Annotated in this window: 193 protein-coding genes (2 of these 193 running past the window's edge); 116 read left to right on the plus strand and 77 right to left on the minus strand. The window is 65.8% G+C overall.

The features are described 5' to 3' along the window. The 3 genes from plsX to Verru16B_RS12350 all read right to left on the minus strand — a co-directional run. Window positions 1-274: the beginning of a phosphate acyltransferase PlsX gene (gene plsX / locus Verru16B_RS12340; RefSeq protein WP_257785134.1), read on the minus strand. The gene continues 761 nt to the left of window position 1, outside the view; only the first 274 of its 1035 coding nucleotides appear in the window; the start codon lies at window positions 272-274; the stop codon falls past the left edge of the window. Window positions 275-349: 75 nt separating this feature from the next. Continuing rightward, complete coding sequence (gene rpmF / locus Verru16B_RS12345; protein WP_069962566.1) at window positions 350-526, minus strand: 50S ribosomal protein L32; 177 nt, start codon at window positions 524-526, stop codon at window positions 350-352. Between the two features lie 123 nt (window positions 527-649). Next, the gene (locus Verru16B_RS12350; RefSeq protein ID WP_157772398.1) at window positions 650-1645 is read right to left on the minus strand and encodes an undecaprenyl-diphosphate phosphatase; all 996 of its coding nucleotides are present in this window, start codon (window positions 1643-1645) and stop codon (window positions 650-652) included. An 83-nt stretch (window positions 1646-1728) separates the two neighbouring features. Between Verru16B_RS12350 and trpD the strand changes: the two genes are divergently transcribed. After that, window positions 1729-2775, plus strand: a complete 1047-nt coding sequence (gene trpD / locus Verru16B_RS12355) for an anthranilate phosphoribosyltransferase (protein ID WP_069963734.1) — start codon at window positions 1729-1731, stop codon at window positions 2773-2775. Then, window positions 2772-4109: a phosphoglucosamine mutase gene (gene glmM / locus Verru16B_RS12360; RefSeq protein ID WP_069962567.1), complete on the plus strand. Its 1338-nt coding sequence runs from the start codon at window positions 2772-2774 to the stop codon at window positions 4107-4109. The genes trpD and glmM overlap by 4 nt, the downstream gene beginning before the upstream one ends. A 36-nt stretch (window positions 4110-4145) precedes the next feature. Here the strand turns inward: glmM and Verru16B_RS12365 are convergent, their stop codons facing one another. The 3 genes from Verru16B_RS12365 to hemH all read right to left on the minus strand — a co-directional run bounded on the left by Verru16B_RS12365 (window position 4146) and on the right by hemH (window position 8438). Continuing rightward, window positions 4146-4553 carry a hypothetical protein gene (locus Verru16B_RS12365; protein WP_069962568.1) on the minus strand — a complete coding sequence of 136 codons (408 nt, stop codon included), beginning with the start codon at window positions 4551-4553 and terminating at the stop codon, window positions 4146-4148. Between the two features lie 94 nt (window positions 4554-4647). Next, window positions 4648-7296: an ATP-binding protein gene (locus Verru16B_RS12370; protein WP_169829292.1), complete on the minus strand. Its 2649-nt coding sequence runs from the start codon at window positions 7294-7296 to the stop codon at window positions 4648-4650. Window positions 7297-7370: 74 nt separating this feature from the next. Next, window positions 7371-8438 carry a ferrochelatase gene (gene hemH / locus Verru16B_RS12375; RefSeq protein ID WP_069962570.1) on the minus strand — a complete coding sequence of 356 codons (1068 nt, stop codon included), beginning with the start codon at window positions 8436-8438 and terminating at the stop codon, window positions 7371-7373. 206 nt (window positions 8439-8644) lie between these two features. On the opposite strand from hemH, the gene Verru16B_RS12380 reads away from it, so the two are divergent. Next, a complete protein-coding gene (locus Verru16B_RS12380; protein ID WP_083270320.1) occupies window positions 8645-11959 on the plus strand; it encodes a hybrid sensor histidine kinase/response regulator in 3315 nt (1104 codons plus the stop codon). Between the two features lie 6 nt (window positions 11960-11965). Here the strand turns inward: Verru16B_RS12380 and Verru16B_RS12385 are convergent, their stop codons facing one another. Then, window positions 11966-12274, minus strand: a complete 309-nt coding sequence (locus tag Verru16B_RS12385) for a hypothetical protein (RefSeq protein ID WP_069962572.1) — start codon at window positions 12272-12274, stop codon at window positions 11966-11968. Window positions 12275-12383: 109 nt separating this feature from the next. On the opposite strand from Verru16B_RS12385, the gene gpmI reads away from it, so the two are divergent. Next, window positions 12384-13973 (plus strand): 2,3-bisphosphoglycerate-independent phosphoglycerate mutase, encoded by a 1590-nt coding sequence (gene gpmI / locus Verru16B_RS12390; RefSeq protein WP_069962573.1) that lies wholly within the window; start codon window positions 12384-12386, stop codon window positions 13971-13973. Between the two features lie 5 nt (window positions 13974-13978). Further along, on the plus strand, window positions 13979-14896 hold the full coding sequence (locus Verru16B_RS12395) for a sugar phosphate isomerase/epimerase family protein (protein ID WP_069962574.1): 918 nt from the start codon (window positions 13979-13981) through the stop codon (window positions 14894-14896). A gap of 76 nt (window positions 14897-14972) precedes the next feature. Here the strand turns inward: Verru16B_RS12395 and Verru16B_RS12400 are convergent, their stop codons facing one another. Then, window positions 14973-16205: an MFS transporter gene (locus Verru16B_RS12400; protein ID WP_069962575.1), complete on the minus strand. Its 1233-nt coding sequence runs from the start codon at window positions 16203-16205 to the stop codon at window positions 14973-14975. Between the two features lie 264 nt (window positions 16206-16469). On the opposite strand from Verru16B_RS12400, the gene aspS reads away from it, so the two are divergent. The 9 genes from aspS (at window position 16470) to Verru16B_RS12445 (ending at window position 27662) form a co-directional block, all read left to right on the plus strand. Continuing rightward, window positions 16470-18248, plus strand: a complete 1779-nt coding sequence (aspS, locus tag Verru16B_RS12405; RefSeq protein ID WP_069962576.1) for an aspartate--tRNA ligase — start codon at window positions 16470-16472, stop codon at window positions 18246-18248. Window positions 18249-18435: 187 nt separating this feature from the next. After that, window positions 18436-18774 (plus strand): P-II family nitrogen regulator, encoded by a 339-nt coding sequence (locus Verru16B_RS12410; protein ID WP_069962577.1) that lies wholly within the window; start codon window positions 18436-18438, stop codon window positions 18772-18774. Window positions 18775-19096: 322 nt separating this feature from the next. Further along, a complete protein-coding gene (locus Verru16B_RS12415) occupies window positions 19097-20560 on the plus strand; it encodes an ammonium transporter (RefSeq protein WP_083270321.1) in 1464 nt (487 codons plus the stop codon). 18 nt (window positions 20561-20578) lie between these two features. Beyond that, window positions 20579-20917, plus strand: a complete 339-nt coding sequence (locus Verru16B_RS12420) for a P-II family nitrogen regulator (RefSeq protein ID WP_069962578.1) — start codon at window positions 20579-20581, stop codon at window positions 20915-20917. 91 nt (window positions 20918-21008) lie between these two features. After that, entirely contained in the window at window positions 21009-21938 is a 930-nt protein-coding gene (locus Verru16B_RS12425) for a proline racemase family protein (RefSeq protein ID WP_069962579.1), read from the plus strand. Window positions 21939-21990: 52 nt separating this feature from the next. Next, a complete protein-coding gene (locus tag Verru16B_RS12430) occupies window positions 21991-23256 on the plus strand; it encodes an FAD-dependent oxidoreductase (protein WP_069962580.1) in 1266 nt (421 codons plus the stop codon). Between the two features lie 18 nt (window positions 23257-23274). Next, window positions 23275-24864, plus strand: a complete 1590-nt coding sequence (locus Verru16B_RS12435; RefSeq protein ID WP_069962581.1) for an aldehyde dehydrogenase (NADP(+)) — start codon at window positions 23275-23277, stop codon at window positions 24862-24864. Window positions 24865-24931: 67 nt separating this feature from the next. Continuing rightward, a complete protein-coding gene (locus Verru16B_RS17915) occupies window positions 24932-26866 on the plus strand; it encodes a Gfo/Idh/MocA family oxidoreductase (protein ID WP_083270322.1) in 1935 nt (644 codons plus the stop codon). Window positions 26867-26960: 94 nt separating this feature from the next. Beyond that, on the plus strand, window positions 26961-27662 hold the full coding sequence (locus Verru16B_RS12445) for an SDR family oxidoreductase (protein ID WP_069962582.1): 702 nt from the start codon (window positions 26961-26963) through the stop codon (window positions 27660-27662). Between the two features lie 132 nt (window positions 27663-27794). Here Verru16B_RS12445 and Verru16B_RS12450 read toward each other — a convergent pair whose 3' ends face one another. From Verru16B_RS12450 to Verru16B_RS12480, 7 genes are all read right to left on the minus strand, one after another. After that, window positions 27795-28301, minus strand: a complete 507-nt coding sequence (locus tag Verru16B_RS12450) for a DUF3016 domain-containing protein (RefSeq protein WP_069962583.1) — start codon at window positions 28299-28301, stop codon at window positions 27795-27797. Between the two features lie 63 nt (window positions 28302-28364). Next, window positions 28365-28865, minus strand: coding sequence for a D-aminoacyl-tRNA deacylase (gene dtd / locus Verru16B_RS12455; RefSeq protein WP_069962584.1), 501 nt, complete (start codon window positions 28863-28865; stop codon window positions 28365-28367). A 94-nt stretch (window positions 28866-28959) separates the two neighbouring features. Continuing rightward, window positions 28960-30147: an enoyl-ACP reductase FabV gene (gene fabV / locus Verru16B_RS12460; RefSeq protein WP_069962585.1), complete on the minus strand. Its 1188-nt coding sequence runs from the start codon at window positions 30145-30147 to the stop codon at window positions 28960-28962. Window positions 30148-30242: 95 nt separating this feature from the next. Further along, complete coding sequence (locus Verru16B_RS12465; protein ID WP_069962586.1) at window positions 30243-31091, minus strand: anti-sigma factor; 849 nt, start codon at window positions 31089-31091, stop codon at window positions 30243-30245. Next, window positions 31088-31684 carry a sigma-70 family RNA polymerase sigma factor gene (locus tag Verru16B_RS12470; RefSeq protein ID WP_069963736.1) on the minus strand — a complete coding sequence of 199 codons (597 nt, stop codon included), beginning with the start codon at window positions 31682-31684 and terminating at the stop codon, window positions 31088-31090. Before Verru16B_RS12470 ends, Verru16B_RS12465 begins: the two co-directional genes overlap by 4 nt. A gap of 253 nt (window positions 31685-31937) precedes the next feature. Next, complete coding sequence (locus Verru16B_RS12475; RefSeq protein ID WP_069962587.1) at window positions 31938-33554, minus strand: exosortase/archaeosortase family protein; 1617 nt, start codon at window positions 33552-33554, stop codon at window positions 31938-31940. Then, window positions 33551-35041, minus strand: a complete 1491-nt coding sequence (locus Verru16B_RS12480) for a tetratricopeptide repeat protein (RefSeq protein WP_157772400.1) — start codon at window positions 35039-35041, stop codon at window positions 33551-33553. The genes Verru16B_RS12475 and Verru16B_RS12480 overlap by 4 nt, the downstream gene beginning before the upstream one ends. Window positions 35042-35143: 102 nt before the next feature. Between Verru16B_RS12480 and Verru16B_RS12485 the strand changes: the two genes are divergently transcribed. Further along, window positions 35144-35761, plus strand: coding sequence for a redoxin domain-containing protein (locus Verru16B_RS12485; protein ID WP_069962589.1), 618 nt, complete (start codon window positions 35144-35146; stop codon window positions 35759-35761). Window positions 35762-35904: 143 nt separating this feature from the next. Here Verru16B_RS12485 and Verru16B_RS12490 read toward each other — a convergent pair whose 3' ends face one another. Next, the gene (locus Verru16B_RS12490; protein WP_069962590.1) at window positions 35905-36804 is read right to left on the minus strand and encodes a PfkB family carbohydrate kinase; all 900 of its coding nucleotides are present in this window, start codon (window positions 36802-36804) and stop codon (window positions 35905-35907) included. A gap of 59 nt (window positions 36805-36863) precedes the next feature. After that, on the minus strand, window positions 36864-37349 hold the full coding sequence (locus Verru16B_RS12495; RefSeq protein ID WP_069962591.1) for a hypothetical protein: 486 nt from the start codon (window positions 37347-37349) through the stop codon (window positions 36864-36866). A 346-nt stretch (window positions 37350-37695) separates the two neighbouring features. On the opposite strand from Verru16B_RS12495, the gene Verru16B_RS12500 reads away from it, so the two are divergent. The 31 genes from Verru16B_RS12500 (at window position 37696) to Verru16B_RS12640 (ending at window position 72028) form a co-directional block, all read left to right on the plus strand. Continuing rightward, window positions 37696-39510 carry a GMC oxidoreductase gene (locus Verru16B_RS12500; RefSeq protein WP_069962592.1) on the plus strand — a complete coding sequence of 605 codons (1815 nt, stop codon included), beginning with the start codon at window positions 37696-37698 and terminating at the stop codon, window positions 39508-39510. Window positions 39511-39563: 53 nt separating this feature from the next. Next, complete coding sequence (locus Verru16B_RS18685; protein ID WP_083270325.1) at window positions 39564-39755, plus strand: hypothetical protein; 192 nt, start codon at window positions 39564-39566, stop codon at window positions 39753-39755. Next, a complete protein-coding gene (locus Verru16B_RS12505; protein ID WP_083270326.1) occupies window positions 39752-40204 on the plus strand; it encodes a gluconate 2-dehydrogenase subunit 3 family protein in 453 nt (150 codons plus the stop codon). The genes Verru16B_RS18685 and Verru16B_RS12505 overlap by 4 nt, the downstream gene beginning before the upstream one ends. A 112-nt stretch (window positions 40205-40316) precedes the next feature. Further along, complete coding sequence (locus Verru16B_RS12510) at window positions 40317-41174, plus strand: sugar phosphate isomerase/epimerase family protein (RefSeq protein ID WP_069962593.1); 858 nt, start codon at window positions 40317-40319, stop codon at window positions 41172-41174. A gap of 221 nt (window positions 41175-41395) precedes the next feature. After that, entirely contained in the window at window positions 41396-42616 is a 1221-nt protein-coding gene (locus Verru16B_RS12515) for an MFS transporter (RefSeq protein ID WP_069962594.1), read from the plus strand. 208 nt (window positions 42617-42824) lie between these two features. Next, entirely contained in the window at window positions 42825-43862 is a 1038-nt protein-coding gene (locus Verru16B_RS12520) for a sugar phosphate isomerase/epimerase family protein (RefSeq protein WP_069962595.1), read from the plus strand. A 181-nt stretch (window positions 43863-44043) separates the two neighbouring features. Beyond that, on the plus strand, window positions 44044-45126 hold the full coding sequence (locus Verru16B_RS12525; protein ID WP_069962596.1) for a Gfo/Idh/MocA family protein: 1083 nt from the start codon (window positions 44044-44046) through the stop codon (window positions 45124-45126). 152 nt (window positions 45127-45278) lie between these two features. Beyond that, window positions 45279-46454 carry a Gfo/Idh/MocA family protein gene (locus Verru16B_RS12530; protein WP_069962597.1) on the plus strand — a complete coding sequence of 392 codons (1176 nt, stop codon included), beginning with the start codon at window positions 45279-45281 and terminating at the stop codon, window positions 46452-46454. 602 nt (window positions 46455-47056) lie between these two features. Then, complete coding sequence (locus tag Verru16B_RS12535; RefSeq protein ID WP_069962598.1) at window positions 47057-47569, plus strand: hypothetical protein; 513 nt, start codon at window positions 47057-47059, stop codon at window positions 47567-47569. A 405-nt stretch (window positions 47570-47974) separates the two neighbouring features. Continuing rightward, entirely contained in the window at window positions 47975-49177 is a 1203-nt protein-coding gene (locus Verru16B_RS12540; protein WP_083270327.1) for a restriction endonuclease, read from the plus strand. 152 nt (window positions 49178-49329) lie between these two features. Then, a complete protein-coding gene (hsdR, locus tag Verru16B_RS12545; RefSeq protein WP_069963737.1) occupies window positions 49330-51696 on the plus strand; it encodes an EcoAI/FtnUII family type I restriction enzme subunit R in 2367 nt (788 codons plus the stop codon). Beyond that, complete coding sequence (locus Verru16B_RS18350; protein ID WP_157772401.1) at window positions 51693-52376, plus strand: DUF2971 domain-containing protein; 684 nt, start codon at window positions 51693-51695, stop codon at window positions 52374-52376. Before hsdR ends, Verru16B_RS18350 begins: the two co-directional genes overlap by 4 nt. Window positions 52377-52391: 15 nt before the next feature. Continuing rightward, on the plus strand, window positions 52392-53849 hold the full coding sequence (locus Verru16B_RS12550; protein WP_069962600.1) for an N-6 DNA methylase: 1458 nt from the start codon (window positions 52392-52394) through the stop codon (window positions 53847-53849). 35 nt (window positions 53850-53884) lie between these two features. Further along, on the plus strand, window positions 53885-55540 hold the full coding sequence (locus tag Verru16B_RS12555) for a restriction endonuclease subunit S (protein ID WP_069962601.1): 1656 nt from the start codon (window positions 53885-53887) through the stop codon (window positions 55538-55540). Then, the gene (locus Verru16B_RS12560; RefSeq protein ID WP_157772402.1) at window positions 55540-56376 is read left to right on the plus strand and encodes a hypothetical protein; all 837 of its coding nucleotides are present in this window, start codon (window positions 55540-55542) and stop codon (window positions 56374-56376) included. Before Verru16B_RS12555 ends, Verru16B_RS12560 begins: the two co-directional genes overlap by 1 nt. A gap of 41 nt (window positions 56377-56417) precedes the next feature. Beyond that, window positions 56418-56750, plus strand: a complete 333-nt coding sequence (locus Verru16B_RS12565) for a hypothetical protein (protein ID WP_069962603.1) — start codon at window positions 56418-56420, stop codon at window positions 56748-56750. 8 nt (window positions 56751-56758) lie between these two features. Continuing rightward, entirely contained in the window at window positions 56759-57853 is a 1095-nt protein-coding gene (locus Verru16B_RS12570) for a PDDEXK family nuclease (protein ID WP_069962604.1), read from the plus strand. Continuing rightward, on the plus strand, window positions 57841-58305 hold the full coding sequence (locus Verru16B_RS12575) for a hypothetical protein (protein ID WP_069962605.1): 465 nt from the start codon (window positions 57841-57843) through the stop codon (window positions 58303-58305). Before Verru16B_RS12570 ends, Verru16B_RS12575 begins: the two co-directional genes overlap by 13 nt. A 170-nt stretch (window positions 58306-58475) precedes the next feature. Continuing rightward, window positions 58476-58994 carry a tetratricopeptide repeat protein gene (locus Verru16B_RS12580; RefSeq protein WP_069962606.1) on the plus strand — a complete coding sequence of 173 codons (519 nt, stop codon included), beginning with the start codon at window positions 58476-58478 and terminating at the stop codon, window positions 58992-58994. Window positions 58995-59166: 172 nt separating this feature from the next. Then, window positions 59167-60066 carry a nuclease-related domain-containing protein gene (locus Verru16B_RS12585; RefSeq protein ID WP_069962607.1) on the plus strand — a complete coding sequence of 300 codons (900 nt, stop codon included), beginning with the start codon at window positions 59167-59169 and terminating at the stop codon, window positions 60064-60066. Window positions 60067-60216: 150 nt separating this feature from the next. Then, a complete protein-coding gene (locus tag Verru16B_RS12590) occupies window positions 60217-60432 on the plus strand; it encodes a hypothetical protein (protein WP_069962608.1) in 216 nt (71 codons plus the stop codon). An 11-nt stretch (window positions 60433-60443) separates the two neighbouring features. Beyond that, entirely contained in the window at window positions 60444-60728 is a 285-nt protein-coding gene (locus tag Verru16B_RS12595) for a type II toxin-antitoxin system RelE/ParE family toxin (RefSeq protein ID WP_157772404.1), read from the plus strand. 138 nt (window positions 60729-60866) lie between these two features. Next, the gene (locus tag Verru16B_RS12600; RefSeq protein WP_069962610.1) at window positions 60867-61526 is read left to right on the plus strand and encodes a PIN domain-containing protein; all 660 of its coding nucleotides are present in this window, start codon (window positions 60867-60869) and stop codon (window positions 61524-61526) included. 123 nt (window positions 61527-61649) lie between these two features. Then, window positions 61650-62132 (plus strand): VOC family protein, encoded by a 483-nt coding sequence (locus Verru16B_RS12605; RefSeq protein WP_069962611.1) that lies wholly within the window; start codon window positions 61650-61652, stop codon window positions 62130-62132. 305 nt (window positions 62133-62437) lie between these two features. Continuing rightward, entirely contained in the window at window positions 62438-62857 is a 420-nt protein-coding gene (locus tag Verru16B_RS12610; protein WP_069962612.1) for a DUF1294 domain-containing protein, read from the plus strand. A 203-nt stretch (window positions 62858-63060) separates the two neighbouring features. Further along, a complete protein-coding gene (locus Verru16B_RS12615; protein ID WP_169829293.1) occupies window positions 63061-63753 on the plus strand; it encodes a hypothetical protein in 693 nt (230 codons plus the stop codon). Window positions 63754-64392: 639 nt separating this feature from the next. Beyond that, entirely contained in the window at window positions 64393-65598 is a 1206-nt protein-coding gene (locus Verru16B_RS12620) for a glycoside hydrolase family 5 protein (RefSeq protein ID WP_069962614.1), read from the plus strand. A 295-nt stretch (window positions 65599-65893) separates the two neighbouring features. Further along, window positions 65894-66613 (plus strand): hypothetical protein, encoded by a 720-nt coding sequence (locus tag Verru16B_RS12625; RefSeq protein ID WP_083270328.1) that lies wholly within the window; start codon window positions 65894-65896, stop codon window positions 66611-66613. A gap of 280 nt (window positions 66614-66893) precedes the next feature. Then, entirely contained in the window at window positions 66894-67376 is a 483-nt protein-coding gene (locus Verru16B_RS12630; protein WP_083270329.1) for a (2Fe-2S)-binding protein, read from the plus strand. After that, entirely contained in the window at window positions 67373-69535 is a 2163-nt protein-coding gene (locus tag Verru16B_RS12635; protein WP_069962615.1) for a xanthine dehydrogenase family protein molybdopterin-binding subunit, read from the plus strand. The genes Verru16B_RS12630 and Verru16B_RS12635 overlap by 4 nt, the downstream gene beginning before the upstream one ends. A gap of 363 nt (window positions 69536-69898) precedes the next feature. Next, window positions 69899-72028 (plus strand): hypothetical protein, encoded by a 2130-nt coding sequence (locus Verru16B_RS12640; RefSeq protein ID WP_069962616.1) that lies wholly within the window; start codon window positions 69899-69901, stop codon window positions 72026-72028. 227 nt (window positions 72029-72255) lie between these two features. Here the strand turns inward: Verru16B_RS12640 and Verru16B_RS12645 are convergent, their stop codons facing one another. Further along, window positions 72256-72621: a DUF2934 domain-containing protein gene (locus tag Verru16B_RS12645; RefSeq protein ID WP_069962617.1), complete on the minus strand. Its 366-nt coding sequence runs from the start codon at window positions 72619-72621 to the stop codon at window positions 72256-72258. A 257-nt stretch (window positions 72622-72878) separates the two neighbouring features. Here Verru16B_RS12645 and Verru16B_RS12650 point away from each other — a divergent pair, with 257 nt between their 5' ends. Further along, on the plus strand, window positions 72879-73253 hold the full coding sequence (locus tag Verru16B_RS12650) for a hypothetical protein (protein ID WP_069962618.1): 375 nt from the start codon (window positions 72879-72881) through the stop codon (window positions 73251-73253). Window positions 73254-73514: 261 nt separating this feature from the next. Beyond that, the gene (locus tag Verru16B_RS12655; RefSeq protein ID WP_069962619.1) at window positions 73515-74030 is read left to right on the plus strand and encodes an NUDIX hydrolase; all 516 of its coding nucleotides are present in this window, start codon (window positions 73515-73517) and stop codon (window positions 74028-74030) included. A gap of 380 nt (window positions 74031-74410) precedes the next feature. Here Verru16B_RS12655 and Verru16B_RS12660 read toward each other — a convergent pair whose 3' ends face one another. Beyond that, window positions 74411-74725 carry a hypothetical protein gene (locus tag Verru16B_RS12660; protein WP_237023411.1) on the minus strand — a complete coding sequence of 105 codons (315 nt, stop codon included), beginning with the start codon at window positions 74723-74725 and terminating at the stop codon, window positions 74411-74413. Window positions 74726-74866: 141 nt separating this feature from the next. On the opposite strand from Verru16B_RS12660, the gene Verru16B_RS12665 reads away from it, so the two are divergent. After that, entirely contained in the window at window positions 74867-75580 is a 714-nt protein-coding gene (locus Verru16B_RS12665; protein ID WP_069962621.1) for a LolA-like protein, read from the plus strand. Window positions 75581-75667: 87 nt separating this feature from the next. Here Verru16B_RS12665 and proC read toward each other — a convergent pair whose 3' ends face one another. The 5 genes from proC to cutA all read right to left on the minus strand — a co-directional run bounded on the left by proC (window position 75668) and on the right by cutA (window position 79167). After that, window positions 75668-76480 (minus strand): pyrroline-5-carboxylate reductase, encoded by an 813-nt coding sequence (proC, locus tag Verru16B_RS12670; RefSeq protein ID WP_069962622.1) that lies wholly within the window; start codon window positions 76478-76480, stop codon window positions 75668-75670. A gap of 228 nt (window positions 76481-76708) precedes the next feature. Then, the gene (locus tag Verru16B_RS12675; protein ID WP_069962623.1) at window positions 76709-77824 is read right to left on the minus strand and encodes an ATP-binding response regulator; all 1116 of its coding nucleotides are present in this window, start codon (window positions 77822-77824) and stop codon (window positions 76709-76711) included. Between the two features lie 99 nt (window positions 77825-77923). Beyond that, window positions 77924-78592, minus strand: coding sequence for a DedA family protein (locus tag Verru16B_RS12680; RefSeq protein ID WP_069962624.1), 669 nt, complete (start codon window positions 78590-78592; stop codon window positions 77924-77926). Between the two features lie 63 nt (window positions 78593-78655). Next, window positions 78656-78814 (minus strand): small basic protein, encoded by a 159-nt coding sequence (locus Verru16B_RS17925; protein ID WP_083270330.1) that lies wholly within the window; start codon window positions 78812-78814, stop codon window positions 78656-78658. Window positions 78815-78828: 14 nt separating this feature from the next. After that, window positions 78829-79167 carry a divalent-cation tolerance protein CutA gene (cutA, locus tag Verru16B_RS12685; RefSeq protein WP_069962625.1) on the minus strand — a complete coding sequence of 113 codons (339 nt, stop codon included), beginning with the start codon at window positions 79165-79167 and terminating at the stop codon, window positions 78829-78831. Between the two features lie 166 nt (window positions 79168-79333). Here cutA and Verru16B_RS12690 point away from each other — a divergent pair, with 166 nt between their 5' ends. The 3 genes from Verru16B_RS12690 to thrB all read left to right on the plus strand — a co-directional run bounded on the left by Verru16B_RS12690 (window position 79334) and on the right by thrB (window position 81095). Then, the gene (locus tag Verru16B_RS12690) at window positions 79334-79534 is read left to right on the plus strand and encodes a DNA-directed RNA polymerase subunit omega (RefSeq protein ID WP_069962626.1); all 201 of its coding nucleotides are present in this window, start codon (window positions 79334-79336) and stop codon (window positions 79532-79534) included. Between the two features lie 152 nt (window positions 79535-79686). Then, the gene (gene smpB / locus Verru16B_RS12695; RefSeq protein WP_069962627.1) at window positions 79687-80160 is read left to right on the plus strand and encodes an SsrA-binding protein SmpB; all 474 of its coding nucleotides are present in this window, start codon (window positions 79687-79689) and stop codon (window positions 80158-80160) included. After that, window positions 80157-81095 carry a homoserine kinase gene (gene thrB, locus Verru16B_RS12700; RefSeq protein WP_069962628.1) on the plus strand — a complete coding sequence of 313 codons (939 nt, stop codon included), beginning with the start codon at window positions 80157-80159 and terminating at the stop codon, window positions 81093-81095. The genes smpB and thrB overlap by 4 nt, the downstream gene beginning before the upstream one ends. Before the next feature lie 124 nt (window positions 81096-81219). Here the strand turns inward: thrB and Verru16B_RS12705 are convergent, their stop codons facing one another. Continuing rightward, the gene (locus Verru16B_RS12705) at window positions 81220-81660 is read right to left on the minus strand and encodes a response regulator (RefSeq protein ID WP_069962629.1); all 441 of its coding nucleotides are present in this window, start codon (window positions 81658-81660) and stop codon (window positions 81220-81222) included. A gap of 84 nt (window positions 81661-81744) precedes the next feature. Between Verru16B_RS12705 and Verru16B_RS12710 the strand changes: the two genes are divergently transcribed. Next, window positions 81745-82224 (plus strand): TrmH family RNA methyltransferase, encoded by a 480-nt coding sequence (locus tag Verru16B_RS12710; protein ID WP_069963740.1) that lies wholly within the window; start codon window positions 81745-81747, stop codon window positions 82222-82224. 136 nt (window positions 82225-82360) lie between these two features. On the opposite strand, the gene coaD is transcribed toward Verru16B_RS12710, so the two are convergent. Then, the gene (gene coaD / locus Verru16B_RS12715; RefSeq protein WP_069962630.1) at window positions 82361-82840 is read right to left on the minus strand and encodes a pantetheine-phosphate adenylyltransferase; all 480 of its coding nucleotides are present in this window, start codon (window positions 82838-82840) and stop codon (window positions 82361-82363) included. Between the two features lie 178 nt (window positions 82841-83018). Between coaD and pgsA the strand changes: the two genes are divergently transcribed. Together pgsA and Verru16B_RS12725 are read left to right on the plus strand one after the other, a co-directional pair. After that, window positions 83019-83621, plus strand: coding sequence for a CDP-diacylglycerol--glycerol-3-phosphate 3-phosphatidyltransferase (gene pgsA, locus Verru16B_RS12720; protein WP_069962631.1), 603 nt, complete (start codon window positions 83019-83021; stop codon window positions 83619-83621). A 63-nt stretch (window positions 83622-83684) separates the two neighbouring features. Then, complete coding sequence (locus Verru16B_RS12725; RefSeq protein ID WP_069962632.1) at window positions 83685-84200, plus strand: phosphatidylglycerophosphatase A family protein; 516 nt, start codon at window positions 83685-83687, stop codon at window positions 84198-84200. A gap of 153 nt (window positions 84201-84353) precedes the next feature. Here the strand turns inward: Verru16B_RS12725 and Verru16B_RS12730 are convergent, their stop codons facing one another. From Verru16B_RS12730 to Verru16B_RS12745, 4 genes are all read right to left on the minus strand, one after another. After that, window positions 84354-85265, minus strand: coding sequence for a hypothetical protein (locus Verru16B_RS12730; RefSeq protein WP_069962633.1), 912 nt, complete (start codon window positions 85263-85265; stop codon window positions 84354-84356). A gap of 3 nt (window positions 85266-85268) precedes the next feature. Beyond that, a complete protein-coding gene (gene nusG, locus Verru16B_RS12735; protein ID WP_069962634.1) occupies window positions 85269-85781 on the minus strand; it encodes a transcription termination/antitermination protein NusG in 513 nt (170 codons plus the stop codon). A 4-nt stretch (window positions 85782-85785) separates the two neighbouring features. Then, the gene (locus Verru16B_RS12740) at window positions 85786-86220 is read right to left on the minus strand and encodes a type II 3-dehydroquinate dehydratase (RefSeq protein ID WP_069962635.1); all 435 of its coding nucleotides are present in this window, start codon (window positions 86218-86220) and stop codon (window positions 85786-85788) included. 88 nt (window positions 86221-86308) lie between these two features. After that, entirely contained in the window at window positions 86309-87061 is a 753-nt protein-coding gene (locus tag Verru16B_RS12745) for a Nif3-like dinuclear metal center hexameric protein (protein ID WP_069962636.1), read from the minus strand. A gap of 116 nt (window positions 87062-87177) precedes the next feature. Here Verru16B_RS12745 and Verru16B_RS12750 point away from each other — a divergent pair, with 116 nt between their 5' ends. The 7 genes from Verru16B_RS12750 (at window position 87178) to Verru16B_RS12780 (ending at window position 92638) form a co-directional block, all read left to right on the plus strand. Beyond that, window positions 87178-87660 (plus strand): deoxycytidylate deaminase, encoded by a 483-nt coding sequence (locus Verru16B_RS12750; protein WP_083270332.1) that lies wholly within the window; start codon window positions 87178-87180, stop codon window positions 87658-87660. Between the two features lie 16 nt (window positions 87661-87676). Next, window positions 87677-88240 (plus strand): YqgE/AlgH family protein, encoded by a 564-nt coding sequence (locus Verru16B_RS12755; RefSeq protein ID WP_069962637.1) that lies wholly within the window; start codon window positions 87677-87679, stop codon window positions 88238-88240. 109 nt (window positions 88241-88349) lie between these two features. Next, window positions 88350-88475 (plus strand): type B 50S ribosomal protein L36, encoded by a 126-nt coding sequence (gene ykgO / locus Verru16B_RS12760; RefSeq protein WP_069962638.1) that lies wholly within the window; start codon window positions 88350-88352, stop codon window positions 88473-88475. Window positions 88476-88494: 19 nt separating this feature from the next. Beyond that, window positions 88495-88749, plus strand: coding sequence for a type B 50S ribosomal protein L31 (locus Verru16B_RS12765; RefSeq protein WP_069962639.1), 255 nt, complete (start codon window positions 88495-88497; stop codon window positions 88747-88749). A gap of 386 nt (window positions 88750-89135) precedes the next feature. Then, window positions 89136-89783: an HAD-IB family phosphatase gene (locus tag Verru16B_RS12770; protein WP_069962640.1), complete on the plus strand. Its 648-nt coding sequence runs from the start codon at window positions 89136-89138 to the stop codon at window positions 89781-89783. A gap of 27 nt (window positions 89784-89810) precedes the next feature. Further along, window positions 89811-91307 carry a putative Na+/H+ antiporter gene (locus Verru16B_RS12775; protein ID WP_069962641.1) on the plus strand — a complete coding sequence of 499 codons (1497 nt, stop codon included), beginning with the start codon at window positions 89811-89813 and terminating at the stop codon, window positions 91305-91307. Between the two features lie 32 nt (window positions 91308-91339). Further along, the gene (locus Verru16B_RS12780) at window positions 91340-92638 is read left to right on the plus strand and encodes a sodium:proton antiporter (protein ID WP_069962642.1); all 1299 of its coding nucleotides are present in this window, start codon (window positions 91340-91342) and stop codon (window positions 92636-92638) included. Window positions 92639-92701: 63 nt separating this feature from the next. On the opposite strand, the gene Verru16B_RS12785 is transcribed toward Verru16B_RS12780, so the two are convergent. Then, window positions 92702-93970 (minus strand): Glu/Leu/Phe/Val family dehydrogenase, encoded by a 1269-nt coding sequence (locus Verru16B_RS12785; protein ID WP_069962643.1) that lies wholly within the window; start codon window positions 93968-93970, stop codon window positions 92702-92704. 204 nt (window positions 93971-94174) lie between these two features. Between Verru16B_RS12785 and uvrB the strand changes: the two genes are divergently transcribed. Continuing rightward, on the plus strand, window positions 94175-96196 hold the full coding sequence (gene uvrB, locus Verru16B_RS12790; RefSeq protein WP_069962644.1) for an excinuclease ABC subunit UvrB: 2022 nt from the start codon (window positions 94175-94177) through the stop codon (window positions 96194-96196). 95 nt (window positions 96197-96291) lie between these two features. Here the strand turns inward: uvrB and Verru16B_RS12795 are convergent, their stop codons facing one another. Together Verru16B_RS12795 and Verru16B_RS12800 are read right to left on the minus strand one after the other, a co-directional pair. Next, entirely contained in the window at window positions 96292-96966 is a 675-nt protein-coding gene (locus tag Verru16B_RS12795) for a hypothetical protein (protein ID WP_069962645.1), read from the minus strand. Between the two features lie 144 nt (window positions 96967-97110). Next, complete coding sequence (locus Verru16B_RS12800; RefSeq protein WP_069962646.1) at window positions 97111-97854, minus strand: FkbM family methyltransferase; 744 nt, start codon at window positions 97852-97854, stop codon at window positions 97111-97113. A gap of 121 nt (window positions 97855-97975) precedes the next feature. Here Verru16B_RS12800 and Verru16B_RS12805 point away from each other — a divergent pair, with 121 nt between their 5' ends. From Verru16B_RS12805 to Verru16B_RS12835, 7 genes are read left to right on the plus strand one after another with little or no spacing between them, the layout of a single operon-like run. Beyond that, the gene (locus tag Verru16B_RS12805) at window positions 97976-98251 is read left to right on the plus strand and encodes an acylphosphatase (protein WP_069962647.1); all 276 of its coding nucleotides are present in this window, start codon (window positions 97976-97978) and stop codon (window positions 98249-98251) included. A gap of 2 nt (window positions 98252-98253) precedes the next feature. Further along, entirely contained in the window at window positions 98254-99027 is a 774-nt protein-coding gene (locus tag Verru16B_RS12810) for an ABC transporter ATP-binding protein (protein ID WP_069962648.1), read from the plus strand. Beyond that, a complete protein-coding gene (locus Verru16B_RS12815; RefSeq protein WP_069962649.1) occupies window positions 99014-99529 on the plus strand; it encodes a hypothetical protein in 516 nt (171 codons plus the stop codon). Before Verru16B_RS12810 ends, Verru16B_RS12815 begins: the two co-directional genes overlap by 14 nt. Next, window positions 99451-99807: a hypothetical protein gene (locus Verru16B_RS12820; protein WP_157772405.1), complete on the plus strand. Its 357-nt coding sequence runs from the start codon at window positions 99451-99453 to the stop codon at window positions 99805-99807. The genes Verru16B_RS12815 and Verru16B_RS12820 overlap by 79 nt, the downstream gene beginning before the upstream one ends. A 13-nt stretch (window positions 99808-99820) precedes the next feature. Continuing rightward, on the plus strand, window positions 99821-100504 hold the full coding sequence (locus Verru16B_RS12825) for a tetratricopeptide repeat protein (protein WP_069962651.1): 684 nt from the start codon (window positions 99821-99823) through the stop codon (window positions 100502-100504). 46 nt (window positions 100505-100550) lie between these two features. Next, window positions 100551-101225 (plus strand): hypothetical protein, encoded by a 675-nt coding sequence (locus Verru16B_RS12830; protein WP_069962652.1) that lies wholly within the window; start codon window positions 100551-100553, stop codon window positions 101223-101225. Next, window positions 101222-102115, plus strand: coding sequence for a 1,4-dihydroxy-2-naphthoate polyprenyltransferase (locus Verru16B_RS12835; RefSeq protein WP_069962653.1), 894 nt, complete (start codon window positions 101222-101224; stop codon window positions 102113-102115). The genes Verru16B_RS12830 and Verru16B_RS12835 overlap by 4 nt, the downstream gene beginning before the upstream one ends. 108 nt (window positions 102116-102223) lie before the next feature. On the opposite strand, the gene trxA is transcribed toward Verru16B_RS12835, so the two are convergent. From trxA to Verru16B_RS12865, 6 genes are all read right to left on the minus strand, one after another. Continuing rightward, entirely contained in the window at window positions 102224-102547 is a 324-nt protein-coding gene (trxA, locus tag Verru16B_RS12840) for a thioredoxin (RefSeq protein WP_069962654.1), read from the minus strand. A 93-nt stretch (window positions 102548-102640) separates the two neighbouring features. Continuing rightward, a complete protein-coding gene (locus Verru16B_RS12845; RefSeq protein WP_069962655.1) occupies window positions 102641-102895 on the minus strand; it encodes a hypothetical protein in 255 nt (84 codons plus the stop codon). Next, complete coding sequence (locus tag Verru16B_RS12850) at window positions 102870-103679, minus strand: segregation and condensation protein A (RefSeq protein ID WP_069962656.1); 810 nt, start codon at window positions 103677-103679, stop codon at window positions 102870-102872. Before Verru16B_RS12850 ends, Verru16B_RS12845 begins: the two co-directional genes overlap by 26 nt. A gap of 152 nt (window positions 103680-103831) precedes the next feature. Continuing rightward, entirely contained in the window at window positions 103832-105190 is a 1359-nt protein-coding gene (locus tag Verru16B_RS12855; protein WP_069962657.1) for a tetratricopeptide repeat protein, read from the minus strand. A 68-nt stretch (window positions 105191-105258) separates the two neighbouring features. After that, the gene (locus tag Verru16B_RS12860; RefSeq protein WP_069962658.1) at window positions 105259-105633 is read right to left on the minus strand and encodes a TPR end-of-group domain-containing protein; all 375 of its coding nucleotides are present in this window, start codon (window positions 105631-105633) and stop codon (window positions 105259-105261) included. Between the two features lie 28 nt (window positions 105634-105661). Then, complete coding sequence (locus tag Verru16B_RS12865) at window positions 105662-106132, minus strand: Fur family transcriptional regulator (RefSeq protein WP_069962659.1); 471 nt, start codon at window positions 106130-106132, stop codon at window positions 105662-105664. Between the two features lie 124 nt (window positions 106133-106256). Here Verru16B_RS12865 and priA point away from each other — a divergent pair, with 124 nt between their 5' ends. Both priA and Verru16B_RS12875 read left to right on the plus strand, forming a co-directional pair. Further along, on the plus strand, window positions 106257-108488 hold the full coding sequence (gene priA / locus Verru16B_RS12870; protein ID WP_069962660.1) for a replication restart helicase PriA: 2232 nt from the start codon (window positions 106257-106259) through the stop codon (window positions 108486-108488). Between the two features lie 82 nt (window positions 108489-108570). Next, window positions 108571-110001 (plus strand): UDP-N-acetylmuramate--L-alanine ligase, encoded by a 1431-nt coding sequence (locus Verru16B_RS12875; protein ID WP_069962661.1) that lies wholly within the window; start codon window positions 108571-108573, stop codon window positions 109999-110001. Window positions 110002-110090: 89 nt separating this feature from the next. Here the strand turns inward: Verru16B_RS12875 and Verru16B_RS12880 are convergent, their stop codons facing one another. The 3 genes from Verru16B_RS12880 to Verru16B_RS12890 all read right to left on the minus strand — a co-directional run bounded on the left by Verru16B_RS12880 (window position 110091) and on the right by Verru16B_RS12890 (window position 114347). Next, window positions 110091-112115 (minus strand): hybrid sensor histidine kinase/response regulator, encoded by a 2025-nt coding sequence (locus tag Verru16B_RS12880; RefSeq protein ID WP_069962662.1) that lies wholly within the window; start codon window positions 112113-112115, stop codon window positions 110091-110093. A gap of 122 nt (window positions 112116-112237) precedes the next feature. Next, entirely contained in the window at window positions 112238-113662 is a 1425-nt protein-coding gene (rimO, locus tag Verru16B_RS12885) for a 30S ribosomal protein S12 methylthiotransferase RimO (protein ID WP_069962663.1), read from the minus strand. 364 nt (window positions 113663-114026) lie between these two features. Further along, entirely contained in the window at window positions 114027-114347 is a 321-nt protein-coding gene (locus Verru16B_RS12890) for a rhodanese-like domain-containing protein (protein WP_069962664.1), read from the minus strand. A 97-nt stretch (window positions 114348-114444) separates the two neighbouring features. On the opposite strand from Verru16B_RS12890, the gene Verru16B_RS12895 reads away from it, so the two are divergent. From Verru16B_RS12895 to Verru16B_RS12920, 6 genes are all read left to right on the plus strand, one after another. Further along, the gene (locus tag Verru16B_RS12895) at window positions 114445-115533 is read left to right on the plus strand and encodes a mannose-1-phosphate guanylyltransferase (protein ID WP_069962665.1); all 1089 of its coding nucleotides are present in this window, start codon (window positions 114445-114447) and stop codon (window positions 115531-115533) included. A gap of 119 nt (window positions 115534-115652) precedes the next feature. After that, window positions 115653-116078, plus strand: coding sequence for a Holliday junction resolvase RuvX (gene ruvX, locus Verru16B_RS12900; RefSeq protein WP_069962666.1), 426 nt, complete (start codon window positions 115653-115655; stop codon window positions 116076-116078). 75 nt (window positions 116079-116153) lie between these two features. Continuing rightward, entirely contained in the window at window positions 116154-116906 is a 753-nt protein-coding gene (gene truA / locus Verru16B_RS12905; protein ID WP_083270526.1) for a tRNA pseudouridine(38-40) synthase TruA, read from the plus strand. A gap of 83 nt (window positions 116907-116989) precedes the next feature. Then, window positions 116990-117715: a ComFC family protein gene (locus tag Verru16B_RS12910; RefSeq protein ID WP_179947397.1), complete on the plus strand. Its 726-nt coding sequence runs from the start codon at window positions 116990-116992 to the stop codon at window positions 117713-117715. 11 nt (window positions 117716-117726) lie between these two features. Then, entirely contained in the window at window positions 117727-118644 is a 918-nt protein-coding gene (accD, locus tag Verru16B_RS12915; RefSeq protein ID WP_069962668.1) for an acetyl-CoA carboxylase, carboxyltransferase subunit beta, read from the plus strand. 117 nt (window positions 118645-118761) lie between these two features. Beyond that, a complete protein-coding gene (locus Verru16B_RS12920) occupies window positions 118762-120135 on the plus strand; it encodes a bifunctional folylpolyglutamate synthase/dihydrofolate synthase (protein ID WP_069962669.1) in 1374 nt (457 codons plus the stop codon). A 135-nt stretch (window positions 120136-120270) separates the two neighbouring features. Here the strand turns inward: Verru16B_RS12920 and Verru16B_RS12925 are convergent, their stop codons facing one another. Beyond that, window positions 120271-121029: a DUF4097 family beta strand repeat-containing protein gene (locus tag Verru16B_RS12925; protein ID WP_069962670.1), complete on the minus strand. Its 759-nt coding sequence runs from the start codon at window positions 121027-121029 to the stop codon at window positions 120271-120273. Window positions 121030-121282: 253 nt separating this feature from the next. Between Verru16B_RS12925 and Verru16B_RS12930 the strand changes: the two genes are divergently transcribed. The 3 genes from Verru16B_RS12930 (at window position 121283) to Verru16B_RS12940 (ending at window position 128830) form a co-directional block, all read left to right on the plus strand. Continuing rightward, window positions 121283-122539, plus strand: coding sequence for an MdtA/MuxA family multidrug efflux RND transporter periplasmic adaptor subunit (locus Verru16B_RS12930; RefSeq protein WP_237023413.1), 1257 nt, complete (start codon window positions 121283-121285; stop codon window positions 122537-122539). After that, window positions 122536-125643 carry a multidrug efflux RND transporter permease subunit gene (locus tag Verru16B_RS12935; RefSeq protein ID WP_069962671.1) on the plus strand — a complete coding sequence of 1036 codons (3108 nt, stop codon included), beginning with the start codon at window positions 122536-122538 and terminating at the stop codon, window positions 125641-125643. Before Verru16B_RS12930 ends, Verru16B_RS12935 begins: the two co-directional genes overlap by 4 nt. Window positions 125644-125722: 79 nt before the next feature. Beyond that, window positions 125723-128830, plus strand: coding sequence for an efflux RND transporter permease subunit (locus Verru16B_RS12940; RefSeq protein WP_069962672.1), 3108 nt, complete (start codon window positions 125723-125725; stop codon window positions 128828-128830). A 22-nt stretch (window positions 128831-128852) separates the two neighbouring features. Here the strand turns inward: Verru16B_RS12940 and Verru16B_RS12945 are convergent, their stop codons facing one another. The 12 genes from Verru16B_RS12945 to Verru16B_RS19065 form a co-directional block, all read right to left on the minus strand. Then, complete coding sequence (locus Verru16B_RS12945; protein WP_069962673.1) at window positions 128853-131393, minus strand: ADOP family duplicated permease; 2541 nt, start codon at window positions 131391-131393, stop codon at window positions 128853-128855. Between the two features lie 87 nt (window positions 131394-131480). Further along, entirely contained in the window at window positions 131481-132746 is a 1266-nt protein-coding gene (locus tag Verru16B_RS12950; RefSeq protein WP_069962674.1) for a tetratricopeptide repeat protein, read from the minus strand. An 83-nt stretch (window positions 132747-132829) separates the two neighbouring features. Next, window positions 132830-135238 (minus strand): ABC transporter permease, encoded by a 2409-nt coding sequence (locus Verru16B_RS12955; protein WP_069962675.1) that lies wholly within the window; start codon window positions 135236-135238, stop codon window positions 132830-132832. Between the two features lie 94 nt (window positions 135239-135332). Beyond that, window positions 135333-136043 (minus strand): ABC transporter ATP-binding protein, encoded by a 711-nt coding sequence (locus tag Verru16B_RS12960; protein ID WP_069962676.1) that lies wholly within the window; start codon window positions 136041-136043, stop codon window positions 135333-135335. 244 nt (window positions 136044-136287) lie between these two features. Beyond that, window positions 136288-137565, minus strand: coding sequence for an efflux RND transporter periplasmic adaptor subunit (locus tag Verru16B_RS12965; RefSeq protein ID WP_069962677.1), 1278 nt, complete (start codon window positions 137563-137565; stop codon window positions 136288-136290). 160 nt (window positions 137566-137725) lie between these two features. Continuing rightward, window positions 137726-138337 (minus strand): DUF2306 domain-containing protein, encoded by a 612-nt coding sequence (locus Verru16B_RS12970; RefSeq protein WP_069962678.1) that lies wholly within the window; start codon window positions 138335-138337, stop codon window positions 137726-137728. 55 nt (window positions 138338-138392) lie between these two features. Next, window positions 138393-139739, minus strand: coding sequence for a sensor histidine kinase (locus Verru16B_RS12975; protein ID WP_069962679.1), 1347 nt, complete (start codon window positions 139737-139739; stop codon window positions 138393-138395). A gap of 101 nt (window positions 139740-139840) precedes the next feature. Continuing rightward, a complete protein-coding gene (locus Verru16B_RS12980; protein WP_069962680.1) occupies window positions 139841-141208 on the minus strand; it encodes a sigma-54-dependent transcriptional regulator in 1368 nt (455 codons plus the stop codon). Between the two features lie 84 nt (window positions 141209-141292). Continuing rightward, complete coding sequence (locus Verru16B_RS12985; RefSeq protein ID WP_069962681.1) at window positions 141293-141547, minus strand: hypothetical protein; 255 nt, start codon at window positions 141545-141547, stop codon at window positions 141293-141295. Window positions 141548-141764: 217 nt separating this feature from the next. Next, window positions 141765-142973 (minus strand): ABC transporter permease, encoded by a 1209-nt coding sequence (locus Verru16B_RS12990; RefSeq protein WP_069962682.1) that lies wholly within the window; start codon window positions 142971-142973, stop codon window positions 141765-141767. A 102-nt stretch (window positions 142974-143075) separates the two neighbouring features. Beyond that, window positions 143076-143837 (minus strand): ABC transporter ATP-binding protein, encoded by a 762-nt coding sequence (locus Verru16B_RS12995; RefSeq protein ID WP_069962683.1) that lies wholly within the window; start codon window positions 143835-143837, stop codon window positions 143076-143078. Between the two features lie 5 nt (window positions 143838-143842). Beyond that, window positions 143843-145315, minus strand: coding sequence for an efflux RND transporter periplasmic adaptor subunit (locus tag Verru16B_RS19065; protein WP_069962684.1), 1473 nt, complete (start codon window positions 145313-145315; stop codon window positions 143843-143845). Between the two features lie 128 nt (window positions 145316-145443). On the opposite strand from Verru16B_RS19065, the gene Verru16B_RS13005 reads away from it, so the two are divergent. Then, window positions 145444-146865, plus strand: a complete 1422-nt coding sequence (locus Verru16B_RS13005) for an exopolysaccharide biosynthesis polyprenyl glycosylphosphotransferase (protein ID WP_069963744.1) — start codon at window positions 145444-145446, stop codon at window positions 146863-146865. Window positions 146866-146952: 87 nt separating this feature from the next. Here Verru16B_RS13005 and Verru16B_RS13010 read toward each other — a convergent pair whose 3' ends face one another. Together Verru16B_RS13010 and Verru16B_RS13015 are read right to left on the minus strand one after the other, a co-directional pair. Next, complete coding sequence (locus Verru16B_RS13010) at window positions 146953-147630, minus strand: hypothetical protein (protein ID WP_069962685.1); 678 nt, start codon at window positions 147628-147630, stop codon at window positions 146953-146955. 1 nt (window position 147631) lies between these two features. Continuing rightward, the gene (locus Verru16B_RS13015; RefSeq protein WP_069962686.1) at window positions 147632-148447 is read right to left on the minus strand and encodes an ExeA family protein; all 816 of its coding nucleotides are present in this window, start codon (window positions 148445-148447) and stop codon (window positions 147632-147634) included. Between the two features lie 116 nt (window positions 148448-148563). Between Verru16B_RS13015 and Verru16B_RS13020 the strand changes: the two genes are divergently transcribed. The 4 genes from Verru16B_RS13020 (at window position 148564) to Verru16B_RS13035 (ending at window position 153480) form a co-directional block, all read left to right on the plus strand. Next, complete coding sequence (locus Verru16B_RS13020) at window positions 148564-148854, plus strand: septum formation initiator family protein (protein WP_069962687.1); 291 nt, start codon at window positions 148564-148566, stop codon at window positions 148852-148854. Beyond that, window positions 148851-150275 (plus strand): UTP--glucose-1-phosphate uridylyltransferase, encoded by a 1425-nt coding sequence (locus Verru16B_RS13025; protein WP_069962688.1) that lies wholly within the window; start codon window positions 148851-148853, stop codon window positions 150273-150275. Before Verru16B_RS13020 ends, Verru16B_RS13025 begins: the two co-directional genes overlap by 4 nt. 104 nt (window positions 150276-150379) lie before the next feature. Next, window positions 150380-152329, plus strand: coding sequence for a phospho-sugar mutase (locus Verru16B_RS13030; protein ID WP_069962689.1), 1950 nt, complete (start codon window positions 150380-150382; stop codon window positions 152327-152329). A gap of 65 nt (window positions 152330-152394) precedes the next feature. Then, window positions 152395-153480, plus strand: a complete 1086-nt coding sequence (locus Verru16B_RS13035; protein WP_218918784.1) for a nucleoside hydrolase — start codon at window positions 152395-152397, stop codon at window positions 153478-153480. Between the two features lie 5 nt (window positions 153481-153485). Here the strand turns inward: Verru16B_RS13035 and Verru16B_RS13040 are convergent, their stop codons facing one another. From Verru16B_RS13040 to Verru16B_RS13060, 7 genes are all read right to left on the minus strand, one after another. Continuing rightward, window positions 153486-154349 carry a hypothetical protein gene (locus tag Verru16B_RS13040; protein WP_069962690.1) on the minus strand — a complete coding sequence of 288 codons (864 nt, stop codon included), beginning with the start codon at window positions 154347-154349 and terminating at the stop codon, window positions 153486-153488. Window positions 154350-154447: 98 nt separating this feature from the next. Continuing rightward, window positions 154448-154597, minus strand: a complete 150-nt coding sequence (locus tag Verru16B_RS18355) for a hypothetical protein (protein ID WP_157772407.1) — start codon at window positions 154595-154597, stop codon at window positions 154448-154450. A 138-nt stretch (window positions 154598-154735) separates the two neighbouring features. Beyond that, a complete protein-coding gene (locus tag Verru16B_RS13045) occupies window positions 154736-155698 on the minus strand; it encodes a dihydrolipoamide acetyltransferase family protein (protein WP_237023414.1) in 963 nt (320 codons plus the stop codon). Beyond that, window positions 155677-156081, minus strand: coding sequence for a biotin/lipoyl-containing protein (locus tag Verru16B_RS18950; RefSeq protein ID WP_237023415.1), 405 nt, complete (start codon window positions 156079-156081; stop codon window positions 155677-155679). The genes Verru16B_RS13045 and Verru16B_RS18950 overlap by 22 nt, the downstream gene beginning before the upstream one ends. Window positions 156082-156225: 144 nt before the next feature. Beyond that, window positions 156226-157203 (minus strand): alpha-ketoacid dehydrogenase subunit beta, encoded by a 978-nt coding sequence (locus Verru16B_RS13050; protein WP_069962691.1) that lies wholly within the window; start codon window positions 157201-157203, stop codon window positions 156226-156228. Between the two features lie 53 nt (window positions 157204-157256). Then, window positions 157257-158348, minus strand: a complete 1092-nt coding sequence (gene pdhA, locus Verru16B_RS13055) for a pyruvate dehydrogenase (acetyl-transferring) E1 component subunit alpha (RefSeq protein ID WP_069962692.1) — start codon at window positions 158346-158348, stop codon at window positions 157257-157259. A 110-nt stretch (window positions 158349-158458) separates the two neighbouring features. Further along, the gene (locus Verru16B_RS13060) at window positions 158459-158962 is read right to left on the minus strand and encodes an NUDIX hydrolase (protein WP_083270334.1); all 504 of its coding nucleotides are present in this window, start codon (window positions 158960-158962) and stop codon (window positions 158459-158461) included. Window positions 158963-159039: 77 nt separating this feature from the next. Between Verru16B_RS13060 and Verru16B_RS13065 the strand changes: the two genes are divergently transcribed. Genes Verru16B_RS13065 through Verru16B_RS13080 form a run of 4 tightly spaced genes read left to right on the plus strand, consistent with a single transcriptional unit; the run spans window position 159040 to window position 164561 of the window. After that, window positions 159040-160593, plus strand: a complete 1554-nt coding sequence (locus Verru16B_RS13065; RefSeq protein WP_157772408.1) for a type IV pilus biogenesis protein PilM — start codon at window positions 159040-159042, stop codon at window positions 160591-160593. A 3-nt stretch (window positions 160594-160596) separates the two neighbouring features. Next, window positions 160597-161472: an Amuc_1100 family pilus-like protein gene (locus Verru16B_RS13070; RefSeq protein WP_157772409.1), complete on the plus strand. Its 876-nt coding sequence runs from the start codon at window positions 160597-160599 to the stop codon at window positions 161470-161472. Beyond that, window positions 161469-162383: a hypothetical protein gene (locus Verru16B_RS13075; RefSeq protein ID WP_069962695.1), complete on the plus strand. Its 915-nt coding sequence runs from the start codon at window positions 161469-161471 to the stop codon at window positions 162381-162383. The genes Verru16B_RS13070 and Verru16B_RS13075 overlap by 4 nt, the downstream gene beginning before the upstream one ends. 6 nt (window positions 162384-162389) lie before the next feature. Next, window positions 162390-164561, plus strand: coding sequence for a hypothetical protein (locus tag Verru16B_RS13080; protein ID WP_083270335.1), 2172 nt, complete (start codon window positions 162390-162392; stop codon window positions 164559-164561). Window positions 164562-164596: 35 nt separating this feature from the next. Here the strand turns inward: Verru16B_RS13080 and Verru16B_RS13085 are convergent, their stop codons facing one another. Next, a complete protein-coding gene (locus Verru16B_RS13085) occupies window positions 164597-165730 on the minus strand; it encodes a hypothetical protein (protein ID WP_069962697.1) in 1134 nt (377 codons plus the stop codon). A gap of 203 nt (window positions 165731-165933) precedes the next feature. Here Verru16B_RS13085 and Verru16B_RS13090 point away from each other — a divergent pair, with 203 nt between their 5' ends. After that, on the plus strand, window positions 165934-166818 hold the full coding sequence (locus tag Verru16B_RS13090; protein WP_069962698.1) for a 5'-3' exonuclease: 885 nt from the start codon (window positions 165934-165936) through the stop codon (window positions 166816-166818). A 58-nt stretch (window positions 166819-166876) separates the two neighbouring features. Continuing rightward, the gene (locus Verru16B_RS13095; protein WP_069962699.1) at window positions 166877-167104 is read left to right on the plus strand and encodes a hypothetical protein; all 228 of its coding nucleotides are present in this window, start codon (window positions 166877-166879) and stop codon (window positions 167102-167104) included. A gap of 93 nt (window positions 167105-167197) precedes the next feature. On the opposite strand, the gene Verru16B_RS13100 is transcribed toward Verru16B_RS13095, so the two are convergent. Continuing rightward, window positions 167198-167932: a response regulator transcription factor gene (locus Verru16B_RS13100; protein ID WP_069962700.1), complete on the minus strand. Its 735-nt coding sequence runs from the start codon at window positions 167930-167932 to the stop codon at window positions 167198-167200. A gap of 133 nt (window positions 167933-168065) precedes the next feature. Between Verru16B_RS13100 and Verru16B_RS13105 the strand changes: the two genes are divergently transcribed. The 5 genes from Verru16B_RS13105 (at window position 168066) to Verru16B_RS13125 (ending at window position 173739) form a co-directional block, all read left to right on the plus strand. Beyond that, window positions 168066-168941 (plus strand): carbon-nitrogen hydrolase, encoded by an 876-nt coding sequence (locus Verru16B_RS13105; RefSeq protein WP_069962701.1) that lies wholly within the window; start codon window positions 168066-168068, stop codon window positions 168939-168941. 3 nt (window positions 168942-168944) lie between these two features. Next, window positions 168945-169988, plus strand: a complete 1044-nt coding sequence (locus Verru16B_RS13110) for an agmatine deiminase family protein (RefSeq protein ID WP_069962702.1) — start codon at window positions 168945-168947, stop codon at window positions 169986-169988. A gap of 4 nt (window positions 169989-169992) precedes the next feature. Further along, window positions 169993-170448, plus strand: a complete 456-nt coding sequence (locus tag Verru16B_RS13115) for a hypothetical protein (RefSeq protein WP_069962703.1) — start codon at window positions 169993-169995, stop codon at window positions 170446-170448. 194 nt (window positions 170449-170642) lie between these two features. Next, window positions 170643-172316 carry a 30S ribosomal protein S1 gene (locus tag Verru16B_RS13120; RefSeq protein WP_179947398.1) on the plus strand — a complete coding sequence of 558 codons (1674 nt, stop codon included), beginning with the start codon at window positions 170643-170645 and terminating at the stop codon, window positions 172314-172316. Window positions 172317-172536: 220 nt separating this feature from the next. Next, window positions 172537-173739, plus strand: a complete 1203-nt coding sequence (locus tag Verru16B_RS13125) for a glycoside hydrolase family 27 protein (protein WP_069962704.1) — start codon at window positions 172537-172539, stop codon at window positions 173737-173739. A gap of 132 nt (window positions 173740-173871) precedes the next feature. Here Verru16B_RS13125 and Verru16B_RS13130 read toward each other — a convergent pair whose 3' ends face one another. The 3 genes from Verru16B_RS13130 to glmS form a co-directional block, all read right to left on the minus strand. Beyond that, the gene (locus Verru16B_RS13130; RefSeq protein WP_179947399.1) at window positions 173872-174963 is read right to left on the minus strand and encodes a sigma-70 family RNA polymerase sigma factor; all 1092 of its coding nucleotides are present in this window, start codon (window positions 174961-174963) and stop codon (window positions 173872-173874) included. 136 nt (window positions 174964-175099) lie between these two features. Continuing rightward, the gene (gene trpE, locus Verru16B_RS13135) at window positions 175100-176539 is read right to left on the minus strand and encodes an anthranilate synthase component I (RefSeq protein ID WP_069962705.1); all 1440 of its coding nucleotides are present in this window, start codon (window positions 176537-176539) and stop codon (window positions 175100-175102) included. A 3-nt stretch (window positions 176540-176542) separates the two neighbouring features. Beyond that, window positions 176543-178393: a glutamine--fructose-6-phosphate transaminase (isomerizing) gene (gene glmS / locus Verru16B_RS13140; protein ID WP_069962706.1), complete on the minus strand. Its 1851-nt coding sequence runs from the start codon at window positions 178391-178393 to the stop codon at window positions 176543-176545. A 70-nt stretch (window positions 178394-178463) separates the two neighbouring features. Between glmS and Verru16B_RS13145 the strand changes: the two genes are divergently transcribed. Beyond that, window positions 178464-179747, plus strand: a complete 1284-nt coding sequence (locus Verru16B_RS13145) for a glucose-1-phosphate adenylyltransferase (protein WP_069962707.1) — start codon at window positions 178464-178466, stop codon at window positions 179745-179747. Here Verru16B_RS13145 and lgt read toward each other — a convergent pair. Next, a complete protein-coding gene (gene lgt, locus Verru16B_RS13150; RefSeq protein ID WP_069962708.1) occupies window positions 179730-180548 on the minus strand; it encodes a prolipoprotein diacylglyceryl transferase in 819 nt (272 codons plus the stop codon). The genes Verru16B_RS13145 and lgt overlap by 18 nt on opposite strands. Before the next feature lie 125 nt (window positions 180549-180673). Between lgt and gcvT the strand changes: the two genes are divergently transcribed. The 5 genes from gcvT to Verru16B_RS13175 are packed head-to-tail and all read left to right on the plus strand — an operon-like array spanning window position 180674 to window position 187090. Beyond that, complete coding sequence (gcvT, locus tag Verru16B_RS13155) at window positions 180674-181771, plus strand: glycine cleavage system aminomethyltransferase GcvT (RefSeq protein WP_069962709.1); 1098 nt, start codon at window positions 180674-180676, stop codon at window positions 181769-181771. Window positions 181772-181780: 9 nt separating this feature from the next. Next, window positions 181781-182164 carry a glycine cleavage system protein GcvH gene (gcvH, locus tag Verru16B_RS13160; protein WP_069962710.1) on the plus strand — a complete coding sequence of 128 codons (384 nt, stop codon included), beginning with the start codon at window positions 181781-181783 and terminating at the stop codon, window positions 182162-182164. A 45-nt stretch (window positions 182165-182209) separates the two neighbouring features. Beyond that, window positions 182210-183319, plus strand: a complete 1110-nt coding sequence (locus Verru16B_RS13165) for an efflux RND transporter periplasmic adaptor subunit (RefSeq protein WP_083270336.1) — start codon at window positions 182210-182212, stop codon at window positions 183317-183319. A 3-nt stretch (window positions 183320-183322) separates the two neighbouring features. Continuing rightward, window positions 183323-186466, plus strand: coding sequence for an efflux RND transporter permease subunit (locus Verru16B_RS13170; RefSeq protein ID WP_069962712.1), 3144 nt, complete (start codon window positions 183323-183325; stop codon window positions 186464-186466). Window positions 186467-186511: 45 nt separating this feature from the next. Then, the gene (locus tag Verru16B_RS13175) at window positions 186512-187090 is read left to right on the plus strand and encodes a hypothetical protein (protein ID WP_069962713.1); all 579 of its coding nucleotides are present in this window, start codon (window positions 186512-186514) and stop codon (window positions 187088-187090) included. A 146-nt stretch (window positions 187091-187236) separates the two neighbouring features. Here the strand turns inward: Verru16B_RS13175 and typA are convergent, their stop codons facing one another. Beyond that, window positions 187237-189060 (minus strand): translational GTPase TypA, encoded by a 1824-nt coding sequence (gene typA / locus Verru16B_RS13180; RefSeq protein ID WP_069962714.1) that lies wholly within the window; start codon window positions 189058-189060, stop codon window positions 187237-187239. A gap of 1274 nt (window positions 189061-190334) precedes the next feature. Between typA and Verru16B_RS13185 the strand changes: the two genes are divergently transcribed. Further along, window positions 190335-192251, plus strand: a complete 1917-nt coding sequence (locus Verru16B_RS13185) for a DUF5060 domain-containing protein (RefSeq protein WP_069962715.1) — start codon at window positions 190335-190337, stop codon at window positions 192249-192251. Window positions 192252-192327: 76 nt separating this feature from the next. On the opposite strand, the gene Verru16B_RS13190 is transcribed toward Verru16B_RS13185, so the two are convergent. Next, entirely contained in the window at window positions 192328-193206 is an 879-nt protein-coding gene (locus Verru16B_RS13190) for a CPBP family intramembrane glutamic endopeptidase (RefSeq protein WP_157772410.1), read from the minus strand. Window positions 193207-193592: 386 nt separating this feature from the next. Here Verru16B_RS13190 and Verru16B_RS13195 point away from each other — a divergent pair, with 386 nt between their 5' ends. The 3 genes from Verru16B_RS13195 to hrpB all read left to right on the plus strand — a co-directional run bounded on the left by Verru16B_RS13195 (window position 193593) and on the right by hrpB (window position 201597). After that, window positions 193593-194720 carry a hypothetical protein gene (locus Verru16B_RS13195; protein WP_157772411.1) on the plus strand — a complete coding sequence of 376 codons (1128 nt, stop codon included), beginning with the start codon at window positions 193593-193595 and terminating at the stop codon, window positions 194718-194720. Window positions 194721-194787: 67 nt separating this feature from the next. Then, window positions 194788-198927, plus strand: a complete 4140-nt coding sequence (locus tag Verru16B_RS13200; protein ID WP_069962718.1) for a cell envelope integrity TolA family protein — start codon at window positions 194788-194790, stop codon at window positions 198925-198927. Window positions 198928-199005: 78 nt separating this feature from the next. Next, the gene (gene hrpB, locus Verru16B_RS13205; RefSeq protein WP_069962719.1) at window positions 199006-201597 is read left to right on the plus strand and encodes an ATP-dependent helicase HrpB; all 2592 of its coding nucleotides are present in this window, start codon (window positions 199006-199008) and stop codon (window positions 201595-201597) included. Here the strand turns inward: hrpB and Verru16B_RS13210 are convergent. After that, complete coding sequence (locus Verru16B_RS13210; protein ID WP_083270337.1) at window positions 201594-203438, minus strand: tetratricopeptide repeat protein; 1845 nt, start codon at window positions 203436-203438, stop codon at window positions 201594-201596. The two genes, hrpB and Verru16B_RS13210, sit on opposite strands and share 4 nt — an antisense overlap. A gap of 188 nt (window positions 203439-203626) precedes the next feature. On the opposite strand from Verru16B_RS13210, the gene ppc reads away from it, so the two are divergent. Beyond that, entirely contained in the window at window positions 203627-206377 is a 2751-nt protein-coding gene (gene ppc, locus Verru16B_RS13215) for a phosphoenolpyruvate carboxylase (protein WP_069962721.1), read from the plus strand. A 40-nt stretch (window positions 206378-206417) separates the two neighbouring features. Here ppc and Verru16B_RS13220 read toward each other — a convergent pair whose 3' ends face one another. Together Verru16B_RS13220 and speA are read right to left on the minus strand one after the other, a co-directional pair. After that, entirely contained in the window at window positions 206418-209423 is a 3006-nt protein-coding gene (locus Verru16B_RS13220; RefSeq protein ID WP_069962722.1) for a glycoside hydrolase family 2 protein, read from the minus strand. 92 nt (window positions 209424-209515) lie between these two features. Beyond that, the gene (speA, locus tag Verru16B_RS13225; RefSeq protein ID WP_069962723.1) at window positions 209516-211456 is read right to left on the minus strand and encodes a biosynthetic arginine decarboxylase; all 1941 of its coding nucleotides are present in this window, start codon (window positions 211454-211456) and stop codon (window positions 209516-209518) included. 99 nt (window positions 211457-211555) lie between these two features. Here speA and yajC point away from each other — a divergent pair, with 99 nt between their 5' ends. The 4 genes from yajC to Verru16B_RS13245 all read left to right on the plus strand — a co-directional run bounded on the left by yajC (window position 211556) and on the right by Verru16B_RS13245 (window position 216876). After that, window positions 211556-211876 (plus strand): preprotein translocase subunit YajC, encoded by a 321-nt coding sequence (gene yajC / locus Verru16B_RS13230; RefSeq protein ID WP_069963749.1) that lies wholly within the window; start codon window positions 211556-211558, stop codon window positions 211874-211876. 68 nt (window positions 211877-211944) lie between these two features. Next, window positions 211945-214488 carry a protein translocase subunit SecDF gene (locus Verru16B_RS13235; RefSeq protein WP_069962724.1) on the plus strand — a complete coding sequence of 848 codons (2544 nt, stop codon included), beginning with the start codon at window positions 211945-211947 and terminating at the stop codon, window positions 214486-214488. Window positions 214489-214506: 18 nt separating this feature from the next. Beyond that, a complete protein-coding gene (gene recJ, locus Verru16B_RS13240; protein WP_069962725.1) occupies window positions 214507-216222 on the plus strand; it encodes a single-stranded-DNA-specific exonuclease RecJ in 1716 nt (571 codons plus the stop codon). 21 nt (window positions 216223-216243) lie between these two features. Further along, a complete protein-coding gene (locus tag Verru16B_RS13245; RefSeq protein WP_069962726.1) occupies window positions 216244-216876 on the plus strand; it encodes a DedA family protein in 633 nt (210 codons plus the stop codon). Window positions 216877-217239: 363 nt separating this feature from the next. Here Verru16B_RS13245 and Verru16B_RS13250 read toward each other — a convergent pair whose 3' ends face one another. Together Verru16B_RS13250 and Verru16B_RS13255 are read right to left on the minus strand one after the other, a co-directional pair. Beyond that, on the minus strand, window positions 217240-220830 hold the full coding sequence (locus Verru16B_RS13250) for a CRTAC1 family protein (protein ID WP_069962727.1): 3591 nt from the start codon (window positions 220828-220830) through the stop codon (window positions 217240-217242). A 199-nt stretch (window positions 220831-221029) separates the two neighbouring features. After that, complete coding sequence (locus Verru16B_RS13255; protein ID WP_083270340.1) at window positions 221030-223231, minus strand: thioredoxin domain-containing protein; 2202 nt, start codon at window positions 223229-223231, stop codon at window positions 221030-221032. Between the two features lie 262 nt (window positions 223232-223493). Between Verru16B_RS13255 and Verru16B_RS13260 the strand changes: the two genes are divergently transcribed. The 4 genes in view from Verru16B_RS13260 to Verru16B_RS13275 are tightly spaced (at most 1 nt apart) and all read left to right on the plus strand, a layout consistent with a single transcriptional unit that may run on beyond the window. Further along, complete coding sequence (locus Verru16B_RS13260) at window positions 223494-226031, plus strand: c-type cytochrome (RefSeq protein ID WP_069962728.1); 2538 nt, start codon at window positions 223494-223496, stop codon at window positions 226029-226031. After that, complete coding sequence (locus Verru16B_RS13265) at window positions 226031-229183, plus strand: YncE family protein (protein ID WP_069962729.1); 3153 nt, start codon at window positions 226031-226033, stop codon at window positions 229181-229183. Before Verru16B_RS13260 ends, Verru16B_RS13265 begins: the two co-directional genes overlap by 1 nt. After that, window positions 229180-230196: a formylglycine-generating enzyme family protein gene (locus tag Verru16B_RS13270; protein ID WP_069962730.1), complete on the plus strand. Its 1017-nt coding sequence runs from the start codon at window positions 229180-229182 to the stop codon at window positions 230194-230196. Before Verru16B_RS13265 ends, Verru16B_RS13270 begins: the two co-directional genes overlap by 4 nt. A gap of 1 nt (window position 230197) precedes the next feature. Continuing rightward, window positions 230198-230686 carry the 5' end (the start) of a formylglycine-generating enzyme family protein gene (locus tag Verru16B_RS13275; RefSeq protein WP_069962731.1) on the plus strand. 594 nt of this gene lie beyond the right edge of the window, so 489 of the gene's 1083 nt are visible here — the first part of the coding sequence; its start codon is at window positions 230198-230200; its stop codon lies off the right edge, out of view.

Consider the following 230686-nt stretch of genomic DNA (forward strand, 5'->3'; position numbering starts at 1 on the left):
CGGCCCCGGTTTTCACGAGATCGATGGCCCGGACCATCGAGGAATCCTTTTTCCGCTTCAGGGCCTGGAGGGGTTTGTCCTCCATCGTGATGACCTCCGAGGCGTGGTGGATCGAGACGCGCGGATTATCGGCCAGGCCGGCGGCAGCCAGCAGGGGGCGCAGGACGGCCTCGTCGCCGACGAGCGTGACGGGATCCATGGCCGCATCGGCCAGCACGAGCTGCACCGCCGCGACAACCTCGGCGGGGCCCAGATCTCCGCCCATCGCGTCCACCGCAATTCGGGCGTTATCGGGCGTGGGACTGGGGGCTTCGGGGTGGATGGGGAAAAATCCAGCCTACAAACCCGGTCAAACCTCGATGTCCAGCACCTGACGACCGCGATACATGCCGGTCTTGGGATTCACGCGGTGCGGGCGGAAAGCGCCACCATCGGTGTCCTTGGCGAACTGGGGGGCCTTGTAGGCGTTGCCCGCGCGGCGGTTAGCGCTGCGGCGCTTGGATTGTTTGCGTTTCGGATTGGCCATAAGAGGGATTGGTAGTGCACCGGCGACGTAAAAGCCGGCACATATTCGTGTATAAAGACGAGGGTCGTAAGGTGGGGGTCAGGGGCCGTCAAGTAGTTACTCGTCGCCCTGAGGTCCGGGGCCTCAAAGGAGGTAAAAAAGGGCCAAGAGGGCCGCCAAAGCCAGACGGTAGTAGGCGAAGAGGGCCAGGCCGTGGCGGGAGATGATATGGACGAGGAATTTGACGGCGATGAGGGCCGAAATCGCGGCCACGGCTCCGCCCAGGAGCACGTGGCTCCAGCCAAAGACCTCGATCATGGCCGAGCCGGACCGGAAGCCCTTATAAACGGCGGCCCCGGCCAGGGTGGGGAGGCCGACCAGGAAGCTGAATTCCGCGGCCTTGGCGGGACTCAGGCCGGCGAGGTAGCCGCCGACGATGGTCACCATCGAACGGCTGGTGCCGGGCCAGAGGGCGATGCATTGAAAGAGACCGATGCCGATGGCCTTGCGGGGGGTGAGGTCGGCGGCGTCGCCCTTGGCCCGACCCACGCCGGTGTGGGCGTCGCGCCAGCGTTCGGCCCACAGCATCAGGATGGCGCCCGCGACCAGGGCCACGATGACCGTGCCGAGCGAAAACAGATAACGGTCGATGAGATCGTGCAGCAGGAATCCGGTGAAGGCGATCGGGAGGAAGGCCAGCATGACGTTGCGGAGCAACCGCAGGCCGGCGCTGCTGCGGCCCAGCAAGCCGCCGAGCATCAGGAAAAATTGCTGCCAGTATAGAAAAACGACGGCGGCGATGGCCCCGACCTGGATCACCACGGCGTAGGTGTCGGCGGCAAGCTTGAGGGTGAGCGGCACCCCGTCCGGATACCGGGGGGAGGGTGGCTTGTGCCAAAGCGGCCGGCCCTGCGGGTCCTTGAGTTGGGCGGTCGATTCGAGGCCGAGGACCCGGTTGGCGATGATGAGATGGCCCGTGCTGGAAATGGGCAGGAATTCGGTCACGCCCTCCACAACACCGAGGACGATGGCGTCGCCGACCCCGAGTTCCGCCACGGGCGCCGGTGCGGCCGGCTCGGCGGCGGACAGAGGGAGCACCAGCAGGAGGCCGGCGCAGAAGAGGCGGGGCAAAAATGACACGCGGCAGTTTCCCTGCAAAGGTCCGGTGCTGTCGAGTTTTATGCTTTGCGGGGCCGGGAGTTTTGATTCTGCTCGCGGCCAACATGGCCGTCCTTCCCGCGCTCACCCTCAGCCTCCAAGCCCGTCAGGATCTCACGGCCGAGGAAGTGGCGGCGGCGGCAGCGGCGCTGGCTTCGCCCGACGTGACGGACGAGCCGAAAGCCGCCTTTCTGCTGGCGCTGGCCGACAAGGGCGAGACCGCGGCGGAGATTGCGGGCCTGGCCGCGGCTTTCCGGGAGCGGGCGGTGAACCCGGGCGTCGAGGCGTTCGCCCCGCGGGCGATCGACATCGTCGGCACCGGGGGGGACCATGCGGGGGGCTTCAATATCTCCAGTCTGGTGGTGCTGGTGCTGGCCAGTGCGGGGGTGCCCGTGATGAAGCACGGCAACCGCGGCATCACCTCGAAGTGCGGCAGCGCCGACCTGCTGGCGGGCCTCGGCGTCGACCTCGCGGCACCGCCGGAGAAGTCGCGGCAGGCGCTCGCGCAGCTGGGTTATGCCTTTTTCTTCGCGCCGAACTACCATCCGGCGTTCAAGCACATCGGCCCGGTCCGCAAGGCGCTGGCGGCGCAGGGGCGGCGCACGGTGTTCAATATTCTCGGTCCGCTGATCAACCCCGGCCGGCCCGCGCATATTTTGCTGGGGGTCTATGCGGCGCCGTTGGTGGACAAGCTGGCGGAGACCCTGGATGAACTGGGCCAACCCTCGGGTCTGGTCGGGCATGGCATCATCGGGGAGGGCCAGGGTATCGATGAGCTGACCACCGCCACGGCCAACCGCGTGCGCGGCGTGGGTCGTTTGCGCGAGGTGCGCGGCACGTGGGGCGCCGAGAGTTTCGGCCTGCCGACCGCGTCCTTCGATGATTTGCGGGGAGGGGAGGTGGCCGCGAATCTAGCCACGGTTGAGGCCATCCTGGCGGGGCACGGCCCCGCGGGTCTCGTTGACACGATCCTGTTCAACGCCGCGACGGCGCTGTATGTCGCGGGCCGCACCACCGGCATCGCCGAGGGGATCGGGCCGGTGCGCGAGCTCCTGCTCGGCGGAGCCGTGCGGGCCAAGATTGCCGCCACCCGCGAGTTTTACCTTTCATGAAGCGACTCTATTTCGGCACCGATGGCGTGCGTGGTCCCTATGGCAGCGCGCAGATGAACGAGGAGCTGGCCTGGCGCCTGGGCGCGGCGGCGGCGGCCTGGTTGCGCGAGAACGGGGTTGGTCCCGGGGCGACTGTGCTCATCGGCCGCGACACGCGCCAGTCCGGCGCCGCGCTGGAGCAGGCGCTGGCGGACGGCCTGGCGCAGGGCGGGCTGGGGCCGCGGTCGCTGGCGATTTTGCCGACACCGGCGGTCTCGCTCGCCGTGCGCCGGCAGCGGGCGGCGCTGGGGGTCGTGATCACGGCGTCCCATAATCCGGCCACGGACAACGGCATCAAATTTTTCGGCCCGCAGGGGCTCAAGCTCACCGACGAGCAGGAGGCGCGGATCGAGGCCTTGATGCCGGCGCAGCGCACGGGGGCGCCGGCGGGGCCGCTCGGCGCGGTGGATGGGATCACGGATTACCTGCGGGTTATCACCGAGTCCTTCCCCTGCCGGCTGACGGGTTGGCGGATCGTATTGGACACGGCGCACGGGGCCACCGTCGAGACGAGCGGCCGGGTGCTGCGGGCGGCGGGAGCCGAGGTGATCGCGCTCGGCGCGGCGCCGGACGGTCGCAACATCAACGCGGGCGTCGGCAGTGAACATCCCGAGGCGCTGGGCGCCGCAGTGCGGGCGCACGGGGCCCGGCTGGGGATCGCGCATGACGGCGACGGGGACCGGTGCGTGCTGTGCGACGAGTTGGGCGCCGTGCTCGATGGCGACGAGATTCTCACGATTCTGGCGCTCCATGCCTTGGCGCAGGGACGCCTCGCGCAGCGCCTGCTCGTTACGACGCAGCAAAGCAACCTGGGGGTCGAGGCCGCGCTCGAGGCGGCCGGCGGCCGGGTGGTGCGCACCCCGATCGGGGACCGTTATGTGACCGAGCGCATGCGGGCGGAAGGCGCCTCGCTTGGCGGCGAATCCTCCGGGCACATCATCTGTGCGGAGGTCACGCCCACGGGGGACGGCCTCGTGGCGGCGCTGAAGGTGATCGAGGTGATGGTGGCGACGGGCCGGCCGCTCTCGGAGCTGCGCCGGGCACTGGTTAAGTTTCCCCAGCGGTCGCTGGCCTTACGTGTGCGTGAGAAGCGGCCGTTGGAAACCCTGCCCGGATTGACCGGAGCCGTGCGGGCCCTGGAGGCCGAGCTGGGTGCGCGCGGACGCGTGTTGGTGCGCTATTCCGGGACCGAGTCCAAGTTGCGGCTGCTGATCGAGGGGCCTACCGACGCCGTGGTGGCGGCCGGGCTGGAGCGGTTGCAGGTCGCGGCCCGGGCGGAGTTGGAAGTGCTCTGACGCCGGCCGCCCCGCGCCGGGGATTAGCCGAGGCGCTCAGCCGCCGGGGGCGAAGGCGGGCAGGTCCACATCGAGAAAGCGGCAGGCCGCCTCCCAGGTGGACACCACCTCGATATTGAACGGACCCAGCCAAGCCGCCTTGAACATCAGGCCGAGCGCGGTCGGTTTGGGCTCGGAAAAGACCACGACCCACTGGCCGGCGCTGGCGCTCCGCTTCTGCAAAAAATCGATCAGGGACTGCAATTCCCCGAGCCCGGCCCGGGTCGTGACACCGTCGAGGTTCACGATGCCGTTGAAGAAGGGATCGAAATCAGGATCGGCCCACAGTTGCACGACCCCGCGCGTGACGTCGCTCAGGGAGACCGAGCCGCTGAACCGCAACAGGCAGAGCCGTTGGGCTGTCAGGATGCGGTAGGTGAATTTCGGGGCGAGGGTCGCAGGCATGGGTCGCGCAGGGGATCATCGGACGCCACGCGGGGGGCGCACAATCAAATACCCACCGGGAAGGTGTCCCGACCGGGCCGCGGCGCCGCAGCACTCAGCTGCCCAGGACGATCTTGAGGATGCGGCCGAGATCGCCCACCCGGTAGGGTTTGGTGAGGTAGCCGAGGAACCCCATGTCGCGGTACTGGCGGGCCATGTCGTCGTTGTCGTAGCCGCTGGCGATGATGGCCCGCACCTCCGGGTGCATCTCGCGCAGGAGCTTGAAGGTCTGTTCGCCGCCCATGCCGCCGATGATGGTGAGGTCCATGATGACGGCATCGTAGGGCCGGCCGATGTTCAGGTAGCGCTTGTAGAGCTGGACGGCCTCCGCGCCGTGGCTGGCCAGGTCGCACTTGTATTCGAGGCTTTCGAGCATGCCGCGGGTGAGTTCGCTGATCTGGGGATCATCATCCATGAACAGGATCCGGCCGGTGCGGGTGGCGACATTGAAGGCGGGGGCGCGGCGGGCGACGACTTCCTCGGGGGCATCCGCCACGGGCAGAAAGACGCTGAAGGCGGTGCCGACGCCGAGTTCGGAATCGACGCCCATCTGGCCGCCGTGGCGCTTCACGATGGACAGCACGGTGGCGAGCCCGAGGCCGGTGCCGGACTTCTTGGTGGTGAAGAAGGGATCGAAAATCCGCTCGAGGTGCTCGGGCTTGATGCCGCTGCCGTTGTCGCGGACCTCGACCTTGACATAGACGCCGGGCGCGAGGGCGGGGACCTCGGCCTCCGCGAGCGCGACATTGGCCGCGGTGACCCAGATCTGGCCCTGGCCGGTGGGCATGGCCTGGATGGCGTTGATGACGAGGTTTTGGAAAACTTGCAGGATCTGGGCGCGGTCGACGCAGATCGTGCCGGTGCCCGGGGCCACCGCGAGCTCGACCTTCACGGTGGAGCCGGCGGCGGCCAGGCGCAGGCTGTCGGCGAGGACGTCGGCCGGTTTGACGACCTGCCGGACGGCGGTGCCGCCCTTGGAGTAGGTGAGCAGTTGCTTGCTCAGGGCCTTGGCGGCGAGGCAGGCGCGTTCGCTGTTCTCGAGGGCGGTGTAGTCGTGGTTTTCCTTGGCGAGGGAGACGCCGCCGAGAATGGTGGTGAGGAGGTTGTTGAAGTCGTGGGCGATGCCGCCGGCGAGCTGGCCGAGCGAGTCGAAGCGGTTGGCGCGGAGCAGTTCCTCGGGCGTGAGACTCATCTCGGCGGGATCGCGGAAGACGATCACGCCCCCCACCGGCACCCCGGCGGCGTCGATCACCGCCCGGGCGCTGAAGGCGATCGGGCGGGGCGCGGCGGCGCCGGTGTCGAGGGCGAATTCGGCGTTGAGCGTCACGGGTTCCCCGGTGGTGAGCGCCTTGTGCACGGGGCTTTCGCCGGGCTCGCCACTCTGCCGGTGGACGAGGCGGAAGATTTCACCGGATTCCTGGCCGAGGCACTGGGCGAGGGTGCGGCCCAGGAGCCGCTCGGCCTTGGCGTTGAGGTGCAATACGTGGCCCGTGGCGTCGGTGAATAACACGCCCTCCTGCAGCTCCGCCAGCAGCACGGTCAGGTGGCCCAGCGGGAGCGTAGGCTCGGCCTCGCCGGCGGGCCGCGGGCCGGGGAGCGGGACGACGAAGCCGAGGACGCGCTGGAGTTCGCGCTTGCGCGAGATCTGGCGGACGATGCCGGCGTGGACGAGCACGTCGCGGTCCTCGCGGTGGCGCAGGCGGATGACGTCGAAATAGGAGACCTGGTCGGGGTGTTGGGCGAGGAAGTAGGCCGGCGCGCCGCCGAGGGTTTCGTCCATGGGCAGGCTGCGCAGGACGGACTCGAGGGTGTCGGGCAGCTCGCCGTCGGCGTAGCCGAGCAGCGCCTTGAAGCCGGGGGAGAGCCAGTAGAGGCCGGCGGCGAAATCGAGGTCGAAGAGGCCGGCGCGACCGCGGTCGCCGAGTTGGGTGAGGCGTTCCTCGGCGCGCAGGCCGGATTCCTCGAAATCCTTGCGGTCGCTCGCGTCGAGGTGGGCGCCGATCACGCGCTGGAGCGAGCCGTTGGGGCCGTGCTGCTGGAGCCCCACGCACTGGAGCCACACATAGTGGCCGTGCGCGTGTTTCATCCGGAACTCATGGGAAAAGGGCCGGAGGCCGGTGGAGCCGGCCCGTCCCTGCCGGTCGGGCGCGGCGGACGAGTCGTCGGGGTGGATGAGGTTGAGCCAGGTCTCGTAGGTGTTGGGCAGGTCGGTGTCGGCGTAGCCGAGCAGGCGCTTCCACATGGGCGAGTAGTAGATCTCCTGCCGTTGGAAGTTGAGGTCGAAGAAACCGAGCGGGCCGCGATCGTTGAGCTGGGTGAGAAAATGGTCGGCCGGGTCGGCGGGCGGGAGCGGCAGGCTGATGAAGGCGAGGTAGCGGGCCGGGGTCTCGCCGGATTTCTCGATCCGGACGGTCACGTCGTAGGCGGCGGCTTCCTTGGGTTGCAGCTTGAGGGTGATCGGGCGGTCCGCGGTGGCGGCGAGCAGGACCTCCCACTGGGCTTGGACCCAGCGGGATTCACGGGAAGTGACGTCGAAGTCGAAGAGCTGGGGAAAGTAGTCGCCGGCCAGTTCCTCCGGCTTGGCCTGCCAGATGGCGCAGGCCGAGGCGCTGGCCAGTTCGATCCGTCCGTCCGCCGCCAGCACAAGCACCGCGCCCGGCCCATGGCCGGTGCGGGCGACGGAGGGAGTGGACGGGTGGTGCACAGGGGTGAGGGTGTGCGGACGCCGGGCCACTCGCGAGCCCAGAGCGCGCCTGGACCGGAGTGGCGGCGGGATTTTTAACGCGTTTTGACGAGGTCGCCGGCGGAAAAGGCCAGGGCGCCGGTCTGCTGCCAGGCGCGGACCCGTTGCTCGAGAAAATCGATCCAGACCGGCTGGTCGTTGAGGCAGGGGATGTGGGTGAACTCCTGCCCGCCGGCCTCCTTGTATTGTTCGGCGCCCTCGACGCGGATTTCCTCGAGGGTTTCCAGGCAGTCGGTGACGAACGCAGGGGTGATGACGAGGAGGCGTTTCTTGCCCGCCTTGGGCAATTCCTCGAACAGGTGGTCGGTGTAAGGCGCGATCCAGGGCTCGCCGGCGATGCGGGACTGGAAGGAGATCGACCACTTGGCGGGGTCCAGGCCCGCGGCGCGCACGAATTCGTGGGTCGTGCGGGTGACCTGCGCCTTGTAGCAGGTGGCGTGGGCGGGGGAACAGGTGGTGCAGCAGTCGGGGACGACCTGGCAATGGGCGTGGGAACTGTCTCCCTTGGTGAGGTGGCGCACCGGGATGCCATGGTAGCTGAACAGCAGGTGGTCGTGGGGCTGGGCCAGGTAGGGGCGCGCGCTGGTGACCAGCGCCGAGATGTAGTCGGCGTCGGCGAAGTAGGGTTGCACGCACTCGATCTTCAGGTCGGGGGCGATTTTGGCGGCCTCGCGCTGCACCTTCACGACGACGGTTTCCCAGCTCGACATGGCGTAATGCGGATACTGGGGAAAGAGCAGGAGGCGGTCGACGCCCTGCCGGACCAGCCGGTGGAGGGCGTCGGGAATGGACGGGTTGCCGTAATTCATCGCCAGCTCGACGGGCAAGGGCGTGCGGGCCTGGAGTTTGGTCTGCGTGTGCCGGCTGGTGACGACCAGGGGGGAACCCTCGGGCGTCCAGACGCTTTCGTAGGCGTGGGCGGATTTCTTCGCGCGGAAGGGAATGATGATGCCGTTGACCAGCAGGCGGCGGAGGAAGCCGGCGGCAGGCTTGTCGATCACCCGTTCGTCTCCGAGGAATTCACGAAGGTAGCGTTTGACGTCGGGGACCGACGTGGATTCGGGGGAACCGAGGTTGAGCAGGAGGACGGCGGATTGGGACATGTTGGTGACGGGAACAGACGTGGCGGAATGGCACGCAAAGTCAACGGGCCGGGTCCGAAAAGCGGCGGTGGCGGGTGGCGGCGGCCGGCCCGGCCGGTCATTCTGGACTCGGCAGCCGCAGGTTTATCGTTAAAGAACGGGATCGGGATGGACGATTAACGGGCTGGCCGCCCGGGAATCTCCGTCCCGCGACCCGACCGAACCCCATGACCCCGTTTGCCGCCATCCGTGGAGGGGAAACTGACCAGGCTGCGACCTGGGTCACGGCGTATGTCTGGCCGGCGGGGCAACCCGCGGTGGGCGTGCTGGCGTCGGGGGCCCTTTGGACGGGGCTGGGGGTGGTGCTCCTGGGCCTGATGCTGTACGCGTGGCTCCGGCGGCGCAATCGGCCGCGGGGTGCACGGAGTGCGCCACGGCCATCGGAGCTGATCGAGCATCTGAATGGGGTGCTGTGGGAGGCGGATGTCCGGCTCGAGACCGGCGACTGGACCTGGCAGTTGCAGCTGCACCCGTCGGTTTTTTGCCGACAGCTTTTTCAAGGCCGCGTGCCGCGGCCCGGTCAGGACCTCTGGGAGGATTTTCAGATTGGGACGCGGGCGGAGATGAACCGGCTGGCCCGCGAGGCCATGGTCTCCGGCCAGTCGGGTTATGAGCAGGAGTTCCGAGCGGTGCGGGACGGGCGGACCTACTGTCTGCATGAAAACGTCTCGATCGCCCGGCTGGGCCTCGATCATTTCCGCTTGGTCGGATTGGTGACTGACCTCACGGCGTTGCGGGAGGCCGAGGCCGCCCGCACCCGAAGCGAGCAGACCGTGGTGCAGCTCCTGTCCCAGGCCCAGTGCATGCTCTGGCGGGCCACCGTGATCGAGGAGGCCGGGGGGCTGGCCTGGTCGCACTTTGACACCCCGGAATCGCTGCTTTCCGCGCAGTTGTTCGGCCCCAACCGGATCTATGATCGCGCACGGGGGTACTGGGACGGGCTGGTGATGCCGGATCAACGCGAGATGGACCAGCGCGGCAGCCAGGCCATCCGCGTGGACGCGACGGGTTATGAACAGCAGTTCCGTGCGATCACCCGCGCCGGACGGACCTTTTGGCTGCATGAACAGGTCTCGATCACGCGGCTGGGCGCCCGGAGCTGGACGCTGGTGGGGGTGATCACCGATATCACCGCGCAGCGCCAGGCGGAGGAGGCCCACCAGCAAAGCGAGAGTCGGCTGGCCCATCTCCTGGAGCGGGCGGACAGCATGATCTGGCAGGCGCGCGTGGAGCGTTCGCCCGGCGGGCCGTTTCTGTGGTCGATGTACGTGCCCCGGTCGAAGCTGTACCGGCGGATCTTTGCGTCCGACCCGCAGGATCCGATCGGCTTCGCCTGGAAGGAGCATGGCGTGCCGGAGCACGAGCAGATCGCGCAGCGGGCCGAGGCCGCCATCACCGGCGGGGCGCCGGGCTATGACCAGATTTTCCATGTGCCCGGTCCGGCGGGTGACATCTGGCTGAGTGAATCGGTCACCATCAGCCCCATCGGGTCGGACGTCTGGGATCTGGTCGGCATCATCCACGATATCACGACGCAGCACGTCGCCGAGTCCGCCCGGCATGCCAGCGAGCAGCGCCTGCAGGAGCTGCTGACCCGCGCGGACTGCATCCTCTGGGAAGCCACGGTCGAACTGAGCGCCGAGGACTGGACCTGGCAGTTCCGCATCCAGCCCTCGCTCCTGTGGCGGAAGCTGCAGGGGGCGGGGCGGCCGCAAGCGGAGCCCCGGTTGTGGCGGAATTTTGAAATACCCGAGCGGGCGGCGATGAACGGGCTTTGTCGCACGGCGATGATCGAAGGCCGGCCCGGCTACGAGCACGTCTTTCATATCATCGGCCCGGACGGGACGGCGACCTGGATCCGGGAGAATGTGACCATCCGCGCCGCGGGGGAACGGCGCTTTTCGCTGGTGGGGGTGGCCGTGGATATCACGTTGCAACGCGGCGCGGAGGACGCGCTGGCGGCCGAGAAGGAGCGGCTCTCGGTCACGCTGCGGGCGATGCACGAGTCGGTGATCACCACTGACATCAGCGGACGGATTCAATTCATGAACCCGGCGGCCGCCGCGCTCACGGGTTGGGAGCCGGGCGAATGCGAGGGGCTCCCGGTGGAACGCGTCTGTGTGTTGGAAAATGTCCGCAACGGTGAGCGGGTCGAGGTGCCGGTGTCCCGCGTGGCCTTGGGCGATGTGGTGGCGGATCTGCCCATGCACACCCGGCTGGTGACGCGCGCGGGTCCGTGGCGGCTGGTGGAGGGCTGTTGCGCGCCGATCCACGCGATGGACAGCCGGGTGACTGGCGCCGTGTTGGTGCTGCGCGATGTCACCGAGCAGGAACGCCTGGAGCAGGAACTGGTGCGGGCCACCCGGCTGGAGTCCGTCGGCGTGCTGGCCGGTGGCATCGCCCATGATTTCAACAACATCCTCACCGCGGTGATGGGCAACCTCTCGCTGGCCCAGTTGGATCTACCGGCGGGCAGTCCGGCGGGCAACAGCGTGCGTTCGGCCGAGAAGGCGGCGCTGCGGGCCCGGGACCTGACCCAGCAACTGCTCACGTTTGCGAAGGGCGGCGAACCCGTGCGTGCGGCCATCCAGTTGGAGGCGGTCGTTCGGGAGATGGCGACCTTCGCCCTGCACGGCTCGACGGTGAAGGCGCACTATGACCTGGCCCCGGATCTCTGGCCGGCCGACGCCGACAAGGGGCAGATTGGCCGGGTGGTGCAGAATCTGGTCATCAACGCCGTCCAGGCGATGCCGCACGGCGGCACGTTACGGATCATCGCACGCAACGATCCGCACGGCGGTGTGAACCAACCGGGTCTCGCCCACGACAACTACATTCAGATGACCATCACCGACACCGGCGAGGGCATCAAACCCGAGAATATCGCGCGCATCTTTGATCCCTATTTCACCACCAAACAGAGCGGCACGGGTCTGGGGCTGGCCGCGGTCTATTCGATCATCAAGAAGCACCGCGGGCACATCGAGGTGGAGTCCCAGCCGGGGCAGGGCACGACCTTCCGGTTCTGGCTGCCGGCGTTGAGCGGGGCGTCCACCAGCGAGAGACTGACCCCGCCGGCCGGCGGGCCGGAGCGGCCGGTGAAGGGTCGGGTCCTGTTTATGGATGACGAGGCGATCATCCGCGAAATGGCGATGTCCCTCCTGGGCCGTTTTGGTCTGCAAGTGGACTGTGCGGCGGATGGGGCGGAGGCCGTCGAGAAATACCGGGCCGCGCTCGCGGCCGGTTGTCGTCACGACCTGGTCATCATGGATCTCACCGTGCCCGGGGGCATGGGCGGGCTTGAGGCCCTCGCGAAGCTGCGGGCGCTCGATCCGGACGTGAGAGCCGTCGTTTCCAGCGGCTACTCCAGCGACCCGGTGCTGGCCCGGCACCGGAATCATGGCTTTGCGGCCGTGCTCGCCAAGCCCTACGAGGTGAACGAAGTGGCGCGGGTGCTGCGCGAGTTGCTGCCGAAGGCCTGAGCCGGCTCAGGCGGCGGAGCGGATGGCGGCGATCAGGCGGTGGACATTCTCCGGCGCGATGCGGTCGGTGACGATGGTGCCCGGATAATGGCGGGCGAAATCCAGGTGGAGGCCGCGCTCGCTGCCCGGGCGGATGATGTCCTCCACGAAGTCCATGCCGCCCCGCGGCTTGATCCAACGGTAGTAGGTGTCGGGGTCCTCCGACTCGAGCACGATGTCGAGCTTGAGGAAGATGGCGCAGTACAAGGTCAGGTCCCGGTACGAGGCAAACCACGTCGGCGGGCAGGTCAGCTGGTCGCGGATGAGGAGCGTCATGGCGGCGGCAGTGTGCAGAAATTGTGCCGTCGTGGGCGGATCGTGCTTTTCTCTGGATTACTGGTGCATGGGCGACTTCACTGCCGCGGCTTAATCGGCACATTTTCCCATGAATTCCGCAAAATCGCCCGTCCTCCTGGTCATCCGCGATGGCTGGGGCAAAAATCCCGATCCGACCCAGGATTTGTTCAATGCCGTCAAGCTGGCCAAGAAGGCCTGCGACGACGCCCTGCAGGCGAAGTATCCCCACGCGCTGGTCTCGGCCAGCGGGCTCGATGTCGGCCTGCCCGACGGGCAGATGGGCAACTCGGAGGTTGGTCACGAAAACATCGGCGCGGGGCGGATCGTCGACCAGGAACTGGTGCGGCTGAACAAGCTGTTTTCCGAGAAGCAGCTGGCGCGCAACCCGGTCTGGCTCGGCGCGCTTGCCCGGCTGCAGGCCAACCCGGCCGCCCGGCTCCACCTGATGGGCATCGTGTCCGACGGCGGCGTGCATGGCATGCTCGAGCATCTTTATGGCATCCTGCGGCAGGCGAAGGAGGACGGGCTCGCGGGCCGCGTGTTCATCCACGGGTTTACGGACGGTCGCGATACGCCGCCGCAGAGCGGGCTCGGCTATATCCAGCAGGTGGAGGCGCAGCTGCAGGAGATCGGCGTGGGCCGGATCGCCACGGTGTGCGGGCGCTTCTGGGCCATGGACCGCGACAACCGCTGGGAGCGTGTGCAGAAGGCCTACGACATGCTGACCGGCAAAGCCGCGCTCGCCACGGCCACCAGCGCGGGGGCGGCGATTGCCAGTTATTACGAGAAGCCGCTCAGCCCGACGCAGAACGGCGACGAGTTCGTGCCGGCGACGTGGATCGTGGGCGCGGAGGGCAAGCCGATCGCGACCTTTGCCGACGGCGACGCCGTGCTGTTCTACAATTACCGCGGCGACCGCCCGCGCGAGATCACCAAGGCCTTCGTGATCGACGGCTTCAAGGACTTCGACCGCGGGGCGAAGCTGGATCTCTACTATGCGACGATGACGGAGTATGAAAAGGGCCTGCCGGTCCATGTGATCTCGGGCAAGCCGCCGAAGCTGAAGAACATCCTCGGCGAGGTCGTGAGCAATGCCGGCCTGGCTCAGTTCCGCTGTGCCGAGACCGAGAAAAACCCGCACGTGACCTTTTTCTTCAACAACTACCGGAGCGAGCCGTTCCCCGGCGAGGACCGGGCGTGCCCGGCCAGCCCGAAGGTGCCGACCTACGACATGCAGCCCGAGATGTCGGCGGCGGAAGTCACGGCGCTGTCGAAGGCGGCGATTCTCTCCGGCAAGTACGGTTTCATTGCCGTGAATTACGCCAACCCGGACATGGTGGGTCACACCGGTTCGCTGCCGGCGACGATCAAGGCCGTGGAGGCGACCGATGCCGGCGTGGGCGAACTGCTGGCCGCGATCGCGCAGGTGGGCGGCAAGGCCGTCGTGTGCGCCGACCATGGCAACGCCGAGCAGATGTGGGATCCGGTGCTCAACAGCCCGCACACCGCGCACACGCTGAACCTCGTCGAGGTCTTCGTGGTGGGCGAGGGCCTCGTCGCGGGCAAAACCAGGATGCGCAGCGGGGGCCGCCTGGCCGACCTCGCGCCGACCGTGCTGCACCTCATGGGTCTGCCCAAGCCGGCGGAGATGACGGGCGAAAGCCTGGTCCTCGGCTGAGTCCCATGCCGGCCCCGGGCTTCGTCTCTGCGATCCTGCCCGACCTCGGATTCGAGGAGGTCATCCGCTTCGCCCGCGAGGCGGATTACCGGTGTGTCGAACTCTGCTGCTGGCCGGCGGGCAAGGCCGAGCGGCGGTATGCGGGGGTGACCCATCTCGATGTGGCCGACCTGACGGACGCGCGGGCGGCGGAGGTGAAGGCGTTTTTGCAGGCGCAGGGTGTCTTCCTGTCCGGGCTCGGTTATTACCCGAACCCGCTGGATGCGGATGCCGAGCGGGCTGCGTTCTTCCGTGAGCATATCAAAAAACTGATCGTGGCGGCGCAGCGGCTCGGTCTGCGCAACGTGAACACGTTCATCGGGCGCAACCAGCGGCTCAATGAGGTCCAGAACCTGCTGCTCTTCGCGGAGGTCTGGCCCCCGCTGGTGAAATTCGCGGCGGAGCACGGGGTGAATATCGGCATCGAGAACTGCCCGATGTATTTCACCTACGACGAGTGGCCCAAGGGACAGAACCTGGCGTATTCCCCGGCGATCTGGCGGAAGCTGTTTGAGGTCATTCCCGACGCCAACTTCGGCCTGAACTACGACCCCTCGCACCTGCTGTGGATGCAGATGGATTACCTGAAGCCGTTGCGGGAGTTCACGTCCCGCCTGCACCACCTGCACCTGAAGGATGCGCACGTCCACCGCGACCGGCTGGACGAGCATGGCATCCTGGCCAACCCGCTGACCTTCCACACGCCGAAGCTGCCGGGGCGCGGTGATATCGACTGGGGCGCTTATTTTGCGACGCTGCGCGAGGTCGGCTGGAAAGGCCCGGTGGTCGTTGAGGTTGAGGACAAGGATTACGAAGGCAGCTTGGCGGACCGGAAGCGGTCGCTGATCGAGTGCCGGCAATTCCTGCGCACCTGGATTCCCTGACCTCAAGCCGCGCCGACCCCGGCGCGGGGTTTGGAGGACCGCGGCGAGGTCGCCGCGGCTCCAGAAAACCTGCGGCTTACACCTTCCGATCCGAGGCCACGCTCTTGTCCCGGAAAAGGAGGGCGAAGAACACCAGCACGCCGACGGCGAAAGCGGAGGGGATCCACCAGAACGACTGCCATTGCGCGGCGGTGAGGGCGGGGGCGGAGCCGAGGAAGCCGTTGTAGACGCGCCCCGCGATCTGGGCGCCGATGAGCATGCCGACGCCGTAGGTCACAAGCACCAGCATACCCTGGGCCTGGCCGCGGACGGCCGGGGAGGATTTCTTGTCCACGTAGATCTGGCCGGTGACGAAGAAGAAGTCGTAGCAGATGCCGTGCAGCGCGATGCCGCCGATGACCATCCATTGCACCTGGTCGGGCGCGCCGAGGGCAAAGAGGGCGTAACGCACGACCCACGCCCCCATGCCGACAATCAGCATCCATTTCACGCCGAGCCGGGCGAAGAAGAAGGGCATCAGGAGCATGAAGCCGACCTCCGACATCTGCCCCAGTGTCTGCGTGGCGGCGATGTTGGTGACGCCGGCGGCGCCGAGGAAGAGCTGGGTGAAGTTGTAGTAGGCGGCCAGCGGGATGCAGATCAGGAACGAGCTGGCGAGAAACACGTAGAAAGGTCCGCTGCCCAGTTCGCGGAAGGCGTCGAGACCGAGGATGGAGCCGATCGAGACCCGGCGGCCCTTGGCGGAGGGCGGGGTGGCGGGCAGGAACAGACAGAAAAGGCCGAGGAGGATCGAGGCGATCCCAGCGGTGTAGAGCGGCGCGGCGGTGCGCTCGGCCGTGGTGCCCAGCACCCGGCTGAGCACGAGGGAGACACCCAGTCCGGCGACGATCCAGCCGAGCGTGCCGAACACCCGGATGCGCGGGAATTGTTTCTCCTGGTCCTCAATGTGATGGAAGGCGAGGGAGTTGCTGAGGCCGAGCGTCGGCATGTAGCAGAGGTTGTAGACCAGCAGGGCGAGGATGAACTCCACGGGGTTGCCGGCAAGCGACGGCGTGACCAGCAGCACCACGCCGCCGGCCAGGTGCAGGAACGATAGCACCTTCTCGGTGGCGAAGAACCGGTCGGCGACGAGCCCGAGGAAGAAGGGGGCGGCGATGGCCGCAATCGGGTTCACCGTGAAAGGCCAGTGCGTGAGGCTGCCCATGCCCTCGGCGGTCATGTAGACGGCGATTGAGGTGTACCAGGCCCCCCAGATGAAGAACTGGAGGAACATCATGACGCTGAGTTTCAGGTTGATCGCGCTTTTCATGGGGTGGGGCGGGGGTAGACTGATCGGGGTAGGAGCCGGCTGGCGTCCAATTCAAGCGGTAAACCGATCGCCTGCAAGCAGGCTCCCGCAGGGACTTTAAGAATGGGAATCAGGGCGGGGGAGGGCATGGCTGCTGTAGCCGGGGTCGCTGACCCCGGACCGGCCTCTGCGAGGCCGGCGGCAACCGGGCCTTCCTCTGTCATACGGGAGGAAATTCTGTTTGCGCCCCGGGGGGGCGGGCCGTTTGGTTGCACGTTACGCCCTATGCTTCGCACCCATCACTGCGCCCAACTCACCAAGACCAACCTCGGCGCGACCGTGTCGCTCGCCGGCTGGGTTGATTCCGTCCGCGACCACGGCGGCATCATCTTCGTCGACCTCCGCGACCGCGAGGGCATCACGCAGGTGAAGTTCGACTCCGCGCTCCGCGCCGAGGCCGCGCAGCTCAAGGCCGAGTCCGTCATCGGCATCACGGGCAAGGTCGAGTCCCGCCCCGAGGCGATGATGAACCGCGGCATCCCGACCGGCGAGATCGAGATCGATGCGACCGAGCTCACGGTGCACAATATTTCCGAGACGCCGCCGTTCCCGCTGACCGACGCGGGGGGCGACAAGGTCAACGAGGACCTGCGCCTCACGTACCGCTACCTGGATCTGCGCCGCCCGAAGATGCGCAAAAACCTCGCCGTGCGCCACCGCGCCGCGAAGTCGGTGCGGGATTACTTCGACACGCAGGGCTTCTACGAGGTCGAGACCCCGGCGCTCTTCAAGAGCACGCCCGAGGGCGCCCGCGAGTACCTCGTGCCGTCGCGCATCCACGCCGGCCAGTTCTACGCGCTCTCGCAGTCGCCGCAGCAATTCAAGCAGATCCTGATGGTCGCGGGCGTGGAGAAGTATTTCCAGCTCGCGCGCTGTTTCCGGGACGAGGACCTGCGCGCCGACCGCCAGATGGAGTTCACCCAGGTGGATCTTGAGGTGTCCTTCATCGACCGCGAAGGGGTGTATTCCCTGCTGGAGGGCATGCTGAAGAAAGTCTGGAAGGACGTGTTGAATCACGACCTCCCGACCCCGTTCCCGCGCCTGGCGTTCAAGGACGCCATGAACCGCTTCGGCGTCGACAAGCCCGACACCCGCTTCGGGATGGAGTTGGCCGACTTCAGCGACACGTTCAAGAGTTCCGGTTTCAAGGTGTTTGCCTCGACGGTGGCCGCCCACGGTTCGGTGAAGGCATTCAACGCCAAGGGCCTCGCCGACATCACGCAGGGTGAGATCGGCGCGCTCGAGGAGATTGCCAAATCCCTCGGCGCGAAGGGCCTCGCCTTCATCAAGGTCGAGAACGGCGAGTGGAAGTCGCCGATCGTGAAATTCTTCAGCGAGACCGAGAAGGCCGAGCTGACGAAGCGCCTGAACATCGAGAACGGCGACATCGTGTTTTTCGCCGCCGCCCCGTGGGAGCGTGCCTGCGCGATCCTCGGCCGCACCCGGCTCGAAGCCGCCCAGCTGCTCGTGAAGCGTGGCAAGATGACCCTGCGCGCCGACCAGTGGAATTTCCTCTGGGTCGTGGATTTCCCGCTCATGTCCTACGACGAGGAGAAGGGCAGCTACGCGGCCACGCACCACCCGTTCACCTCACCCGTGGCCGAGGACGTGCCGCTGCTGGACTCGGACCCGAAGGCGGTCCGCGGCCAGCACTACGACTGCGTGCTCAACGGCATGGAACTGGGCGGCGGTTCGATCCGCATCCACCAGCCCGCACTGCAGAAGAAGATTTTTGAGGACGTGCTCAAGATCCCGGCCGACGTCGTGGAGAGCCGTTTCGGTTACATGCTCAAGGCCTTCACCTATGGCGCGCCCCCGCACGGCGGCTTTGCCTTTGGCCTGGATCGCATGTGCGCCCTGCTCTGCGGCACCACGAGCATCCGGGATGTCATCGCCTTCCCTAAGACCCAGAAGGCGCAGGACCTCATGGCCCAGAGCCCGACGCCGGTCACGGCGAAGCAGCTCAAGGAACTGCACATCCAGACGGTGATCCCGCAACAGTAAGGTCGGCGAAGGACGAACCCGGCCTTCGGACGGGTTCTTTTGACGTGCGTACTGCAAACCCGTCCGGAGGCCGGGTTCCACCTGGGCCGGGCCCCAATGAATGCGGCACCTTCGATAGGGAATGCGAAAGATGTAAGCTTGCGCCGCCGGGTCACCCGGTGAGAATCAGGGCAAAACCCCTGACCCCATGAAACTCATCACCGCCATCATCAAGCCGTTCAAACTCGAAGCCGTCAAAGAAGCCCTCACGCAGGTGGGCGTGGAAGGCATGACCGTCACCGAGGTGAAGGGCTTCGGCCGCCAGAAGGGCCATACCGAGGTGTACCGCGGCAGTGAATATACCGTCGACTTCCTCCCGAAGATCAAACTCGAGATCGTCGTGGCCGACGATGTGAAGGACAAGGTCGTCGCCGCGATCGTGAACGGCGCCAAGACCGGCAAGATTGGCGACGGCAAGGTGTTCATCTCGCCTGTGGATGACGTCATCCGCATCCGCACCGACGAGCACGGCGACGCGGCCATCTGACCCGCAACCGCCTCCGTTTCATCCGACCGGCCCCGTCCCAACGGCGCCGGTTTTGTTTTGGCTGCGAGTGGCTGGCGGCAATCGGGCTTTCCTCGATCCGGCGGGATCGCGGCACCTTCATAGACCCGCGAGTCGACCGGTTCTTCATGCCGTCTCAGGGATGGCACAGTTGCGCCCGGATTGGTCAGGCTATGCATTTAGCAAATAATAGGTAATGAATGGATTATGGCTGATTCGGCGTGCCGCATGAAACCGCTTCATGTCGGCATAGGACGCAAATACGGGAATTCATGGCATCGGAGCTGCTAATAACGAAGCGATCATGAATCATCCAACGACACCCAAACGACTTCGCCTCCTGGCCTTGGTCGGCGCGATCTTCGCGTCTGCCTGGGCTTCCTCCGCGCTTGCCCAAGATGCGGCCCCCACCGAAGCCCCCCCGGCGGTGGACGGCGCCTTCGCCGCCTATGTGAACAACACGGACCCCGGTGCGGGCCTCGCCGGCGTGGCTGGTCCTGGTCACAACGGTTTCATGATGATCTGCGCCGCCTTGGTGTTGTTCATGACCCTGCCCGGCCTGGCTCTCTTCTACGGTGGTTTGGTCCGTAAGAAGAACGTCCTCTCCGTGCTCGCGCAGTGTCTGGGTATCACCGGCCTGGTGACCATCCTGTGGTGGGCCTTCGGTTACAGCCTGGTGTTCGGCACCAGCTTCGGCAGCCCCTACCTGGGCGGTACCGAGTTCCTCTTACTCAAGGGCGTGACCTCGGCTCCCAACACCAACTACGCGTACTGGATCTCCCAGAATGTGTTTGCGATGTACCAGCTCATGTTCGCCATCATCACGCCGGCGCTGATCGTGGGCGCTATCGCCGAGCGCATGAAGTTCTCGGCCGTCATCCTGTTTGTGACGCTGTGGATGCTCGTCGTTTACTTCCCCCTCGCCCACATGGTCTGGGGCGCCACCGGCCTGATGAACGGCGTGTGGAACGCTGATGCCGCCATCCCGGCCATCGATTTCGCCGGCGGCACCGTGGTGCACATGAGCTCGGGCTGGTCTGCCCTGGTGCTCTGCCTCATCCTCGGGCCCCGCCTGGGCTTCGGGAAGGAAAAGATGGCCCCGCACTCCATGGTCTTGTGCATGGTCGGTACCGGCATGCTCTACGTTGGCTGGTACGGCTTCAACGCCGGCTCGGCCCTCGCGGCTGATGGCGTCGCCGCCAACGCCTTCATGACCACCACGCTGGCCGCCGCTGTCGCCGGCTTCGTGTGGGGTGCGCTGGAGAAGATCACCCGCGGCCACGCCTCCGTGCTGGGCTTCTGCTCGGGCATCGTGGCCGGCCTGGTCGTGATCACGCCCGCCACGGGCTTCGTGGACGCGACCGGCTCGATCATCATCGGCGTCCTCGCCGGCATCGTGCCCTTCCTCGCCTGCACCAAGCTGAAGGCGCTCTTCAAGTACGATGATGCGCTGGACACCTTCGGGGTGCACGCGGTCGGTGGCACCCTCGGGGCGCTGCTCACCGGGTTTCTCGCCACCGCCGAGGTGAACTCCAACCTGGTCTCCGACGGCTACGCCAAGAAGAACGGCCTGGCGGCCTTGGTGACCGACGGCGGGCTGTGGGTGGCGCAATTGAAGGCCATCGGCATCACGCTGGTGCTCTCCATCGTGGCGACCGTCGTGATCGCCTACATCGTCAAGGCGGTTCTGGGCCTGCGGCCTACCGCGGAGGCCGAACAGCAGGGCCTGGACATCACCGATCACAGCGAGGAAGGCTACATCCTCTAACCTCAACTTCTCACTTACATGAAACTCATCATCGCCATCATCAAGCCGTTCAAGCTGGACGAGGTCAAAGAAGCGCTGGCCAAAGCCGGCGTGGAAGGCCTTACCGTCACCGAGGTCAAGGGCTTTGGCCGCCAGAAGGGCCACACCGAGATCTACCGCGGCAGCGAATACACCGTGGACTTCCTGCCCAAGGTGAAGCTCGAGATCGCCGTCAGCGACGAGCTCCTGCAGCCGGCCATCGCGGCCATCTCCGGCGCCGCCAAGACCGGCAAGATCGGCGACGGCAAGATCTTCGTCCTGCCGCTCGAGGACGTCGTGCGCATCCGCACCGACGAGCACGGTTCCGCAGCCGTCTAGGCCCATTCGGCCCCGCTCTCCGGCCGGCCGCCTTCGGGCGGCCGGCTTTTTGCTTTTCTTGTCGGGCGTGAACGTCTCATGTCTTTCCTCCATGGCTGAACTCCTCCCGATCAAGATTCTCGATGCCCACGCCGGCGGCGCTCCCACGCGGCTGGTGCTGGCGGGCGGTCCCGACCTCGGCGCCGGTCCCCTGGCGGACCGGGTGAAGGTATTTCAGGCGCGCCACGATGCCTACCGTCGCGCCATCGTCGGCGAGCCGCGCGGTTCGCAGGCCCTGGTCGGCGCGCTCCTGGTCGAGCCGCACGACAAGTCCTGCCAGTTTGGCGTCATTTTCTTCAACCACGCCGGCCTCCTCGGCCTGTGCGGCCAGGGGATCATCGGCACCGTCGTGGCGCTGGCGCATCTCGGCCGGATCCAGCCCGGTCCCGTGAAACTCGACACCCCGGCCGGGCCGGTCTCCGCGCAGCTCGGGGCGGGCGGCGAGGTCACGTTCGAGAGCGTGCCGGCCTACCGCCGGGAGAAGGAGCTGCCCCTCTACCTGCCCGGCGTGGGCGATGTGAACGTGGACCTGGCCTTCGGCGGCAACTGGTTTTGCGTGATTGAGCAGCACGACCAGCGGCTCGCGCTGGACAATCTGCAGCAGCTGACGGATTACTGCGCGCGCATCCGCCAGGCGGTGAGCGATTCCGGTTTTCCCGAGGTGGATCATGTCGCGCTCTTCGGTCCCGGCACGCAGCCCGGCGTGAACAGCCGCAATTTTGTCCTGGGGCCCGGCTCGGCCTACGACCGCTCGCCCAGCGGCACGGGCACCAGCGCCCGGCTGGCGTGTCTCGCGGCCGACGGGCAGGTCGCGGCGGGCACGGAGTGGGTGCAGGAGGGCATCCTGGGCAGCGTCATCCGCGCGAAGTACCGGAAACAGGGCGACAAAATCATCCCCAGCATCACGGGCACGGCCTACGTGATTGGCGAGGGGACGCTCCTCGTTGATCCGGCCGATCCGTTTGCGTGGGGGATGGCATGAAGAGTCTGCCCTTCAGGCCGGCACTACGGGGAGGCATTCGGCCTCGCTGACCATGCGCCGGTCCAAATCCGTCATCATCTGCGGCGGCGGCATCGTGGGCCTATGCACGGCCTATTACCTCGCGCGGGACGGGCATGCGGTGACGGTGATCGAGCGCCGGTCGCAGGCCGACCATGACCACTGTGCCCTCGGCAGCGCGGGCTATGTGTCGCCCAGCCATGTCATTCCCCTGGCGGCGCCAGGCATGGTATGGAAGGGGCTGAAATGGATGCTGAATTCCCGCAGCCCGTTCTACATCCAGCCGCGGCTCGACACCGAGCTCATGCGGTGGGCCTGGCTGTTCTGGCGCGCCAGCAACCGCCGCCAGGTCGAGCGGGCGGCGCCGCTATTGCGCGACCTTTGCCTGGAGAGCCGCACGCTGTACGAGGAACTGGACGAAATCACGGGCCACCGCTCGGAGTTCCGGAAGGACGGCTTGCTGAATGTGTGTCGCACCCAGCAAAGCCTCGACGACGAGGCCAACGGCCTGGCGCGGGTGGCCAACGAGCTCGGGGTGGAGGCGCGCGTGCTGGACGCCGCGCAGACCTCCGCGCTTGGCCTCGGAGTGAAGCTCGCCGTTGCCGGCTCGGTTTATTTCCCGATCGATGCCCACCTCACGCCAGCCCGGTTTGGCGCGGCTTTGACCCCGCTCTTGCAGGAGATGGGGGTGCGTTTCCAGTGGAGCACGACGATCTACGGCTGGCGCACGCTGGAGCGGCGGCTGGCCGCCGTGCAGACTACGGCGGGCGACCTGGTCGCCGATGAATTCGTGTTGGCGGGCGGATCGTGGTCCTCGGGAATGCTCGGCGGGCTCGACCTGCGCCTCCCGATGCAGGCGGGCAAGGGGTACAGCCTCACGCTGCCGAACCCACGCTTCCGGATCACCAAGCCCTTTATCCTGAAGGAACGCCGCGTGGCGGTCACGCCGATGGGGGACACCCTGCGGTTCGGCGGCACGATGGAGATCGCCGGGCATGACGACCGGGTGCGGCCGGAGCGCATCGAGCAGATCGTGGCCGGGGTCACTGCGTACATGCCGGAATTCACCCCGGCGGACTTTGCCGGCCTCCGGCCCTGGTTTGGCTACCGGCCGGTCTCGCCGGACGGCTTGCCTTATCTCGGCCGTTTCGGGCGCTGGACCAACCTGACGGCGGCCTGCGGCCACGCCATGTTGGGGGTCACGCTGGCCCCGGTGACCGGGCGGCTGGTCGCCGAGGTCATTAGGGAGCGCAAACCTTCGATCAATCTGACTTTGCTTAATCCGGATCGCTTCGCCTAACTCCGCGGCTTTACCCCTATGAAACCAGACGGCGGCTCCCTCATCGGCTTCGGTTCCAGTGGCGCCATGGGCGCTTCCTTCAAGGCTTTCGACCCGGCGAAAGGCACGCCGATCGAGCCCTCCTTCCTGTCGGCGAGCGCCGCCGACGTGGCCCGCGCTGCTGAACTGGCGGCGGCCGCCGCCCCCGCGTTGGCGCGCCTGTCGGGCGCGGCCCGGGGCAAATTCCTGCGCGCCATCGCGGCCAACCTGGAGACCAAGGTCGATGACCTCGTGGCGCGCGCCATGCAGGAGACGGCGTTGGCCGAGACCCGGTTGCGGGGTGAGGTCGCCCGCACCGCCGGCCAGTTGCGGCTCTACGCCGAAAGTGCCGAACGCGGCGACTGGCTCGATGCCCGCATCGAGACCGCGCTGCCCGAGCGCAAGCCGCTGCCCAAGCCCGATCACCGGTCGATGATGCGTCCGCTCGGCCCGGTCGTGGTGTTCGGCTCCAGTAATTTTCCCTTCGCCTATTCGGTGGCGGGCGGGGACACCGCCTCCGCCTTGGCCACGGGGTGCCCGGTCATCGTCAAGGCGCACCCAGCGCACCCCGGCACCAGCGAACTGACCGGCCGCCTGATCCTGCACGCCGTGCGGGACTGCGGGTTGCCCGAGGGCACGTTTTCCCTGCTGTTCGACGCGGGCTTCGAGGTCGGCCAGGCGCTCGTGCAGCACCCGCTCATCAAGGCGGCCGGTTTCACCGGTTCGGTGAAGGGCGGCCGCGCCCTCACGGATCTCGGCGCGGCGCGGCCCGAGCCGATTCCGGTCTATGCCGAGATGGGGAGCGTGAACCCGGTTTTCATCCTGCCCGGCGCCATCGGCGAACGCGCGGCGGGGATGGTCGAGGGCCTTTACGCCTCGGCGATGTTGGGCGTCGGCCAGTTTTGCACCAATCCGGGATTGATCGTCCTGCAGCGCACGCCGGCGGCGGAGCAATTTGTGAAGGATCTGGCGGCGCGCCTCGCCGCGACCCTGGAGGGCGTGATGCTCACGCCGGGCATCAGGAAGAGCTTTGTGGCCCACACGACCGCCCGCGCGCAGCAGCCCGGGGTCAAGGTTCTCGCCCAGGGCAATGCGACCTCGCTGTGCAGCGCGGCCCCCGTGTGGTTCGAGACCGAGGCGATGGTCCATATGGGCAATCCCTCGCTCGCGGCCGAGATTTTCGGGCCGAGTTCGCTGGTGGTCTGGTGTAAGGATCGCGCCGAGATGCTGGCGGTGGCGACGCACCTCGAGGGTTCGCTGACGGCCACCGTGCACGTGGGAACCGAGGAGGCGAAGGACCAGAATGACTTGATCGAAATTCTCGCCACCAAGGCCGGCCGGATTGTGTTTAACGCCTATCCCACCGGGGTGGAAGTCAGCCATGCCATGGTGCACGGCGGGCCTTACCCGGCGACCAGTGACGGCGGGCGCACCACGTCGGTTGGCACGCGTGCGCTGGGCCGCTGGGCGCGGCCGGTCTGCTACCAGGGCTTCGCCGACGGCTTGCTGCCGGCCGAACTGCAGAACGCCAACCCCTTGGGGGTCTGGCGGCTCGTGAACGGCGAACTGACGAAGGCGCCGGTGGGCTGAGGGTTCCACCCGGACTGCACGGCAACCTCGCCGTGACATTCCGCGCGCGGCCGTTAGACTGGTCGCCATGTTACCTACCCCTTCCTTCATCACCGCCAACCTTGTCGCACGCCCGCTGGGCTATCGGATGGACCAGGGGTGGGGCCAGGGTGACAAGGCGTCGAACGACTGGTTCGCGCCGCTCGACACCTTTGAGGCGCGGTTTGACGCCATGCTCGGCGAGATCAAGGCGCTGGGCTTCACGTCCATCGACCTGTGGTGCGCGCACCTGCACTGGCGCTGGGCGACGCTCCAGCATGTGGAGACGGCCAAGGCCCTGCTCGGCAAACACGGGTTGGCGGTGCGCAGTTACCCGGCGTGGGTGATGGGCGGCGCGGCGGATCTGGAGGGCGCGTGCCGGCTGTGCGTGGCGCTGGATATTCCGTATTTCGTGGGCCACTGCGAGCTGTTCCATGCCGACCGCGCCGCCGCCGTGGCGATCCTGCGGGAGCACGGCGTGGGCTACGCCATCGAGAACCACCCGGAAAAAACCTCGGCCGAGCTGCTCGCGCGGCTCGGTGCCGGGGACGAAGACGTCGTCGGCATCGCGCTCGACACCGGCTGGTGTGGCACGGCGGGCTGGGATGCGCTGGCGGCGCTCAAGGATCTCGGCTCCCGGATGTTTGCCATCCACCTCAAGGATGTGAAACCGCGGCGCGCGGAGAAGACCGGGCTGGAATTTGCAGACATGGGCCATGAGACGTGCCGGTTGGGCGATGGCATCGTGCCGATACGGGCCATCGTGGAGCACCTGCGCGCGACCGGCTTCCGGGGCTCCATCGGCATCGAGCACGAGCCGGAGACCTTCGACCCGCGCGAGGACGCGCGGGAAAGCCGGGAACGCGTCGAGCAGTGGTGGGATGCGGTCACACCGAGGAACCTGGCCGAGCCGCTGCGCATCGTCGTGGTGGGCTGCGGCAACATCGCCGGCCAATACGGCGAGGCTCTGGGGCGTTGTCCGGAAATCAAGATCCTCGGCGCGCAGGACCTGGATCCGGCGCGCGCGCGGGACTGGGTCGCCAAGCACGGCGGCAAGGCTTACGCCACCCTCGACGAGGTGCTGGCGGACGCGGCGGTCGAGGCCGTCGTGAATCTCACCATCCAGCAGGCGCACGTCGAGGTCGTCACGAAGTGCCTGGAGGCGGGCAAACACGTTCACTCCGAGAAACCCCTCGCGCCGTCGTACGCCGAGGCGAAGAAACTTGTCGCCCTGGCCGAGGCCAAGGGCCTGCGCCTGAGCTGTGCGCCGGTCACCTGGCTCGGTGAGGCGCAGCAGTCGGCGTGGAAGCTGATCCGCGACGGCCGCATCGGCACGCCGCGCGTGGCCTACGCGACCGTGGACTGGGGGCGGATCGAAAGCTGGCATCCGAATCCGGCGCCGTTCTACGCGGCGGGACCGGTGTTTGATGTCGCGGTCTATCCTTTGTCCCTGCTCACCGCCTGGTTCGGCCCGGTGGCCAAGGTGACGGCGGGCGGGGGCGTGTTGCTGCCGGACCGTCGGACCAAGGACGGGAAACCGTTCACGATCACGACGGAGGACTGGGCGGCGGCGGTGCTGGAGTTCGCCGGCGGCCTGCAGGTGCGGTTGACGGCGAATTTCTACGTGATGAACGCGACGCAATGGCAGGCCACGCTCGATTTCCATGGCGATGCCGGTTCGATCAACACGGAGTGGTTTGCCGCCACGGCGCCGGTGCGGGTGTGCGCCAACGGAGGCAGTTACCGGCGCGTGCCGCCCGTGCGGGAATCCGCTGGCACCGGCCGGTGGTATGTCGACTGGGCGGCCGGCGTGGTCGGATTGTGGCGCGGCCTGCGCACCGGCGCAGCGCACCCGACCGGGGGCGCGCACGCGGCCCATGTCGTTGAAGTCATGGAGTCGGTTCACTCCGCGCTGCGCACGGGCCAGGCGGTTCGACTTACGAGCACGTTCCCTGCGCCCCCGCCGCAGGACTGGGCGCGGTGAGGCTGGGTCCGGCGTTCCGCGCGAATTTTACCCACGGACGCCTGCAGTGATTATCATGGGTTGCTCCGCTGGGCTCGCGGACTAGCCTGTCGTCATGTCCGCATCCGTTTCCAAGAAAATCGTCATCACCGGGGTGACCCGCGGCCTCGGTCGGGCCTTGGCGGAGTGGTTCATCGCCCACGGGCACACCGTCATCGGGTGCGCGCGCAGCGCGGAGATTTTAAACCTGCGGTTCACGCATCCGGCGCCGCATGATTTTGCCGCGGTGGATGTCACCGAGGAGAACAAGGTCGCGCTCTGGTCCGAGAAGGTGCTGGCGGTGCATGGCGCGCCGGACCTGCTGATCAACAACGCCGCGGTGGTGAACACCCCGGCGCCCCTCTGGCAGGTGCCGGCGGGCGAATTCAACCGCCTCGTCGACGTGAACCTCAAGGGCGTGGCCTGTGTGATCCGTCACTTCGTGCCGGCGATGGTGGCGCGGGGCTCGGGCGTGATCGTGAACCTGAGTTCCGGCTGGGGCCGGAGCACCTCGCCCGAGGTCGCGCCGTACTGCGCCTCCAAGTATGCGATCGAGGGCCTCACGCTGGCCCTCGCGCAGGAACTGCCGGCGGGCCTGGCCGCGGTGCCGCTGAATCCCGGGGTCATCGACACCGACATGCTGCGCCAGTGCTGGGCTGACGGGGCGGCCGCCTATCCCAAGGCGGATGCCTGGGCCACACGGGCCGCGCCGTACATCCTGCAGTTCGGAAGGAAGGACAACGGACGCTCATTAAGCGTGGCGGAATTCGAGGGGTGAGCGGCTGGCGCGGTTTTGGCGCGCGCGAACAACCCGTCCGGAGGCCGGGTTCCACCTTGGGCCGAGGGCGGGCCCGGGCAAAAAAATGCCCGGCACGAGGGCCGGGCAGGGAGGGTTGAGACGGGAGGCAGCTCAGGATTTGAATTCCTTGCGGATCCAATCGTCGAGCAGGGCTTTGTCGTAGTAGAGCGGTTCGCCCCGGCCGATGGGGTTGATGTTGCTCATGAAGTTCATGTCGCTGAGACGGCGCTCGCCCTCGCTGATGACCTTGCCCGTCTCATCGAGCAGGCGGAAGGAGAGCTTCATGCGCGGGAGGTAGATTTCCTTGATGATGCGGACATCCTGGCTCTTGGCTGGGGTGGGCAGGTAGTCGCCGGCGAGGTCGATGTCGGTGAAGGTCACCTCGAGCTTCTGCCCGGGGGCGAGCTGCTTCGCGGCGAGCTTTTCGACATGGCGGCGCAGTTCCTTGAGGTAATACTCATCAGTGCCGCTGCCGAGCGACGTCCGCACATCGGTGAACTTGTCGGACTCATGGAAGTTCACGGTGACGTTGGCCGATTTTTCCTCGGCGGAGGCCATGACCGCACCCACAGTCAGGGCCACGGTGAACAGGAGGGAGGTTTTGGTTAGGGTTTTCATGGTCCCCCCACTGACAGGATTCAGGGAAAAAAGTGCCATCCGGGACGCGAGTTTTTTCTCAGGTCAGGCCCGTACTTTTGAGTCGAGCCAGAGCGTCACGGGGCCGTCATTGACCGAGGCTACCTGCATCAACGCGCCGAATTCGCCGGTCTGCACGCCGTGGCCGTCCGGGCGGCCGAGGGCCGCCGCCAGCTGGAGGATCAGGCCCTCGTACAATGGACGCGCCAGCTCGGGCCGGGCCGCGGCGTGGAATGACGGGCGGGTGCCCTTGGCCAAGCTGGCGTGCAGGGTGAACTGGCTGACCAGGAGGATGAGGGGCCGGAGGGCGGAGGACGATGCGGGGGTCTCCGCGGCGGCCAGGTCGAGGAGGGAGAGGTTCATCTTGCCGTCGGCATCGTCAAAGATCCGCAGCTTCACCAGCTTCTCGGCGAGCCATTGGCCATCGGCCGCGGTGTCGGCGGCCTCGATGCCGACCAGGACCAGCAGGCCGCGCTCAATCTGCCCGGTGACCCGCTCGCTGACGGTCACGCGGGCGGAGCTGACGCGCTGGATCACCACTCGCATGGCTCGGGGAAGGAACGATGATCAAGTAAGAGGAAGGGGCCCGATAGTCGGTCTGCCGATTACTTGACCCGTGTTCCTTGTTACCTGCCGACGCTCAGATCATCGGCAGGTGCGGCTCGATGTCGGCGTCGTAGTCGATGCCGGGGAGGCCGAAGCCGAACATCTTGAGGAACTCCGTGCGGTAGCCGGTGATGTCGGTCAGCTCGACGAGGTTTTCCGTGGTGACGTGGGGCCAGATGGCCGAGATGGCGTCCTGGATCGCGGGGCGCATCTCCCAGTCGTCGACGCGCACGCGGCCCTCGCTGTCGAAGGTGGGCTGCTGGCCGTTGAAGAGCTGGGTGGCGAAGAGGCGCTGGATCTGCTCGATACAGCCCTCGTGGGTGCCGGCGGCCTTCATGACCTTGTAGAGAATCGAAATGTACAGCGGCACGACCGGGATGGCCGAGCTGGCTTGGGTGACAAGCGCCTTGTTCACGGAGATGAAGGCGCGGCCGCCGACGGTGGCCTGAAGCTTGGCGTGGATCGCCTTGGCGGCGCGCTCGAGGTCGATCTTGGCGCGGCCGATGGTGCCGTCCTTGTAAATCGGCCAGGTGTGGATGGGCCCGATGTACGAATAGGAGATCGCGGTGGCGCCGGGGGCGAGGAGCTTGGCCTCGCTCAGGGCGTCCATCCACATTTCCCAATCCTCGCCACCCATGACGGCCAGGGTGTCGGCGATGCCGGCCTCATCCGCGGGCTGGATGGTGACCTCGCTGACGATGCCCTTGTCGGTGTCGACGGTCTTGTTGGTGTAGGCGGTGCCGATCGGCTGGAGGGTGGACTTGTGCACGGCGCCGGTGCGCGGGTGCTGGCGGCGGGGGGAGGCGAGGGAGTAGACGACGAGGTCAACCTGGCCGAGGTCACGCGCGATGATCGCGAGGGCCTGTTTCTTGATATCGTCGGAGAACGCGTCGCCGTTGATATTCTGGGCGTAAAGACCCGCCGCGCGGGCGGCTTGGGTGAAGGCGATGCTGTTGTACCAGCCCGGGGTGGCGGGGCGGCCTTCCTCGGAAGGACGCTCGTAGAAGATGCCCAGGGTGGCTGCGCCGGAGCCGAAGGCGGCGGTGATGCGGGACGACAGGCCGAAGCCGGTGGAGGCGCCGATGACGAGGACCTTGCGGGGGCCATCCTTGATCGGGCCCTTGGCCTTGACGTAGTCGATCTGCTGCTGGATGTGGGCCGCGCAACCGGCGGGGTGGGCGGTGACGCAGACGAAGCCGCGGACCTTCGGTTTGATGATCATTGGCCGCGAATTCTTACGGCCGCCGGGGGTCTGACAAGTGCCAAGTTACCGTGGGGAAACGGGTCCCGCCAGGGGGCCAAGGCCCCCGGTCGGGTTCAGATGCTGGGCAGCTTGCCCAGCAGGACAATCGGGCCCTCGGCCTTGGGGACGCCGCCCTTCTTCTCCAAGCTGATGGCGAAAGCGGTGGCCTTGGTCACGGGCTGATCAGGCCGGAAGGCGAGGACGACCCGTCCGTCGGCCGCGACGTGGAAGACGCCGCCATTGACCGGATTCTGGTAGGCCGGGTCGACGACCCAGATCTGATAATCCTGCGAATCGGCGATGACCGGAAGCTTTTCGAAGGTGAGGAGGCCGGCCTGCTGCTCGGGATCCCAGACCGCGATGGCCTGGGCCTCGGCGGTGTTGCCGGCGAGCGAGGCGAGGGCGGAGACCTTGAGGCGGGCGAGATCCTCGGAGCGGCGCAGGCGTGAGCCGAGGTCGTTGATCATGGTCTCGGCCAGGAGGGAGCGCTCGGCCAGCTGGTTCTGCGCGGTCTCGTAGGCGACCTGGGCTAGGCGCTGTTGCGTGAGCAACGCGTCGTTGGCGGAGCGCAGGGCCAGGTTTTGCGAAACAAGCCAGGCGGTGGAGATCGTGAGCAGGGCGGCGGCGGCCCAAGGTATGAGGCGCAGCAGCGGGAAGGGCGTGACCGGGGCCAGGGGCGTCGGCGGGCTGGCGGTGCGGCCGGGACCCGTGCAGGCGGCGAGGATGCGGGCCTTGAGCTCGGGCGGCGGAGTCCGCGCCGGGGCGGCGAGCGCGAGATAGGTGGCGGAGTTCTCCAGGGAGCGCGCGAGCGCCTCGACCTGGGGATCCGCGGAACGCTCGGCCCGGAACGCCAGGCGCTCCGGCTCCTCGAGCAGGCCGAGGGCGCGCAGGGCGGCGAGTTCTTCGTGGCGTTCGGTGATCATAACCGGGCGGGAAGGCGGTCCTTCAGCTTGAGCAGGCCGCGGCGGATGCGGGCCTTGATGGTGCCGAGGGGTTCGTTGAGGCGGGCGGCGATTTCCTGCTGGGTAAGGCCGCCGAAGAAGGCCAGCTCGATGGCCTGCTTCTGGTCCGGGGCGATCTCGGCCAGGGCGGCGCGCACGGCGGTGGCTTTTTCCTGCAGCCAGAGCGTTCCGGCCGAATCGGCGTCGCCGCCCGGGGCGGTGGGCTGGAGGTCGGGCGCGGCTTGGGCGAGCAGTTCGCTGCGCCGCTGGCGCATGCGAATGCGGTCGATCGCCCGGTTGCGGACCAGGGTGGCGGCCCAGGAGAAAACACTCCCGCGGCCCGCATCGTAGCTGCCGGCGGTGCGCCAGAGCTGGAGGAAAATGTCCTGCGTCAGGTCCTGCGCCTCCCCCGCGTCACCCAGCATGCGGTAGGCGAGGGAATAGAGGGGACCGGACAACTGGTCGTAAAGGGAACCCATCGCGGCCTTGTCACCCTGGGCCATGGCGGCGACCAGGCGGGCCTGTTCGCGGCTGCGGTCCTCTCCGGCGGGGTCGTTGGGCTGGTTCTGGCTCATGCGACGCGGGCGCGGGGTTTCCGCCCGGTTTTTTTCAAACCCGAGGAAGCCAAGCGGAGGGACACTGCAGAGGAGCATTGCATGGTTTACGCGTGGGGCGGACGGATGGATGCCAAGCTCATGAAATCACCGGACTTGGCAATCCCAATGGCGGCGCTCAGAGCACGGCGAGACCGATCAGCCCGAGCACCACGAGGAGGGTGAGCACGGCGAGCATGAAGCGTTCCTGCTTGGTGACGGCAAAGGGCATGGCTCACAATCCGACTTGATCGAGGTTGGTCAGGATCTCGCGCAGGAGCGGCTCGTCGGCGAGCTCGGACCAGGGGCGGTTGCTGGAGATGCGGACGAAGTACTGGCTGCCTTGGCGGCTGAAACCGTATTTGAGCGCGATCTGCAGGAGGGCGGACAGCGAGTACGGATCACGGTAGTCGATCACGCGGCCGTCAAACAGATGCCAGAACCAGACATGCTGGGTGCTGCCGCGGTCGGTTTTGAAGAGGCGGTATTCCGCCGGGGAGAGCTGCATGCCGGGCTGGGTGATGACCTGCCGGCGGTCCGAGCCGGCGGTGATGCTGGACCAGCCGGCCCCCGGCCAGCAGGCGTCGGGGGTGTGGGAAGCCACCTGGCTCACGGAGGTCTGGCCGGCGGGCCAGTAGGCGACATACACGGTCAGCTGGGTATTCCCCCCGCTTTCGGTGGTGCGGAGGTAGGTGCGTTCCGAGAGATAGTCGGTCCGGAGGATGTCGGAAAACCGGTAGAGATCGTCGGGAGTCACCACTTGCCAGCCGGCGGCCTCGGCCGGGAGCAGGCGGGCGAAAGGGACGGATTCCGGGACCTGGATGGTCGTGATGGACCGGGAATTGAGGTAGAAGAAACCGCCCAAACCGAGCACCAGGGCGGCGCCGGTCCAGAACACCCGCAGGGCACCGAGCGGGAGGGTGATGGGGCGGTCGGCTGGTGGGGTCTCCGGTGGGTCGCGACTTTCCAACAGGACGGCGAGCCCGGCCAGAATGGCCGCGGTGACCCCGAGGATCGCGAAGCCGGTGGCATCATGCCAGGTGCCGCTGATGTCGGTGCCGTGGTTGGCCAAGAGGGTGAGGGTGAGCGAGCGCAGCAGGTTCATGCCCAGGGCCAGCGCGGGCGCCGCGATGATCAGGAGCAGGCGCCGGGCGGGCCGCCGCACCTGCCAGGCGGCGAAGAAGAATCCGGCGTAGATGCAGGAAATGAGGCTGCGCACGCCACTGCAGGCCTCCTCGACGCCCACGGTGGTGCGGGCGAGTTCGATGATGTTGCCATGTTGCCGGGCGGGGATGCCGAGGATCTGCAGGGCATCCATCACGGCGCCCGTCACCCAGCTTTGCAGGGAGAAGGTCAGGCGCGCGTAGGTGCCGTCGGGGATCGGGGCGACCATCGGCCACAGCAGCAGGGCGGTGACGCTGATCCAGTTGAGCGGCAGCAGACGCACGCGTTCGTCGGCCAGCACCAACAGTCCCGCCCCCAGCAAGGCGGACAGGGCGGCGGCGAGCAGGAAAAGCACAACCGCGTGATTCCACGCCAAGGTGGCGGCGAAGAGCCCGGCGAGGCCCACCAGTGCCAGCCCGGCCGTGACGGTGAGGGTGAGCAGGCCGAGCGCCCAGGGGCGGGCGGGCAGCCAGCGCCAAGGGCCCTGTTTCCGGCTTTCCCACAGGAGCAGCAGGAAGATCAACGGGGCAAAAAAACCGTGGGAGAGATCCGGGTTCCGGCTCCACTCCGGCCACAGATGGAGGCTGTAGGCGATGACGCTGGCGCCGAGTGCGGCCAGCATGACCAAGATGCCCGCGGGCAACCGGACGCGGGCGGCCGGGGGGGCGGGAAGGGCGGCCGAAGTCATGGCTTGCGGGCCGGGGCGGTCGGGCGGTCGAGCACCACGTAGATGACCTCCACCGGCAGCGGCACGAGCGGGAGCAGTTGGGAGAGCTGCTGCTGGCCGGCACCCTGCAGCAGCAGGTCGCCGACCGCCCTCACCGCTTTGGCGTTCGCGGCAGTGAAGCGGGTGATCGTCCCGGCCAGTTCTTCGGCGCGGGCTGTGTCCTTGCACGCGATCGCCGCGAGGTACGTCGCGTGGTAGAGGGGCAGGGTGTCACTGCTCAAGGGCGGGCCGTGCCGCTGGAAGCGCTCGGCGTAGCGGGTGAAGGCCGCGGCGTCGGGTGAGCGGATGAACCACGCACAAAACTGAGCCGCCAGCCGCGGCGTCATGGGGTAACTCAGCAGGTTGTCGTATTCCGGCCCCATCAAGGAGGTCCATTTCTGGGCCTCGAAGAGGCGCAGGCGGAGGAAGGCGGCTTCCTCGAGCGGGAGGCGGGAACCATAGGCATTGATCAGGTCGCTCGCCGCCTCAAAGCGGCCGAGGTCCATCAGCGTCTCCGCCTGGTAGTAAGGCAGGTAGGGGCTGCCGGGCCGGCCGTGGACGCGGGTCAGGAGCGGCAGGGCCTGGTCGGGGTGGCGCTGGAGCAGGAGCAGTTCGATGCGGGCGAGTTCGAGGCACCACTCCGGCAGATCCGTGTGGTGATTGAGGAGGGTCTCGAGCGCGGACTGGTCGCGGGTCTGGCGGGCGGAGAAGAGCAGGGTGTGGAGCCAGGCCTCGCGGCGGCCGGAATCCTCGCTGAGCATCGCAGTGGCCAGGGGCTTGATCTGGGGGTAGTCGCCCCGCGCGAGCAGCGCGCGGATCCAGATCTGCGCGGTGGCCGGTCGCTGCTCGGGCACCTCATGCATCAGCCGGGCGTAGATGTGCTCGGCCACATAAGGCTGGCCGGCGATCTGGCTGAGGGTGGCGAGGGTGAGGGCGGCGGGGTAGTTCTGCGGGTTGATCTCGCAGACCAGCTGCAGGGCGAGGATCGCCTCGGCATAATCCCCCTTGGCCAGGGCCTGTTGGGCCCGGGTCGCATAAAGCTTTTCCTGGGAACCGCGCAGTTCGGACCAGAGCGGCGGCCAGACCACGGTCAGGTAGCTGGTATCATAGCTGGCGGTGCGGAGGAAGGCGAAGACCGCCAAGGTGGCGGCGAGATAAAGGCTGAGAAAGGCAGCCCCGCCGTAGAGGGCGGCGCGGCCCCAGAACGGCCGGACGCGCTCGGCATCGACGCCGCAGCGCCAGCCTTCCTTGGTCTCCGTGAGCAGCGGGCAGACGCGGCGGAACCGCGCGGGCTGGCGCCAGTGGGTCACCGCGTTGCAGCGCGAGTCGAGGGCGTGGCCGGAATCGCTGAAGACCTGGCAGGGACAGCTGTCGCGGGTGGGGCCCTTCAGGCGGAACCAGGTCTTGCGGGCGTTCCAGTAAAGGAGCGCCCACCAGAACATAATGAAATCTGCGATCCAGCCGGTCACGCGGGCAAACTAGGGCGTCGGGTCCCGCCCGCAACGCGCAATTCGCCGGCTCCGGTCCTTTGACGGGGCCGGTTTTCTGGCTAGGATTCGCTGTTCCACGCCATGAAATCGTTCACCTCACTCCTCTTCGCCGGGGCCACTGCGGTGGTCCTCGGCTTGGCCGCCCAGGCGGCGCCCGCGGTCGGGCAACCGGCTCCGGATTTCACCCTCACTGATGTCAACGGCCAGACCCACGCGCTGTCGGCCTACCGCGGCAAGACCGTGGTCCTCGAATGGGTCAACCCGGAGTGTCCGATCGTGCAGAAACACTACGACCGGAGCGGCAACCTCCCCGCCACCCAGTCAGCGGTGGTGGCGGAGGGGGCGGTATGGTTCGCGATCAATTCCGGCCATGAAGGCGCGCAGGGTGATTTCGAGGCGGAGGAAGTGGTGGCCTGGAGCCGCAAAAACAACGCCGCCTTCACGGCCTACCTCCGTGACCGGACCGGCGAGGTGGGCAAACGCTACGACGCCCGCCACACACCCACGCTGTTCATCATCGATCCCGCTGGGACGCTCGTCTACGCCGGCGCCATCGACAGCATCAGCTCGGGCAACCCGGCGGACATCAAGCGGGCGACCAATTACGTGCAGGCCGCCTTCGCCGACCTCAAGGCCGGCAAGCCGGTCGCCACCCCGGTCACGCGTGCCTACGGGTGCGGTGTGAAGTACGCGAACTGAGTCAGCCTTTCCGTTGGCCATAGCGAAAGGCCGGAGCACGGGCTCCGGCTTTTTGCTGGCGGGCCCTGAGCACCCCGGGATCGCGTGCCCGCCCCGCCGCATGAAGAGCCGGCGACCTCGCCCGCGGGATGGGGATTTTCCTCTTATCCCACCGGCAAACCCTGCGCATCTGTCGCATACGCCGGGGTCGCACCGTCCCGGGCGGCGACGAACTCACCGAGACGGCAGGCGCGCTCGAGGGCGACGGCGGGGCTTTCATCGTGACGGAGCAAGCCGGCGAGCAGGCCGGCGGTGAACGCATCGCCGGCGCCGACGGTATCGCGGACGGTCGTGGGCCGGGCGGCTACCCAGTGCCAGGCGCCGTGGGCGAGGAGGCCGGCGCCGTGTTCTCCGGCGGTGACGCAGACCAAGGGATTCCCGCAACTCACGGCCAACGCGCGGGCGTGGGCTTCCTCACGGCCGGGCAGGGGAGTGTCGTCAGTGAGGCGCGCCGCCTCGCCGGCGTTGAGTTTCAGGAGCGTGCATTTCCGGGCGAGCTCTCGGACCAGGGTCAGGTCGTCGTGGGGGTGGCGCAGGTTGACATCGAGCACGCGCCACGCGTCCGCCGGCAGCACCGCAAGCAGCCGGTTGAGCGCGGCGCGGTTGGCGGGCGAGCGTTGGGCCAGCGAACCAAAGACCAGCGCCCGAGCCCCGTGGGCCGCGCGGATGCTGTCCTCCCCGGGCATGATCTGGTCCCAGGCGACTTCCTGGGTGATCTCGTAGGTGGCGCTGCCGGTGGCGTCGAGGACGGCCTGCACATGGCCCGTGGGCAGACCGAGGTGGCGGGTCACGCCGTCCGTTTCCAGGCCCCAGGCGCGCAGCCGCCGCAGCAGGTCGTCGCCGAGGAGATCCTGGCCGACGGCGCTGATGAGGTGGGCATGCAGGCCGAGGCGGTGCAGGTGATAGGCGACGTTGAACGGCGCCCCGCCCGGGAACGCCCCACGCGGCAGGAAATCCCAGAGGATTTCCCCGAAGCAGGCGACGAGCGGGCGGGAATCCGGCATGGGGCGGGCGGTGCGATCAGATAATCCCGAGCCGGTCTGGTTGCCAGCCGCGGCGCGGCTCACTCCTCCTCGAGCTTCCGGCGGCGGTCGACCTTCTCGACCTTAAACTCGTCCTTGGGAAGGACGTTGTCGGTCACCACGACGGCGACGGGCAGCTTCGTCTTCACCCAGAGCTCGGACTCCTTGAAATACTTGGCGCTGGCGCTCTCGAGGGCCTCGCCGACGGATTTCACCGGCAGGAGGCGGCCCTTCTTCGAGGCGTTGAAATCATAGGCGCCCTTGAAGATGCGGTCGGTGGTGGTGTAGGGACTCGCGTTTTCCGCGATCTGCACGACCCAGCCGGTCAGGTCCTTCTTGGGCAGCTTTCCGTCCATGTCGGAGAGCACGATGACGAACTGCTTCTTGGGCGCGGGTGGCTTGATGTCCTCATCCGCGGCGGGCGCGGTGATCTCGTTCATCTCCTCGACGATCTCGCGGAGGATGGAGGGGTCCAGCTTGTGCTTCTTGAGGATCTCGGCGACCTGATTGACTTCGATTTTGGCCATGGTGGAAAAGGGGGAAGGGGAGGATGAACCACGAAGTCCGCGAAAGGACACGAAAAAAAGCCGGGTACGACCAAGACTATTTCCTCGGATAGCGCGGATCGGGCGGATGAAGGCAGACGAGGCCGTCCTGCCTGGATTTCCGGAACTGATTTCGCCATTCAGCCCATCCGCGTCCATCTGCGTTATCCGCGGGGATAGTCCGGGCCAAGAAATCTTGCCAAAGATTTGAGATCTATGGCGGCGCCCGGGGCAGGTGGCCTGACCGGGCCCGGGCAGACCGGATTTGCCCTTGCTGAATTACACGCCGTGGCCTCAGTAGGTCCACCCACGTTACCCGGCCCACCCCATGCCGCTCATTACCTCCGCCCAGGTCAGGTCTGATTATGATGTCATTGTCGTTGGCTCCGGCGCCGCCGGCGGCCAGACGGCCTACACGCTTACCATGGAGGGAGCCCGCGTCCTGATGCTCGAGGCCGGCCGCGACTACGACCCGGTGAAGGAGACGCCGATGTTTCAGACCAACGGTCAGGCGCCCCTGCGCGGCGTGGCCACACCGGACAAGCACATGGGTTTCCACGACGCCACGGTCGACGGCGGCTGGACCGTTCCCGACGAGCCCTACACGCAGATCTCGGAGGACCCGGCGAAAAAGTTCGAGTGGTGGCGCGCCCGCATGATGGGCGGCCGCACTAACCACTGGGCGCGCCATTCGCTGCGTAACGGCCCCTACGATTTCAAGCCCTACAGCCGCGACGGTCTCGGCTTCGACTGGCCCTTCACCTACGACGAGATCGCGCCCTGGTACGACAAGGCCGAGATGCTGGTCGGCGTCTACGGCGAGAACGAGGGCATGGAAAACACGCCCGACTCCTCTCCCGGCGTCCTCCAGCCCGCGCCCGCCCCCCGCGCCAGCGAGTTGCTGGCCAAGAAACACATGGCCCCGCTCGGTATCCCGGTGATCCCGATCCACCGCGCCGTGCTCACGCAGCGCCAGGACGGCGAGAAGCTCTCCCAGATTCTCCACCCGGGCAACCCCAAGGCCCAGCGCATCCTCGCCCAATCCATGAGCGAGCGCGCCGCCTGCTTCTGGGCCACGCCTTGCGGACGCGGCTGCGCCATCCGCGCCACGTACCAGTCCACCACCGTCCACCTGCCGCCTGCTCTGGCCACCGGCAATCTCGACATCGTGGCCAATGCCATGGTGCGCGAGGTGACGCTCAACGCCAAGGGCCTCGCCGACGGCGTGGTCTACATCGACAAGACCACCGGCCTCGAGCACCGGCCCAAGGCCCGCGTCGTCGTCCTCGGCGCCAGCTCCTGCGAGTCGGTGCGCGTGCTCCTCAATTCCAAGTCCGCCCGCTTCCCCCAGGGCCTGGCCAACACCACCGGTCTCGTAGGCAAGTACATCATGGACACGGTCGGCGCCAGCCTCAGCGGCCAGATCCCCGCCTTGGAGAACCTGCCGCCGCACAACGAGGACGGCGCGGGCGGTCTCCACGTTTACGCCCCGTGGTGGCTCTATGGTCCGCAGTTGCGCGGCGACCTCGGCTTCGCCCGTGGCTATCACATCGAGTTCGGCGGCGGCCGCTCCATGCCCGGCATGGGCGCGGGCGCCGGCCTGCAGAATTACACCCGTGGCAGTTACGGCCTGAAACTGAAGGAGGATGCCCGCCGCTTCTACGGCTCCACCATGTTCTTCTCCGGCCGCGGCGAGATGATCCCCAACGAGGGTTCCTACTGTGAGCTCGACCCGGTCGTGAAGGACAAGTGGGGCATTCCCGTGCTCCGCTTCGCCTGGGAATGGTCCGAGCACGAGCGCAAGCAGGCCGAGCACATGGAACGGACCTTCCGTGACATCATCCTCGCCATGGGCGGCAAGGTCCTCGGCGCCTCGGGCAACCGCAAGCGCATCAGCCCCGACCACCCGATCGAGATCGGCGGCCGCGTCATCCACGAGGTCGGTGGCGCCATCATGGGCTCCGACCGCACCAAGTCCGTCACCAACCAATGGTGCCAGACCTGGGACGTGCCCAACCTCTACATGACCGACGGTGCGACCTTCCCGTCCAACGCGGACAAGAACCCCACCATCACGATCATGGCCCTGGCCTGGCGCGCCGGCGAACACATGCTCGCCGAGATGAAGAAGGGGAATTTCTAAGCGGCCGTGGCCAGCCATCCCGAATTTCAAATCTCAAATCTGAGATTCCCATCATGAATCCCCATCTTCCCCGTCTCGACCGTCGCGCGGCCATCAAGTGGATGCTGGCCGCCTCGGCCACACTGGCTGTCACCGACCGCGGGGCCTTCGCCGCCCAAGCCGCCGCCCCCGCCACGAAGGGCTACGGCACCGACCCGCTCCTCAACCAGGAATACGCCCCGGCGCTTTCTGGCCGCTCACGATGACCGACGCCCAGCGCCGCACCGCCGCGGCCCTCTGCGGGCTCATCATCCCGGCCGAAGGCTCCGTCCCGAGTGCGGCGGACCTCATGGTCCACGACTTCATCGACGAGTGGATCAGCTCGCCGTATCCCGACCAGCAGGCCGATCGCGCGACCGTCCTCGCCGGCCTGGCTTGGATCGACACCGAGTCCCGCCGGCGCTTCGGCGCGGACTTCGCCGACCTGACGCCGGCGCAGATGGCCGCGATCGCCGACGACGTCTGTCACGCCCCCGACGCCAAGCCCGAGCACGTCGAGGGCGCCCGCTTCTTCGCCAAGTTCCGCGACCTCACGGCCAGCGGCTTCTTCACCACCCCCGAGGGCATGTACGACCTCGGCTACCGCGGCAACACGCCCCTGGCCGAGTTCAAGGGTCCCCCGCGAGAAGTACTGGAGAAGCTGGGTTTGGTTTGACCGTTGAAGGAGCGAGTAGCCAGTAGCGAGTAGCGAGCATCACGGAGCGCCGATTTCTGAGCATCTACTCACTACCCGCTACTCGCTACCCACTACCTAATCTTCCCCTACCATGAACCGCCGCACCGCCCTCAGGACCCTCGCCGCCACCGCTCTGCCGTTCCTCGGCGCCCGCGCCCTGGCGGCTGCCGACCAACAACCCTCAACCGGCAGCCAACGTCCGCGTGAAACGCCCGCTTTCACGCTCGGCGTCGCCACCGTCACCCTCAAGAGCCTGCCGCTGGACAACATGGTCGCGGCCGTGCACCGCGCCGGGCTCGACACGATTTCCCTGCACCGCGCTCATTCGCCGTGGGAAAACCAACCCGGCCAGTGGCGCGACATTGCCGACCGGATCCACGCCGCCGGCATCAAGGTGGCCTGCTGCGGCGTGCTCTACCTTAAGAACGACGAGCCCGCGATCCGCCGCATGATGGAGTACACGAAAACCCTCGGCATTTCGCTCTTCAGCTGCAGCCCCGAGCCGGCCGCGCTGCCGGTTCTGAACAAGCTGGTCCAAGAATACGACCTGCGCGCCGCCATCCACAACCACGGGCCGGAGGACAAGTCCTGGCCGTCAGTCAAAGGCGTGATGGACGCCATCGCCCCGCTCGACCCGCGCCTCGGGCTCTGCCTCGACGTCGGTCATTGCTACCGCAGCGGCGAGGACCCGGTGGCGATGATTCATGCCTGCAAGGACCGGCTCTATGACGTGCATCTGAAGGACACCATCGCCGCCGTCGGTCAGCACGGCGACACGCCAATCGAGATGGGGCGGGGGAAGCTGGACCTGCGCGCGATCCTCGGTGCGCTCAAGGCCACCGGTTACGCCCATGGCGCCTGGCTCGAATACGAGAAGGACCCCAACGACCCGGTCCCCGGCCTCACCGAATCCGCCGGCTACATCCGCGGGTTGCTGGCCGCCCAGTAGCGAGGAGTGGGCAGCGAGGAGTGCGCCAGTGCGATCGATGCTTCCGCCCCCGAGGGCGGTCTCATCCTTCATATCGCAACCCACCGACAAGAGGCTGCGATTCCTCTACTCGCTACTCAGTACCCGCTACTCACTACTTCATCAAAAATTTTGGTGTTCATTAATGGCGTAAACTGTTTTCACTGGTGACGGTTTTTGCACCCCAACCCCCTCGATACCCCATGAATCCCTCCCGTCTGTTCACGGCCAGTTGCGCCGCCCTGATCACCACTGCCATGAGTTTCGCCATCCGCGGTGGCGCGACCGGCGACTGGATCGCCCAGTTCAACCTGACGAACGAGCAGGCCGGCTGGGTCAACGGCACGGCCTTCTGGGGCTTCACGCTCGCCATGATGTTCGGCGGCCCGCTCGTCGACACCCTCGGCTTCAAGAAGATCCTCGGCATCGCCTTCGTCGGCCACCTCGCCGGCATTCTGCTCACGATCTTCGCCTGGGATTTCTGGAGCCTCTTCGCCGGCACCTTGCTCTTCGGCATCGCCAACGGCTCGGTCGAGGCGGCCTGCAATCCCCTCGTCGCCACGCTCTACCCGAAGGACCAGACCACCAAGCTCAACCATTTCCACGTGTGGTTCCCCGGCGGCATCGTGATCGGCGGCCTGCTCGCCTTCGTCTTCGCCAAGATGGGCCTCGGCTGGCAGGCGCAGTTCGCCACCATGTTGATCCCGCTCGCCGCCTACGGTTTCATGTTCATGGGCCAGGCGCTGCCCCAGACGCAGCGCGTGCAGCGCGGTGAGTCCACCGGCTCGATGTTCGCGGCCTGCGTCGCCCCGGGCTTCATCCTTATGGTGGCCTGCATGCTCCTCACCGCCGCCACCGAGCTCGGCTCCGGCCAGTGGATCCCGAATATTCTCTCGCACGCCGGCGTCTCGGGCATCCTCGTTCTCGTCTGGATCAACGGCATCATGGCCGTCGGCCGCATGTTTGCCGGTCCCTTCGTCCACAAGCTCTCGCCCATCGGTATGCTCGTGATGAGTGCCATCCTCTCGACCCTCGGCCTCTACGCCATGAGCCACTCGACCGGCAACATGCTCTTCGCCGCCGCCACGGTCTTCGCCTTCGGCGTGTGCTTCTTCTGGCCCACGATGGTCGGCTACGTCGCCGAAAACTACCCGAAGACCGGCGCGCTCGGCATGGCCATCATCGGCGGCGCCGGCATGCTCTCCGTGAGCTTTGTGCTCCCGATCATCGGCCGCTGGTACGACGCCGGCATCGCCGCCCGCATGCCCGTGGGTGAGGCCCCCACCGGCGACGCCCTCGCTACCATCCAGTCCGCCGCCGGCCTCCAGGCCCTCGGCCAGGTCGCCGTCCTCCCGGTCGTGCTGACCGTTGTCTTCATCCTCATCGCCGTGATGAAGAAGAAGCCGGCCGCTGCGGCCCACTGAGCCCGGCGCCGCGCTGGGAAAGGGACAAGTTTCAAGTAACAAGTGCCAAGAAACGAGCCAGTCCCCCTCTTGAAACTTGTTACTTGATCCCTGTTACTTGTTCCGTCCGTTCCTTGTTACCTGTCCCTTGATCCTTCTCGCTTGGGTCACTGCGCGCGTTGCGGTGACCCTCGCTGACAACGTCTAATCCCTCAACCGCTCCCTCACCATGCCTCGTTCCGTGACCCTCTTCACCGGCCAATGGGCCGACCTGCCTCTCACCAAGTTGGCCCCGCTCGCCAAGAAGCTGGGCTACGACGGCGTCGAACTCGCCTGCTGGGGCGACCACTTCGATGTCGATGCCGCGGCCTCGTCCGCGAAATACATCAAGGAGAAGTGGGAGCTGCTGCAGGATAACGGCCTCACCTGCTTTGCCGTCTCGAACCACCTCGTCGGCCAGGCGGTGTGCGACCTGATCGACGAGCGCCACAAGGCGATCCTCGCACCCGATGTCTGGGGCGATGGCGACCCCGAGGGCGTGCGCCGGCGCGCCGCGAAGAAGCTGATGCTCACCGCCAAGGCCGCCCGCCGCTTCTTCGACGCCAAGCCCGGCGCGACCAAGGGCGCCCCGGTCGTGGTCAACGGCTTCACCGGTTCCTCCATCTGGCACTCGATCTACGCCTTCCCGCCGACCTCGCAGGCCTACTGGGACGCCGGTTTCGCCGACTTCGGCAAGCGCTTCGCCCCGATCCTCGCGGAGTTCGACAAGCAGAACGCCAACTTCGCCCTCGAGGTCCACCCGACCGAGATCGCCTTCGACATCGCCAGCGCCGAGCGCGCCCTCGCGGCCGTGAAGGGCCACAAGCGTTTCGGCTTCAACTACGACCCCTCGCACCTCGGTTACCAGGGCGTCGATTACGTGAAGTTCATCCGCACCTTCGGCCCGCGCATCTTCCACGCCCACATGAAGGACGTGTGGTGGGGCCACGGCAACGGCGAGGCCGGCGTCTTCGGCGGCCACACCAACTTCGGCGACGCCCGTCGCTTCTGGGATTTCCGCTCGGTGGGCCGCGGCGACATCAACTTCGAGGAGATCATCGTCGCCCTCAACGACGTGAACTACACCGGCCCGCTCTCCGTCGAGTGGGAGGACATCCGCATGGATCGCGAGCACGGCGCCGCCGAGTCCTGCGCCTTCCTCCGCAAGCTCGACTTCGCCCGCAGCCAGATCGCCTTCGACGCCGCCTTCGACAAGGAAAACCAGTAAGCCGCGCGGCGAGGCCCAATACCGAGACCTGAGACCTGAGACCTGAGACCTGAAAGGGGTCCAATCAGCGACAGGTTTTTTTGGTCTTTGCCTTCATCCTCAGGTCTCAGGTTTCAAGTTTCAGGTTTCTCCGCCTCCTCCTTCTTCCTTCTTAATTCATCCTTCTTCCTTCCCCAATCCCATGAGCATCAAAATCGGAATCATCGGCGCCGGCGGCATGGCGAACTATCACGTGCCCGGCTTCCGCCAAGGCGGCGGCGAGGTCATCGCCCTATGTGACGTCAACGAGGCGGCCGCCCAGAAGGCCGCCGCCAAGCACGGCATCACCCGCGTCTTCACCGACGTGGGCGTCATGCTCAAGACCATGCCCGAGCTCGACGCCGTCTCGGTGATCGTGCCCAACAAGTTCCACGCGCCCCTCGCGCTCCAGTGCCTGGCGGCCGGCCGCCACGTGTTCTGCGAGAAGCCCCCCGCGCTGAGCGCCAAGCAGATGGCGCAGATGCTCGTCGCCGCCAAGAAGGCGAAGAAGAAGCTGATGTTCAATTTCAACAACCGCGCCCGGCCCGAGAGCTACGCCATGATGGACTACGTCGCGTCCGGCGCCGTCGGCACGATCAACACCTGCCAGGCCCGCTGGATCCGCCGCACCGGCATCCCCGGGTTCGGCGGCTGGTTCACCACCAAGGCACTCTCCGGCGGCGGCCCGCTCATCGATCTCCTCCACATGATCGACCTCGGGCTCTTTTTCATGGGCTACCCCGACCCGGCGCACGTTCTGGCCCGCACTTTCGACACCCACATCACCGACAAGTCCTTCAAGGGCCCCTGGGGCATCCCCGACGTGGCCAACGGCGTGACCGATGTCGAGGCCGCCGCCCACGGGTTCATCACCTTCAAGACCGGCCAGGCCATGTCGTTCCAGGTCTCCTGGGCCGAGATGAACCAGCGCGAGGAGGTGTCCGTCACCTTCCAGGGCACCAAAGCCGGCGGCATGGTCCGCCGCCTCTTCGGGGTCGATGGCATCGACGCCACCGGCATCGACAGCTGCGAACTCTACTCGCAGGAGCACGGCCGCCCCGTCAACCGCAGCATCCTCGTCCCGCCCGACGAGGCCATGGGCCGCATCCGCTCCGCCGCGAACTTTGTCCGCGCCATCACGGGCGCCGAGGCCCCGCTCAACACCCCCGAGCAGGCCCTGGCCCTGATGCGCATCATCGACGGCGCCTACAAGTCCTCCGCCACCGGGAAGCCCGTCGCGCTCTGAGGCGCGGCGTAGCGAGTACCCGCCGTCACCCTCCGGGCTATGGCGCGGCAAGGTGAGCCCCAGCCTTGGCTCCTCCAGAGCCACGGCGCGGCAAGCAGGGTACCGGCCCAAAACAACTAACAACCAGCAACCAACAACTCCTTCCTCCTCCCATGAAACTTAATCGCAAACTCCGTATGGGCATGGTCGGCGGTGGCCGCGGTGCCTTCATTGGCGCCGTGCACCGCATGGCCGCCCGTCTCGATGGTGAGATCGACCTGGTCGCCGGCTGCTTCTCCTCCGATCCCGCGAAGTCCAAGGCTTCCGGCGAGGACTTCTTCCTCGATCCGTCCCGCGTCTACGCCAGCTACGCGGAGATGGCCAAGCGCGAGGCCGCGCTGCCCGCGGACCAGCGCATCGACTTCGTGTCGATCGTCACGCGCAACAACACGCATTACGCCGTGGCCAAGGCCTTCCTCGAGGCCGGCATCCACGTGGTGTGCGACAAGCCCCTGTGTTTCACGCTCGCCGAGGGCCGTAAGCTGCAGGCGCTGGTGAAGAAGAGCGGCCTGGTTTTCGCCCTCACGCACAACTACACCGGTTACCCGATGGTGAAGGAGGCCCGCGAGTGGGTCCGCGGCGGCCGACTCGGCCGGCTCCTGAAGATCGTCGTCGAGTACCCGCAGGGCTACGCCATCACCGCCCTCGAGCAGCAGGGCGACGGCGCCATTTCCAACTGGCGCATGGACCCGTCCGTGTCCGGCGCCTCCAACTGCATGGGCGACATCGGCACGCACGCGCACAACCTCGCCCGTTACATCACCGGCCTGGAGATCGACGAGATCTGCGCCGAGCTGAGCACCTTCATCCCCGGCCGCCCGCTGGATGACGACGGCAACTGCTTGATCCGCTTCGCCGGTGGCGCCCGCGGCATCCTCTACGCCTCGCAGATCTCGAGCGGCGAGGAGAACAACCTCAACATCCGCGTCTTCGGCACGAAGGGCTCGCTCCAATGGTTCCAGGAGAACCCCAACGAGCTGATCTGGAAGAAAGCCGACGCCCCGCAGGAGGTCCACCGTCGCGGCAACAATTACCTGTCCGCCGCCGCCCAGGGCGCCGCGCGCACGCCCTTTGCTCACCCCGAGGGCTTCATCGAGGCCTTCGCCAACGTGTACCGCGCCGCCGCCACCGCGATCGCCGACCAGGTCGCCGGCCGCAAGGCCCCGAAAGCCGGCTACGATTACCCCACGGTGGACGACGGCGTCGCCGGCCTGGCCTTCATCGAGAGCGTGGTGAAGAGCTCCAAGAAGGGCGCCAAGTGGGTGAAGTTCCCGAAAATGAAGGTGTGAGGGTATGAGGAGGTGAGGGTTTGAGGATAGGAGAGCAGGGGCGCCTTCGGGCGCCCTTTTTGTTGTAGGGCGGGATCGCCGAATCCCGCCTTTTCCGCGTCCGCCTGGAGGGCCCGAGCTTGTCGCGCCGTAGCCTTGGCGAAGGCGGATCCGTGCGGGCCGTGACTTATCGCTCGATTGGGGCAGGGTCTGAACGCCCCCGTCTGCTTCCAACCCCCGATCCTCCGGATTTTAACCACGGATCACGCGGATGGATACGGATAAAATCACCAATAATACTAACCACCAATCACTAACGGACATTTAGTCCCCAACAACCAACAACCAACAACCAACAACCAACAACCCGCCCACTTCATCCCCGCAAACAAGGATGCCCTTGCCGCGCCGAAGCCCAAAGGGCGAAGGCGGGTCATACCCTCCAATCCTCAATTCATTTGTTCGCGCCAATCTCGCGAACAAATGAATTTCCCCCCGGTCACATACGTCCATCCGGCTCCACCATGAAATCATACTCTTCTGTCCTTTGTGCACCGTCCCCTGTCCTTGGTAATCTGCCCTCCGTCCTCAGCTTCCCGGTTCTGGCCATTGCTCTTTGCGCCTTGCTCTTCACGACCACCAGCCGCGCGGCGGAAGCTACCCCGGCCGACGTGCCGGAGGTCAACCACTGGGTCTACCTGAGCGAGCTGCCCGAGCCGGCCGACCTGATGGCCAGCGCCGCCACGAACGGCCTGACCGTCGACCGGATCGACCGCACCGCCGAGCGGGTGGTGGTCACCTACAAGTACGACGACGGCCTGAAGAGCTCGATCGGCTACGCCCTCCTTTCTTCCGCCGGTTCGACTGACCGCGTGGTTGGCCGCGTGACGCGCACGACCCCGACCACCACGGTGGTGGAGCGGACGGTGGTGGAGCGTGAGCCTGAGATCATCTACGTCGACCGCACGCCCCGCACCCGCGTGGTCTATCGCGACTACCGCGACGACTTCTGGCTCCCCCTGACCGTCGGCCTGGGCATCGGCTACATCTCCGGCCACAACAGCCACGGCCACTACTACCCCCGCTACAGCGGCCACTACCGCAGCTATCGCGGCGGCTACCGCGGGAGGCACTGAGGGCCCGCCTTCTCCCCAGGGCTACGGCGCGGCAAGCAGACGTCGGACGGCAGACAGCAGACCACAAATTTTCTTGGCCACAAAGGGGCGCCTCCGGGCGCCCTTTTTTTTGTTGTAGGGCGGGATCGCCGAATCCCGCCTTCTTCGTGTCCCCCTAGAGGGCCCGACTCCGTGCGGGCCGTGCCTTGGCGGAACGCCCGATCCCTTTAGCCGCGAAAAACGCAAGAGGCGCAAAACGCCGGGGGCGAGGGTGGGGGTGTTGGTTGTTTGTTGAGGGCTGTTCGGGATGCCGTCCCAACAACGGACCACCACCAGCCAACAACAAATATCTTCCCACCCCTGGCCGCACCTGTACGTTGGCCTTGGGCCACGCCCGCCGGCGTCTTCCGGCGATTTTGCATACTCATGCTCCGCTCTCTCCTCTTTCTTGCCCTCGTCGTCACGGCGTTTGCCCAGGTTCCGATTGGTGCGACCAAGAAGGAGGTCATTGATAGCCTTGGCTGGCCAAAAAGCTCTTCATCAGGTCCGGGACGGGAGATTTTGAACTATTCCGGCTATACGATTTTGCTCGTCGATGGGCGGGTTGAGAAATTGACGGCGAAGCCAGTGGAAGCTCCGACTCGACCGAGATCAGTGGCGCCCGTGGCGCGGCCCGCTCCCAGCGCACCTGTTCAGGTGAGAGTACCCACACCCGAGGAAATGCTCGGTCCCAATGTTGACCGTACTAATGCGCGGCCGACCTTATCGACCGGGCCCAGCCCTGCCAAACAGGCTCAGCCGCAGGTTGCACTCCAACCTCCGGCGCCTCCGCCGATGGCCAAGGCCATCGTCCGGCCCCCTGTTGATCCCTTCGCCGGGCTCAAAAAAATGCTGATCATTATGGGCGTTGGCTTTGCCTTGCTTGGCGCTCTTAGTGTCATTCACCGAGAGAAGCTGAGGAAGAGGGAAGAGGAGATTCGGTTTCTTGGACGCGGATCGCCGGCCGAACCGCCGTTGCTGCCAATGCCTTTAATGCCAAGTGGCACACGGCCAGATCCCTTGCGAGAGGGCTGGTCGATGGACCTTTTGAAGCAGATGGAGTGGCACCGCTTTGAGCATGTGGTTGCAGCCTATGAAAAGCAGCTGGGGCACGATGCGGAACTGACCGGCTTTGGGGCCGATGGCGGGATTGATGTGCTGGTGTATGAAAAAGGCACCCGGTTGCTCAAGCGGGTGATCCAATGCAAGGCCTTCAATAACCAGCGGGTCGGCGTGGACCTAGTCCGCGCATTTTATGGGGCGATGACGCTGCAGAAAGTATCGAGTGGCGCCTTCTACACCACCGGCACCTATACCGACGACGCGATGGCGATAGGACGCGCCAACCCCAATCTTGAGCTGGTCGATGGCCAAGCTTTCCTCTTCCATATCTTGCAGCTGCCTTTGTCGGCCCAATTGCAGCTCTTCGATGTCGCCACCGAAGGCGACTACACGACGCCGACCTGCGCCAGCTGCGGGGTGAAAATGATCCTGAAAACCGCGGAGAAGGGTAGGGACAGTGGCAACCGCTTCTGGGGCTGCCGCAACTACCCCCGCTGCCGGAACACCCTGAGAATGGCCCAATCTTGAACTTCAACTTAAACTTCCGACTTCAGACTGGCGCCCGGCGCCCAGCGCCGTAGCGTCAAAACGCTAAACCGCCGGTGTTGAACGAGTCGAAGCGACTTGGCAATCAACGGGCCCGCCGACAGTTTCGCGCCACTGCTTTACCCATGCCCGACTTGGATAAGAAATCTCTCACCGAGGCGGACATCCGTTCCAAATTCATAACACCCGCACTCGTCGGGCTGAATGGTGAGAAGTGGAATCTGATGACCCAGATTCGAGAGGAAGCATTTTTCACTAAAGGGCGGGTCATCGTTCGAGGCAAAACGGTCAAACGGGGCGAGGCCAAGAAGGCCGACTACATCCTGTCCTATAAACCGAACCTGCCCCTCGCGGTTGTCGAGGCCAAGGACAACAACCACTCGGTCGGCGCAGGCATGCAACAGGCGCTGGAGTATGCTGAGATTCTCGACGTGCCCTTTGCCTATAGTTCCAACGGTGACGCATTCCTTGAACACGACCGCACGGTCACGAGCGGTCGGGTCACGCGCGAGATCCCGCTCGATCAGTTCCCCACGGCGGAGGAACTGTGGGCCCGCTACCGCCAGGCCAAGGGCTTCTCCGCCAAGCAGGAAGCCGTCGCCACCCAAGACTACTACGACGACGGCTCGCGCAAGATCCCCCGGTACTATCAGCACATCGCGATCAACCGCACGGTTGACGCCATCGCCCGGGGCGAAAACCGCATCCTGCTCGTCATGGCGACCGGCACGGGCAAGACCTACACCGCTTTCCAGATCATCTGGCGGCTGTGGAAGTCCGGCGCCAAGAAACGCATCCTCTTCCTCGTCGATAGAAACATCCTCGCCGACCAGACGAAGACCAACGACTTCAAGCCATTCGGCCAGGCGATGACCAAGATTACCAATCGCACCGTCGACAAGGCATTCGAGATCTACCTCTGCCTCTACCAGGCCGTCACCGGCACCGAGGAAGAACGCAACATCTACAAGCAGTTCTCCCCCGACTTCTTCGACCTGATCGTCGTGGACGAGTGTCACCGCGGCAGCGCCGATAATGACGCCGCCTGGCGGCAGGTGCTCGAATACTTCAGCTCTGCGACCCAGATCGGGCTCACTGCCACGCCGAAGGAGACCAAGACCGTCTCCAACATCGAATACTTCGGCGAACCCATCTACACCTACTCCCTTCGCCAAGGCATCTCCGACGGCTTCCTCGCGCCCTACAAGGTTGTTCGCCTCGGCCTCGACAAGGATCTCGACGGCTGGCGGCCGGAAGCCGGGCAGACCGACAAATACGGGCAGATCATCGAGGACCGCGAATACAACTCCAAGGACTACGACCGCAACCTCGTCCTCGAAAAGCGCACGACCCTCGTCGCCGCCAAGGTCACCGAGTTCCTGAAGGCCACCAACCGCTTCGCCAAGACCATCATCTTCTGCGAAAACATCGACCATGCTGAGCGCATGCGACAGGCCATGGTCAACGCCAACCCCGACCTCGCCGCCGCCAACGCCAAATACGTGATGCGCATCACCGGCGACAACGACGAGGGCAAGGCCCAGCTCGACAACTTCATCGATCCCGAGTCCACGTATCCGGTCATCGCCTGCACGTCGCGCCTCATGAGCACCGGCGTCGATGCCCAGACCTGCCACCTCATTGTCCTGGATCGCAGCATCGCCTCCATGACCGAGTTCAAGCAGATCATCGGCCGCGGCACCCGGATCAACGAGGACTACGGCAAACTCTACTTCACAATCATGGATTTCCGGCAGGTGACGGCCCTCTTCGCCGACCCGGATTTCGACGGCGAGCCGATGCAGATCTACTCGCCTGGTCCCGGTGAAACTCCGGTCCCACCGGACGAAGATCCCGAGGATGGTCTTGAGGAGCCGCCGGGTGGGGTGGTGAAGGAACCGCCAGGTGGATTTGGTGATCCAGAGCCAGGCCCAGTCCGGACGAAATATTACGTCAACAACGTCGAGGTCCGTGTCGCCACCGAGCGGGTCCAGTATCTCGATGCCAACGGCAAGCTCATCACCGAGTCGCTCAAGGACTACTCCCGCAAGACCGTCCGCTCGGCCTACGCCTCGCTCGAGGATTTCCTCACCGTCTGGCGTGACGCCGAGCGGAAGCAGGCGATCCTCGAAGAACTTGCGGCCAAGGGTGTCTTCCTCGACGAGCTCGCCGAGCAGGTCGGCCGTGATTACGACGCCTTCGACCTCGTCTGCCACGTCGCCTTCGAAGCTCCGCCGCTAACCCGGAAGGAACGCGCCGAGAAGGTGAAAAAGCGCAACGTCTTCGGCAAGTATGGCGGCCAGGCCCGCGCCGTGCTCGATGCCCTGCTCCAGAAATATGCCGACAGCGGCCTCAAGAGCGTCGAGTCGCTGGAGATCCTCAAGGTCGACCCGCTCACCGCCTATGGAACCCCGATGGAGATCGTTGCCCTCTTCGGTGGCAAACCCTCCTACGTTGCTGCCGTCCGCGAGCTCGAAACGGCGCTCTATCAAGTGGCATGAATTTGAAAATTACAAAGCCACCCGCGCGGCCGTTCCTTAACCGCTATACTAGCCTACCGGTTCTTCTGGATATTCTTGTCCATAGACAAATTGTTCTTCTGAAGCCAAGCTCATGGGAGGATCGGAGTGATTCTTTCTACCTCGAGCGCTATAAGGATGAGAAGAAGCTAAAGACGGTCTTGGCGCTGTGCTTTTCCACCAAACGAGAGACCTTCCATCATTGGAAAGTATTCTCTGCCGGGTCAGGAGGTGTTTGCGTTGAGTTCGACAAGGCTATGTTGCTAGATGGCCTAACTCCTGCAGAAGGTTTTATGCTTCGGAAAGTCGACTATGCCTTTATCAATGATGTCGTCTCGCGACGTCCTAAGTTAGGAGACTGGCCGTTTTTGAAACGAAAACCTTTTGAGGACGAGGGGGAGTTCCGAATTATCTACGAAAATAAAGGCAAGGAGGAGCGAACAAAGGCGATTCCGATTCAACTTTCTTGCATCCGGATGATAACCCTTAGCCCATGGTTACCGGAGACTGTCGCCAAAACCGTAACAAAGGTGCTGAAAAATCTACCTGGTTGCAGTGCCATTCCCGTGGTCCGCTCATCTTTGCTTGAGACCACTCGTTGGAAGTTTGCGATAAATCCAATTAAGACTGGAAGCAGTCAGACTCCCGAAATCATCGTCTAAACTTTCCGCCCACCCATGCCCAACGTCTCCAACCTCGTCAAAACCATCCAGGACATCATGCGCAAGGACGCCGGCACCTACGGCGATGCGCAGCGCCTGGAGCAGCTCGGCTGGATGTTTTTCCTGAAGATCTTCGATGATCGGGAAAAAGAGATGGAGCTCGTGCGCGACAGCTACAAGTCACCCCTCCCCAAGCATCTTCGCTGGTCCACCTGGGCCACCGATGCCGAGGGCATCACCGGCGACGCCCTGCTCGACTTCGTCAACAACACCCTCCTGCCGAAGCTCAAGGCCATGACCGGCGGAGGCGACAAGATCGCCGGCCTCATCCGCATGGCCTTCGAGGATGCCAACAACTACATGAAGAACGGCACGTTGATGCGCCAGGTTATCAACAAGATCAACGGCATCGACTTCAACGCCTCCGATGACCGCCACATGTTCGGCGACATCTACGAAAAACTCCTCAAGGACCTCCAGTCCGCGGGCAACGCCGGCGAGTTCTACACCCCGCGCGCTGTCACCCAGTTCATCGTCGAGCAGGTCAACCCCCGCCTCGGCGAGACCATCCTCGACCCCGCCTGCGGTACCGGTGGCTTCCTCGTCTGCGCCATCGAGCACCTCCGCAAGCAGGCCAAGACGCCGGCCCACGAGCGCACCATCCAGGACTGCTTCGCCGGCATCGAAAAGAAGCACCTACCGCACGTCCTGTGCATGACCAATCTCCTCCTACACGGCATCGACGTCCCTTCCAACGTCCGTCACGACAACACCCTCGCCCGCCCCCTGCGCGACTGGGGTCCGAAGGAGCGCGTGGACGTCATCGTCACCAACCCGCCCTTCGGCGGCATGGAGGAGGACGGCATCGAGTCCAACTACCCCGCCGAGTTCCGCACCCGCGAGACCGCCGACCTCTTCCTCGTGCTCCTCATGAAGATCCTCATGCCCGGCGGCCGCGCCGGACTCGTGCTGCCCGACGGCACCCTCTTCGGCGAAGGCGTCAAGACCCGCATCAAGGAAGCCCTCCTCACCGAGTGCAACCTGCACACCATCGTCCGCCTGCCCAACGGCGTTTTCAGTCCCTACACCGGTATCCGCACCAATCTCCTCTTTTTCACCAAGGGCGCGCCCACCCGCGATGTCTGGTATTACGAGCACCCCTATCCACCCGGCGCCAAGAGCTACAACAAGGGCAAACCCATCCGCATTGAGGAGTTCGAGGCCGAGCGCGCCTGGTGGGGTGAGGAAAAAGACGGCTTCAAGTCCCGTGTGGAAAACGAGCAGGCCTGGCGCGTCTCTCTCGACACGATCAAGGCCAGCAACTTCAACCTCGACCTCAAGAACCCGCATGCCACCGACGACGGCCCCGGCGACGTGGACCACCTCCTGCCAGAATACGAAAAGCTCCTCGCCCAGATCGCCGCTACGCGCGCGACGCTGAAGAAGGAACTGCAGCACGCGCTCTCCAGGTAGAGGCGGTTGCCCAAAACTGCCCTCTTTTTTCCGTGATGGAACTCACCACCTTCTTCTCAAAGTTCGACCAGTTCGCCGACGCGCCTGATGCGGTGGCGAAAATGCGAGATCTGGTTCTGCACTTGGCAGTCACTGGGAATCTTGTTCGGCAGAACTCAATCGAGCAACCTGCGGACGAGCTATTGGTTGAGGTTAGGCAGTCGCGCGACAAACTCGTCAAGGACGGCACCATCCGACGGGTTGAGGCATTGCCACCACTGACCAACGATGATGTTCCATTTGAATGCCCCGCCGGTTGGGCATGGGTCAGGTTCGGTGAGATCTCATCGTCATACCGTGGGCACAATCCGCCCAAGAGTTTGTTTAAGGACAAACCCAGTCTTGGATATGTCCGCTTCATCCAGCAACGCGATTTTCGCACTGACGATTACGCGGTGTATGTTCCAGAATCTAGGCACCTCAAACTCGTGAAGAAGGGCGAAATCGTGATGGCCGCTTATGGCAACATCGGGAACACTTGTCGAACCGTTGAGGGCGCATTCAATGTGGCGATAGCAAAAGTACTGGAGATTCCGCCGGTCGCGCGTGACTACATCGACCTGCTAATTCGGTCCGACTTCATCCGCGGCGCACTTGAGAAGGTTTCAAGTCGCGTTGCTGTTTCTTCAATGAGTAGCGACCACATGCGGTCTCTCGCGGTTCCTCTCCCGCCCCTTGCTGAGCAGAAGCGGATCGTGGCGAAGGTGGGTAATCTGATGGCATTGTGTGATCGGCTGGAGGCGCTAGGTAAGGAGAAGGAGTCCCGGCTTGCCGGGATCGCCCGCGCTTCGTTGGCCCGCTTCGCCGATGCGCCCACCCCGGCCAACCTCCCGTTCCTCTTCCACCCGTCCTACGCCATCCCCCCCGCCGACCTCCGCAAATCCATCCTCGCCCTCGCCGTCCAAGGCAAACTCGTCCCTCAAGACCCCAACGACGAACCGGGTGAGGTGATTCTCCAACGTATTCACTCGGACTACTCGTCCAAGATACGTGCGAACCAGTCCGAGCCAAACGACGACGTTGTAGAACTTCCATTCGAGCTTCCAAAAGGTTGGTCGGCATCACGACTGGGTTCCATCTTGAACCCGAAAAGAGGCATTTCTTACGGCGTCATCAAACTCGGTGCTGAGCCTCAGCAAGGCGGTGTATTCATCCTTCGCTGTAGCAACGTCCGCTTTCGTAGAATTGATTTGCACGGCATTCGGAAAGTGACGGAACAGCTCTCGTCCGAATTTAGCCGGACGATTCTCGAAGGCGGCGAAGTCTTGATCAATGTCCGCGGAACCCTTGGAGGCTGCGCAGTGGTTCCACCAGAGCTGAAAGGCTACAATATTGCGCGCGAGGTCGCCGTGATTCCCGTTCACACTGAGATCGATCCCACATTCCTCCTCAATGTGATCGCGTCGCCCTTCTTCCAAGACCGAGTCGATGAAAACTTACGAGGCATTGCCTACGAAGGTTTGAATCTCGGCTTGTTGCGCGATTTTCTTATCCCCATACCACCTCTCGCCGAACAACACCGGATCGTGGCGAAAGTAGAGCAACTGATGGTCTTGGTGGAGGCGTTGGAAACGCAGCTCGCCGCCTCCCGCGTCACCGCCGCGAACTTACTCTCAGCCCTCGTCGCCGAACTCACCGCCGCGCATAGCTAATGACCGCCATTCCATCAGCAGAACTACACACGCCCGATGAGTTGCTCGCGAACGCATCAGCGATGTACGCCTCTGGCGACCCCAAGCTCTTCCGCGGGGCGATTCTCGAATCGATTACGGCGCTTGAAGCTTTTGTTCAGCGGACTGTGTTTCGTTCTCTTGAAGGCCGCCTTGACCCGCTCTTGGTGAAGTGGCTGGAGGAGAAAACTAGAATGGACTTTGACAGCCGTCTGTCAGTTCTGACGCAGGTGGCAACCGGATTGCCTATCAATAAGTCGTCGGAACTTTGGGACGGCTATAAGAAGGCCAAGGAGATTCGAAACAAGGTGGTACACTCGGGGCGGAAGGTCACGGCCATGGACGTGGAATTGGTGATGGCAAGTGTTCGTGATTGGCTTTCGTATTTGGGCACTACAGTCGAACTTGAAGCAGTGTTGCTCACTCTCAAACGATGGGTTGAACAGAGCCCGAAGCCGCCCATCGAGAACGAGGCGCAAGCGATTCAACTTGTTGCTCAGTACTTTCACCAAAGCGCAGCAGCCAGGATAACAATCGAGGCCGAAATTAACACGGGTGGACGTCGGCATCGAGCCGACATGATTTTGGATTTTGGCCCTCGAAAGGTTCTGGTCGAAACCAAGTTTCCCCGACTCGCAAACAATGTTCGCAACGTCATCCGGGATGCTGTCGAACAGGCGGACGCCAAGCGGCAGGCGGCAAACATTGGACAAGCGTGTGTGATTGCCTTTTTGAGGAAGCGCCCCGAGGGAGTCTCAGATGTCGTCGAACGACACAAGGGCGGGGGAATTCTTTCCATCGCAATCGAGACTCACTAAATGGCCGCCCTCGTTGTCGAGTTCACCACCGCATAAATATTATGCCCACCACCGCACAATTCGTTCGCGCGCTTAACGCCATGCCCGATCCGTCGCGAAAGATGAAGCAACTCCTTCGGGCTCACGCCAAAGCACCCAATCACGTCTCCACTGCGCGGAAACTTGCAGAGAAAGCGGACTACAAGAGTTGGCGTGGCATGAACCTGCAATACGGGCTGCTAGGGAATCGCGTCGGTAAAAAATTGGGTTTACCCGTCGCGGATCTATCCGTCTTGGCCGATTTTATTAAACGCGATAAGCTCGCGAACAAGGAGTGGCTGATCCTGATGAAGCCCGCTTTCGCAAAAGCCGTAATGCAGATGCCTTGGTTCTGAACGTACCCATGCCCATCCAACACGCCATCTGGAAAGTCGGAGCCCAGCCGACGCCGCTTAACACCACCAAACTATCCAGCGAGCAGGCACTGGAGGACATGATCGTCCGCGAGCCGGGCATTCTATCTGCCGAATGGATGCTCATCGGCCGGCAGGAGCAGACAGGGTTCGGGGGACGCATCGACCTCCTTGCTATCGCCCCGGACGCTTCCCTCGTTCTGATCGAACTTAAGCGCGGCCGGTCACCGCGTGACCTCGTCGCCCAGGCCCTGGACTATGGTTTCTGGGTCGAGCGACTCACGACCGATAAAATTGCCCAGATTTATCAGCGCTTCTCGGGCGGGGGCAGCCTGAGCGACGCGTTCCGGGCCCGCTTTGGCGTGGAACTCGATGAAGAGACCCTGAACGAATCCCACCAGATCGTCGTGGTCGCCGCCGAGCTCGATGATGCCAGCGAGCGGATCGTCCAGTATCTCAACGACCACGAGATCGCCATCAACGTCCTCTTCTTCCAGGTCTTCCAGCATGGTGCCGACCAACTCCTCAGCCGTGCGTGGCTGATCGACCCAGGCGAGACGCAGGCCAATGTCGCCTCAACCACCACCAAGAGGAAGGGCGAGAAAGAACCTTGGAATGGCGAATACTATGTCTCCTTCGGCACCGGCGGGTCTCGCACCTGGGAGGACGCTCGGAAATTTGGCTTCATCAGCGCCGGCGGCGGGAGCTGGTATACCCAGACTCTGAAGCTCCTGTCTCCCGGCGACCGCGTTTGGGTGAAAGACCCTGGCACCGGCTACCTCGGCGTTGGACGCGTCCTTGAGCCGGTCGTTTCGGTCAATGACTTCAAGGTGAAGACCTCGACAGGGGAGAAGCCCGCCTTGGCAGTGCTTTCCACCGCCGCCCGCCTTCGCGAGCGAGCCGAGGACCCTGAGAAAGCAGAGCACTTCGTCCGCGTCGAGTGGCTTGATACAGTGTCTGTTGAAAAGGCGATCAACGAAGTCGGACTCTTCGGCAACCAGAACACCGTCTGCCAGCCCACGACCCCAAAATGGCGGCACACGGTGGAGCGCCTTAAGCTGCACTTCACGAAATGGGAGAGGTGACAGTGCAGCAGGGCAAAGAACATCAGGAGGTGCTAAACGAAGCCTATCGTCGAATTGGCCGGAACTTGTTCGTTTTCCAGGAGATCGAGCTGACGCTGAAAACGCTTCTTCATGATGGCCACTTGCAGATTACAGCCAGTCAACTGCAGAGGCTGATTGCAGAGCGTGGCGCAAAACCCGACAAACGGACGCTCGGGCAGCTGATCGATCCCCTCATTGACCATCACCTCACGCCATTTGATCCGGACACGATTCCTCAGAAACCTAGCAATGAGATATCGATAAGCCTCAGAGTAACCTTCAAATTCACTCTGAAGGAGCGAGAATCCATGATGAAAGAGCTGGATGACCTGGTGACCGAACGTAACGAACTGGTTCATACGCTACTCTTGCGACATCGCTTTGATACCGAAGAGGGATGTATTTCGGCCTGCAAGGATCTGGAACGCTAGGAGGAGATGATATTGCCTGTCCGAAACAATCTGCGCGCCATGGTCCGGGCCATGCACAAGATGAAGCCAGATATCTTGAAGGCTCTGCAGGATCTAAAATTCAGTTAAGATATAGCCGGCAATCCCGGCAATGCACTTGCGGGCTGCAAGCTGTCCAGTAGGCATGGCGGATGGAAACGGGTCGTGAGGATCAGCTGAAGTTCGCCAAGCATTTTGAGCGGGCGCAGGGGTGGCTGTTGCTGGAGAACTACACGGCGGCGGATCGGGCGCTGCGGCTCATTCCGAAGACGTTTCGGGGGCGGCCAGAAGTGGCGCAGTTCCGGGCGCAGTTGCATCTGGCGGCGGGGCGGTGGGCGCGGGCGGTGCCGCTGCTGCGGCGGTTGCAGAAGCAGGATCCGACGGAGCCGCAATATGCCGTGAGCCTGGCCTTTGCGGTACGGCGGGCGCAGTCCATCGCGAAGGCGGAGCAGATCCTGCTGGAAGCCAGTCGGCGCTTTCCCCACGAGGCGGTCATCTGGTTCAACCTCGCCTGCTATGCCGCCCAGCAGGGCGATATCCCCAACGCCTTCGGCTTGCTCCGCGCCGCCGTCAACCGGGACGTGGCCTACCGCGATCTGGCCAAGACCGATAGCGATCTGGCTCCGTTCTGGGCGGCTGTGAACGCGGGGACGGTGGAGAAGCCGTGGTGAGTATGGGTGGTTGTTGGTTGTTTGTTGTCGGTTGTTGGGGGGATTGAAGGGTTTGAGGGTATGAGGGTGCGAGGAGGTGAGGGCAGTTCGCTCTTGGCTCCCTGGACTGGCGTTCTAGCCTGTTGGAATTGTCCGTGGAACACGGACAGATCAGTTTACTCTCTCCTCTATCATGACCTGGACCCAAGGATTCTTCGCTGTTGGCTATTTCTTTTTCTTTATCGTGTGCGCCCTCGCACTCGTGTGGTGGCAGCGGCGGCAACGGAAGACGCGCAAGCCGTTTGGCGATGACACACGGCTACTGCGCACTGCCGGGGAAACCCAGCTGAAGATTTTCAGTAAGTTTGAAGAGGACTTCGCTCTGTGGCTTGGAACCGCTGCCGGAGTGCCGGCGCTCATTGTGGGCACGATGCTGCCGCTGACCCTGAAAATGCCCGATATTCTTCAGTGGGCCTGGCTGGGTCTCACGGTTTTGGTCTTCATCGGCTCTTTTTACGTGGCCGTGCGCTGGTTCGCCAAGAAGACCGAAGAGATGAGCAACCGCTACCTCGGTTACTTCGGCGAGCGGATCGTGGCGGAGCACCTGGAGCCTTTGAAGGGGCAGGGGTGGCGCATTCTGCATGACGTGCCGTTCCAGAACAACGGGACCAAGTTCAACCTCGACCACATTGCCATCGGGCCGCAGGGCGTGTTTGCCATCGAGACCAAGACCCGCCGCAAGGGGAACGCCCGGCCAGGATTCGACGATCACCGGGTCTTCTTTGACGGCCGCGACCTCGAGTGGCCTTGGGGCAACGACAATCACGGCCTGGAGCAGGCCGAGCGCAACGCGATGGAGCTGACCAAGGTTATCAAGGCCGAGACCGACGAGCGCGTCCACGTGACCCCGATTCTGACCCTGCCTGGATGGTTCGTGGAGCCCCGTCCGTCGCGGGCCACCCGGATGTGCCGCGTCACCAATCCCAAGGGCCTCACCAAGTTTCTCCCCAGCGGCCCGGCGGTGCTCGACGCCGCCAAGATCGCCGCCATCGCCACCAAACTCGAGGCCCGTTGCCGGGATGTGGAGTATTGAGCGGCAAGTGGCCGCTCTATGGGAGCGAGGGGCTCGGACCTCGGGTCTGGGAGGGGTGATTACCGGGTCACATCCATCTTCCCCGCATGCCCCAATGGCGTAACCCCAAACCGGGCTTGCGGGGAGGAGGGGATCGGCTAGGGTGCGGGCATGAGCTTCAACGAGGTCTTGGCCGAGCTGCCCGCGCTGACCGTCGAGCAACGCCAGTTGCTTATGCGTCGGGCCTTGGAACTCGACGACCTCCCGCTGTCACCTGCGGATGAAGCTCTGGTTCGGGAACGATCCGCCGACTATCACGCCAATCCGGCGGCTGCGATCAGCCTGCAAGAAATGGAAAACCGTCTACGGGCCCGCAAGGGGCCATGACCTGGAAGGTGGTGTTTAATCCACGCGTCGAGGATGATGTGCTCCAGGCCGCGGCATGGTATGAGAGCAAGCGGCCTGGCCTAGGTGATGCGCTTATCGATGAATTGATCGCGGTGTGGCGCAGTCTGGGCGAGAATCCGCTCCTGGGCGCCCGTAAACATCCGTCCCGGAATCTTCGCTGGCGCTTTCCGGAGCGATTCCCGTACCGGGTGCTCTACGAGGTGGACGAGGTTTCTCGCACCGTCGTGGTGCTGGCTGTGCTCCACGCAGCCCGGCATCCGGCGACGGGGGCCTGAGGAATTCGTCCTTGGCTCGCCGCGTGGGCCTTCTAGCTTTTCGTCACTGTCCGGGGCCACGGGTGGTATTCGAGTATGTTTACAGAGTAACGAGCCCGCTTGTTCTATGAACACGGCTTCAACCTTATGTCCCATCCCATGCACTTCGTCTTAGTCGATTTTCAGAACGTCACGAAAGTCGATCTCGATCGCCTCTCGGTCGATAACGTGGTGTTGCTGCTTTTTCTGGGCGAGAACCAGAAGAAGCTGTCCGCCAGCCTCGAAAGGCAGGTCATCCATCACCCGGCGGAAGTGCGTTTGATCAAAGTGGGCGAATCCACACCGAACGCCTTGGATAAGAAACTATCGGGCTATCTGGGAGGTTTGTGTTCCCGTCATCGGGAGGCCGATTTCTACATTGTGTCAAAAGACAAGGATTTCGACCTGGTGGTGTCGTGCTTGCGTGGAACCGGCCTACGCGTGGACCGATATGATGCCTTCGAAGAGATGCCCATTGTCGCGCCCAAGAAAGGGGGATCATCGAGGCCGCCGTTCCCCATGGTGATGCCGGTCGAGGCTCCTGTTCAGCTGCCCGTGACACCCACGCCCAAAGGGGCGGCGGATAAAATGGCCAAATTCATCCTGCATCTACGCAGAAGCCAGGCTTCCAACCGCACTAAACTGGAGCATTCCATCGCGGCCTATTTCAAGCCCTCGCTACCGGCCGGCGGGATGAAAGGTGTGATCGCCGAGCTGAAGAAACGCGGCGTGGTAGCTATCGATGACAAAGATCACGTCACCTACCCGGCCCCCACTTAGCGACTTAGCGGCTTTGCGTGATTCGCCGATCGTGTCCTTTTTCGGGTCTTTCGTTCGTTAAGATTGTGAAGGTCGGGAAACCCGACCTGAAAGCTGAGGCCATAACCACACCCCAACATAATCATGAAATCCAAGCCCAAGAACATCATCTGCCTGTGGTACACCAAGGACGCTCTCGCGGCGGCGAGGTTCTACGCCAAGACGTTCCCGAAGAGCAAGGTGACGGGCGTGCACAAGGCACCGGGTGATTTTCCCGGGGGCAAGAAGGGGCAGGTCCTGACGGTGGAATTCACCGTGATGGGCATCCCCTGTCTCGGCCTCAACGGCGGCGACGCCTTTAAGCAAACTGAGGCGTTTTCGTTCCAGGTCGCCACCGACTCGCAGAAGGAGACCGACAAGTATTGGAACGCAATCGTGGGGAACGGCGGCCAGGCAAGCTACTGCGGCTGGTGCAAGGACAAGTGGGGTCTGAACTGGCAGATCACCCCGCGAGTGCTCACCGAAGCCATGATCGCCGGCGGGGACGAAGCGAAGCGCGTCTTCGCGGCCATGATGGACATGGGCAAGATCGACGTGGCGAAGATCGAGGCGGCGCGCCGCGGGTAGGGGTAGAAGTCAGAGGACAGAGGGCAGAGGTCGGACCCGCCTTCGCTGTGCGAGCTTCGGCGCGGCAAGGGCCGGGTACGAGTGGGTTGGTCGATTTTGGTCACAGAGAAGAGGGAGAGTGTCCCTGGTCCCTACTTAGCGGCTCTGCGACTTTGCGTGAAAAATCCGGGATTGGAGCCGATTTAGTGTGGATTAGTGGATAAGTCGCTCCCTGCTTCTTTTCGCATGCCCAAGCTCGTTCTCATCATGGCCGTCCTGCTCCTGGTCTTCAGTGTCCTGGCTGTTTTTAAGGACAGGATCTTCAAATGAAGCCCGAACGCGGTAATGACCGGAGCCTGCTCTCGCCTTTGCACTTACTCTTGCTGGCGGGGTTGCTCGTGCTGCCGGGGTGGGCGATTTATCGGGGGCTGGGGCCGACGTTCGCGGCCTACGCGGCCGGGTGGGTCTCAGCCATCTCCCTACTGGCGGTGTTCATCACCTGGCTCGATAAGCGGCGCGCTCAGAGCCAAGGCTCGCGCGAACCGGAGAGTATGCTCCACCTGTTGGAATTGATCGGCGGCTGGCCGGGGGCGTTTCTGGCCCAGCGCTTCTTTCGCCACAAGACGGCCAAGGGGTCCTACCAGTTCATGTTCTGGCTCATCGTGCTCATCCACCAGGCCCTGGCCGCGGATTATCTGATGGGGTGGTGGGCCGTCCGGACGGGGTGGCGGTTGATCGGGGCATAGAGCAGTGGAGCTGAATCCGGAGCGGGAGAAGATCGCGGAGGCACGAAAGAGCGGAAGCGCGGAGCAACCGCCGTCGCCCGAAGGGCTGGAACACGGCAGCAGGATTGGTCGTGGCGGACGATGGACTTTTTCGTATTTCCGCTCCTCCGCGTTTCCGCGATCCCGGATTCTTCGCTTGGCGCCGGGCGGAGTCGCGGCATTGAATGAGAGCGATGCGCTTGCAGCTCCTGCTTGGCTTGATGGTGGGCTTTTTCGGGGTCGTCCGCGGACAGTCGCCTTACACGGAGACGGAGGTCGCGGGCTTTAAGGTTCGGTCCAAGGCGGACTGTTTTGCGGGGGCTGTGCCGGCGGAGGTGCGGGATTTCCAGGCGAAGCTTCGCGCGCAGATCGATCAGCTCAACCGCGTGCTGCCGGCCGACAAGCTGCAACGGCTGCGGCAGATCCCGCTCTATGTCCATAAGGGCGAGCACCGGGCTTGGGGCGCCGCGCACCACCCGTCGCGCGAGTGGCTGGTGAAGAACGGCTACCCGGCGGAGATGGCCAACAGCATCGAGATCTTCAACTGGAGTGAATTCCGCACGCTCGTCGAGACCCAGCCGGCCTGTCTGCTCCACGAATACGCCCACGGCTGGCAGCACCTGGCGCCGGGGATGACCCAGCTCATCAAGCCGGCCTACCAGCAGGCGCTGAGGGCGGGGCTTTACCAGTCGGTCGACTACGTGGGAGAACCCTCGCCGCGGAAGGCCTACGCCCTCGAGAATGACCGCGAGTATTTCGCGGAGTTGTCCGAAGCTTATTTCGGCCGGAACGATTTCTTCCCCTTCGTCCGGGGGGAACTGCAGGCCTACGATCCGGCAGGGTATGCGATGATCGAGCGGGTGTGGGGCGTGAGGTGAGCCGGCCTTCGCCCTGCGGGCTACGGCGCGGCGAAGCAGAGGAGTTGAGGGTGCGAGGGTATGAGGGTGTGAGGATTGGGGATCTCAAATCTCAGATTTCAAATTTGAAATGAGGTCTGCGGGGCGCGGACCTCGGGGGATGGCCGGACCGGTCGCCCAGCGTTGCCCTGATGGTGGCCGGCCACGAGAGGGAGTATAGTCTTCCCATCACAAGCGAGACAGTGCCGGGGTGGAACGAGGCCGAATAAGCCCTCCGAACCATTTAACCGGGTCCTGCCCCGCTTGTGATATTTTTATGCCTGAGCGGCGCCCTTCGACATGGCTCAGGGTGATTTGCCGGGCAAATCAGAGGGCGGGATCGAGAGGGTATGAGGGTGTGAGGGTGCGAGGATTGGAGGGGGCATTCGGAGCGCGACCTAGGTCGCTGGCCCACGGTTAGTACCGCAGCGAGGTCGCTGCGGCTCCAGAATCGGGCAACAACCAACAACGACTTCCCATCCGTAATCCTGTCACTTGATACCTGATACTTGTTACTTGTTTCCTCCTGCATTGAGATCCGCGTTTTCAGATTTGAGATCTGGCATTTGCGATTTGTGACGGCGGGCGGGGGCGATAGCGTGGGAGTCTACCCCGTTGCCTATGACTACCCCCTTCAATCGTCGGGCGTTTATTGCTTCCACTGCTCTCGCCGGACTGGGCCTAGCGGCCTTCGGCGCGACCACGGCTTCGACTTCAACTCCTGCCCCAAACCGGCAGCCGAACCGGCTACCCCGCTGGCGGGGATTTAACCTGCTCGATTTCTTTTCGCCCGACCCGACGCACCGGCGCGGGGGGACGACGGAGGACCACCTCCGCTGGATCGCGGACTGGGGGTTCGACTTTGTGCGGCTGCCCATGGCTTACCCATACTACCTGGACATCGACCGCACGCGGAATGTCACGCCCGAGGATGTGCTGCGCTTCGACCCGCGGCGGGTGGACGAGATCGATGGCTTGGTGTCCCTCGCGCACAAGCACGGCCTCCACGTGAGCCTCAACTTGCACCGGGCGCCGGGGTACTGTGTGAACGCCGGGTTCCACGAGCCCTACAACCTCTGGCGCGACCAGGAGGCGCTGGACGCGTTCTGCGCCCATTGGTCCCTGTGGGCGAAACGCTATGCGGGGGTGTCCCGCGAGCGCATCAGCTTCGACCTCGTCAACGAACCGAGCATGCGGGAGGACATGAACGACCAGCATTCGGCCCGCAGCTCCGTGCCGGGTGATGTCTACCGTCGCGTGGCCCTGGCGGCCGCCGGCGCCATCCGGGCGGCGAATCCGGCGCATCTGGTCATCGCCGACGGCAACGACGTGGGCACGCGCGTCATCCCCGAGATCACCGATCTGGACATCGGCCAGAGCTGCCGCGGCTATCACCCGGGCATCATCTCGCATTACCGGGCACCCTGGGCTTTCAAGGATGTGTCCAATCTGCCCGAACCTCGCTGGCCGGGTCAGATCGAGTGGCGCAACGTCGACGCCGCCACGGGCCAGACGTCGGTGCGGACGGAGACGCTCAGCCGCGCGATGCTGGAGGAATTCTACCAGCCCTGGATCGCGCTCAAGGAGCAGGGGGTGGGGGTGCATTGCGGCGAGTGCGGGTGCTGGAATAAGACGCCACATGAGGTCTTCCTGGCGTGGTTCGGCGACGTGCTGGACATCCTCACGACAAACGGCATCGGCTACGCCTTGTGGCAGTTCGACGGGGATTTCGGCGTCCTGAACTCCGGGCGGGCCGACGTGGTCTACGAAGACTGGCACGGGCAGAAGCTGGATCGGAAGCTGCTGGCGTTGCTGCAGAAGTACTGAGGATGGGGGAGAAACCTGAGACCTGAAGGGAATCAGTTGTCGGATGTTGGTTGCTGGTTGTTGGGTCGAGGCAGGAGAAGCGGAAGACCGAGGACGGGGAGGTGGGCGGCGAGCTAGCTCGCGCAGGATTCGGAGCGCGTCCGAGGTCGCTGGCCCATGGATAATTGACCCACAGAGGCACGGAGACACAGAGAGACTTTCCTGGGTTCGAACCTTTGTGTCTTCGTGGTGAACCTCGGCTTCTATGGATTATGTGCTTTTTGTGGGCTGGGGGTTCCGATAGGTCTATTCCTGCGTGAATTCCCTGCAGCCCCTTCCTCCCTACCACCGCATCCGGGCGGTGGGATCGTTTGCGGAACTGGCGGCGGCACGCCTGGCGGACGGCGTGAATGCGTTGTGCTGGGAGCGGACACTGGCGGGGGATTTCGCGGAGGTCGTGCGGGCGCTGGCGGCGGCGCGTCACGATGAAGAAGCCATCGACGTGGTCGACGAAGACCGGCTGAAAGCACTGGCACTGAGCGCCCGGGGAAAAGAGGCGGTCGCGGTCATCCTCCAGGACCTGCGTTGGCTGCGGGAGCAGGAGCGCGATCCGGTGTTGAATTGCATTTACGGCTACCCGCGGGATGAGGAGGCGGGGCCGGTAGTAACAGATGTGTTTTCCTGGCACGCGGACAGCGCGCCGGTCGAGGCCGATACTTGGCTGTGCACCTATCACGGCTCGCCGAGCGAGGGTCTGCGTAACGAGGAGACGCGGCGGAAGGTGGACGACGCGGTGATCCGGGCCGAGCTGCTCCGGACCTACGGTGGGGCGGATGACGAGGGGTTCCAGGAATTTCTGCACGAGCACTGCTACGATCTGCATTATGCGCCGAAGCCGGGGGCGCAGCCGTATTCCTTCGGGATCAGGAATCTCTGGCGCATCGCCGTCGACTGGCCGGGCAGCCCGGTGCCGCCCTGCGTGCACCGCGCCCCGGCGACGATCGCGGGGGAGCCGCGGTTGATGGTGATTTGCTAGGGGCGGGAGCTAGGCGCGAGGCGCGCCTAGCGGTTGTTGGTTGTTAGTTGACCCGCCTTCGCCCGGGGGGCTACGGCGCGGCAAGGGGGGCAAGATTTCAGATTTGAGATTTGGGCCGGGGGGCTCGCGGCTTCAGGGTCGTCGAGCAACCGCGCACCGCTTGCTCGCAAATTCTGCATGACTTTGGGCAAGGGGTGCAGCGATCACGGGGGGGGCCGGGACTATATTCACCGGCCGGCGATGATCCCCGTCGCGGCAATTCACGGTCGCTCCCCCTCCCATGATCGAAACCGTCTCCTTCCGGCTCAATGACCGCCCGGTGCGGCTGCGCGTGGATCCCAAGCGGACCCTCCTGTGGGTCTTGCGCACGGAACTCGAGTTGACGGGCGCCAAACATGGCTGCGGCGTCAGCGAGTGCGGGGCCTGCACCGTCCTGGTCAACGACCGGCCCGTCCGCGCCTGCGGCGCGAAGATCAAGTCCGTGGCGGGCAAGGAGGTCGTGACGATCGAGGGCCTGGCCAAGGGAACGGCCCTGCATCCGTTGCAGCAGGCCTTCGTCGAGCACGACGCCCTGCAATGTGGTTTTTGTACCCCCGGCATGATTCTTTCGGCCTACGGATTCCTACGCACGCATCCCAATCCGACTTACGAGGACGTCCTCAAGGGCATGGATCGCAACCTCTGCCGGTGCGGCGCCCACAAGCGCATCGTCGAGGCCATCCTGGCGGCCGCGGCGGCCATGCGGGAGGCAACCGTCCCATGAACCCGGTCACCCCTTCTCCGGTCGGTCTGGTGGCGGCCTCCGCCAGCCGTCGCAACTTCCTGAAGCGCTTTGGCTCCGGCCTCTTCATTTGCATCGTGGTGGGCCACGCGCTGGGGGAGGAGGAGTCGGAAGCGTCATTCCAGACCAAGCCCCGCGTGGTCCCGAAGGGGACGATCGATTTTAACGCCCTGCTGCGCATCGGGGAGGACGGACGCGTGACCTGCTTCACGGGCAAGATCGAGATGGGGCAGGGGCCCGTCACCTCGCTGCCCCAGATGCTGGCTGAGGAACTCGATGTGGCGGTGGATGACATCGACATCGTGATGGGCGACACCGATCTCTGTCCCTATGACCAAGGCACCTGGGGCTCGCTGACCACGCGGGTCTTTGGCCTCCAATGGAGTCAGGCCGGGGCGGCGGCGCGCACGGTGTTGCTCGAGCTGGCGGCGGAAGCCCTGCGCGTTCCCGTGACCGGGCTGACCGTCCGGCAGGGCGTGGTGAGCGTGACGAGCGATCCCTCGCGCCGGATCAGTTATGGACAGCTCACCCAGGGGCGGCGGATCGAACGCGAGCTGGTGGTGCCCCCGGTGCTCAAGCAACCGTCCGAATTCAAGGTGGTCGGCCAACCGCTGCGCCGGCGCGATGCCCGCGACAAGGTGACCGGCAAGGCGAAATACACCGGCGACCTCCGCCTCCCGGGCATGCTCTATGCCAGCATCCTGCGGCCGCCGGCCCACGGCGCGACCTTGCGGCGGATCGATGCCTCGGCCGTGCACGGGCGCGACGGCTGCCTCGTGGTGCAGGAACCGGATCTCGTGGCCGTGTTGCATGAGTTGCCGGAGCGCGCGGAGGAGGCCTTGCCGGACCTGCAGGCGGAGTTCGACCCCTCGCCCTCGACCCTCGACAACGGCAACCTCTACACGCATCTGGCGCAAGCTGAGGTCCCGTCGCGGGTGGTGAAGCAGGCCGGCGAGCTGGAACGCGGCCGGGCCCGGGCGGTGCGGCCGCTGGAGGCGACCTATTTCAATGCCTATGTGGCCCATGCCGCCATGGAGCCGCACACGGCGCTGGCGCAGGTGGTGGACGGAAAGGTCACGGTCTGGGCCTCCACGCAGAATCCCTTTGGCGTGCGGGCGGAGATTGCGCAGGTCCTCGGGGTGCCCGAGGAGCAGGTGCGGGTGATCACCCCGTTTGTGGGCGGCGGTTTTGGCGGCAAGGCGATGAACCGCCAGGCCGTGGAGGCCGCGCGGCTGGCCCGGGCCACGGGGCGGCCGGTGCAGGTCGCCTGGTCGCGCGAGGAGGAGTTTTCCCTCAGCAACAGCCGTCCGGCGGCCGTGGTGCGGGTGGCGGCTGGCCTCGATGACGCGGGGCGGATCGCTTTCTGGGACTACGCCGTGCGGTTTGCCGGCGACCGGGGGTCGGACCTGCTCTACGATGTGCCCGACCACCGGATCAGCGCCGTGGGCAACTTCAACGGACCGCCGGAGGTACATCCGATGCCGATCGGCGCGTGGCGTGCCCCCGGGTGCAGCACCAACGCGTTTGCCCGTGAGTCCCATATCGACCGCCTGGCGGAACTGGCCGGGGTCGATCCCATCGAGTTCCGGCTGCGTCATCTCACCAACCCCCGCGCCCGCCGGGTGCTTGAGGCGGCGGCGGCCGGCTGGGGCTGGCAACCGGGGCAGGGCGTGACCGGGCGCGGCCTCGGGGTGGCGCTCGGCCTGGATGCCGGTACCTATGTGGCCACGATCGCCGAGGTGGCGGTCGATCCCGTGACGGGCGCGGTGCGGGTGAAGCGCGTGCTCTGCGCGCAGGACATGGGCCGCGTGATCAATCCCGCCGGCGCGAAGGAGCAGATGGAAGGCTGCATCATGATGGGCTTGGGCTATGCGTTGACGGAGGAAATCCGCTTCAAGGCGGGAGTGGTGCTCGACACGAATTTCGACACCTACGAATTGCCGCGCTTCTCCTGGCTGCCGAAAATCGAGACCGTCATCCTCGACCTGATGGATGAGCCGGCCCAGGGCGGCGGCGAGCCGGCCGTCATCGTGATGGGCGCGGTCCTGGCGAACGCGATCCATGACGTGACCGGCGCCCGCCTGCTCGAACTCCCGATGACGCCGGCGCGGGTGAAGGCGGCGATGGGGGGAGTAGCATAAGGTCGGGGCTTCCGCCGACTTAGCGCGCGAGGACGTCGCAAGCGACGACCATACAGTAGAACGGCAGGCTTAAGGCGAGCTGGCTCGGGCGGGTAGCGGCGCGCGACCCTTTCGGCAAGCTCACGGCCCTGAGTCAGCCGAACGGGCAAGGGCGCGGCCCACGACGAATCAGGCGGTGATGTAGGGCGGGGTCGCCGAACCCCGCCTTTCTGCGATGACCATATCACGTTCACGGCGGGGTTGCTTCGCCATCTCCGCCGAGCCTCCGTCGGCGACCCCGCCCTACAAATTGCCCCGCGCCGCCGCGACGCCGGCCAATCTCCCGCTTGTGAATCGGGCGCGGGGTGATTCAGTGGTCGCACGATGATACCCCGCATCCTGGTTCTGCTGGCTTGTGTCTTCACGGTTACGGTCCGCGCGGAGCGCGTGTACGTGTTGCATGAGGCCGGCAGCCCGCAGGCGGCGTATGCGGCGCGGAAACTGGGGGAGGCGTTGCGGGGGCAGGGCCATGAGGTGCTGGCGGAGAGGGCGGGGTATGACCGGTTGGTCAGCCTGGCGATCCACCGCGAGCGGCTCGGGCCGGAGGCGTTTCTGATCATCCCGGAGGGGAAGGTGATCACGGTGTACGGCGGTGATGCCCGCGGCCTGATCTATGGCACCCTCGCGCTCGCGGACTCGTTGCGCCAGGGCACGCCGCTGGGTGAGGTGAAGGCCGCGGCGGACCAGCCGCGGTTGGAGTTCCGCGGCATCAAATACAACCTGCCGTGGGAGACCTACCGCGAGAGCTCGGCGCTCAGCCAGCACATCCCGGTGGCGAAGGATTTGAAATACTGGGAGGCGTTTTTGGACATGATGGTCGCCAACCGTTTCAACGTGGTGAGCCTGTGGAACCTGCACCCGTTCACCTTCATGGTGCGGCCGGCGAACTTCCCGGAGGCCAGCCCGTGGTCGGAGGTGGAGCAGGAGGAGTGGCGGCAGCTCTACCGCGGTATCTTCCGGCTGGCGAAGGAGCGCGGGCTCGACACGTACATCGTCCACTGGAGCATCTTCGTGAGCAAGGAGCTGGCGGCGGCGCACGGCGTGGCGAAGAAGAATTTCTACCCGCACTACTATGTGGACGGCGACACCTCGGAGATCGTGCGCCGGTATATCCGGGAGAGCGTGACGCAGGTTCTCAACGAATACCCGGACCTCGACGGCATCGGCCTCTCGCACGGCGAGGGCATGGCGGGGATGACGCCGCTCGAGCGGCAGAAGTGGATGGATGACGTGATCGTGGCGGGCATGCTCGATGCGAACCGCAAGGTGAAGCTGATTCACCGCGTGCCATTCTCGTCGGGGCTGTCCTCGGCCGGCGGCACGAGCAACGAGGTCGAGCAGGTGACGCGAGCGGCGATGGAGCAGCTGGGCGACCGGTTTGACGGGCCGATCTGGGTGGAGATGAAGTTCAACTGGTCGCATGCCCACACGACGCCAAAGTTCGTGAAGGTGCACGGCGGCAAGCTGGGGGACACGTATTTCAAGCCGGCGCCGAAGAACTACAAGGTCACGTGGATGGCCCGGAACGAGGACTTCTTCGCCCTGCGCTGGGGCGTGCCGGATTTCATCCGCCAGCATATCCGCCTCAATGCGGTGGAGGACTATGTCGGCGGGTATTTTGTGGGTTCGGAGTGCTACATCCCGGCGCTGGACTATTTCACGGCGGTGAAGGATCCCGTGGACTGGAAGTGGGCCTTCGAGCGGCAGTGGCTGTTTTATCAGCTGTGGGGCCGGCTGCTCTACAACCCGGACACGCCCGACGCGGTCTTTCAAGGGGAGTTCAACCGGCGCTATGGCGCGAAGGGGGACAACCTGCTGCGGGCCTACGCGCTGGCCTCGAACACCCAGATGCGGCTGGGCTCGCTGTATGATTCACGCTGGGATTTCACGCTCTACGGAGAGGGGTTCCTGGCGCTGCAAGGGGAGTACACGAAGTACATCGGCGTGGATGAGCTGATCGGCCACGCGGTGATGGACCCGGCGTATGTGTCGGTGAAGGATTACGTCGCGACGCTGGCCAAGGGCGGGAGCTACGGCCCGGAGCGGATCACGCCCCCGGTGCTGGCGGATTTGCTCGAGCGGGATTGCCGCGAGGCACTGGGGCTGGTGGCGGGGATCGATACGACCGGCAACGCCACGCTGCGTTACGAGGTGGCGGACGTGCAAACCTGGGCGCAGCTCGGCTTGCACTTGGCGGCGAAGCTGCGGGGCGCGGTGGCGCTTCAGCGTTTCCGTACGGGTGGCGCGGCGGCGGACAAAGAGGTGGCGATCGCGCAACTGGAGCAGGCGGTCGGGCACTGGGACGAGGTCGTCAAGATCACGCGGCCGCTGTACCGCGACATGCCGCTCACGCACTACAACCATAACTTTTTCCATACGAACCCGGACAACCTGTTTCACTGGGCGCGGATCCGGGACGAGGTCGCGCAGGATGTGGCGGTGGCGCGGGAGTGACCCGCCCGCGCCCGGGGGTCTTTGGCTCGACGCCCTTCGACTTCGCTCAGGGTGATTTGCCGGGGCAAATCAGAGTGACCCGCTTTCGCCCGGTGGGCTACGGCGCGGCAAGGGGGGGCGGGCGAGACCTGAGACCTGAAACCTGAGACCTGAGACCTGAAATTGGACGACGACAGGGATCTGTGATTTCAAATTTCAAATGGTCGGCCGGGGCCCACTCGGCCGGGTCAGTTCGAGTGGGGTTTGGGCCAGACGGGCTTGCCGGTGACGGCGGGCTTGCTGTGGGGGGCGGAGTGGTGCGCGGTCTGGGGGGCGCGGGCCTCGTGTTTTTGGAGCGCGAGGGTGATGGCCTCCTTCTCGGCCTGGGCGGGCGAGACCTGGTAGGAGGCGAGGTTGTCGGCGACGGTCGAAGCGTGGGTGGCTGCACCGAAAGGGTCCCCCTTGGGCTTGCGGCCCAGCTTGCGCTCGGCTTCGAGCCAGATCTCGTCGTCGCAGCCGGTGGGGCAGCCCCGGGATTGCCAGAGCTGGTGGGCGTATTGGGCAATGTCGGCGTGGGGATGGGCGTCCGGGCTAGGGGTCGGGAGAGAGTTCATGCTATGTTCAACCCCGTCGTGCAGGTGTGGTTCCGGGTATTTCCGGGCGGAGCTATGCCCATGGGCATGAGGCGCACCCCCGCGGACCCGGTCGGGTTGAGTCGATCGCGCCCTGTGGGCCGGTTGCTCCGCCACAGGCACGAAGATCCTCCCCTCCGGAACATGTCACGTATTAAGTGACATGGGATGGGGGCCGACCTGATCTAAGGCCGTTTCATGGGTCGGATAGTCGCCCACGCTGGGGCTAGCTTGGGGGTATGTATCGCTATGCTCTCTCGAGCCCGGTGGACGATCCGGGTGGCGGCCCCATCGGGGCCTTGCTGACCGCGGCATTAGTCATGGCCCAAGAAGCCCCCAAGGCCTTCCGCATCGAGGCGAAGCGTCGCACCCGACGTGGCGGCGGCACGCTGCGGCCGGGGGCGGGTACGCCTCTCTGGAACGAACTCAAACGCCGGTTGCGACCCCACCTCAGAAAATATGGCAAGCAGGCCAATCTCGGGCGATTGCTCGGGCTGCCCCGTCAACGCGTCAATGCCTACGTGACCGGCGGTGGGGAAATGCCCGATGCAGAGCGCACGCTCCAGCTCCTGGTCTGGCTGGTGCTCGTGGAGCGGGGGAAGCCGCCGGGTTGAGGATGCGGCGGGTGTCGCCTGTCACACAAACGGTGCCACAATCGTCAGTCGTCCAAGGCCGGATGATGTGTCACCTATTGCGTGACATGTTTGCGAAGCGCCGTCGGTGGGGCAGCTGGCACTTATTATGAGACAGGTATACGGATGCGCCGAGGAGGTGAACACGTCACTTAATACGTGACATGTGCGGCGGCTCGTACGGATCCAGAAGATGTCACTTATTAAGTGACGTGTTGGGGGCGAGAGGGCTAGGGTCGAGGGATGGGACAGAATCTGGAGGAACTCTTTGATGTCGTGGATGAGCAGGACCGCGTGATCGGGCAGGAGCGGCGGCGTGAGGTGCACCGGCTCGGGCTGCGGCACCGGGCGGTGCACCTGCTCGTGGTGAACCGGGCGGGGCGGGTGTTTCTGCACCAGCGCTCGAGGCAGAAGGATCTGTTTCCGGGCTACTGGGATTCCTCCGCGGCGGGGCATGTGGGTGCGGGCGAGGACTACGACGGCACGGCCGTGCGGGAGTTGGAGGAGGAGCTCGGGTGCCGGCCGGACCAGCCGCCGCGGCCGCTGTTCAAGATCGAGGCGCGGCCGGAGACGGGGCAGGAATTTGTGTGGGCCTACCTGGTGGAGGCGGAGGGGCCGTTTGTGCTGCACCCCGACGAAATCGAGCGCGGGGACTGGTTCACCAAGGAGGAGATCGACCGCTGGCTGGTGGAGCGGCCGCAGGAGATCGCGCCGGCGCTGCACTATATCTGGCCGAGGGTGAGGCCTCACCTGGGGTGAGGCGGTTGTTGGTTGAGGGTTGTTGGTTGTTGGGGCCGGGCCCCTTCGACTTCGCTCAGGGTGATTTGCTGGCAAATCAGAGGGTGTGAGGGCGCGAGGGTATGAGGGTGTGAGGATTTGGGGGCTGGATCCTGAGACCTGAGGCCTGAGATCGGGTCGGGTGGGCGGCGAGTTGGCTCGCGCAGGGTTCGGAGCGCGACCTAGGTAACTGGCCTACGACAGACACCGGAGCGCGACCCTTTCGGCAAGCTCAAGGCCCTGTGCCAGTCGAACGGGCAAGGTCGCTGGCCCACGGGAAGTAACGCAACGGGGTCGCGGCGGCTTCAGGATCGGCCCAACAACCAACAACGAACCACCGATAACGGGCGGCGCCGCCGCCACTACTGCGGTCTCTGTCCCTTCAGGTCGTTGAATTCCTTCGTGCTCATCAGGCGGCGGGGGAGGCGGCGCTCGGCCTCGCTGAGGAGGCGGTCCCATTGCTCGTCCTTCGGCTCGAAGAGCTCCCAGGAGGAGTGGTGGCCATGCTTGCGGTTGAACACGACGTGTCCGCCATGAAACCGCACCTTGATGTGCCATTTCTTGCCTTCCTCGTCTTTGTCCCACCAGCCGAATTCCATGCCCATGCGGGCAGGTTGGGTGGGGAACACCCACGCTGCCAAGTACCAAGTGGCATGGAACAAGGAGCAAGGAGTCACGGCGGGGAGCTTAGGGCTAAGCGCTGAGGGCGTGGGCAGGTGACACGGGGGCGGGAGGTCGAGCCAACCTGCCCGGAGGTCAGGTTCCACCTTTATACCTGTTACTTGCCACGGGCGACTCCGGTCCCATTGTGGCGGGGAATGCTCATTCGAAAATGCATCCTCGGGCTCACCTTGCTCTCGCTGGCGGTCAGCGGACAGGCGCAGCTAGGCGCGGAGATTGCGCAGAAGCATGCGGAGCGGGCGGGCGACAAGCTCGCGGCGGTGAAGTCGCTGCGGGCGGAGGGGCGGACCTTCATCAGCGGGGAGATGGTGCCGTTCACGCTCACGGCGGAGCGGCCGAACCGGTTGCGGGTGGACAGCTTTTCGCCGGTGCGCCGGGTGATCCAGGGTTACGATGGGGAGAGCCCGCCGTGGATCAGTCACTCGGAGCACAAGGGCGGCGCGATCCAGGCCATGCCGGCGCCCGATGCGAAGGATTACATCGCCAATGCGGACTTCGACGGCCCGCTCGTGAACTACGCGGCCAAAAAGTATTCCGTGGACTACGCGGGTGAGGACACGATCGAGGGGCGCCGGGCCTACAAGCTCCTGATGATGAGCCCCAGCGACGACATCTTCTTCCTGTGGGTGGACACCGAAAACCACGAGGTGGTGAAGCGCACGGTGTACCGGGCCAACCAGCAGGGCCGCGTGACGATCGAGACTTTCTTCAAGGACTTCCGTCCGGTGGCCGGCGTGTTGCAGCCGCACCGCATCGAGACGACGTCCAATGGGCGGCTGGTCTACGTGATGGTGATCGACGAGATGAAGGCGAACGTCGAGGTGCCGGTGGGGACGTTTGCGGCGCCGTAAGGCACCAAGGCAGGGTCTCACGCAAAGGCGCTAAGACGCGAAGAAGAGAGGAGTGGGCTCCTTGGCGGCTTGGCGGCTTTGCGTGAACTAGGAATCCTTCGACAGCTCGGCGGCGCGGGCGGTGGCGGCGGCGATGGTGTCGCGGAGGGTGGCGCGGAAGTCGCGCTGGGCGAGGACCTGGAGGCCGGCATAGGTGGTGCCGTTGGGCGAGGTCACCTTGTCGCGGAGCGTCTCGGGGGGCTGGCCGCTGCGGGCGAGGAGCCGGGCGGCGCCGAGGGTCGTCTCGAGGGCGGCGCGGTAGGCGACGTCGGGGGGCAGGCCGGCGGCGACGGCGGCGTCGCGGAGACCGGCGACAAATTCAAAGAGGAAGGCCGGGCCGCTGCCGCCGACGGCCGTCAGGGCATCGAAATAGGATTCGTCGAGGGCGGCGAACTGGCCGAGGGCGTTGAGCAGGCGCTCAACGAGGGCGCGGTCGGCCTCGGCCAGGGGCGCGAGGGAGCAGTAGGGGGTGAAGGCGGCGCCGATGGCGGCGGGGGTGTTGGGCATCGTGCGCACGAGGGCGCGGGCGTGCGGGAAGGTGCGGGCGAGGGTGGCGAGTTTTTTGCCGGCGAGGACGGAGAGCACGAGTTTGCCGCGGGTGAGCTCGGCGAGGCGCGGGTCGGCGGCGGCGAGGGATTGGGGCTTGAAGGCGACGATGACGGTGTCGGCCCCGGCGAGCAGGCGGGCGAGGTCGGCCTCATGGCCGATGCCGGTGTCGGCGGCGAGCTTCCGGGCGGTTTCGCCGCCCTTGCTGGTGCAGACCAGGTCGGCGGGCGCGCAGACCTTCTCGTCCAGCAGGCCGCGGACGATGGCGGATGCGAGGTTACCGGCGCCGAGGAAGGCGATGCGGGGGGAGGGCATGGGGGCGGGGGACTGAGGATAGAGGACGGATGACAGAGGGCGGAGGGGCTGAAATTAGAAATCTGAGATTTGAAATTTACGGCGCGGGGACGGGAGGGAAAGTGGGAATGGCCGGGGGGAAGGGCAAGAGTGCATCGCGGGGCGATAAGGAGGCCCGCGGCGAGTTCGCCGCAGCTCCATTCGACAGCCAGCAACCGAATACGGACAACCACCGGCGCGTTGCGCCGGTTACTTGTTCCGGCGCTCGAGGGGGTGGCGGATGATGCAGATCGCGCCGCCGCCGGGGCGGTCGGTGAGGGTGACCTCGCCGCCGAGGTTGCGCATCGAGTGGCGGGCGATGGTGAGGCCCATGCCCACGCCGACCGTGTGCTTGGTGCTGGTGAAAGGCTCGAAGGCGTGCTCGCGGATCTCGGGATCGATGCCGCGGCCCTTGTCCTCGACCTTGATGAGGGCGAAGCGGCCCTCCTCGGGTTTGTCGATGATCTCGGTGCGGACGTTGATGAGGCGGTCCTCGTCGGGGGCGTCGCCGTAGCTTTCCCAGGCGTTGATGAGGGCCTTGGAGAGGATCTCCTCGAACACCTCGACGTTGGTGTCGATGAGGATCTCGCCGGCGCCGTTCTCGACGGTGACGGGGCGGTCGATCTTGTGCTCGATCTGGAAGCGGCGGATGCCGCTGTCGACCATGCGGACGAGGCTGGCGCGGATGAGAGGCGGGCGGTTCTTCACCACGAGGCCGGTGAGCTGCTTGATGATGCCGACGATGCGGTTGACCGCGTCCTCGAGGTGCTGGGAATTCTTTTTCACCAGCTCGGGCTTGTCGTGGTAGGCCTTGATGAGGTCGACGTAGCCGATGACGACGCCGAGGAGGTTGTTGAGATTGTGGGCGATGCCCTGGGTGACGGCGCCGATGGTGGCGGTGCGGCGGGAGTCGCCGAGGCGGCGCTGGAGGTCGATGAGCTCGCGGTTGATGGCGACGAAGCGGAGCTGGGTCTGGACGCGGGCGAGGGTCTCGTCGAGGTCGATGGGCTTGGTGATGTAGTCGACGGCGCCGACCCCGAGGCCCTCGATCTTGCCCTCCTTGGAGGTGCGGGCGGTGATGAAGATGACGGGGATGGACTTGGTCTCGTCGTCGGCCTGGAGGCGGGTGCAGACCTCGATGCCGTCCATCTCGGGCATCATGACATCGAGGAGGATGAGATCGGGCTTGTCGGCGGCGACGAGGTTCAGGGCTTCCTGACCGGAGTAGGCGGTGGCCACATTCATTCCCTCGCGCTCCAACTTGCGCTTCAGCAACTGGACGTTGATGGGTTGGTCATCGACGACCAGAATCTTCGGGGTGGCCATGGTGTGTACCGGCCATGAAAGACCTTTGCCGAAGACAGGCAAGAACCAGTTGCGCCGTGGGTTGGGAGAAAACCCCCACGGGGACTGGGGGCCGGCGGATCAGGCCGCCGGGCGGGCGGAGCGGGCTTTGCGCCATTCGCGGAAGAATTCCACGACGATGGGCACGACGGACAGAATGATGATGGCGAGGATGACCAGCTTGAAGTTCTTTTGGACGAAAGGCTGGTTGCCGAAGAAGAAGCCGGCGTAGGTGAAGAAGTAGATCCAGATGAAACCGCCGATGAGGTTGTAGGCGAGGAAGCGGGGGTAGGTCATCGCGCCGACGCCGGCGATGAACGGCACGAAGGTGCGGACGATGGGGACGAAGCGGGCGAGGATGACGGCGCGGCCGCCGTATTTCTCGAAGAATTCGTGGGCGCGCTCGAGATGCTTTTTGCGGAGCCAGATCGAGTCCTCGCGCTTGAAGACGGCGGGGCCGATTTTCTTGCCGACCCAGTAGTTGAGCGTGTCCCCGAGGAAGGCGGCCACGAAGAGCAGCGCGGCCATGGCGTGGACGTTGAGGCCGGTCTCGGGCTTGGCGCAGAAGGCGCCGGCGGCGAAGAGCAGGGAGTCGCCGGGCAGGAGCGGCATCACGACGAGGCCGGTCTCCGCGAAGATGATCAGGAAGAGGATGCCGTAGGTCCACGCGCCGTACGCGGCGATGATCTCCGCCAGGTGGCGGTCGATGTGGAGGATGAAGTCGAACAGCTTCTTCGCGAGGTCGAACATGGCGGGCAACAAAAAGGGCAGGTCGCGAGCGAGCCTGCCCCAAAGGGTGAGTTGGAAGACCGCTTAGACGTCGGCCTTGGTCTTGCGGAGACCCTGGACGCGATCGCCCTCCTTCCACTGGCCGCGCTTCTTGAGCAGGGCGACGCGCTCGAAGCGCTTGAGGACGTTACGTTTGACGACCACGCCGCCGCCGGGGGCCTTGAGACTGGGATGCTGGGACATAAAGGGATGCTGGTTTAAGGTGATTTTGTCTGCTGGAAGGGTAGGGAAGTAGAGTTCGCGATAGCCCATGACAAGTATTTTTCGCCCACGTTTTCGGCGCTGACCTCAATCCACTCGGGAACGGCGTAGGGGTGGTGGCGGTGGATCCAGGCGCTGAGGGAGGAGGCGTTGCCCGGCAAATACTTGAAACAGACCCGAAATTCCTCGGTTTGGGTCATTTTACCCTCCCAGTGGTAGTGGGAAGTGACCGGGCCCTCGACTTGGGCGCAGGCGGCCAGCCGGGCCTCGACGGCGCCCCGGGCCAGGCGGTCGGCGTCGGCGCGGTGTTCGGTGGTGGTCCAGGCGACGAACATGGTGGAAGCTTCACCAGCCCTGCGTTTTCCGCAAAGCCAAAATCCGGCCGGGGGCGGGGATAGCCCCAGGCGGCTGCGGCAGGATGAGCGATCCAGCCCGGCAACAACTTAGCCCTTGACGCTCCCGGGGCCAAACCTAGGTGTTTCCCTTCCTTTTTCCGCATCCATGAGAGACGAATACATCCGCGAGGCCCAGAAAGTCATCAACGACCCGAACATCCTGATCAACGTGGTTTCGCGCCGCGTGAAGCAGCTTCGCCGCGGCAGCCGTCCCCTCGTGGAATCGCTCGAGAAGCTGAGCCCCGAGGACATCGCGCTGCGCGAGGTCGCCGAGGGCAAGATCAGCTACGAGCTGCACACGGCCTGAGCCGGCGTGTCGCCTTCCTAGCGCGTTGAGGGCACCCGCCTTCGCCCAGCAACGCCTAAGCGCGTTGAGGGCAACGCGCTCCACCCAGCGAGGCTCCGGCCTCGCTTCTTTGTTTGCCGACATGCGCCGACGGCGCATGTTGATCCCGTCTCATGGCCGCCCAGAAGCACGATCCCACCCGTTATACCGAGATGCGCAATGCCAAGGCGCTGCGGGACTATTTCGTGCACGACAAGTTCGAGGCGGGGGTGAAGCTGACGGGTACGGAGGTGAAGTCGATCCGCGCGGGCAAGGCGCAGATCACGGACGCCTTCGCCCGGATTGAGAAGGGGGAGGTCTGGCTCTACAACGCGTACATCGAGGAGTATTCGCACGGCGGGCTGTCGCAGCACTCGCCCCGGCGGCCGCGCAAGCTGCTCCTGCGCCAGCCAGAGATCCGCAAGCTGCTGCAGGAAGTCGAGACCGCGGGCCGCCAGATCGTGGCGCTGCGCATGTATTTCAAGGAAGCGCTCGTGAAAGTTGAGATTGCCACCGCCACCGGCAAGAAGCAGTTCGACAAGCGCGAAGACTTGAAAAAACGCGAACAGAACCTCGAAGCCCGCCGCGCCCTCCACTCCCGCCGATGAAGCTCCCCGTCCTCCGCTCCCGCCGTCTCCCCGCCGAAGTCACCGTCCGCGTGCCCGGCAGCACATCCAATTGCGGCGCGGGCTTCGACTCGCTGGGCATGGCCCTCAGCATCTACAACGAGATCACGCTGACCCGCGGCGACTGGCGCGGCTCCCGTCCGGGCGCGGCCAGCGACACGCACGGCCTGGACATGGCCGACGAGGCCGCCGGCCTGTTCTTCGTGCGGGCCGGGGTCGAGGAGATCGGCTACACCCTCGCCATCCGCGGCGAGGTCCCGATGTCCCGTGGCCTGGGCTCGAGCGTCACGCTGCGCGCGGGCGTGGTGGCCGGGTTGAACGAACTTACCGGTGCGAAGCTGAGCAAGGACGACCTTTGTTCATTGGTAACCCAGCTCGAGGGCCATCCCGACAACGCCACGCCGGCGGTGATCGGGGGCTTTTGTGTGGCGCGGTGCGACGCGAGCACGGGCGAACTGCTCGGCGTGCTGCGCAAGCCCATCGGGAAGGAACTGTGCTTCGTGGTGGCCTCGCCCAACCAGGAGCTGGAGACGAAGAAGGCGCGCGGCATTTTGCCGAAGGAGCTGCCGTACTTCGATGCGGTGAAGAGCGTGAACAGCGCAACGTACGTCGTGGCGGCCTTCCTCACGGGCGAATACGACCGCCTGCGGCACGCGGTGAAGGATTTCCTGCACGAACCCTACCGGTTGCCGCTGATCCCCGGGGCCAAGCCCGCGATCGAGGCCGGCGTCGCCGCCGGGGCGCTGACCGGCTGGCTGAGTGGCAGCGGCTCAAGTGTGCTGTGCGTCGCGCGGCCGAAGGATGCGGCGAAGGTGGGCCGGGCGATGGCGGCGGCGTTTACCGCGCACAAGCTGACGGCCACGGTGCATGCGCTGTATGCGGACAACGACGGGTTGAAGATCGTCAAGCGGGGGTGAGGGGATGTAGGGCGGGATCTCCGAATCCCGCCTTCGTTCGAGTATGATATCACGTTCGAGGCGGGGTTGCGGCGCCCTCTCCGCCAAGCCTCCGTCGGCGACCCCGCCCTACAATCAACCTGGCTCAGGCGTGCTTGAAGGGATTCGTCGAGCTGATGACCTTCGGCGGGTTGGCGTCGGGCCAGTATTTCACGACCTCCTCGGCGAGGGCGGTCCATTTGAAGGGTTTGCGGACGACGCATTTCAGCGACGGCACGGCGGCAAGCTCGCGCGGGGTGAACGACATGTTGTAGGCCGTGATCATGACCGCCGGGATGGTGGGGTTGATCTTCTGCACGGCGGCCACGAATTCGAGGCCGTTCATGTCGGGCATCTGGTAATCGGTGATGATGATGCCGACATTGAGTTTGGGCATCGCGCGGAGCGCGTCGGCGGGCTTGGTGAAACCATGGACCGGGCAGGCGAGGTGCTCGCTGAGCAACTGCTGCAACAGGTCGATGTAGGAAAATTCGTCGTCCACGAGCACGACAATTTTGTCTCCATTCTTGGCGGGGGATGATGACATACGCGGTTTGCCGTGGCCCGGGCAGCGCACTTGTTTGCAGGGAAAACTGCTTGCCGTCCAGCGGATTAAGGCATGCATGGCGAGATGCTGCATGTGGTCCTGTTTCAGCCGCAGATTCCCCAGAACACCGGCAACATCGGCCGGATGTGCGCGGTGACGCGGTCGCGGCTGCATCTGATCCACCCGCTGGGGTTTGAGGTGACGGACAAGAACCTGAAGCGGGCGGGCATGGACTACTGGTTTTCGCTGGATGTGCACCACCATGCCGACTGGGCGGCGTTCAAGGCCAGTCCGGCGGCGCCGGCGCGGTTGTGGCTCTTTACGACCCATGCGACCCGGGGGTTCTGGGACGTGCGGTATGCCGACGGGGACGGGCTGGTTTTTGGCAACGAGGAGGCCGGGGCGCCGGACTGGCTGCATGCGGAGCTGGCGGATGCGCAACGGGTGAAGATCCCGCATGCTAATGGGGAGCTCCGTTCGCTCAACCTGTCGACGGCGGCCGGGATCGCGACGTATGAGGCGCTGCGGCAGGTGGGGATGCCGGCGGCAGGGAAGTCCGATTGAAATCGCCAGGTGGGCCGCCAGATCGCCCATTCGACATGCTCAGGGCCCCGAGCCAGTCACGGGGCTGGCACCAGACGGTAGCCGGATGTGGCGTGAGCAAGCTCACCGCCCACGGGATCAGCGCGACGGCCCCGAGTTACTTCACGGCCACGGCGCGGAGGGCGGCGGCGACGTTGACGGGGACGAAATTGGTCACATCGCCACCGAGGTGGGCGATCTGCTTCACGAGGGTGGAGCTGGTGTAGCTGTAGGCCTCGTTGGGCATGACGAAGATGGCTTCCACCTTGGGCTCGAGGTGGCGGTTCATGAGGGCCATGTTGAACTCGAACTCAAAGTCGGAGAGGGCGCGGAGGCCGCGGATGATGGCGTCGGCCTTCTGCTGGCGGGCGAAGTCGACGAGCAGGCCGTCGAAGCTCACGACGGTGACGTGGGGGAGGTGGCCGAGGTTGTCGCGGATGAGCGTGACGCGCTGCTCGGCGGGAAAGAGGGGGTTCTTGGCCGAGCGCAAGGCGACGGCGACGGTGACGCGGTCGAAGAGCTTGGCGGCGCGTTCCAGCACGTCGAGGTGGCCGTTGGTGATCGGATCGAAGGTACCGGGGTAGATGCAGTGTCTCATACGAACCTCGGTCAGGATTGCCGGGTGGTCCGGAATGGCGAGGACGTTTTGTGTGAAATCCGGAGGGCGGGCGGGCGGCGGTTCGGTGGCGCGAAGCTTCGGCGGTCATAGACCGCCGCTGCATGGGGGCGGGAAATCGTAGGATTGCCAAGGTTGCCGGGGCGCGCTCGACTCGGGCATGCGTTTCACCGTGGCCAACTGGCTGACCGTTTCCCGCGTGCCATCGATGTTCATCATCGTGTGGCTGATGAACCGTGAATTCCAGTGGGCGGCGACAATCGCGTTCTGGCTCTTCATCGCGGCGGCGCTGACCGACTGGTTTGACGGCATGGTGGCGCGGGCGCGGGGCGAGGTGTCGTCGTTCGGGCGGTTCATGGATGCGATCATCGACAAGGTGATGGTGATCGGCCTGATGATCGCGCTCGTCGTCGGCGGGTATTTCATGGGCCACGAGGTGGCGGCGATGGTGCTGTTGCTCTTCATCCTCGGCCGCGAGTTTGCGGTGTCGGGCATGCGGATGGCGGCGGCGGTGAAAGGCATCACGATCGAGGCCGACCAGGGGGGCAAGGTGAAGACCTTCATCCAGCTCAACGCCATCGGCTGGCTGATGGGTGCGCGGATGTTCCAGCGGGATTTCGGCGAGCTGTTCCGGGGAAGCGAGGGGCTGATCGTGCAGGTGATCCACTGGACGGGCATCGGCCTGTTCGTGTTGTCGGCCGTGCTGACCATCACCTCGGGCTATTCGTATTTCCGCCGGCACGGGCACGTGGTGCTGGACTGAATTTCGCCGCGGATGACACGGATCGTGCCGGATGAATCCAAGGCAGGTTAAAATTCTTTTGTCATGAAACTGACTGAACCGACGTGGCCGCGGGTGTTGCCGACCGGGCTGGTCGTGGGGCTCGCCACGCTCGGACCGCTGGGGGCGCGGTTGCCGGCGCCCGGGACCTGGGGGTCGCTGGCGGGGGTGTTTTATACCTTGGTGTTTTTCGGGCGGATCGGGTGGGTGCCGACGCTGCTGATCACGGTCGCGTTGAGCTATCTCGCGGTCGGCATCACGGGCGAGGCGGCCAAGCGCATGAACAAAAAGGATCCGGGCGAGGTGAACCTGGATGAGTTCATCGTCATGCCCCTGGTTTTTCTCGGTTGGCAGAGCGGGTATCCGGCGGCCTGGCCGGTGTGGGTGGTGCTGGGGGTGGGGTTCGGCCTGTTCCGGTTGTTCGATATTTTAAAACCCTTCGGCATCTCCCGGCTGCAACGCTGGCCGGGTGGGTGGGGAATCGTGGCGGATGATTTTGTGGCCGCGCTGGCGGCGTGCGGGGCGCTGCATGGGGTCGCGTGGCTGGCGACGTGGTGGTGACCCGCCGTCGCCCGGTGGGCTAAGGCGCGGCAAGAGATGAGGGCGGGGGCAACGTCGGGGCGTAAAGCCCTCCCGCATTCGGGCAGGTTATTCTACGCCGATGGTCGAACAGCCCGCCCTGAGGTCGGCCCTAAGAGTGAAGTCCCGCGGGCTTCACTTCGTGTCGGGCGCGGTGCGGCGGCTGCGCACGTTGTCCATGAACTGGCGGAAGGTGACCTCGGCGCGGACGCGGCTGTTGGTGCTGAACTGGGAGCCGTCAGGGCCCCAGGAGGCGCGGGCGCCCAGGCCCAGGATCCACTGGGTCTTGGAATTCAAGGTGTATTTCCGGGGCACGTACCAGAGAAAGCCGGGCCGGACGTGAAGGAAGTGGTCGGTGGTGTCACCGATGACGGCGGTGGTGGCGTAGGTGGTGGTGAGGGTCCACTTGATCCAGCCGAGGTCGTAGATCGCGCCGGCGGTGAAGTTCAGCGCGTGATCCCGGGGCTGGTTGAGGGCGGGGGTGCCGATGATGTCGCTTGCGGTGATGAGATCGAAACCGGCGCCGGAGAAGGTGGTGAGGCGCGGGTTGTGCGAGGAATGGTGCTGGATCAGGAAACCAGGGGCGAAGTGGTTCAGGCCGTCGGTCAGGTCGACCGGCGGATTGCCGACGGGCGTCTCGATGTTCACGAAGAGGCTGGTCTCGAAGTTGGAGCGGGGCCACTCGGGCAGGATGTATTTGGCGCCGAGCCGCACTTCCGCGATGCCGTAGCCGCCGTTGCCGCGGAAGCCGTGGGTGAAATACGCGGCGGCTTCGGGGCTGATCTCCAGGCGGTCGTTGATGGCCCAGCGGAAGCCGGTGTCGAGCCGCATGGTGTCGCGACGGAACAGGTCGCCGACGTGCGGGTGCAGGGTCAGCTTGATCGTGCCGGGTGGATCGATGGTGGGGAGGTCGAAGTCAAACAGCCCGCGGATGCGGGTGGTGAGGGGCGGATTTTCCTGCGGAGATGTGATGTTGCCCGCGGGGACCGGTTGGGCCGGGGCGGACAGCCCGGCCAGCAGGAGGGGGAGGAGCAGAAGGCGACGCATGGATCAGGGCAGAAGTTGGAGGCTTTCGAGTGGGAGGCGCACCAGCAGGCCTTGCTGGAGCACGTCCACTGACACGACGATTCCCTGCGGGTTCGCCGGGTCGTCGACGTAGCCCTCCAGGCCGTGGAGCGGGCCGCCGACGACCTTGACGTGGGTGCCCTTCCGCATGAGCGGGTGGACGGCGGCCTCGAGGCCGGAGGCGCAGATGAGCTTCACATCCTCCAGCTGGCGGAGAAAGCTGGCCTCGTTCTCGACCAGCATGGCGCGGACGAGCAGGTCCTGCTGGTAGATGCGGGCCTTCCGCTCCGGTTCGATGCGGGTGAAGACGTAGCCGGCAAAGAGGGGCTTGGTGAAGGTCTTTTTCTGCGTGCCGTAGCGCCGCACGCTCTTGATCAACGGCAGGTAGTGGGCGAAACCCTCCCGGCCCATGGCGTCGTCAAATTTCTTTTCGCAGCGGGGCTTGGTGTGGCAGACGAACCAGCGCGGTTCGGCGAAGTCGGGCAGATACTGTCCCATGGCCTCAGAGCGCCGCCAGCCGCCGCAGGGCCTCGAGGTAACCGGGGAAGCCCTGGCCGCTGACCATGCCGACACAGGCGGCCGCGGTCATCGAGTGGCGGCGGAATTTTTCGCGTTTCTTGATGTCCGAAATATGCACCTCGATGGCCGGGAGCGGGGCGACGCTCTTCAGGGCGTCGTGGAGGGCGATGCTGGTATGGGAGTAGGCGCCGAAGTTGACGAGGTAACCGTTGATGCCGGCGTCCGCCAGGGCGTGGATGCGGTCGATGAGGGCGCCCTCGTGGTTGGACTGGAAGAAGGTGACGCCGACGCCGAGCACCCGGGCCTCGGTGCGGATGAGTTTCTCCAGGTCCTTGAGGGTGGCCGTGCCGTAGACCGCCGGCTCGCGGCGGCCGAGGCGGTTGAGGTTGGGGCCGTGGAGAATGGCGAATTTTTTCATGAGGACGCGCGCACAGGAGGAAACGGAGGGAAGAGAGAAAAAGGGGGCGGAGGCAAGACTGGGTTGCCTGGGTTGTCCGCGGGTGAAATCAAAGCGGGTTGTCGGTCTCGATGAATTCCCAGGGGAGGCGGAATTTTTTGGCGAGCTCGGCGGCGAGGGCCTTCACGCCATGGGTCTCGGTGGCGTAGTGGCCGCAGCAGATGAGGTTGAGTTTGTGTTCCTGGGCGTAGTTGAACCACTCCTCGCGGAGCTCGCCGGTGATGAGCGTGTCGACCCCGGCGGCGACGAGGTGGGGCACGGCGCCGTTGCCGGAGCCGCTGCAGAAGGCGACGAGCTTCGGGGTGGGGGAGCCGCACTCGATGGAGACGACGCGCGGGTAGAGTTCCTCGAGCCGGGCGCAGAGCTGGGCGCGCTTGAACCGGTTGGGGGCGATCCAGCCGATGAGCTCGTTCTCGTGGGGGAGGAACTGGCGGCGGGGCTTCAGACCGAGCTGGCGGGCCATGAGCACGTTGTTGCCGAGATCCTCGTGGGCATCGAGGGGCAGGTGGCTGGAGTAGACCGCGCAGTTGCCGCGGACCAGGGCGGAGTACCGGCCATAGACACCCCCGGTGAGGGGCTGGACGCCGCCCCAGAAGAGGCCGTGGTGGACGATGAGAAAATCCACGCCACGCGCGACGGCCTGCTCGAAGGGCACGAGGCCGGCGTCGACGGCGGCGCCGATGCGGGTGACCCGGCCGTCGTTGGCGACCTGCAGGCCGTTGTGCGCGCCGGGGAAGTCCTTGAACGAAGGACGCCGGGTGCGTTTGTCGCAGTATTCGACCAGTTGGGAGAGCGAAGCCATGGCGGCAGGCTGGGGGAGGGCGCCGGTGCGTGCAAGCGGGCTGTTGGGGCGGGGCGGAAGCGGGGCGGTGAAGAAGGGTTGCCAGTGAGGGGGCGGCGGCCAACTTGGGTCTGATCATGGCCAAGAAAGCTTCGCCCCCCAGCCCCATCGACCTCATCGCCCAGGCCACCGAGTCCTTCCCGCACCGGCCGAGTTGGGACGAGTATTTCATGGCCACGGCCAAGCTGATCGCCTCGCGTTCCAACTGCGAACGGCTGAACGTCGGCTGCGTGATTGTCTCGTCGGGCCAGCGCAAGAACCGCCTGATCGCGGCCGGCTACAACGGCTGGCTGCCGGGCACGCCGCACGCTTCGCGCATGCGGGACGGGCATGAGCAGGCGACGGTTCACGCCGAGCAGAACGCCATCGCCGACGCCGCCCGGCGCGGCTCGAGCGTCGACGGGTGCACGGCGTACGTGACCCATTACCCGTGCATCAATTGCGCCAAGATCCTCGCGGCCTCCGGCATCGCCGAGATCAAGTACCACGACGACTACCACAACGACCCGCTGGTCCAGCCGATCCTGCGGGAGGCCGGCGTGAAGGTCATCAAGCTGTGACGGGCTGCGGATCGCGATGAAGGAACGCCGCCATGCCGGGAAAACCCAGAGCCTCGCGGGGCAGATGCTGCTCGCGCATCCGGGGCTGGAGGACCCGAATTTCCGGCGTACGGTCGTGCTGCTCTCCGGGCATGACGAAGCCGGGGCCATGGGCGTGGTGCTGAACCGGCCGATGGGCAAGCAGCTGGGCGAGGTGAACGCGGAGTTCGCCCACAGTCCGCTGGCCGGGGTACCGCTGTATGCCGGGGGACCGGTGGATCCGCAGAGCCTGATTCTCGTGAGCTGGCAATGGATCGTGGCCGACCAGGCCTTTCAGCTGACCTTTGGCATCGAGGTGGAGCAGGCGCACGAATTGATCGGCCGGCCGGGACTCACCATGCGGGCCTTCATCGGTTATGCCGGTTGGAGCAAAGGCCAGTTGGAAAACGAATTGCAGCACGATACTTGGGTCACGACCCCGGTGGAGGGCGACTGGTTGTTGAAGCATGACGGGGTGCCGCTGTGGCGGGGGCTGATCAGCCATCTGGACCCGGATCTCAAGCTGATGGCCGACGCACCGGATGACCCGTCCGTAAATTAGGGGCATCAGCGGGTTAGGCGTGACCGCGACTGCGGGCGGGAGCCACTTGCGAGGGAAAAAATATTTTCCTTTGACACGGCTTCGCGGGCCCCCCTTCTTCTGTTCCTTTATGAAAGTTGTTTCCTCCATCAAATCCGCCAAGCTACGTCACCCGGCCTGCCAGGTTGTCCGTCGCAAGGGTAAGATTTACGTCATCAACAAGGTCGAGCCGCGTTACAAGGCGCGCCAAGGCTGATTAACCTCCCCCTTTTACCGTGAAGACCGAAGGCCATCCCGCTCTCAACAACGTCTGTTTCCTCGACATCGGAACCGGCAAGAAATTCCTGACCAAGTCGACGATGAAGTCCGCCCGGACCGAGAAGATCGACGGCCAGGACTACTTCGTCGTCGTGCGCGACGTGACCATGGATTCGCATCCCGCCTACACCGGCGAGAAGCGCCTCGTGGACACGGCCGGCCGCGTCGAGAAGTTCACCACGAAGTTCAAGCGCGCCACCAAGGTCAAGTAAGGCGCCGGCCGACTTGTCCCCCGAAGCCCTCCCGTTGCGGAGGGCTTTTTTGTTTTCCGGCCCGGCCGGAAAACAATCGCGCCATAGCCCGGAGGGCGAAGGCGGATGATGGCGTGGGGCAAGACCGGGCGTCGCACTGGATCAAGCCCGCGCGGAGCGCAGGCTCCCCCTTTCTGCCGGATGACCCGGGAACGGGTCGGGTTGGCGCCACGAACGTCACGGGTTGCTTGGGGCGTGAGCAAGCTCACCGCCCACCGCCGAACCACTCGGATCCTTCACTTCGCTCAGGATGACAGGTTCCGGTGGTCCGGCTCCTCGGTGGGTATCCGAGTCATCCCGGGCTAAAAAGCCTTTCCTCCGGCGCAGCGGTGTGTTCCGTGTGTGCCGTGGCCCAACCCTGCAAACTCCTCTGTCTCGACTGCGATTCTACGCTCAGCGCCATTGAGGGCGTGGATGAGTTGGCTCGGCTGCGCGGGCCCGCCGTGTTGGCGGAGGTCGCGGCGATGACCAATGACGCGATGGACGGGAAGATCCCGTTGGAATCGGTGTTCGCCCGCCGGCTCGAGATCATCCGTCCCGGCCGGGCCGAGGCCGAGGCGATCGGGCAGCTTTACATCAAGGATATCGAGCCGACCGCGGTGGCGACCCTCGCCGCGCTGCGGGCCGCGGGCTGGACCCCGGTGATCGTCAGTGCGGGCTACACGCAGGTCATCGAGCCGCTGGCCCGGCTGTTGGGCATCACGCGGATCGAGGCCGTGCGGCTGGAATTTGATGCGGCGGGGAACTACACCGGTTTTGACGCCGGACATCCCGCCACGCGCAAGGGGGGGAAGCCCGAGATCGTCCGCGCCCTGAAGGCTGAGTTCCGCCCGGTCCGCGCTGTCGCCGTGGGGGACGGGGTGAGCGACCTGGAGACGCGTGATGAGGTTGACCTGTTCGTGGGATTTGGTCGCTATGCGGAGCGCGCCAAGGTGAAGGCCGGGGCGCACGCCTACATCAAGTCCCTGGCCGAGCTCACCACGCTGCTCGCCTAACCAACCCGGGCCGAGGCCCCTGCACCCATGAAGCCACGCACCTCCCTGCTGATCAGCATCCTGCTCCTGACGCCAGTTTTCGGGTTCGCGGCCACCGCTGCGCCGGCCGAGCCGTTTCCCCGCGACCTCGCCAGCTACGCCGAGCCCGAGGGGATGGGCGTGCTGGAGGTGATCCGGGCCCGGGCCGCGGCCGAGCCCTTCAACGTCGTGGCGACGGTGATCTTCGTGCTGGCCGTGCTGCATACCTTTGCCACGGCCAAGATCCGGCACTGGGCGCATGTGGTCGAGGAGCGCCACCACGCGATGCTCAAACGGCGCAACCGGCCGCAGGACATCGACGGCGACGGCCAGCCCGACGAGGTGAGTTTCCTCGGGCAGATCCTGCATTTCTTCGGGGAGGTGGAGGCGGTGTTTGGCATTTGGGTACTCGTGCTGGGCGGGGCGATCATCGCCATGAAAGGCATGGACACGGCGGTGTTTTACCTGGCGGAGACGGTCAATTTCACGGAGCCGATGTTTGTGGTCGTGATCATGGCGCTGGCGTCGACCCGGCCGGTCATGCGGCTGGCGGAGCAGAGCCTGCGGCTGGTGGCCTCGCTGGGCCGCGGCCGGCCGGTGGCCTGGTGGTTTTCGATCCTGACGGTCGCCCCCCTGCTCGGTTCGTTCATCACGGAGCCGGCGGCGATGACGATCTCCGCCCTGCTGCTCGGCAAGCAGTTCTACGACCTGAAGCCGTCGGTGAAGCTGATGTATGCGACCCTGGGCCTGCTCTTCGTGAATATTTCCATCGGCGGCACGCTCACGCACTTCGCGGCGCCCCCCGTGCTGATGGTCGCGGCGGCGTGGGGCTGGGACTTCACGTACATGATCACGAATTTCGGCTGGCACGCGGTCAGCGGCATCGTGATCTCGAACGTGGTGTATTTCCTCATCTTCCGGAAGGAGCTGCTCGCGCTGAAACCGGCGGACCGGTCCGGCGAGCGGGTGGAGGAGCCCGTCCCGGCCTGGGTCACGGGCGTGCACCTGCTGTTCCTGGGCTTCACGGTCTGGGCGGCCCATCATCCGGTGTTGTTCGTGGGTGGCTTCCTGTTCTTCCTGGCCTTTGCCCAGGCGACGGCGCACCACCAGAGCAAGGTGGAGTTGCGCGGCCCCATGCTGGTTGGCTTTTTCCTCGGGGGTCTGGTGATCCACGGCGGCCTGCAAGGGTGGTGGATTGAGCCGGTGCTGGGCAGCCTGGGGGAGGTCCCGCTGTTCGCCGGGGCGACGATTCTCACGGCCTTCAATGACAATGCCCTTATCACCTACCTGGCGACCCTGGTGCCGGGCTTCAGCGAGGAGTTGAAGTATGCGGTCGTGGCCGGGGCCGTGACGGGCGGCGGCCTGACGGTGATCGCCAATGCCCCGAATCCCGCCGGCCAGTCCATCCTGCAGCGGTATTTCCCGGGCGGCGTGTCGCCATTCGGCCTGCTGTTGGGCGCCATGGTGCCGACTGCTATCGTGGCATTCTCCTTTATGGTGCTTTGAGCGGCCGGCATGGCTCCTGCATGCTCCCGCCCATGTCCATTATGCTGCCGGTCGCGTCTGGGAGTCCGACGGAGATCCCGCCGGCCCTGATCATTCCCTTTGGCCTGCTGTTGTTGCTCATCGCGGTGATGCCGCTGAGCCCGGCCCGCGTGAAGCACTTCTGGGAGCATTATTACCCGTTTGTCGCGCTGGGCCTGGGCCTGGTGGTCGGCGCCTATTACCTGCTACAGGTGCCGGCGGGCGGGACCACGATCCTGCATACGGTGCAGGAGTATTTCTCATTCATCTGCCTGATCGGTTCGCTGTTCGTCGTGGCCGGGGGCATCCACCTGAAGGTGCGGGGGTCGGCCTCGCCGGTGGAGAACGTGGTGTTCCTGACCGTGGGGGCGCTGGCGACCAACCTCATCGGGACCACTGGGGCCTCGATGCTGCTGATCCGGCCTTGGATCCGGATGAACCAGCCGCGGATCACGGCGTACCACATCGTCTTTTTCATCTTCATCATCGCCAACTGCGGCGGCGCGTTGACGCCGATTGGGGATCCGCCGCTGTTCCTTGGTTACCTGCGCGGGGTGCCATTTTTCTGGCTGGTGGAGCATGCGATGCTGCCCTGGCTGGGTTGTCTGGGCCTGTTGCTCGGGGTGTTTTACCTGATCGACCGGCGTAATTTCATCCGGCTGGACCCGGCACTCCGGGCCCGGGCGGAAGCGGCGGACACCTGGCGGTTTGAGGGCGGCGTGAACGTGCTCTTTTTGCTGGTGATCGTGGGTGCCGTGTTCCTGCCGTCCGTGCCGTTCCTGCGCGAGGGAGTGATGATCGCCGCCGCGGTGGCCTCGTACCGGTTGACGGCGGCGGGGGTGCACGGGAAGAACGAGTTCAGCTTCGGCCCGATCAAGGAGGTGGCGTGGCTCTTCATCGGCATCTTCCTGACGATGATGCCCGCGCTGGACTATCTCGGGCAGCACGGCCGGGAATTTGGCTTCGCGCATCCGCTCCAGTATTTTTTCTCGACGGGCGCGCTGTCCGCCGTGCTCGACAACGCCCCGACCTACCTGAACTTCCTCAAGCTGGCCGAGGCGAGCCTGGTGGCTCCGGGGGCCGGCGTGGCCGCCTTGCTGGTGGAGGCCCCGCGCTTTGTGGTCGCGGTGAGCCTGGGCGCGGTGTTCTTCGGGGCCATGACCTACATCGGCAACGGCCCGAATTTCATGGTCAAGAGCATCGCCGAGAGCGCGAACGTGAAGGTCCCGACCTTCTTCGGGTACGTGTTCAAGTACAGCCTGCCCGTGCTGCTGCCGATCCTGGCACTGGTGGGCTGGCTGTTTGTGCGCTGACGCGGACGCAGGCAGAGCGCGGCGCAAGCCAGGAGCGCGAGCGAGCTCGCTGGCCCACGGGGGTCAGGGGAACAGCCCGCGTTTTGCCTTGGCTTCGGCGACGCGGCTGATGCCGAGAACGAGGGCGGCGGTGCGGCGGCTGCAGCCGTACTTTTTCTTCGTCTCCTCGACGGAGGCCTTCGCCTTGGCGAGCATGCGGTAGAGTTTGTCGAAGACCTCGTTTTTCGACCAGTAGTAGTTCTGCTGGTTCTGGAGCCATTCGAAGTAGGAGACGATGACGCCGCCCGAGTTGCAAAGGACGTCGGGGATGACCTCGATGTCGGCGCGCTCGGCGAGGATGGCGTCGGCCTTGTTGGTCACGGGGCCATTGGCGCCCTCGGCGAGGATGCGGCATTTCAGCTTCGCGGCGTTCTGGTCGGTGATGACGCGCTCGAGGGCGGCGGGGATCAGCACGGTGCAGGGTAGCTCGAGGAGCTGCTCGTTGGTGATAGGCTCGCCGCCGGGGAAGCCCTGGAGGGTCTTGTGCTCGGCGATCCAGGCCTGGGCGGCCTTGAGGTCGAGGCCCTTGGGGTTGTGGACGCCGCCGGTGTAGTCGGAGATCGCGATGATCTCCGCGCCCCAGTGGTAGAGCGCGTGGCCGGCCTCGCTGCCGACGTTGCCGAAGCCCTGGATGGCGACGGTGGTGTTCTCCGGCTCGATGCCGAGGTCCTGGAGGTAGGACTTGACGAACCAGGCCACGCCCTCGCCGGTGGCCTCGCGGCGGCCGAGGGAGCCGCCGAGGGCGATGGGTTTGCCGGTGATCACGCCGGGGTCGAAGTGGCCCTTGTGGTTGGAATAGGTGTCGACCATCCAGCCCATGACCTGCTCGTTGGTGCCGACATCCGGCGCAGGGATGTCGACGTTGGGCCCGATGAAGGGCAGGATTTCCTGCATGTAGCGGCGGGAGAGGCGCTCGAGCTCGTTGGCCGAGAGCAGGCGCGGGTCGACGACGACCCCGCCCTTGGCGCCGCCGTAGGGCAGGCCGGCGAGGGAGCATTTCCAGCTCATCCACATGGCGAGGGCGGCGACCTCGCCGAGCGAGACGTCATGGTGGAAGCGGATGCCGCCCTTGGCGGGGCCGGTGGAGAGGTTGTGCTGGACGCGGTAGCCCTCGAAGATCTCGATGCGGCCGTCGTCCATCCGGACGGGCATGGAGACGACGACGCAGCGGCGGGGGCGCTTGGTGCGTTCGCGGAGGCCCGCGTCGAGGCCGAGGATGTCGGCCGCGAGGTCAAATTGGGTGCAGGCCTGTTGGAAGACAGGCGACTGGTAGATCGTGTTGTTGAGTGCCATGGGGTAGGGGCCGGGGCCCGGTTTTTTGTTGGCCGCAGCATGGCAGGCGGCACGGGTTTAGCAATTGGCTTCCATTCCGGTCCGGTGGGACCGCCGGCGGCGGGAAATGACCGGGGGCGGCTGCTGACACAGGGTTGTCAGCGTGCTATGTTATTGTCCGTCGTCCCGTAAGTCCCTTTCAAGAGATCAGCCAACCGCCGGATCATGCCCTTGTTCAAACTTCATTCCGACTACCAGCCCACCGGGGACCAGCCGCAGGCGATCCAGGCGCTGGTGGAGTCGTTGCGGGCGGGCAACCGGCACCAGACGCTGCTGGGCGTCACGGGCTCGGGCAAGACCTTCACCATGGCGAACGTGATCGCGCAGCTGGACCAGCCGGCGCTGATCATCTCGCACAACAAGACGCTCGCGGCGCAGCTCTACTCGGAGTTCAAGGCCTTCTTCCCGGAGAACGCGGTCGAGTACTTCGTCAGCTACTACGACTACTACCAGCCCGAGGCCTACGTGCCTTCGAGCGACACCTTCATTGAGAAGGACTCGTCCATCAACGAGGAGATCGAGCGCCTGCGCATTGCCACGACCAGCTCGCTGGTGAGCCGGCGGGACGTGATCGTGGTGGCCAGCGTCTCGTGCATCTACGGGCTGGGTTCGCCCGAGGAATTTTTCGCGATGCGCATCGGCCTGCAGCGGGGCGCCACGCTGAACCGCAACAAGTTCCTCGAGCGGCTGGTGGACAATCTGTACGAGCGGAACGACTATGACCTGAAGCGCGGCGCCTTTCGGGTGCGTGGCGACACGGTGGACGTGATGCCGGCCTACCTGGAGCACGGGCTGCGGGTGGAGTTTTTCGGCGACGAGATCGAGGCGCTGACCGAGTTCGAGCCGGTGAGCGGCGCGGTGCTGCGCAAGATCGACCAATTCGACCTCTACCCGGCGAACCAGTATGTGACCTCGCGCGGCAAGCTGGACGTCGCCCTCGGCCGGATCAAGGCCGAGCTGGAGGAGCGCGTAGCCTTCTTCGAGCAGAAGCAGCAGTACCTCGAGGCGCAGCGCGTGCGGATGCGCACGACCTACGACCTCGAGATGCTGCAGGAGATGGGCTTTTGCAGCGGCATCGAGAACTACTCCCTGCATCTGACCGGGCGGCAGCGGGGCGACCGGCCGTTCTGCCTCGTGGACTTTTTCCCGAAGGATTTCCTGACGCTCGTGGACGAGAGCCATGTGTCGATCCCGCAGATCGGCGGCATGTTCAACGGCGACCTCGCGCGCAAGTCGACGCTGGTGAATTTCGGTTTCCGCCTGCCCTCGGCGCTGGACAACCGGCCGCAGAGCTTCGCCGAATTTCAGCAGATCACGGGTCAGACCGTCTACGTGTCGGCGACGCCGGCGCCCTTTGAGCTGGGGTTGTCCACGGTGATCGCCGAGCAGGTGATCCGGCCGACGGGCCTGCTGGACCCGGAGATCACGATCCGGCCCACCAAGGGCCAGGTGGAGGACCTGATCGGCGAGGTGCGCCTCGCGGTCGAGCAAGGAGAACGTGTGCTGGTGACCACGCTCACCAAACGCTTGTCCGAGGATCTGACCTCCTACATGCGCGACGCCAAGGTCCGGGTGGAATACCTGCATTCCGACATCGACGCCCTCGAGCGGGTCGAGATCCTGCGCAATCTGCGCAAGGGCAACTTCGATGTGCTGATCGGCATCAACCTGCTGCGCGAAGGGCTGGATCTGCCCGAGGTGGCGCTGGTGGCGGTGCTGGATGCGGACAAGGAGGGCTTCCTGCGCAGCGCCACGAGCCTGATGCAGACGGCGGGACGGGCGGCCCGGCACGAGAAGGGGCGGGTTATTTTCTACGCGGACAAGATCACGGACTCGATCCAGCGGACGATGGAGGAGGTCACGCGGCGTCGCGCCAAGCAGCTCGCCTACAACCAGGAGCACGGCATCACACCCCGCAGCGTGAAGCGCGGGGTGCAGGCCAGCCTGCACACTTATGACGGCACGGGCACCGACCTGAACACGGAGGCGGTGGCGGAGTCGGCGGACGACGTGGCGGCGGTGATTGCGGAGCTGGAGGACGACATGCAGGTGGCCGCGAACAAGCTGGAGTTCGAACGCGCCGCCCTGCTGCGCGACCAGATCAACGCGTTGAAGTCAGGGGACTACAAGTCGACCGGGAAGAAGCAGGCCGGGTACGGGCGGAAAGGCAAAAAGAAGGGGAAGTAGGGAGGAGCGAAATCACGGCGGGGTCGCCGTGGCTCCAGAATAAAAAAATGGGCGCACGCAAGGTGCGCCCTACAGGGATCCGATTATCCCGGGTTTTACTCCGGCTGGATCTTGCCGCCGTGGTTTTGGCGGCACTCGTTCATGACGCGGAGCCAGATCTCGCGGAGGTCGAAGAGGCGCGGTGTGGCGTATTCCTTAAAGCGGAGCGCATGCGGGGTGGCGGAGGCGTCGGGCTCGTTCAGGCGGGCCAGCGTGAGATTGAGTTCACGAAGGGCCTTCTTGAAGAGGACGACGGCGAGGGTGTAGTCGCCCATTTCGAGGGCTTGTACGGCCTGGAGCGCCTGTTCGTGACCACGGTAGAGGAGGGACTGCAGGGTGATGCCAAGGGCGGGGGAGACACGATCAGGCTGGGTGGCGACACGCTCCCAGTGCGCCAGCAGGCTCAGGTAGAGGGCGCGGGTGGAAATATAGACCGGGTTGCGGTGGAGGGTATAGGGGTCCCATTCGCCGTCGAAAATCTCACCCACCTCATCCAAGTCGACCTCCTCGTCGAGGGCCTCGGGAGGCTCGGCGAGCTCCCAGCCCATGCGGCGGGCCGCTTCGTCAATCCGGTCCATCGAGACGGGCAACTGGTCGTAATGCTTGATGTAGTCGCGGACGGCGGTCTCTTGGTTGGCGAGGTATTTCTGCCAGTCAGCCTCGCTCCAGGAAAGTTCTCCGCAATCGTCCCAGTCGTTATCGAACAGCCCGTCGGATTCAGGATTGATCATGTAAGGAAGGCGCCTTGCGGCGTCGGGGCAAAGAGTGCTTAGACCATGCCGGCTGGCAAATAAAATTCCGGTCCGGCCGGCCGGCGCACGCGGGCGACTGGTGTGCGCAGGAGGTTGCCTTCGCAACATCCTGAAGCTGCATGGCTAGGCGATTTTCTCCCACACCCAGTCGGTGCCCCGTACCCGCCACTCATACGTGTCATCAAATCGGGCGCGAGCCTCCCGCTGCTCCGTGGGGTCGAGATGGATGTATTCCATGATGATGAAAGTCGGCTGCCGGATCGACAGATCCAGCTGGCGAAGGATTTTCCAATCCCACCCTTCCGCGTCGATATGCAAAACATCCAGGTGACTCACGCCACCTTGGGCGAAGACCCCCTCCAAGGTCAGGCCTCGGAGCGGCAATGCGCGGATGTAAGGTTCAAGCCGGGCGCAATCGGGGTGCTTGAGGATATGATTCCTGTCCAGTGACCCCAACAGGTCGGGTTCAACGGTCAGATCCGGGAAGAGCGATTTAGCCGCGGGATCAACGTAATAGAACGTGGCGGGAGACCCATCGTTTACTGCCGCGGCCAGGTACGTGAAGCGCGGAGAGTTGCCCCAGCACCTACGGGCACCGTCAAGCAGGTGGGGCACCGGTTCGACGAAGACACAGCGCATCAGCGGGCGGCTGATTAGCAGGGCCGCCGTGGGGTCATCTTGGAAACCATCGTTGGAGCCGATCTTCACGATCGTCGCATCAGGCGGCAGCTTGCGGCTGCGGCGGAGCTCAAACTCCAGTGAGGTCCGGCCCGTGAGACCCCGCCACAATCCCTCCAGCGCCCCGCCCAGAACAGGCAAAGTCTTGACCTTTTGGCGGAAAGTGAGGGCAGCAACGGCGTGGGTCATGCGAGGGTCTACAGGCTCCGGTACGACCACGGTGCGGTCAAGCGCCCGCAGGCTGGTCTCTGTCCGGTCACCCTGCGACGGAAAGGATTGTCACGCTGGGGCCCGGGGCTTTGCTGGCGCCATGTCCGGGGTTTATCATGCGACGGTTTATTTCAGCGGCCGGGTGCAGGGCGTGGGCTTTCGCTACCAGACCCTGCAGGTGGCCAAGGAATTCGATGTTTCCGGCTGGGTGGGCAACCTGGCGGATGGCCGGGTGCAACTCGAGGCCGAGGGCCGGGCGCAGGAGGTGAAGGATTTCATCGCGGCGGTGCAGGAAAGGATGGAGGGCCACGTCCGCAAGGTTGAGCAGACCAGCGGCACCCGCCCGCCGGAATTCGTCGGTTTTGCCATGCGCTGACCATGCTGATTGGCGACCACTGGGCGGTGGAATTGGACGGCTTCTCGAAAAGGCATGCGGCCGGCCGCGGGCCGGGCGAGCGGGTGATGGCGGTCGAGGGCCTGACGCTCAAACTCGCGCCGGGGCAGATCCTCGGCTTGCTGGGGCCCAACGGTTCGGGCAAGACGACGACGCTGAAGGCCCTGGCGGGCCTGTTGGTCCCGACCACCGGCCGGTGCCGGATCATGGGGGCGGAGGCCGGCAGCACCGGGGCACGGGCCCTGGTGGGCTACCTGCCAGAGGCGGTCCGGTTCGCCCCGCATCAAACGGGCGAGGAATTTCTGCAGTATTGTGCCGGCCTCAGTTCACTGCCACCCGCGCGGGCCGAGGCCCGGATCAAGACGGTGCTGGCCTGGACCGCGCTGGGACCGGCGGCCGGCCGGCGGATCGCCACGTACTCCAAAGGCATGGCGCAGCGGCTCGGGCTGGCCCAGGCGGTGTTGCACGAGCCGCGGGTCGTGCTGCTCGACGAACCGACCAGCGGGCTCGACCCCGAGGGCCGGCTGGCGTTGGTGCGCCTGATCCGTGACCTGGCGGGGCAGGGGTGTGCCGTGGTACTGACCTCGCATCTGCTCGCGCAGGCCGAGGAGGTGTGTGACCGGCTGGCGTTGCTCGGGCGGGGCCGGCTGTTGGTGAGCGGCCCCACGGCCGAGCTGCTGGGCGCGCAGACCCGGCCGGTGGCGGGGGCGTCGCGGCTGGAGGAACTCTATCTGGAGAAAATCCATGCCGACGTCTGAAACCGATCCCTTCCCCGCGGGGGCGGCGCTGCGGCGCGGGCGGCTCGTGGCGCAGCAGACCCTGGCCGAGGCGCTGCGGTTGCGTCTGACAGTGCTCTTCGGCGGGGCGGGGGCGGCGCTGGTGTTGTTGGCGCTGGGTCTGCAGGACTTCAATTTTGGGGCGGCGGAACTGACCTTCATCGCGGATTTCGGCCTCGGGGTGATCAGCCTGTTCGGCACGCTGCTCGCGGCGCTGGGCATGGCTCACCTGTATTTCCGCGGGATCGAGGGCGGGGTGGCCGCGTGCCTGCTGACGCGCGCGGTGCGGCGCGGGGAATACCTCGCCGGCCAGCTGGCGGGCGTGTTGGCGCTGTTGGCGCTGTACACCGCCGGCCTGACGCTGGTCCTGGCCGGCATCCTCCTTGGGCGGGGGCCCAACTCGGGGTGGCTTCCCTGCCGCTGCCGTTGCTCCTGCAGGCGGGCGCGCTGGTGTGGCTCAAGATCTCGCTCGTGGCCGCCATGACGCTGCTCGTGTGCAGTTACGCGGGCTCCGCGCTGTTTGCGAGTGTGGCCGGCCTGATGCTCGCGGTGGCGGCGCACCTGCGACCCTTCACGGCGGCCGAGGGTTGGCTGGCCTGGTTGCGGGTCTGGCCGAATCTCGGGCTGTTCGATCCCGCGCCCTTGCTCGCGGGGACGGGCTTTGGTCTGCCGGGCCTGTTGGCGCTGGCGGGTTACTGGCTGGCGTACCTGATGCTCTTTGGCGGACTCGCGGCGTATGTCTTCTCGCACCGTGAATTTTAAGCGGCGCCACCAGGTGTGGCCTCCCCTCCTGCTGCTGGCCGCAGGGTGGGTGCTGCGGCCACTGGAGCCGCGATTGCTGGGTCCGGGTGACGTCCCACGGCTGGCGGCGGCGGGTGGGATCCCGGTGGCGGTGCTGGGGGGGATGCGGTCCGCTGCGGCCGGGGCCTACTGGCTGCGGGCCAACCTGGCGTGGGAACGGCAGGATCCGGTCGAGACCCGGGTCTGGCTGGAGCGGACGGTGGCGGCCGATGAACGCCCCCTGTATTTCTGGCTCAATGCGGCGCGGATGATCGCGCATGATTTTCCGGCATGGCGCCTGACGGCGGATGCGCCGCTCGCGCTGCGGCAGCGGGTGGAACGGGAGCAGGCGGAGGCGGCGCTGGCCTGGCTGGACACCGGCGTGCGGCGGCGCGGACCCGCGGCCGGGCTTTACCTCGAGATGGCCGACCTCCGGCTGCGGGTGCTGGGGGACCGGGAGGGCGCGGCGCGGTTGTTCCGGCTGGCGGCGGAGCAGCCGGGGGCGCCTTGGCAAGCCGCCCGGCTGCATGCCGAGATGTTGCGGCTGCTCGGGCGACCGGCGGAGGCGCTGGCCTGGCTGCGACAGATCCTGCCGGGGTTGCCGGCGGACGACCCGGCGGCCCGGCGGGAAGTCGTGGTGCAGCGGATTGCAGAGCTGGAGCGCCTGACGGGCGGGTGATGAGCCTTTGACAAGGCCGGGGGATGCACTTGGAGTGGTGCCATTCATGAACGACGAACTGCTGATCCACTGGCCCTACCTGCTGGGCGCCCTGGCGATGCTGTGGTTTCCCCGGCAATGGCTGCGCAACGGGGCCCGGTTGTTCAAGCGCCGTCGCCGGTCGGAAAGCGCATTGGAAAAGCTGACGGGCCGGGGCGCCCGCGACCCCGATGACAAGTCGGTCCACCTGGGGAAGGAGTTCACGACCTTTCGCAACTACATCGACCTGTTCCGCGGCCTCGCCGGCGGGTACGGCCTGTCGACCTTTGCCTTCACCGCCACGGGCCCGGACGCGGCGACGACCCTGCTGCTGATTCAGGGCGGGGTGCTGCTGGTGGCGGGATTCATCCAGGCGGTGCGGTTCGACGGGGGGCGGCTGAGTTACTTTGCGCCGATCTTCTGGTTCGTCGGCCTCAGCGCCGGGTTCCCCGCCCATTACACGGGGCTCTTTTCGTTCATCCTCGTGCTGGCGATCAACCCCGCGATCCCGAATCCGCGTCTCTTTCTCACGGCCTATGGGATGATTCTCCTCGGGCTGGGTTTGGTGTTTGGCGCCCCGTCGATGCCCAATGCGATGGCGGCGGGCCTGGTGTTGCTGGTGCCGCTGGCGAGTTTGCTGTCCAAGCGCCCGGTGGTGATTTTCTCGCGGAAGCCCCGGGCGACCGCGGGGGTTTCCGGATGACTGCGACCGCGGGCTGGCGACCCTGGCTGGAAGCCGCGCGGCCGCGGACGTTGCCCGCGGCGGTGATCCCGGTGATGGTCGGCACGGCGCTGGCGGCGGCGCACGGGGCGGCGGATTATGTCCAGGCTGTGGTCTGCCTGACGTTTGCCGTGCTGGTGCAGATCGGGACGAATTTCGCGAACGACTACTTTGACTTCGTGCAAGGGGCCGACACGCCGGCGCGGGTGGGGCCGCGGCGTGCGGTGGCGGCGGGCCTGATCGCGCCGGGGCGGATGCTGGCGGCGACGGCGGGGGTGCTCGGGGTGGCGTTTGCGGTGGGGCTGGTGCTGGTGATCAAGGGCGGGTGGGTGCTGCTGCCGATCGGCATCCTCAGCATCGTGTGCGCCGTCGCCTACACCGGCGGGCCGTTTCCACTCGGGTACAACGGGCTGGGGGATGTCTTCGTGTTCATTTTCTTCGGGCTGGTCGCGGTCGGGGCCACGTTTTACGTGCAGACAGGCGGCGTGACGTCGGATGTCGTGTCCTGCGCGGCCGCCATCGGGCTGCTGGCGGCGAACATCCTGGTCGCGAACAATTATCGGGACGTCGAGACCGACACCCGTGCCGGCAAGCGGACGCTGGTGGTGCGCTTCGGGCGCCGGTTTGCCGTCTGGCAGTATGCCGGGTCGCACCTCGTGGCGCTCTTGTGTCCGGTGGCGTTGCTGGTGACGGGGGGCTACCGCTGGCCGATTTTGCTGCCGCTGCTGCTGACGCCGCAGGCGATGGCGCTGACGCACCGGCTGGCGCGCTCGAGTGAACCGGCGGAGCAGATCGCGTTGCTCGGGCGGACGGCTCTGTATCTGGCGGCGTTCGGGGTGTTGCTGAGCGTGGGCGTGGTCGCGGGGAGGTAGACCGCGCGGCGGGCTGCAGCGTGAGGTCCGGCCCTTGGGTCGGGCGACGGGCGCAAAAAAGGCGGGGTTCGGCGACCCCGCCCTACAATGGTCAGATTCAGACTGACGTCAGATCTTGCCGGCGAGCTTCGATTTGAGGGAGGTCTTGTCCATCATGCCGACGTACTGGTCGGCGACCTGGCCGCTCTTGAAGAGGAGCATGGTCGGGATGGCGCGGACGCCGTACTGGGCGGCGAGCTCGCCGTTGTCGTCGACGTTGACCTTGGCGATCTTCAGCTTGCCGTCGAGTTCGGTGGCGAGCTCGTCGAGGATCGGGGCGATGGCCTTGCAGGGCCCGCACCACGGCGCCCAGAAATCCACGAGAGTGGGCGTCGCGCCAGCGACGGCGGCGGCGAAATTGGCGGTGTCGAGGTGGGCGATTTTGTCGGACATGGGGATGAGTTAAGTTGTTGGGGCGGGAAAGGCAAGCCGGGCGCGGAAGATGATGGGGGAGGCTGAGGGAAAGAGGTCGGGTCGTGCTACCCCTCAGCGCGGGGTGGACTTGTGGATGATCTCGGCGAGTTCCTGGGGCTCGACGGCGTGCAGGTGCTTGCCGCGGGTTTTCAGGGTCTCGAAAGTCTTGATCACGGTCTCGGTCATCCGGCCGTGGGTTTCCTCGGAGCCGCCGACGATGGTGAACTCCTCGGCCCGGGTCAGGCGCTTGTGGCCATCCGCATGGTCAAGACCCACGCCCAGGAGGTGGGCGGACTTGGGTTTACGGCGTCGGGGAGCTTTCTTCATCGGGAGCAGGCAACGTGTCCGGGACGGCATCCGTTTCAAGCGGGATCTCGGAGGCCTCGACGGCGGTGCAGACGATATCGGTGAAGGCCTCGTCCTGCTGGACGCGCAGCTTGTTGAGGCGGGTGAGCTCGAGCACGGCCAGGAAGGTGGCGACGAGCCGGCGGAGGGTGATCTTCTCGGCGAAGAGCTGGGAGAAGACGAAGGATTTCTGGGTCTTGATGCGTTCCAGGAGGTATTCCATCTGGTCGGCGACGGTGACCTGCTCGGCGTGGATCTCGCCGACCACGAGTTTCTCGGCGAGGCGGCGGAGGACGAGATTGAAGGTGTTCCAGATCTCGATGCGGTCGCCGTGCTTGAGCGGGCGCTCGGAGGCGGGGGCGAAGGCGGAGGCGGGGCGCGGGAGCATGTTCTGCGCGTCGAGGGACATCTGCCCGAGGGTGCCGGCGGCCTCCTTGAATTTCTTGTACTGGATCAGCTGATGGACGAGTTCCCAGCGGGGATCGAGGTCATCATCGTCGGCGTTGGGGTCGACGGCCTGCTGGTGCTTGGGCAGGAGCATGCGGCTCTTGATCTCCATCAGGGTGGCGGCCATGACGAAGAACTCGCCGGCGACCTCGATCTGGAGCTCCTTCATCGCGTAGATGACGTCCAGGTACTGCTTGGTCACCGTGGTGATCGGGATGTCGTAGATATCGAGTTCGCTCTTCCGGATGAGGAAAAGGAGCAGGTCCAGGGGACCCTCAAAGACGGGGAGTTTGATGCGATAATCGGCTTCGGCAACCACGGGGCGAGTCGAGGGCCCGGCCGGACCCGGCGCAACCGGAAAAGTGCCGCGGAGGGGACTACGTTACGGTTCCCGACACGGGCACCGGCAGCCGGCTGGCGGCGCTGCCCGGAGCGCGAGCAAGCACGCTGGCCCACCGGGACCGCGGGCGGCTAAGGCGCCTTGGCCGCCAGGCGGCGCAGGTGGAGACGGGCGAGGCCGAGTTCGACGGTCTGGACCTCGTTGGTCGCGACGCAGAGCTCAAGGTGGCGCGTGGCGGTGGGGAGGTCGCCGGCCAGAAGGGCCATGATGCCGATGAAGTAATGGGCTTCGCAGACCTGATTGTTGCGCTCGGGGAGGCGCTGCGCCTGGGCTGCGTCCTTGAGGAGGGATTCGGCGTTGATCTTCCCGGCGAGGTAGAGGCCGATACGCTTCTGCCAGCAGTCGGGCCAGGTGAAGGCGTCGGCGAGGTAGGCGTCGGTGGGTTTGCCCTCGAGCCGGCGGGTCAGCAGGTCGAGGTGGAAGCTGGCGTAGAACCAGACGACGTTGTTGGCCTTGTCCTCGGCCAGGGTGAGGGCGCGGGCGTAGTCGGCGCGGGCCAGGTCCGGGTTCTCGAGCATGTCGTGCAGCATGGCGCGGTTGAGCACGTATTCCGGGACATCGGGGAGGAGGCTGATGCAGCGATCCGCGTCGGCGAGGGCCGCTTCGGTGTGGCCCAACTCGTGGTGGACCCAGCTGCGGGCGCTGTAGGCGCGGCTGTAGTCGGGGGCGAGAGTGACGGCCTGGTCCAGGGCGGCGAGCGCCTCGGGCATATGGCCGGTGTATTTCAGCGTGTAGCTGTGGAAAACATGGGCGGCGGGGAATTTCGGGTCGGTGCGGAGGGCGGCGGCGAAGTCTTCGCCCGCGGCCTCCAGTTCCCCGAGGGCGAGGCGGGCCTGGCCGCGCTTGAGGTAGACGCGTTCAAGGGAGAAGGGGTGGGCGGCGCGGATCTGGACGCTGAAGTCCTCGATGGCCCCGGGGTAGTCATCCAGCCCGAGCTTGGCCTCGGCGCGGCCGGAATAGGCCAGGTAGGCGACCGGCATGAGGTCGATGGCGATCGTGAAGTCGCGGAGGGCGCCGTAGAAATCGCCGGTCTCGTTGCGCACGAAGCCGAGGCCGGTGAAGATGCTGACCAGCTTGGGGTAGCGGCGGAAGGCGTCTTGGAACGCGAGGAGGGCACCGGCGGCGTCGCCGGAGGATTGGAGGTTGAGGGCGTTTTCCAGGGCGGCGCGCGCCTCGTTGGGGGAGAACTGGAGCGCCATGTCGAGGGCGCGCATGGCCTCGACATACTCCTGCTTGAAATAGTGGCCCTCGGATTGCTCGAGCAGGCGGTCAGCGAGTTCCTCGTTGGAAAACGGATTGGGGGCGGGAGCCTCGGTGGCGGGCGGCGGGGTGGGTTCCGGCGCGGCTGCCGGCGGGGCGTCGGTGCCGCGCAACGGGAGCAGGCCCAGGATCAGACTGGCGAGGAGGGCGCGTCCCGGCGTCAGGTGCATGGCCGGGGAGCAGAGGCGGGGCGGGGGGACAAGTCGAGCCCGGGTTGGTGGGAAGCGGCCGATCCGCTTCAGCTCTGGGGCTTCAGCTGGCCGAGGAGGTTCCGGAATTCCGGGTCGGTCTTGAGGATTTCCAGATCGGGGTCCTGGAGCATCCAGTCGGCGTCATCGTAACCGAGGGAGACGGCCTTGCGGAGGGACTGGAGGGCGGCGGGGCGCTTTTTGCAGAGGGCGAGGGAGCAGGCCAGGTTGTAGTGGGCCGTGGCGTTGTCGGGCTCGAGGCGGACGAGCTTGCGGTCCATCTTCAGGCCGTCGGCGATGCGCCCGACCTTGGTGTAGAGCCCGCCGAGCAGGCCGACGACCTCGGTGTAGGCGGGGCAGCGGCGGTGGACCGCCTCGTAGAACTCGATTTCGAACTGGGGATCGGGCTTGGGGGACCGGGACATGATGGGGCGATTGCCGAAAAAGGGCTGGTCACTTCTTGGTCCGGTTCGGACAGCGGCCATTGCCGCGGAAGGCGATGCACTGGGCGCTGACCTGCAGGCGCTGCGTGATGGGCTTGAGGCCGAGCTTCAGTGAGACGGTGCTGCCGTACCATTCCATGAAGGGCGCGCTGATCTCGAAGATCTTGTCGCAGTCCACGCACACGACCTGGGCGACCTGGCTGCTGCCACCCTGGGTGGCGGGACGGTAGAATTTCTCACCGGTGCCGATGTCCACCTCGCGGAGCACGTGGCTGCCGGTCATGAGGGGGAGGGTGCGGTAGACGGTGGCGCGGGAGACCGAGTCGTCGATGAGCCGGGCCCGGTCGAGCAGTTGCTCGGCGGTGAAGTGGTCGGCCTGGGCCATGGCGGCGTTGAAGATGGCCAGGCGCTGGTTGGTCACGCGGTGCCCCTGCTCAGTCAGGTAGGCTTGGAATTTTTCGCGGGCGGATACGTCACTCACTACGGGTATGTCGGCGGGGGGCGCGGGACCTGTCAAAATCAATCTGTGGGCATGGATTGCGGGGAAATAGGGTTGGGCGGAAAACACATTGCCTCGTCCCGGCGGCCCACGCTCACTGGACCCCATGATCGTGGGTGTCCAGCCGCTGGCGGGTTTTGACAAGCTCCTGCACTACAAGGTGCCGGAACACCTGCGGGCGGAAATCCACCGCGGGTCGCTGGTGCGGGTGCCGATCCTCAACCGGCCGCAGGTGGGGCTGGTGCTGGAGGCGGACACGATCGCCGACGTGCCGGTGGAGCGGTTGAAGAACATTCTGGAGGTGATGCAGGACTATCCGGCGCTGACCCCCGACCTGCTGGCGTTGGCGAAGTGGATGCATGTGTATTATGCTGCGCGGATGGAGTCCGTGCTGGAGGCCATGATCCCGGCCGCGGTGCGGGACGGCACGCGGTTGAAGGAGGAGCGATTTCTCGGTCTCGCGCGGCCGGCGACGCCCGATGAGCTAGTGGCCTTGAAGAAGAAGGCGCCGCAGCAGGCCCGCGTGGCGGAGTTCCTGGCGCAGCAGTTTCAACTGGTGAAGAAATCCCTGTTGTTGTCGCGCCTCGGCGTCACGGCCGCCGTGGTCACGGCGCTGGTGAAACGCGGTTTGGTGCGGGAAGAGGTCCGGCACGTGGAGCGCGTGGCCTACGCGGACAACTGGAGCGGCGGCGAGGTGGTCACGGGGCTGCCGCCGAAGCTCAATCCGGAGCAGACCGCGGTGGTGGACTCGGTGGGCGAGAGCCTGACGAAAGGCAAATTTGCCGTGCACCTGTTGCACGGGGTGACCGGGTCCGGGAAGACGGAAGTCTACCTGCGCGCCGTCGAGCAGGTGCTGGCGGCGGGGGGCAGTGCGATCTACCTGGTGCCCGAGGTGGCGCTCACCCCGCAGACCGTGTCGCGCCTGCGTGGGCGGTTTGAGGCGGCCGGGCACCAGACGGTGGTGTGGCACAGTCATCTGGGGGAAGGCGAGCGGCTGGACGGCTGGACGGCGCTGGCCTCGGGCAAGGCGCGCGTCGTGGTTGGCGCGCGCTCGGCGATCTTTGCACCGGTGCGCGACCTGCGGCTGATCGTCGTGGATGAGGAGCATGAGCCGGCCTACAAGCAGGACGAAACTCCGCGCTATCATGGTCGGGACGTGGCGGTTTATCGCGCTAAGCTGGCCGGGGCGACCTGCCTGCTGGGCTCAGCCACGCCGTCGCTGGAGTCGTTCGCGAACGTCAAGAGCGGGAAGTACCGGCTTGATGTGCTGACCAAGCGGGTCGACGACAAAAAGATGCCCGACATCCAGATCGTGGACATGCGCATTGAGGTGATGCGGCAGCGCGGGCTGGTGACCTTGTCGCGGCTGCTGGTGAACCACATGCAGGCGCGGTTCGAGCGGCGGGAGCAGACGATCCTTTTCATCAACCGGCGCGGCTACTCGTCGAGCATGCAGTGTCGGAAGTGCGGCCACGTGGAGCAGTGTCCGCATTGCAGCGTGGCGATGACCTATCACCGGGCGGATGAGACGTTGAAGTGCCATTTGTGCGGCCACCAGCGCGGCTCGCCGGCGGTGTGTCCGAGTTGCGCGGCGCCGGACATTCGGTGGCGCGGCCTCGGCACGCAGCGGGTGGAGGAGGCGGTGCGGCGGGTGTTGCCGCGGGCGCGGATGGAGCGGATGGACACGGACACGATGTCGAAGAAGCATCGGTTCCGGGAGATCCTCTCGGAGTTCCGCGCGGGCAAGATCGACGTGCTCATCGGCACGCAGATGATCGGCAAGGGCCTGGATTTCCCGAACGTCACGCTGGTGGGGCTGGTGGACGCGGATTTGTCGATGCATGTGCCAGATTTCCGGGCGAACGAGCGGACCTTTCAACTGCTGGTGCAGGTGGCGGGCCGGGCGGGGCGGGGCGACCGGTCGGGAGAGGTGGTGGTGCAGACCTTCACGCCCAAGGCCGACGCGATCCAGTACGCGAAGCGGGCGGATTTTGACGGCTTCGCCGAAGTGGAGCTGGGGGTGCGGAAGCAGTTCCAGTATCCGCCGTACCGGCATTTGATCCATCATCTCTTCCGCGGGAAGAACCCGGAGAAGATCAAGTTTTACGCCGAGCACTGGGTGAAGCAGGTGGAGAAGGCGCTGGGCAGCGCGGTCGAGATGCGGGGGCCCACGCCGTCCCCGATCGAGAAAGTGAAGGACGAGTACCGGTACCAGATCTGGTATTTCTGCGCCCGGGCGACGAAGGTCGTGCCGGAGTTGGTGCGGCTGCAGGCCGAGATGAAATGGCCCGACGATGTCACGCAGATCCTGGATGTGGATGCGATGAGCTTGATGTGACCACGGCGGCAGGCCGGGCCAGTTTGGGCTTTATCTGTGTTCATCCGTGTTCATCTGTGGTTCAGTTTTTCCAGCACGAACGATGAAAATCTACTTCATGGGTATCGGTGGGACGGCGATGGGCAATGCGGCGCTGTTGGCGCGCGCGGCGGGGCACGAGGTGCTCGGGGCCGACACGGGAGTGTATCCGCCCATGAGCACCGTGCTGGCGGCGGCCGGCATCGAGGCGCATGAGGGCTACGATCCCGTCCGGTTGGAGCGGCTGAAGCCCGACCTGGTGGTCATCGGCAACGCCATGTCCCGCGGCAATCCCGAGGTCGAGTGGCTGCTGGACACGCGGGCTCTGGCCTTCGCCTCGCTGCCGGCGCTGCTCGCGGACTTTGTGCTGAAGGGGCGGAAGAACATCGTGATTGCCGGCACGCACGGGAAGACGACGACCACCGCGTTGACGGCCTTCCTGCTGCGCGAGAACGGCCGCGACCCGGGCTTCCTGATCGGCGGTGTGCCGCAGGACCCGCCGGTGGGCAACCACCTCGGCGCGGCGGCCGATCCCTTTGTGATCGAGGGCGACGAGTACGACAGCGCGTTCTTCGACAAGCGCAGCAAGTTCATCCACTACGCCCCGCATGTGGCGGTGCTGAACAACCTGGAGTTCGATCACGCCGACATTTTTCGCGACCTGGCGGACGTCCAGCGCACCTTCCTGCACCTGGCGCGCATCGTGCCGCGCAACGGCTGGATTGTGATCAATGGCGACGATGACAACCTGCGGGCACTCGGGGCCTTCCCGTGGACGCGGGTCATCAAGGTTGGCACCGGCGAGGGGAATGATGTCCGGATCACCGCCTTTGCCGAGTCACCGGCGGGGGTGACGTTCACCCTGGTCTGGCGGGACGAGGAACCGCAGGTCGTGCGGTGGAACCAGCCGGGCCTGTTCAACGCGCGGAACGCCGCGATGGCGGCGGTGGCGGCGGCGCTGGCGCTGTTTCCCGACGACCCGACGCAGCTCAAGCTCGATGGGTTGGCCCGCTTCCGCGGAGTGAAGCGCCGGCAGGAACTGCTGGTGGACACGCCGCGGCTGAAAGTGATCGAGGATTTTGGCCACCATCCGACGGCGCTGGCGGAGACGATCACGTCCCTCCGCGCCCGGTACCCGGGGCTGGTGTTGAGCGCGGTCTTTGAACCGCGCAGCAACACCGCGCGGACGAAGGTGATGCAGGCTGGGTTCACGCGGGCTTTGGCTCTGGCCGACGAGGTGTACATCGGGGCGGTGAGCCGCGCCGAGAAGCTGAAGGCGGAGGAGCGATTCGATGTCGAGGCGGTGCTCCAGCATCTCGAGGTGCAAGGGGTGCATGCTTACACCGCGGAGACCAATGCGGCTTTGAAGGAAAAACTCACGGCCACGATCCGGGGGGCGGCCCAGCCGCAGCTGGTCGTGTTCTTCACCAACGGCTCGTTCGACGGGATTATCGGGACGTTTGTGGCGGAAAACCGGGCGCCCGGCAACGGATAGAGGGCGGGCGGCGAACAACCCGTCCGGAGGCCCGGTTCCACCCCGCGGTGGGACGTCGCCGGGCGATCACGCCGTCGGCATGATCAGGGCTAGGCGGCGGGCCGGTCGCGGACCGGGACGGTGGGATCGGCGGGCTTCGCGGCGCGGAAGCCGGGCAGCAGGGCCTCGACGGTGGATTTCAGCGCGGGCAGGTAGACGGGCTTTATGAGGTAGTCGTCCATGCCGGCGCCGATGCATTTCTCGCGGGTGCCGGGGGCGGTCAGGGCGCTGACGGCCACGATCGGCACATGGCGGCCGGGAGCCTCCTCGGCGCGGATCTGGCTGGCGGTGGCGAAGCCGTCCACCTCCGGCATCTCGAGATCGGTGAAGATGATCGCATACCGGTTGGCCGCGGCGAGCTTGACCGCTTCCGGGCCGCCCGAGGCGAGGTCGGCCTCGAGGCCGAGGCGGCGGAGCATGACCTTGAGCAACTCGCGGTTGAGGCGGGCGTCGTCCACCACGAGGGCCCGGGTCCAAAGCGGGACCGGCGGGGCGGTGTCGCCGGCGGCGGGTTTGTAGCCAAGACCGCAGGCATCGGCCGAGTCGCTGGCGAACATGAACGTGAAGGTGGTGCCCTGGCCCACGGTGCTCTGGAGGGTGATGGTGCCGCCCATCAGGTCGCTGAGGCGCTTGCTGATCGCCAGGCCCAGGCCGGTGCCGCCGTGGTGTCGGGTCGTCGAGGTGTCGGCCTGACTGAAGGCGCGGAAGAGCAGGGGGATCTTGTCGGCCGGGATGCCCACGCCGGTGTCGGCGACCTCCAGCGTGAGGCGACCGTGCTGGGCGGTGCCCGGGTCCGGTTGCCAAGTGGCGCGGACGGTGACGGAGCCTTGGGTGGTGAATTTCAGGGCGTTGCTGAGCAGGTTCAGCACGATTTGGCGGATCCGGGTCGGATCACCGAAGAGGGTGAGGGTTTCCGGTAGCTGGTTGTCGAAATTCAGCTGGAGCTGCTTTTGGGCGGCATGCGCGGACATGAGTTCCATGACCTCGTGCACCAGCAAGGCGGGGGCCCAGGCAATGTGCTCGAGCTTCATGGCGCCGCTCTCGGCCTTGGTGTAGTCAAGGATGCCGTTGAGCAGGGTGAGCAGGCCGCTGCCGGCGCGGTTGATCGTGTCGACGTAGCGGCGCTGCTTGGGGTTGAGCTCGCTGTCGGCGAGGATGCTGGCGAAGCCGAGGATGGCGCTGAGGGGGGTGCGCACCTCATGGCTCATCAGGGCGAGGTATTCGCTTTTCGCGGCGCTGGCGGCGAAGGCGGATTCGCTGGCCTGCTCGAGCCGGTTTTGGATCTCCTTGCGTTCCTCGATCTCGGCGCGGAGGCGGGAAATGAAGGCGCCACTCGCGAGGAGGATGGCGACGAGCACCAGGGTGATGCCGAGCACGAGGGCCCGGATGCTGCCGAGGGCCTTGAGCCAGGTCTCGGCGGGGTAGTCGATACCCACCCCGGCCTCGATCCGGCCGTCGGGACTGTAGATCGGGGCAAAGGAGGAGACCCAGACGCCCCAGCGATCCGCCATGATCTCGGATTCGAACACGGTCTCTCCGGCCAGGGCTTGGTAGAATTTCGGGGTGGCCTCGTCGTAGAGCTCGCCGATCGGGGTGCGGGCTTCTCGATCCTCATCATACTTGCCGTCGCGGTCGTAGTCCGTCTCCGAATCGACGATGAGGTGGATCCGGCCGGCGGCATCCTGGCGGTAGGTGTAGATGTCCGCGATCGTGCGGTTGGCGGCGAGCCAGGTTTTTTGATGGTTGATGATCTCGAGGTAGAGCGGGTCGTCCGCCAGAGTGGCCTCGTTGATCCGATCGTGGCCGTGCTGCGACAGTTCGGCGGCATAGGTCGGACCGAAACCGGCGAACAACTCCCGGAGGCTGTCCATGCGGCTGCGTCCGGCCCATTCGGCGGCGACGGTGCCCAGGACCGCGAGCACAAGGGCGGCGAAGTAGAAGCGGCATGAGATACAAGGCCCGCTGCCACGTTGCGAGAGACGGCGCCGCAGCATCCAGCAGGCGATCGCGACAAACGTCAGCAGGATGATCGCATCGCCGCGAAAGGTGAGGAAGAGATGTTGGGCTTGGAGCATGGCGGCCGCGCCTCTCGTCCGGTGCCTGCGCGCACGCCTGACCACTCGCCCGGAATCGAAATACGCCGATGACTCGTTATCGGCTGTCTTGTCCCGGTCTTTAGGGTAAAAACCCTAGGAGGTCACTGTGCCTGCTTCGCGATCTTGAACTCTTTGGGCTGCTGGCCTTTGGGGAGGGCGAGCAGATCGTAATCGTGGTATCCGGTGATCTTGACGTCCACAAATTCGCCCACCGTGAGGTCGCGGGATACGTAGATCCGGCCATCGATATCGGGGGCGTCGGCCTCGCCCCGGGCGACGCCGGGTTCCTCGACGAGGACGCGGAGCGTGCGGCCGACGTAGGATTTGGAAACCTCGGCGGCGATGCGCTGCTGGAGGGACATCAGCTGGTGCCAGCGGGCTTCCTTGACCTTGGGCAGAATCTGATCGGGCATCTTGGCGCCGCGGGTGCCTTCCTCCTGGGAGTAGCGGAAGACGCCGAGGCGCTCGAACTTGGTTTCCTCGATGAACGTGCAGAGTTCGGCAACGTCGGCGTCGGTTTCGCCGGGGAAGCCGACGATGAAGGTGGTGCGGACGGCGATGCCCGGGATGCCGGCGCGGATGCGGCCGATGAGGTTGCGGATGTAGTCGCCGCTGGTCTCACGCTGCATGCGCTCCAGCATGTGGTCAGAGATGTGCTGGAGCGGGATGTCAATGTAGCGGGCGACCTTCGGGCATTCGGCGATGGTGCGGATGAGCTCGTCGCTCCAGTGGGCCGGGTGCGTATAAAGGAGGCGGATCCAGAAATCGCCCTCGATGGCGTTAAGCTCGCGGAGGAGGGTGGTGAGGGCGGTGCCGCGGGAGGAGTCGACCGGGGTGCGCGGATTCGGGCGCTGTTCCCAGGTGTCCATGCCGAAGAAGGTCGTGTCCTGGGAAATGAGGTTCAGTTCCTTGACGCCCTCTTGCACGAGGCGGCGGGCTTCCTGGACGACGCTGTCGACCGTGCGGCTGCGGTGGCGGCCGCGGATCTGCGGGATGATGCAGAACGTGCAGGGGTGGTTGCAGCCCTCGGCGATCTTGACGTAGGCGAAGTGGGCGGGGGTGAGCCGGAAGCGGGGCGTGTTATAGTCCGGGATGTAGGTGGACTTGCCCTCGATGAAGTTGGCCGGGGCGGCCTTGGATTCGCCCTGACCGCGTTCCTTGGCGTAGATTTCCTGGATGATGGGGGCGACCTTGGTGACCTGGTCGAGGCCGATGAAGGCGTCGACCTCGTCGTGCAGTTCGGAGGAGAGGTCCTTGGAGAAGCGCTGGGACATGCAGCCCGCGACGATGAGCTTCTGTTCCTTGCGGCGCTTCTTCATGCCCTTGTGCTGGTGCACCTCGAGGATGTGGCCGATGGACTCCTCCTTGGACGAGTCGATGAAGGAGCAGGTGTTGACGATGACCACATCGGCCTTCTCGGCCTCGGGGATCACGGTCATGCCGGCCTCGTGCAGGTGACCGACCATGATCTCGCTATCGACGAGGTTCTTGGCGCAACCGAGGGAGATGAGGCTGACTTTGATCATGCGATCCGGCGTGGGCAGGGTGGCTGGCGGACAGGCCAAATGAAAACGGCCCCGACCAGGCGGGGCCGCGACAAGTGGGGGTGCTGCCGGCGGGCCTTACTTCTTTTTGGACGCCTTGATGGCGGCCTGGATCTTGGCATTGCGGCGCTTGTGGTAAGCGACGCGGCGTTTCTTTTTGATGTGCTTGTTGAGTTGTTGACCCATAGATGAAGTAAGTGAGCGGTGTTTGTGCCCGAAAGGGCGCGCATTAGTCAAGCGTCGGTCTGAGAAGGTATTTTAGGGGCTTTCCTGCCCCTGCGGGGCACACGGGCCGGGTCGACCGCTCTCCCCACGCAAACTCGCGGCAAACTGGCGTCGGTTTTGCTCAATACCGGGCGAGGGTGGGGTCGATCTCGCGGGCCCAGGCGTCGATGCCGCCGGCGACATTGGTGACCTGCGTAAAGCCGTTGGCGCGCAGGAATTGGGTGACCCGCAGGCTCCGGCCGCCGTGGTGGCACTGGACGAGGATCAGGCGGTCCTTGGGCAGGGCCGCCAAGGCGGCCGGGACCTGGCCCATGGGGAGGTGTTGGCTGCCCGGAATGGCGCAGGTGGCAACCTCGCTGGCTTCGCGCACGTCGAGCAGCAGGGCGCCCTCGGCCTGCAGGCGGGCGGCGGTCGTGACATCGATTTCAAGGGGAGTGTCCATGGGGTGGAGAATCAAAGCGCCGGGCGGTTGAATGACAATCCCGTTAACCGCGGATCAGGGCTTGAACCGGGCCGGAGCAGCAGGCTTATAGGGCCTCATGTCTGATCGTTATGTCGTCATCATGGCCGGCGGCCGCGGGGAACGGTTCTGGCCTCAAAGCTGTGCCGCCACGCCCAAGCACCTGCTCCCGATTGTCGGGGACAAGTCGATGCTCGCGCAAACCGTGGAGCGGGTGGCGGGAATCGTCCCCCGGGAAAACATTTTCGTCATCACCACCCAGGCCCAGCTCACCGGCTGCCGCGGGGCCTGTCCGGATCTGCCGGCCGGCAATGTCGTGGCCGAGCCCATGGGCCGGGACACCGCGGCCGCGACCGGCCTGGCGATGCTGCTGGTCAAGCAGCGCAACCCGGGGGCGGCGTTCGCGATGCTGCCGGCCGACCACGTCATTCATGACGTGGCGGAGTATGCGACCCTGCTCCGGGTGGCCTTTGAATCGGCGGAGGCGGCCGACGTGCTCGTGACCCTCGGGATCAAGCAGACCGCGCCTGAGACCGGGTTTGGCTACATCCAGCAGGGTGGGGCGTGGAAAACGGTGGGCGGCCGGCCGGTGCTGGCGGTGAAGCGCTTTGTGGAAAAACCCGATCTGGCCACGGCGCAGGCCTACCTGGCCTCGGGCGAGTATTTCTGGAATGCCGGGATGTTTGTCTGGCGCGTGCCCGTCGTGGAGACGGCCTTCCGGGCCCACGCGGCTGCGCTGTATGTCGGTCTGACCAAGCTGGAGGTCGCGGCGCAGTCCGCCGGCGGCTGGGCGGCGGCGCTGGCGGAGGTTTACCCGTCCCTGCCCCGGATCTCGGTGGATTACGCGTTGATGGAGAAATCCACCAATGTGGTCGTCGTGCCCGCGACCTTTGACTGGGATGATGTCGGGGCCTGGCCGGCGATCGCCAAGCACTTCACGCCGGATGCCGCCGGCAACGTCCTGCGCGGGCTGGCGATGGTCGAAGGCGGCGCGAACAACATCATCGTGAGCGACGACGGGCACCTGACCGCCGTGGTCGGCGCGAGCGACCTGGTCGTGGTGTACACGGCGAATGCCACGCTGGTGTGTTCGAAGGAGAAGGCGCAGGAGATCAAGGCCCTGCTGAAGCGGCTGGGCGAGGATCCGCAGACAAAGAAGTTTTTGTGAACCGAATCCCAACGGCAGGGTAACCGCGAAGGGCACGAATGAACGCGAACGGAAAATTTATCATCGGGATTGATCGCTGTACCCTCGCGTCACTTCGCGCCCTTCGCGGTTAATTTTTCATGCACTGCCTCGGCATCGATTACGGGACGAAACGCGTCGGCCTGGCCCATGGGGACGAACTGGGGGTAGCCACGCCGCTGCCCGCGCTGGTGTATGCCGACGAGAAGGTGCGCTGGCAGAAGCTGGGTGAGGTGGTCCGGCAGCGCCGGATCACGGATTTGGTGCTGGGTTTCCCCTACAACATGGACGGCACGGTCGGATTCAAGGCGAAGGAGGTTGAGGCCTACGGCGCGAAGCTCCAGGCCGAGTTCGGTCTGCCGGTGCACTTCGTGGACGAGACGCTGACCAGCGCCGAGGCGGAATCCAGCATCGCGAAGAAGGACCGGCGGGGTGTGCGCGACTCGGGCCTGATCGACTCGCGGGCGGCGTGCCTGATCCTGCAGGACTGGCTGGACCAGAAATTCCCGCCGCCGATTCCGGAATAAGGCATTTCAGCGCCGCGCATGACACGGATGGACACGGATGGCTAAGGAATCTATCCGTGATCATCCGTGAAATCCGTGGCCCCAAAAATCAAACCGACCCGTTGGAAGTGCGTCGTCGCCTATGACGGGACGACGTTCCATGGCTGGCAGAGCCAGGAGGGCGGGAACACGGTGCAGGACCTGATCGAGCGGCAAATCAACACCATCTTCGGCCGGCCGATCCGGATCGAAGGCAGCGGGCGGACCGACTCGGGCGTGCATGCGCACGCGCAGGTGTTTCACTTTGATGCGCCCTGGGCGCATGGGGCGGAGAAGCTGCGCAAGGCGCTGCAGACCGGCCTGCCGCGGAGCATTTGTCTCAAGCAGCTGCGGCGGGCGCGGCCGGATTTCCATGCACGGTTCGACGCGAAGGGGAAAGTCTACCGCTACCACCTGAACCTCGGCCAGGCCGATCCGTTTGAGGTGAATTACAGCTGGTCACTCAATCGTGACCTGGACTGGCCGGCGGTGCTGGCGGCGGCGAAGGTCCTGCGGGGCCAGCACGACTTCTGGGCCTTCTCCGGCGAGAACGACCGGACCTACGAGACGACGGTGCGTGATCTGCGGCGGCTCGAGGTGAAACGGCGCGGCCCTCGGGTGACCTTCACCTTCGAGGCCGATGGATTTTTGTACAAGATGGTGCGCAGCCTCACCGGTGCGCTGGTGAATGTCGGCCTGGGCAAACTCACGGCGGCGGAAATCGCCGCGTTGCTGAAGTCGCGCCGGCGCATCGCGACGGTGGTCACCGCGCCGCCGCAGGGGTTGTTCATGGTGAAAGTGATCTACTGACCTCGATTCAGGCGGTTTTGGCCGGGGAGCGCGCCACTGGTCGCGGATAGATTGGGCCTGAGTCGTGAGTATCCGTGGAATACGTGGCTAAAAAAATCTACCGGGCCGGGATCGACGTGTTGTTTCCGCCGAGCTGCGTGGATTGCGGCGGGGTGGTGGAGGCGGGGTGGTACCGGCACCTGTGCGGACCCTGTGCGGCGCGGTTACATGTGGTGCAGCCCCCTTTTTGCCCGACCTGCGGGCATCCATTTTTCGGGGCGTTGGAGGAGAACCGGCGCTGCGCGCATTGCGAAACCCTGGCCCCGCGTTTTGGCGAAGGGCGCACGGCGATTCTGCTGCAGGGCTCCGGCCGGTCGCTGATTCACACCCTCAAGTATCATGCGGGACTCCATGTATTGGGGGATATCACGAGCGCGATGCGGCGGGCTTCGGGCTATGCGGACTATGTGCGTGGGGCGGTGCTGGTACCGGTGCCGCTGCACCCCCGGAAACACCGGGAACGCCGCTACAATCAGAGTCGTTTGCTGGCCGATTGTGCGGTGCAAGCTGCAGATGGACAGGCGGAAGTGAAGGAACTGCTCCGGCGGATAACGGACACCCCGACCCAGACCCATTTTGACCGGGAGGCCCGTCGGGAGAACCTGAAAAATGCCTTTGCTTTGGCCCCCGGGGCCACGCTTAATCCGTCGCTTCGTTACCTTTTGGTCGATGATGTTTTTACAACGGGCTCCACTCTCAATTCCTGCGCTGCCGTGCTTCGTCGCGGCGGGGCGCTGAGGCTCGACGTCGTCACCTTCGGTCACGGCTGACCCCCTTTCTCATGTCGCATTTTTCCAAACCCAACCTGCCCAAGGCCAAGACGGGCACGGCCAAAAACACCAAGAAGAAGGTCAACACCGAGGGCCTGTGGACCAAGTGTCCGCTTTCCGGCGAGATTGTGTTCAACAAGGACCTTGAGGCCAACCTCATGGTCGTGGCCAAGAGCGGCTATCATTTCCCGATCGGCTGCCGCGCGCGGATCGCGAGCATGATCGATGAAGGGACCTTTGAGGAATTTGACGCCGGCGTGAAATCGGCCGACCCGCTGAAGTTCGTGGACTCCGCGCCCTATCCGGATCGCATCAAGCGCTACGAGAAGGACAGCGGCCTGCCCGAGGCGGTGATCTGCGGTTCCGGGAAGATCAACGGCATCGCCGTGTCGCTCGCGGTGATGGATTTCCGGTTCTGCGGCGGCGCGATGGGCGCGGCCGTGGGCGAGAAAATCACGCGGGCGATCGAGCGCGCGCTCAAGAAGAAGACCCCGTGCATCATTGTGAGCTCCTCCGGTGGCGCCCGCATGCAGGAGGGCATCTTCAGTCTCATGCAGATGGCCAAGACCAGCGCCGCGCTGGGCCGCCTGGCCGAGGCCCGGTTGCCGTTCGTTTCCATCCTGACCTACCCGACGACCGGCGGGGTGACCGCCAGTTTCGCCACCCTGGGTGACGTGATCCTCGCCGAGCCGGGTGCGTTGATCGGCTTCGCCGGCGCGCGCGTGATCAAGGAGACCACGAAGCAGACGCTGCCTGCGGGTTTCCAGACCGCCGAGTTCCTGCTCAAGCATGGCTTGGTGGACCAGATTGTGAGCCGCCTGGAGATGAAGGACCGGCTGACCAGCCTCCTGCAGGCCCTGCACACGCACAAGTTCAAGGAACACCGGGTGTCGACGGCGGCACCGTTCCCGGCGGCGGCGACGGCTTGAGTCTGCGGCCACGGATTCCACGGAGAGGCACGGATAAATCCGGCCGATTTGCCCTTGGGCAGAGCATCGTCACCCTAAGCCCAGTGAAGGCCCCCTCTGTGCGCATCCGTGAAATCCATGGCTGACCAACTCTCCGACTACGCCGCGGTGAAGGATTACCTCTACGGCCTGAAGGCCGGCGGGGTGAAATTTGGCATCGACCGGATGCAGCGGCTGGCGGCGGCGCTGGGGCATCCGGAGCGCAGTTACCCGGTGATCCATGTCGCCGGGACCAACGGGAAGGGTTCGGTTTCGGCCATGCTCGAGGCGATCTTCCGCGCGGCTGGTTGGCGCACCGGGCTCTACACCTCCCCGCATCTGGTGCGGCTGGGCGAGCGCGTGCAGGTGGACCGTCAGCCGCTGACCGAGGCCGAGATCGTGGCTTACACGCGGGAACTCCGGCCGGTGGCGGAGCGAGCCGCGGCCGAGGCGGCGGATGAGCATGCCACGTTTTTCGAATTCATGACCGCGATGGCGTTCCTGCAATTCCAGCGGGAGCGCGCCGACGTGGCCGTCATCGAGGTCGGCCTTGGCGGGCGGCTCGATGCGACGAACGTGGTGCGACCGGAGATCGCCGTGATCACCTCAATCGGGCTGGATCACTGTGCGGAATTGGGCGGCACGTTGGCGCAGATCGCGCGGGAAAAGGGCGGCATCATCAAACCGGGGCGCCCGGTCGTCATCGGCCGCATGCCAGCCGAGGCGGAGCAGGTGCTGCGCGAGATCGCGACGGAACGGGGGGCGCCCGTGCACTCGGTGCGCGACGTGTTTGGCGAGGCGCAGGGAAACTATCCGGTCACCAATTTGGAGGGGGACTGCCAGCGCTGGAACGCGGCCACGGCGACGCTGGCGGCGCGACTCTTCATTGAACGGTGGAGCGCGGCCACGGAACCCGGGGCCAACCCGTCAGGCCTGTCCTCCGTAGACTTGGCGAAAGCGAAAGGCCGGATTCCCCCCACGGCGGACGACATCACGCGCGGCCTCGCGCGGGTGGATTGGCCCGGCCGCTGGCAGCGGTTGAGCGTCGGGGGGCGGGCCTTGATCCTCGACGCCTCGCACAATCCCGAGGGGGCGGTAGAGTTGGACAAGAATCTCACCCGCCTCGTCGCCGAGACGGGACGTAAACCGGTCGTCGTGGCCGGGGCACTCGGGGAGTTCCGGGCGAAGGCCTTGCTCGAGGTGGTGCTACGGCATGCGGCCGCCGTGTGGATTGTCACGCCCCATCAGAACCGGGCCACGCCATTCGAGGACATGCTGGGCCTGGTCCCCCCGGAATTGCGGTCCCGGGTGCGACGCGGCGAGCTCGCGGAGATTTTTCCCAATCCGCAGAACTGCACGGTGGGCCAACCGGGGGACACGGTCGTGGTGACCGGCTCGATTTACCTGCTCGGTGAGGTGTTGGAGCGGTTGGCCCCGGCGGTGGCGTGCGAGTCCCGGCTGCAGGATTTTTGAGGGAGCTGCCGGGTCGGGTGCAAGGGGCCGGGCAAGCGGGCGGCGATATCCCGTCCGGAGGCCGGGTTCCACCTGAAGCAGGACGCAAAAAAAGGGACGCACGCGAGGTGCGCCCCAGACAGGGGGAAATTGGGCTTACTTGCCGCGGTTGACGCTCAGGCCGCCGTTGACGGAGTCGAGGGTCACGCGCACGCCGCCGCCATTGACGGCGCCGCGCAGCTCGCGTTTGCCGGAGCTTTCGAGGGTGATCGGGAAATCGCAGGTGACGCGGCCGTTGACCGTGTCGGTGTCGAGGTCGAAGGCGGCGTCTGCGGGGAGCATGAGCTTGCAGGTGCCGTTGACGGTCTCGAGGGCGATGCCGCCGCCGGTGGGCATGGCGGCGTAGCTGACGCGGACGGTGCCATTGACGGTTTCAAAATGACCGGGGCCGCTGAGGCCGTCGGCCTCGACGCTGCCGTTCACGGCCTCAAGGCGGACGGAGCCCTTAACACCGGTCACCCGGATGCCGGCGTTGACCACCTCGATGCGGTCGAGGGTGGCGCCGGCCGGGACCATGAGCTTGTAGTGGACCTGGGCGTTCATCGTTTCCCAGAATTTCCATTTCTTCTCATGCTCGGTCCGGATGCTCAGGCGGCGGGGGGAGGATTCGATCTTAAGATGCATGCGGTCGAGGCCTTCCTGGTCGCGGGCGGTCTTTTCGGCCTCGAGGGCGACCTCATTTTTGTCCCAGGCGATGATCTCGACCGAGCCGTTGACGTTTTCGAGGTGGATGGAGCCGTTGGCGTCGAGCGGGTAGGTCTGGGTGAATTTTTCGGTGACCTTGGCGGAGACGACGGTGGCGAGGAGGGAAAGGGCCAGAACCAAGCCGGCCGGGCGGAATAAGTGCGTGTTCATGGTGTGCCTCATAGTACCCCGGAATCAGGGAAAAGTTACAGTCAACTCTTCCAGTTAATGTCGCAGCCGGGCCCGATGAGCGGGGGCGCCGCGCCCTGGGGAACCAAGCTGGGGGCGCCCGTCGTGGCAACGCGGCGCAGGGGCATTAGGGGGAAGGTCAGTCACACGCTTGTCACCCTTATGGGTCAGAAAATCGAGTGACGCGGTTTGCGATCCCGGGAGGGCAGACTATTTCAAGGTAAAGTCGTTGCTGATGAAACGTTCGCAGCGGTTTTTACGTCTCGCCCTCAACCTCATGTCCGCCCTCACCGCTCCCTCCCGCAAACGTTGGTTCATTTATGCACTAGTCGCTTTGCTCTTTGTGGCGGGCGCCTGGTATTTCAGCCTCAAAAAGAAGCCAGAGGGCAACCGCTGGGGACCCAATCCGGCCTGGGCCGGCACCGGCAAGTCCCCCGCCATGCCGGTGCGGGTGGTCAAAGCCGAGCGGCGGGATCTGGCCGTGCACCTCAAGGCCATCGGTTCGGTGACGCCGCTCAACACCGTGACGGTGCAAAGCCGGGTGGATGGTGAATTGATGCGGTTGCACTTTGCCGAGGGACAGTGGGTGGAAAAAGGCCAATTGTTGGCGGAGATCGACCCTGAGACCTACCGGATCCGGCTGGCGCAGGCCGAAGGCCAGCTCCGCCAGAACCAGGCGCAGGTGCAGACGGCCCGCGCCGATCTGGAACGTTTCCAGCTGCTTTATGAAAAGCAGCTCGTGACCAGCCAGCAGATGGAGGCCCAGCAGGCGCTCGTGCGCGAGCGGGAAGGGGCGCTGGCTTCCGACCAAGCGGCCGCGGACAATGCGCGACTCCAGCTCGCCTACACCCGGATCGAGGCGCCCATCGCCGGTCGCCTTGGCTTGCGGCGCGTGGATCAGGGGAACCTCATCCGCGCCAACACCACCACCGGGCTGGTGACGATCACGCAAACCCGACCCATCGCGGTGATGTCTACCGTGCCCGAGGTCGACCTGCCGAAAGTCCTCGAGCCGTTGCGGGCGGGCGAGCAGCTGGCCGTCGAGGCCTGGGACCGGGGCGAACAAAAACTGCTGGCCCGCGGCACCCTCACCAACGTGGACAACCAGATCGACCTCGCCACCGGCACACTGAAGATCAAGGCCGAGTTCCCGAACGAGGATGAAAGCCTGTTCCCGAACCAGTTCGTCAACATCCGCCTCAAGGTGCGCACGCTCACCGACGCGGTGGTGATTCCGTCCGCGGCCGTGCAGTTTGGCTCCCGCGGTACGTATGTTTTTGTCATCAATGAGAAGAACCAGGCCACCGTGCGGGACATTGTGCTGGGTGCGGCCGAAGGCCTGGAGCAGGCGGTCACCAGCGGCCTGGCCCCGGGGGACGCGGTCGTGCTGGAGGGCATCGACCGCCTCCGGGAAGGCCGCGATGTCGTGGTGGTGACCGACACCCCGGCGGCAAATCCAGCGCCGGCCCCGGTGGTCCGGAAGAAAAAATGAGTCTCTCCCGGCCGTTCATCCTTCGCCCGGTCGCCACCAGCCTCCTGATGGTGGCGTTGCTGCAGACAGGCATCATGGCTTACCGCCTGTTGCCGGTGGCCGCGCTCCCGCAGGTGGATTTCCCCACGATCCAGGTGTTCACGTTTCACCCGGGGGCGAGCTCGGCGGTGACCGCCAGCTCGATCACGGCGCCGTTGGAGCGGCGGTTCGGCCAGATCCCGGGCCTGAACCAGATGTCGTCCTCCAGCTCGGGCGGGGCCTCGGTGATCACGCTGCAGTTCTCCCTGGATCTGGACATGGGTGTGGCGGAGCAGGAGGTGCAGGCGGCGATCAACGCCGCGGACAACCTGCTGCCTAACGACCTCCCGGCGCCACCGATCTACCGCAAGGTCAACCCGGCCGACACGCCCATTGTCACGCTGGCCGTGACGTCCGCCACCCTGCCGCTGCCCGAGGTGCACGACCTCGTCGACACCCGTATCGCGCAGAAGCTGGCCCAGCTGCCCGGGGTCGGCATGGTGAGCCTTGCCGGCGGGCAGCGTCCGGCCGTGCGCGTGCAGATCAATCCCGGCGAACTCGCCGCCCGCGGCCTGAACTTTTCCGACGTCCGTGCCGCCATCACCGCGGCCAGCGTCAACCAACCCAAGGGCAGTTTTGACGGCCCGGTCCGTTCCATCCTGATGGACGCGAACGACCAACTCCGCTCGGTCGAGGAATACCGCAATCTGATCATCGCCTGGCGCGACGGGGCCCCGCTGCGTCTGGGTGAGGTGGCGCGGATCGAGAACGCCGCCGAGGACCGGCGCCTGGCGGCCTGGGCCGATGAGCAGCCCGCCGTGTTGATCAACGTCCAGCGCCAGCCCGGCGCCAACGTGATCGAGGTCGTGGACCGCGTGCGGGCCCTGCTGCCGCAACTTGAGGCCAGCCTGCCGGCAGCAGCCGAGCTGGCCGTGCTGACGGACCGCACGGAGAGCATCCGGGCCTCGGTCAGGTCGGTGCAGCACGAGCTGATTTTCGCCATCGTGCTCGTGGTGCTGGTGACCTTCGTGTTCCTGCGCAACGTCGCGGCGACGATCATCCCGAGCATCGCGGTGCCGCTATCGCTGATCGGCACCTTTGGCGTGATGTACCTGGCCGGGTACTCCCTGAACATCCTCACGCTGATGGCGCTGACCATCGCGACGGGCTTTGTCGTGGATGACGCCATCGTCATGCTGGAAAACATCGCCCGGTACCGGGAGGAAGGGGCGTCGCCGATGGAGGCGGCCCTGAAAGGAGCCTCCCAGATCGGATTCACGCTGATCTCGCTGACGGTTTCACTTATCGCGGTGCTGATCCCGCTGCTGTTCATGGGCGGGGTGGTGGGCCGGCTGTTCCATGAATTTGCCATCACGCTGGCCGTCTCGATTCTCATTTCCCTGGTCGTCTCGCTCACGCTGACCCCGATGATGTGTGCGCGCATGCTGCCGACGCCGAAACCCGGGGAGCACGCGGGCCATGGATTGCTGGACCGGGTGATCGCCCGCTACGGGGTGATGCTCAATCAGGTGCTGGACAACCAGCGTCCGGCGATGCTGGTCATGCTCGGGACGCTGGCCCTGACTGCGCTGCTTTACGTGGTGGTGCCGAAGGGGTTTTTCCCGCTGCAGGACACCGGGGCGATCCAGGCCGTGACCGAGGCCCCGCAATCGATCTCCTTCGCCGCCATGGCCGAGCGGCAGCAGGCGCTCGCGGCCAAGATCCTCGCGGATCCCGCGGTGCGCGGGCTGTCCTCGTTCATCGGCGTGGACGGCACGAATTCCACGCTCAACAGCGGCCGCATGCTCATCAACCTTAAGCCGCACGGCGAGCGCGACGTCACCGCGATGGAACTGGTGGACCGCCTGCGGGAGTCCGCCCTGGAGGTGGACGGCATCCGGCTCTTCCTGCAGCCGGTGCAGGAGCTGACGATCGAGGACCGGGTCAGTCGCACGCAGTTTCAGTTTACCCTGACCAGCCCCGATGAGACGCTGCTACACGAGTGGACGCCGCGGATGGTAGCGCATCTGCAGGAGCTGCCCGAGTTGGCGGACGTGGCGAGCGACCTGCAGAACCGCGGCTTGCAGGCCTTCGTGGAGATCGACCGTGACGCGGCCAGCCGGCTGGGGGTCAGCGTGGCGAGCATTGATGATGCGCTCTACAGCGCGTTCGGGCAGCGACAGATTTCCACGCTGTTCACGCAGTCGAGCCAGTACCGCGTGATCCTGGAAATGGATCCGCGCCTCGCCACCGGCCCGCAGGCGCTCGAGGGGATCTACGTGAACAGCCGGGGCAACGGACAGGTGCCGCTGGCCACGGTGGCGCGCATTTCCGAGCGGAACACGACACTGCTCGTGAACCAGATCGGCCAGTTTCCGGCGGTGACCATCTCGTTCAATCTCGGCGCCGGGTCCTCGCTCGGCGCGGCGGTCAAGGCCATCGAGCGGGCGGAACAGGAGATGGAGCTGCCCGTCGCGATCGAGTTGCGGTTTCAGGGCGCGGCGCATGCGTTCCGCGACTCCCTTTCGAGCACGCTTTTTCTCATCCTGGCGGCGGTGATCACCATGTACCTGGTGCTCGGCGTGCTCTACGAGAGCGCCATCCACCCCATCACAATCCTGTCGACCCTGCCGTCGGCGGCAGTCGGCGCGCTGCTGGCGCTTTGGATCAGCGGCCGGCCCCTGGATATGATCGCGATCATCGGCATCATCCTGCTGATCGGCCTGGTCAAGAAGAACGGCATCATGATGATCGACTTCGCGCTCGAGGCGGAACGCAAGCAGGGGATGTCGCCGCGGGCTGCGATCCACCAGGCGGCCATGCTGCGCTTCCGGCCCATTCTGATGACGACTCTCGCGGCCCTCTTCGGGGCGTTGCCGCTGATGTTGTCCACGGGTTCCGGCGCCGAGCTGCGTCAGCCCCTTGGCCTCGTGATGGTCGGCGGCCTGCTGGTGAGCCAGGTGCTTACCTTGTTCACGACGCCGGTGGTGTATCTCTTCTTTGACCGGCTGGCGCGACGGGCGAAGGGCAAGGCCACCGAGGAAACCCTGCCGGTTAACGCCGAACCCACGCAGTTACGGTCATGACCAACCCAAGGCAGATCCATTTTTCTTCTGGGCCGGACCAAGGTCCGACCCTCAAGGAAAGGCGGCGGGAGGCCCGACCATGAACCTCTCCGCCCCCTTTGTCCGTCGGCCCGTGGCCAGTACCATGATCGCCGTGGCGCTCGTGTTGTCAGGGGCGCTGGCCTACAATCTGTTGCCGGTGGCGCCGCTGCCCGAGGTGGACTTTCCCACGATCCAGGTCAGCGCCGCGCTGCCCGGGGCGAGTCCGGAAACAATGGCCGCCAGCGTGGCGACCCCGCTGGAACGCGCGTTGGGCAGCATCGCCGGGGTGACCTCAATCTCCTCCAGCAGCCGCCAGGGCCGGGTGGGCATCACGCTGGAGTTTGCGATGGGCCGCGACATCGACGCCGCCGCCCGCGACGTGCAGGCGGCGATCAACTCGGCGCGGGGGCAGTTGCCCGCCGGTATGCCGGGTAATCCCTCGTACCGGAAGGTGAACCCCTCGGCCGCGCCCATCATGGCGCTGGCGCTGAGTTCACCCAACATTGCGCCCGGCGACCTCTACGACTTCGCCGCCACGATCCTGGCCCAGAAGATCTCGCAGGTGCACGGGGTGGGCGAGGTGACGGTCGGGGGCAGTTCGTTGCCGGCGATCCGCGTCCAACTGAATCCCCATGCGCTGGCCCACCATGGCATCGCACTCGACGAGGTGCGCCGGGCCATCAGCGACACGAATTCCCTGCAGCCGCGGGGCATGATCGAGTCAGGGAGCCGCCAGTGGCAAGTGCAGGTCAGTGACCAGCTGCGGCAGGCCAAGGACTACCTGCCCTTGATCATCCGTTATACCGACGGCGCCCCCGTGCGGCTGGGGGATGTGGCGAAGGTCACGGACTCGGTCCAGGACCGCTACAGCAGCGGCTTTCACAACGACCAGCCGGCGGTCCTGCTCATGGTCAGCCGCCAGCCCGGGGCGAATATCATCGCCACGATCGACGCCATCAACGCGCAGTTACCGGGTCTGCGCGCCCTGGTGCCCGACGATGCCCAGCTGGCGGTGGTGATGGATCGTTCGCCCTCCATTCGCGGCACGTTGTACGAGTCGCAGCGCACGCTGGTGATCGCGTCCGGGCTGGTGATGCTCGTGGTGTTTCTTTTCCTCGGCAGCCCGCGCGGCGCGCTGATCCCGTGCGTGGCGATCCCGGTCTCCATCATCGGCACCTTCGGGATCATGTATCTCTACGGATTTTCCCTGAACAATCTGTCTCTGATGGCGCTGATCGTGGCCGCGGGGCTGGTGGTGGACGATGCGATCGTGGTGCTGGAGAACATCACCCGCCACATCGAGCAAGGGATGTCGCCGCTGCGGGCGGCGGTGGCGGGGGCCGGGGAGGTGGGGTTCACCCTGCTCGCGATGAATCTTTCGCTGGTGGTCGTGTTCATCTCGATCCTGTTCATGGGCGGGCTGGTCACCGAGCTGTTCCGCGAGTTCTCGATCACGCTGGCGGCGGCGATGCTGGTCTCGCTGCTGGTCTCGCTGACGCTCACGCCGAGCCTGTGCGCGGTTTGGTTGGAGGCCAAACACGAGCGCCGCAGCGGGCCGCTGCGGGATGCGGGGGCCCGCTTCTTTGAGCGGTTGCGGGGCGGATACGGCCGCACACTGGGCTGGGTGTTGCGGCACACCACCCTGACGCTGCTGGTCCTGGTGGGCATCATCGCGCTGAATCTGGCGCTGTTCTACAGTGCGCCGAAGGGCTTCCTGCCGGAGCAGGACACCGGGCAGCTCGGCGGGTTCGCGCGCGGGGACGACGGCTTCTCGTTCCAGGTGATGCAGCCCAAGATCGAGACTTACCGGAAAATGGTGATGGCGGACCCCGCGGTGCAGGACGTGATGGGCATGAGCGGCGGCGGCACGGGCGTCAGCAACGCCTGGATGATGATCCGGCTCAAACCGCGGCAGGAACGGGAGGCGGCCCGGGACGTGGTCAACCGGCTGCGCCTGCAGGCCCCGCCGGTGCCCGGCGGCATGCTGTGGATGAACGTGACGCAGGATATCCAGCCTCCGCGCAGTTCGGACGCGGGGTCCTACGACCTGGCGATCCTCACGAGCGAGGTGGCGCTGTTGCGGCAGTGGGAGGGGAAGATCGCGCAGGCGCTGCAGGAACTGCCGGAACTGACCGATGTGGACACCCCGAACGATGGCGGGACCAAGCAGGTGATGTTGCACATCGACCGGGAGGCAGCCCGCCGGCTCGGCGTGGACACCCGGATGATCACGCAGGTGCTGAACAATTCCTTCAGCCAGCGCCAGATCACGACCCTCTACAACCGCCTGAACCAATACCGGGTGATCATGGAACTGGAGCCGCAATATACGGAGGATCCGGTGGTGCTCGACCAGGTGCAGGTGATCGCGGCGGACGGCTCGCGGGTGCCTTTGTCGGCCTTCACGCGCTACGACTACGCGCTGGTGGAGGACCGGGTGCAGCACCGCGAGCAGTTCGTGGCGGAGAACATCGGCTTTTCGCTGGCGCCCGGCGTCACGCTGCAGGAGGCGCTGGCGGCAGTCGACCGGGCGATGGAGCGGATCATGCTGCCTACCGATGTGCAGGTGCGGATGGCGGGCTCGGCGCAGACCTTCCAGAGTGCGCTGGAGAACCAGCACTGGCTGATCCTGGCCGTACTGGTGGCCGTGTATCTGGTGCTGGGCATCCTCTACGAGAGCCTGGTGCACCCGCTGACGATCCTCTCGACCCTGCCGTCGGCGGGACTGGGGGCCTTGCTGGCGTTGCGGTTCACGGGCACGGAGTTCACCCTGATCGCCCAGCTCGGGTTGTTTTTGCTCATCGGCATCGTGATGAAGAATGCGATCCTGATGATTGACGTGGCCCTCGTGCGGGAGCGGCAGGACGGCCTGAGTCCGCAGGCGGCGATCTATGAGGCGGCGCAGCTGCGGCTCCGGCCGATCCTGATGACCAACCTGGCCGCCCTGCTGGGCGCGCTGCCGCTCGTGCTTTCGACCGGCGAAGGCGTGGAAATGCGTCGTCCCCTGGGTCTCGCGATTGTCGGTGGATTGGCGGTGAGCCAATTGCTCACGCTTTACACGGTGCCGGTGGTTTACCTGTGGCTGGACCGAATCCGGCTGCGGGTGCGGGCGCGGTTCGGGCGCAATCCCACGGCCGGGGCGGCGGCCGGGTCAGCGGTCGCCTGAGGGCGGGACGCGCGGCCGTCCGTCATTCCGCGCGGAGGGCCTCGAGCGGGTTGACGTGGGTGGCGCGGCGCGCGGGCAGCCAGGAGGCGACGGTGGCGGCGAGGAAGAAGGCGGTGGCCGCGCCCAGCAGGACGACGGGATCGAAGGGCTTGGCGCCCACAAGCACGGAGGCGAACACGCGGTTCAGGCCGAGGCCGAGGACCAGGCCCGCGGCGATGCCGAGCGAGGCGGTGGCCAGCCCTTCGCGCAGGATCAGCGCCTGCACGTGGCCCGGCCGCGCGCCCAGGGCCATGCGGATGCCGATCTCGCGGGTGCGGCGGGAGACCTGGTAGGACTTGACCGAGTAGATGCCGACCACCGCGACCAGCATGGCAAAGCCCGAGAAGGTGACGAGCAGCACGGAGCCGAGGCTGACGGCCCAGACCTCCATGGAGGTTTCCTTGTGCTGCCGGAAGCTGCGGACCTTGAACACCGGCACGCCGGGGGCGGCCTCGTGGAGGACGGCACGCACCGGGGCGACCAAGGCCTCGGCGGCGGCTTCGGTGTCGGCAGCCGGGCGCACATGAAAGTGGACGTTGGAGGCGAAGCCGTGGGCGAAAGGCACGTAGATCGATCCCGAGGGTTCATCCTCGAAAAAGTTCGTCTGCGATGCGGTGACGATGCCCACGACCTGCATCGGGCCGATAGCGACATGCGCTTCCCCATTAAAGCGGACGAATTGCCCGAGGGCGTCCCCCTCCGGCCAGAGCTGGCGGGCGAGGATCTCGTCGATGACCGCGACGCGCGGCGCGCCAGGCTGCGCGCATTCGGCGGGGGAGAACGGGCGGCCTTGCTTGAGGGCCAGCCCCATGGCGGTGAAATAGTCGGCGCCGACGGAGTTCCAGCGGCTGTCGTAAGCGCGGCCCTCGGCTGCGGTGACGGGCTTGGCGTCGTCCGGCAGGGCGGGGCCGTCGCGCCGCACGGAGCGGCCGATGTTGACGAAGCCGTAGGGCACGATGGTGGCGATCGCGGCGGCCTGCACGCCGGGCAGGGAGGCGAGGCGTTCCTGGGCCGAGCGGAAGAGTTCCAGGCTGCGCGCCTCGTCGAGTCCGCCCAGGCCCGAGTCCAACTCTGCGACCACGGTGTTGTCCGCCCGATAGCCGTGCTCGGCATTCGTGGTGAGGGCGGCGGTGCGCATGAAGACGCCCGCGATGATCAGGAGGCAAAGCGACAGGGCGATCTGGGTGACCACCAGCAGGTGCCGGGGCCGCCACCAGGCCACGTGCGGGGCGGGGGCGTTCTCACCCGACTGCAGTTTCAGGTCGGAGAGCACGTCACCGCGCGAGAGCCGCAGCGCGGGCCCGAGGGAAAACGCGAGGGTGGCGCCGAGGCAAATGACGGCCGTCGCCGCCAGCACGGCGCCCGAGCCGGTGGAAAGGCCGAAGAGGCCGATCGGCAGGCGCGTCGTGAGGGAGGCGGCGATCAGGTCGAGGCTGGCCTGGGCGATCAGGATCCCGAGGCCGCCGCCGAGGAGGGCGAGCACCAGGCCCTCGAGGCAGAGCTGACGGACGAGTTGCCGCCGACGGCCACCCAGCGCCAGGCGGATGGCGAATTCCTTGCGCCGGCTCTGACCACGGGCCAGCAGGAGGCCGGCGAGGTTCAGGCAGACGATGAGGAGCACGGAGCCAGCGAGGCCCATCAGCACCGAGCAAAAGACCAGGACCCCGGCTTCCGAGCGCGGGGCCGAGCTCGTGCCGAGCCGGGCGAGGGGGGCGATGGTGACGGTCTGGTCTTTGAACTCCACCGGGAAGGCCTGCTCGAGGTGGGTCCCGAGCGCATCAAGGGCGGCCGTGGCGGCGGAGCGTTCCACCCCGGGCGCCAGCCGGGCGACGAGGAAGAGCTTGTAGGTGTCGGCCCGATCCAGGGCGCGGCGCGCCTCGTCCTGGGTGAAATTTTCCAGGGTTTCGAAAACCCCGAGCGGGAAATAGAATTCGGGCCCGAACAACATCGTGGTGCCGGTGAAACCCACGGGGGTGACGCCGACGATGGTATAGGTGCGCTCGTTGATGCGCAGGGTGCGGCCCAGGATGTCGGGGGCGAAACCGGACTTGGCCCAGTGGGCATGGCTGACGATCACGACCGGCAGGGCCGCGCCCGGGCGTTCCTCCTCCGCGGTGAAGGGCCGGCCGCGCGCCAGCGGGACGCCGAGGGTGGCGAAGTAGTTGGCGCTGATGATCGAGGCGAAGGCCCGCCGCGTCTCCGTGCCCTCCTGCTGGCCGACCAGCGTATGATTGAAGGCCATGACGTCCGTGAAGAGATCGCGACGCCCGCTGAGCTCGCGCCAGAGCGGGAGGGAGAACAGCCGGAAGTCCTCGGGGTTCTTCCGGTTTTGGGTGTAGACCTGAACGATCCGGTCGGGGTCGGCGAGGGGGCGCGGGCTGAACGCCAGGTTGTAGATGAAGGTGAACATCCCGGTATTCAGGCCGATGCCGAGGGCCAGGACGGCGACGGTGGCGGCGGAGAAGCCGGGGGATTTGGCCAAAAGACGGAGGGAGAATTTCAGATCCTGCAGGAGGGAAGACATAGACACGCGGTGTTCCCCCGAGAACACGGCGGCCGGACGCTGGTTGCAGGAATATCGGGCGGTAGCTGGTTTTGCACCCCGAGTGGGCTATTCAAGGGCCAGGGAATGGATCAGCACGGTGCGCTCCGTTGGTGCGGTGGCGGCGGGCGGGTCGAACAAGGCCCACCCGCTGCCGCTGACAAAGTGGAAGCGGCCAGCCAGGACCTGACCCAAGGCGAGGTCGGTCAGCTCCGGTCCACCCAGCGCGAGGACGCGGGCGGGTGAATGTGCGGCGACGGCTGGCTCGATGTGCAGCACCCGTTGCGGGGAGATGCCGTTTTGCACGGCGAGCAGGCCCCCGGCGACCGCGTAGAGGCCGTCGATGCCGAAGAATGTGGCGTCGGCCGGGGCGAGCAGGAGGGCCGGGGACTTGGTGGCCAGGGGGACGCGCCAGATGCCGTTGGCGTAGTCGGCGACGTAGAGGGTGTTGCCGTCGGAACTGATCGCGAGGCCTTGCAGGCTCAGGAAGTCGTCGCTTTCGAGCCAAGGCTCCAAGGCGGTGCCGCCGGCCGGGAGTCGCCAGATGATGGGGGAGATGGAATCGGTGGCGAAGAGGGAGCCGTCGGCGGCAATTACGAAGTCACCCAGCAGGTGCTTGCGTCCGTCCGCGGGCGCGGGGTGGCGGGCGCGCACGCGCCCGGTGGCAAAGTCGATCGCAACGAGGGCGGTGCGTTTGCCATCCTCGGCATCGGGGCCGGTCATCACGCCGATGGTGGCGGTGGCGGCCCAGAGCGTGCTTTGATCAGGGGAGAGGGCTATTTTGAAAACGCCGTCCAAGGCATCCTCGGGAGAGGTGAACCGAGTCAGGGCGTCCGTGCCCGGGTCGCGGCGCCAGATACAGCGATGGCGGACGTCGCTGAAATACCATTGCCGTGTTACTGGATCGAGGAGGCAGCTTTCGATGATGCCGGTGACGTCTGGGAGAACTAATGCCACCGTGGCGGTGGCCGGGGGCACGGCGGGGCCAGCCGTCAGGCGGGCGGCGACGGCCTGAAACGCCGGCAAATCCCGGAGCGAGGCGAGGCCCGGATCGGTGGCGACCGTCATCTGCAGCCCCATGTCGGCCAGGCGTGTGAGTGCGGCGATGGCTTCGGCGGGCTGATTCATCGCGGCGTGGATGCGGGCGAGATTGAGCTGGATGCGCGGGTAGTCGGGGCGCAGGTGCGCGGCTTCCTGGAGCTGGGCGAGCGCGGTGGGGTTGTCGCCGGCCTGCGCGGCGATGGCGGACTCACGGAGCAGGAGACGGTGGCGGGGTGCGGCGGACAGGGGTGGGAGCACCAGCCAGGCGGCCAACAGTAGGAGCGAAGGGCGCATGGGAGAAAGGAAGAAGGAAGAAGGAAGATTTAAGAAAGAAAGCAGCTGGTTCTCATTCTTAATTCTTCCTTCATAATTCTTACTTACTCGGCCCGCAGCGCCTCGAGCGGGTCAACCTTGGTCGCCCGGCGCGCCGGGAGCCAGCAGGCGAGGGCGGCGACGAGGAAGAGGAGGAAGGCCGTGGCCGTGAGGGTCAGGGGATCCGGTTCGATCATACGGGGCATGAAGGAGGCGAGGAAGCGGCCCAGGCCGTAGGCGCCAGCCGCGCCGAGCACGAGGCCGATGGCGGTGAGCACGAGGCCCTGGTTGAGCACGAGCTTAAGCACGTCGGCGGGCTTGGCGCCGAGGGCGAGCCGGATGCCGAATTCGCCGGTGCGCTGGGCGACGATGTTGGAGATCACGCCGTAGAGGCCGACCGAGGCGAGGGCGAGACCGAGCAGGGCGAAGCCGCCGAGGAGCTGGGCGACGACGACGAGGTTGTGCTGCTGGCGGTCCACGAACTGGCCGACGGTCATCAGCTGGTCGGCCGGAAGGTCGAGATCCACCTCGGCGACGGCGCGCCGCACGCTCTCGATCAGGGCGCCCGGGTTCTCACTGCGCACGGCGAAGCGGATCCAGGTCCAGGGTTCGTGCACGACGGAGCGGTAGACGTGCAGGACGCTGGGGGGATTGGTGAAGCTGGCCGCGGACTCGGCGGTGCGGACGATGCCGATGACCTCGGCCCATTTGGTCTGTCCGCCGTCGACCAGGCCCACGCGCTGGCCGAGGGCGCTCCGGTCCGGCCAGAACTGCCGGGCGAGGGTCTCGTTGACCACGACCTGCTCGGGATCGCCCGCCTTGACATCGGCGGCGAAGACCCGGCCCTCGACCAGCTTGATGCCCAGAGTTTCGAAGTAGCGCGCGGTGACCATGACGAGGCTGGCCCGGGGGAGCGTCGTGGGATCGGCGGAAGCGAGGCCGTCGTGCGTGATCTGGCGGGTGTTGCCATAATGCCAGAGGGGCAGGGCGGTGGTCAGGGCGGCGCTTTCGACGCCGGGCAGGGCGGTGAGGCGCTGCTCGATGGTGCGGTAGAATTCGACACGTTTTTCGGGAGTTTCGTAGCGCTTCTCCGGCATGGGCAGAACGCCGGTGAGGACCCGGCTGGTATCCCACCCGGTCTCGCGCGTGAGGATACGGTCAAAGCCGCGCTGCATCATGCCGGCGCCGCCGAGCAGAATGAGGGCGAGGGTGACCTCGGCGATGACCAGCAGGTGGCGGATGCGGTGCTGGCTGCGGCCGGACGTAGAGCCGCGGGAAGAGGATTTCAGGGCGCCGACGACATCGGTGCGGGAGGCCAGCCAGGCGGGCACGATGCCGAAGACGATCCCGGTGAGGACGGAGGCGGCGATGGTGAGCAGGAGCACGCCCCCGTCGATGGGCAGCTTGAAGGTGCCGACCTTCTCGCCGATGCGGATGCTGGCCTCGAGGAGGCTGTTGATCCAGAGGGCGAGGAGAAGGCCGAGCCCGCCGCCGGTGACGGACAGAAGCAGGCACTCGGTGAGCTGCTGGGCGATGAGGCGGGAGCGGGAGGCGCCGAGGGCGGCGCGGATGGCGAACTCGCGCATGGAGACGGTGGCGCGGGCGAGCTGGAGATTGGCGAGGTTGGCGCAGGCGATGAGCAGCACAAAGCCGGAGAGGCTGAGCAGCATCCAGGAGATCTTGCGGCTCTCGTCGTCCATCAGCGCCTCATGGAGCGGGAGCGCCCGGTAGCGGAGGCCCGCGTAATCCTGCGGGTAGTCGCGCTCCTGCGTGGCGGCGAGCGGACCGAGCTCGGCCACGGTTTGCTCCGGCGTGCCGCCGGGCTTGAGGCGACCGGCGAGGCTGAAGACCCGGTAGTTGCGGCCCTTGATCTGTTCCGACGTGTAGGCGAGCGGACGCCAGAAGGCGCAGTCCCCCCAGAGAAAGCGGTATTCGAAGCTGGCGGGCATCACGCCGATGATGGTGTGCGGATCGCCGTCGATGCGGAGCACGCGGCCGATGACGGAAGGATCGCCGCCGTAACGCTCCTGCCAGAAGCCGTGGGCCAGCAGCACCACCTGATCCTTGCCCGGCTGGGTTTCCTCGGCGGAGAAGGCGCGTCCGATTTGGGGCTGGACGCCGAAGGCGGCGAACATTTCAGCGTCCGCGAGGATGCCGTTGAGGCGCTCGGCGGGCTGGCCGGGTTCGGCGACGGCCGAGAAGTCGCGGGTGAAGGAGGAGAGGGCGGAGAAGGCGGTGGTCTTTTCCCGGACCTCGCGTTGCTCGAGGTAGGAGAAGTCGTTCTCGTCGCCGGCGCGGGTCGTGCGCTGGAGCATGACGATTCGCTCGGCGGCGGGGAACGGCGCGTTGCTGAAGAGCAGCGCGTCGATCAGGCTGAACATCGACGTGTTCACGCCAATGCCGAGGGCGAGCGTCACCAAGGCGATCAGGGTGAAACCCGGTGACTTGAGCAGGGAGCGGAAGGCGAACTTCATGGGAGTAGCGAGTAGCGGGCCGTGAGCAGCGAGTGGAATCGACCTGCGTTACATGCCCACTCCTCGCTCCTTGCGGCTCGCTACGGACCCGCGCTCAGGCGCGGGTGGGATCGGATTCCCGCTGCTCCTCGACGACGCGGCCGTCGAAGACGTGGATGGTGCGGTCGGCGTTGCGGGCAAAGCGGGCGTCGTGGGTGACCATGACGATGGTGGAGCCGCTCTGGTGGAGGGAGCGCAGGAGCTCCATGACGGCGTCACCGTTCTTGGAATCGAGGTTGCCGGTCGGCTCGTCGGCGAGGAGCACGGCGGGGGATCCGGCCAGGGCGCGGGCGACGGCGACGCGCTGTTGCTGACCGCCGGAGAGCTGGGAGGGCAGGTGCTTGGCGCGGTGGCCCATGCCGACCTTCTCGAGGGCCTCGGTCACGCGCTGCTTGCGCTCGTTGGCGGGCATGCCGCGGTAGGTGAGGGGCAGCTCGACGTTCTCGTAGACGGTGAGGTCGCCGATGAGGTTGAACGACTGGAAGATGAAGCCGATCTCGCGGTTGCGGATGCGGGCGCGCTCGGGGAGCGTGAGGCCTTGGACCGGGCGGCCGTTGAGGATGTAGCTGCCGTCACTCGGGGTATCGAGGAGGCCGAGAATGGAGAGGAGGGTGGACTTGCCGCAGCCCGACGGACCGGCGATCGAGACGTATTCGCCCTTGCGGATGTCCATGTGGATGCCGGAGAGAGCGTGGGTTTCGACCTCGTCGGTGAGGAAAACCTTGGTGACGCCTTCGAGTTTGATGAGGGAGGGGGAGTCGGACATGGGAGGCAGGATTGGGAATTACGATTTAAGTTTACGGACGGGCTCGGGTTGGGGGGAGAACACGTGTGGGGGGCGGGAGGTTACAGAAAGGATGAAGTAAGAGGGATTAATTAAGAAATGCGGCTCATTCCGCCGGTTCGGTGGCAATCAGCAGCGTGAGGAGCGAGAGAACGAGGATGGGAAGGACCATGGCGGACGGAGCGGATAGCTAGATTGAAGAATCCAAAATTGATAAGAGGGCGCCTCAGTCGAGTTTCACGCGCTCGTTGGAGTCGTACTGGGACATGTCGGAGAGGATGACCCAATCACCGGGCTGGAGGCCGGAGACGACCTCGATGGTGTTGACCGAGCTGCGGCCGAACTGGACCTGGATGCGGGAGGCTTCGGTGGCGGTCTGGGTGCTGCCGTTGGCCTTGAAGATGCCGACGGTGCTCTTTTCCTGGCCGAAGGCGGGGCGGCCGACATAGATCACGTCATCGAGGCGCTCGAGTTCGATGGTGCCATCGACCGAAAGGTCGGGCCGGGAGCCGCGGGGGAGGGCGTTGACGATGGTGACGTCGACCGTGACGGTGCCGTTCTGCACGGCCGGGTCGATGCGGGAGACGCGGCCCTCGACGATGCCGTTGCGGGTGTCGATGGAAGCGAGCTGGCCGATGGCGATGTCCTTGGCCTGGGTTTCCGCGATGCGGACCTCCGCCTTCAACTTGAGGGGATCGGCCACACGGGCGATGTTGTTGCCGGGTTGAACCTGGGCGCCGACTTCGATCGGGAGGTTGGGCGTGCCGAGGGCGGAGAGCACGCCGGACATCGTGGCGCGCACCTGCAGAGCCTCGAGTTCCTCGTTGCGGAGACGGGAGAGGGAGGCGAGGCGCTCGACCTCGGCTTCCTGCACGGCGAGCTGGGGCTTGATGGATTGCTGGGCGAAGGCGTAGCGTTTCTGCTCGATCTCGTTGTTGATGGCGGCCTGGGCGGCGGTGCCCTGGGTGAGTTTGAGCTGCACCGCGGCGACGAGACCGTCCTTGAAGAGATCCTCGTCCACCTCGGCGCGAAGGCGGGCTTGCTCGTAGTTCGACTTGGCCTGGGCGGCGGCGGCCTCGGCCTGGAGGAGTCCGCTCTCCAGAGTCACGCGCAGGCCGGCCAGCTGGGCCTCGGCCGCGAGCAGCTGGGATTTGGCGTTGGCGGCGGCGGACACGACGTCGGGATTGCTCAATTCGAGGATGAGGGTGCCGGGTTCGACCGGGGCGCCGGGCCGGATGACGATTTTGTCCACGCGGCCCTGGGTGCGGGCGGCGATCCAGCGGATTTCCTCTGGGACCAGGGTGCCGAGGCCGCGCACTTGGCGGACCATGGGGCCACGCTTCACTTCACCCATCCAGACGAGATTTTTGGGCATCGACGGCGCCGCGGGCTTGAGGCGCCCGAGGGCGACCGTGATGCCGATGAGCACGACGCCGGCGATGGTGGCGTAGATGATGCGTTTGCGGCGTTTTTCCTTGGCGACGTTGGGGCGGGCGATGTCCATGCGGGTCTTGGTTGCGCGCCTAATTGCACCGCGCGTGCCAAGTGCACGGCATAGCTTTAAACAGCTACGAAACAGGAACTAACGATAAATCAAGGAATGATCGCATACCTCATTCAGAGCGAAGCCGGGATGTGACCGTCCCAATTGTGGGATGTGATTTTCAGGCCGCGGAGGTGGATTTCTTCAGAAACCACTCGACGAAGATCAGGTTGGGGACCCAGCAGAGCCAGGCGATAGCGGGATAGACATTCTCGAAAGGGAGTCCGGAGATGACGGAGGCGGGCAGGTAGAAGCGCAGCGTGACGGCGGCGAGCGCGAGGGCGAAGTTACGCAGCATCCAGAGGCGGTGTTCTTCGAAGCGGCGACGCTTTGCGGCCACGACGGCCATCAGCCCGGTGAGAAGCCAGAGGCAGCCAAGGAGGCCGAAGCCCAAATGTGAGACGAGACCGCCGAAGGAATAGGGCGAGAGCAGCACGCCGGCGGTGCCGCCCACGCCGACGCCGAGGAGGAGGTAAGCGTACCCCAGCCACCGGTGCAGGCGGGGGGCGCGGGCGCGCAGGCGGTCGAGAAACTGGAACGGCCCGAGCAGCAGGGCGAGCGAAGCGCCCACGGCGTGGACGGTAATGAGTACCCGATGGTCGTCGAACACGGCGGCCATGTCGGGGTGAACCGGCACGCGTTGCACCCCGCCGCCGTAGGCCCAGAGGGCATAACCGGCGACGCCAATACAGAGGAAGGTGGTCAGGCCGAAACGCCAGGAACGGGCTTGCATGGTGGCGTAAGATTGGGGGTGGCGGAAAGCTATCGCGGGCCCAGGACGCGGCGATTCAGAAGGGAAGGCGCAAGCGGGCGAGGCAACCGGTGTGATCGGTGCGATTCTCCAGAGTGAGGGTGCCGTGGTGGTTCTCGGCAATCTGGCGGCAGAGGACGAGGCCGATGCCGGAGCCCGAGGGTTTCGTGGTGAAGAAGGGAACGAACAGGTTCTGCAGGTTAGCGAGGCCGGGGCCGTCGTCCGTGACGGTGATCTCCAAGGCGCCGGGGAGCTTCTGCCAAGCGACGCGGACACGGCAAGGCGGGGCCGCGGTCTGACCGGGATCGAAGGCGGCCTCGACGGCATTCTTCACCAGGTTGATGATGACCTGTTCGAGTTGGGCGGCGTCGAGGTGCACGGTGAGCGCGGGGCCGTCCACCAGTTCGACCTGCCCGCTGGTTTCCAAGGCGATGACCCGGCGGAGGAGCGGGCCGATCTCACAGGGCTGCTTGCTCGGGGCGGGCAGCTTGGCGAGGCGCGCGTAGGACTGCATGAACTGGTTCAGGCCCTCGGCGCGGGACTCGATGATCTCAAGGCCGCCGCGCATGTCGTCCTCCCAATCCGGTGCTTTTTGCGGGCGGCGCAGGATGGTGTTGAGCGAGCCGGCGATGGACTTGATGGGGGCGAGGGAGTTGTTGAGCTCGTGGCCGATGACGCGCACGAGGCGTTGCCAAGCCTTGAGCTCCTCCTCGCGCAGCGGCTGACTCAGGTCGGCGATGACCACGAGGCTGTGAGGCAGGCCGCCCTCGCGGAACACCGTGCGGCGCATGCCCCAGCGGCCGGTGCCACCGGGAAAAGTGCGACTGAGCACGCGCGTGCCCTCGCCGACCAGGCAGTCGGCGAGGTCGAGATCCCGCGCCGGGCGGCCGAGGATGCGCTCGGCGGGCTGGGCGATCAGCTCCTGGCCGGCGCGGTTGACGAGCCGGAGCGTCTCGTTGGCGTCGAAGGCGAAGATGGCGACGTCAATCTCCTCCATGACGGTGCGGAGCAGGGCGGTGGCCTCGAGGGCACCGAGGCGTTGCTCCTGCAGCGTGCCGCTGAGCAGGTTGATTTCCGCGAGGACGTCGCCCAGCGGTTCGTCGCGGTTCGCGCCGCGGGCGCGCGTGGAGAAATCCCCCTCGCGCAGCGCGGTGAGGAGGTTGGCCATGGTCTGGAGCGGGCGCACGACGCGCTCACGCACGGCGAGGGCGAACCCGAGCCAGCAGCTGACGATGAGCAGGCCGAGGGTCCACTGGACCTTGGGGGTGTAGTCATGGGCCAGCAGCAGGGTGAAGGCAACGACCGCGGCCGGCAGTCCGCCCAGCAGCGTGTAGTAGAACACGAGGTTCTCGTGGGCGACGCGGCGTTTGCGGGGAGGGGCCATGGCTACGTCACTATGGCCGCAAAATCGCGCTGGTGGGGCAAAGCGATAATGGCGTTTATAGGCCCTACGGGGCTTATAGGTCCTATAGGGCCTATGATATTCTACAGCTTGTAGCGCTCGAGCCGCCGATAAAAGGCGCTACGGCTCAGGCCGAGTTCCTCGGCGGCCTTGCGAGCGTTGCCGTCGCAGCGGGCGAGGGTCTTCTTGATGAGGAAGGCCTCGACCTCCTCCAGGCTCATGTCGTCGAGCCGCGGGGCGGACTGGGCGGCATTGAGGCCGAGGTCGGCGGCGCGGACGACCTTGCCCTGGGTCATGAGCACGCCGCGCTCGACGGAGTGGTCGAGTTCGCGGACATTGCCCGGCCAGGCGTAATCCTTCATTGCCTCGATCGCGGCGTCATCGAAGCCGGTGATCGCCTTGCGGTAGCGGGTGACGTGCTGCTTGAGGAAGTGCTGGGCGAGGAGGGCGATGTCCTCGCGCCGCTCGCGCAGCGGCGGGAGGTGGATATGGATCGTGTTGAGGCGGAACAGGAGATCCTGACGGAACTTGCCGGCGGTGACCTCGGCGGCGAGATCTGAGTTGGTGGCGGAGATGAGGCGGACGTTGGCGCGGTAGGTACGGGAAGAACCGACGCGGTCGAACTCGCCGGTCTCGAGCGTGCGCAGGATCTTCGCCTGCTGGCTCATCGGGATGTTGCCGATCTCGTCCATGAAGAGCGTGCCGCCGTCGGCGAGCTCGAAGCGGCCGGCGCGGTCGGCCTTGGCGTCGGTGAAGGCGCCGCGGACGTGGCCGAAGAGCTCGCTCTCGAACACGCCCTCGGGCAGGCCGCCCATGTTGACGGAAATGAAGGCCTTGGCGGCGCGGACAGAGACGGCGTGCAGGGCCTGGGCGACGACGCCCTTGCCGGTGCCGTTTTCGCCGGTGATGAGGATGTTGGCGTCGGAAGGGCCGACGCGGGAAATGATCTCAAGCACGGGCCGCATGGCGGCGGACTGGGCGATGAGGGTGGGACCGCCCTTGCCGCGGAGGATCTGGTTTTCCTGCTCGAGGCGGCGGTAGGCGCGGACGGCGCCCGCGAGCTCGATCTGATTCTTGACGATGGAAATCAGGCGCGGGTTGTCCCACGGCTTGGTGATGAAATCCTTGGCGCCGCGGCGCATGGCCTCGACGGCGATCTCAACGCTGGCCCAGGCCGTCATGACGACCACCGGCAGGGTGGGATCGGCGGCCTGGAGTTTCGCGAGCAGGTCGAGGCCCTCCTGGCCCGAGGTCGTGTCGCGGGTGTAATTGAGGTCGATGATCGCGAGCGAGAAGTCGCGGGCCTCGATGGCCTTGATCACGGCGGCGGGCGACTTGACGGTCTCGATCTGGTAACCCTCGGCCTTGAGCAGGAGCCGGAGCGCCTCAAGCACATCGGGCTGATCGTCGGCAACGAGGATGCGGTGGGGCGCGGGGTCGTGAGCGGACATTGAGGGAAGTGACAAGTTACAAGGGGCAAGTGTCAAGAATGGCGGACACCGGCGTCAGGCGGCGGTCACAGACCGCCATTCAGGTTACGCAGCGCGGCGGGTGAGTCGGGCGGCCGGGGCCTTGACCGCGGAGGGCAGGGTCGGGCGGAGGATCTGCGCCGGCACGGTCAGCGAAGCGACCGGGCGGGAGTAGTCGAGGAGGGCGATGGCCGCGAGACCGAGGGTCGCGAGGGTCGCGATGCCAAGGTCGGCGGGGACCAGACCGGTGAGGGTGAGCAAAGCCACGGCGGCGGTGCCGGCGGCGACGAAACGGGAGAGGATGGAGGCGATGGTTTTCATGGCGATGTGTATGCCGCGGACAATTGCAATGCGCGTGCCAAGTGTCAGCGCGGTCCCCCAAGTGGTCGGATCTCCAATGAGATAAAGTAGAGCGGACAAAATCCGCATTTTTAGCCGGCGGCTAGATCGGGCCGGGGGCGGGAGCCGCAATTCCCGGGATTGGGACGGGAGGCGGTCAAACGGTCGCGCGAGTGCGGGTGAGCCCGCCCGCGTGAGTTCACTCGTAGCGCAGCGCCTCGATCGGGTCGAGTTGGGCCGCCTTGCGGGCGGGGTAGAAACCGAAGAAGACCCCGATGACGGCGCTGAAGGCGACCGCCCCGACGATGGCATTGGTGGAGATGAGGACCGGCCACTTGTTCAGGTGAGACACGAGTTGGGAGGTGCCGATGCCGAGGAGCACGCCGAGGGCGCCGCCGAGCACACTGAGGATGATGGCCTCGATGAGAAACTGGGTGAGGACATCGCGGCCGTGGGCACCGACGGCGAGGCGAATGCCGATCTCGCGGGTGCGTTCGGTGACGGAGACCAGCATGATGTTCATGATGCCAATGCCGCCGACGATGAGCGAGACGCCGGCGATGGCGCCGAGGAGGACCGTCATGGTCTTGGTGGTGGCCGTCGCGGCCTCGGCGAGTTCCTGCTGGTTGCGGACGGTGAAGTCGGGTTCGCGGCCGTTGCGACGCTGTTGGAGGAGGTCGGTGATATCCTGCTGCACACGGCTCATCACGTCGGGGGAGACGGCTTGCACGAGGATGGAATTAAGGTTGGGGCGGCGAGCGATGCGCTGCAGGTAGCTGGTGTAGGGAATGATCAGCACGTCGTCCTGATCCTGGCCGAAATAATTGAATCCCTTTGCGGCGAGCACCCCGACCACCTTGAAGGGGATGTTGCGGATGCGGATGCTCTGGTCGATGGGGTCGCTGTCGGGGAAGAGCTGGTTGGCGACGGTCCGGCCGATGACGCAGACCTTGTTGCCCGAGCGGACGTCGAACTCGCTGAACATCTCGCCGTCGGCGATGGACCAGAGGCGGATGTCGAGGTAGGCGACATCCTCACCGAGGACCTGGGTGTTCCAGTTGAGGCCGTTGGCGAGGACCTGGGTGCGGTCGCGGAGCTCCGGCGTGAGGGCGGCGACCCCGGCGACCTCGCGCTGGATGGCCTCGGCGTCCTCGATGGTGAGGCTGCTGGCGCTGCCCCAGCCGCCGCGCACGGCGCCGGAGGTGAAGTTGCCGGGGAAGACGTTGATGAGGTTCTGGCCGAGGCTGGCGATGGAGGCCTCGACCTGGGACTTGGCGCCGTTGCCGATGCTGACCATGGCGATGACCGCGGCCACGCCGATGATGATGCCGAGGGCCGTGAGCACGGAGCGAAGGGCACTGCGTCGGAGGGCGCGTAAGGCGACCTTGATGACGTTGATGAAGCGCATGGGGGATTTCGATTCGAGCTAGTCGCTTATGTGAGGTGATCGCGGCCCGCAGGGACGCGGGCCCTCCACTCTGGAAGCAGGAGTCGGGAAAAGAACATCATGTCAGGCGGTGAGTTTGGCGGCGGCTTCGGCGTCGAGGATGCGTTTCATTTCCACGGCCGCGGTGAGGCGCCCGGCGACGGCGGTGTCGCTCACGAGCTGGCCGTCGCGCATGATGAGGTTGCGCTTGCAGTAGTGGGCGATGTCCAACTCGTGGGTGACCATGACGATGGTGATGCCCTGCTCGTTGAGTTTCTGGAACACGCCCATGATCTCGACGGAAGTCTTGGAGTCGAGGTTGCCGGTGGGTTCGTCGGCCAGGAGGATCTGGGGCTCGTTGATGAGGGCGCGGGCGATGGCGACGCGCTGCTGCTGACCGCCGGAGAGCTGGCTGGGGAAGTGGTCGGCGCGCGGGGACAGGCCGACGATGTCGAGGCTGCGCAAGGCGCGGTCATGGATCTCCTTGGAGGAGAAACGGCGCCGACCGTAGAGCATGGGCAACTCGACGTTCTCGCGGGCGGTGGTGCGGGAGAGCAGGTTGAAACCCTGGAAGACGAAGCCGAGCTTCTGGTTGCGCAGGTCGGCAAGCTGGTTGCGGTCGAGGCCCGAGACGTCGGTGCCGCCGAGGAGGTAGCGGCCCCGCGTCGGCCGGTCGAGGCAGCCGAGCAGGTTCATGAGGGTGGACTTGCCCGAGCCGCTGGCGCCCATGATGGCGACGAACTCGCCGGCGCCGATGTCGAGGGTGACGCCGCGCACGGCGTGCACCGGCACCTCGCCCGATTCGTAGATCTTGTGGATGGCCTCCAGCTGGACGATGGCGGACATGGGGCCTAGAAGCGACGCTGGCCGCCGAAGGGGTTGGCGGCGGGGGCGGTGCCGGTGGCGTTGCCGACCGCGGCGAGGCCGGTGATGATGACATCACCCTCGGCGAGCCCGTCGATGACCTCGGAGGTGATTCCATCTGTGATGCCCACCTTGATCGAAACGGGTTGAGGAAGGGCGGTCTTGTCCCCGCCGGGCAGGCGGTAAACGGTCCGAGTAATGACGGTCACTTCGCCGGGGGCGGCGGGAGCCGGGGCGAGGCCGCGCTCGACCATGAGCCGGCGGAACTGCTCACGCTGCTCGGGGGTGGCCTCGCGGAAATTGGTGATGCCCACCTCGGCCATGACGGCGCGGGCCTTCTCGCGCTGTTCGGGCGTGGCGTCGGCACCCAGCATGCCACCGCGGCGACCGCCGCCCTCGCCGGGGCTGGCGTTCTCGCGCGGCGGGCGCTCGCCGGCGGGAGGGGTGGCGGCCGCGGCCACGGTGGGGGCCGCGGGACTGGCCGCGCCGGCGGCGGGGGTGGGGCTGGTGGCGGCGAGTTTGGCGGCGACGGCCTCGGGTAGCCGGACCCGCAGGGAGGAGTTGGGCACGCGCAGGGTGTTTTCGCGGCTGGCGACGATGATGGAGACATTTGCGGTCATGCCGGGGCGCAGCTTGAGGTCCCGGTTATCGACGCTGATGATGGTCTCGTAGGTGACGACGTTGCTGGCCATCTTCGGGGCGTTGCGGACCTGCGTGACCTGGCCGGTGAAATTGCGGTTGGGGAAGGCGTCGACGGTGAAGGTGACGGACTGGGCCTGTTGAACCGAGCCGATGTCCGCCTCGGCGACGGCCGCAGTGATCTGCATCTTGGCGAGGTCGTTCGCGATGGTGAAGAGCGTGGGGGCGTTGAGGCTGGCGGCGACGGTCTTGCCCTCCTCGGTCTGCTTCGAGATCACGATGCCATCGATCGGAGAGCGGATGGTGCAGCGGGCAAGATCGACGTTGGCATTCTCGACCGAGGCCTCGCGGGTCAGGAGCGAGGCGTTGGATTGGGCAAGCAGGGCCTCGGCCTGGTCCAGTTCCTGCCGGGTGACGAGAGACTTCGCGGCGAGTTCACGGGTGCGCTCGGTGTTGAGCTGCTGGAGGCGGTTGCTGGCCTTGGTCGAGGCGAGGTCGGCCTCGGCCTGGCGGAGGCGCTGGCGGTAGGTGGCGGGATCGATCTCGGCGATGATCTGGTCCTTTTTCACCACCGTATTGAAATCGGCGTGCAGCTTGACGATCAGGCCCGAAATCTGGCTGCCCACATCGACCGAGAGCACGGCATCGAGCTGGCCGGTGGCGGTGACCACTTGCCGGACATTGCCCCGGGCGATCGTGGCGGTGTTGTACGAGGGCGGCGCTTCGACCGACCGGCTGCGCTGGTAGTAGTAATAACTGCCGCCGGCGGCGCCCAGCAAGGCAAGGGTGAGCAGGGTGGGGAAAAGTCGGGGGAAGGCCATGGATTGGAGAAAAGGATAGCCCGCCCGCCGGGAGGGCGCAATCCCCGGTGCGAGAAATGTCGGGAGAGGCGCACGAACGGAAGCTTGCCGGTCCCCAGACGGCCCGCACACTGCCGCGGTTACCGCTCATGCTTGCCAATCGTCACCGGGGCCTGGTCAGGATCCACGGCGCCGCCCTCCTGCTGGGGGTGGCGGTGTTCTTCTGGCTCTATGCGGAATTCATCATGCGGTACGTGCCGGTGGTGAAGCTGAGCCGGGAGGTGAACCTGCTGCAGTACTTCCTGTGCGTGGTGATCGGCCTGCTGGCCGGCGCCGAGCGGATCCGCGGCGTCGAGTCCCGCCTGACCCGGCTCGGTGGGGCGGAGGCGGCCGGGCTGGCCACGACCCAGGTCGGGCTGATGGCCCTGGCCGTGTTTGCCATGATGTTTGCCACGCAGGACCGCAGCATCAGCCGGTTGTTTCTCGGCTCGTTCCTTGCCTGGACCTGGCTGGGGTTGTTTTTCCTGCATGGCTGGCTGCCGCGGCGGCTGGCGGGATTTTTGTATGGCAGCGGGGCCCGGATCCCCACGCTGTTCATCGGGCGGGCCGAGACCCTGCCGATGCTGGATGACTGGCTGAAGCAACGCATGCACCTGGGGGTGCTGCCGGCGGGTTTCCTGACGCTGGATGAGCTGGCGACCCCGGCGCGGAGTTCAGCGGCGCCCTTCATGGGGGCCGTCGACAAGCTGCCGCGGGTGCTGGCGGAGAAGGCGATCGCGCAGGTGATCCTGCTCGAGGTGCCCGCCAATCCGCTGATCGCCCGGCAGATTGTCGAGCAGTGCCAAGCGCAGGGTTGCCGCTTGCTGGTGCACCATCTCGTGGAGGAGGTCTTGGGGCATCCGGTGGTGTCCTCGGATGAAGGCGGGCATCATTTCTTCACGCTGCACGACGAGCCGCTGGAGGATCCGTTGAACCGGGCGCTGAAACGGCTCTTTGATGTGCTGGTGGCGCTGCCGGTGGTGGTGTGCCTGCTGCCGCCGTTGATGCTGGTCGTGTGGGTGGTGCAACGGTTCCAATCACCCGGACCGCTATTTCATGTCCGCGCGCGGTCGGGCGAAGGGCGGACGGAGTTTCCCATGTTGAAGTTCCGGTCGATGGAACTGGCTCCGGCCGATCCCCGGGCAGAGGGCCGGCAGGCCCGGTTGGGCGATGACCGGATCTATCCGTTTGCGCGTTTTCTCCGGCGGCACAGCCTGGACGAGTTCCCGCAGTTTTGGAACGTCCTGATCGGGGAGATGAGTGTCGTCGGGCCGCGGCCGGTGATGCCGGTGCTCGACGAGGAATTCGAGCGGCAGGTGCGTTCCTACCGCTCGAAACACTGGGTGAAACCCGGGATCACGGGCTTGGCGCAAAGCGAAGGCTACCGGGGTGAAATTCAGACCCCGGAGCAACTCCACGAGCGGATCCGGCTCGATTTGTACTACATCGCGCATTGGTCGATGTGGTTGGACGTGCAGATTACCCTGAAGACGCTGCGCCAGGTTTTTCTGCCGCCGAAGTCGGCCTATTGAGTTCCAGGCGAAGGCCGTTTGTCTCCGGTCGGCGGGCACAGAGCGCGAGCAAGCTCGCGGGTCCGCGCCGAGCGGCCCGAGCCGGGCTCAGAAATTGCGCGTGTATTGGGCGCCGGTCGGATCCTCGAACGTGAGGGAGGAGGAAGTGATGCCGATGAGTTTCAGGCCCATCTCATGCTCGACCAGGTCGCCGGCGCGATAGACGCGATCGTTCATCAGGACCTTGCTATCAGTGGCCGAGGCGCGGATGCCCGCGACCCGGATGGATTCGATGTACGTGGTGGCGCGAGCGTCCAGTCGACGCGGAGGGGTGGCGGCGCGGGCGGGCTCCGCAACGGTTGGGGCGGCGGGCTGGGCGGCGGGCCGGGTTTCGGCCACCCGGGCGGCGGGCGGCTCGGCCACGGCGGGCGGCGGTGCGAGCGGGACGACGAACACGTTGGGGGTGGTCGGGGCCGGAGCGGGCTGGGTGGTGGCGGCGATCGCCGGAGGGGGCATATTCGCCGGGACGATCACCGCGGGTTTTTCCGCCGGAGCCGGGGCGACGGGGCCAGAGGAGGGGCGCAGGAGGAAGAATCCGGCGACAAGCACGACGAGCACACCCGCCCCACCGAGCCCAAGATAGAGCGGGGTGGATGAGGCCGGTTTGCCGCGGCGGGAAATGTGCCGCGGGGATTCGCCGCCGATGGTGGGCATGGCGGCCAGGGGCGGCGCCTCGCCGGTCCGCTGTTTCTGGGCTTTCTTGAGCGCGTCGTTGATCAGGCTCATGTCAGTCGGTCAGGCGCTCCAAGTCGCGGGCGGCACGGCGGGCGTCCCAGTAGTTGACCTCGTCCGATTCGCGGATGAAGGCGGAGAGGAGGGACTTGTCGCAAAGATTGTTGATGATGCGGGGAATGCCCCGGCTCGACTTGTAGAGCCGGCGGAGCGCCCAGGAGGTGAAATGCGGGCGGCCCATGCTGCCGGAGACGGTGAGGCGGTGGGAGATGTAGCGGTCCATCTCGTCGCGGGTGAAGGGGCGGAGCTCGTAGTGGACGAGGATGCGCTGGCGGAGCTGGCGCAGTTCCTCGGCGGCGAGGCGGTCCTTCAGCTCCGTCTGGCCCATGAGCACGATCTGGAGGAGCTTCTGTTTGTCGGTTTCGAGATTGGACAGCAGGCGCACCTGTTCGAAGACCTCGAAGGAGAGATTCTGGGCCTCGTCGATGATGAGGACGATCTCCCGGCCCTTGGCGATGCGGTCGAGCAGGACCTGGTTCATCTGCGCGACGAGGTCGTTCTTGCTGCGGGCGAGGTTGGGTTCGCCCAACTCGGTGAGGATGGCCTTCAGCATCTGCGTCTCGGTGACGCGGGGGTTGAGGACCAGGGCCGTGTCGTAATGGGCCGGGTCGAGCTCGCTGAGGAATTTGCGGCAGAGGGTGGTCTTGCCGCAGCCGACCTCGCCGATGAGCACGATGAAGCCCTTTTTCTCGTGGACGCCGTATTTCAGATGCTGCAAAGCCTCCTGGTGAGTGTTGCTGAGGTAGAGAAACTTCGGGTCCGGAGTGATGTGGAACGGCATTTCCGTAAAACCGTAGTAGCTTTGATACATCGTCCGGCAAGTATTTGGGCTGCACGGGAAAAAGCACGCCAAAACAACGTCAACCGGCTTTGAAAAACGTTGCCTGAGCCCCGGCGCGCACCTTTATCTGGCCGCCTTCTTCCCGGATGAATCCCAGCAAACTGGTCAACGGAACCTTCGCCGTGCTTTTCACGGGCATCGCGCTGTGGGCGGTGGTCTTTTTCGTGGAAATGAACCGGGAGCTCAAGGCCCTGCAGTTGCAGGAGGCGGCCAACCTGCGCCGTCTGGCGGCGGCCGAGGCGAAGCTGAAGGAACAAACCGAGTATCTGGAGCGCCTGCGCCACGACCCGGCGTTGTTGGAGAGGATCATCCGCCAGAAACTCGGCTTCGCCAAGGGCGATGAATTTGTCTTCCGCTTTGAGAAACCCCTTCCATGAACACCGACTCCCTGATTTCCACCTATCGCGCCGCCGGCCAAGGCCAGGTCTTTGCCTTTTGGGAGTCGCTGGATGCGACCGCCCGGGCCGAACTGGCCGCGCAAGCCGCGGAAGTCGATCTGGCGGAGATCGAGCGGTTGAACCGCACGTTGGTCTTCAAGGCGGCGGGTGGCGGCGCGAACCTGGACGGGCTGGCGCCGGCGCCCTGCATCCTGCTGCCCGAGCACGGCGGCGACGCGGCGCAGTGGGCGGCGGCCACGGCCCGGGGCGAGGCGGCCTTGCGCGCGGGGCGGGTGGCGGCTTTCACCGTGGCGGGCGGGCAGGGGACGCGCCTGGGCTATGACGGACCGAAGGGGACCTTCGCCGTCACGCCGCTGAAGGCGAAGACGCTGTTTCAGGTTTTTGCGGAGAAGATCAAGGCCAGCGGTCTCCGTTACGGCCGGCCGCTGCACTGGTTCATCATGACGAGCCACGCGAACCACGCGCAGACCGAGGTGTTTTTCGCCGAGAACCGGCACTTCGGCCTCGATCCGGGCCGGGTGCATTTCTTCCGGCAGGGGCGGATGCCGGCGGTCGGATATGATGGGAAAATCCTGCTCGAGACCCCGGGCACGCTCGCCCTCAGTCCCGACGGTCACGGCGGCTCGCTGCGCGCGCTCCACCGCAGCGGCGCGCTCGACCTGATGCAGTCGGAAGGGGTGGACACGCTCAGTTACTTCCAGGTGGACAACCCGCTGGTGCGTTGTGTGGATCCGGCCTTCATCGGTTTTCACCTCGGCGCCGGGGCGGAGATGTCGAGCAAGATGGTGCCGAAGGCCTACCCGGAGGAAAAGGTGGGGCATTTCTGCCTCCAGGACGGCAAGATCGTGGTCGTTGAGTACAGCGACATGCCGCTGAGCATGCAGCGCGAGACCAACCCGGATCGGACCCTGCGGTATGGCGCGGGCAGCATTGCGATCCATGTGATCGACCGGGAATTCGCGCGGCGACTGGCGGTGGGGGGCGAGGATGTCGCCCTGCCGTTTCACCGGGCGGACAAGAAGATCGCCACCATCGATGCCGCCGGGCAGCCGGTGAAGCCCACGGCGGCGAACGGCGTTAAATTTGAGATGTTTGTGTTCGATGCGATCCCCTTTGCGCGCAACTCCATTGTGATCGAGACCGCGCGCGCGGATGACTTCAGCCCGGTCAAGAATGCCGACGGCCTGGATTCACCCCGGACCAGCCGGGAGGATCAGATGCGGCAATTTGCGCGCTGGCTGCAGGGAGCGGGTGTCCCGGTCGCAACCGACGCCACCGGCCTGCCGCAAGCCCGCATCGAGGTCTCGCCGCTCTTTGGCTACGATGCCTCCACATTCGCCGAGCGCTGGCAGGCGCTCCCGGTCAAGCCCGCCGTCGTCGAGGGACTTTATCTCGAATAGGTTTTCGCGGCAAGATCCCAGGCCGCGCCACCCGGCGGACGGCTTGTTTTAGGCCTTTGCTTTTCCGTTTCCAGCCAGCAAATTTCGGTTTCCCCACTTTTCCCATGACCACCTCCGACCAGATTGTCCAAGCCGTGAAAAACGGCCAGTTGCTCACGAGTGCCGCCGACAACCTCCGGGCCTGGCTGCAGGCCGGCCTGCCGGCCTGGGCGGAGGAAAGCCTGCACGAGCTGATCGCGCGCGGGGAGTGGAGCGAGCTCAACGACCGCTTCTACCGCTACCTCGAGTTCGGCACCGGCGGCATGCGCGGGCGGACGATCGGGGTGAAGGCCGCCGCGGCGGAGACCGGCACGATCAACGCGCAGGGCTCCCCTGCGCACGCCAACGTCGGCAGCAACCTGCTCAACGACTTCACGCTGGTGCGCGCCGTCATGGGCCTGCACCGCTACGTGGCGAAGTATCTCGCCACCCAGCACAGCGGCGCAAAGCCGAAGATCGTCATCGCCCACGACGTGCGGCACTTTTCCCGCCATTTCTGCGAACTGGCCGCCTCCACCTGGGTGCGGCTGGGCGGCGAGGCGCTGATTTTCAGCGGCCCGCGGTCCACCCCGCAGCTAAGCTTTTCGGTGCGCCACTACGGGGCGCACACCGGCGTCGTAATCACCGCCAGCCACAATCCGCCGCACGACAACGGCTTCAAGGCCTACTTCGTGGACGGGGCGCAGGTGACCCCGCCGCACGACAAGGCCATTATCGCCGAGGTGGACCGCGTGACCCTGGCCGAGGTGAAGCAGCACCTGGTGAGCGATCTGGCGCTGGTCAAGACGCTCGGCAACGAGGCGGATGATGCCTATCTCGCCGTGGCCGCCCAGGCGGTGATCGATGCGGAGTTGCTGCGGAAGTCCGGCCTCAAGGTGGTTTACACCAACATCCACGGGGTGGGTGGCGTCTCGACGGTGCCCGCGCTCATTCATGCGGGCGTGCGTGTGACCGAGGTGCCGGAGCAGGCGGCGTTCGACGCCCGTTTCCCGACGGTGAAGTCGCCGAACCCCGAGAACGCCGAGGCGCTCGCGCTGGGCGTGGCACTGGCGGAGAAGGAAGGCATCGACGTCGTGATGGCCACGGATCCCGATGCCGACCGGGTGGGCGTCGCCGTCCGCAACGCGGCCGGGAAAATGGAGCTGCTGACCGGCAACCAGGTCGGCGCGCTGCTGGCCGATTACCGCATCAGCAAGTACAAGGAACTCGGCTGGATTCCGCCGGCTGGCACCCCGCACGCCTGCCTCATCAAGACCTTTGTGACGACCCCGTTGCAGGACGCCATCGGCAAGGGACACGGCGTGAAGGTCATCAACACGTTGACCGGCTTCAAGTGGATCGCAGCGAAGATGCGCGGGTACGAGGAGCAGCTGGTCAAGGCGATGGGGCATGGGTTTGACTACGATGCCACTCCGTTCCGCGAGCGGGCGCGCCTGCTGCAGCAGCACAGCAGCTTCTACCTTTTTGGCACCGAGGAGAGTTACGGTTACCTGCCGAACGATTCCGTGCGCGACAAGGATGGGAACTCGGCCTGCCTGATGTTTGCCGAGGTGTGCGCGTGGGTGAAGTCCCGCGGGCTGACGGTGCCGGCCTACCTGGACGAGATTTACCTGCGTTACGGCTTCTTCCTCGAGGGCGTGATCAACATCTATTACGAGGGCGCCAGCGGGGCGGCGAAGATCAAGCGCATCCTCGACACCTATCGCGCGAGCCCGCCCACGGCCTTCGGTGACACGAAGGTCACGCGCTTTCAGGACTTTGGCCGCGAAAAGTTCTTCGATGCCGACAACGAGCAGATCCCGATGCAGGACCTGTACATCGTGACGCTGGCCAACGGCTACTCCTTCGCGGCGCGTGGCAGCGGGACGGAGCCGAAGATGAAATTCTACCTCTTTGCCTCGGGCCCGGTACAGTCGGCGGCCGACCTGCCCGCCGCCAAGGCACAGACCAAGGCCTCGCTGGATGCGCTCAAGGCGCTGATCGAGGCCGACGCCCGGAAGCGCGCGGAAGGTTGAGGCAATTTGGCCACGGCTTTCACCGATTGGCACGGATTCAGCAACGTGGCTCATCCGTGAAATCCGTGGCTAAAATCCTATTTCTGTTCCTGGTCCCGATCCTCGCGCTGGCCGCGCCCCGGCGCAAGGTCATCATTGATCAGGATGCCTTTGGGCCGGGCGGGCCGAACCTGCAACCGATCCTGATGGTGCTGCAGTCGCCCGACGTCGAGGTGCTGGGTATCACGGTTGAGAGCGGGGACGGCTGGCAGAAGGAGAACGTGGCCCATACGCTGCGCATGCTCGAGCTCATCGGGCGGCCCGAGATTCCGGTGGTGCCGGGCGCGACCTTTCCGCTGGTGAATTCCGCCGAGGCGACGAAGCGCTGGGAGGCACGGCACGGGAAACTTTTCTACAAGGGGGCCTGGACCGAGGAGTGGTCCAAGGAGGTGCTGGTGCGCCGGCCGGAGCCGCACGGGCCCGAGGTGGTGCCGCCGCTGATCGAGGGCGATCCCGCGCTCAAGCCGGCGGCGGAAACGGCGGCGGAATTCCTCGTGCGGCAGGTGCGCCGCTATCCCGGCGAGGTCTCGATCCTCGCGATGGGGCCAATGACAAACCTCGCCCTGGCGAGCCGGCTCGATGACGGGTTTGCCGCGGGCGCGAAGGAACTCGTGTTTATGGGCGGGAGCTTCAACCCGCGGCCGGCCGACAATGCGTTCGCGCTCGAGTACGTCTACACCCCGCGTTTGGAATTCAATTTCCGCTGGGACCCCGAGGCCGCGAGCGCGGTGTTGCGGTCCCCCTGGCGGCGCATCGTGCAGGTGCCGGTCGATCCGTCGACGCGGACGCTGTTCCGGCCCGGGATGATTCAGGCCGTTGCCGCCGCCACCACGCCCGTGGCCCGTTATGTGGCCGCCCATGTGGAATCATTTCCCCTGTGGGACGAGATCGCGGCCGCGGTCTGGCTGGAACCTGCGCTCGCAACGCGACGCGAGCGTGTGGCCGTGGATGTCGACACGGCGGCGGATGGAGCGGGCTACGGTAACACGCTTAGCTGGGCGCCGGGCCGCGGTCCGGGCCTGGGCGAACCGGTCGTCGAGGTGGTGTTCGAGGTGGACGTGGCCGGGCTCGAGGCGCTGGTGGTGGAGCGGCTGACCCGCGCGGGTCCCTGACCGGGCTACTTGGCCGCAGGGGCGGGCTCCGGCGCAGGCGTGGTTGCGGGTGGCGGTGCAGGCAGGGTGTCGGCCTCGCCGAGGAATATGAATTCACCCAAGGTCACGTTGCCCGAGAAGGCCTCGGTGGCGTTGATCGTCACGGGCTTGGTGGTTTCCCGGCCGAAGTTCATCGCGGCGGCGGCGACCAGCAGCGGCATGGCCCGGTCCATGGCGAGACCGGTGGCGGGGCAGCCGAAACGGGTTTCCCAGAGCAGGGTGGGATTCGGATTCTCCATCGCATCGAGCGTAAAGGAACGGACAGCCCCGAGGAAGAGGTCGCTCTCGGCGATGTCCCAAACCTTGCCGGCGACGCCGGTGCGGATCATGCCGCGCAGGAGGACGCGGGGATCGACGAAACCGCCATACTGGACCTGCTCCCACATGAGGTTGAGTTTGTCGCCGCCGAGGAAGCCGAGGGCGGGGCGGTCCTTGCCGCCCTCCATCATGCCCCAGCTGAAGACGAGGAGCTGTTCTGGCGGATGGGCGGCGTCGGCGACCAGGTAGCCCTGGGCGCGCATGGCTTCGATCATCCAGGTGAGGACGTCCTTGTTCTTGGGGATCGACTCACCGGCCCAGACGCGGGTGCCGTCGAAATGCGTGTAGCCGAAATAGACCAGCTTGTAGTACACCGGCTGGGTCGGCGTGGCGGGCGCATAGGCCCGGCCCGCCTCGGTCATGTCGGTGACGCTGATGACATCGACGTCCTTGTGCAGGAATTTGCCAGCGGCCTTTTGGAACGCGGTCTGCGCGGCGGCCGGGCCGGCGAGCAGCAGGCCGAGGAGCAGCACGAGGCCGGTGGGGGCGGAAAGGACAGGTTGGAGATTCATGGGGTAGGATGGCCCGGCAGACGCTACCCTGTTTAAACCGAGCGTATGGTCAACGGGGAGATGGCGAGGGCCGGGATCAGGCGCGGGCGACGACCGGCTCAGCCCTGGACCAGCGCGTAGACCAGCAGGCCGACGCCGCCCAGTACGATCAAGGCAAAGAGCACGCCGGTCGCGATGACCCGACGTTGGTTTTGCCGGTCCTGATCCATCCAAGGATTGTTGTTCCGGCGCTTTAACGGGGAACCCATGCCCTCAGCAGCACCAAGGAGCGCGCCTGCGTAAACCACCAAGTGTACCGGGCGGGCGTATTCACCAAGTTTGCACAATCAAAGACAAAAAAAGCACACCGGGAAGGTGTGCTTGGAGCGAACCGAGCCGGGAAGGGCTCAGACCAGCAGCAGGGCCGGCTTCTCGAGCAGGTCCTTGAGGGCGCCGAGGAACTGCGCGCCGACGGCGCCGTCGAACACGCGGTGGTCGCAGCTCAGGGTCACCGTCAGCGTCTGGCCGGCGACAACCTGGCCGTTCTTCACGACCGGCTTGGCGACGGTGGTGCCGACGGCAAGGATGGCGGCGTTGGGCGGGTTGATGATGGCGGTGAACTTAGGGATGCCCATCATGCCGAGATTGGAGACGCAGAAGGTGCCGCCGGTGTAGTCGGCGGGCGCGAGCTTCTTGTCCTTGGCCTTCTTGCCGAGGGCCTTCACCTCGGTGCTGATCTGGAAGACGCTCTTGAGGTGCGCGTCGCGGACGACGGGGGTAATGAGGCCGTCCTCGAGGGCCACGGCAAAGGCGACGTGCGCGGCGCCGTGGTGGCGGATGTGGGTGCCTTCCCAGGAACAGTTGACGGTCGGCACGCGGCGGAGGGCCTCAGCACTGGCCTTGAGGATGAAATCGTTGACGGAGAGCTTCACGCCCTGGGACTCGAGGCCGGTGTTGAGCTGGGCGCGGACGGCCAGCAGCGGCTCGGCGTCGATCTCGATGTCGAGGTAGACGTACGGGATGGTGGTCGTGGACTCGACCATGCGCTTGGCGATGACGCCGCGCATGGTGGAAACGGGAGCGAGGCGTTCTTCCTGGATGGGGCCCTTGGCGGCGACGGCGCCGCCGGTGAACGGGGTGCCGGACCGCGGCGGGGTCGCCGCGGCTCCAGCCGAAGCAGCCGCGGATTTCAGGAGGGCGGGATTCGCGGCGGCGGCGAGGATATCGGCCTTGACGATGCGGCCGTGCGGGCCGGTGCCGGTGACGCGGGAGGCGTCGACGCTTTGCTGGGCGGCGATTTTCCGGGCGAGGGGGGAGATGCGCAGGCGCTCATCGGACGCCGGCGCGCTCACGGCAACGGCCGGGGCCACGACGGGTACCGGGGCTGGGGTCGCCGCCGGAGCGGGCACGGGAGCCGGAGCAGGCGCGGGGGCCGGGGCGGGCGCACTCGGGGGCGGGGTCGCCGCAGCAGCGGCGGCCTTCGGGCCGGGGCGGCGGGGGCGTCGACGACTTCGCCGGGCTTGCCGACGGCACAGAGGGGGGCGCCGACGGCGACCTGAGAGCCGGCGGGGCTGAAGATCTTGAGGAGGGTGCCCGTGAAGAAGGTCTCAAGCTCCATCGTGGCCTTATCGGTCTCGACCTCGGCGAGCATGTCACCGGCCTTGACGGTATCGCCTTCTTTTTTGAGCCATTTGACCAGCGTGCCCACCGTCATGGTGTCGCTGAGTTTGGGCATATCGATGATGTCGGCCATGGGAGGAAGTAGTAGTGAGCAGCGAGTAGCGGGTAGTGAGTAGCTCGCGGCGCGGGTTTTGAAGGGAATGACGTTGGCTAGATTGGGCGTGAGTCAGGGGTGGCTTTCGGAGCGTGATGCCCGCTACTCGCTACCCACTACTCGCTACTTCAGCACGGCAAGGGCTGATTGGTAGATGCGGTCGACGGTGGGGAGCTGGAGCTTCTCGACCGGGGGCGAGTAAATGGCGGGGGAGTCCACAGAATTGACGCGGAGGACCGGGGCGTCGAGGTAGTCGAAGGCCTTTTCCTGGATGAGGCAGGCGACCATCGCGCCGACGGAGCAGAAGGGTTTGGATTCCTCGACGTAGAGGGCGCGGTTGGTCTTCCGCACGGAGGCGAGGATGGTCTCCTCGTCGAGCGGGCGGATGGAGCGCAGGTCGATGACCTCGGCGTTGATGTTGTGCTTCTCCTTGAGGAGGTCGGCGGACTTGAGGGCCATCTGGATGGCGCGGCCGTGGCCGATGATGGAGATGTCCGTGCCCTCGCGCATGACCTTGGCGGACCCGAGCGGCACCAGGTGCTCGCCCTCGGGGACCTCGCCGGTCTCGCCGTAGAGGAGCGTGTTCTCGAGGAAGATGACAGGGTCGTTGTCGCGGATGGCGGACTTGAGCAGGCCCTTGGCGTCGGCGGCGGTGGAGGGGACGACGACCTTGATGCCGGGGTGATAGGCGGCGATGGACTCGGGCGTGTGCGAGTGGGTGGCGCCGACGTTGGTGCCGCCGTTGGCGGGGCCGCGGAGGACGATCGGGCAGTTGATGAGGCCGCCGGACATGTAGCGGACGTTGGCCGCGTTGTTGAAGATCTGGTCGAAGGCGACGGAGTAGAAGCTGAAGAACATCAGCTCCATGACCGGGCGGATGCCCAGCATCGAGGCGCCGAGGCCCATGCCGATGAAGCCGGCCTCGGAGATCGGGGTGTCGACGATGCGTTTCGGGCCAAATTTGGCGAGGAGGCCCTCGGTGACCTTGTAGGCGCCGTTGAACTGGGCGACTTCCTCGCCCATGATGACGACGTTGGGGTCGCGTTCGAGTTCCTCGGCCATGGCGTGCCGGAGGGCTTCGCGGTAGGTGATGACGGGCATGGTGCTAAAATTTGAGATTTGAAATTAGAGATCTGGATCGCGCGGCGCCCGGCTCAGTTGAAGAAGAGCGTGCCCTGGGATTTGCGGTCCGCGGGATTATCGGCCTCCCAATAGACGTCCTTCTGGAGGTCATCGACGGTCGGGTAGGGGCTGGCCTCGGCGAACTGGGCGGAGTTCTCGGCCTCGGCGCGGGCGGACTCGTCGATCTTGGCGATGATCTCCTCGTTCAGGACCTTCTCGGCGAGGAGGGCGTTCTGGAAGACCATGAGCGGGTCCTTGGTGGACTTGTATTCCTCGATCTCCTTTTTGTCGCGGTAGGTGGTGTCGGGATCGGCGACAGAATGGCCGCGGTAGCGGTAGGTGCGGATCTCAAGGACGCTGGGGAGGGACTTCTCGTGGGCGAGCTTGAGCGCGGCGGCGACCTTGTCGCGGACCTCGAGGATGTCATGGCCGTTCTCGATGATGTCCCAGTTCATGCCGTAGCCCTCGGCGCGCTGGGCGAGGCTCGGGCCGGCGGAGGAGCGCTCCTGGGAGGTGCCCATGGAGTAACCGTTGTTCTCGACGATGAAGATGACGGGGAGGGACCAGAGGGCCGCCAAGTTGTAGGATTCGTGGACCGCGCCCTGGTTAACGGCGCCGTCGCCCATGAACGCCATGCAGGCGCCCTTGCGGCCCTGGTACTTGAGCGCGTAGGCGATGCCGGTGCCGAGCGGGATCTGGCCGCCGACGATGCCGTGGCCGCCCCAGAAGCGACGGGAAGGATCGAAGTAGTGCATCGAGCCGCCCTTGCCCTTGGAGCAACCGGTGTATTTGCCGTAGTTCTCGGCCATCATCTCATTCATGCCCATGCCGACCGCGAGGCCGTGGCCGTGATCGCGGTAGGCGGTGATGATATGGTCGTCGTTGCCCATGACGGACACGCAGCCGATGGCGACGGACTCCTGGCCGATATAAAGGTGGAGGAAGCCGCCGATCTTGCCCTGCTGGTAGCTGCGCAGACAGCGCTCCTCGAAGCGGCGGATGCGCACCATGTCGCGATAGAGCGCGATCAATTCGTCGTGGCCGAGCTTGGCGTTGATGTGCGCGGTGCGGGCGTTGTAGCCGGCGTCTTCGGCTTTTTTTGGGGAGGGCGATTTCTTGCTCACAGGAAATAGTTCAAGTTTGAAGTAATATCGGGACGAATAAGCCGTTTCTTAGGGAAAGCTTTGGAATGACAAGCGAAAGTTTGGGTGGTGGCGGGATTTGCCCCACTTTGTCACTGGGCAGCCACAATCTGCTCAATCTTGATCTGAATGGGCGAAACGGAGCAATCCGCCCGCAAGGATACGAACCCGTCGCGATAACGGTCGAAAATGGGCCAAAGCGCGGCCTGGTCGGTCTCTGGAATGGCCAGTTTTTTGATGGCCTCGCGGGAATGGAAGGCGAACCGGCCCTCCTTGATATCGGGCGGGAGGGCCTCGATGGGGGTCTTGCAGCGAAAAAGGAACATCAGCCAGTGGGTGTCACCTTGGTAGGCTTTTTCCGCGATCATCGCGAACAGGTGCATGGCGTCCTCGCGCACGACCAGGCCGGTTTCCTCCTCAGTTTCCCGGATCGCGCACTGCAGTGGCGACTCGCCGGTGGCCATTTCCAGTTTTCCGCCGATCGGGGTCCAGACGCCGAGATTGGGCTGTTTCGCGCGCAGCATGAGCAACTGCTCGCCGGCACGGTTTTCGATAAACACCAGGACGCTGATCTTGTAGGGCAGGGGAGAGGACATCGTTCGGCAAATGAGCGTGACCTTTGCGAAATCTCCGGCAAACAAATCTTATCACGGGCCCCCATACTCCTTCGCACGTGTTATCGAGCCCACTCACCATCATTGATTGCGGTGCCAGCCGCACGGCCCTCGCGATTTTCGGCCTGGTGGGCGGTCGTCTTCGGTTGGAAGAGTACGCGGTCGAACTCTTGCCGACGGCTGGCTCCGCGGATGACACCTGGCCGCGCCAGACCGCGGCGGCACTGCGGGCCTTGCGGGCGCGCGTGAACCTGGCCGGTCGCTTGGTACTGGTGTTGCCCCCGCATCTCACGCTCACCAAGCTCGTGCGCACGCCGCGCGTCAGTGCGGCGAAGCGGGACCAGATTGTCCGTTTCGAGGCAGCACAGGGCATCCCGGTCAATCTTGCGGAAGTGGCCTGGGACACGGCGCTCGTGCACGAGGGCCCCGACGGACTGGAATTGCTGCTGGCCGCCGTCAAACTCGACGCGGTCAACTTCCTGGTGGCCGCCGCGGACGAGGCTGGCTTCGACATTGCGGCGATCCTGCCGGCGGCATTGACGACGCTCGCCAGCTACCGGCTGGTCCGGCCGGGCAGCGGCTCGCCCGCGCTGGTGCTGAACCTCGGGGCGCGTTCCACCACCTTGCTACAGGTCGACGCGGCGCGTTTTGCGCCACGGACCCTGAGCCTCGGGGGCGGTAGCCTATCCGGCCGGCGGGCTGTCGGCGAAGCCGATGCGGTCACGCCGGACGACTTCGCCGCGCGGCTCGGACAGGAAGTCACGCGCTCGGTCATGCATTTTGCCCGACAAGGCGGGCTGGGGGCGCCGGAACACATCGTGCTGACCGGCGGCATGGCGCGCAGCACGGGTCTACCGGAGGCCATCGGCGCGCGGCTGAAACTGCCGGTGGAACGTCTCGATATCCTGGGGAGCGTGGAGGTGAGTCCTTCCGCGACCCGCGCCATGCAAGCACCTGAGGCCTGCGATCTCACGGATCTGGTCGGGGCCGCGGCGATCGAGTTATGTCCGCCGCATCCCACACTCAACTTGCTGCCCGCGTCGCGGCGGCGGCGGGCCGGCCTGCGCCGCCGCCAGGCTTGGTTGGTGGCCGCCGTGGCGCTCGTGGCGGTTGCCGGGGTGCCGCCCATCCTGCACGTGCACAATCTGGCCGCCACGACCCGGGCCAAAACCGCGGCGATCGAGGCGGCGGTTGCCCCGGCCCGCGAACGCGAGGCGCGCAACCGGGCCGCCCTTGGTCAGCTGGCCGCGCTGCAGCACGATGCCACCCGCCTGGAAAACATCCAGCAACGGCGTACGGGCTGGCTCGGCCTGCTGGCCGATTTTCAGCAACGGCTCGTGCAGGTGGAGGATGTCTGGTTTGAGCGACTCCAGACGATCCCGCCGGTGGGGGCCACTCCGTTGAAACTCGTGGTATCGGGCCGGATGCTCGACAAGACCAACCCCCTTGCCAAGGTCAGTCCCGAGACGCTGACCCGCGTCCGGGCGCTCCTCGCCGGGCTCGCCGACTCACCGTACATCACGGCGGTCGAAGGTGAGCGATTTGACAACAGCCAGCCCGGCATCCTGCGCTTTGATTTCGTCTTGGTGACTGATCCGGCACACCCGCTCTGACCGATGAATCGTTTACGGCCTCATTTTCTCCTGTTTGCCGTGCTGCTGGCCCTCGTGGTGGTCGCGATGGAGGCCTGGCTGCTGCAGCATTACCGGGGCGAGGCCGCCCGGGCGCAGGCCGCTTTCGAGCAGATAAAGCAGGAACGCGACTGGCTCGCGCGCCAATCTCCCGCCCCGACCCCGGAAAACGAGGCGGCCATCGCCGCCGAGTTGGAGAAGGTCCGGCGGAAGCTCGCGGATCTGCGCGAAGAGTTGCGGCCCCGGGCCCCCGATTCCCTCGACGGCCCGCCCCCGGGCAAATCGATGGACGCCTATTTTGCGCTGGCGGGCCTGGTGGAGCAGGGCCGGGCGCAGGCGATCACCACCCGCGTGAGTCTGCGGCCGGATGAGTACTTTGGTTTCGCCACCTACGCACACGAGGGGCCGGCGGATGACTTGCTTGGGCCGGTGCACCGGCAAAAAAATGCGGTCCGGCGCCTCCTCGAGCCGCTGTTCGAGTCCCGGCCGCTGGCCGTGCTCGGCGTGCAGCGCACTGCGCCGGCGGCCGCGTCCCCGGACGGAAGGAGCGGGGCGGACGATTTCTTCATCATGGATCCCGGGCTTTCCCTGCGGGAGGCCGGCTTGGTGGACACCGAACCGGTCCGGCTAGAATTCACCGGCCAGACTTCCACGTTGCGCACATTCCTCACCGGCCTGGCCACGCTGCCGCACCCGGTCGTGGTGCGGAGCATCGAGGTCGAACCCCTGCCGCCGACCGGCTCCGTACGCCCCGTGGCGGCCGATGCCCCGCAGCCGGTGGTCCGGCAGAGTCTCTCTAAGTTTGCCGTCATCGTGGAATTCGTTCTGTTGACCTCCGGAGCCGTGAATCCCGCCCCATGAGCCAGCTCATCACCCATCATTACGAAAAACTGCTGCTGGCGACGGCCAGCGGCGTGGTCTTCGCGGGTTGCGCCTGGGTGTGGCAGGCACAACCGGCCCTGCAGGCGGTCCGGTCCGAGCCGGAGCAACCGGTCTTCACCGGTGAGGCTCCGCCGCGGCTCGAGCCGGGTTTGCCCCTGACAAAACATCGTTGGACCTCCCCATCGGCCCAGTCCGAAGGCGCGGACTGGCGCTACGAGGTCTTCACGCCACCGGTTATCTACTACAATGCCGCGGCGCGGTCCTTTGCCGTCACCCCGCCGCAGTATGCCGCGGAGGCCACGGAAACCGTCTTCGGCCTGGAACTGCTGGCAGTGAAACGCGCGCCCTACCGCTTGCAACTGGCGGGCTACATCGGTGCGCCGGGTGATTATCTCGCGGCCTTCGTCAGCTCCGAGGTGCCGCAGACCCTGCTGGTGCGGCCGGGCCGGCGCCTGGAGCCGCTCGGTCTGACCCTCCAGCGCTTCGACGTGCGCAAGATTGCCATCGAGAGTGACGCCCCTGGCCCGGTCTACGATATCGCGGCGCAGGCCGTCCTGCTGGATGAGCAGACCGGGGCCGAGGTGCTGCTCGACAGTCGCGAGACGAAATTCACCGACACCCCGCTGGCGGTTTTCCAGGCGCCGGACGGCAAGGGGCCCGCGCGCGAGTTGCAGGCCGGCGACAGCTTCAGCGATTCCGACGCCACCTACCGGATCGAACGCATCCAACTCGATCCGCCTGAGGTCATCGTCGCCCGGAGTACGCCCGGCCTGGCCGTGCCGGAAACAAGAATCCTCCGTCCGTCGGGCCCCACCCCGGAGCACATGGCCGCGCGGCCGAAGCCCTTGGTTGCTCCCGCCACCCGTGGGGTCGCCGCCCATGGCCAGTAACTTTGCATGAACCCTCCCGTCCGTCGCCTTGTCCAGTTGGTCGCCCTCCTCGCGTTCGCCTCGTTGCAGGCGGCCTCACCGGTCACGCCCGTGATGCCCGAGGCGCAGGTCCAGCTTATGGCGGAGGCGCTACATGCCCGTGATTCCGGGGATACCGCCACCGCCCGGGCAAAACTCGAGGCCTTGCTCGCGCTCAGTCCGGGCAATGAGACGGCCCAGGGTCTCTTGGCCGGATTGAACGGGACCCCGACCAAGACGGTGACGGTGATCGGCGGGACGGTGACCCCGGCCGCGCCCGAGGGGGAGCCGGAAGTGCATGCGCTGGTGGCCCAGGGGCGCAGCCAGTATCTGGCCGGGGATCCGGTCGCGGCGGAGCAGACCTTCCGCGCCGTGCAGCAGCGGGAGGAGGATAATGCCGACGCCGGCTATTTTTTAAACCGCATCGCGGATGAGCGGAACCGCTCGCGCGGCCAGATGCTGACCGAGGTGGATCAGGCCTGGCGCCGGCCCGCCGTCACGGGTGATGGTCCGGGGCTGGCTGCGGCCGACAACGCGATTTCCCCCGTCTGGGCGCGGCTCAATGCCATCGTGCTCCCCGAGGTGAATTTCAGCGGCATGGAACTCAGCCGGGTGGTGAACACCCTGAGCGTGATCTCGGCCGAATTTGATCGCACCGGGGCGGAGCCGAAGGGCGTGAACATCGTGCTGCTCGACCCCGCCGGCACCAATCCGGCGGTCAGCATCACGCTGCGCAACCTGTCGCTCAAGCGCGTGCTGGACTTCATCACGGGCGCGGCGGGTTACCAGTACGAGGTGCAGGCCGATGCCGTGGTCGTGCGCCCCGGCGGCGACCAGACGGCCTTGGACACACAGTTTTTCCCGGTCTCTCGCTCCACCGTGCTGCGGATGACCGGCCGGCCCCCGGGGCCGCCGAACGGGGAGAGCGCCGCTCCCGTGGCCGTCGAGACCGAGGGCCAGTCGATCCGCAGCTTCCTGCAACTCGCCGGCGTCAGCTTCGAGGCCGTGCCGGGCAGCACCCTCGCCTTCGACGGGTCGCAGCTGATCGTCACCCAGACGCCGCGCAATCTCACGCGGATCCGCAACATCCTGACCCGGTACCAGAACGTGCGACAGGTGGAGATCGAGGCCAAGTTCATGGAAGTGCAGGAGGGCGCGCTGGAGGAGCTGGGTGTGCAATGGAACCTGGCCACCCGCGCCACGGCGCTGAACGCCACCCAGGCCGAATACACCACCGGTTCGGGCATCACCCGGTCGCTGGCCGATGCCTTCAAGAACGCCACCTCCTCGCAGCAGATCTCCATCTCGGGCGAGGGCCAGCCGCCGGGTGGGCTGAATCTGCCCGCGTCCGCCCCGACGATCCCCGGCGGCGTCCTGCTGGGGGCCGGTGCCGCCCCGCTGGCCAATATCACCGGCATCATCGGTGACTTCGATGTCAACGCCATCGTGCGCGCCCTCGCGCAGAAGAGCGGTACGGAACTGCTCAGTGCGCCGAAGCTCACGGTGCTCTCGGGCAACCCAGCCACCATCACTGTCGCCCAGGAGCTGCGTTATCCGCAAAGCTACGGCCAGATCCAATCGCAGGTCGGTACCGGCAGCCTCTCCGGTGGCGGCTCGGCCGGGGTCTCCATCACCTCCGGCACACCGCAGGAATTCACCACGCGCAACGTCGGCGTCGAGCTACGCGTCACGCCCACGGTGGAGGAGGACGACCACAGCGTGAGCCTCGACCTCAACCCGAAGGTCACGGAGTTCGAGGGTTTCGTAGAATACGGCGGACCGAGTGTCGCGATCTCGGGCGGCACGACCGTCACCGTGCCCCCGGGCTTCTACCAGCCGATCTTCGCCGTGCGCGAGGTCAGCACACGGGTGACCATCTGGGATGGCGCCACGCTGGTGATGGGCGGCCTCACCCGCGAGGAGGTGAAGAAGGTGGACGACAAGGTGCCCGTGCTGGGCAGCATGCCGATCATCGGCCGGCTCTTCCGCAGTCAGGGTGAGAGCTCGCAAAAGCGGAATCTGCTGATCTTTGTCACTGCGAATCTCGTCAATCCCGGCGGCGCGCTGAAAAAGCAGGCGGTGGCCGGGACGCCGAGCGGAAGCCTTTACCAGAACCCGACGGTCGTCACCCCGGCGGGCGCGGTGCCGCGTAAGGAATAATAAACATCGAGGCAATCTACCGGCGGCCGCCGCCGTTAGGCCCGGTTGGCTGGGGCGGAACCGTCCGGGCGACGGCGCCACATCCGGGCGCCGAAGGCGAGCAAGCCGCAGAGTGCGGCCCAGCCGGCGGGCTCGGGGATGGCCTGCAGGTAGGTCAGCTGGCCACCGCCGTCGAGGTAGAGCAAGTGAGCGGTGGCACCGTCATCCACGAGGAGTGGCGCAGTGCCGGCGAGCGGGGAGGCGAGGTAGCTCACGGCGGCGGTGGTGGTGCCATCCCACTGCATCAGGTTTCCGGAGGAGGAGAACACGACCAGGGAATGGTCCGCGCCGTTGACGCTCAGGCCGCTGGCGGCGCCGAGGTTGACGGCGCCGTTCCAAGTCGTGCCGTCGAAAACGGTGGCGTAGGCGTTGCCGCCGTTGAGGTACCCGAAGAGGCCGCCCGACGCGTTGAAAAAGAGGCCGCCGTCCGGGAGTACCATGTCGAAACCGTTCCAGCTGGCGCCGGCCGAGGCGTTCGAGGCGAAGCCCGAGGTGGTGATGCCTTTGTCGGACCAACTGGCGTTGCCCCCCCAGTTGTTGATTTCGTAGGCTAGGCGGTAGCCGGCGGCGTGGGGCGACGCGGCTAGGACGCCCTGATGGTAGTAGTTGCCGCTCCCGGAGTCGTACCAGCCGTAGGCGAGGTTGGTGAATCCGCCGCCCCAGCCGCTGCCCGTGTTGGTCGCCAGATCGAGTGAACCGCGGCCACCGGTGCCGGAGCCGTTCGTCAGCAGATACATGGCGCCCGAGCTGTCGGTGCGGAGCTGGACCTGGAAGGAGCCGTTGATGTTACCAAGGTCGGCGCCGGACCAGCCCGAGCCGGAGTTGGCGCTGACGTTCACGTTGTTGCCGACCAGGTAAGCCACGTTGAGTCCCCCGGTCCCGGTGGTGATTGACGGCGCCGTGCCCGCGCCGAGCAGGCTAGCCGCGGACCACCCGGCCTCACCATAGCCCTTGGCCGTGACGTAGATGTTGCCGGCGGACTCATAGGCCACGAAGGTGGTGCCGCCGCTGATGGTAGCGTCAAAGCTGACGGCCGAGGGGGCGACGACGGTTTGCTGGGCCCACTGGGCCCGGACGGACACGAGCGGCAGGAGGCCAAGCACGAGCCAACAACGGAGGGGAAAGTTCATGGGAGTGGGGCTGGGCGGAAGGACAGGAAACCGGGCGGCCGCGGGGAAGATTTTCCTTTTTAGCCGAAAACGTCCGACGCGTCTCCGCATCCCTTGGGAAACCGGGCGGCGGGGTCTCCGCATTTTTTGCGCCGTCACCGCCGCGACGGCCGGGGAAAACTGAAATTGGTTTACGGCCCGCGGTATTCCGCTTTGGTCGGGCCATGGCGAAATGGCTCTTGGTCGACGGCTACAACATGGCGTTCCGCGCGTTCTACGGGATGCCCGAGCTCACGCGGGCGGACGGGTTTCCCACCGGGGCGCTGCACGGCTGGGTGAAGACGATGTGGCGGCTGCAGGACCAGGAGAAGCCTGACGCGATGGTGGTGTTTTTCGATCTCGGCGGCTCGCAGGACCGCCTGGCCTTGCACCCCGAATACAAGGCACAGCGCAAGGAGACGCCCGAGCCACTGGAGAAGCAGATACCCGTGATCAAGGAGCTGACGCGCGCGATGGGGCTGGTGGGCGTGGAACTGGACGGGGTGGAGTCCGACGATCTGGTCGCCGCGCAGGCGCGGACCCTGGCGGCCGACGGGCACGAGGTGTTGATCGTCAGCGCCGACAAGGATTTTGCGCAGTGCGTGGATGACCGGATCAAGATCCTGCTGCCCCCGCCGACGGCCAATCCCAAGCTCGGCTGGCGGGTGCTCGACGCGGCGGGCGTGCGCGAGAAATTCGGGGTGCCGCCGGAGCAGATCGCCGAATACCTCGCCCTGATCGGCGACACGTCGGACAATATTCCCGGCATCAACGGCGTCGGGCCCAAGACGGCGGCGAAGTGGTTTGAGGAATTCAAATCTCTCGAGGGCATCATCGCCGGCGCGGCCGGCCTGAAACCCGATCGGTTCCGCGAAGCAGTGGCCCAGAACGCCGACCGGCTGCGGTTGAATTTGAAACTCACGACCCTCAGCGGCCGGTCGCCGCTCCCGGCGGTCCCGCGGGGCGAGCCCCAGCCGGCGAAGCTCTTGCCCCTGCTGGTGGCGATGGAAATGAAATCCACCCTGGCCGAGGCGGAGAAGCGCTACACGGGACAGACCGAGTTATTCTGAGGGCGGGGGAGGGGCGGTCGGTCTTGCCAAACCGGCCGGCGGGAGCACACTCGCTGGCATGAGCAATTCCGACTTGGATAAGAAGGAGGCCATGCTCGAGATCATCGCCAAAGTGGGGCGGGAACGGGCCATTGACCTCGTGATGCAGTCCTACAACACGGAGCTCCTGACGTCGCTCCTGAACCGGCTCGAAGAAGGCAAGGCGAGCATGATTGGCGGCTACAAGCGGCGCGACCACCTGACGGATGCCATGAAGAGCGTGCGCGAGGTCTGCGAGCTGGCTTAAGCCAGAGTAACGCCAATCTGCTTTAAGTAGGGGCCAGTCTCAGACTGGACTTGTCTGGACGAACGCAGGGGCCGGTCGGAGACCGGCCCTACGTCAGGCGGCGGGCGGCTCGAAGATGTAGCCGATGCCGTGGACAGTCTTGAAGCAGTCGAGGGAGATGCCGTTTTTGCCGAAGGCCGCGCGGACCTTCACGATGTACTGGTCGAGCGAGCGGCTGCGGATGTCGGCGTGGATGCCCCAGACGGAATGGATGAGCTCCTTGCGCGTGATCACCACGTTGCGGTGGGTGTGGAGGTAGGCGAGGATGCCGAGTTCCTTGCGGCCGGTCTTGAGGGTGGTGCCGTTGGGGAAACCGATCTCGAGGCGCTCCGGATGGATCTGCGCCCCGAGGAACTCAAAGGGACCGTCGGTCGTGCGGACGTTCTTGGTGACGTTGAAATCGGCGTGGGACTCGGTGCGGCGCAGCACGGCGCGGATGCGGGCGATGAGCTCGTTGTAGCTGAAAGGCTTGGTGATGTAGTCATCGCCGCCCATGTTCAGGCCCTGGATCTTGGACTCGTCGTGCGCGTTCGCCGTGAGGAAGATAACGGGCGTGGTGATGTCCTGGTCCTTGAGCTGTTTCATCAACTCGAAGCCCGAACCGTCGGGGAGGTTGACGTCGAGGAGCAGGAGGTTGGCGAAGTTATGCTGCAGGAAGCGCAGGGCCGGCACGGAGCGCGGGTAGATCTGCACATTCATGCCCGCCTCCTCCAAGTGTTGGGCGATGATCTTGGAAAGTTCGACTTCGTCTTCGACCACGACGATGAGGGGACGGGGTTCGGCGCACATAGACAGAGTGGATTGAGAGGAGAGGGACTGGTACCCTTTTTACAATTCGCCCGGGCTTTGTCAAAGCCTACTTAAGCCTATCTGAGGGCATAGAATACTTGTCATTCCCGGGCTGGGAACCTTCGCTGCCCCCATGAAGGTAACGCTCGGATTGCTCCAACATGCCTGCACGGCCGACCCGGCGCAGAATCTCCGTAAAACCCTGGCCCTGACCGAACAGGCGGCCAAGCGCGGGGCGAAGATCATCTGCACGCAGGAGCTCTTCCGGTCCCAGTATTTCTGCCAGAGCGAGGACCATGCGAATTTCAAGCTGGCCGAGTCCATCCCGGGGCCGAGCACCGCGGCGTTTCAGAAGCTGGCGAAGAAATACCGCGTGGTGATCGTGGCCTCGTTGTTTGAGAAGCGCGCCGGCGGCCTCTACCACAACACGGCGGTGATCATTGATGCGGACGGCCAGCTGCTCGGGATCTACCGGAAGATGCATATCCCGGACGATCCGCTCTACTACGAGAAGTTCTATTTCACGCCCGGGGACACGGGCTTCCGGGCCTGGCAGACGAAATACGGCAAGATCGGCGTGCTGATCTGCTGGGACCAGTGGTATCCCGAAGGTGCCCGGCTCACGGCGTTGCAGGGTGCGGAGGTCCTGTTTTACCCCACGGCCATCGGCTGGCATCCGCAAGAGAAGAAGCAGTACGGCCAGAACCAGCACGGCGCATGGGAGACGATCCAGCGGGCGCACGGCGTGGCCAACGGCTGCTTTGTCGCCGCGATCAACCGCATCGGTACGGAAAGGCCGGTGGGCGGCGATGGCATCGAGTTCTGGGGGCAGAGCTTTGTGTCGGGCACGAGCGGCGAAATCCTGGCCAAGGCCTCCGTGGATAAGGAGGAAATCCTGCTCGTCCCGGTGGATCTGGGCAGCGTGGATACCACCCGCACGCACTGGCCGTTCCTGCGCGACCGCCGGATCGACGCGTACGGCGACATCACGAAGCGATTCATTGACTAAGCCATGGCCGTGAAAAAAACGCCCGCCGCGCTCGGCTTCCGGATGCCGGCCGAGTGGGAGCCGCAGGAGGCCGTGTGGCTGTCGTGGCCGCACAACCACGCGACCTGGCCCGGGCAGTTCCGGCCAATTCCGTATGTGTTCGCCGAAATCGTGCGGCAGATCAGCCGGTTTGAGGCAGTGCGGATCAATTGTGCCGCCGCGCTTCAACCGCGCGCGAAGCGCCTGTGTGCCAAAGCCGGGGCGGACATGAAGCGCGTGACCTTCTACAATCACCCGACGAACGACGCATGGTGTCGCGACCATGGCCCGATCTTCGTGAAGCATGATCGCACGGGCGAGGTGGCGGTGACCGATTGGGTGCACAATGCTTGGGGCGGCAAGTACCCGCCCTACGACCTCGACAACCTCATTCCGCCCAGCATCGCCCGGAAACTGAAACTCCGCCGGTTTGAAAACGATCTGGTGCTCGAAGGCGGCTCGATCGACGTAAACGGGGCCGGCCTGCTGCTCACGAGCGAGCAATGCCTGTTGAATCCGAACCGCAATCCGCACCTGACGCGGGCGCAGATCGAGCAAAATCTCCGGGACTACCTGGGCGTGAAGCAGGTGCTGTGGGTGGGCGAGGGGATCGTGGGCGACGACACGGACGGGCACATCGATGACATCACGCGATTCTTCAAGGCCGACGGTTTCATCACCTGCGTCGAACCCCAGCAGCGCGACCCCAACCACCGGTTGCTGGCCGAGAATCTCGAGCGGCTGCGTGGTTTCCGCACGCCGGGGGGGCGCAAATTTGAAATCGTGGAACTGCCCATGCCAGCGCAACTCGCTTTCCGCGGGCAGCGGGTGCCGGCCAGCTACGCGAATTTCCTGATCATCAACGGGGCCGTGCTCGTGCCGCAGTTCCGGCAGCCGAAGCGCGACGCCGCCGCCTGCGCGATCATCGGGAACTGTTTCCCCGGCCGGGAGGTCATTCCCATCGACTGCTATCACCTGATCTGGGGTCTCGGCACCCTGCACTGCATTTCGCAACAACAGCCGGCCTGAAACCATGAAAACCCTCCCGCTTCTGGCCGCCTTGGCCGCCCTGCTATTCGCCGGCTGTGAATCCACCTCGTTTTCCGACCGCTTCGAGACCGTGCCGCCGCAGGTGCAGTCGGTGCCAGGTGAAGTCGAGGAAGTCTACTTCGCGGCCCAAAAGGCCTTCAAGCGGTTGGATTTTGTGCTGACGCGCTCGTCCATGGGCCGCGTCGAGGCGGCGAGTGCCATCAGGACCAGCGAGACCTTTGGTGACTCCCGGCAGATGATCGCCCGGCTCAAAATCACCCAGGGTGAGGCCGGCCAATCCGAGGTGGCCCTGAGCCTGACCGAGGAGGCGGTCAGCGCCTCGATGGGCGGGACGCGGCAGCAGGGGCTGCGGGACCATGGCTTCTACCAGCTCTATTTCGCTACGCTGCAGCAGGTTTTGGTGGAGCGGGCGACGGACCGGGCGGTCGAGAAAAACTGATTATTCTCTTGCCGGGCGGAGGGGGATCGGGGACTTTTTGCCCCTTACGCGGCGTTCTTAGGTCAGGCCGGTGTTGCCGCACGCTCCCACCGGCTTGTCAGACAGTCCAACCCTCAACCAGCGGATCCGCAAGGATCCACCCCGGATTGCCGGACGTGCCGGAGCACGCGGCCGACTTTCCGAACATCGTCATCATGAGTTCGCTAATGCAAGAACTGCTCGCCCAGAGCACCTTCGACAAACTGAAGGCCGGTAGCATCGTCTCGGGCGTCATCACTGAAATCCGCGCCAATGAAGTCGTCGTCGACATCGGCGGCAAAGCGGAAGGCGTCATCCCCGCCAACGAGTTCTCCGATCTCGGTGAACTCCAGATCGGCTCCACCATCGAGGTCATCCTCGAGAAGCTCGAGGACAAGGAGGGCAACCCCATCCTCTCCTACGAGCAGGCGCAGCAGAAGAAGAACTGGGAAAACATCCTCTCGAAGTGCCAGGAGGGCGCCATCGTCCCCGGCCGCGTGAAGACCAAGGTGAAGGGCGGCCTGATCGTCTCGATCGGCGTCGACTCCTTCCTCCCGGCCTCGCACATCGACATCCAGCCCCCCAAGAACCTCGACCAGTACGTCGGCCAGACCTACGATTTCAAGGTTCTCAAAATCAATCACGAGCGGAAGAACATCGTGCTCTCCCGCCGCGAGCTCATCGAGGAACAGCGCGTCTCCAAGCGCCGCGACCTGCTCGAGAAGCTCCAGCCGGGCCAGGTCCGCAAGGGCGTGGTCAAGAACATCACCGACTTCGGCGCGTTCATCGACCTCGACGGCATGGACGGCCTGCTGCACATCACCGACATGAGCTGGGGCCGCATCGGCCACCCGTCCGAGCTGCTGAAGCAGGGCGAGGAGATCGAGGTGATGATCATCGACATCAACCGCGAGAAAGAGCGCGTGTCGCTCGGCCTCAAGCAGACCAAGAACAACCCGTGGGACAACATCGACCACAAGTTCCCGGTCGGTTCCAAGATCCACGGCAAGGTCGTCAATCTCGTGCCGTACGGCGCCTTCATCGAGCTCGAGCCCGGTGTCGAGGGCCTCGTGCACATCACCGAGATGTCCTGGACCAAGCGCATCAACAAGCCCTCCGAGCTGCTCAAGGTCGGCCAGGAGCTCGATGCGGTCGTCCTCGGCATCCAGAAGGATGAGCAGAAGATCTCGCTCGGTCTCCGCCAGCTGGAGCCGAACCCGTGGGATATGGTGCGCCACAACTACCCGGTGGGCGCCCGCGTCCGCGGCAAGGTGCGCAACATGACCACCTACGGCGCCTTCGTCGAACTCGAGGAAGGCATCGACGGCATGGTGCACGTCTCCGACATGTCCTGGACCCGCAAGATCAACCACCCGTCCGAGATGCTCAAGAAGGGCGACGAAGTGGACGCGATCGTGCTCGACGTGGACGCCGGCCAGCAGCGCATCAGCCTCGGCATGAAGCAGCTCGCCACCGACCCGTGGACCGACATCGACTCGTTCTTCCGCATCGGCGACGTCGTCCAGGGTGTCATCTCCAAGGTGACCACCTTCGGCGCCTTCGTGGAGCTCAAGGACGGCATCGACGGCCTCGTCCACATCTCGCAGATCCAGGAAGATCGCGTGGACAAGGTGAAGGACGTGCTCAAGCCCGAGCAGCAGGTGTCCGCCCGCGTCATCAAGATCGACCGTGAGGCGCGCCGCATCGGCCTCTCGATCAAGGCCGCCAACTACTCGGCGGAGCAGCTCGCGCAGGAAACTGCGACCTACGAGCAGTTCTCCAAGAGCTCCGGCGCCTCCGACATGACGAACCTCGGCGACATCTTCGACGAGGCCGCCAAGAAGGAATAAGGCCGGTCGAGTCTCCAGACTTCCAAGGCGTCCCGCGCAAGCGGGGCGCCTTTTTTTTGGGGGGTAGGGCCGGTCTTTGACTGGACCGACTCCGGGCCGCGTGCGCCGGAAACAACCTTAACTGTCAGACAAGCGTTCTAAGGCCGAGGCGGTGGACGAGCTTGAACTTCGACAGTCGCGCGGGTGGTCTAGGGACGGATTTCCCCTAACCCCGATCCCCATGAGAAAGCTGATTGTCCTGTGCCTGTGTCTCGTCACGTCCGCGTTTGCCCAGAAATTCGAGGGCCTCGTGCTCACGCCCCCGATGGGCTGGAACACCTGGAACACCTTCGCGAGCAACATCGACGAGTTCATGATCAAGGAGACCGCCGAGGCCATGATCAAAAACGGCATGCGGGACGCGGGCTACGTCTACATCGTGCTCGACGACACCTGGTCGGCGATGGAGCGCGACGCACAGGGCAACCTGCAGGCGCACCCGGTCAAGTTCCCCAGCGGCATGAAGGCCTTGGGCGACTGGCTGCACGCGCGCGGGTTCAAGTTCGGCATCTACAACTGCGCGGGGCGCAAGACCTGCGCGGGTTATCCGGGCGGCTGGGGTCATGAATTTCAGGACGCCCTCAAATACGCCGAGTGGGGCGTGGACTACCTGAAATACGACTGGTGCACGGCAGGCGACGCGAACCCCAAGGACGCCTACACCCGCATGCGCGATGCGCTGTGGGCCGCCAAGCGCCCGATCGTCTTCAGCATTTGCGAGTGGGGCGGCAGCAAGCCCTGGGAATGGGCGAAGGACGTCGGCCACCTTTGGCGCACCACCGGCGACATCACCGACTGTTACGATTGCATCCAGCGCTGGGAGAACGGCTGGAAGGTCATCCTCGATCTGCAGCACTCGCAGGTCCAGCCGGCCGACGGCCAGAACAACGGCATCGGCAAATTCGCCGGCCCGGGCCACTGGAACGATCCGGACATGCTGGAGGTCGGCAACGCCGGCCTGACCTTCGCCGAGTCCCGCGCCCATTTCAGCCTCTGGGGCATCCTCGCCGCCCCGCTCATGGCTGGCAACGATGTGCGCAAGATGTCGCCCGAGATCACAGCGCTGCTGACCGACAAGGAGGCTCTGGCCATCAACCAGGATCCCCTCGGCAAGCAGGGCTGGCGTTTCCGCCGCGAGCCCGGCCGCGAGATCTGGGTGCGCGAGCTGGCTGGCGGCGAGTGGGCGATCGCCCTGCTGAACAGCGGCGACGAGACCGCCGAGTTGGAGATCGATTTCAGCCACGGCTTCTGGTTCCTCGGTGGCGAGTGCACCGTGCGTGACATCTGGGACAAGCAGGACGTCGGCACAACGGCCCAGCCCTTCAAGAAGCAGCTCGCGGCCCACGACGTCGCCTACTTGCGGGTGAAACCGATCAAGAAGTGACCGCGGGCAAGGTCGCCGCAAACAACGACCCTGCAGGCTGGAACTGGCGCGACGCCGGCGCGCCCGTGGATTTCGGGCATTAAAAAACGCGCAACTGGAGGGTTGCGCGTTTTGTTTGGGCGGACGTCTCGGTTAATTGACGGGCTCGGTCTGGCGGGCGACGAGACCGCGGATGGCATCGGCGCGTTCCCCGGCGAAGCGCTCTTCCTCGACCTCATCCGCGGTGCGGATGCGGTTGTGGCTCTGCATCTGCCGGCGGATCTTGGCCAGGGCGAGGTACTCGAGCTGGCGGATGCGTTCGCGGGTGACCTTGAATTTCTTGCCGACCTCCTCGAGGGTCAGCTCCTTCTCGCCGTCCAAGCCGAAGCGCAGCTTGATGATGCTGGCTTCGCGGGGGTCGAGGGAGTTGACCATGGCGCTGAGATCCTCGCGGAGATTCTTGTCGCCCAGACCCTCGTAAGGGCTGACGGCGGCATCATCGCCCACGAGGTCTCCGAGCGTGGCCGAACCATCGTCTTCGCCGACGGGGGCGTCGAGGGAGGCGGGGCGGACGCTGACGGTCTTCAGCAGGGCGACCTTGGCGGTCGGGATCTGCAATTCCGCCGCGATCTCCTCATTCTCCGGCTCGCGGCCGAGTTCGTCGGTAAGCTTCGCGATCATCTTCCGCATGCGGGAGATCTTGTCGACGAGATGGACAGGCAGGCGGATCGTCTTGGACTGGTTGGCCAGGGCGCGCTTCATGGACTGCTTGATCCACCAAGCAGCATAGGTGGAGAGCTTGCCGCCCTTGGCGGGGTCGAAGCGCTCGACGGCCTTGATCAGGCCGAGGTTGCCCTCGCTGATGAGGTCCATGAGCGGGAGGCCCATCTGGTTGTAGTCGTAGGCAATCTTCACGACGAGGCGCAGGTTGGCCTTGATCATGTGGTCGCGGGCGGCCTTGTCGCCCTTCTTGATGCGGGCGGCCAGCTTGATCTCCTCCTGCACGGTGAGGAGGGGCGTCAGACGGATCTCGTTCAGGTAAAGCTGGAGATTGGACCGCTCATCGCGCCGGTCGACAGGCGAGGCGACATCAAACTGGGAGGCCGGGGCGGCGGGGGTGATCTCGGGGCGGACGGTCAGGCCCTCGTCAGCAGACGGAATGGAGAGGGCAGGGGTGATCGGGCGGTTCGCAGAGGTCGGGACTGATTCCCGCGTGGATTGGGTAGTCTTTTTGCGAGTGGGCATGATGAAAGGGTGGTGACGAGTGGGACAGGTGAGTGGTTACTCTGCTGTTCCTTGCATTTAAGATGCCTGAGGCCGGGATTTAATTCCCAGCCCCTCATCTGACACAGACTACGCGGGATGGTGCCCGGCAGATGCCTTAACTCGACAACCGATCCGCCAAGGCGATGGCCTTGAAGAGGGCGGAGGCCTTGTTGATGGTCTCCTGATACTCCGCGGCTGGGACCGAATCGGCCACCACCCCGGCCCCGGCCTGGATGTGCACCTGACCATCCTTAACCAATGCTGTCCTGAGAGTTATGCAGGAGTCAAGATTGCCATCGTAGCTGAAATAGCCCAAGGCGCCGGCGTAGCTGCCGCGCTGGGTTCCCTCTTTTTCAGCAATAAGTTGCATGGCGCGAATTTTTGGGGCGCCGCTGACCGTGCCGGCGGGAAAGGTGGCACGCATGAGGTCAAAAGCGGATCGTTCTGGCGCTAGTTGTCCCTCTACCTGGGACACAATGTGCATGACATGCGAGTAGCGCTCGATGGTCATGAATTCGGGCACTTTGACCGTGCCGTAAGCGCAGACGCGGCCGATGTCGTTACGGGCCAGGTCGACCAGCATCAGGTGCTCGGCCTTTTCCTTTTCGTCGGCGAGCAGTTCCTTTTCGAGGGCGACGTCCTCGGCCGTGGACTTGCCGCGGGGACGGGTGCCGGCGATGGGACGGATCTCGACTTTGCGGCCGGTCAGACGCACATGGACCTCGGGGGAGGCCCCGACGAGGGCGAAGTCGCCGGTGTCGAGCAGGAACATGTAGGGCGACGGGTTGACCGTGCGCAGGGCGCGGTAGAGATCGAGCGGGGTCTTCGTAAACGCGCGGCTGAAGCGCTGGGAGAGCACGATCTGGAAAATGTCGCCGGCCCGGATGAACTCCTTGGAGTCATCCACCATTTTCTCAAAAGCAGCCTGCGTGAAATTGCCCGGCGGGACCTGCACCGGGCCGGTCATCCCGAGGGTGGCGGGGGCGAGGGGGGAGGGCCGGCCCAGCGCGGCCTGCAGGCGCAGCAGTTCCGTGCAGGCGGCATCATACGCAGCGCCCGAGTCAGCGCCCACGTGGGCGTTGACGATGAGCCGCATGGTCTGGTGGGCCCGGTCAAAGGCCACGACCGAGTCGCAAAACATGAACCACATGGCCGGTACGCCGAGTTCATCGCGGGCGGCCAGCGGGACGGACGGCTCCACGCTGTGGATGAATTCATACCCCAGGTAGCCTACGGCGCCGCCGGTGAAGGGGGGGAGGCCAGGGATCTCGACCGGCTTGTAGCCGGCGAGTTCGGACTCGAGCAGTTTCAGGGGATCGGCGTCGCCGGGGCGCGCGGTGATGATCTGGCGCGGGTTGCAGCCGATGAAGCTGAAACGGGAAACGTTTTCCCCACCCTCCACGGATTCGAGCAGGAAGGCCGGGCCGGTGCCGCGGAGCTTTGCAAAGGCCGAGACCGGGGTCTCGAGGTCGGCCAGCAGGTCGGTGCAGACCGGGATGACGTTGCCCTGGCGGCTGAGTTCGAGGAAGGCGGCGCGGGTGGGGGTGACTTGCATGGGCTATTCGACGGTCACCGACTTGGCCAGATTGCGGGGCTTGTCGACATCCCGTTTCAGCGCGTCGGCGATGTAATAGCTCAAAAGCTGGACCGGCACAGTCGCCACCACGGGCAGCACCGCCTCGTGGCACTCGGGGATGCGGATCACCTCGTCGGCCAGCCCTTCGGGCAGTTCGCAGGCCTCAGTGGCGATGGCGATGATCGGGCCTTTGCGCGCCTTGATCTCCTGCATGGAGGAGATGACCTTGTGAAACATCTCGCCGGAGGAGACGAAGAACACGGACGGGCATTTCTCGCTGATGAGGGCGATGGGGCCGTGCTTCATCTCGGCCGCGGGGTAGCCTTCGGCGTGGATGTAGGAGATTTCCTTGAGCTTCAGCGCGCCCTCGAGGGCGACAGGGAAGAGGGAAAGGCGACCGAGGAAGAGGAAGTCGTGGAAATGGGCGTAGCGCTGTGCGATGGCCTTGATGTGGGGGGCCTGTTCGAGGGTCCGGCGCACGAGGTCGGGTGCACCCTTCAGGGCCTTCACGATCTCGACGCCGTCGCTGAAGCTCATGTCGCGCATGCGGCCAAGGTAGAGGCCGAGCATCGCCCCCAGCAGGATCTGCGAGGTGAAGGCCTTGGTCGAGGCGACGCCGATCTCAGGGCCGACGTGCTGGTAGACGCCGCCATCCGCCTCGCGGGCGATGGTCGAGCCGACGACATTGCTGACGGCGAGGACCTTGTAGCCCTTGCGCTTGGCCTCGCGGAGGGCGGCCAGGGTGTCGATCGTCTCGCCCGACTGGCTGACGGTGAAGAAGAGGGTGTTATTGCCGAGGGGCATGTTCCGGTACCGGAACTCGGAGGCGTAGTCGACCTCCACGGGCACACGGGCGAAGTGCTCGATGAGGTGCTCGGTGACGAGGCAGGAATGCCAGGCGCTGCCGCAGGCGAGGAAATGAATCCGGTCGACCTGGCGCAGGTCCACGGCGGAGATGTTGAGGCCGCCGAACTGGGCGGTGCTGCCGTCCTCCGAGAAGCGTCCGCGCATGGTGTTTTCGAGGGCGGCCGGCTGCTCGAAAATCTCCTTCTCCATGAAATGGGTGTAGGTGCCGAGTTCGGCATCAGCGATGTTCCAGGTGATCTTGTCGATGACCGGGGACACGTCCTCGGCGTCGAGGGTGCTGATGGAAAAACTTTTCGCGGTCAGGTGGACCACCTCGCCGTCTTTAAGGTAGACGACATTCTGCGTGCGGCTGATGATGGCGGACACATCGCTCGCCAGCATGTACTCGCCGTCGCCCACGCCGAGGATCAGGGGGGAGCCCTTGCGCGCGGCCACGATCTCGGCCGGGCAGTCGCCGCACATCACGGCGATGCCGTAGGTGCCCTGGACGTGCCGCAGGGTCTTGCGGACGGACTCGAGGAAGCGGCTGCCTTCGCTGGTGGCGGGTTCCTTCTGGTAGTGGTAGGCGATGAGGTTGCAGAGCACCTCGGTGTCGGTTTCGGACTGGAAGGTGTAGCCCTTCGTCACGAGGAATTTCTTGATGCTGGCGTAGTTCTCGATGACGCCGTTGTGGATCAGGGCGATCTTCTGGTCGCTGCTGATATGGGGGTGGGCGTTGGCGTCGGTGACGCCGCCGTGGGTGGCCCAGCGGGTGTGGCCGATGCCGGTGGTGCCGGCGAGTTTCTGGGCGGGGGTGGCCTTGATCAGGCCCTCGACCCGGCCGGCCTTTTTGGCGAGGTCGAAACGGCCGTCATTCTGGATGGCGATGCCAGCGGAATCATAGCCGCGATATTCGAGGCGCTTGAGGCCCTCAAGGATGATGGTGGAGGCTTTTTGCCTGCCGATGTAGCCGACGATTCCGCACATAAGTTGGTTTTGGCTGGAGATTTTTGGGGACCTTCAAATGATACCGCAAGGAATTAGAACACCCCAATTTATGGCGGAATCCAAACGAGTCTTATCAGTGATCATGGGCGGCGGTCGCGGCACGCGGCTCTTTCCCCTGACGAAGGAACGGTGCAAGCCGGCGGTGCCCCTCGCGGGCAAGTACCGACTGGTGGACATCCCGATCAGCAACTGCCTCAACTCGGGCTACAACCGGATCTTCCTGCTCACGCAGTTTCTGACGGCGTCGCTGCACCGACACATCAACAAGAGCTTTCATTTCGACCCGTTTGGCGCGGGCTTCATCGACCTGCTCTCCGCCGAGCAGACGAACCTGAGCACCTCGTGGTATGAGGGTACGGCCGACGCGGTGCGCCGCAACCTGGAGCATTTCGACGCCCACGCGCACGACCTGATTTTGATCCTCTCGGGCGACCAGTTGTACCGGATGGATTTTCGCCAGATCATCGACCAGCACGTGGCCACCGGGGCGGATGTCACCATCGCGGCGATCCCGTTCCCGGTCTCCAAGGTCGAGGGCCTGGGCCTCATGCGGGTGAACGACGACCTTTCCATTTCCGAGTTCGTCGAGAAGCCCAAGGATCCGGCCGTCATCAACAGTCTCACGGTCAGCCCGGCGCTGGAAGCGAAGCTGGAGCCCTGTCCCGAAAAGCGCTGCCTGGCCTCCATGGGCATCTATGTTTTCAGCCGCGACGTCCTGAAGCGCGCGCTGGCGAACGACATGAAGGATTTCGGCAAGGAGGTCATTCCGGCCCTGCTGGGTCAGCAGAAACTCTACAGCTACATCTTCGAGGGCTATTGGGAGGACATCGGCACCGTCCGCGCCTTCTTCGAGGCGAATCTTGCGCTGGCGCAACCGCTGCCGCCCTTTAATTTCTTCGACCGGAGCGCGCCGATCTACACGCATGCCCGTTACCTGCCGGCGTCCAAGATCAACCGCTGCTCCATCGACCATGTGGTCATCGGCGACGGCTGCCTGGTCACGGATTCCACGCTCAAGCACAGTGTCATTGGCATCCGTTCCGTCCTCGGGGAAAATTCCGATCTCGAGGATGTGGTTATGATGGGTTCGGACTACTACCAGACCAAACTGGAGGTCGAGTCCGACAAGGCCCGGGGCCGCCCGCCGATCGGCGTGGGTCGCAATTGCCGCATCAAGCGGGCCATCATCGACAAGAACGCCCGCATCGGCGACGGCGTCACGCTTTCACCCGACGGCAAGCCCGACGGCGACTACCCGCACGGGGTGGTGATCCGCGATGGCATCCTCTGCGTCTGCAAGGGCGCGGTGATCCCCTCAGGTTTTACCCTGTGACCGACCGCGGGTGGCGATGATCGCCAGCCCGCTGACGGCCATGAAGAGCGAATAGAACATGCCGCGGCTCAGGCCGAGGATGAGCCCGGCATCGGGTTCGCGGAAGGCCTCGCAGACGACGCGGGCGAGGGCGTAGGCCAGCAGGAACTCGCCGGTGAGACGGCCCGGTTGCGTGCGTACTGCGGGGCTCCGCCAGAAACGCCACTGCAGGTAGGCAAACAACAGGAAACCCTCCAAGGCGGCCTCATACAGCTGAGAGGGATGCCGCGGCACATTGCCCCCGCCGGTCTGCAAGAAAATCACCGCCCAGGGTACGTCCGTCGCTTTGCCCCAGAGCTCGCCGTTCAGGTAATTGGCCAACCGGCCGAGACCCAGTCCGAGGGCCCCGGTGCTGACGATCAGGTCGCTGAGGAGGAAAAAAGAGGTCTGGGATCGCCGGGCAAAGAGGATCAGGGCCACGACCACCCCCAGAAACCCCCCGTGGCTGGCCATGCCGCCTTCCCAGACACGGAAGAAGGCGAGTGGCTCCGTCAGCAAGGTGCCGGGTTGGTAGAGCAAAAAGTACCCCAGCCGGCCGCCGAGCAGCACGCCGGCGATCAAATACGTCATCAGGTCGCTGATGGCCGGGAGCGCGAAGGGGGAGCGGCCCGCGCGCTCATAGCGATGGAGCAGCCACGCGGCGGCGACGAAGCCCAGGAGGTACGCGAGGCCGTAGTAACGAAGGCCGAAGCCTTCGCCGAAGCGAATGAGAAACGGGTGGGGGGTATGAACCCACTGGGCGATCACGGGCCAGCCAAGCATGCCACCAGAGCAGAGGAGGCCGGCGGGTGAACACAATCTCTTTCAAGTCGGGTAACCCGGCTACTTGCGGACCAGCGGAGCACTGTTGCCTTGCGACCGGCACGGCGGACTGGCTTCTTCATCCCATGAGCGTGCTGCAAACGACCCCCCTCAACGCCTTTCACCGCCGGCAAGGCGGACGCATGGTGGACTTCGCCGGCTGGGACATGCCGGTGCAATACCGGAGCATCCTCGAGGAGCACAAGGCGGTGCGCCAACGCGCCGGCCTCTTCGACGTGAGCCACATGGGCGAGGCCGAGGTCAAGGGGCCCGAGGCGCTCAAGTTCCTGCAGCACCTCGTGAGCAACGATTGCAGCAAGCTGTTTCCCGGCCGGGTCCTCTACACCGTGATGTGTTACCCGCATGGCGGGGTGGTCGACGACCTGCTCGTCTATATGCGCGGGCCGGACGACTATTTTCTCTGCATCAATGCCGGCAACATCGCGAAGGACATCGCGTGGATGCAGGAGCAGGTGAAGGGCTTCGCCTGTACCGTGACCGACCGCTCGGCCGACTATGGGCAGATCGCCATCCAGGGCCCGAAGGCCGTGGCGATCGTCCAGGCGCTCACCAGCAGCGACCTGAGCGGCATCAAGTATTACCATTTTGCCGATGGCGAGGTGGCCGGCGTGAAATGCATCATCAGCCGCACCGGTTACACCGGGGAAGACGGCGTCGAACTTTATTGTGCGGCCGGTGACGTGGAACGGCTGACCGAGGCCGTGCTGGCGGCCGGGCTGCCGCACGGTCTCGAGCTAACGGCGCTGGGGGCGCGTGACTCCCTCCGTCTGGAGGCGGGATTCCCGCTTTACGGGCATGAGATCACCGAGAACATCAATCCGCTCGTGGCCGGACTGGGTTGGGTGGTGAAGTTCGACAAGGGCCCGTTCATCGGTTCCGCGGCGCTGCAGGCGGAGAAGGCCAAGGGCCTGGCCAAGAAGATCGTTTTCTTCCGCACGGGCGATCGCCGCATCGTGCGGGCGGGCAGTCCGGTGCTGAACGCGGCCGGCAACGAGGTGGGGCAGGTGGTCTCGGGCACGCTGTCACCCATTCTTAACGAAGCGATCGGATCCGCGCTGATCGACGCGGCCGCGGCCCAGGACCTGCTGATGGTCGATATCCGTGGCACGAAACTGAATTTGCATCTGGTCAAGCCGCCGTTCGTCCCACTAAAGAAGCACTAGACCACTTCCATGAGCAACCTCCCTTCCGATCTGAAATACGCCAAGTCCCACGAATGGCTGAAGCTTTCCGCCGACGGTACCGCCCTCGTGGGCATCACCGATTATGCGCAGAACAGCCTCGGTGATATCACCTTCGTCCAGCTCCCGAAGGTGGGCACTGCGCTCAAGGCCGGCGAGACCTTCGGGGTCGTGGAATCCGTCAAGGCCGCCTCGGATGTTTACGCCCCGGTGGCTGGCACCGTGCTGGAGGTGAACCAGGCGCTCGAGGCGAATCCCGAGCAGGTCAACAGCGCCCCCTATGCCGGGGGCTGGATGCTCAAGCTCAAGCTGATTGATCCGGCCGCCGCGGAATCCCTGCTCAACGCCGCGGATTACGCGAAGGTGATCGGCTGATTGTCTCTTGCGCCGGGGTGGTTCCTGACAAGTGTGGGAGGCCGTATGCCTACCCCCTTTCGCCCCGCTTGGTTGCCTGTCTTGCTGCTGCCGGGGTTGCTCTTCACCGGCTGCGCTAAAAAAACGGCCGCCGCGGGCGGTCCGGCCACCGGCGGCCAGCGCCAGCCGGTCGAAGTTGTGCAAGTGGCGCGGCGCGACATGGTGGAATCCCTTTCCCTCGTCGGTTCACTCGCGCCGAACGAGACGGCCCAGATCCGCGCGGAGATTTCCGGCCAGGTGCGCGATGTGCTCTTTGACGAAGGCCAGCGCGTGACGCGGGGCCAGGTGCTGTTGCGCATTGATGATGCCGAGCTCCGGGCCCAACTCGCGCAGGCCGAGGCGCGGTTTCATCTCGCCGAACTCAACCTGAAACGCAGCGAGGACCTCACGCAGGCCCGCTCGATGTCGCAGGCCGAGGCCGACCGCATGCGCTCGGACCATGCCTCAGCCGAGGCGGAGCTGCAGCTGCTGCGGGTGCGCCTCGCCAAGATGGAAATCAAGGCGCCTTTCGATGGCATCGCCGGCGCCCGCACGGTTTCACCCGGCGATTACGCCACCGGGTCCACCCCCATCACGACCATCGACGACCTCACGCGGCTGAAGGTTGATTTCCAGGTTCCCGAGCGGTTCACCGATCGCATCCGGCCCGGCTCGGCTTTCACCATGAGGGCGCAGACCCCGGCGGGCGAAATCCGCACCGCCGGCGAGGTTTATTTCATCTCCTCCGTGATCGACCGCACCACGCGCTCCAGCCAGGTGAAGGGGTATCTGGCCACCGAGACGAGCGGGCTCAAGCCCGGCATGTTTGCCAACATCGACATCGTGCTGCAGGTGCGCGGCGGGGTGCTGGCCGTGCCCGAAGGGGCCATCCTCACCACGCCAGCCGGGCCGCAGGTGGTAGTCGTGCAGGACAAGGACGGCGGGAAGGTCGCCGATTTTGTCGGCGTGCAGCTGGGCTTGCGGGAAACCGGCCTGGTCGAGGTTGCGCCGCTCAAACCCGGCGCGCTCACCGAGCAGCACCAGATCGTGGCCTCGGGCGTCGGCGCCCTGGTGCTCTATCCCGGGGTGAAGCTCGAGCCCCGCCCCCTGCGCCCCGAGTTTCGCATCGGCAACTGAGCCATGATCCTTTCCGATGTCTCCATCCGCCGACCGGTGGTGGCCCTCGTGGCCTCGATCCTCGTCGTGCTCATCGGTCTGCTCAGCTTCGCCAAGCTGCCGGTCCGCGAGTACCCCCTGATCGACTCGCCGGTGGTCTCGGTCGAGACCAGTTATCGCGGGGCCTCCGCCGAGGTGGTCGAGGCCAAGATTACCGAGCCGTTGGAAAAGGAAATCGCCTCCATCGACGGCATCCGCGTCATCCGCTCCAGCTCCCAGGAGGAGTCGTCCCGCATCACGGTCGAGTTCGGCCTGAGTCGCAGTGTGGACGAGGCGGCCAACGATGTGCGTGACCGCGTCAGCCGCGCCCGCGGCCGGTTGCCCGACGAAATCAATGAGCCGGTCATCACCAAGGCCGATGCGGATTCCTCGCCGGTGATCACGCTCGCCTTCAATTCCGAACGCTACAGCCGGTTGGAGCTGGTCGAGCTGGTCGAGCGCATCGCGATCCAACGCCTGCAGACCATCCCGGGCGTCGGCACGGTGGGCGTGCGCGGGCCGCGCTACGCCATGCGCCTGTGGGTGGACAGCGACCGCCTGGCCGCGCACCAGCTCACGGTGGGCGACGTGGAGAACGCCCTCCGCCAGCAAAACGTCGAGATTCCCGGTGGCCGCATCGAGTCCAGTTCACGCGAGTTTCCGGTCCGCATCGAAGGGCGCATGACCCAGGTCGCGGAATTTGAAAACCTGGTGCTCGCGACCCGGGGCAACTATCAGGTCAAGTTCAGCGATGTCGGCCGGGTGGAGCTGGGGGCGGAGGAGTACCGTTCCGAGGCCTATTTCAAGGGTCGGCCCACGGTGGGCGTCCAGGTCCTCCGGCAGGCCCAAGCCAACGTGCTGGATGTCGCCGCCGGGGTTAAAAAAATGATCCCGCTGATCAAGGCCGACCTGCCGGACGGCATCAACGTGGACATCGGTTTTGACAGCTCCGTGTTCGTCGACCGCTCCGTGCGCGAGGTCTACAAGACGCTCTGGGAGGCGTCGGTGCTCGTCGTGCTGATGATCTTCCTCTTTCTCCGCGACTGGCGCGCGACCATGGTGCCGCTGGTCGCCATCCCGGTGTCGATCATCGGCTCGTTTGCCGTGATGAGCTGGATGGGTTTCACGATCAACACGCTCACGCTCCTCGCGCTGGTCTTGGCGGTGGGCCTCGTGGTCGACGATGCCATCGTGATGCTCGAGAACATCTACCGGCGCATCGAGGAAGGGGAGGGCCCCATCCATGCGGCCATCTTCGGCGCGCGGCAGGTGGCCTTCGCGGTGATCGCCACCACCCTCACGCTGGCGGCGGTGTTTCTGCCGGTGGCCTTCCAATCCGGCCAGACCGGGCGGCTGTTCTTCGAGTTCGGCATCACGCTCGCCGTGTCGGTCCTGGTGTCGGCCTTCGTGGCCCTGACTCTGACCCCGATGCTGTGCTCGCGGGTGTTGCGGCCCAAGATCGTGGACGGCCAGGCGCAGCACGGTTGGTTCTACCAGAAGACCGAACCTTTCTTTGTCCGGCTCAACGGCCTGTTCGAGCGGACTCTGCGCGGGGCTTTCCGGGTCCAGCCGCTGGTGCTGCTGGGCGCGCTGCTTTTCACGGCCGGCGGCATGGCGCTTTATACCCAGCTCCAGCGGGAGCTCACGCCGCTTGAGGATCGCGGCATCTTCACCGCCAACCTGATCGCGCCCATCGGGGCGACGCCCGAATACCTGCGGCTCTACTCCGTGGACATGGAGCAGATGATCCTGAAGATCCCCGAAATCGACCGCACCTTCCACCGTACGGGCGACGGCGGCCGGGCCTTTGTCTTCGCCACGCTCAAGCCGTGGGAGGAACGGGAGCGCAAGACGCAGGAGATCGTTGCGGAGCTCCGGCGCAATTTCCAAAGGGAGGTCACCGGCGGCCAGGCGGTGGCCAATCCCGTGCGCCCGTTCGGTGGCGGCCCCCGGGGCGGCGCCGGCGGCGTGCAACTCGTGCTGCTGGGCAGTGATTTCGACGAGTTGCAGCGGCTGGGCGGGGAATACCTGAAGGCGATGCGCGAGAGCGGCCAGTTCATCCAACCGCGGGTGGATCCCTCACCCACCAAGCCGCAGCTCGACGTGAAGATCGACCGGGCCAAGGCCGCCGATCTCAAGGTGCCGATCAGCGCGATCGCCTCCACGCTCGAATCCCTGCTCGGCGGCCGCCGCGTGACCGAGTTCCAGCGCGGCAACCAGCAGTATTACGCCATTGTGCAGGTGACCGACGAAAACCGGGCCACGCCCAGCGACCTGTCGCGCCTGTATGTGCGCTCCACCGACGGCGTGCTGGTGCAGCTGAGCAATGTGGTCAGCTGGTCCGAGAACACGGTGCCGGAGAGCTACCCGCACTTCAACCGGCTGCGGTCGGTCACGGTGTCGGCGCAGATGAGCGAGGGGCGCACCATCGGTGATGGCGTCGCCTTCCTGAACAGCCTCAGCGAGACGACGCTGCCGGCGGGCTACACCTATGCCTGGGACGGCGAGACCCGGGAATTTGTCGAGAGCGGCAACGACACCCTGATCCTCTTCGGCCTCGCCCTGCTGTTCACCTTCCTGATCCTGGCGGCCCAGTTCGAGTCGTGGATCCATCCGGTCACGATCTTCACCGGTGTGTTCATCGCCGTGGCCGGCGGCCTCCTGGTGCTCTACGCCACGCGTTATTGGGGCGTGGCGATGACGGACAACCTCTTCTCCCGTTTCGGGCTGATCATGCTGATCGGGCTGGTGGCCAAGAACGGCATCCTCATCGTGGAGTTCGCGAACCAGCTGCAGGTGGAGAAGGGCGAGGACGCCATGACCGCCGCCTTCGAGGCGGCGACGATCCGTTTCCGTCCGATCCTGATGACCTCCATCTCCACGGTGCTCGGGGCCGTGCCCATCGCCTTCGCCTCGGGCGCGGGGGCGGAGACGCGCAACCCGATGGGCATCGTCGTCGTAGGCGGCCTGACGCTCTCCACCCTTATCACGCTCTATGTGATCCCGATCGTCTACGTGCTGATGGACCGGCTTTGCGTCCGTTTCACCGGCCACTCCAGCGCTCATGGCCTGAAGAAGGCGGCGGAGATCGAACGCGAGACCGAAAGCCTGCCGGCCACGGCGCACTGAGGATTGCGATTGTGCCGCCGGGTGGATTCCGTTTCTTCCCCCAGCATGATGCGACCACTCTTCCGCCCTCTGTTTGTGATCGGCCTGCTCCTGGGCGGCCAGGCCGCCGGCGCCGAGGATCTGGCGGGGGCGCGCGCCGAGCTGGCTGACGTGACGGCGCGATACGCCGAGAGGCATCCCCGGGTCATCGAGCAGAAGCTGCGCGTGGCCGAATATGAACGCCAGGCGGACACGCCGGCGCCGGCTATCCTGCGCACGGCGCGGGTGGAGCTGGCCGTGATGAGGGCCCGTTACGCGGAGAAACACCCGAAGCTCCAGGCCCAGGCGGCCCGGGTGAAGGCCATGGAAAAATCGGTTGGCGCCGATCCGGCGACCCCGGATGAGCTGCTGGAAGCCCAGGCCGAACTGGCCGCGTTGTCGCTGCGCTACGGGGACAAGAACCCGCGCCGGGTGACCGCCCAGGTGCGCGTGAACGCCTTGGAGAAGCATCTGCGGGCGCCGGGGTCGGACTCACACGAGCTGCGCCTGGCGCGGGTTGAACTGGATGTATTATCGGCCCGCTATGGGGCGAACCATCCCAAGGTGATCGCGGCAAAAGAGCGGGTCGCCGGGCTGGCCAAGTAAGCCGGGCGGGGGCCCCGCACGATCGCACGGGCGGGCTCGCCCGCACTGCCGCATGCCTGAACGGAGCCCCGGCGGCCTCGCCGGGATCAGGCGGGTAAAAAAAGACCCGCAGCTTGCGGCTGCGGGTCGGGGAGGGGAGTGGCGGCTCAGGCCTTGCCGGACTTCGCGGCCTTTTGACGGGCGGCGTTGTTCAGGATCCGCTTGCGCAGGCGCAGGCTCTTCGGGGTGACCTCGACCAGCTCGTCGGCGGCGATGTACTCGATGGAGCGCTCGAGCGAGAGCTTGGTCGCGGGCGTGAGGCCGGAGGCCACGCCTTCGCCCTGGGAGCGGAAGTTGGTGAGCTTCTTCTCGCGCACGGCGTTGATGGCGATGTCCTCGTTACGGGGATTCTCGCCGACGATCATGCCCTCGTAGACCTGCTCGCCGGGGTTGACGAAGAGCTTGCCGCGCTCCTGACACATGACGAGGGCGTAGCCCGTCGTCTCGCCGGCCTCGGTGGCGATGAGCGTGCCGGTGATGCGGGTGAGGACCTCGCCCGCGAGCGGGCCGTATTCCTTGAACAAGTGGCTGAGCACGCCGCGGCCGCTGGTGGCGTTGACGACGTCGATCTCCATGCCGATGAGGCCGCGGGTGGTGATGACGGCCTCGAGCATCGTGGAGTGGGAGAGCTTCTCCATGTTGGTCAGGCGGCCCTTGCGGTTCGCCAGATTCTGCATGATGGAACCGACGCACTCATCGGGTACCTCGATCCAGACGGTCTCGTAGGGCTCCTGGCGCTCGCCGTTGGGTCCGATCTTCTCGATGACGGTCGGGCGGGAGACGAGGAGCTCGAAGCCCTCGCGACGCATCGTCTCGACCAGCACGGCGACCTGCATGGCGCCGCGGGCCTTGACGTTGAAGATGCCGGCCTTGTCGGAGTCCTCGATCTGGATGGACACGTTGACCTTGAGCTCGCGCATCAGGCGCTCGCGCAGCTGGCGGGAGGTGACGAGCTTGCCTTCCTGGCCGACGAGCGGGCCGTCGTTGACGCAGAACTGCATCTCGAGGGTCGGCGGGTCGATCTGGGTGAAGGGGAGGGCATGGGCCTCCTCGCGCACATCGAGGGTGTCGCCGATGTCGACGTCCTCGAAGCCGGAGAGACCGACGATGTTGCCAGCCGCGGCGCTCTCGACCTCACGCTGGCCGAGGCCGGTGAACTCGAAGATCTTGGTGATCTTGGCGCGGATTTTTTTGCTGGTCTCGTTATGGCGGATGACGTTGACGGCATCACCGATGCGGACGGTGCCGCCGAGGATCTTGCCGACGGCGATACGGCCGACGTAGTCGCTCCAATCAATGTTGGACACGAGCATGTGGAAGGGCTCGTCGGGCTTGGCGAACGGGGGCGGGACGTGCTCGATGATCGTCTCGAAGAGGGGGGTCATGTCCTTCTTCTCCTCGCCGAGGTGGTACATCATGTAGCCGTCGCGGCCGGAACCATAGACGACGGGGGCGTCGAACTGCTCCTCGGTGGCGTTGAGCTCCATCAGGAGTTCGAGCACCTTGTCGTACATCTTGGCCGGGTCGGCGTTCTCGCGGTCGATCTTGTTGATGACGATGACGACCTTGAGGCCGTGCGCGAGGGCCTTGCGGAGCACGAAACGGGTCTGGGCCTGGGGACCGTCATAGGCGTCGATCACGAGGAGCACGCCGTCGACCATGCGGAGGGCGCGTTCGACCTCGCCGCCGAAGTCGGCGTGGCCGGGGGTGTCGAGAATGTTGACGATCTTGTCCTTCCAGTGGACCGAGGTGTTCTTGGCCTTGATGGTGATGCCCTTCTCCTTCTCGAGGTCCATGGAGTCCATGGCGCGTTCCTCGACGCGTTGGTTGGCGCGGTAGACACCGCCCTCCTTGAGGAGCTTGTCGACCAGGGTGGTTTTACCATGGTCAACGTGGGCGATGATGGCGATGTTGCGGATGTTCTGGTTCATGTTCGGGCGGACCTGTTTAAAATGGGAAAACGGTCACGGTGCGTCCCGGCCCGGGGCTTGGCAAGGCTGAACCTGAGGAAGCTGTGTGACGTCGAGGCGGCGCCTCTGACGGAGCTTCGAAAGTTACCTAACTCCCTTGAAGTCAGCGCGCCGGGCCATGGCTAGAGCCATGGTTCCGGGCATAAAGTTGGGCCCGGCGCGCTGAAAAGGGGTGTCTACTAAAGATAAAGGCCCGGGTTCCTTGCGGAACCCGGGCCAAAATCGGGGGTGGGTGCTCGCCACGCACTCTTCCCCATTCGCACAACATTGGGCGCCTCGCTTTCGCGGGCCGTGTGCTTCCCGACGCTACTCATCGCGGCATGCGATGCTGTCGGTCTCATAGCGGGACCGTCCCGGACATTTCTGCTCCGGAATTTTTCGAGTGAGGCCTCTCCGCCCGGTTCGGCTCCATCTGCCGATGGGAAACTCGCCGGACGGGTGTTGGCACGCCTGCAACGTGGCATTTCGCACCAGCACCTTGCCACGGGGACGGCCCCGGCTTTTGGCCGGGCGTTGGCCCCGTGTAACGGGTCTGACCTCTTACCTCTCAGGTTGCTTTCGATTTGCAGTTGGGTGATCCCGCTTTACGGGACCGCCCCAATGAGGAGGTTTTGCGAGCTTTGCCAGACTCGCCCGCTCCCCGCTGCGCCTTGTCCCTTTCGCGCCCCGCCTTTGCGGGCCGGGCCTTTTGGTGGGGTGGACCCACCGGAACAACGCGCTGCGTCCTGGTCATACAGTAGCAACCATAACCCTCTGGGTAACTGCATCGGTGCAAGGCCCGAAACTGGCCTTGGACCTGACTCGGCTCGGACGTGGTTTCTAGGTCACGCCTCGCCGCACAGCTCCTATGTCGCAATACTGGAACGGCTGCGACGCCGTCCAGAGGAACTGGTGATATTTGCCTGCCGGCGGCTCGCGCCGCGGAGGGGAGGGCGTCACCAATTAACGCCCGCCTTTCCCCGGTTGCCCGGGATTATCCCAGTCGTGCTCCCGGCGGGTTTTTCATGCCGCCGTGCTTCGACTGTTCTATCAAGGAACGGATGCAACATGCGTCCCGCACGGCGAAAAGTCACGGGGTTGTTCCTCCCATCTTATTCACCCCCGCGGGCGGGTTCCGGTTTTTCCACCGGTGAATAACTTGTGCGCATCCGCTTGCTCCCCGGTTGTTCACATGTTCGACGGACAAGGGGGAACTGCGGCCTTGCGGCGTCGTCCGCCGGCGCCGACAAGAAAGCATGTTGCCCCGCCCCCTGCGCCTGCTCGCCCGTCTCGTTGTCCTGGGGTTGCTCCCCGTGATGCTCCGCGCCTTGCCTGAATCCGGCGAAGTGCACGTGTGGGAAACGCAGGAGATCACCTTCCAGGCGGCGTCGGACTACGCCAATCCCTACGCCGAGGTGGATTGCTGGATCGAGCTCGAGGGCCCCGGTTTCGCCAAGCGCGTGTACGGCTTCTGGGATGGCGGGCGGACCTTCAAGGTGCGTTTCGTCACCACGGCTCCCGGGGAATGGCACTGGCGCTCGGGCTCCAACCAGCCGGCCGACGCCGGTCTGAATCGCGGGGCCGGCAAACTGAAGGCCATTGCCTGGACGGACGCGGAAATGGCCGCGAATGCCAACCGCCGGGGCTTTGTCCGCACCGCCGCCGGTGGTCACGCCCTGACCTACGCCGACGGTTCGCCGTTTTTCCTGGTGGGCGACACCTGGCTCGCGGCCTCGACCTGGCGTCTGCCGTGGCGCGGGGCGCCCGCGACCCCGGACTACGAGCCCGCCAGCGGCATCAGCTTTGAGGAGGCGGTGGCCTACCGCAAACGGCAGGGGTACAACTCCGTGAGCTTCATCGCGGCGTTTCCCAACTGGGCGGCCGATCACCGCGGCGCGACCTTTGCCAACGCCGACGGCATCTACCTGCGCAACGCCTGGGAAAAATTCGGCCACTGGGCGCCCAACGCCCGGATCTCCACGGCGGACGGCGCGACCACCACCGCGAAGGATATGCATGACGAGGACGGCAACCGTCCGTTTGAGATGATGCCGGATCGCGACGACGGTCTCGCCAACTTCGACCGCATCAACCCTGCGTACTTCCGCAGCCTCGACCGCAAGATGCGGCACCTGGCCGACGAGGGATTCGTGCCCTTCCTCGAGACCATCCGCCGTGACAACGCCCCGGCCTGGAAGGCCTATTTCGATTTCAACGTCTCCTATGCGCGCTTCGTCCAGTACCTCATCGCCCGCTACGGTGCCTACAACCTCGTGTTCAGCGGCATCCACCTGGATTGGATCCCGAAGGACTTCAGCCTGACCGCGGATGAGTTCAATGCCGCCCTTACGCATCACTGGAAAACTTACGGTCCGCTGCCGTTCGGCCAGCCTTACACCGTCTTGATCGACAGCGCCACCCACAAGGTCTTCGGACACGGCGAGACCGCCCCGTGGCTGACCATGCATACGGTCGGCAACAAGCCGCGCAACCATGCGATCTACGCCTCGCTCGAGGAAATCTTCCGCCTGACCCCCGCGTATCCCGCGGCCAACCTGGAACCTTATTATACGGGCTGGAACCACGCCATCAATCGACCCGGCGGCGAGACCCCGGCGGAGAATTCGGACCGCGATAACTATTTCGCGCGCGCCATGATGTACGGTTCGTTCCTCTCCGGCGGTCTGGCCGGTCATGTCCACGGCACCGCGGCCTACGATCTGACAAGCACTGGCGAGCCGGCCGGCTGGCGTCCGCATATCTGGACCGCCCTCCGTTACGAGTCGGGAGGACAAATGAAGCACCTGCGTGACTTCGTGCTGTCGGAAGGCGTGCGTTATCAGGATCTCGAGCTCGCCTCGGCTGATCTGTCCACCCGCTCGACCGCCAATCCCCTGGACGACGGTCTGGACGGCTGGTCATTCATGATGCGCACCCCGGAGCGTGATTTCGCGCTGCTCTATTTTGAAAACCGGTCCGGACCGGCGCAGCTCGCGGGCTTTCCGCCCGGGGCGCGTTACCGTTGGACCTGGTTCAACCCGCGCCAGGGCGGCTGGAGTGAGGCCCCGGAATTGGAGGTCGATGCGGAGGGAAAGCTCGCGACGCCGTCCTTCCCCGTGGGCGAGCCAGGCATCATCAACGACTGGGCGGCGAAGCTGCGGCGTACGAAGTAGGGCCGACAACGCTTGGCGCCGCGGCCATCGCCGACGGTCCGGGGGCAGGCGGTTCCTCGCGCAGGCGCGCCCGGGCTTAACCTCTGTTCGCCGCGTCTTGGGTAGCGGGGTGGGCGGCCGCTCCGGGCGTGGGAAGCCGGGGCTGCCAGCGGTAAAGCAGCACGATGGCGCCCACGACAAAGGTGAGGCCGGGCGCGCTGGCCTCCAACCCAAATGAACCGCCGGTCACCCAGTCCGGAGCGGAATCAAAGTGGGGGGCCAGCAATCCCGGTTGCTCTGTTCCGCTGACCCCGAACCCGAGGACCGCGCCCTGCGTCAGGTTGGCCATGAAATGCAGACCGAGGGGCATGGCCAGGCTGCCGGTGCGCAGATACGCCAGGCCGAAGAGGATTGAGGCCAGGAAAATGTTCACGCTGCCGAGCAGTTTGCCGGTGCCGGCCATCCCGGGGTTGTTCAGGTGGGTGAGGAGAAAATAAGCGGCCATCAGCAACTGCGCCGGCCACGGGCCGAGACCGGCGACCAGTCGCTGAAAAAAGAAACCCCGAAACATCAGCTCCTCGGCCATGGCCACCCAGATGCCAAGGAGAACGAGGGAGGGAAAGGCGGCAAAACCGGCCGGGTTGGGGCTCCACACGACGCTGCCGCCGAGCCCCAACAACAGCGCCGGTGCCAGCATCAGCGCGGCCCCCAGCAGGCCGCCCAAGCCCAGCTGGGCCAGCCAGCGGCGATCAAATCGCCCCCACAATTCCCGCTGAGGCCGGCGCCGGCCGAGCTGGCAGACGCCGGAGGCCAGGGCCACGATCGCCGCCTGGTGCAGTGGGGACAGTTCGGTCCCGGCCTCCTGGGCGAGCAAGAGGGCGGGGATCAGCAGCGCGGCCAGCACCAAAAAGAAGAGCGCAATCCACCACCCGTTTCGCAGCTGCCGCTCGGCGTTATAGAACGGGTGCAAGCGCATGGTCTGATGGCGGCAGGGGACCACCAACGGGGAAGCGGGGCAAGCGATTCCGTCCCGGCCCTCCAGACGCGATCCGGATGATCAGGATTGAACCGGTGGCGCCTCGGCTGGTTCTCCTGCCTGTCCGGTTGGCAGGTTCAGAAAGCGATTCGTGGAAAAACATGCGCACCGGCCCGGGGACGGCCGTTCAGCCAACGGCGGGTTTCACCAACCATGATCTTTCGAGCCTGACCGCATCAGGGCCGGATGCCCGCGATCACAGCGCCCCCGCTCCATGTACGTATACATACGCATGCGGGGCCAATTGACTGGCATAGACGGGATATGCCGCGAGCATGACCGGCGCGGCGGTTTCCCAGACAATTTCGCTGCCTATTACAGTATCTATGACCACCTCGATGAACCGGCCTCATCATCGCCTCGCGAACGGTTTAGCCCGCGTTGGCTTGCTTGTCCTCACCTGCCTAGGCGCAAACGCCCTGATTCAAGCTGCGGCCCCGGCTAGTTCGGCTTCGGCGGTCTTCACCGACAGTTCTGCGGCTGGGTTGGCTGGAACCAAGCGCGTCGCCATCACCAGCGTGCTGGTGTCATTTCAGGCATCCACGTCCAACCGGACTGACACCAATGGTATCCTGGCCAACAAGAGCGATACCGAGGCCAAAATGGTCTGGCCTACCATGGATCCCGCCGAACTCGGCGCGATCACCGACGAAATTTACGCGCAGTTGCGGACCGATTTGGCCGCCCACGGCTTTGAAGTCGTGCCCGAGGCCACCGTGCTCGCCAGTCCCACGTATCAGCAGATCGTCAAACTGGCCGCCTTTAGTAATTTCTCCAAGTACGGTAACATGGAAGGCGATGTCATGCTCGTCGAGGCAAGCAGCCTGAAGCCGTACGTGCCGTTTTCGCTTGAAGTCGGGACGTTTCCCTATCCGTTCAAGGGCGTGATCAAGGGGTGGTCATCGAAGGATACCGGCGGACTTACCGCCAACAGCACCTACTACACCGCCGACCTGCCCAAACTCGAAGTGGCCCTCGCGAAGGAACTCAATGCGCACGTGGTGAAGGCCACCTACCTGGTGACGCTCGGCTCGGCGAAAGCCGGCACCAGCGGGCGCATGTTCCGCGCCGGATCGGCCCACAGCGGCTCGTCGGTCACCAACACTCACACGGCCGAGATATTCCCCCAGGTTGGCATCCGGGCCACGCACACACGCATCGCCTTCCGCACACCCACCGGGAAACCCAAGGGCCAGACGACCTCCCGGGCGAAGCCGGTGCCCGCCAAGGACGGCGATGTCGTGGTCACGCTGGCCCAGCCGCTGCTCGGCGCCACGGATCTGTTTTCGTTCACTTCGGCCTCGCAGGGCAAGGGCGTGTGGGGCCTCGCCCCGGGAGCCGACATGAAGTTCACCTTCACGGCCACGCTCACCGATCCCAAGGCGTATCACGACGAGGTCGTCGCCATGGCGAAGGCCGCGCAAGAAGACCTGCTCGCGCTGGTGCAGCAGTAAGCCACGGGCTTTTTCCCGTGGGAATGAGGCACGGTGCCAGCGCCGGCCCTCCGTCATTATCCGTGCGATGAAAAAACACCTCCTGTCCCCCGTGCGGATTCTTCTGCTCGCGACCTTGACCGCCGTCCCGATCGTAAGTCAGGCGGCGGACTGGACCGACAAGAACGGGAAACGGATCTACATTTCCGAGGATTTCCAAGCGGCTCAAAACGCACAGTCCCGGGCCTCACTTGAGGCTTACCGGAAGAACGCGCAGGGAGTCTCGGGCCCAAGCGAAGCGGGCCCCCTGGATTTGTGGCTGCGCGAGTTGCAGGCGAAAGAAGAGGCGAGACTGAAGACCGAACAGGAGGCGAAGGACAAGCAGTTGTCCGAGAAACGCCAGCAGGCGGAAGGGGAGAGAAAGCAGGTGCAGGCCGCGCTTGAAGAGCGCCGGCGGCAGGAGCGCGAGGATGCGCAGATCGTGGTGGTGGGCGGACAATTCATGACGGGCAAGGCAGCCCGGTTGAATCGGGAGGCGGAGGCCGACAAGGCCGCGTGGGATAAATGGGCATCGGACAAAGCAGCGTTCGACCAGGTTTACGGACCGATCATCCGGACCTTCGAGGCCGCACGCGAAGCCCAGCGCAACGGAACCCGCTTGATCGTGCCCGCCGATGCCGAGCCCATTGCCCGGGCGCTGGTCTCTGACTACCATCAGGGCCAAAGACTTTCCGGACTGAATGAGGTCCGGGGCACTGAGGCGGAACTCTTCGCTGTCGGCATGGACCTTTACCGGCAGTGTGATCTAACGCAGGCCAGTCTCACCGGGATCGCTTGCACCGCGGCCGCGTTGAGCGGTCGTGGCCGGATTCTCGTCGACCGGTTTCTGGCGGAATGCGCGGACCGGAAGAATGCGGCCAACGGCCCCGGCAACCGGGGCGCCTACGGCTACGATAAAGGATGGGCTGTGCTGGCGTGCGCTCTCGCGACCCCGGACGGCAAACTGGACGAGGATCAGCGTCGCCTCGCGGCGGCGCTGCTGGCGGAGGTGATCAATGGCCGGCCCGTGGATGACTATCCTGACTTTGAGGAAAAAACGGTGGCGGCCCTGCTGGTCGCAGCCGCCTGCCAGGCACCTGAGTTGGGGCAACTGCCGCAGATGAGGCTAAACTATATTCCGATGGTCAGAAAGAGTATCTGGACCCAAGGCTTCCAATCCTATCCCGCGCCTGTCATGGGAGCGGTTCCGCTGGTGCCCTCCGCACTCGATGCGCAAGTCTGGTTGAGCTTGGCCATACGGTTGGTTCTGTCTGACGGGTCCGCTTATCCCGGCCTCTGGTTTGCGCAGGTCCGCGCCGTGCTCAATGGCAAGACGGGCTTCGTCCTTTCCGCCACGGCCCGGCAAACCCTCCAGCAGGCCCTGGACGGTTGGTGCAACCGGGCTCAGGCTTCGCCGTGGCTGCGACAGGCGCTGCAGGCGGACTTTGACCTGACTTGCGCGGTGCTCGAGGGGAAAATCGCGGAAAACGATCCGCGCGCCGCGGAGCTGAAAGCACTGTGGTATTGGGACTGCCTCATCCGGGATCACGACGAGACGGCCTTGGTCGGGGAAAGGATTAAGGATTTGGCCAACGAAGACCCTTTCCATTCCGGGGTGACGGGATTTCTGCTCCACGCCGGAGCCCCGGCCGTGGAGCGATACATCACGGCAGTTACAACGGCCGTCCGGGGTGAGCCCGATGGTCTGGCCACCTGGACGGCGATCCAGGAATTGACCAATTTTCGGGTGGCAGAGGGTGAAAAACTCCCGGACCTCGGGATCTCTCCCGCGGCCTGGCGTCGGCTCGTGATCGCGGGCGAAGCCTCCCGGCAGCTGAACGCCCGGTGGCAGTGGAATGATCCGAGAAGGGATGAAGCGCCGACGATGGCCCGGATAAAACGCATCCGGCAGGACATCCTGGGGGAGTCCGCCGATGAATTAAAACTCCCGGAATATTCCCGTGAACCAGCGGATTTCGTGCGGTCGTTGCTCCTCCTGACCGAAGGCGGTCTGATCCCCGAAGCCCGGCCCGCGGTGAAAAAACTGCTGGAGAACAAGGAGGGCGTTACCGATCCGACCACCGTGTGGCTCATCGCCCGAATCCTCGGCATGGAACTGGGCGAATGGGCGCAGGTTGGCACGTGGCTGGACGATGACCGCCGCCGGCCGAACGACCGCAGCAATCCGCTCTATTTGCCTTACCTCGTCGCGATCATCGCGCGGGAACATGCGACCGGCTATTGGCACCAAAAGGAATTCGACCCGCTGGCGCAGCCTGCCAATGACACCGAACGGATCATGCACGAGGCCATCGACGAACTGGCGGTCGAACTGGCGGACTCGGAAGCGTATGAATCCTACACGGACGCGCAGCGGCGGCCCTTCCTTTTCCTGCGGTTGCTTGAGCCGCTCTCGGCGGAACCCGGGGTGAGGTCTTTGCTCGCCCACGCCATGGTGGGTGCGGCCCAGCGCATTCACTCCGCGGCCCTGGCTTACCACACGGCCACGGGCACCGATCGCGAATACGCGATGTCTGGCATTGTCTACCCGCCGACTTACCGGGTGATTGAGCTGGCTGCGCTTACTTTGGACTGGAAGGAAATCTCCCCGGATTTACGAGTCGTCGCGGCCAATCTCCTGATTGATTTTACTTCGGACTATTCGGACAAGCACGGGCTCTTTGCCGTGCTCGATGGACTCATTGCGGGTGAATCTGATCGGCTGGCTGATCCGGTGGCTTACCTGGCCGGGCAATTCACCGGTCAAGCCGCAGAAGAGTATGCCAGTCAACGTCGCGCGCTGCTTCGCGTCGCGAAACTCCCCAGGGGTTCGCTTCAGACCGCCGTCCCATGGGATTCGATTCCGAGTGTGGCGGCGAGAGATGTCCTCCCTCCGCCTGAGGCCACGCTCGCGGCGACCACGGCGTTCGAGTCCGCCGCCGTCGGTTCGCCGGAACGGGCGAAACTGGCTGAGACCTTGGTGACGGTGCAACTGACCGCCGATCTCGAAAATCCGTTCGAGCGCTCCGCCGAGAAAGCGCTTTATTCTGCTGCGAGCAACCACACGGATGATGGCGTGGCCGCGTTGGCTTACGCGACGTTGATCCGCCGCGAGCACAACGAGATTCCCTGGGCCTATCCGCCGGCTTCCCGGCTAGTCACGGATTTGAGGAGCTTGTCCGCATTCAGCTTTCGCGAAAAAGAGAATGACTGGTATACCCGGAGTCGCGAAGCAAATGGCTTCGCCGCACTCGTGCTCGCCTACCAGAAAAGAGTTCCCGGTGCCCGGACTCGCTTGATCGAACTCTATGATCCCGTCCTAGGGGACGAAACCCGCTTTGCGCTCGGCAGCGAAACCCACTCATTGCTCGATGATGACAGCAGTGGTTTCGCGCAGATCGGCACGCGCGCCCGGCTTGCCGCCGTTGGCACCAAGGACGCGACCAGTTGGCTGCAACGGGTGACCGCGCTCCCGTCGGCCGAGGACGAGGCCGGACTTACCGCGCTTTATGTCAATGCCGTCCGGGCCCATGCGCAGCCGGAAGTAATTACGACCGAACTGCTGCGCATGGTGCGGCAGGATACCGCGGGCAATGCTGAACGCGCCGCGCTGCACACGCTGATCGCCGACGCCGATGCGCCACGTTTTTTCGGGTCCGCCTGGCGCGACGACAGTCCGACTCCTTTTAAGTCCGCTTGGATGCTGGAGATCCTCGACCAGATGGCCGCCCTGGAGATCCCGGTGCCGGAGGATGATTTCACCCAGCCCTTGGAAGCCGAGTCCGAGCAGCTCTTAGCATCCGTTCCCGAGGGCACCGACGTGCCGGAGGAAGTCATGGCCCGGCTCAGCATGATCTCCTTGGCACTGGGCAGTCACCGGGCAGAATATCAGGAACAAAAAACGCGGGAGCGCATGCGGCGCCTCGACCCTAAAACCAAGATATTGCTGGCGTTTGCCTCCACCCGCACCACCTCGGAACTCGCCCGCACGATCATTCACGGTGCCCCCTACGATTTCATCAACAGCCTGGTGCAAATCGCCGCGGAGGAGGATCCGTCATTAATACCGTTGTTGCTCCGCTATAACGTAAGTGCCGCCGGCTTGAAACCGATAACGGCCGAACACTGGGCCCTCCTCGCAGAAGGCCGGCTCTGGCCGCTGCCCGACGGCGTCCGCGAGGCGGAATAGGTGGCCGGGGAGGGAGTTGCCCGATGACCGAGGCTTAGCCTTGCGCTGTCACCTCGGTCGGGCTCAATCGACCGATCCATGCCCGCACCGCGCGAACTGCCCATCTACGAACTCGAGGACCGCATCGTCGCGGCCGTGCGGGGGCAGGGGCGCCTGATTGTCCAGGCGCCGACGGGGTCGGGCAAGTCCACGCAGGTGCCGCAGATGCTGCTCAACCACGGGCTGCTGGGGGAGGGGGAGGTGGTCGTGCTGCAGCCGAGGCGGCTGGCGGCCCGCATGCTGGCCAAGCGCGTGGCGGAGGAGGTCGGCACGCAGCTGGGCGACGTGGTCGGCTACCAGATCCGCTTGGATTCGCGCGTGTCCAAGGCGACGCGCATCCGCTTTGTGACCGAGGGCATATTGCTCCGGCAGATGTCTTTTGACCCCACGCTGCGCGGCATCAGCGCCATCGTCTTCGATGAGTTCCACGAGCGGCATCTTTATGGCGACATCTCCCTGGCGCGCGCGCTGCAGATCCAGCAGTCCCAACGCCCCGACCTGAAGCTGGTGGTCATGTCCGCCACGCTCGACGCGGTGCAACTCAAGGCCTACATGGCGCCGTGCGAGGTGCTGACTTCGCAGGGCCGGACCTTTCCGGTGCAGGTCGAATACCTTTCGAAAACCGTGGATTTCGACCACGATCCGGTGTGGGCCGTCGCGGCGCGCGAGTGCGAGCGGGTCGCGGCGAAGACCACGGGCGATATCCTTGTCTTCATGCCCGGCGCCTACGAAATCAGCCGCACGGTGCAGGATGTGCAGGGATCGCACGGCTTGCGCGGGTTCATCTGCTTTCCGCTCCACGGTGAACTGCCGCCCGAGCAGCAGGACCGGGCCGTGGCCCGCTACGAGACGCGCAAGATCATCGTCTCGACCAATGTGGCCGAGACTTCCCTCACGATCGACGGTGTGACCGCCGTGGTGGACTGCGGCCTGGCCCGCGTGGCGCGCTATGATCCGCACCGTGGCATCAACACGCTGCTGATCGAGAAGATCTCCGTGGCCGCCTCCGACCAGCGCGCCGGCCGCGCCGGCCGCACGGCCCCGGGCATCTGCGTGCGGCTGTGGACCGAGAACGAGCATGCCCGGCGTCCCTTGCAGGAACTGCCGGAGGTGAAGCGACTCGACCTCGCCGAGGTGGTCCTGACGCTCAAGGCCGCGGGTATCGATGACATTGCCGCCTTCCCCTGGCTGGAGAAGCCGGAGCCCAAGGCGCTGGAACGGGCAGAGATGCTCCTGGAGGATCTGGGGGCGATTGGCGCCGCGGCGTCCTCGCCGCGGGGGGAAGACCGCACCGGGGTCGGTGCAGCTCCAGCAAAATCCATCACCCCGACCGGCCGGAAGATGCTCCGCTTCCCGATGCACCCTCGCTACGCCCGCATGTTCCTGGCGGCGCAAGATTATGGGTGTGTGCGCTCGGTGGCCCTGATGGCGGCGCTCACCCAGGGCCGGAATTTTCTCCTCCGCAACGTCGACAAGCGCACGCAGGAGGCCCGCGACGATCTCTTTGGCGAGGAACACGAGTCCGACTTCTTCCTCCTGATGCGGGCCTGGCGCTACGCCGACAAGGCCAACTACAACGCCGACGCCTGCCGCCGGCTGGGCATCCATATCCAGGGCGTGCGCGCCGTCGGCCCCCTGTTCGAGCAGTTCCTGCAGATCGCCCAGGCCGAGAAACTGGACATCGCGGAGAAGCGCATCGACGGCGTGGCCGTCCGGAAATGCGTGCTGGTCGGCTTCAGCGACCATCTGGCCCGCCGGCTGGACCAGGGCACGCTGCGCTGCGAACTGGTGCACAAGCGCAAGGGCGTGCTCGCCCGCGAAAGCTGCATCGACCAGGCCACCCTGCTGGTGGCGGCCGAGATCACCGAGATCGAGAGCCGGGGCGAGGTGAACACCCTCCTCAATCTCTGCACGGCGGTCGAAGAGGCGTGGCTCAAGGAAATCTTCCCCGAGGATTTCCACGATGCCGGCGGGGTCTCCTATGATGTGACCGCCCGCCGCGTCCTGGCGCGCAAGGAGCGCCGGTTCCGCGATCTCGTGCTGGAGTCCAAGCCGACGGCCGAGGAGCCGCCCGAGGGCGAGGCGGCGGCGCTCCTGGCCCGCGAGGTGATGGCCGGGAGCATTGTGCTCACCGAGTGGAACGAGGCGGTCGAGCAATGGATCGTGCGCGTGAACTGTCTCGCCAAATGGTGGCCGGAGCTGGAGGTCAACCCCATCACCGACGCCGACCGGGCCACCCTCATCGAGCAAATCTGCTACGGCAGCCACGGCGCCCGCGAATTGAAGGACAAGCCCGTGATGCCCGTCCTGCGCGACTGGCTGCTGGCCGAGCAGCTGGCGGTGCTCGATGACTACCTGCCGGAGCGGCTCGTGATGGCCAACGGCCGCAAGGCCCGCCTCACCTATACCAAGGACGGCCCGCCGGTCCTGAGCGCACGCATCCAGGAGCTCTACGGCGTCAGCTCGAAATTCACGCTGGGGCACGGCCGCGTGGCGGTGAAGATCGAGGTCCTGGCGCCCAACCAGCGTCCCATCCAGGTGACCGACGACCTTTCGAATTTCTGGACGGAGCAGTATCCGAAGATCAAGACCGAGCTCTCCCGCCGTTACCCACGCCACGAGTGGCGCTAAGGGTGCGGGACCCCGAGGCTGCGGCGGACCTGACCCAAGGTCGCCTGGATTTCCCGATCCGCCGGACGCAGCCGTGCCGCGGTCTCAAGGTACGGGAGTGCGTCGGCGGGGCGGCCGCGCTGAAGCAGCAGCAGCGCGACGTTGTAGTGCGCCTCCACCGATGCCGGGCGCAGCGCGATCACGCGCTGGAAGTGCGGCAGCGCCTCGTCCACCCGGCCCAGCTGGTAGAGGGCTGCGCCCCAGTTGCCCTCGGCGTCGGCATGGTCGGGTACGAGCCGCACCGTCTCGGCAAAATGCCCGATCGCCGCCGCGGGCTGGCCGGCGGCCAGCAGCCCGACGCCGCAGCGAAAATGGGCGTGGGGTTGATCGGGCTGCAACGCGAGGACCCGCTGATAGCCCGCCAGCGCCTCCGGGCCACGGCCCAGCCGCTCCAGGGTCAGGGCCAGGGCGTAGTGAAAATCGGCGCTGTCCGGCCGCATCTGCGTGGCGAGGCGGTTTTCGACCTCGGCCTCAGCGAGGCGGTTGAGCTGAAAATAGGTTTTCCCGAGGTTGAACCGGGCCCAGGGATTGCCGGGGGCCTTGGCCACGGTGTCCGTCCACAAGGTCAGTTCGCTGGCGTAATCCGCGCTGCGGCGGATCGTGACGAAGCCTGCGACCAGGGCCGCCAGCACGCAGATCACCCACGCCGGCTGCCGGGCCAGGCGGAAGAGGCCGGTCACCAGCAGCGCCAGCACGCCCGCCAAGGGCAGGTGCATCCGGTGTTCGGCGATGGTCTGCGACAGCAGCGGGTAGACGCTGGAACTAGGGGCCAGGATCACAAAGAACCAGGCGCCGAGAAAACCGATCCGCGGGTGGCGCACGAGCGCGTAGAGCGTGGCGCCGAACAAGGTGGACATGAGCAAAAACTCCCCGCGCACGGCGTGCAGGCCCGGGGCCAGCCAGTCGCCGTAGTCGATGATCAGCGGATGCGGCCAGACGGAGAGCTTGAGGTAGGTGGTCAGGGCGTGCGCTTGCGTCAGCAGATAGGTCCAGGATGACACCCCCTGCCCAAAGCCCGAGGTGCCACCGCGGCTGCCACCGGAGTCCACCACCAGCCAGACGAGCAGCAGCCAGCAGGCCGCGAAGGCCGCATGCCAGCGTCCGCGCTGCTGCCAGGCCTCGCGAAAGGTCCCAGCCACAAAAGTCCGGTCAAAGAGCAGGGTGAGGAGGGGGGCGGCCACCATGACCTCCTTGGAGGCCATGCCGAGCAGGCAGACAATCCAGGCGGCCGCGAGCCACCCCCGGCGTCCCCCGGGCTCCACCGCCCGGACGAAGCAATACAGCATGAACAGAAACCAGAGACTGACGATGGCTTCGGTGCGCTGGATGACGCAGATCACCGTTTCGCTTTGCAGGGGATGCACGGTCCAGAGCAAGGCCGTGCAGAACGCGATCGGCCGGGCCAGGGGGCGCAGCCGCGCGGGCCCCCGGCGCAGGGTCAGGGTCCGGCGCAGGAGACCCAGCAGCGCCAGCGCGCCGAGGACGTGGAGCGCGATGTTGGTGAGCCGGTAACCGCGGGGATCGAGTCCCCCGACCGCGTGGTTGAGGGCCAGGGAGAGATTGACGATCGGCCGCGAGTCCGTGCCGGCGCCGTTCGCCGGCGGGCGCAGCACCTGACCCAAGTCGGCCAGATCCCGGATGGTTTCATTCTGCACCACCGCGGGGAGGTCATCAAAGACGAAGGGCGCATCCAAGCTGCCGTGGTAGGTGCCGAATCCCGCCAGGACGATGAGCACCGAACCCACCCAGCCAGGTATCCGGACCCGGGAAGGCAAGGATGGCGGGATGGAGTTTACAGACATGAATGCAGTATGGTTTGGTCAGTTTACCGGTCGGCCAAGGATACGGTCAGTCCAATAAAAGACCATGCTTTCGACAGGGTGTGCCGGACAAGGGGGAGGGATGGCCGGTGGGCGGCCCCCGTATGACACCGGAAGGCGCTGAATTTCGCTTTCGCCGCGGCACAGGAATTGCGTATTCATCCCCCCGAATGCCGGCTCCCACGCACGCCCTGGATCAACATGCCAAGCTACGGGCCGAGATCAGAAGTCTCGGCGCGACGCTGGGTCAGACCATTGCCACCCTTGAAGGCCCCCGCACCCTGGAAATGGTCGAGGCCCTGCGCACGCTGGCGAAAAGCAGCCGCGCGGGGGACCATGCCGCCGCGCAGGAACTGGCCCACACCATCGGGCGGCTGACGCCGGCGGACGCCTTCAACCAGGCCATGGCCTTCACGCTCTACTTTGAACTGGTCAACCTGGCTGAGGAAAATTTCCGCATCCGCCTGCTGCGCGAGCGCAACCTGCGCCACCGCGGCGCCCTCGCGGCGGGCCACGCCAGCGAGCCCCTGCGCGAGTCGATCGAGGCCGCCGTCATCGAGCTGAAGCAGGCCGGGGTCTCCGCCCAGAAGATGCAGAAACTCGTGCGCCAGCTCTCCATCGAGCTCGTGTTCACCGCCCATCCCACCGAGTCCAAGCGCCGCACCATGCTGGAGAAGCTGGCCACGCTGGCGGGCATGTTGCGCAGCCACACCTTCGAGGAAATCCAGCATGCGCCGGACGACGTCCGCCGGGAAATTGTCTCCCTCTGGCTCACCGACCGCAGCCGCACCGAGCGGCCGATGGTGGAGGACGAGGCCCGGACCGGCCTGTGGTACTTTGACCGCACCCTCTACCGGCTGCTGCCGCGCCTCCACGCCGACCTGCAGGAGGCGCTCAACCGCCATTATCCGGGCGTGCGGGCGCCCAACCGCTGGCTTTCCTTCGGCTCGTGGATCGGCGGCGATCGCGACGGCAATCCCGGGGTGACAGCGGGGGTGACGGCCGAGGTCCTGCGGATGAACCGGCGGATGGCGGTCCGGAAGCTGGCCGATGTGCTTTACCGCTTGGCGGGCTCGCTGACGGTTTCGGATCGCCGGGCGCGTTTCGCCCCCATCATCCGCCGCATGGCCGACGAATGCCGGTCCTCCTCCGCGATGATGTCCCGGGTGGGCTCACGGTACCCGCGCGAGCCGTATCGCATCATTCTGAGCAGCCTCCGGGAACGGCTCCTGGCGCAGGCGGAGGCCGGGGCCTTGGCAGAGGACTCCTCCGGTGACGCTCAGGAAACGACCGCCACCGTGCGTGGCATCCTTGCGCAGATCGAGGCTGACCTCTTGCGGGACCGGGCCGCGCCGCTGGCCTGTGGTGAACTGCGCGATGCGATCACCTGCGTGGATGTTTTTGGCCTGAGCACCGCGCGCCTCGACCTGCGGCAGCACTCGGGACCGCACGCCCGTGCGGTGGCGGAACTGCTGCAGCGTCCCGATTACGAGCAGTTGGCGGAGCCGGACAAACAGGCCCTGCTGACCGCGGCCCTGAAGGGTGCCGTGGCGCTCACGACCGACCGGGTGGCCGCCCTGAGCCCGGAGACCCGCACCGTCATCGAGCCGCTCTGCCTGGCGTTACGAGCCCAGCAGCATTACGGGCCCGACGCCCTCGGCATCTACATCATCAGCATGACCAACGAGGTGTCAGACGTGCTGGAAGCCCTGTGGCTGCAGCGGCTGGCGGGCGCGCACCTGCCCATTGCGCCGTTGTTCGAGACGCTCGACGATCTCAGTCGCGCCCCGGCGATCCTGACCGCCCTGTTCACGCACCCGGCCTACGCCGCCGAGGTGGCCCGGAACAACCGGCACCAGCACGTCATGCTGGGCTATTCCGACTCGAACAAGGATTGCGGCTACCTGACGGCCAACTGGGCGCTGTTCCAGGCCCAGGATGCGATCATGCGCGTCTGCCGGCAGCACCGGATGCGGGTCACGCTCTTCCACGGACGCGGCGGCAGCATCGCCCGAGGCGGCGGTCCCGCGGCCAAGGCGATCCTGGCGCAACCGGTGGGGCTTAAGGACGGTGGCATCCGCGTCACGGAGCAGGGTGAAGTGCTTTCGACCCGCTACCACGACCCGGACCTGGCGCACCGGGTGTTGGAGCAGATGGCCTACGGCGTTTTGCTGGGCGCGAACGAGGCGCAGCAGGGTTCGCGGCGCGTACCCAAGCGCTGGGCCCAGGCGATGGAGCAGATGAGTGCGGCCGCGCTCGCGGCCTACCGGGCCTGCGTGCACGAGGATCCGGATTTCCTGACCTTCTGGCGGCAAGCCACGCCGATCGATGAGATCAGCGAGCTCAACTTCGGATCGCGTCCCACCTACCGCCGCAAGGGCAGCATCAGCGTGGGCGACCTGCGCGCCATCCCCTGGGTGTTCTCGTGGATGCAGAGTCGTTTCAATTTCCCGGGCTGGTATGGCTTGGGCAGCGGCTTGCACGCCGTGCTCGGCCGCAAGGGAGGCCCCAAGCTGCTGCGCGAAATGTATCAACGCTGGCCCTTCTTCCAGACGATGGTGGACAACGCGCAGCTGACCGTCTGCAAGGCCGACATGTCCATCGCCAAGGTCTACGCCTCGCTGGTCGAGGACGCGCGCCTGCGCGAGAACGTGTTCAATCGCTTGGCCGGGGAGTTCCGTCTGACCGAGGAGATGATCCTCGCGGTGACGGGGCAGGCCCACCTGCTGGAGAACGAGCCGGTGCTCGCGAAGTCGATCAAGCTGCGCAATCCCTACGTGGACCCGCTCAACTACCTGCAGGTGGAGATGATCAAGCGCCGCCGCGTGCGCCGCCTGAACAAGCCGGACCGGGAGGGTATCCGCGCCGTGATGGAGCTGACGGTCAACGGCATCGCGGGCGGGTTGAAGAATACGGGGTAAGACCAGTCTTCAGCTGGTCCGGGCCGGTCGGACACCGGCCCTACGGCTGGCTGACGAAGACCAGGTAGAGATTTCCCGCAGTGAGGGCGGTGTTCTCGGTGTTGGCCCCGAGGGTCAGGCTTTCACCGGCGGCGGGAATGGTGCGGCGGAAGAGCGTCATGGGCTGGCCGAGGACGACGAGGGTACTGGTCGTCGGGTGGAAGAGTTTGGTCAGCCAAGCGGGGCGGGGGAGGCGGTCGTCGTGCGCGATCCACGCCGTGCTCGTGCCGGTCACGGCGAGCTCGATCAGGTCGACCGCGCTGTAGAGGGCATCGCGGTTGTCCCCCTGGATCCAATCGGCGCCTTGGAGTTCGGCCGGCAGAAGCGGGAACGGGGAGTCGACGTTCACGTAGGCGTTCTTGCCCTCGCGGGCGGCGATTTCGACATGGACGATGGAGGCGTTGGGACCGGTGTAGTTCAGGGTCTGGATGAATTTCCCGAGCATGGCCGGGCCGGGGCGATTTGCCGGGTCGGTGGCGGGGGCGACGATCGTGCGGGCCGGGGCCTGACCGAGGGCGAATACGGGAAGCGCGGGCAGGGCACCGGAATAGGGGAGTGATTCCACGGTGAGGGTGGCGGGCTTCAGTCCCTCCGCCCGGGCCGTCAGCGTGATGGTCCCGGCGGTGCGGCCGGCCCGCACGGCGACGCGGTTGATGCCGGCCTCGAGGTCGAGGAAGAGGTGGTTGATGGAGTCGGTCTTGCCGCTGTTGTACCCACCGCGCCAAGTCGCGGGGCCGGTCACTTCGAAGTCGGCGCGCTGCTGGAAGGTCGGCACGCGTTGGCCTTGCGCGTCCACGGCCTTAACGTCGAACAGGGCGACGGCGGCGCCGTCGGCGACGAGGCCGCTGGGGTCGGTGAGGGCCGTGAGACGCAGGGCCACCGCCGGTCCGGCCGTGTGCTTCACCGTGGTGGCAACGACCCGGCCCTCGCGCGTGGCGACGGCCTTGAGTTCGCCGGGTTCGAAGGTCACGTCGGGAAAAGTGAACAAGTGGCGATCGGAAATGCGGCCGAGCCCGACGGAACGACCGTTGAGGAAGAGTTCGACGGCTTCCGCGTTGGACGCGACGTAGACGGATTTCTTGGTGCCGGCGGGATAGGACCAGTGGCCGATGAGATGCACCTGCGGATCGTCGCGGAACATCGCCTGGGTGACAAAATAGGCCTCCTTGGGCAGGCGCGCGCCGTCCACCTCGCCGCTGGCGCGGGCGACCTCGACGGCGACGCGGCCGCCGCTGGTGGAATCGGAGAAAATCCAGTTGGCGCCGCCGGCGTGCTCCGGGGCGCCGAGCTTCTTGACGTAGTGGCCGACCTGGTTGGCGGCGAACTGCTCGGAGGTGAGCTGGTAAGTCTGACCCTTGGCCTCGGGGTAGCCGAAGTTCGGCGGCGAGAATTCGTCCCAGACACGGCGAGGGGATTCCTCGCGGTTGTATTCGCCCTCGACGACGGCCAGACGGGCGATCTCGCGGCCGCCCTCGGTACCGATGCCGACGTCCATGAATTCGGCGGTGATCGCATCCGCCCGGCGGTGGGCATAGGCGCGGCCGCCGTGGGGATCGTATTGATCCATCAAGGCGCGGAGCTCGGCGGCGTGTTCGCGCGACACCTTCTGGTTGCCGCCTTCCCAGATGAAGACGGACGGATTGTTGCGGTAGTAGATGAGGACGTCGCGGAAGTTGGCCACGCGCAGGGCCCAGGCGCCGCCGACGGTGTCGTGCTCGCCGTCGCCACCCGGTTGGAGGGCGATGATCCCGAGCCGGTCACCCGCCGTGATCTGCGCCGGACCGCCGGGCACGTGGCCCCAGCGGACGAAATTGCCGCCGGCTTCGCGCATCAGGTTCATCGTGTAGAATTGGAGCCAATCGGGCAGGGCGGCACCGAGGCCCGGCCACTCGTTGGTGGCCTTCTGGCCCCAGCCGTGGAGCTTCAGGGGGGCGCCGTTGACGAAGAGACCGACGCCAGCGTCCCAGCGGATGTGCCGGATGCCAAGTGGAACTTCGGTCGAGTCGAGGACCTGGCCGCGCCACAGGAGTTTGAGGGCGACGCGATAGAGATGAGGGTAAGCCGGCTCCCAGAGGCGGGGATTGGCCAGTGTGGTGCCCAGCTTGACCTTCACGTGGCCGCCGGCCGGGAGCACGACACGCACGGCCTCGCGGAACACGGATTTGCCGTCGGCATCGAGGATCTCGGCGCGAATCTCGCCGTCGGCGGCGGTCAGGCCGTCGTTGCGGACCGGGACTTCCAAACCGACTTGGGCGGATTTTTCGGTGATGCCGGTCGCGTAGGCGTAGGGGCCCTCGGTCTGGAGGAAGCTGTAAAGCGGGAGCTCGAAGTGCAGCGGGTCGGTGACGATGAGCCGGACGTTGCGGTAGATACCGCCGTGCGCGGGGTGCCAGTGCGGGTTGTTCCAGGGGATCTGGTCGGCCTGCAGTTCGTCGAGGGTCGCGGGAATCTTCTCCATCAGTTCCCGCGAGAGCTGGGCCAGGTTGGGGTGGGTGGCCGAGGTCGTGGCAGCCTGCGGGGCGAGCTTGGGATCGAGCGGATCCTTCATGAAGCGGTTGTCCGCCATCACGGCGAGCACGTTGGCGGCGCCGATTTTCAGGTGCGGCGTGAGGTCGAAGCCGAACGGGGTGAAACCGCCCTTCGCCGTGCCGAGGAGGTGGCCGTTCAGGTAAACCTCGGCGACCTGGCGCACGGCCTCGAACTCGATGAAGACCTTTTTCCCCTCCCACGCGGCGGGGGCGGTGAAGGTTTTCCGGTACCAGGTGCGGCCGCTCCACTGTTCCTGCTCGCCGCGGTGGCCCGGCAGGGACCAGTTGTCGAAGGTGTCGGTGTCGTTGTAGGTGTGGGGAGCCGAGACGGGGGCCCAGCTGGCATCATCAAAACCGGGCGCGGCGGCACCGGCGGGATCGGCCTTCAGGAATTTCCAGTCCGGATTGAAATTGAGGGTCTGGCGGCCGTCGGCCAGGGCCAGGCCGGCCAGCAACACGAAGAGCAGGGGTAGTCTCATGCAGGCGCCAAAGTTGGAGGCAGACCGTGCGGTCACGAGAAAAAACGGGGTGGGGCGCGTAAGCGGCGGGGGACCTGATCGGACCGGGCCGTCTACCGCTTCTTCTTCCCGGTGTGCTCGATGTTGAGGTAGGTCTTCGCGAGCATCTGGGATTCGTAGAACTCGACGAGGCGCACGCCCTCGCGGGGCTTGATGAGGTCCTTCTTCGTGGCGTGGTCGATCTGCTGCTTGATGCGGCGGCAGAGTTCCTCCCACTGGTATTGCACGCCCTCGATGACGTCGGAGATGCGCGAGCCGGCGAGGGCCTCCTCGATGTAGTAGCCGTTAGGTTCGTCGTCCTCGAGGAAGACATGGACCTCGTTGACGCGCCCGAAGAGGTTGTGGAGGTCGCCCATGATGTCCTGGTAGGCGCCGGTGAGGTAGATGCCGAGGTAGTACGGCTGGCCGGCCTTGAGCGGATGGAGCGTGATGTAGTCCTTCACGTCCTGCAGGTCGATGAAGCGGTCCACCTTGCCGTCGGAGTCGCAGGTGATGTCTACGAGCACGGCGTTGACGGTGGGCTTCTCCTTGAGGCGGTGGAGCGGGGTGATGGGGAAGAGCTGCTTGAGCGCCCAGCTGTCGAGGAGGGATTGGAAGACGGAGAAGTTGCAGACGTACTGGTCGGCGAGGAGCTTCTTCAGCTCGTGGAGTTCCTCGGGCTGGTAGCCGGCCTTGTCGCTCTCCTTGTCGATCTGCTCGCAGATCTGCCAGAAGATCTGCTCGGCGGCGGCGCGGTTCTCGAGGTCGAGGTAGCCCAGGTTGAAGAGGGAGAAGGCCTCCTCCTTCTTCTGGAGGGCGTCGTGGAAGCGCTCGAGCCGGCCGAGGCGGGCCTTGTTTTTCAGGAGCACGGCGAGATCGTCCACGATCTTGTGGCGCGACTTGGGCTGGTGCTGCTTGCCGAGGGACTCGTGCTTGTTGATGCGCTCAAAGACCTCGACGACCAGCATGGAGTGGGGGGCGGCGACGGCGCGGCCGGACTCGGTGACGATGTCGGGGACCTTGACGCCGGAGGCCTCGCAGATCTCGCGGATGTTGAACACGACGTCGCGGGCGTATTCGCCCACGGTGTAGTTCATCGAGGATTCGAAATTCGTGCGCGAGCCGTCGTAGTCGATGCCCAGCCCGCCGCCGACGTCGAGGAAACCCATGGGGAACCCCATCTTGGCCAGCTGGCAGTAGAAGCGCGCGGCCTCGGTGACGGCGGCCTTGATCGTGATGATGTTGGGCACCTGCGAGCCGATGTGAAAGTGCACCAGGCGCAGGCTGCTCTGCATTTTGGCGGCGCGGAGCTTCTCGACGGCGAAGAGGATCTCGGCGGTGTTAAGGCCGAACTTGGCGTTGTCGCCGGTGGAGGAGGCCCACTTGCCCTCGCCGCGGGTCTGGAGCTTCACGCGGAAGCCGAGCATGGGCTTCACCCCGGTCTCCTTGGCGATCTCGATGATGCTGTCGACCTCGGAGAGCTGCTCGACCACGATGATGATCTTCTTGCCCAACTTGCGGCCGAGGAGGGCGAGCCGCATGTAGTCTTTGTCCTTGTAGCCGTTGCAGATGATGAGGCGCTGGCCACCCTCATGCATGCCGAGGGCGATCATGAGCTCGGGCTTCGAGCCGGCCTCGAGGCCGTAGTTGAAGTCCTTGCCGGCGGAAACCACCTCGTCGACGACCTCGCGCAGCTGGTTGACCTTGATGGGGAAGACCCCGCGGTATTCGCCCTTGTAGCCCTCTTCCTTGATGGCCTTGCGGAACACCTCGTTGAGCTGGGTGACCCGGTGGCGGAGGGTGTCCTGCATGCGGATGACCAGGGGGGCCTTGAGGCCCATGCTGGCGGCCTCCTCGACCACGTCCATGAGGCGGACGGCGCGGCCGTCGGAGAGGGGCTGGACTTGCACAAACCCCTCGGAATCCACGGAAAAGTGGTTGGCGCCCCAGCGCTTGAAACCGTAGTGTTCTTCGGACTGGGCGGCGGACCAGTTTGATGCGGATTTGGTCTTCAATTTTACAGGGCGACGAACGGGTGGGGGTTAGGCTTGCTTTTTAAAATCGGGCTGGGCTTAGTCGCCCTTTTCAAATTTTTCAAAACACCCGAAGACGCAATGACTAAGTTCCACCTGTTCCTCGCCCAAGCCACCGCTCCCGCCCCCTCCGGCGCCTCCGCCCTCATGCAGTTCCTGCCCCTGGTGCTCATGTTCGCGGCCATGTATTTCCTGCTGATCGCCCCCCAGCGCAAGAAGCAGAAGGCGCACGAGAAGATGCTCACCGAGCTCCAGTCGGGCGACGAAGTCGTCACCGCCGGCGGCATCTACGGCGTCATCACCCAGGTCAAGGACGACCGCTTCGTGATCCGCATCGGGTCCGACAACGCCAAGGTCGAGGTCGGCAAGGGCTTCATCAGCGCCCTCGTCAAGAAGGCCTGAGTCCGTTTTCCTGTCTGCTTTGCGCGGCCCGCGGGCCGCGCCCCATACCCCTTTAACAACCAACAACCATGTTCCGTCAAAATCTGTGGAAACTGACCCTGTGCGCCATCATCGTGCTGTGGGCGGCGTTCAACCTTATTCCGCTGAAGGACCAACCCTTCGGTGATTACGTCAAGGCGGAGGCCGAGGCCAAGCCCACGCAGTTCACCACGCTGATGACCCGCGTGGCCGAGCGCGTGAAGTCCGGCCAGGCCTCCAGCACCTTCGTGGCGCTCAAGCAGATCGGCCGCGAGGACAAGATCGACCTCTCCGAGTTCTTCCCGCAGATTCGCCTCGAGGAGTCGCTCAAGAACGTCGAGAAGCGCAACGAGCTGCTCCTGAATGAGCTCCTCCGCCGGTCCAAGGGCCGCCTCCAACTCGGCCTCGACCTCAAGGGCGGCGTCGCCTTCACCCTCGAGGTGGATGAAACCCTCGCCGTGGAGGAGCCGGACTACGCCCGGACCGAGAAGCTGAACAAGGCCATCGAGATCATCGGCAACCGCGTGAACGGCCTCGGCGTCTCCGAGCCCATCATCCGCGCCGTCGGCACCAACCGCATCGAGGTCCAACTCGCCGGTGTCACCACCACCGACAACCCCGAGGTCCTCAGCAGCCTGCGCAAGCCCGCCCGGCTCGATTTCCGGATGGTCCATCCCTTTGCCGCGCCGCCGATGGAGGCCCCGCCGGGCTTCACGGCCATGACGCTTGAGCAGGAAACCCGCACCGGCGAGACCTTCGCCGAGGAGCTTTACGTCAAGCGCATCCCCGAGATGACCGGCGAGGCTGTGTCGGATTCCTACCCGATCATGGACGAGTTCGGCCGCTTCAAGATCATCCTGCGCTTCACCGCCGAGGGCTCCACGCAGTTCGCCCAGGTCACGAAGGCGATCGCCGACGAGGGCCAGCGCACCGGCCGCCGCGGCCGCCTGGCCATCGTGCTCGACGACAAGCTCTACTCCGCCCCCGGCGTCGAGAAGGAGATCAACAGCGATTCCGCCGAGATTTCCGGCCAATTCTCCCAGCGCGAGGCCGTCGACCTGGCCAACGTGCTCAACAACCCCCTGGACATCCCCCTCGTGGTGAAGGAGCAGTACGAGGTCGGGCCCTCGCTCGCCCAGGATGCCATCGCCAGCGGCAAGCTCGCCTTCATCATCGGCACGAGCCTGACCGTGGGTTTCATCCTGCTGTTCTACACCTACGGCGGCATCGTCGCCGCGGTGGGCATGGGCATCAACGTGCTGATCGTCCTCGGCGTCATGGCCAGCATCGGCGCCACCCTCACGCTGCCCGGCATCGCCGGCATCGTGCTGACCCTCGCCATGTCGGTGGATTCCAACATCCTGATCTTCGAGCGCATGCGCGAAGAGCTGAAGCAGGGCAAGTCGCTGGCCACCGCTCTCGAGGCCGGCTTCGACAAGGCCTGGTCTGCCATCATCGACGGCAATCTCACCACCCTGATCACCGCCGCGATCATGATCGTGCTCGGCACCGGCGCGGTGAAGGGCTTCGGCGTCACGCTCACCATCGGCATCTTCACCACGATGTTCGCCGCGGTCGTCGTCTCCAAGCTGATGCTCGAGTTCCTGGTCCACGGCAACGTGATCAAGAAGCTCCCGATGTTCTCGGTCCTGCAGAACACGAACTACGATTTCCTCAAGAAGGCCAAGATCGCCTTCATCGGCTCCTGGCTCCTGATCGCCGTCGGTGTCATCACCGTCGCGGTGAAGGGCAAGGATGTCTACGGCATCGATTTCCTCGGCGGTGACACCGTCGCGCTCTCGTTTGCCAAGCCGGTCGAGGTCGGTGCGCTCCGCGCCGCCGCCCAGGCCGCCGGGTTCAAGGAGGTCAACCCGGTCTACCAGAAGCCGATCGGCTCCGACCGGACCCTGCTCAAGATCACCACTCCGTTTGACCAAGCCGCCCCGCTCGTGGAAAAGCTCCAGCAGGCCTTCCCTGAATCCCAGTTCAAGAACGAGGGCGTCACCCGCATCGGTGCCTCGGTCGGCGAGGAGATCCAGTGGAACGCCCTCAAGGCCGTCTTCTGGGCCCTCGTGCTCATCCTGATCTACGTGGCGTTCCGCTTTGAGTTTGGCTATGGCATGGGCGCGGTCGTCTCGACGATTCACGACGTGGTCATGACCATCGGCGTCTTCGTGCTCTTTGACCGGCAGTTCAACGCCTCCATGGTCGCGGCCATCCTGCTCGTGATGGGTTACTCCATCAACGACACCATCGTGGTGTTCGACCGCATCCGCGAGGAGCTGAAGCTGAACCCGACGGGCACGCTGCGCGAGATCATCAATCGCTCGCTCAACCTCACGCTCTCCCGCACGATCATCACTGGCGGCACCACGCTGCTCACGGCGCTCACGCTCATCTTCGTGACGAGCGGCGACGTGAACGACATCGCGCTCACGCTGCTCATCGGCGTGGTCACCGGCACGTTCTCCTCGCTCTTCATCGCCAGCCCGATCTTCTACTGGTGGCACAAGGGTGACCGGAAGCACGTGGAGGCGCACCACGACATCGCGCCCAAGTACGACTGGGCCGGCTCCTCCCGCGCATCTGAGTAAGGGGCGGTTTCGCCACCCATGCGCTGGAATTACACGCCGGTCCACGCCGAAAGCGTGGGGGCCCTCGCGCGCAGCCTGGGCACGACCCCGGTCGTGGCCGAGCTGTTGCTGCGCGCCGGGGTACCGGAGGCCGGGGCCGTGCGCTTCCTGCAGCCGACCCTCGCCAGCCTCGGCGATCCGTTTCTGGTGGTGAACCTGGAGCGGGCCGTGGACCGACTGCTGCTGGCGCTGCAGCGCCATGAGCGGGTGACCGTGCTGGGGGATTACGACGTGGATGGGGTGTGTAGCACCTCGATCCTGGTCTGCCTGCTGCGCCGGCTGGGGCTGACGCCCGCCTACCTGGTGCCCCGCCGCGCCGAGGAGGGTTACGGCCTGAGCGCCACCGCGATCGAGCGGGCGTTGGAGCAGGGCTGCCCGGACCTTTTCATCGCGCTGGACTGCGGCACCAACTCGGGCGCCGAGGTGGCCTTGCTCCGGTCGCGCGGCGCGGAGGTGATCATCGTGGATCACCACCGTTCGACCGAGCCTCCGGCCACCGATGCGATCCTGATCAACCCGCATGTCCACCCCGCGCCGGATGACGGGGCCTGGCACTACCTGTGCACCGTGGGCCTCGTTTTCAAGCTGGCCCACGGGCTGCTGAAGAAACTGCGGGCGGAGAACCACCCCGTGGCGCTGAGCATCGTGCTCAAGGACTACCTTGACCTGGTCGCGATGGGGACCATCGCGGACTTGGTCCCGCTGCACGGCGAGAACCGGATCTTTGCCCGCCACGGCCTGCGTGTACTGGCCGAGACCCGCCGGCCGGGGCTGATCGCGCTGATGCAGGTTTCCGGGCTGAAGACCGACCAGGGGCTGGTGCCGACCGATGTCTCTTTCCGGCTCGGGCCGCGCATCAACGCCAGCGGCCGCCTGGCGGACGCCGCGCTCTCCGTGGACCTGCTGCTCAGCGCCGACCCGGCCTTCTGCGATGCGACGGCGCGCCAGCTCGACGCGCTGAACCGCGAGCGGCAGGACATCGAGCGGCAGATCACGGAGCGCGCCGAGCGTTACGTGGAGGAGCATTTTCAAGCGGCCAGCGGACTCGTGCTGTTCGACGAGGCCTGGCATCCGGGCGTGGTCGGCATCGTGGCCGGACGGATTTCGCGCAAGTATCACCGGCCGGCCATCGTGCTGGGGAACGAGGGGGAGTTGGCCAAGGGCTCCGGGCGCGGGATCAACGGTTTCAACCTGGTCGAGATCCTGGCGGCCTGCGCGGACTGCCTCGATGGCTGGGGCGGGCACCCGATGGCGGTCGGCGTCGCGCTCAAGAAGGGGCGATTGGACGAGTTCCGTGCCCGGTTTGACGAGGTCATCCGCACCCGTTCGGACCAGGGGGCGGGGGAGCCCGGCCTGGAGCTGTCCGGTTGGCTCGACGCCACCGAGGTCACCGACCGGCTCATGGGCGAATTGGAGCAGCTGCATCCCTTCGGCATGGGCAATCCCGAGCCGGTCTTCGGCGTCCGCGGCCTCCGGTTGCGGAACCGCCCGGACGTGTTCAAGGAACAGCATTTCCGGTTTTCCGGCGAGGATGCCACCGGCCGCCGGATCAGCGGCGTCGCGTGGAAGCTCGCCGACCGCCTGCCGCCCGTCGGGCAACCGATCGAAATCGCGGTCCAGCTGAACTGGAACCACTACAATGGCCGCCGGACCCTGCAAATGGAGTTGCTAGATTGGCGGGTAGCCGGAACCTAGAAGTCTTTTCGTACCCCGCGCATGTTCGAGACCCTCCTCAAGTACTTCCAGCATTCGCCGCTATCCTTGTGGGGGCCCTTCATCGTCCTACTCCTCTGCGGTCTCGGTCTGCCGGTGCCGGAGGATGTGGTGCTGGTAGCAGCCGGCGCCCTGGGAGAGATTGATGGCCGGAGCTGGATCGAAGTCAGTCTCCTGATGTACGCCGGCGTGATGATCGGCGATTCGAGCATTTTCATCGCCGGGCGCTATTTTGGCTCGCAACTGCGCACGGCGCGTTGGTTTCAGCGCTATTTCTCCGCGAAGAAGCAGGCGAAGGTGGAGGACCTCTTCGACCGTTACCATTCCTGGGTGCTCTTCGTCGGCCGTTTCCTGCCCGGGTTGCGCGCCCCGATCTTCTTCACCGCCGGGTCCACGCGGGTCAAATTCTGGAAGTTCTTCTTTTTCGACGGCCTGGCGGCGCTGATCAGCGTGCCGTTCTTTGTCTGGCTGGGACACTGGCTGTGGGCCAAGTTCAAGGACGACATCGCCCAACTCGACCGCGCGCTTTCGCAGACGCAGACCTACACGATGATTGTGGCCGGCGTGATTCTCGTGGTCGTGGTCACGCTCGTGGTCCGCAAGATCCGCGAGCTGCGGACGAAGTGGGACGAGTGAGGCGGCGCCCGCGCGGGCCAGCGAACGTCCCCTCTGGTGCGTCCGCCCGCGGGGGTTGAACCCGGCCTTTCACCTTCGCCCAGCCTACGGTGGACAGGCCGGACGGGTTGATCGGATGCGCGAAGGAAGAAACTGGTCCGGCGGCCCGGTGCCACCTCGGCCAACACAGGCGCGAGTGCTTCGCCTGACTTCCCGCACCCGGGCAAAATAAAGGCCGCTCACCCCTGAGCGGCCTTTTTATTTCTAATGTTACCCTAACACCAAACAAACCTTTGAACACTAAGTCAGACGTGCCCCGGACCGTATCGTTCAAAGATTATTGGATTCCGACAAAATGACCCCCGGCCGGGTCAGCGGCTCCGCTCAATCGGTCGGCTTGAGCGTGAGGCGGATCGTGCCGGGCGGGCAGGCGTGGGTGGTGCGCGTGCCGTCAGGCCAGACCACCTCGAGGCGGGTCGGGGATTGGCCGGGCGCGTAGCAGAAGAACGCAACCGGCTCGGATTGAGAGAGATAACCGGAGCCAGCGGCGAGTTCGATGACTTGGGCCCGCCCCTCGGCATAGTGGGCGGTGACCCGCCCGCCGATGCCGGCGGGGTTGCCGGGCTGGCCGGTGAGTTCGACCCGGAAGCTGCGGCCGTTGGGGGCGGTGCGGGGGTTCAGCGCCATGACCGTGGCATTGGTCCGCGTAATCAGGAGGCCGGGCCGGCCATCCTGGTCCCAGTCGGCGAGGGCCACGCTCCGGCCTTCGCCGGCGAGGGCGATCCCGCTTTCCTGGGCGGGGGCGGCCCGGAAGCCGCCCTGGCCGTCACCGATGAGCAGGAGGCTGATGCCGCCGTCGTACCGGCCGGTTTCGACCTGCGGGCCGTGGAAATTCTGCACGGCCACGATGTCGAGCCAGCCGTCGCCGTTGAAATCCGCGGCGGCGGTGCCGAAGATGGGCGAGGTCTGGGCGAGGCGGGGGAAGGCGCGGAAGGTGTAGCGGCCGTGGCCGTCGTTGAGGAACACGCCGGAGGCCAGCTCGGTGGCGTGCAGTTGCAGCGACTCGCTGAGCTTTTCCGTGGGGTAGATCTCCGGCAGCAGCGCGGCGCCGAAATCGCGGAAGGTCGGGAATTTCGTGCGCAGGCTCGGCATGGCGCGGGAAGAACAGCTGCGGCCGCGGACCGGGTAGAGCCGGTCGCCCTCGTACTCGCTCTCGACGATCTCGTAGCGGCCGTTGCCCTCGAAGTCGCCGTAGTAGATGCTGGTCGGCCGGGCTTCACTGGCGTGGTATTTCGAATTCAGGCCCTGATTGCCCGCGATGTAGTCGAGGTGGCCGTCGTGGTTGACATCCGCGGCGGTGAGGGAATTCCACCAACCGGTGAGCTTCGCGAGCCCGGCGGCTTCCGTCGTCTCGCTGAATGCGCCGCGGCCTTCATTGTGGAACAGGCGCAGCGGCATCCACTCGCCCGCGAGGAGCAGGTCAACGTGGCCGTCGGCGTCGGCGTCGGTCCACAGGGCGGAGGTCACCAGGCCCGCCTGGCGCAGGGCGGGGCAGACGGTGTCCGTGACATCGACAAAGGCTCCGTCCCGGTTCTCGAGCAGGACGGACGGGGGCGTGCGCGGGTATTCGCCCGGCACGACGCGGCCGCCGATGAAGACATCGAGGTCGCCGTCGCGGTCGTAATCGCCGGCGGCCACGACGGACGAGCTCACGGCGGGGGCCGGGAACTGCGCGGCGCCCGCCGCGGTGAACCGGGCATGTCCCTTGTTCAGGTAGAGGCGGCTGCGCAGTAGGTCGCTGTCCTTGTCCGGCTCCGTGCTCCCGGCGGTCACGATCAGGTCCATCGTGCCGTTGCGGTCCACGTCGAGGAAGACGGCGGCCATGGCCTCGCGCTCGATGGTGTCGTCCCAGGGCTGCTGCTGGCGGGAGCGACGAAACCGTCCGGTGCCGTCATTCAGGTAGAGCCCTGACGCTTGGCCGGCGGCGCCGCAGAAGAACACGTCGGTGTGACCGTCGCCGTTGGCGTCCCCGAGGGCGAAGCCGCCGCCGAGGGTGTTCATGCGGTTGGGCAGCAGGGATTGCGCGGGGCGCCGCATGTCATTGAACACGCGTTCCTGGTTCAGGAAATCGAGCCCGAGGTCGGCGGCCTGGTCGGCCAGCAGGCCAGCGTCGGCGGGCCGGTGCGCGCGGGCCGCGTCGGGCGGGGCGGCGTCGGCGGGTTCGGTGAAGGTGTAGCGGCGGTTGGCGGCGAGCGGGCCGGTTTGCTGGACGAGACCGCCGGGCCAGCGGATTTCGAGGTCGGCGACGGTCTCGCTGGCGCCGAGGCCAAAGTGCAGGATGGGCTCGGAGGAGGAGAGGGCACCGCGCGCCACGGTGAGCCGGCGGGTTTGGCGGCCCTGGTCGGTCAGCGCGGTTACCTGTGCGCCGACGGCCTGGGCGTTCCCGCGGGTGCCGCGCAGGGCGATGACGAGGCGGTTCCCGGCCGGGCTGTCGTTGCGGTAGAGGCTGACCGTGTCCTCATAGTTGACGTAGACGAGGTCGAGGTCGCCGTCGCGATCGAAGTCGGCGAAGACCGAGCCGAAGCTCACGCTGGCGTGGGCGAGGCCCCAGTCCTGCTGCACCTTGGTGAAGCGAAGGTTGCCGTCGTTGCGGTAGGCGAGGTTGACGTCGCGCTGCGGGGGCTGCGCCTTCATCAGGGCGATGGCCTCGCGCGGGGTCTCGAATTTCTTGATCTGGTTGAGTAGGTCGGAATCGACGAAGGGGCGCACCATGCCGTTGGTGACGTGCAGGTCGACCCAGCCGTCGTTGTCGAGGTCCTCGAAGCGGGCGGACCAGGTCCAGTCGGTGCTGCCCAGGCCGGTCATCTTGGCGATCTCGAGGAAGCGGTCGGTGCCGGAGTTCAGGAAGACGGCGTTCTTCATGTACTGGGGCGTGGGCAGGGTGTCCATGTAGTCGACCAGGCCGCCCATGTCGCCCATCGCGACCTTGGATTTGAAATGCGTGGTGCCAGCCATCTCGGCGACGAGCAGGTCGGTCAGGCCGTCATTGTTGATGTCGGCGGCGTCGGCGCCCATGGAGAACCAGGTGGTATGCGGCAGGGCGGCCGCGAGCACATCGGCGAACGTGCCGTCGCCGTTGTTCCGATAGAGGTGATCGGGGGCGCTGAAGTCGTTCGCGATGTAGAGATCGGCCCAGCCGTCATCGTTGCTGTCGAACCACGTCGCGGAATGGCCGCGTCCGGCATCCAGGGCGAGGCCGGCGCGGGCGGTGATCTCCTCGAAGGTGCCGTCGCCGCGGTTGCGGTACAGGTAATCGCGTTCGCCGTCGCCGGAACGGTCGACGTCGAGCACGTTGGTGACGACAAAGAGGTCCAGGTGGCCGTCACGGTCGTAGTCCTCGAACGCGCCGACGACGCTGCCGGAAACGAGCGCGATGCCCGCGGCGGCGGCGGCCTCGCGGAAGCGGCCGTGGCCATCATTGAGATAAAGCAGGTTGGGGGCGTTGAACCGGCAGACGTAGAGGTCGAGGTCGCCGTCGTTGTCGATATCGGCGAGGGTGGATCCCGTCTTCCAGCCGATGCCGTCGGCGGCGGCCGGCCCGGCGACGCCCGCGGCGGCCGTGATGTCGATGAACTTGAACGGCGCCACCTGGCGGAAGAGCTGGCTCGGCTTCGTCTTGTTGGCCACGAAGAGGTCGGTCAGTCCATCGCCATCGATGTCGCCGGCGGCCAGGCCGCTGCCGATGGCGCCCCCTTGGAACTCGGTGTAGCGCGCGCCCCACATCGCGGGGTCGTCATAGGGATTCTCCACCGCCAGGCCGGATTCGGCGGCGGGGATCGCCGTGAAGGTCATCTTGGCGGAGCCGCCGCTTCGCGCGGCCAAGGGCTCGCCGGACGGCGGGGGTGTCGCGAGGGCGGCAAAGCCGGACAATGCGGCGGTGAGGACAAGGCACGGGAGGAACGCGGAACCTTTCATAGAGGCAGGGAGGGTTGGTGGGGTCGCGCCGGCGGGAGACGCATGGCGCAGCCGGATTATCGCCGATGCCGGCGGGCGGCGGCTGCGCAGAATTTGGTCAGGGGCGTGCAGACCTTGAGGGCGGTTCACCCCGCTGGGGCGGCACTTCATCCCTGCGCCCCTCGGGCGCCGGTCCGCGCCAGCGTAACACGGGGGAAATTTATTTTTCGCCTGCCGCCAGTTGCACCCTGAGTATGGCCGGCTCACCGGTGGGCAGACGACAGACGAAATTTTCGCACACGTACGCCATCGGTGCACCGGCGGGATCGTCCGGGAGTGCGCGGATGAACTCGACCCGGGACTCCAGGTAAGCCCGGCTCACCCGGTCAATACGGACCAGCACTCGGCGCGGCAGATAGCGCCGCCAGACTTCCCGCACCAGGTCCGCGGTGCCGGGTTGGCCGGGTTCGCCCTGGATGAGAATCTGTTGGGGCGTACCTTCCAGCCAGCCGATCGCAGCGAGCATCTGGGGCAGGGAGAAAGGGGCCTGCGCGAGCTGCGCGGAAAAGGCGCGGGCGGTCCGCGCCGCCCGCGCGTGCCAGTCGGGCCGGTGCAACAGGGCGGCCAGACGGGCGAGGTTGCGGATCGCGACCGAGTTGGGCGAGGGCTCGGCACCATCGTCGCTGACCTTGAGTCGCAGCAACACGTCGTCGGCCCCGGCGGTGCTGGCAAAATAACCGCCGTCGGTCTCGTCCCAGAACAGCTGATCTTGGATGTCCTGCAACTCCGCCGCCCAGGCCAGCGTGGGGGCGTCGAAGGTGGCCTCATACAGGTCGAGCAAGCCCTGGATCAGGAAGGCGTAGTCCTCGGCAAAGCCGCGCCCGTCCGGGCGTCCAGCCCGGTAACAGTGCGCGAGCCGGCCGGTCGCGGGGTCACGGAGCTGGTTGTGCAGGAAGGTGGCGGCGCGCGCCGCGGTGGCGGCGTGTTCGGGCGCATCCAGCACCTGCGCCGCACGGGCGAAGGCGGATATCATCAGGCCGTTCCATGCGGTGACAATCTTGTCGTCGCGCAGCGGACGCGGACGGGCCGCGCGATGGGTGCGGAGGGCGTCGCGGGCGCGATCGAGCACGGCCTGCACCTCGGCCTCGCGCCGTTCAAAGTGTCGCGCGACGGCGGCCATGGGCTGGGCGCGGTACAGCACGTTCCAGCCGGCCGGGGCGGGGTCGGTCCCCGCGGTCAGGTTGCCCTCCGGCTGCAGACCATAGGCATAGGCGAAAAGGGCGGCGTCGCCGGGTCCGAGAACCTCGGTGAGTTCGGCCATGGTCCAGGCGTAGAAGGCGCCCTCCGCGTGTCCGCCCGGTTGGTCGGGGGCGGCGCTCTCGGCGTCCTCCGCGGTGTAGAAGCCGCCCTCCGGGGCGGTGAGCCGCTCGCGCACGTAGCCGAGCGTGTCCACGGCGGTGTCCCGAAAGGTCGGATCCGCGGTCAGTTGCGAGGCCGTGAGGAATACGCCGGCCAGCTGGGCCTGGTCATAGAGCATCTTCTCGAAGTGGGGGATGCGCCAGGCCGCGTCGACGGCGTAGCGGTGGAAGCCGCCGCCCAGCTGGTCGTGAATGCCGCCGGCCGCGAGCGCGTGCAGCGAGCGCGTGGCCAGGTTCCGCGCCTGTTGGCGTCGCGCGGGATCGGCGGCGGTGGCGGCCTCATCCAGGAGGAAATCGAGCATCACAGGATTGGGAAACTTCGGCGCGCCTTCGAAGCCGCCGTGCACCGGGTCAAAGGCGGCCTGCGCGGCAGCCAAGCCCCGCCCGCGCAGCTCCGCCACGGGCAGCTGCCCCGCTCCGGCGCTCAGGCGGGATTCCGTGACCAACGCCTGCCACACGGTTGCGGCCTGCGTGGTGAGCTTGTCGGGCGCCTGCTGCCACAGATCCGCCAGGCGGGTGGAGATGTCTCGCAGGGCTGGCAGACCCGCGTCGCGATCCCGGGGAAAATAGGTGCCGCCGAACAGCGGCTTGAGTTCCGGGGAGAGCCAGACCGTCAGCGGCCAGCCGCCGGCGCCGGTGGTGGCTTGCACAAAGGTCTGGTACACCCGGTCCACATCGGGCCGTTCCTCGCGGTCGACCTTGATGCAGATGAAATGGGCATTGAGCAGCGCGGCGGTCGCGGGATCGGCGAAGGACTCGCGGGCCATCACGTGGCACCAGTGGCAGGTGGAGTAGCCGACCGACAGGAAGATCAGTTTGTTTTCCGCGCGCGCCCGCGCGAAGGCCTCGGGGCCCCACGGATACCAGTCCACCGGCTGCGACGCGTGTTGCAGGAGGTAGGGCGAATTTTCGTGCCGGAGCCGGTTGCCGGACTCCTCGGCGGCGGTCAGCCGCATGACGAGCAGCAGCGCCGTGGTGCAGAGAATGAAAACACGGATCGGCATGGGGGATGCCGTCCTACTTCAGCGCGGAAGCGGGTCGATGCAAGGGTGCGCGCCGCGAAAACAAGATACGCCCAACACTCGCCAACGCGGGCCGAGGCGCGCGCCCGTTTCTGGGGCGAAGCGCAGTGAAAACGGGGCGAGTTGCCGGGGTCGTCATGCGATCAACAATAACTGCGGAGCGACGGGTCAAAAAATCTGCAATCATGCCTCATTGCCATGCCCCTGAACGATCACCCCTGCCGTGCGCCCAACCGTGCGTAATATGCCGAAGACCGTGCTCCGGGCCGGCCTCGGGGTCACCGCCCTCGCGGCGATCGTGGTGGCGGTGCTTTTCGTGCGCAGCCATTACGCGGCGGAGTCCACGCCCGCGCTGCGCGGCGAGCGGATCGCACGCGAGCAGGGTTGTTTTGCCTGTCACGGGCCGGATGGAAAGGGCGGGGTGGCCGATCCCGGCGCCCGCGGCGGGGTCGTTCCCGGCTGGGACGGTCGGACGGTCGCCACGTATGCCCTCAATGAGGCGGAGGTGGTCGAGTGGATCCTCGAGGGCCGGCCGGCGCGGCTGAAGGACGTCGACCTGCACACGGGACGCAAACCGCTGTTGCCGATGCCCGCCTACCGCGACCGGATGTCGGCGGGCCAGCTGGACGATTTGATGGCCTACTTCCGGGCGGTCTCGGCGTTCGACACCAACATCCCCGCGCTCGCCTACGAGGGGATGGTCGAATCGGAGAAGTATGGCTGCTTCGCCTGCCACGGTCCTGGCGGCGTCGGTGGCGCGCCGAATCCCGGCAGTTTCAAGGGCCACATCCCCGCCTGGGATGGCGCCGAATACGCGGAGATTGTCCGCGACGAGGGTGAGCTGCGCGAGTGGATCCTGGACGGTCATCCGCGGCGCCTGTGGGACAACCCGGCGGCGCGTCATTTCCTCGAGGGCCAGCTGGTGCAGATGCCCGTCTACCGGCGCGTGATCTCCGATGACCAGCTCGCTAAGATCATGGGCTACGTCCAGTGGCGCCGTACCGAGCGTCCGGCTGCCGAGCGGCACGATCCGGCGCGGCCGACGTTTCCTCCCGAGACCGGCCGGCCGGCCTCCCCGGTGTACCGGTCGCCGCTGCATATCGTGCTTTCCCCCGACGGCCGGCAGGCCTGCGTGGTCAACTACACCGCCAACCTGCTTACCCTGCTCGATGTGCGTTCCCGGCAGGTGATTGCGGAAATTCCGGTCGGCGAACGCCCCACGCAGGCGCGGTATGCGCCCGACGGGCGCACGCTGTATGTGAGCTGCACGTGGGGCGGGAAGATTGATGTGGTGGACCTCGCCGAGCGGCGCGTGGTGCGGTCGTTGACCGCCGGCCACGAGCCCTGCGGCCTGACGGTCTCGGCGGATGGCCGCCGCCTCTATGTCACCAACGTCGTTTCCAGCACGGTATCGATCCTGGATACGGAGACCGGCCAGACCGTGCACGAGACCCCGGTCGGCGCGCAGCCACGTTTTGCGACGCTCACGCCCGACGGCGCGCGGCTGGCGGTCTCGAATGGGTTGTCCCCGTGGGTTTCGATCCTGGACGCTCGGGACGGACGGGAGACCGGCCGGTACGACATGGGCCGGGCGTCCATGCTGCGCGAGATCGTGTGCAGCCCGGATGGCCGCTGGGCCTTCCTGACCAACCTAGTTTCCCACAACGAGGTGCCGACCGTGCAGATGGAACGGGGCTGGATCAATTCCAACGGCTTCACCGTGCTGGACCTGGCGGAGCCGGGCCGGCGGGTCACGCTGTTGCTCGACCAATTGCTCTCCGGCGCCACGAATCCGAGCGGGCTCGTGCTGTCAGCCGATGCCCGCAAACTCTACGTGAGCCTGGCGGGCATCCATGAGATCGCGATCGTCGATGTGCCCGCGGCGCTGGCGCTGGCGGCCGCCACGCGCACGCCCACCGAGATCCAGCTGCTGGAGGAGGACGTCGAGATCCTGCACCGCCGCGGGATAGCCCGGCGCCTGCCCGCCGGCGGGCTGGGGCCGCGTTCGCTCGCGTTGAGCGAAGCCACCGGCGAATTGTGGGTGGCCAACTATTTCAGCGATACGATCACGGTGCTCGACGCGGAGACCGGGGCGCAGCGCGCCGAGATCGCGCTCGGCCCGGTCCAGGCGATGAGCACCTGGCGGGAGGGCGAGTTGATGGCCAACGACGGTCGGATCACCTACCAGAACTGGATCAGCTGCACGAGCTGCCACCAGGAGGACACCTCCAGTGACGGCCTGAACTGGGACCTCGCCAACGACGGCCTCGGCAACGCGAAGAACAACAAATCGCTGCAGGACACCCATTTTTCCCCGCCGGCGATGTGGAGCGGCGTGCGCGCCGATGTGGCCGACGGAGTGGGGGCGGGGGAGCGGTTCCAGGGTTTCGTGCCGATGGCCCACGTGCAGGGCCCGATCACCGAGTACCTCTCGCATCCCGACCGGGCGCCGAGCCCCTACCGGCATGACGACCCGGTGATCCTGGAGCGCGGCAAAAAGCTCTTCGCCGCGGCCGGCTGTGATGTCTGCCATCCCGCGCCGTTCTACACGGATTTGAAATTCCACGACCTGGGCTTCGGCACCCCCAACGATTTCCGCAGCCGCTTCGACACGCCCTCGCTCAAGAGCACGTACCGCACGGCGCCTTACCTGCATGATGGCCGCGCCGCCGACCTGCGCACGCTGTTCACCGAGCACAACCCGGACGACCTGCACGGCCGCACGCGCGGTTTCAGCCGGCAGGAACTGGATGACCTGATCGCCTACGTGAGGACCCTCTGATGACCGTCAAAAACATGAAGCTCATGGGGTGGGCCGGACTCGGGGTGCCGGTCCTGTTGTTGCTCGCGCAGGCCGCGCCGCCCGCGGCTGATCCCGCGCCGGTCTATCCGGCCGGGGGCATGCAGCCGCCCTATGGCCCGCTCTCGCCCGAATTGTCGCGGACGGTCCAGGCGGCGGATACCGGCAATCCGCCCTCGCGCTTCGGCCGGCTGATGAGCCGGCAGTGGGCCTATGGCGCGACCTGGACGCGGGAGAACCTGCGCCCGGTGCCGAATCCCCACCCGGCGCCCGAGCCGCAGCCGCGACGGGACCACCCGTTTGATGTCGCCGTATCCGGGGACGGGACCAAGGTCTACATCAGTTTGCTCGGCTCCGAGATGCGCCCGGGCAGCGAGGTCGCGGTCTACGATGTCGCCACGGACCGGATCACCCGTCGCATTCCGCTCAAGCTCGCGGGTCAGGCCGTCGCCCCCGGATCGGCCCCCATGCGCCTGCATCTGCATCCGGATGGCCGCCACCTCTTCGTGGGCAACCGGTTTTCCAACTTCATCAGCGTCATCGACACCCGCCGCGACGAGGTTGTGCTCGAGATTCCCCTCGATTTCTACGCGCAGGGCATGACCTTTTCGGCCGACGGCCGGACCGCCTGGGTGGCCAACCGTTATCTGGACGAGGTCTTCGTCCTCGATATCGACCCCACGGCGGAGCCGTTCTCCGCCCGGATGCGGGTGATCGGCGGCCTGGACGACCAGGCCTACTTCGCGGCGGGTGGCGTGGGCGCCGTGCTCCAGGAATATTGCGGCACCACCGGGTGCCATGACACCAAGCGCGGTGGCTTTGTGGCCGGGGCCGACCTCAAGGCGAGTTTCATTTCCGCGTTGGATCACGTGGTGCCGGGCCGCTCCGTCGAGAGCCGGCTGCTGCGGGCCGTCACCCGCACACGCGATGGCGGGTATGCGGACACGATGCCGCTCTACGCGAGCCATGCGAACAAGACGGTGGTCTTCGGCGACCCGGCGCGGGACGCCGGTTACCAGGCCATCGCCCGCTGGATCGACGGGACGCAGATCGGCCCGGGCATCGACGTGGGCAACCCGCGGAGCAAGCCCAGCATTGTCGCCCTCGGTACCGACGGTCACCACCTCTTCGTCGGCAACACCGGCACGCAGGACATCTCGATCGTGGACACCCGGCTCAACCGCGAGGTGGGCGGGATCTACATCCAGAATGTGGTCAATGAGCTGAAAATCATCCGGTCGCCCGCGACTGGGGACGACTGGCTGTTTGTCACGACGATGGGTGTCGGCTTCGGCACGGCCAAGGAACGCGATCCCTGGGGTGGCGAGACCTGGGACAACACCAATGCGGCCTCCCAGTACACGGTCTGGCGCAATCCCGAAACCGCCGCCGTTTTCGCCAAGGAAAAGCAGGAGATCCTCGGTCCCTTCGAGGCCACCGACGGCACGGCCAGCTTCAAGTTCCGCGACATTCAGAACGATTACCTTATGATCAACGTGAGTCGGCTCGGCATCCCGGCCACGCCGCCCGCCGACGGGCTCAGGTACCTGCTGCGCGCCGACCGCTACGAGTCGCACCGCGGTTGGGTGCGGTATACCTCGGACACCGCCGAGTCGATGCTGCCGGACACGAAGGGTGACATCCCGCCGGACCTCATGCGGGTGGTGGGGGCGCTGCCGGACAAGGCGGTGGTCGTGGGCGACCGGATTTTCGTGGCCATGCAGGGGTCGGGCGAAGTGCAGGAACTGCGGGTCAATCCCGACGCACCGGACCCGAGTGATATCCTGACTCCGATCCGGAATTACGGCACGGGTGCGCAGCCCTTCGGCATTGCCGCCGGCGTACCGGGTACGATTTCGGAGGGGAAGCTCTTTGTCGCGAATTTCTACGGGAGTTCGCTCTCCGTGATCGACCGGGCCACAGGCGTGTCATTGGAGCGACCCACTGATCCGGCGTTGGTTAAACTCCCGCTCGGTGTGACCAGTGCCGAGCGCGGCGAGTTTCTCGTGCATACCTCGGCCTTCACCAGCGACAACGACCAGTCGTGTGTGAGCTGCCATTACCGGGAACTCAGTGATGGCCGCGGCTGGGGGGTGAGCCAGATCCAGGGGCAGGAGTATCTCGCGGGCCAGACAAAGGTCGGCAACCTCGTCGAGGGCACGACCATGCTGCCGCCGCAGCAGAAGAGTCTCTGGGCGATCCAGCCGTTTTTCCTGGAGGGATCCCTGTCCGTCTACGACCCGCGCTCGATGCTGATGGAGCACTGCCCGGCCGACGACTTCAAGGCCGAGGTCGCGCGCGGGGAGGATTACCGCTGGCTCGAGGCGCACACCCCCGTGCTGGCCGTGCAGGACGTGCAGTCGAAGACCACCTCGTCGGCCGACAACGAATCGAACCTTGAGGAACGCCGCGCGGAGTTCTTTCGGCGGACGTCACTGAAATATTTCGGGAAGACCTTTGTGTTACGGGATTTTCAGCGGTTCGTCGGCGAGTGGCAGGCGCATGAGCCGCGGCTGATGCCGAATCCCTATGACCAAGCGGCCGCCTCGATCAACCGCGGCCGGGCGCTGTACAACCACCCGCAGCTGGGGTGTGCGTCGTGCCATCCGGCGCCGCATTTCGCCAAGAAGGATTTCCCGGGCAACCCGCGGCAGGTCGTGCCGCCGCAGGTGCCGCTGAGCGTGCGCGACACGGGCTTCACCCTGATCAGCATGCACCGGCTGGACTACCTCGCGGGGATCCGCCGCGACCTCGAGCCCTGGGATGCCGGTCGCGCGGAGACACCGGACCAGAACCAGCACATCACCCCGCTGCAGCTGCGCGGAGCCTGGGACCGGCCGCCGCTCTTCCTGCACAACGCCATGGCCCGTTCGCTGCGGGAGGTCGTCGCCGCGCCCGGCGTGCCCGGCTTGCGCTGGTTCAAATATGAGCCCCTGTTCGGCGGTTCGCCCGAGCGGCCCGGCCGGCGCGAGATCGGGTTCAACGAGACCTACATGATCCTCAAGGGCACCAACGCCGCCAAGGTCCACCTCCAGACCGGCGGCCGCATCGCCAGCGACGCGCATGGCGGCACGTCGCAGCTCACCCCCACACAGATCGACGATCTCGTGAACTACCTGGAGTCCATCGAATGAACCTGACCCCGGCCCGCACTTTCTTGGCGACGGTCCTTGCGCTGGCATTCCAACCCGCGCCGGCCGCAGATGCCCCGGCGATCCAGCCGCGGGAAATCAAGCATGAGCGGGACGGCTCGGTCATGATGGCCATCCCCGCCACAGAATTTCTCATGGGTACGGCCGAGAGCCACCCGGATCTGCCCGCCAACCGCCTGATCCCCGGCCGGGTGAAGCCCACGGAGGTCAAACTGGCCCGCGCCTGGGAGGGCTGGGCGCTGGCGGACGAGCGACCGCAGCGGCCGGTGCGGCTCAAGGCCTTTGCCATCGACCGCCACGAGGTCACCAACGCCCAGTACCGCCGGTTCCTGGCCGACGTGAAGCAGCACGGTGACACCGCCTGGGCGCACCCCGCGCAGCCGCCGGGCAAGGACCACACGCCCCGCTACTGGAAGGAGTTCAACCCGCTCCTGCGGGACCCGGAGTTCACGCGCCTCGCGCAGTTCAACCCGATGACCTTCACCGGCGACCGCACCCCCGTCGTCGGGGTGGACTGGTTCGACGCCTATGCCTATGCCCGGTGGGCCGGCAAGCGCCTCCCGACCGAAGCCGAATGGGAACTCGCCGCCCGTGGTCCGGATGGACGGCGCTGGCCCTGGGGCAACGACTGGCAATGGGGCCTCTGCAACATCGTGGGCGAACGATCCGGCGCGGATGTCCGGGTGCCGGGCCGGGAAAAGGACGGCTACATCTACCCCGCGCCGGTCGGCAGCTTTCCGACGGGCCGCAGTCCTTACGGTTGTGACGACATGGCCGGCAACGCGGCCGAGTGGGTCGCCGACTGGTATGCGGCCGACGCCTATCAGACTGGGACGGGCGTGAACCCGACCGGCCCCGCCACGGGCACGATGCGCGTGGTGCGCGGGGGCAGTTCCCAAAACCTCCCGAGCAACACCCGCTGTGCGATCCGCGCCCAGCGCGAGCCTGAGTTCCGCACCTTCATCCTCGGTTTCCGCTGCGCCAAGGATCTCTGACATGACTACCCGCGTCCTTGCTTTTCTGCTCCTGACCCTCGCCGCCGGCGCCGCCGATCCCGTGCCGCCCGCCGGCATGGCCTACGTGCCGGCCGGGGAGTTCACAATGGGTAGCGACGAGGGCAATTTCGACGAGCGGCCCGCGCACCGCGTGCAGCTATCGGCGTATTTCATCGACCGGCACGAGGTCACGGTGGACGAGTACAATGCCTTCATCCGGGCCACCGATCGCTTTGATGTCATCGAGGGTCCTTGGTTCCGGATCTCGACTGCCGCCTGTGTCGACCTGCTCGCGCGTTACGAGCAGCGGTACGGCTCAGTCTTCGCCGATTTTCGTCCACCAATGCTGACTGAACGAGCGGCCGCCGAGCGGCTCACCCGCGATGCCCTGCAGTGGAAGGCCGCGGTGGCCGCCTTGCGGGTGCTGCTGGGCGCGGACCGGGCGCTCGCCGACGGGACGGCGGCCGGCCTCGTTGCAGCCCCGGCCGTG

The sequence above is a fragment of the Lacunisphaera limnophila genome (genome assembly GCF_001746835.1).
GTDB lineage: Bacteria > Verrucomicrobiota > Verrucomicrobiia > Opitutales > Opitutaceae > Lacunisphaera > Lacunisphaera limnophila.

Coding starts and splice junctions, on each gene's coding strand:
- Verru16B_RS12415 (WP_083270321.1), top strand. CDS start 19,097: ATGAATCATCCAACGACACCCAAACGACTTCGCCTCCTGGCCTTGGTC.
- Verru16B_RS13085 (WP_069962697.1), bottom strand. CDS start 165,730: ATGAACTTTCCCCTCCGTTGTTGGCTCGTGCTTGGCCTCCTGCCGCTC.
- Verru16B_RS12740 (WP_069962635.1), bottom strand. CDS start 86,220: ATGAAAAAATTCGCCATTCTCCACGGCCCCAACCTCAACCGCCTCGGC.
- Verru16B_RS12655 (WP_069962619.1), top strand. CDS start 73,515: ATGGGACAGAATCTGGAGGAACTCTTTGATGTCGTGGATGAGCAGGAC.
- Verru16B_RS12845 (WP_069962655.1), bottom strand. CDS start 102,895: ATGAAGAAAGCTCCCCGACGCCGTAAACCCAAGTCCGCCCACCTCCTG.
- Verru16B_RS13185 (WP_069962715.1), top strand. CDS start 190,335: ATGTTGCCCCGCCCCCTGCGCCTGCTCGCCCGTCTCGTTGTCCTGGGG.
- Verru16B_RS13255 (WP_083270340.1), bottom strand. CDS start 223,231: ATGCCGATCCGTGTTTTCATTCTCTGCACCACGGCGCTGCTGCTCGTC.
- Verru16B_RS12680 (WP_069962624.1), bottom strand. CDS start 78,592: ATGTTCGACCTCGCGAAGAAGCTGTTCGACTTCATCCTCCACATCGAC.
- Verru16B_RS13265 (WP_069962729.1), top strand. CDS start 226,031: ATGACCGTCAAAAACATGAAGCTCATGGGGTGGGCCGGACTCGGGGTG.
- typA (WP_069962714.1), bottom strand. CDS start 189,060: ATGAACCAGAACATCCGCAACATCGCCATCATCGCCCACGTTGACCAT.
- Verru16B_RS12475 (WP_069962587.1), bottom strand. CDS start 33,554: ATGACTTCGGCCGCCCTTCCCGCCCCCCCGGCCGCCCGCGTCCGGTTG.
- Verru16B_RS12860 (WP_069962658.1), bottom strand. CDS start 105,633: ATGTCCCGGTCCCCCAAGCCCGATCCCCAGTTCGAAATCGAGTTCTAC.
- Verru16B_RS13080 (WP_083270335.1), top strand. CDS start 162,390: ATGAACCCTCCCGTCCGTCGCCTTGTCCAGTTGGTCGCCCTCCTCGCG.
- Verru16B_RS12585 (WP_069962607.1), top strand. CDS start 59,167: ATGACCTGGACCCAAGGATTCTTCGCTGTTGGCTATTTCTTTTTCTTT.
- Verru16B_RS12950 (WP_069962674.1), bottom strand. CDS start 132,746: ATGCGCCCTTCGCTCCTACTGTTGGCCGCCTGGCTGGTGCTCCCACCC.
- Verru16B_RS12805 (WP_069962647.1), top strand. CDS start 97,976: ATGTCCGGGGTTTATCATGCGACGGTTTATTTCAGCGGCCGGGTGCAG.
- Verru16B_RS13090 (WP_069962698.1), top strand. CDS start 165,934: ATGGCGAAATGGCTCTTGGTCGACGGCTACAACATGGCGTTCCGCGCG.
- Verru16B_RS12755 (WP_069962637.1), top strand. CDS start 87,677: ATGAAGGAACGCCGCCATGCCGGGAAAACCCAGAGCCTCGCGGGGCAG.
- Verru16B_RS13170 (WP_069962712.1), top strand. CDS start 183,323: ATGATCCTTTCCGATGTCTCCATCCGCCGACCGGTGGTGGCCCTCGTG.
- smpB (WP_069962627.1), top strand. CDS start 79,687: ATGGCCGCCCAGAAGCACGATCCCACCCGTTATACCGAGATGCGCAAT.
- Verru16B_RS18685 (WP_083270325.1), top strand. CDS start 39,564: ATGAATCCCCATCTTCCCCGTCTCGACCGTCGCGCGGCCATCAAGTGG.
- Verru16B_RS12640 (WP_069962616.1), top strand. CDS start 69,899: ATGATACCCCGCATCCTGGTTCTGCTGGCTTGTGTCTTCACGGTTACG.
- Verru16B_RS12565 (WP_069962603.1), top strand. CDS start 56,418: ATGCCCACCACCGCACAATTCGTTCGCGCGCTTAACGCCATGCCCGAT.
- Verru16B_RS13040 (WP_069962690.1), bottom strand. CDS start 154,349: ATGAATCTCCAACCTGTCCTTTCCGCCCCCACCGGCCTCGTGCTGCTC.
- Verru16B_RS13190 (WP_157772410.1), bottom strand. CDS start 193,206: ATGCGCTTGCACCCGTTCTATAACGCCGAGCGGCAGCTGCGAAACGGG.
- recJ (WP_069962725.1), top strand. CDS start 214,507: ATGCGCTGGAATTACACGCCGGTCCACGCCGAAAGCGTGGGGGCCCTC.
- coaD (WP_069962630.1), bottom strand. CDS start 82,840: ATGAGACACTGCATCTACCCCGGTACCTTCGATCCGATCACCAACGGC.
- Verru16B_RS12930 (WP_237023413.1), top strand. CDS start 121,283: ATGAAACGTTCGCAGCGGTTTTTACGTCTCGCCCTCAACCTCATGTCC.
- Verru16B_RS13195 (WP_157772411.1), top strand. CDS start 193,593: ATGACCACCTCGATGAACCGGCCTCATCATCGCCTCGCGAACGGTTTA.
- Verru16B_RS13165 (WP_083270336.1), top strand. CDS start 182,210: ATGCCTACCCCCTTTCGCCCCGCTTGGTTGCCTGTCTTGCTGCTGCCG.
- Verru16B_RS13245 (WP_069962726.1), top strand. CDS start 216,244: ATGTTCGAGACCCTCCTCAAGTACTTCCAGCATTCGCCGCTATCCTTG.
- Verru16B_RS12450 (WP_069962583.1), bottom strand. CDS start 28,301: ATGAAAACCCTAACCAAAACCTCCCTCCTGTTCACCGTGGCCCTGACT.
- Verru16B_RS12895 (WP_069962665.1), top strand. CDS start 114,445: ATGTCTGATCGTTATGTCGTCATCATGGCCGGCGGCCGCGGGGAACGG.
- Verru16B_RS12775 (WP_069962641.1), top strand. CDS start 89,811: ATGAAGCCACGCACCTCCCTGCTGATCAGCATCCTGCTCCTGACGCCA.
- Verru16B_RS12550 (WP_069962600.1), top strand. CDS start 52,392: ATGCCCAACGTCTCCAACCTCGTCAAAACCATCCAGGACATCATGCGC.
- Verru16B_RS18355 (WP_157772407.1), bottom strand. CDS start 154,597: ATGGGTTCCCCGTTAAAGCGCCGGAACAACAATCCTTGGATGGATCAG.
- Verru16B_RS12705 (WP_069962629.1), bottom strand. CDS start 81,660: ATGTCATCATCCCCCGCCAAGAATGGAGACAAAATTGTCGTGCTCGTG.
- Verru16B_RS13120 (WP_179947398.1), top strand. CDS start 170,643: ATGAGTTCGCTAATGCAAGAACTGCTCGCCCAGAGCACCTTCGACAAA.
- Verru16B_RS13110 (WP_069962702.1), top strand. CDS start 168,945: ATGGCCGTGAAAAAAACGCCCGCCGCGCTCGGCTTCCGGATGCCGGCC.
- Verru16B_RS13100 (WP_069962700.1), bottom strand. CDS start 167,932: ATGTGCGCCGAACCCCGTCCCCTCATCGTCGTGGTCGAAGACGAAGTC.
- Verru16B_RS12620 (WP_069962614.1), top strand. CDS start 64,393: ATGACTACCCCCTTCAATCGTCGGGCGTTTATTGCTTCCACTGCTCTC.
- Verru16B_RS12985 (WP_069962681.1), bottom strand. CDS start 141,547: ATGAAAACCATCGCCTCCATCCTCTCCCGTTTCGTCGCCGCCGGCACC.
- Verru16B_RS12610 (WP_069962612.1), top strand. CDS start 62,438: ATGAAGCCCGAACGCGGTAATGACCGGAGCCTGCTCTCGCCTTTGCAC.
- Verru16B_RS12880 (WP_069962662.1), bottom strand. CDS start 112,115: ATGCTCCAAGCCCAACATCTCTTCCTCACCTTTCGCGGCGATGCGATC.
- Verru16B_RS12580 (WP_069962606.1), top strand. CDS start 58,476: ATGGAAACGGGTCGTGAGGATCAGCTGAAGTTCGCCAAGCATTTTGAG.
- Verru16B_RS12645 (WP_069962617.1), bottom strand. CDS start 72,621: ATGAACTCTCTCCCGACCCCTAGCCCGGACGCCCATCCCCACGCCGAC.
- Verru16B_RS12465 (WP_069962586.1), bottom strand. CDS start 31,091: ATGATCACCGAACGCCACGAAGAACTCGCCGCCCTGCGCGCCCTCGGC.
- Verru16B_RS13130 (WP_179947399.1), bottom strand. CDS start 174,963: ATGCCCACTCGCAAAAAGACTACCCAATCCACGCGGGAATCAGTCCCG.
- Verru16B_RS13200 (WP_069962718.1), top strand. CDS start 194,788: ATGAAAAAACACCTCCTGTCCCCCGTGCGGATTCTTCTGCTCGCGACC.
- Verru16B_RS12510 (WP_069962593.1), top strand. CDS start 40,317: ATGAACCGCCGCACCGCCCTCAGGACCCTCGCCGCCACCGCTCTGCCG.
- ruvX (WP_069962666.1), top strand. CDS start 115,653: ATGCACTGCCTCGGCATCGATTACGGGACGAAACGCGTCGGCCTGGCC.
- Verru16B_RS12500 (WP_069962592.1), top strand. CDS start 37,696: ATGCCGCTCATTACCTCCGCCCAGGTCAGGTCTGATTATGATGTCATT.
- Verru16B_RS12965 (WP_069962677.1), bottom strand. CDS start 137,565: ATGGACATCGCCCGCCCCAACGTCGCCAAGGAAAAACGCCGCAAACGC.
- Verru16B_RS12675 (WP_069962623.1), bottom strand. CDS start 77,824: ATGGCCACCCCGAAGATTCTGGTCGTCGATGACCAACCCATCAACGTC.
- Verru16B_RS18350 (WP_157772401.1), top strand. CDS start 51,693: ATGAATTTGAAAATTACAAAGCCACCCGCGCGGCCGTTCCTTAACCGC.
- Verru16B_RS13220 (WP_069962722.1), bottom strand. CDS start 209,423: ATGAGACTACCCCTGCTCTTCGTGTTGCTGGCCGGCCTGGCCCTGGCC.
- Verru16B_RS13105 (WP_069962701.1), top strand. CDS start 168,066: ATGAAGGTAACGCTCGGATTGCTCCAACATGCCTGCACGGCCGACCCG.
- Verru16B_RS12935 (WP_069962671.1), top strand. CDS start 122,536: ATGAGTCTCTCCCGGCCGTTCATCCTTCGCCCGGTCGCCACCAGCCTC.
- Verru16B_RS18950 (WP_237023415.1), bottom strand. CDS start 156,081: ATGGCCGACATCATCGATATGCCCAAACTCAGCGACACCATGACGGTG.
- lgt (WP_069962708.1), bottom strand. CDS start 180,548: ATGCTTGGCTGGCCCGTGATCGCCCAGTGGGTTCATACCCCCCACCCG.
- Verru16B_RS12380 (WP_083270320.1), top strand. CDS start 8,645: ATGACCCCGTTTGCCGCCATCCGTGGAGGGGAAACTGACCAGGCTGCG.
- accD (WP_069962668.1), top strand. CDS start 117,727: ATGTCGCATTTTTCCAAACCCAACCTGCCCAAGGCCAAGACGGGCACG.
- Verru16B_RS13210 (WP_083270337.1), bottom strand. CDS start 203,438: ATGTCTGTAAACTCCATCCCGCCATCCTTGCCTTCCCGGGTCCGGATA.
- Verru16B_RS12445 (WP_069962582.1), top strand. CDS start 26,961: ATGTCCGCATCCGTTTCCAAGAAAATCGTCATCACCGGGGTGACCCGC.
- Verru16B_RS12630 (WP_083270329.1), top strand. CDS start 66,894: ATGATCGAAACCGTCTCCTTCCGGCTCAATGACCGCCCGGTGCGGCTG.
- Verru16B_RS13025 (WP_069962688.1), top strand. CDS start 148,851: ATGAACACCGACTCCCTGATTTCCACCTATCGCGCCGCCGGCCAAGGC.
- Verru16B_RS12835 (WP_069962653.1), top strand. CDS start 101,222: ATGACTGCGACCGCGGGCTGGCGACCCTGGCTGGAAGCCGCGCGGCCG.
- Verru16B_RS12615 (WP_169829293.1), top strand. CDS start 63,061: ATGAGAGCGATGCGCTTGCAGCTCCTGCTTGGCTTGATGGTGGGCTTT.
- Verru16B_RS12995 (WP_069962683.1), bottom strand. CDS start 143,837: ATGTCCGCCATCGTCCAGCTGGAGGCCATCCACAAGATCTACGAATCG.
- Verru16B_RS12920 (WP_069962669.1), top strand. CDS start 118,762: ATGGCTGACCAACTCTCCGACTACGCCGCGGTGAAGGATTACCTCTAC.
- Verru16B_RS12800 (WP_069962646.1), bottom strand. CDS start 97,854: ATGACCCACGCCGTTGCTGCCCTCACTTTCCGCCAAAAGGTCAAGACT.
- Verru16B_RS13260 (WP_069962728.1), top strand. CDS start 223,494: ATGCCGAAGACCGTGCTCCGGGCCGGCCTCGGGGTCACCGCCCTCGCG.
- Verru16B_RS12940 (WP_069962672.1), top strand. CDS start 125,723: ATGAACCTCTCCGCCCCCTTTGTCCGTCGGCCCGTGGCCAGTACCATG.
- Verru16B_RS12385 (WP_069962572.1), bottom strand. CDS start 12,274: ATGACGCTCCTCATCCGCGACCAGCTGACCTGCCCGCCGACGTGGTTT.
- Verru16B_RS12525 (WP_069962596.1), top strand. CDS start 44,044: ATGAGCATCAAAATCGGAATCATCGGCGCCGGCGGCATGGCGAACTAT.
- pgsA (WP_069962631.1), top strand. CDS start 83,019: ATGCGTTTCACCGTGGCCAACTGGCTGACCGTTTCCCGCGTGCCATCG.
- hrpB (WP_069962719.1), top strand. CDS start 199,006: ATGCCCGCACCGCGCGAACTGCCCATCTACGAACTCGAGGACCGCATC.
- Verru16B_RS12600 (WP_069962610.1), top strand. CDS start 60,867: ATGCACTTCGTCTTAGTCGATTTTCAGAACGTCACGAAAGTCGATCTC.
- Verru16B_RS12395 (WP_069962574.1), top strand. CDS start 13,979: ATGCCGGCCCCGGGCTTCGTCTCTGCGATCCTGCCCGACCTCGGATTC.
- Verru16B_RS12830 (WP_069962652.1), top strand. CDS start 100,551: ATGAACGACGAACTGCTGATCCACTGGCCCTACCTGCTGGGCGCCCTG.
- Verru16B_RS12750 (WP_083270332.1), top strand. CDS start 87,178: ATGGCCAAGAAAGCTTCGCCCCCCAGCCCCATCGACCTCATCGCCCAG.
- Verru16B_RS17925 (WP_083270330.1), bottom strand. CDS start 78,814: ATGTCCCAGCATCCCAGTCTCAAGGCCCCCGGCGGCGGCGTGGTCGTC.
- ykgO (WP_069962638.1), top strand. CDS start 88,350: ATGAAAGTTGTTTCCTCCATCAAATCCGCCAAGCTACGTCACCCGGCC.
- Verru16B_RS12810 (WP_069962648.1), top strand. CDS start 98,254: ATGCTGATTGGCGACCACTGGGCGGTGGAATTGGACGGCTTCTCGAAA.
- Verru16B_RS19065 (WP_069962684.1), bottom strand. CDS start 145,315: ATGGCCTTCCCCCGACTTTTCCCCACCCTGCTCACCCTTGCCTTGCTG.
- glmS (WP_069962706.1), bottom strand. CDS start 178,393: ATGTGCGGAATCGTCGGCTACATCGGCAGGCAAAAAGCCTCCACCATC.
- Verru16B_RS12785 (WP_069962643.1), bottom strand. CDS start 93,970: ATGGCACTCAACAACACGATCTACCAGTCGCCTGTCTTCCAACAGGCC.
- trxA (WP_069962654.1), bottom strand. CDS start 102,547: ATGTCCGACAAAATCGCCCACCTCGACACCGCCAATTTCGCCGCCGCC.
- Verru16B_RS12505 (WP_083270326.1), top strand. CDS start 39,752: ATGACCGACGCCCAGCGCCGCACCGCCGCGGCCCTCTGCGGGCTCATC.
- Verru16B_RS12955 (WP_069962675.1), bottom strand. CDS start 135,238: ATGAAGTTCGCCTTCCGCTCCCTGCTCAAGTCACCGGGTTTCACCCTG.
- Verru16B_RS13005 (WP_069963744.1), top strand. CDS start 145,444: ATGCTTGCCAATCGTCACCGGGGCCTGGTCAGGATCCACGGCGCCGCC.
- Verru16B_RS12980 (WP_069962680.1), bottom strand. CDS start 141,208: ATGTCCGCTCACGACCCCGCGCCCCACCGCATCCTCGTTGCCGACGAT.
- Verru16B_RS13115 (WP_069962703.1), top strand. CDS start 169,993: ATGAAAACCCTCCCGCTTCTGGCCGCCTTGGCCGCCCTGCTATTCGCC.
- Verru16B_RS13250 (WP_069962727.1), bottom strand. CDS start 220,830: ATGAAAGGTTCCGCGTTCCTCCCGTGCCTTGTCCTCACCGCCGCATTG.
- Verru16B_RS12490 (WP_069962590.1), bottom strand. CDS start 36,804: ATGCCGGATTCCCGCCCGCTCGTCGCCTGCTTCGGGGAAATCCTCTGG.
- Verru16B_RS12745 (WP_069962636.1), bottom strand. CDS start 87,061: ATGGCTTCGCTCTCCCAACTGGTCGAATACTGCGACAAACGCACCCGG.
- Verru16B_RS13050 (WP_069962691.1), bottom strand. CDS start 157,203: ATGCCCGTCATCACCTACCGCGAAGCCCTCCGGCACGCCATGGCCGAG.
- Verru16B_RS17915 (WP_083270322.1), top strand. CDS start 24,932: ATGTTACCTACCCCTTCCTTCATCACCGCCAACCTTGTCGCACGCCCG.
- gpmI (WP_069962573.1), top strand. CDS start 12,384: ATGAATTCCGCAAAATCGCCCGTCCTCCTGGTCATCCGCGATGGCTGG.
- Verru16B_RS12495 (WP_069962591.1), bottom strand. CDS start 37,349: ATGGCCAAAATCGAAGTCAATCAGGTCGCCGAGATCCTCAAGAAGCAC.
- Verru16B_RS13075 (WP_069962695.1), top strand. CDS start 161,469: ATGAGCCAGCTCATCACCCATCATTACGAAAAACTGCTGCTGGCGACG.
- Verru16B_RS12925 (WP_069962670.1), bottom strand. CDS start 121,029: ATGAACACGCACTTATTCCGCCCGGCCGGCTTGGTTCTGGCCCTTTCC.
- rimO (WP_069962663.1), bottom strand. CDS start 113,662: ATGATCAAAGTCAGCCTCATCTCCCTCGGTTGCGCCAAGAACCTCGTC.
- Verru16B_RS13020 (WP_069962687.1), top strand. CDS start 148,564: ATGAATCCCAGCAAACTGGTCAACGGAACCTTCGCCGTGCTTTTCACG.
- Verru16B_RS12665 (WP_069962621.1), top strand. CDS start 74,867: ATGCTCATTCGAAAATGCATCCTCGGGCTCACCTTGCTCTCGCTGGCG.
- Verru16B_RS12425 (WP_069962579.1), top strand. CDS start 21,009: ATGGCTGAACTCCTCCCGATCAAGATTCTCGATGCCCACGCCGGCGGC.
- Verru16B_RS12575 (WP_069962605.1), top strand. CDS start 57,841: ATGGGAGAGGTGACAGTGCAGCAGGGCAAAGAACATCAGGAGGTGCTA.
- Verru16B_RS12365 (WP_069962568.1), bottom strand. CDS start 4,553: ATGCCTGCGACCCTCGCCCCGAAATTCACCTACCGCATCCTGACAGCC.
- Verru16B_RS12990 (WP_069962682.1), bottom strand. CDS start 142,973: ATGCGCTTCATCAACGTCATCAAGGTCGCCTTACGCGCCCTCCGACGC.
- dtd (WP_069962584.1), bottom strand. CDS start 28,865: ATGCGAGTGGTGATCCAGCGCGTCAGCTCCGCCCGCGTGACCGTCAGC.
- Verru16B_RS12520 (WP_069962595.1), top strand. CDS start 42,825: ATGCCTCGTTCCGTGACCCTCTTCACCGGCCAATGGGCCGACCTGCCT.
- Verru16B_RS12855 (WP_069962657.1), bottom strand. CDS start 105,190: ATGCACCTGACGCCGGGACGCGCCCTCCTCGCCAGTCTGATCCTGGGC.
- Verru16B_RS12540 (WP_083270327.1), top strand. CDS start 47,975: ATGCTCCGCTCTCTCCTCTTTCTTGCCCTCGTCGTCACGGCGTTTGCC.
- gcvH (WP_069962710.1), top strand. CDS start 181,781: ATGAGCAACCTCCCTTCCGATCTGAAATACGCCAAGTCCCACGAATGG.
- Verru16B_RS12430 (WP_069962580.1), top strand. CDS start 21,991: ATGCGCCGGTCCAAATCCGTCATCATCTGCGGCGGCGGCATCGTGGGC.
- Verru16B_RS12975 (WP_069962679.1), bottom strand. CDS start 139,739: ATGGCCCCTCCCCGCAAACGCCGCGTCGCCCACGAGAACCTCGTGTTC.
- Verru16B_RS12890 (WP_069962664.1), bottom strand. CDS start 114,347: ATGGACACTCCCCTTGAAATCGATGTCACGACCGCCGCCCGCCTGCAG.
- Verru16B_RS12730 (WP_069962633.1), bottom strand. CDS start 85,265: ATGCGTCGCCTTCTGCTCCTCCCCCTCCTGCTGGCCGGGCTGTCCGCC.
- Verru16B_RS12875 (WP_069962661.1), top strand. CDS start 108,571: ATGAAAATCTACTTCATGGGTATCGGTGGGACGGCGATGGGCAATGCG.
- Verru16B_RS13070 (WP_157772409.1), top strand. CDS start 160,597: ATGAATCGTTTACGGCCTCATTTTCTCCTGTTTGCCGTGCTGCTGGCC.
- rpmF (WP_069962566.1), bottom strand. CDS start 526: ATGGCCAATCCGAAACGCAAACAATCCAAGCGCCGCAGCGCTAACCGC.
- priA (WP_069962660.1), top strand. CDS start 106,257: ATGATCGTGGGTGTCCAGCCGCTGGCGGGTTTTGACAAGCTCCTGCAC.
- Verru16B_RS13030 (WP_069962689.1), top strand. CDS start 150,380: ATGACCACCTCCGACCAGATTGTCCAAGCCGTGAAAAACGGCCAGTTG.
- Verru16B_RS12970 (WP_069962678.1), bottom strand. CDS start 138,337: ATGCAAGCCCGTTCCTGGCGTTTCGGCCTGACCACCTTCCTCTGTATT.
- ppc (WP_069962721.1), top strand. CDS start 203,627: ATGCCGGCTCCCACGCACGCCCTGGATCAACATGCCAAGCTACGGGCC.
- trpE (WP_069962705.1), bottom strand. CDS start 176,539: ATGCAAGTCACCCCCACCCGCGCCGCCTTCCTCGAACTCAGCCGCCAG.
- Verru16B_RS13270 (WP_069962730.1), top strand. CDS start 229,180: ATGAACCTGACCCCGGCCCGCACTTTCTTGGCGACGGTCCTTGCGCTG.
- Verru16B_RS12555 (WP_069962601.1), top strand. CDS start 53,885: ATGGAACTCACCACCTTCTTCTCAAAGTTCGACCAGTTCGCCGACGCG.
- Verru16B_RS12690 (WP_069962626.1), top strand. CDS start 79,334: ATGAGAGACGAATACATCCGCGAGGCCCAGAAAGTCATCAACGACCCG.
- Verru16B_RS12470 (WP_069963736.1), bottom strand. CDS start 31,684: ATGAGCCAGAACCAGCCCAACGACCCCGCCGGAGAGGACCGCAGCCGC.
- Verru16B_RS13095 (WP_069962699.1), top strand. CDS start 166,877: ATGAGCAATTCCGACTTGGATAAGAAGGAGGCCATGCTCGAGATCATC.
- glmM (WP_069962567.1), top strand. CDS start 2,772: ATGAAGCGACTCTATTTCGGCACCGATGGCGTGCGTGGTCCCTATGGC.
- Verru16B_RS12605 (WP_069962611.1), top strand. CDS start 61,650: ATGAAATCCAAGCCCAAGAACATCATCTGCCTGTGGTACACCAAGGAC.
- Verru16B_RS12945 (WP_069962673.1), bottom strand. CDS start 131,393: ATGTCTTCCCTCCTGCAGGATCTGAAATTCTCCCTCCGTCTTTTGGCC.
- Verru16B_RS12650 (WP_069962618.1), top strand. CDS start 72,879: ATGTATCGCTATGCTCTCTCGAGCCCGGTGGACGATCCGGGTGGCGGC.
- Verru16B_RS13125 (WP_069962704.1), top strand. CDS start 172,537: ATGAGAAAGCTGATTGTCCTGTGCCTGTGTCTCGTCACGTCCGCGTTT.
- Verru16B_RS13060 (WP_083270334.1), bottom strand. CDS start 158,962: ATGTCCTCTCCCCTGCCCTACAAGATCAGCGTCCTGGTGTTTATCGAA.
- uvrB (WP_069962644.1), top strand. CDS start 94,175: ATGCCCTTGTTCAAACTTCATTCCGACTACCAGCCCACCGGGGACCAG.
- Verru16B_RS12400 (WP_069962575.1), bottom strand. CDS start 16,205: ATGAAAAGCGCGATCAACCTGAAACTCAGCGTCATGATGTTCCTCCAG.
- gcvT (WP_069962709.1), top strand. CDS start 180,674: ATGAGCGTGCTGCAAACGACCCCCCTCAACGCCTTTCACCGCCGGCAA.
- nusG (WP_069962634.1), bottom strand. CDS start 85,781: ATGGGACAGTATCTGCCCGACTTCGCCGAACCGCGCTGGTTCGTCTGC.
- Verru16B_RS13175 (WP_069962713.1), top strand. CDS start 186,512: ATGATGCGACCACTCTTCCGCCCTCTGTTTGTGATCGGCCTGCTCCTG.
- cutA (WP_069962625.1), bottom strand. CDS start 79,167: ATGTTCGTCGCCTGGACCACCACCGAACACCGCGCCGACGCCGACCGC.
- Verru16B_RS12590 (WP_069962608.1), top strand. CDS start 60,217: ATGAGCTTCAACGAGGTCTTGGCCGAGCTGCCCGCGCTGACCGTCGAG.
- Verru16B_RS12725 (WP_069962632.1), top strand. CDS start 83,685: ATGAAACTGACTGAACCGACGTGGCCGCGGGTGTTGCCGACCGGGCTG.
- thrB (WP_069962628.1), top strand. CDS start 80,157: ATGAAGCTCCCCGTCCTCCGCTCCCGCCGTCTCCCCGCCGAAGTCACC.
- Verru16B_RS12635 (WP_069962615.1), top strand. CDS start 67,373: ATGAACCCGGTCACCCCTTCTCCGGTCGGTCTGGTGGCGGCCTCCGCC.
- Verru16B_RS12530 (WP_069962597.1), top strand. CDS start 45,279: ATGAAACTTAATCGCAAACTCCGTATGGGCATGGTCGGCGGTGGCCGC.
- Verru16B_RS12420 (WP_069962578.1), top strand. CDS start 20,579: ATGAAACTCATCATCGCCATCATCAAGCCGTTCAAGCTGGACGAGGTC.
- proC (WP_069962622.1), bottom strand. CDS start 76,480: ATGCCCTCCCCCCGCATCGCCTTCCTCGGCGCCGGTAACCTCGCATCC.
- aspS (WP_069962576.1), top strand. CDS start 16,470: ATGCTTCGCACCCATCACTGCGCCCAACTCACCAAGACCAACCTCGGC.
- Verru16B_RS12780 (WP_069962642.1), top strand. CDS start 91,340: ATGTCCATTATGCTGCCGGTCGCGTCTGGGAGTCCGACGGAGATCCCG.
- Verru16B_RS12570 (WP_069962604.1), top strand. CDS start 56,759: ATGCCCATCCAACACGCCATCTGGAAAGTCGGAGCCCAGCCGACGCCG.
- Verru16B_RS12515 (WP_069962594.1), top strand. CDS start 41,396: ATGAATCCCTCCCGTCTGTTCACGGCCAGTTGCGCCGCCCTGATCACC.
- Verru16B_RS13015 (WP_069962686.1), bottom strand. CDS start 148,447: ATGTATCAAAGCTACTACGGTTTTACGGAAATGCCGTTCCACATCACT.
- Verru16B_RS12795 (WP_069962645.1), bottom strand. CDS start 96,966: ATGATCAATCCTGAATCCGACGGGCTGTTCGATAACGACTGGGACGAT.
- yajC (WP_069963749.1), top strand. CDS start 211,556: ATGACTAAGTTCCACCTGTTCCTCGCCCAAGCCACCGCTCCCGCCCCC.
- Verru16B_RS12815 (WP_069962649.1), top strand. CDS start 99,014: ATGCCGACGTCTGAAACCGATCCCTTCCCCGCGGGGGCGGCGCTGCGG.
- Verru16B_RS13145 (WP_069962707.1), top strand. CDS start 178,464: ATGGCGGAATCCAAACGAGTCTTATCAGTGATCATGGGCGGCGGTCGC.
- Verru16B_RS12485 (WP_069962589.1), top strand. CDS start 35,144: ATGAAATCGTTCACCTCACTCCTCTTCGCCGGGGCCACTGCGGTGGTC.
- fabV (WP_069962585.1), bottom strand. CDS start 30,147: ATGATCATCAAACCGAAGGTCCGCGGCTTCGTCTGCGTCACCGCCCAC.
- Verru16B_RS12410 (WP_069962577.1), top strand. CDS start 18,436: ATGAAACTCATCACCGCCATCATCAAGCCGTTCAAACTCGAAGCCGTC.
- trpD (WP_069963734.1), top strand. CDS start 1,729: ATGGCCGTCCTTCCCGCGCTCACCCTCAGCCTCCAAGCCCGTCAGGAT.
- Verru16B_RS12960 (WP_069962676.1), bottom strand. CDS start 136,043: ATGTCCGACTCCCCCTCCCTCATCAAACTCGAAGGCGTCACCAAGGTT.
- Verru16B_RS12710 (WP_069963740.1), top strand. CDS start 81,745: ATGCTGCATGTGGTCCTGTTTCAGCCGCAGATTCCCCAGAACACCGGC.
- hemH (WP_069962570.1), bottom strand. CDS start 8,438: ATGTCCCAATCCGCCGTCCTCCTGCTCAACCTCGGTTCCCCCGAATCC.
- Verru16B_RS12435 (WP_069962581.1), top strand. CDS start 23,275: ATGAAACCAGACGGCGGCTCCCTCATCGGCTTCGGTTCCAGTGGCGCC.
- Verru16B_RS12560 (WP_157772402.1), top strand. CDS start 55,540: ATGACCGCCATTCCATCAGCAGAACTACACACGCCCGATGAGTTGCTC.
- Verru16B_RS13010 (WP_069962685.1), bottom strand. CDS start 147,630: ATGAGCCTGATCAACGACGCGCTCAAGAAAGCCCAGAAACAGCGGACC.
- Verru16B_RS13235 (WP_069962724.1), top strand. CDS start 211,945: ATGTTCCGTCAAAATCTGTGGAAACTGACCCTGTGCGCCATCATCGTG.